Source organism: Acidimicrobiia bacterium (genome assembly GCA_041394025.1).
Lineage (GTDB): Bacteria > Actinomycetota > Acidimicrobiia > IMCC26256 > JAOSJL01 > JAOSJL01.
Genome location: JAWKJA010000003.1, coordinates 576,331 through 807,016, shown reverse-complemented (window position 1 = coordinate 807,016; position 230,686 = coordinate 576,331). Strand labels below are relative to the sequence as shown.

Below are 230,686 nucleotides of genomic sequence, written 5' to 3'. Positions count from 1 at the left end.
CGGAATGCCACTTCATGAATCCGGCGACCCTCGCCGAGATCAGCAACTACTACCCCAACACGAAGCGTTGGTGGGCGAGCGTGCAGGGGGTTCTCCGGGCCTGGTCGGGTATCGACCTCGCGGAGAAGCGGCCTCCTCCGATCGCGGAGACGCTGATCGGGTACATGGACGAGGCCGAGGTCGACGTGTGCTTCTGCCTGCGCGAAGGCATGATGGACATCAGCGGGGCCACGATGCCGCTGTCGACGAACCAGTTCATGATCGACCAGATCAAGCCCTACCCCGGGCGCATGTACCTCGAGGCGATGGTCGGGCCCATCCTGCGTCGTGGTGTCGAGAACGCGGTGTGGGAACTCGAGCACCTGGTCACCGAATACGACGCGCGTCTGTGCAAGGTCTACCAACCCGAGGACCTGGCGCCACTCGACGACAGGCGGATGTGGCCGTTCTACGAGAAGGCCTGCGAGCTCGACATCCCTCTCACGGTCCACACCGGGATGTCCTACGTCTGCCCGCAGCCGAGCGCCCACACCCATCCCGACACCCTCGACCGGGTGTTGCTCGACTTCCCCGAGCTCACGATGATCGCCTACCACATGGCGTGGCCCCACACCGAGGAGGTCATCGGGCTCGCGGCCAAGCACGAGAACCTCCACCTCAGCCTGTCGGGCATCGTGGGGTGGTACGAACGCTCGCCCTACCGCGGCTACCACGCGATCGGCACGGCGCTCCAGTGGGTCGAGCCCCACAAGATCGTGCTCGGGCTCGATCTGCCGTTCGTCGACACCAAACGGGTGGTCGACTGGGTTCGTCACCTCCAGATTCCCGACGAACTGCAACGCAACTACGGGTACCCGGAGATCACCGACGAGATGCGGGCAGGGTTCCTCGGTACGAACCTCGCACGGCTCGCAGGGATCGAGACCACCCGCCGTATCGGCCGACCATCGGACAACTCGTGACTGGGCAAGCGTGCATCGTCGGAATCGGCGAGACGGACTACTGCCGCAAGCCCGGCTCGGGCATGAGCCAACTCGGCATCCAGCTCCAGGCTTCGGTGCGCGCGATCGAGGAGGCGGGCCTGGAGCCGTCGGCCATCGACGGCATCATGCCGTTCCCGAACCTGGGCCGGGCCGAGGAGTTCGCGGCCAACCTCGGGTGCGAGAACCTGCGTTTCGCGGCCACGGTGGGGATGGGCGGTGCAGCTCCCGTGGCCTCTCTCCAGGACGCCGCAGCGGCTGTCACGAACGGAACGGCCGACTACGTGCTGCTGCCGGCCGGCTGGAACGGCTACTCGGGTTCCCGGGCCCGCCAGACGGTGGCCGACGACACGGATTCGATTCCCGGCGGAGCCATCGCGCGCGACTACTACCTGCCCTACGGCTTCACCGCGCCACCTCAGTGGTACTCCGTGATCGCGCGCCGCCACATGGAGGAGTTCGGCACCAGGTCGGAGCAGCTCGGCCTGATCGCGGTCGCGATGCGCGAACACGCCCAGCACAACCCGCGCGCGGTCATGCGCGGTCGACGCATCACCCTCGACGACTACATGGAATCCCGCATGCTCGCCGACCCCTACCGGGTCCTCGACTGCTGTCTCGAGACCGACGGCGCGGCGGCCGTGGTGGTGACCAGCGCCGAGCGGGCGCGGGATCTACCGACAAAACCCGTCACGATCGTGAGCGCGGCACGCGGCCAGCCGTATCCGGCCGACGAGATCATCAACCGCGACGATCTCTTCAAGACCGGGCTCACCATCGCGGCACCCGAGGCGTTCGGACGGGCGGGAATCACGCCCGACGACGTCGACTTCGCGATGATCTACGACTGCTTCACCTTCGAGGTGCTCCAGCAGCTCGAAGAGGCAGGCTTCTGCGAACGCGGTGAAGGTGGGCCCTTCGTCGAGGACGCAGGCATCGGCCTGGGCGACGAGCTCCCCGTCAACACACACGGTGGGCTGCTCGCAGAGGCCCACGTTCTCGGCATGAGCCACATCGTGGAGGCGGTGCGTCAGCTACGCGGAGAGGCCGGAGAACGCCAGGTCGAGGAGGCGGAGACGGGCATCGTCACGGGCTGGGGCGACTTCGGCGACGGCAGCCTCGCCGTCCTGGCGCGCTGAGCGGTGGCACACGACGCGGCGACACACGACGCGGTGACACACGACGTCGAGTTCTAGGAGATTGTGCTGTGGCGGACTTTCACAAGGCCGATATCGAGAAGCTCATGGACGGGGTGCTGGCGTGGCCTGCGGTCCAGGAGATGATGAAGAGCCCCAAGGACGTCGATCGTTTCGACAAGTACGTCGAGATCCTCCAGGAGCGTGTCGGGTGGGACGATCAGATCCTGTTGCCGCTCACTCCGTCGTTGTTCATCGTCGCCAAGGACGGTGGGCGTGTGGTGAAGTGCCGTTGCGGCCACGAGTTCGGTGACTACCGGGTGAACTGGAAGATCTCGGCGTTGATCAGTGTGCGTGACACCGAGGAGAGCCTGGCCGAGGTGTACAAGGGCCGTGAGATGCCTGATCCTGCGTGGGTCCAGTTGCGTGAGTACGTGTGTCCGGGTTGTGGCGCTCAGCTCGAGGTGGAGGTCGTTCCGCGGGGGTGTCCTCCCGATTTCGACTTCCTTCCCGATCTCGACACGTTCTATGCCGAGTGGCTGGGTCGTCCTCTGCCCGACGCCGCCGAGTACAAGGACCTCACACCCGAGGCCGTCGGTGAGTGGGCTGCGCCCGAGTACACCAAGCCGCTCCCCGAGCTCGACGGCTACGCCAAGGACTTCTACGGCTTCTGCAAGGAGGGGGAGCTCCGCTTCCAACGCTGCGTGGACTGCCGGACCTGGCGCCACGTCCCGCGGGAGATGTGCGCCGAGTGCGGCTCCTTCGACTGGGTGTGGGAGCGTTCGAGCGGTCGCGGCACCGTCTTCAGCTGGACGGTCGCCGACCGGGCGCTCCACCCCGACTTCGTCGACGACACGCCCTACGCACCCACCGTCGTGGAGATGGAGGAGGGCGTGCGCCTGCTCACCCGGATCGTCGACTGCCCGCCGGAGGACCTCGAGATGGGCATGCCCGTCGAGGTCGTGTTCGACGACGTGACCCACGAGGTCACGCTTCCGAAGTTCCGACGTCGCTCCCCGGGAGGGTCTCGCGACCGTCGCGCCGTGCCGATCCCGTCGCTCGAGCTACCTCCGACGATCCGCTACGAGAAGAGCGACGGCATCGCGATCGTGACGATCGACCGCCCCGATGCGATGAACGCGTTGACCAAGGAGATGCTCGCCGCGCTCGACGCAGCCTTTGCCCACTTCAACGATGATGACGACTCGTTGGTGGCCATCCTGACCGCCACCGGCGATCGGGCATTCTGCACGGGGATGGATCTGAAGGAGGCGATCCCGCTGCTCACCTCCGGCGACGAGCTGGGCTACGAGGACCACACCAAGCGCCAGTTCTCAGAGGTCGACAAGCCCATCATCGCCGCCGTGAACGGACACTGCATCGCCGGCGGTATGGAGATGCTCGCCGGGACGGACCTGCGGGTCGCCGCGAAGGAAGCGACCTTCGGTCTGGGTGAGGTGCGGTGGGGCCTTGTGCCCGCCGGTGGCTCACACATCCGCCTCCCGCGCCAGATCCCGTGGGCGCTGGCGATGGAGCTGTTGCTCACCGGCGAATCCATCGATGCGCAGCGGGCGTACGAGATCGGTCTGGTCAACCGTGTCGTACCCGCCGACGAGGTCATGTCCACCGCCCTCGATCTCGCGGCCTCGATCTGCAGGAACGGCCCGCTGGCGGTCCGTACGTCCAAGGAGATCGCGGTACGCGCCCTCGGCCTCGAGGAGGGATTCGTTCTCGAGAAGTCCCTCGCGGCGAAGGTCTTCGCCTCCGACGATGCGAAGGAAGGCCCGCGTGCCTTCGCCGAGAAGCGCAGGCCCGACTTCACCGGTCAGTAGATCACCTGCTCCTCGACGAGCTGTTCGTAGCGGTCCTTCGGCATGCCGAGGATGTCGCCGAAGACGTGCTCGTTGTCCTGACCGATCGCCGGGCCGGGTTCGATCTTCGCCTCGCTCCGGCTGGTCTTCACGTAGGCGCCGTAGATGGTCTCGGTGAATCCGAGGGGGTTCCGCACCTCGATGAAGGTGCCACGGGCGCGGTAGTGGGGATCATCGAGCAGGTCGCCCACATTCATCACGGGAGCGGCCGCCACGCCCCGGTCCTGGAGCTGCGCGGCGAGCGCCCGGTCGTCGACGTCGGATGTCCAGGCGGCCAGGTGCTCATGGAGTCGGGTGATGTTGCGCACGCGGCCCTCATGGGTCGCGAACTCCTCCGCGTCGGTCCAGTCGGCGCCGTTCGTGGCTGCGACGAGGCCCTGCCATTCCTCGTCGTCGGTGACCGCGATGCTGATCCAGCGGTCGTCGCCGCGACAGGGGAAGACTCCGTGGGGCGCCGCAGCCGACAGCGGGTGTCGATTACCGATCGGCTTCGCGACCCGGTCGTTCATCACGTAGTCCATGAATGCCGGGCCGACCATCTGCATCACGGCCTCCTGCTGTGAGTAGTCGATGTGCTGTCCCTTCCCCGTCCGGTCCCGGTGTCTCAGCGCGACGAGAATCGAGAACGCGCCCATGATGCCGTTGAACGGATCGGAGAAGGCGTTCTCCATCGCGATGGGTGGCCCGTCGTCGTATCCGGTGAGGCTGTCCATCCCGGTGATGCTCGCCAGGCTGAGCCCGTAGGTGCGGAGGTTGGAGAGAGGGCCGTCGAGGCCCGCGGCGGGCATCGAGAACATCACGATGTCGGGCCTGACTCCGGCGAGCTCCTCGTACCCGAGCCCGAGACCGCTCATCACGCCGGGCCCGAAGTTCTCGATGACGACGTCGCAGTGGGCGATGAGGTCGCGGGCCAGCTGCACGCCCTCGGGCTTCTTCAGGTTGAGGGTCACGCTGCCGTTGCCGGCCCAGCCCGCATGGAGCGAGAGGCTGCGGTTGTGGTCGCGGACGCCCTCGGCGAAGGGTGGGATGGTGCGTGCCATGTCGATCCTGGCCCGCGACTCGATCTTGTAGACCTCGGCACCCAGGAACGCGAGGGTCTGGCCGACGATGGGGCCGGCCCACACCCAGCCGAAGTTGGCGACACGGAATCCCTCGAGAGGTGTCGCTTGTTCCACGTGTGTCTCCTCGATCGTCCGAAGGCGGTGTTCTGCGGGCTAGATGACCTTGTCGGCGCTGAGTTGCGCGCGCTCCTCGGCACTCACACCGAGGTGGTGGCCGTAGACCAGGTCGTTGTGCCCGCCGAGCGGTGGAGCAGGGTCGCGTGGCCCTCCCGGGCTCTCCGGGAGCTTGAAGGGGGCGCCGAGGTGGCGAAGGGTGCCCAGCTCCGGATGGTCGAGCTCGACGATGTATCCGCGCTCGCGCAGGTGCGGGTGCTCGGCGGCCTCTTCGACCGTGAACACGGCCGTGACCGGGGCGCCGACGGCCTGGCAGCGCTCCATGATCTCGAACTTGTCGTGTTGCATGGCCCACTCCCCGATGAGGGAGTAGATGAGGTCCTTGTTCTGTCCGCGAACGAGCATGTCGTCGAACATGTCGAGCTGGGCCCACTCGGGGCTTCCCATGGCCTCGACGAGCGCTCTCCACTGGCCTGTCTCCAGCACGAGCATCCACACGTGCCCGTCCTTGCACGGAACGATGGCCGCCGGCGCCGACAACCCCATTCCGATCCCGGTGCGCGAGTCGAAGATGCCGTCCTGCGCGTACCCACCGATGGTCTGACCACCGACGAAGGTGGCGGCGATGGCTTCGGCACAGGACACGTCGACGTGCTGGCCGCCACCGACGTGGTCCCGCCCGATCACCGCCGCCAGACCCCAGGCGGCGGCGGTGGTGGCGCCGTAGAAGTCGGCGGAGAAGGTGCCGTGCTCGAGCGGCGCCTCGCCCGGGCGGCCGCAGTAGCGGTGCCCGGCGGCCGAGAGGTGGAAGGCGTTGAGGTCGTAGGCCTTCCAGTCGCTGTAGGGACCGGTCTGACCGAACGGCGTGATGGAGATCATCACGAGGTCGGGGTTCCCGGGCGCGAGTGAGGCGTAGTCGAGCGCGCGCTCGCGCATCAGTGCCGGTGGGTTGTTCTCGATCAGGACGTCGGCGCGAGCGAGGAGCCGCAGCAGCAGGTCGCGACCGGCGTCGGTGTCCACGTCGAGGGTGACGCCGAGCTTGTTGGTGTTGAGGAACTCGAAGAGACCGCTGCGCTCGGGATGGGGCTCGTCGCCGGGAAACGGGCCCCAGTGGCGCGCGACGTCGCCACCGCCGGGGGCTTCGACCTTGACGACCTCGGCCCCGAAGTCGGCGAACAGCTTGGCGCAGTAGGGCGCCGAGACCATCCCCCCCAGCTCGACGACGCGGATTCCCTCGAGAGCACCCCCCTCGGCGGCGTCTCCCTCGGCGGCATCTCCGTCGGGAGCATCTCCCCGCCGCGCCCCCTCTGGCATGTCGTCTCCTGTCCTGTCGCCCGTTGTCCCGGGCCGTTCTGCCGGCTGCCGTCCCGGGCCGCAGCCCGCCGAATCAGAGATCCTAACCGTCTGGTAGCAAAAGTTCACCATATGGGCCGAGCGGGTCTATGCTGCCGGGTCGAAAGGGGGTCGCCCACCATGCCAACGGATCCGTTGCGGACAAGACTCTGCGACCTGCTCGACATCGAGTTCCCGGTCGTGGCCTTCACGCACTGCAAGGACGTCGCGGTCGCGGTCATCAACGCCGGCGGGTTCGCCGTGCTCGGCGAGGCGATGCACACACCCGACGAGATCGCCGCCGACATCGGGTGGATCCGCGATCGCGTGGAGGGCAGGCCCTTCGGCATCGATCTGGTCCTGCCCGCCTCGGTTCCGCCGTCGGGCTCGATCGACGATCTCACGTCCAAGATCCCCGAGACCCACCGAAAGTTCGCAGCGCAGATCAAGGAGAAGTACGACGTTCCCGATCCCAAGGGACCGGTGGACCTCCACCAGTGGGGAGGTCTGAACCAGGAGTTGGCACGTGCCCAGCTCGACGTCCTGCTCGACGAGAAGGTGCCCGTCATCGCCTCGGGTCTCGGGAGCCCGGCGTTCATCCTCGACGCGGCCCACGAGCGCGACATGCTGGTGTTCGGTCTGGTGGGCAAGGCGCGCCAGGCCGAGCGTCAGATCGAGGCGGGCGTCGACGCCGTGATCGCGCAGGGCTACGACGCCGCCGGGCACACCGGGGCGGTGGGCACCTTCTCCATCGTCGCCGAGGTCGCGGCGATGGCGGGTGACACGCCGATCATCGCCGCGGGCGGCGTGACCACGGGTCGCCACCTGGCGGCGGCTCTCTGTCTCGGTGCCTCGGGTGTGTGGACGGGCACGCTCTGGCTCGCCTCCCGGGAGTCCGACATCGACATGATCATCAAGGAGCGGCTCCTCGCCGCCACGGTCGAGGACACGTCGTACAGCACGTCGATCTCCGGAATGACCATGCGCGTGCTCGACTGCCCGTGGACCGACGAGTGGTCGAAGCCCGAGGCCCCCGACGTCCTCCCCGCGCCCTATCAGATGCTGCTCAGCGCCGACTATCTCCAGGGTGCCAACGACAACCGCAGAGAGGACCTCATGACCGAAGCCGCGGGCCAGGGTGTCGGCTTCGTCACCTCCATGAAGCCGGCGAAGCAGATCCTCTTCGACATCGTCGAGGAAGCACTCGACACGTTCGAGGGGCTCGTGGGTGAGCTCTCCTAGAGGGAGTGGTACGCGAGGGAGTGGCGCGCGAGGGAGGTGACGTGACGGGTACGCCCCGGTTCGGGTTCGACACCGACCTCGCCGGCAAGCGGGCGGAATGCGACGGTGGGTACGCCGTCGTCGGCACGCATTTCGCCGGTCGCCAGGAGTTCGCGGGAACGCTCACCGGCGAGTACGTGGATCACGGTGACCCACCCTGGCGTTGGTACGTTCTCACCGACTTCACGGACAAGCCGGAGAGCTACATGGACGACACGGTGTGGTGTGAGTCCGGGAACCTGTTCATCGCCGAAGAAGAAAAGGTAGCGGGAACGACAAGAGAGGAAAGAGGAGAGGTATGAAGACCCTGCTCGAACGGATGGGTGGCGCGTCGGCGGTCATCGACACACTCGAAGGTCTGCACGACCGCATGCTCGCCGACGACACACTCGCCCCGTTCCTCGAGGGCGTCGATGTCGAGGTGTGGACCAGCAAGCAGTTCGACTTCCTGGGTCGCGTACTGGATGCGTCCGAGTACGACAGCGCGATGCTGCGTCGCGCCCATCAGCGACTGGTCGATCAGGGCCTCGACGACGCTCACTTCGACGCCACGCTCGAGCATCTCCGGGCCGCCCTGAAGGACGCCGAGGTGCCCGATGACTGCATCCCCGAGGTGACGGAGGTCTTCGAGAGCACGCGCCGCGACATCCTGTGTCGACCCTGACGCCCGCTCCGCGAAACGAGCGGACGACATTCCAGCAACCGGTGCTCGAGAAACCGGGGCTCGGCTGACCGCCCGGCGTCACTGCTCGAGATCGGCGCGCACCTTCCGTCGCAGCAGCTTGCCCGTTTCGCTGTAGGGGAGTTCGTCGCGGAACTCCACCCGCGACGGGGAACGCGAGGAGCGCAGCCGGTCCGTGACCCAGAGCTGGATCTCCTGTTCGCTCACGGAACAACCGTCCCGCGTGACGATGACGGCTGCGGGGGCCTCGCCCCACTGTGCATCCGCCACTCCGACGACGGCGCAGTCGGCGACGGCCTCGTGGCCGAGTATCACGTCTTCGATCTCACCCGGTGAGATGTTCTCGCCGCCGCGCACGATGATGTCGTCGATGCGACCGTCGAGGAACAGGTAACCCTCGCTGTCGAGCCGGCCGCCGTCGCGGGTGGGGAACCAGCCGTCGGCGTCGAGCCTGCTGCCCTGATCGAGGTACTCGCCGGCGACCTGTTCGCCGCGTACGAAGATCTCACCCCGCTCACCCGGCCCGAGGGCCTCTCCGGCCTCGTCGCGGATCTCGAGTTGCACACCGGGTAGCGGGGTCCCGAGCGACGTGAGCCGCCGGCGGATCTCCGGGTCGTCGCTCTCGGCGGCCGTCCGGTGATCGTCGGGTGTCAGGATCGTGATCGTCGAACTGGTCTCCGTGAGCCCGTAGGCGTTGGTGAAGTCGGTTCCGGGTAGGAGCTTCATCGCCTTCTCGATCACCCCGAGGGGCATCTTGCTCCCGCCGTAGGAGAGGGCCCGGAGGTACGGAAGCTCGACATCGCCGGCGCTCTCGAGCGCATCGACGATGCGTACGAGCATGGTGGGCACGACCATCGCGTTCGTGATGCGTTCCGAGCGGGCCAGCTCGATCCAGGCCTCGGCGGAGAAGCTCTCGAGTTGCACGATCCGACGACCCGCGTAGACGGAGCTCGCGATCGACGCTGCACCTGCGACGTGGTAGGGAGGCACGCTGATGAGCGCCGCGTCGTCTTCGGCCGCCGACCCGAACTCGACCGAGCCCAGGATGTAGGAGACGAGGTGCTTGTGGCGGAGTAGAGCGGCCTTGGGAGCGCCGGTCGTGCCGCTCGTGAAGAGGAGCACCGCGATCTCCTCGGGGTCGAGAGACCAGCTCGCTTCGGGGGCCGAGCCGGCCCTGGCCCGCTCGACGAAGTCGTCGCGCTCGACCAGCGTCGTGCCCGGCGGGAGCGAGAGGCGCTGCGCGGATTCGGCCTCTGTCACGAGAAACGCGGGTGACACGCGTGCCAGGAGGGCATCGAGCTCTGCGCCCGTCAGCCGGTAGTTGAGCGGAGCGAACGGCACACCCGCCCAGGCGCTCGCGAACAGGCCGATCGGAACGGCGAGGCTGTTGACGTCGAGGACCGCCGTGTACCCGGACCCCGACGCCGAGATCTCGGACGCGGCGGTTCCGGCGGCATCGAAGAGCTCCGAGTAGGTGAGCACCTCGGAACCGTTGGTGAGTGCCGGCCGGTCACCGAAGCCCGATGCCGCCATCTCGAGCAGCATCATGAGGTTCACGGCGTCAGTCCGATGACGGAAGTGGCTTCGCGTCCTTCAGCTCGAGGAGCTCGCCGTTGACGCCGATCGATCCGTCACCGGGCTTGGTGCACAGGACCTCGAGGTCGCCGTCGCTGTTGGTGTAGCGCTTCCCGAGGACGGTTCCCTCGGCGGCGTCGGGGGAAACCGCGGCCCCTTCGGGGACCTCCTCGTCGATGCCGATCATTCTCACTCCGCCACAGGTCATCTCCAGGTCATCGTCGGGCGCGGCGACCACCATCACCTCGGTGGCGCAGACCGCACTGCGGAGCCGGGAACCAACTGCCAATCGAGCCATCGTCGTTCAGACCTCCCGCTACCTGCTGCTCGTCCTCACGAAACCTTCGACGCCCCACGAAGGGACGCGAAGGCACACATCGTCACCTTGCGCGACTGGAACTTCCACCCGCCGTCGACTCGAACATAGCGGTCGTCGTAGTAGCCCGACCCCAGGAGATCCTTGCCGTCCACGGTGGCCCTCAGGTCGAGATAGCAGGTTCCGCTCGCGACATCGCCGTCGAGGTCGATGACGTGGTTGTGCACGAACGGGTGGAAGACGTCGTCGCCGAGCATCTCCTCGAAGCCCTCGCGAAGCGCCCGGCTCCCGCTGAGCGGCGGTAGATCCGGGGTCTCCATCGTGGCGTCCTCGGCGAAGAGCTCCACGATGGCCGCGATGTCCTTTCTCCACACGTGGTGGGCGTAGCGCCGCGGCAGGTCGCGGATGGCTTCCCGATCCGCCAGCTCGCGCAGGGCGGCCTCGCTGTGCGTTCGTGCCATGGGCGCCACCGATCCTCGTCGCCCACCGGTGCAGTGGGAGCTGTTGCTCACCGATGGTCGGGAAAACCCTACAACATTCCGGGAAACCTAACCAACTGGTAGGATCCGTCGTTCCACCGGTGCCCGGTGGGCCAAGAGCATGGGCCGAGAAGCATGACGGGTCGAATCGCGTGACGGGTCGAATCGAGGGAGGTGCGAAGCGGTGAGCAGCGCCCTCGGGGACGTTGTCGTCCTCGACCACACCACCGAGATGTGGTCGTCGCTGGCCGCAGCGCTACTGGGTGACTTCGGCGCACGGGTGATCCGCATCGAGGATCTCTCCGTGCCCGCCCGGGACCCGAATCGCGACGGACAGCATCCCCGCGAGGCCTTCGACGCCGAGGCCGAGCTGATCCACCGCAACAAGCGCAGTGTCGGCCTCGACCTCCGCGACGTGAGGGGGCGGGTGATTCTCGAACGCCTCGTGGCAGGCGCCGACGTGTTCCTCACCGATCTCCCCTTCGAGACGCTCGACAGGGAGGGCCGGAGCTACGCGGACCTCACCGAGTTGAACGCCGGGATCATCTACGCACGTGGGTCCGGGTTCGGCCCGTCGGGACCCGCCCGCGATCTGGCGGCGCTCGACGAGCTCGCCGCGGCCCGTACCGGTGTGATGCCGACGCTGGGTCAGCCCGGCCAGCCACCCGTGTACACGGGGGTCGGCCAGATGTACACGTCGGTCATGTTGGCCTTCGGCATCATGACGGCGCTCCACCATCGCGCCGAGTCCGGTGAGGGCCAGGTGGTGGACGCCTCCCTCTTCGGCGGGAACATGTACGCCGCCTCCTTGAACGTCGACGCCTACCTCGCCATGCGCGACGACCGCCTCTCGGAACGTGTCGCACGCCTCGACGCCGGGAACCCGATGAGCGGTGCCGGTCTGGCCTACCCCACCTCCGACGGTCGTTGGGTGACGCTCACGATGCCCGACAGCGACCGCTGGTGGCCCGCCTTCTCGGAGGTGATGGGTCTGGATGTCGACGACCCGCGCTTCGACACCCACGACAAGCGCTGTGGCGAGAGTCGCCACGAGATGATGCAGCTGCTCGACGATCTCTTCTCCCGGCAACCGGCGGCGTACTGGCGCGAGCGCTTCGACGAGTATCAACTCTCGGCCGACATCATGGAGAGATACGACTACCCCGCGCAGTACGAACAGGCGTTCATCAACCACTACATCCTGAACCTCGAACACCCGAGCTACGGCCGGTACCAGAGCCTGGGTTTCCCGATCCACATGAGCGAGACACCGGCCCGGCTCCGGCGCATGGCCCCCGGCATCGGTCAGCACTCGGCGGAGATCCTCGACGACACGCTGGGCTACTCCGACGCCGAGATCGAGGAGCTGGAGGCCGACGGGGTCATCGGTACCGTCCGGTCGGACGCGACACGCAGCATCTCCCCGGGGGTCTCCGAGGGCAGCTCTGACGAGGGCGGCGACGCGAACGGCAGCGAAGCGGGTGGCGCCCCCCACGACGCCGGTACGACCAAGGCCCTGGAGGGCATCCGCGTTCTCGATCTGACCGTGTGGTTCCAGGGCCCGATCTGTGCCCAGCACCTCGCCGACTTCGGCGCCGAGGTCATCCACGTCGAGCGGCCCGGCACCGGCGACCAGGCCCGGGGTGTGCGCAGCATCAACGCCATACCCATCGCCGACTGGAACCAGTACTTCCTGGTGGTCAACCGCAACAAGAAGAGCATGGCGATCGACCTGAAGACCGACGAAGGGCGCGACGTCCTCCACAGGCTCGTGGCGGAGTCCGACGTCTTCCTCTGGAACCAGGGCATGGCGAACCTGAAGACCCTGGGTCTCGACTACGAGACGCTCTCGTCGATCAATCCCCGTCTGATCTACGTGACCAACAGCGGTTACGGCCACCGGGGCCTGAACAAGCCGGCGTTCGACATGACCGTCCAGGCCCTCACGGGCATCATGACCCGCCTCGGCGAACCGGGACAGCCTCCGATCTATCTCGGCCTGGGCGCCGGCGACGCCTACGGTGGCCTGCTGTCTGCCCTGGGCATCATGCTGGCGCTGCACCGGCGGCGGGAGACCGGTGTCGGCCAGTACGTCGACGCGTCGCTGCTGGGGGCGCAGCTGTTTCTCGCGGCGCCGACGCTCCAGGCGTACCTGGCGACCCACAGGAGCTTCTACTCCGACCAGCGGTCGCGAAGAGACGTCGGCAACCCGCTGTGGAACCTGTATCCCGCCGAGGACCGCTGGCTCTTCGTCTGCCTCGAGAACACCGACGAGAACTGGTCGGCATTCTGCGCGGCGCTGGAGCGCGACGATCTCGCGACCGATCCCCGTTTCGCCGATGCCGAACGGCGTGCCGAGAACGCCGGTGCCCTCGTGGATCTCCTCGACGGCGTCCTGACTGAGCGGGAGGTGGAGGAGTGGATGACGCGTTTCCGCTCGTGTGGCGTGACCGCTGCCCCCGTCGACGCCTTCAAGGACCTGGCCGCGGACGAGCAGGCCCGGGCCAACGACTACGTCCTCACGGCCCACTGCGACGCGGTGGACCGCGACGTCGAGTTCCGCGGGCTGCCCGTGACCCTCAGCCGGACACCCGGCCACGTGGAGACCCTGGGGCCCGAGCTGGGCCAGGACACGGAGTTGATCCTCCTCGACACGCTCGGCTGCTCGTGGGACGAGATCAGTGAGCTCAAGGCGAAGGGAGCGATCCCGTGAGCGCCGGCTCCGACGATCCGCACGACGCGTCCGGTCCCCTCGGTGACCTCCGCGTCCTCGAGATCTCCACGATGATGGCGGGGCCCTACGCCGCGACCCTGCTCGGCGACCTCGGTGCCGACGTCCTCAAGATCGAGTCCCCCTACGGCGATGAGAGCCGCCACCTCGGGCCCGAGCGCAGCGGGGAACGCTCGGCCTTCCTGAGCCTGAACCGCAACAAGCGCGACATCGTTCTCGACCTCCGCAGACCCGATGCCCGTGAGGTCTTCGGGCGCCTGGTGGAGACGGCCGACGTGGTCATCACAAACGTCCGCGAGCCGGCGCTCTCGCGCCTCGGGCTCGACTACGACGCGGTACGCAGCCACCGCCACGACATCATCTGGATCGGTGTGACCGCCTTCGGGCCCGAGGGTCCCTACGCCGGTCGGCCCGGCATCGACTTCCTGATCCAGGGCTACGCGGGACTGCTCGCACTGAACGGTGAGCCCGACGGCCCACCCGTGCGGGTCACGATCCCCCTGATCGACACCCTCACGTCGGTGCTCGTCACGACGGCGGCGCTCGCGGCCGTCCACTCGCGTGGTGCGACCGGTGAGGGCCAACGCATCGACATCTCGCTTCTCGACGCCCTGGTGCACGCGCAGGCAGCAGGTCTGGGAAGCTACCTCGTGACGGGTGACGAGACGCCACGCACGGGGAACCGCAGCCTCTACTTCGCGCCGTCGGGGATCTACGGCACGAAGGACGGTCGGTCGATCGTCATCACGTGTCCCTCCGAGCGCTTCTTCGAGAAGCTCTGCACGGCGCTCGACACGGACTGGCTCCAGGATCCACGTTTCGAGAGCATCGAACGTCGCCTCGAGAACGAGGACGCACTCGACAGTGCCATCGAGGCGCGTTGTCGCGACTTCGACGCCGACGAGCTGCTCGAACGCCTCACGGCGGCAGACGTGTTGAGCGCACCGCTCAACGAGGTTCGGGACGTCGTGGAGGATCCCCAGATCCTCCACAACCGGATGATCGTCACCACCGAGCACGACACGCTCGGGCCGCTGCGCCTGACGGGTGTGCCGATCCACTTCGCCGCCACACCCGGGAGTGTGCGACGGCCGCCACCTCTCCAGGGGCAGCACACCGAGGAGGTCCTCTCGGAGCTCGGCTACGGGCCCGACCGGATCGCCGAGCTGGTGCGTGACGGAGCCGTCGCCACGGGCGTCGAGTTCGAGAACGCCCCGTGACACGTCCGATCCCATGTCTGCGATGACGAGAACTGCGATGACGAGAACTGTGATGACGAGAACTGTGATGACGAGAACCGTGATGACAGGAGCGCTCCGTGGCTGATGACCTCTTCGACTTCGATGCCGATGTACTCGTCGTGGGGACGGGGGGTGCCGGATTCGCCGCCGCCATCACCGCCGCGGTCGAAGGTGCCTCGGTGGTGATGTTCGAGCGCAACGACCACATCGGCGGTACCACCGGAGCATCCGGCGGCACCGCCTGGATCCCGAACAACGCGTCACTTCGGGCCCAGGGCAAGGAAGACCCCCGCGACGACGCTCTGCGCTACATGTGCCGGATGTCGCACCCGCAGTACTACTGCCCCGACCACCCGACGCTCGGCCTGCCCGCCGACGCCTACGAGCTCATCGCCAACCACTACGACAACGCGTCCGCGGCGATCGACTACCTCACCGAGGCCGGCGTGTTCGACCTGTGCGCGGACACGCGAGCCCCCGATCCCGACAACCCGATGGAGATGCCGTCGGGCAACCTGCTCCAGGGCTTTCCCGACTACGGGGCCGATCTCGAGGAGAACAAGCTGCCCACCGGTCGGCACCTGTTCCCCACGCCCGGTACACCCGGCATGGTCGAGCAGCTCGAGCTCGGCGCCGAGAAGTACGGCGTCCGGGTCGTGATGGAGCATCAGGCGGTGACGCTGCTGCGCAACGAGGACGGCGAGATCGCCGGGCTCCAGCTGCGCCGCGGGCACCAGCCGGTGCTGGCGCGTGCCCGCAAGGCCGTGATCTTCGCGTCGGGTGGCTACGCGCACAACGCCGAGCTCGTCGAGCGGTATCTGCCCGGCCGCGTCTACGGCACGTGCTCGACGCTCGGCGCGCAGGGCGACTTCGTGCGCATCGGCCTCGAGGTGGGAGCCGCGCTCGGCAACATGAAGAACGCCTGGTGGAAGCAGGTGCCCCTCGAAGCCGCCCTGGCGTCGCCGACGCCGCCGAGCGTCTGGTTGCCGTGGGGCGACAGCATGATCCAGGTCAACAAGTACGGCCGCCGGGTCGTCAACGAGAAGATGGGGTACTCCGACCGGTCTCAGATCCACTCCGTCTACGACCCGACCCGACGCGAGTACCCCAACCTCCTGCTGTTCATGATCTACGACGACGCGGTCGCGAGCTCCGAGAGCATGGACGGGATGCGCCAACCCCTGCCGCTGCCCGGCGACCCGGACCCCGGGTTCGTGATCAAGGGGGAGACGTGGGACGACCTCGCGGCCGAGGTCGACGCCCGTCTCGCCGAACTCGAGGAGCACACCGCGGGCCTCCGGCTCGATGCGTCGTTCTCCGAGAACCTCGCCGCCACGATCGATCGCTTCAACGGCTTCGCCGCCACGGGCACGGACCTCGACTTCCACAGGGGCGAGGGAGCGATCGACCGGGCCTGGAACGGCCCCAACCGTGAGGGGTCACCGAACCCGACGCTCGCGCCGTTCGCCGAGGAAGGGCCCTACCGCTGCATCATCGTGGGCGCCGGCACGCTCGACACCAACGGCGGCCCGGTCATCAACACGAGCGCGCAGGTGCTCGACGGCCACGGTACGCCCATCCCGGGACTCTACGGCGCCGGCAACTGCATCGCCTCACCGGCCGGCCAGGCGTACTGGGGCCCGGGCGCGACGATCGGCCTGGGTATCACCTACGGGCACCTCGCCGGACGCGCCGCCGCCGCCGAGGCCGAGAAGCACTTCGACGTCTGATGACGTCTGATCCGGCTACGTCCCGGATCTGTCGGACTCCCCGTCGGGATCCCCCTGCTCGTTCTCGTAGGCGTCCACCAGCTCCGCGCGCATCCGGCGCTCCCGTTCGCGAAGGGACCAGAAGCGGGGCGTGCGCTTCTCGGTGAAGGAGGCCCCTCCCTCCTTGCCCTCGGGCATGTCGAACCAGTCGGGGTAGAACTGGCTCGAGATGACCCCCATGTCGGCGTAGCCGTCCATCTCCTGGTCGAAGGCGGCCTTGAGGATCTCGAGACACCCCGGGCTCACGGCCAGGAGCTCCTCGCACCACGCATCGACCTCGTCGCCGAGTCGGTCGAGGGGAACGACCTTGTTCACGAGGCCCATCTCGAGAGCGTCTTCTGCGGAGTAGCGGCGACAGAGCATCCACATCTCGCGTGCCTTCTTGGCGCCCACGACCTTGGTGAGGTAGGGGACGAAGAAGCCGTCGGCGGGACTCGACACCCTCGGCCCGGCCTGACCGAACCTGGCGTCGTCGGCGGCGATCGTGAAGTCGCAGCAGTAGGCCATGTGGTTGTGGCCACCGAGGCAGTAGCCCTGCACCGCGGCGATGACCGGCTTGCGCGAGAGCCGGATCAGCCGGTTGTGGGGATAGCGGTTGTAGAAGGCGTCGCGCAGGCCCCAGCGCTCCCACTCCACGTTTCCCCCCGCACCGAAGTTGCGACCACTGCCGGCGACCACGATCACGCCGATCGACGTGTCGTGGCTCGCGTCGTAGAAGGCGCGGAACATCTCGTCGACGGTGGCGAGCGTCATGGTGTTGTAGTCGTCGGGCTTGTCGATGGTGACCCGCGCCATTCCGCCCTCGAGGTCGTCGTGGTACTTCTTCTCGTAGCGGATCTCGGCGAAGTCGAAGCCGTCGCCTTCCACCCGTTCCCAGTCGGTCCAGGCCATTTCGTTTCTCCTCCCGTCGGGGTCGTTCACGGGGTCGGGTTCACGGAGCCGGGTTCACGAGCCCCCCGTCTTGGTGCGCCTGCCGTTTCCGTGGGCGGAGTTTGAGCGCAGCGGTGCGGGGGTCCTACCATCTGTGTTGGAATCCTCACCGGTTGGTAGTGAAGTATCACCATAGCGTTCAACCCGGACCGCACCGGAAGGTGCCGAAAGGTGATCGTATGCGAGTCGTCGTCTGCATCAAGGAGGTCCTGGACCCCGACGCCGTCAACGCCTACGCGCTCGCCGGTCGTCTGGAGATCGGCGACGACGACAGGACGCTCACCCAGACCACGATCCCCCGGCTGATGAACGCCTTCGACGAGCAGGCGATCGAGGCAGCTCTGCGGATGCGCGACGCCGGCACCGAGGTCACGATCTGCGTCGTGTCGGTCGGCACCGAGCTGACGGTGCCGTTGCGCCACGCCCTGGCGCTGGGCGCGGACGAGGTCGTGGCCGTCGAGCCTCCGTCCTCCGCCGGCGACTGCCACACGGTCGCGGCGCTGCTGGCGGCGTTCGTCCGGTCCCGCGGAGGAGCCGATCTCGTGCTGTGCGGTCGCCAGGCGTCCGACGACGACCAGGGTGTGGTGCCGGCGCTGATCGGCGAGTCACTCGGCATGCCGGTGGTGGCCGTGGCGCGCGATGTGGAGGTGTCCGGTTCCGCAGAGGAGCCCGCGGTCCGGGTCGTCCGGGTGACGCCCGACGGCGACGAGGTCGTCGAGGCAGCCTGCCCCGCCGTGGTCACCATCAGCAACGAGCTCGGCGAGCCGCGCTATCCGACCATGCCCATGAAAATGGCGGCACGGCGTGTGGAACCGACCGTTGTCCCGGCTGCCGACCTCTCGCTCGACCCGCAGGATCTGGAGCCGCGGGTCGTGATGACGCGCCAGTTCGTTCCCACGGTCACGGGAGACTGCGAGTTCATTCCCGGAGACGAACCGGCGGAGATCGCCGACGCGCTGATCGGGCGACTCGTCGAGGAGAAGGTCCTTCGAGGCGGGTCGACAAGATGACGGACCCGGTGGTCGTGTGCACCTGGAGCGCCGCCGGCGACCAGCCGCTCGAGGAAACGGAGGCCGCGCTCACGCTGGGGCGCACGGTGAGCGCCGACCTCGGCGTCGATCTGCACTGGCTCGTGGTGGGTCCACCGCTCGACGGGGCCGACGAGACCGCCGGGAGGCACAGCGTCGCGGTCATCGACCGGATCGACGACCCGAAGCTGGACGACGCCCGGCCCGACGCCTTCGTCGAGGCGCTGGCCCAGTACTGCGCCTCGCATCCCAGCAGACTGCTGGTCTTCAACCAGAACTTCGCGACACGTCTCGTGGCACCTCGCGTCGCGGGCCGGTTGGATGTCGGCGTCGTGATGAACGGCACCGGCATCGAGGTCGACGGCGACCGCCTCGACGTGACGGCCGCCGGATACGGCGGTGACACGCGGGTGGTGTACGGCCACGGTGGTCCGGGCCCGTGCGTCGTCGGACTGCTGGCCAACGCCGTTGCCCCCGAGCCCGTCGAAGGTGCCGCCACGGCTCCCACGACGACGGAGATCGAGGTCGATCTCTCGGGTGTCGACGAGCGGATCCGCGTGCTCGAAGCCGCACACACCGAGGGTCCCCGCCTCGAGGACGCCGAGATCATCGTCGCGGGAGGCCGGGGGCTGGGTGCACCCGAGAACTTCAAGCTGATCGAGGAACTGGCGGACGTGCTGGGAGGGATGGCGGGAGCCTCGCGACCTCTCGTGGACGAGGGGTGGATCGACTCGTCGCGCCAGGTCGGCCTCACGGGCAAGATCACGCGACCCGCCCTCTACCTCGCAGCGGGGATCTCCGGCGCGACCCAGCACATGGTCGGGTGCTCGGCCGCCAAGACCATCGTGGCGATCAACACCGACCCCGACGCCGCGATCTTCCGTCACGCCCGCTACGGGATCGTCGGTGACTGCACCGAACTCCTTCCGGAGCTGATCCGGGCCGCGAGCGGGTCCGGTGACACCCGATGACGACGGGGAGCGCGCCGGTGATCGACGGCCTCTTCGGCGTGACGGCCGACGGACCGCGCCTGTTCGGCTCCCGGTGCAGCGCCTGCACGACCCCTTATTTCCCGAAGACCGCCCTGTGCCACAACCCCGAGTGCACCGAATCCACGATGGAGGACGCCGAGTTCGGCCCCCTCGGAACGGTGTGGAGCTCCTCGGTCCAGAACTACCCGCCTCCGCCGCCCGCCCGCTACGACGAGCCGTACGAGCCGTACGCGCTCGCCGTCGTCGACCTCGCCGACGGACTGCGTGTCGTCGGTCGCATGTCCACCGACGACCCGGCGAGTGTGCGGGCGGGCGACCGCGTGGAGCTCGTTGTGGAGCCCATCTACCACGAGGAAGACGGGAGCGAGGCAGTCAGCTGGATGTTCCGGCCGGTCTGAGACCCGAGATGCGAGACGAGCACCGAGACGAGCACCGAGACGAGTACGACGTGAGCACACGATGAGAGACGTAGCGGTCCTGGGCGTGGGAATGCACCCCTGGGGGAAGTTCCCGGAGCGCTCGGTCACCGAGCTCTGCCGGGAAGCCGTCGTGGCGGCGCTCGACGACGCCGGGGTCTCGTGGCGCCAGATCGAGGCGGTCGCCGCTGCCAGCTCCCGGTTCTCGGGCGGAAAGGGCTGGGGTCTGAACGGCAACGACGTCGTCGAGGACATGGGCTCCACGGGGATCCCCGTCTACAACATGTCGGCGGGTTGCGCCGCGGGCGGCAACGCCTTCAACGTCGGCCACGCCATGGTGGCCGGGGGTGCGCACGACATGGTCCTCGTCGTCGGCGGCGAGAAGATGCCCAAGGGCTTCATCCAGACGTCGGGTGTCGAGGAGGAGACCGACCCCGAGTTCCTGCGCCAGCGCTGCGTCGGGATGCCGGGCCCGGCCTTCTGGGCGCTGCTGTGCCGGCAGCGCATGGCCGAGTTCGGGACGACCGAGAAGCAGCTCGCCGAGGTCGCAGTGAAGGCCCACCGGATCGGCACGCACAACGAGAACGCACGCTTCCGCAAGGAGTTCACGCTCGAGCAGGTTCTCGAATCCAACATGGTGAGTGACCCGCTTCGCCTCTACGAGATCTGTCCCGTGAGCGACGGCGCGGCGGCCGCCGTCATCTGCTCTGCCGACAAGGCGCGCCAGATCGCGGGGGTGAACCCGGTCTGGGTCGCGGGCAGCGCGGTGGCCACGGCCCGCTTCGACGACGGCCTCCCACGCGGGCTGGCCGGTGTGGTGCCCACCGGCAGGACCCACCACAGCGAGGCCGCGCTCGCCGTGAGCGAGGCTCTCTCACAGGCGGGGGCGACGCCCGGGGACCTCGACTTCGTCGAGCTCCAGGACAACACCGTCTACTACGAGCTCGCCTTCCCGGAGGACTGGGGTCTGTGCGAGCCCGGCGAGGCCGAGCACCTGCTCGAGAGCGGCGAGACGATGCCGACCGGCACGATGCCGATCAACCCGAGCGGCGGCTTTCTCTGCTTCGGGGAGGCCACCACGGCCATGGGTGTCTTCCAGGTCTGCGAGATGACCTGGCAGCTGCGTGGTGATGCGGGGCCCCGCCAGGTGCCCGACGCCAAACTCGGTCTCGCGCAGACCCTCGGGCTGGGCGGAAACGGGACGGCAGTGGTTCTCAAGCGATAGGGAGCGGCGCAATGGACAACCACGACTACGAAGTCATCGTCATCGGCAGCGGGCCCGGTGGCCTCGCATGCGCGACGCTGCTCCAGAAGCGCGGCACGCAGACCCTGCTCGTCGAGAAGAACGACGCGCTCGGCGGCAAGATGATGAGCATCGACAAGGACGGCTGGGCCTACGACCTCTTCCCCCACGGGCAGGTTCCCATGCGTGGTTCGGCCTTCGAGACGGTCTTCGCCGAGCTCGGCGTGTCCGACGAGTTCGAGCCGGCACTCGAGCCCGACGATCCCCGCGACGTCGTCACCCTCTGCTACCGGCGTCGCGAATGGGACACGTACAAGACCGTGACCCAGAAGCAGGCGCTGGACGATCCCGAGCCCTTCTTCAAGCTGTGGGAGGCGACCGAGGACGAACAGGCCGCCGCACTCGCCGTGTTGACCGAGATGGTCACGATGTCGGACGCAGAGATCGGCGCACTCGACAACATGACGATGGAGGAGTGGCTCTCCGAACGTGACGTGCCCGCGCCCCTCTACAACTACCTGGGCTTCCACGCCAACGCGTCGCTCGCCGAGCCCCTCGATCTCGTGGCGGCGTCCGAGCAGATCCTGATCATGAAGCAGATCATGCTCCAGGGCGGAGGCGGCCAGTACAAGGGTGGCTTCGGCGGGCTCACCATGGTGATGGCACGCGAGTTCGAGAAGAACGGCGGGACCATCGTCACGAGGGCCAAGGTCGAGCGGATCACCGTCGACGACGGCGCGGTGACGGGCGTGGAGACCACGAAGGGCAACTTCTCGGCGCCCGTCGTCGTGAGCTCCGCCGGTATCCACCCGACGGTTCTCAAGCTCGTCGGCGAGGAGCACTTCGACCGGGGCTACGTCGACTACGTGAAGGGTCTCGTGCCCGGGTGGGCCTTCACGAGCGTCCGCTACTTCCTCGACCGGCCGGTCATGGACACGGCGATCTACGCGGTCTGGTCGGACGACAGCTGGCTCGACACGGCACGTTTTCGCAAGCAGAAGGAGGGTGAGGAGCCCGACGAGGTGATCCTCTTCATGTGCAACCACTCCTTCTACGACGAGCACGCCGCCCCCCCGGGCAAGCAGGTGCTGGTCTCGGGCACGGTCTGCTCACCGGACCCGGATGCCCGGGAGATCGAAGGCCTCTGGAGCTGCATGGACAGGCAGATGAAGGAGCTCTTCCCCGAGATCTGGGAGGCCACGGAACGCAAGGAGTACAACGGCCCCCGCCAGATCTCGGAGCTCACCCGCGACGCGGTCCTGCCCGGACAGGGTGGCGAGTGCGTCGGGCTCGCCCAGATCATCGGCCAGTGCGGGTCGATGAAGCCCAGCTCGGAGACGTCCGTTCGTGGTCTGTACCTGGCGGGCGCCGACGCCGGCGCCGCGGGCATGGGCACGCACCAGTCGGCCCTCTCGGGTATCGAGGTCGCCCGCCTCGCGCGCCACTGCCTCAACAAGATGTACAAGGCCCAGTGATCGACGACGGGGCCGGCGTGGACGTCCTACATCCTCACGAGCGCTGAGCGCATCACGTACCGGCTCGTCGGAACGACCTCGATCGTCGCCAGGTCGACGAAGCGCTGCACGCTGGTGAGCATCGTCTCCTGGCGTTCCGCCAGTCGCTCGTCGTCGCCCACAGAGTCGAAGAAGACCTGGGGGTCGGTCATCGCCGCCGCCGGGAACGCCTCCTCGACGATCGCGTCCCATGGCGTCGCTCCGTCGGTCAGGACACGGGTCACGACGTTCTGGACGTAGAGGAACGTGGCCTGGGTGTCGATGGCGATCCGCGTGTGGCTGTTCAGCCAGATGTCGAGCCACTCGTCGACCGTCAGGTCGGTGGGTCTCGTGAGAAACGCCAACTGGGCGAATCCGTCGACGCGCTCACCCGGCTCCGCCGGATGGAGCGTGTTCGCAACGGGCACCGACTCCGTGACGAGGTAGGCGGCCGAGGTCGCCGTGTTCTCGGCGATGGCCTGATCGAAGGGTTCCCGGAACTCGTCGACGGCACTGTCGATCCAGACCGACACGACCGCCTCGGCGGGAGTGGGCGAGGAGAGGATGCGGAGATCCTCAGCCGGTGCGACCGCATCGTCGGCCACGTTCACCTGCACACCGTGTGCCCCGAGCGCGGCGAGTCGCTCCGCCACCCTGCCCCGCAGCGATTCCCGCAGTGCCGACGAGTCCATGCCGGGCTCTGCCGTCACGCAGTACATGACCTTTTCCACGGAGTGGGACCTCCCTCTGCGCCGACCCCCACAGTCGGCGCTGCTAGTGCCCCTCGAAGTGTGGCCTGCGCTTCTCCACGAAGGCCTGTGTACCTTCACGGGCATCGGCCGTGTGGGCGGACATGGTGGCGGCCACGGCCTCGTAGTCGAGCATCTCGTCGAGGGTCGACGTGAGCGCCTTGTGGACGAAACGGCGAGCGAGGTCGACGGCCACGCTCGGGCCGCCCGCCAGCTGCTTCGCGTAGCGCAGCGCCGTCGGCAGGGCCTCACCCTCGTCGACGAGCTCGTCGATCAGTCCTTCGCGCAGGCACTCGTCGGCCTCGAGGATCCTGCCGGTTTCCACCATCATCAACGCCGTCGAGAGGCTGGTGACGCGCGGCAGGAACCAGGTGATGCCGCAGTCGGGCGCGAAGCCGAGGCGCACCATGGCAGCGCTCATCCGTGTCGTCGTGTCGGCGAAGCGCCGGTCGCAGGCCAGCGCAAAGGAGAGCCCCGCACCCATCGCCGGCCCGTGAACGGCGGCGATCACCGGCTTGTCGACCTCGACGATCATGCGCGTGAACTCGGCGACGGGCCCTGCGGGGGTCTTGCGCTGGTATCGCTCGAGAGGCACGTCGGAGAGCCCGGGCAGACCCCGTTCGTCGGATCCGCTCAGCCACTCGGCGTCGCCGCCCGAGCAGAAGCCGCGGCCGGCGCCCGTGAGCACGATCACGCGCACCTCGTCGCGCTGGCGGAGATCGCGGAACAGCTCGATCAGATCGCTCGACAGGTCCCAGCTGATCGCGTTCAGGCGCTCGGGACGGTTCAACGTGACGACACCGACCCCCTCGTCGACCTCGAAGAGGTACTCCTTTTCCCCGGATGCCATGTGGTTCTCTCCGTTCCCCGGGGAGTCATCCCCGTTGCAGTGCAGCGACCGTGTCGGCCACCCATTCCTCGTTCCTGCGCAGCGACGGTGAGAGGTCGAGAAGGACCGTCGAGTAGAGGTCGCCGCAACGCCGCTCGATCGTGGCGGCCAGTTCGTCGCATGTGGCGATGATGGCCCACTCGTCGAGCATCGTGTCACTGATCCGGCCCGGCATCTCCTTCCACCGGCCCTCCCGGGACATCTGGTGGAGCTCGAGGCCCACATCCGTCCAGCCGTGGAAGTCGAGGACGGCGTGGTAGGTGCGGGTGGAGGCGTAGAAGGCGATGTTCCGCTTCAACGCCTGTCTGGCGGCCTCGACCCCCTCGTCGTTCTCGGCGACCGCCAGGAACGGAGCGCCGATGATGTCCACGTCGTCGACCGGGCGCCCGCCGGTGGCGGCTCCCGCCTCGACGGCGGGGAGCACGACCTCGCGGGTGTAGCGGAACGTCGCGATCGGGTGGAGGCGCAACCCGTCGCAGCGCTCGCCGGCGAGGCGCGCCATGTAGGGGTTGACCGCAGCGAGGTGGATCGGGATGTGGGGATGCTCGATCGGACCCGGGTTGAAGAACGGGTTCATCAGCGTGAAGCGGTAGTGGTCGCTCTCGAAGGCGGGCGCTTCACCTGTCTCGAACGTCGTGAACATCGCCTCGAGGCATCCGATGTAGTCGCGCAGCCGCGGGCCGGGCGGGCCCGTCCACGACGACGCATAGCGGCGTTCCACATGTCCCCGGACCTGCGTGCCCAGACCCAGCTGGAACCGGCCTCCCGAGAGCTGTTGCAGGTCCCACGCCAGTTGCGCGGTCACCAGCGGGCTCCGGGGAAACGCGATCGCCACGTTCGTGCCCAACGCGATCCGCTCGGTGTGTTCGGCGGCGATCGCCAACGGCAGGAAGGGGTCGTGGCCGGCCTCCGGAGCCGTCACGCCGTCGAAACCGAGCTCCTCGGCCTTCCGGGCCGCGGCCGCGATGCCCGCCACGCCGACGGGCGCTCCGCCGTTCCCGGCGTCGTCGTGGGTGGGGGCCGACATGACGCTCTGGACACGCAGACCCCCGCTGCTCCCCATGCGATGTCCCTCCCGGTGCCCTCCTGCTGCGGGCCCCGCCACACTAGCCAAATGGTTACACATTGCTACCAACTGGTGAAGACTCCCTCGGAGTCGGTAGAGTCCGCCCAGCGGAAGACCGGAGATCAGGAGAGACCGGGAGTTCGATGACAGCAGCCGCAGACACCTCCGAGCAGCCGGCATCAGCGCAGTCGACGCCGGCGCAGCCGACACCGGATCAGATCCCGCATCCGGCGATGTGGGGGGTCCTCTACCGGAGCAGCACGCCGTTCTGGGAAGCAGTCACGCGCCACGAGCTGCAGTTGCAACGCTGCGCGGAATGCGGCCACTGGCTGCACCCGCCCCGGCCGATGTGCCCGAGGTGCCGGTCGGCCGAGTCGGAATGGGTCACGGCATCGGGTCACGGCACGATCTACAGCTGGGTCACGTATCGGGAGTCGCCCCACCCCGCGTTCGACGCGCCGCACTCCGTCGTGCTCGTCGAGCTCGATGAAGGTGTGCGCCTCGTGAGCAACCCCGTCGACATCCCGCCCGACGATCTCGAGATCGGGATGCCCGTCGAGGTCGTCTTCGAGGACGTCGACGACGAGCTGACGCTCTTCACCTTCCGGAGAGCGGCGTAGCCGGGTCGGCGTCCGCCGTCCCGTCGAGGAGGAGTCCGGGAATGCTGCAGGAGTACGTCGAGAGGCGCTACCGGCCGGACCGGAAGCCGAGCGTCGAATCGAACCTGATCAAGGACAACACGGCGATCGTCGGCATCGGCGAGACCGAGTTCTCGAGAGACTCCGGGCGTGACGAGCTCGACATGGCCTGCGAGGCCATCAAGGCGGCGGTCGACGACGCCGGGCTGACGATGGACGACATCGACGGCCTCGAAGGGTTCACGCTCGAGCGTACGTCCGCGCCCACCGTGATCGGCTCGCTGGGCATCCCGAACCTGAGGTTCGCCCACCAGATCAGCTTCGGAGGCGGAGCCGCCTGCGCGAACGTGATGCACGCGGCCGCGGCGGTGGCAACGGGGGTCGCCAACTACGTCGTCTGCTACCGGTCGTTGAACGAGGCGTCCGGGCACCGCTACGGGCGGGGCGACGGATACGTGGGGTACCTGAGCGAGGCGCCGACGCTGCACTACGGCTACTTCTTCCCGTTCGGACTGCTGACCCCGCTCTCCTGGGCCGGCATGTACGGCATGCGGTGGATGCACGAGTACGGAGTCGAGCCCGAACACATCGGTTGGTACCCGGTCGTGCTCCGAGAGAACGCCCAGCGAAATCCGAGAGCGATCTTCCACGACAAGCCGATGACGCATCAGGACTACATGGACTCCCCGATGATCGTCGAACCGCTACGTCTGTTCGACTGTTGTGTCGACACCGACGGCGCGGCGGCCCTCGTCGTGACCACCGCCGAACGGGCCAAGGACCTGAAGCAGCCACCCGCCCACATCCTGGCGGCCGCGCAGAGCTGTCCGCCCGAACAGGAGATCCAGACCTCCTACAACCGGCCGATCATCACGGGCCTGCCGGAGACGTGGTACATGGCGGAGGAGCTCTTCCGGGTTGCCGGTGTCAGCCGCGCCGACATCGACGTCGCCCAGTTGTACGACCCCTTCAGTCTCGGGGCCCTCGTCCAACTCGAGGAGCTCGGCTTCTGCGAACGCGGCGAGGGCGCGGCGTTCTGTGACGGCGGCGACCGGATCAGGCCCGGTGGTGAGCTCCCGCTCAACACGTCGGGCGGCCTGCTCTCGGAGGCCTACATCCACGGCTACAACCTGATGAACGAGGCGGTGCGACAGATCAGGGGCACCTCCACGAGCCAGGTGGAGGACGCGGAGCTGAGTCTGGTCACGGGTGGTCCCGGAGTGCCGACGAGCGGTTTCATCCTGAGGAGGTAGCGCGACCCATGGAATACGTTCCGGGAATACCAATCCTGAAGCCGTCGATCGACGCCGACAACAAGCCGTTCTGGGATGCGGTCGCGAATCACGAGCTCGTGCTGCAGAAGTGCGGAGCCTGTGACATCTACTACCAACCTCCGCGGCCGATGTGTGCCGAGTGCAAGTCCATGGACACCATGGAATGGGTCCCGTCCTCGGGTCGGGGACACATCTACTCCTACGTCAACTTCACGACCGACCGGATGGCCTACCCGGCCATGAAGGTTCCGTACTCGGTCGTGCTCGTCGAGCTGGAGGAAGGGATCCGGCTCGTCAGCAATCTCATGGACATCGAACCCGACGAGGTCGAGTTCGGGATGCCGGTCGAGGTGGTCTTCGACGACATCTCCGACGACCTGACGCTCTACAAGTTCAAGAGGCGAGCCGCGTGAGGGAGACGAAGACGATGCCGAGCATCAGAGACGCCGCTGCCGTCGTGGGCGTGGCGACGACCGGCTTCTCCACCGACTCCGGGCGTACCGAGTACTCGCTGGCCGCCGAGTGCATCAAGGCGGCCGTCGACGACGCCGGCCTGCGTCCCGAGGACGTCGACGGCATCGTGAAGGACGTGGTCGACGGCATCGATGCGATGTACATCCAGAAGGCGCTCGGCATCGACAACCTCACCTATGCGGGCGACTCGCGTTACGGGACCCTCCCGCTGCTGAACGCGGTGACCGCCGTCGCTGCGGGCATCGCCACAACCGTCGTGTACTACCGGTCGGCGAACAACGCGTCGGGACGGCGCGCAGGCTCGGATTTCCGCGCTGCGAAGGAGACCAAGGACGAGTCGTTGGACATGATCCGCTACGACTTCCACGCGCCCTTCGGTCTTCTCACACCCGACGCCTCGATCGGCATGGCCGTGCGCCGGTACATGCACGAGTTCGGGGCCTCGGCCGAACAGATCGGGTGGGTGCCGGTCGTCTGCAGCGAGCACGCGGCCAAGAACCCGCACGCCATCTTCTACGACGCACCGATCACCCTCGCCGACTACATCGATGCCGATGTCGTCGTCGATCCTCTCCGTACCCTCGACTGCGCTCCCGACGTCGACGGAGCGATCGCCATCGTCGTCACGACGGCCGACAGAGCGGCGGACCTCGCGCACCCACCGGCCTTCGTGATGGCGAACGCGCAGGGCACGTCCACCGAGGGCGAGCAGCTGTCGAGCTACAGCCGACCACGACTGTCGGAGCTCCCCGAGATGCGTCTCATGGGTGAGGAGCTGTACCGGGTGGCAGGGATCGGGCCGGACGACATCTCGGTGGCGCAGCTCGACGACCGCTTCGCCCCGCTCGTGCCCCTGCAGCTCGAGGCACTCGGATTCTGCGCCGAGGGCGAGGGAGCGGCCTTCTGCGAAGGGGGCGACGCTCTGCGTGTCGGCGGCCGCCTGGCCCTGAACACGAACGGCGGCTTCCTCGGTGAGGGCTTCGCGTACGGGGCGAACATCATCGAGGCGGTGCGCCAGATTCGGGGAACGTCCTCCAACCAGGTGGGCGACGCGGAGGTCGTCCTCGTCGCCAGCGGCGCCGGCGGGCCCGCGGACGGCTGCATTCTCAGAAGGTAGGACCGGCCACGATGAGCAACCACGCTCACCTCGCCTGCCACGGGGCCTACGTGCCGCCCCGACGGTTGCCGCGCGCCGAGATGGCGTCCCTGTGGGGAGGACCCGCGGTCCCCGGCGACCGGGCGGTGGCCGGCAGCGACGAGGACACGCTCACGATGGCGGTCGAGGCGGCCCTCGACTGCCTCGAGGCCGGTCCCGACGCGTCGGCGATCGACGCGGTGTTCTTCGCGAGCACGACCGCCCCGTATGTGGAGAAGCACGCTGCGGCCACGCTCGCAGCCGTACTCGGGGTGCGTCGCGACGTCTTCACGGCCGACATCACCGACACGTTGCGGGCGGGAACGTCGGCGTTGCGCCTGGCCGTCGAGGCGGTGCGATCCGGCTCGGCGACGAACGCACTCGTGGTGGCCTCCGACGAGCGTCTGGGCGAACCCGATTCGATCTCGGAGCAGATGCTCGGAGACGCAGCGGCCGCTGTCGTCGTGTCGAGCGCCGGACCCGTGCGGGTTCGGGAGACCGCGGCCGTCGCCGACGAGTTCATCGGACCGTGGAGGCGGGCCGACGACCGCCTGGTTCGCTCCTTCCAGGGCAAGTTCGAGACCGAGTACGGCTGCCGACGCCTGCTGGTGGAGGCGGCCAAGGCCGTGCTGGCCACCGCCGGGCTGGACCAGGACGAGGTCTCGAGGATGATCCTCGCCGCACCCGACCCGCGCACGGCTCGGAGCGCCGGCGCCGAGCTCGGCTCCGAGAGCGGCGAACCCCACGACGAGCTGTTCATGCAGATGGGGTACGCGGGCGCCGCACATCCTCTAGTGTGTCTCGGAGCGATCCTCGAGAGGGCCGACGCCGGCGAACGACTCGTCCTGGCGAGCTACGGCGAGGGCGCCGATGCGTTCCTGTTCGAGGTCGAGGACGTGCCGGAGCGTCCGGAATCCTGGCGGGGTGTCGCCGGATCTCTTGCGCGCCGCTTCGAGACAGCGGGCTACGGCGACTATCTCCGGTCACGCGACCTGGTGACCCGCCTCCAGACCGACGTACGCGCGTCGCCCGTCACGTACCAGCGCGACCTGTCCAGGGAGCTGACGCTGACCGGAGCGCGCTGTTCCGCCTGCGGTCTGGTCCAGTACCCGGGAGGGCGGGTCTGTGACGGCTGCGGCGCGTACCGGACGCTCGACGACGTTCCTCTCGGCCGCAAGGGTCGGATCTTCACGAACACCCTCGACCACATCGACCAGAACTGCTATCTGACCGAGCCGATCCCCCGGGCCGTGATCGACCTGGAGGGCGGCGGCAGGATCTTCCTCGACGTCACCGACTGCCGGCCCGACGACGTTCATCCGGGGCTCGACGTGGAGCTCACGTTCCGGCGCATTCACGGCGGTGGCGGGTACAACAACTACTACTGGAAGTGTCGGCCGGACGGTGACCCGAACGGTCCCGCCACGCAGGAAACGGCGACGTCGACGGTGACAAGGCAGGCCTGAGCGATGACGCAGGGGATTCGTGACCGAGCGGCGATCGCCGGCGTGGGCTGTACGCCGTTCGGCGAGCACTGGGAGGCGGGCCCGTCCGACATGTTGGCCGACGCGTGCTTCGAGGCCTTCTCGGACGCGGGCGTGGAGCCCTCCGACGTCGACGCCATCTGGGTGGGCTCGCTCTACCCCTTCACGGGTCTCTCGGGGGGCATGGCGGTCGACGCCCTCAAGCTGTTCGGCAAGCCGGCCACGCATGTCGAGAACTTCTGTGCGTCGGGCCTCGACGCGTTCCGCAACGCCTGCTACGCGGTCGCCGCCGGCGTGTGCGACGTCGCCCTCGCCTGTGGAGTCGAGAAGATCCTCGACCAGTCTGCGTCGGGTCTGCCTCTCGACGTGCTCGGCGCCCACCCGGTCATGGGCTCGGTGTCGGCTCCGGCCGTCTTCGCGCTGGCGGCAACGCGGGCGATGGAGGCATGGGGCTGGACCCGCGAAGACCTGGCTGCGGTCGCGGTGAAGAACCACGACAACGGAGCCGACCATCCGAAGGCCCACTTCCGCCGGCAGGTGAGTGTCGATCAGGTTCTCGGCTCTCCCTGTCTGGCCTGGCCGCTGGGTCGACTCGACGCCTGCGGTGTCTCCGACGGGGCGGCGGCTGCCGTCATCACGCGCCCCGAGCTGGCGGCGGAGCTCCCCCACAAGGACGACTTCCCCTGGGTCAAGGCCGTGCAGCTCTCGGTCCACACCGGCTGGCCCGTGTACAAGTCCGACGTCGACTATCTCGGCTTCCCCGCCACGCGTCAGGCCGCACGCCAGGCGTACGAGGAGGCCGGGATCACCGATCCCCGCGCCGACATCGGCCTCGCCGAGGTCCACGACTGCTTCACCATCACCGAGCTGCTCAACATCGGGGATCTCGGGCTCTGCGACCAGCCCGAGGCCGCGGCTTTCGTCAACGACGGGCGCGCGAACTTCGACGGAGAGATCCCGGTCAACGCCTCGGGTGGCCTGAAGAGCTTCGGGCACCCGATCGGAGCGACGGGGTGCCGGATGATCTACGAGGTCACGCGCCAGCTCCAGGAGCGCGCTGACGGGCGGCAGGTGAAGGACGCATCCTTCGGTCTGGCCCACAATCTCGGCGGCCAGGGCTCCGCGGTCGCGGTGACGATCCTCGGCGCGAACGACACCGGTCCCTGACAGGGGGAGAGAAACGTCGGCTCTACCGGTGTTCGGCTGCCGGGAAGCGCTCGGTGTAGAACGCGAACCTGTCGAGGATCTGCTGTTCGCTCAGGCCGTACTCGTCGAGTCGGTAGTCGTGCGTCCCGTGCTCGCCCTGCGGGTGCGCGGCGGTGTAGTCGGCAAAGGCCTGCTCCAACTCCGGGGTCATCGGAATCCCGAAATGGCCGTAGATCCGCTGCACCGCTCCCACCGGGTCGGCCACCAGATCGGTGAATCCGATGTCGATGATCCGTGACGGCTCGATTCCGGCGCGACAGCGTTGGCTGTACTCCAGCTTGGCGGCCAGGTACTCCATGACCGTGGGCCCGAGGTCCCGTCGGTCGAAGGAGCGCCCGGTCATGAGTGACTCCATCATGCTGGCGTAGGAGCCCACACATTCGACCGGGTCCCTGTGCGTGATCACGATCGAGCAGTCGGGGAAGATGTCGACCAGGATGTCGAGTGCCCACAGGTGGGCAGGTGTCTTGAGCAGGAACCTCTCACCGGGTCGGCACCACTGGAGCATGCGCAGGATGTCGGCGTAGTAGAGGTAGCTCGCCCGGTGGTCCTGTTCCCGGAACCACGAACCGTACGGCTCCATCAGGACCTCGATGCCGAACTGCACGTCCTGGAACGTGTGATTCAGGAGGTGGATGCACTCCTCGGCCGTGTCCGCACTCGTGTGGTGGATCCTGGCGAAATCCGGGTTCTCGTCGTAGAGCTGGTCGGTGAAGGCCTTGATCCCGAGATACCGGGGGTCGTCCTCCTTGGCGGGGTTCCCCGGCAGCGGCGACGGGTTCATGCCTTCCCACAGCTCCATGGGGCGCATCGCCGGATCCTGCGACAGAAGATTCAACAGGGCGGACGTTCCCGTGCGCGGGAGGCCCGTGAGGTACATCGGTGCGTCGATCTGCACGTCGCGGATCTCGGGGTGCCTCGCCCAGGCGTCCTCGATCCGGAGGCGCTCCGACAGCAGGCCCAGCAGGCGGCCGCGGTTGTGCCGGCGGGCGTCCTCGTCGAACCCGTTGTGGTCGTAGGTCTCGAGGAGCTTCTCGAGACCTACCCGGAAGTCGTCCGACCCGAAGTCGCTCAGCCCGCTCGCCGCTCGGGCCTCATCGAGAAGCTCGTCGAGGTCGAAGGAGACATCGCTCATGGCCGTGTTTCGCCTCCGTCGGGGGTCTGACCGTTCGGGCGACAGGGTCGTGGTGTCGGAGTCGGACGCGAGGTGTCGACGCCGCCCGCCCGAACCGGCAAGCTAGCGCGCCGCGACGCCGGTCGCGGCGGTCGTGGCGGCTCACCGGATCCGACCTCCCTTCCCATGATGCGCCTTGACCTGCCGGGCGAGGCCTGTTTTCATTGTCGTCAGCTTAGTGACGCTAAGTCACCAAGATCACGGTGAGGTCGAACAGCGCGAGTACCGCACCGGCGCAGGATCACCGCGCGGAATCGGGGACGACGATGGGCGTGTCGACGGGCGATTCGACGGCGGTGTCGACGGCGGTGTCGACGATGAGGACGCAGCGGTCCCTGCCCCGCCGTGTCCTGGTGCCCCTCATCGCGCTGGCGCTGGTCGCCGCGGGATGCAGTGAGAAGACCGACCCCGAGACGAACAGGGACCTGGGCCAGGATTCCGAGTTCGAGTGCACCACCGACTCGATCGTCGAGTGCGCGCCCGACGGAACGACGCTCGACGACCTGATCCCTGACGCACCGGTCGTCGCCGACGGCGAGCCGATCAAGATCGGAATGATCAACAACGAGTCCGGTCCGGCGGCGGCGTTTCCCGAGCTCACGCTGGGCACTGAGGCCGGCGTCGCGTGGCTGAACGAGGAGATGGGAGGTGTCGACGGCCACCCGATCGACCTGATCACGTGCGATGTCCAGTTCAGTGCCACCGGCGCCCAGTCGTGCGGTCAGCGGATGGTCGAAGAAGACGTGCTCGCCGTGCTGGGCGGGATCGACCTGTTCGGCGACGGCGTCCAGGTGTTGGAGGACAACGGGATTCCGTACATCGGCGGCGTCCCGGTCAGCTTCACCTCGGTGGAGAGCCCGATCTCGTTCCAGTTCAGCGGCGGTTCGTGGGGCCAGAATCTCGGCTTCGTGCACCACATCGTCGAGGAACTCGATGCCGAGCGGGTCTCGATCATGTACGGGGACTTCGGATCCGTCGTCGACGGCGCCGAGTGGGCCGAGCGCGCGCTGATCGGGCAGGGGATCGCTCCCGAGAACATCAACATGGTTCCCATGCCGATCGTGACCGAGGACGTGCTCACACCGCTGACAGCGGCCAACCAGTCCGATCCCGACGCGATCATCGTCCTGGTCGCCGACGCGGGCTGTGGTGCCGCCTACCAGGCCATGCTCGAGGCCGACATCACCGCGCAGACCTACTGGTCGGGAGGATGCCTCGAGCCGACGTTCGTCGACGCGGTCGGTGGCGAGAATCTCGAGGGGTACATCTACGGCATCGAGAACCCCCTCGAGGGCCCACCGCCTTCCGTCGACCTCTACGACGAGGTCATCGAGCGATACGGGAGCGAGGGTGTGGAGGCCGGTAGCGCCGCCACGATCGCCTTCGGGTCGCTGATCAACCTCTATGTCGAGCTCGTTGGGATCGGGGCCGACAACCTCAGCAGTCAGGCGATCATCGACGATTTCCGTTCGGCGGTCGACCGTCCGAGCTTCCTGGGCCACGCCTACACCTGCGACGGCCGGCAGATGGGCGGTGAGCTCCCGGCGATCTGTGCGCCCCAGCAGATCCTGGCCCAGATGCAGGACGGCGAACTGACACAGATCAGCGACTGGATCGAGGTCTCGGAGCTCATCGTTCCCGAGGAGTGACGACACCTGTCCGGCTCAGAGGCCGGTAGTAGTCGTCGATGATCCCCGGCAGGTGACATCCGTGCGGTCCACGAAGAACAAGAACGAGGGACAAAGGAGCAGGTAATCACCGGCTACCTCGGTTACCTGCTGGTCGGCCTCGGGGCCGGCGCGGTCATTGCCCTCCTCGCTCTGGGGCTGGTTCTGACCCACCGCGCGTCGGGCGTGGTCAACTTCGCGCATGCCGCACTCGGCATGTACGTCGCCTTCGCCTACTTCGAGTTGCGTCAGACCGGCGAGCTCGTCCTACCGGTCATCGGACTGCCGGCTCGCGTGCCGATCATCGACGCTCCGACGGTCGAAACCGCACTGATCACGTGCGCGCTCCTGTCGGCGGTGCTCGGCCTGATCATCTACTTCGCCGTGTTCAAGTGGCTGCGCACCGCTCCTGCTCTCGCTCGCGTGGTCGCCTCGCTCGGACTCCTCCTCTACCTCGAGGCCGTCGTCAAGCTGCGGTTCACCGAGACGAGTGCGACGCAGCTCAGCCTGGGCTCGATCCTGCCCGAGGGCAGCAGTGAGTGGTTCGGCGTCACGGTGCCGAACAACAGGTTCGTGCTGGCCGGCCTCGCCCTCCTGGTGGCACTCGTGCTCCGCGCGGTCTTCCGGCGCACCCGCTTCGGTCTGGCCACCCGGGCCGCGGCCGAGAACGAGAAGGGCGTTCTGCTCCTCGGGCACTCTCCCGACCGGGTGGCAGCGATCAACTGGATGGTCGCCTCCCTTCTCGCAGGCATCTCGGTCATCCTGATCGCGTCGGTCACCAAGCAACTGGATCCCCTGGCGACGAGCCTGCTCGTCGTCCCGGCGCTCGCGGCCGCACTCTTCGGCGGCCTGCGTTCGTTCGTGGTGACAGCACTCGCCGGGCTCGGGATCGGAATGGCGCAATCGGTGATCCTGAACTTCACGACGCAGACCGACTGGATTCCCCTGTGGATCCCCCAGGGAGGCTTCCAGCAGGCGTTGCCGTTCCTGCTGATCGTCATCGCCCTGACCGTCCGTGGCGAGACGTTGCCCGGTCGCAGCGTGATTCTCGAGTCCCGGCTCCCGAACTCGCCTCGACCGCGGTTCGTGGGAATGACGGCGCTCCTCCTGTCGGGTGCGACGTTGGCGGGGCTCCTGACACTCGACAGCCAGTGGCGGTTGGCCATCGTCGTGTCGATGATCATGGCGGTGATCGCGCTGTCGAGTGTCGTGCTCACCGGCTACGTCGGGCAGATCTCGCTGGCCCAGTTCGCGTTCGCGGGGGTCGCCGGATTCGGGACTGCAAAGCTCGTCGTCGACGCGGGAATCCCGTTTCCGTGGGCGCCGATCATCGCGATCGTGATCACGACCGTGATCGGTCTCGTGGTCGGGCTTCCCGCCGTGAGGGTCCGGGGCATGACGCTGGCCGTCGCGACGCTCGGTGCAGCCGTGGCGATCGAGGAGCTCCTGTTCAAGTCGAGCGCTCTCGGGGGTCTGAAAGGCCAGCGGGTGCCGCGACCTCGGCTGTTCGGTGTCGACCTCGGCTTCTCGGCCACCGGTTCGGCCAACTTCCGGCCCGCGTTCGGGATCTTCGTACTCATCGTCTGTGTCGTCGTGTTCCTCGCCGTTGCCAACCTGCGGCGGAGCCCGACGGGGCTGCGGTGGCTCGCGGTCCGCTCCAACGAGCGGGCCGCCGCCGCTTCGGGCATCAACGTGCCCGGCACCAAGCTCTCGGCTTTCGCCGTCTCGTCACTGATCGCCGGGATCGGCGGGGTCCTGATCGGCTACCAGGCGGAGAAGCTGGCACCCGAGTCGTTCACTGTGTTCGCCGCGCTCGCTCTCCTCGCCCTCGTCTACCTCGGCGGTATCGCCAGCATCAGTGGCGCTGTGATCGCCGGCCTTCTCGCCACCGGGGGAGTCGTGACGCAGCTCACGGACGGCGAGATCGGCGGTTCCCCCGACCACCAGTTCGCGGTCAGCGGCCTCGCCCTCATCGCGATGGCGATCCTGTACCCGGACGGGATCTCGGGAGCGGCGCGGCGGGCCCTGTTCTGGAGGCGTCAGGTCAGATCGGGCAGGACGGTCGCAGACGCCCACCTCGGCGACCGCTCCCCGGTGAAGCCATGAACCCGCTTCTCGAGGTCACCGATCTCATGGTCACCTACGGAGGTCTGAACGCCGTCGACCTCGTCTCCTTCTCCGTCGATGAGGGCGGAATCGTCGGTCTCATCGGCCCCAACGGCGCCGGGAAGACGACCTGCATCGACGCCCTCAGCGGGTTCATTCCGCAGGCAACGGGAGGGATTCGTTTCGCCGGGACCGACATCCGGGGCTGGCCCGCACACAGGCGGGCCGAGCACGGCCTCGTCCGCACGTTCCAGTCGGTCGAGATGTTCGACGACCTCACGGTTCGCGAGAACCTGCTCGTGGCCGCAACGAGAACACGCTGGTGGTCGGTGTTCGTCGATGCGTGCCGACCCTCGTACCGTGCCCGGAACATCGACGTCGAGTGGGCACTCGATGCCACCGGCCTCGGGGATGAAGGCGAGCGCTACCCACCCGAACTCGGACACGGCCAACGACGCCTGGCCGGCTTGGCCCGGGCGCTGGCGTCACGGCCCCGCCTCGTGCTCCTCGACGAACCGGCCGCAGGGCTCGACAACGCCGAGACGGCGGCACTCGCCTCGCGGCTCCGGTCACTGCCGGATCTCGGAATCGGTGTGCTCCTCGTCGATCACGACATGAGCCTGGTTCTCGGTGTGTGTGAGCGGATCCACGTGCTCGAGCTCGGCCGCGTGATTGCGTCGGGTTCACCTCGAGAGGTACGCACGGATCCGGCTGTCATCGAGGCATACCTCGGTTTGGAGGCCGATCGATGAACCCGGTGCTGTCCCTCTCCGGTGTCGATGCCGGCTACAACGGGGTTCCGGTCGTGCACGGCCTCGACCTCACCGTGGGCGAGGGGGAGATCGTGGCGCTCCTCGGTTCCAACGGAGCAGGGAAGACGACCACGCTGCTGACGATATCGGGCCTCCTGCCGCGACTCGGCGGCGAGCTCACGGTGCTCGGTGCCGCGGTGTCCGACGGCCGGTACGGGATCGAGCGTCGCACGCTGGATCTGGCACGTCGCGGTCTTGCCCACGTGCCGGAGGACCGTGCGCTGTTCTTCGAGCTGACCGCAGGCGAGAACCTCCGCCTCGGCGCGCGACGTCGTGACGAGGAGGCCGTCGAGATGGCGCTGGCGGCCTTCCCTCGCCTCGAGAAGCTGAAGGACCGTGACGCGGGGCTGCTCTCGGGCGGTGAGCAGCAGATGCTGGCTCTGGCGCGGGCACTCGCCGGACGACCGCGCCTTCTCCTGATCGACGAGATGAGCCTCGGACTGGCGCCGATCGTCGTCGAGCAACTGCTCCCGACCGTGCGGGCCATCGCCGACGACACGGGCGCAGGCGTGCTCCTCGTCGAACAGCAGGTCCCCGCGGCTCTGGCCGTGGCCGACCGTGTCTACGTGCTCCGGCGGGGGCGTGTTGCCATCGAGGGAAACACCTCGGACCTGCGTCACCGCCGGGATCTGCTCGAGGCGAGCTATCTGGGCGACGTGGCGGAGGGTGATTAACTTAGTGCTCGCTAACTTAGTGACATGAAGCTATACTGATGCCACGCCGTCCCGCCGGTTCCCCACGAACGGCCCGGGCGACACCGCACACACGACGCCGAGAGGCGGGGAGAGACATGGCCAAGGCCACCGGGAAGGCCGAACCCACGGGGAAGGTCGAGGCCACGGGGAAGGCCACGTCCACGTCCGCCGGAAAGGCCAGGCCGACGCGCCAGCGTGCCAAGCGGGGTGAGGGCGACAAGCTGCGCCAGGAGATCATCGAGATGACCGACGAGCTGCTCCTCGAGGCGGGCAGCGAATCGGCGGTCTCCATCCAGGCGATCGCCGACCGGGTCGGGTGCACGCCGCCGGCGATCTACATGCATTTCGCCGACAAGGACGCCCTGATGCTCGAGGTCTGCGTCCGCCACTTCCACGGGTTCGTCCAGTCCCTCGCCGCCGCGGGCACCGACAGTGACGACCCGCTCGAGGTCGTGCGGGCACGCGGTCGCGCGTACGTGGAGTACGGGCTCCAGAACCCCGAGCCGTACCGCATCCTGTTCATGCAGCAGACCGACAGCTTCGCCAACCGCAGCGTCGCGACCACAGCGGCGGATTCCTTCGGACTTCTGGCCGCCGCCGTCGAGGAGTGCCTCGAACAGGGCATCTTCCCCGAGGGCGACCCGTTCACGATCTCGTGCGCGCTCTGGGCGAGCATCCACGGCCTCACGTCACTGATGATCTCGAATCCCGATTTTCCCTGGCCGCCGCTCGACGACCTCCTCGACGTCGGCACGTGGGTCTTCAGCGGCCCACGGGAGCAGTAGATGGACCTCTGGTCGAAGGGTCTCGGGAAGCGTGTCCTCAGCCTGGCTCTCGCCGAACGCGAGTCGTCGGCAATCAGAGACGACGCCCTGGTCATCGAGGGCGTGATGCACGCCCCCACCTTCTGGGACTACGAGGTCACCCTCGACCGCCGGGACATCACCGAGTTCCTCGGCCTCCTCCAACGACCCGAGACCGTCCGGTTCGTCATCGAGGACGAGCACCGCAGGCAGATCCTGGGCACCGCGCTCGTCAGTGCCCTGATCTTCGCAGGCCGGACTTTGGGCCTGTTGATGCAGGGATCGCCGCCCCCCGAGGCACCTGACGGTGGCACACCCCTGCACACCGAAACGCCGACGAAGGAAGTGGGAGCCGGTGGCCGGACCTGATCGTGAGTACGACGTCATCGTCGTCGGAGGTGGGATCAACGGCCTCACGGCGGCCATCTATCTGCAACGGTCGGGCCTGAAGGTCGCCTGCTTCGAACGCAAGCTGGAAGCCGGCGCCGGTGCCTGTACCGAGGAGGTCATGCACCCGGGGGTCAAGGTCAACCTCTGTGCCTGCAACATGGTGACCCTCTGGTCTCCGGTCTACGGGGATCTCGAGTTGGAGAAGCACGGTCTCGAGATGCTCACGTCCGGTGAGTGGGGCATGTTCCATCCGTTCCGCGACCGCTCGGCGGTGATGTTCCACTCGTTCCGGGCACAGGAGACCTACGAGCAGTGGTCGACCATCAACCAGAACGACGCGGAGCTGTTCAAGACGGCGTTCAACACTCTCGGGCCGATGATGGGCGAAACGCTGCACTCGACGCAGTTCGAACAGCCGCAGCAGGGACCCGCGGAGGTCGTCGAGCCCGGGGGGCTCGCGACGATGCTTCGGGCGCTGATCCCGCAGATTCCCGAGAACGCCCACGAGCTGAACGGGATCGAGCTCGCGGAGGCGATCTACGAGGACGAGAAGATCCGTACAGCGGTGCTCACCAACTGCATCACGGCGGGCTCGCACCCGTGGGAAGGCGGAATGGCAACGCTGATGCCGCTGATCTTCCCGATTCTCCAGTGCGTCCAGAGCGTCACGTGGACGTGCCGGGGCGGGAGCCACGCCCTCACACACGCGCTGTGTTCGGCCTTCGCCGCCCACGGCGGCCGCCTGTTCACGGGCTGCCCCGTCGACACGATCATCATGGAGGGCGACGAGGCGAAGGGCGTCGTCCTGTCCGAGCACGCGGCCTACCCCGAGGCGGAGGTGCGGGCACGCCGAGCCGTGGTCAGCAACCTGTCCTGCCAGCCGACGTTCCTCGACCTCATCGGCGAGGACAAGCTCCCCGACTGGGTGGCCGAAGGCGTGCACGCCTACAAGAACGACGAAGTGGTCATGTTCACCAACTACTGGGTCCTCGACCGACCGCCTCACTGGGAGGGATACCCCGACGGCGTCGACACGGCGTTCGGGTTCAACTACGGCCTCGACAGCGTCGCCGACATCCGTCGACTCCAGCACTGCCTCGAGAACGACATCCTCCCCGACCCGCCGATCGTGGCGGGCCTGTCGGTGCAGGGCTTCGCGCTCGCCGACCCGACCCAGGCGCCCCCCGGCCAGTACACGATGATGTCGTGGGCGAACGTCCCCTACAAGCTCCCCGAGCACGGCGGACCCGAGAAGTGGGACGTGATCCGCGAGGACTACGGCGACAAGATCGACGATCTCCTGCGTGAGTACAACCCGCAGTTGATGGATTCGGTGGTCGCGCGTTACTGCAACACCCCTCTCGACTACTACCGGAAGAACCCGAGTCAGGTCATGGGTGGTACCGCGAGCGGTCCCACGAGCCTGAAGTGGTTCGGGACGGCGCGGCCCTTCCCGGGCTGCGGCGCCCCGCGAACACCGTTCGCCAACCTGTACCTGTCGAACTCGATCTGGCCTTTCGGCACCACGACGTTGGGCGCCGGTTACGTCGCCGCCACCGTCCTCGCGGAGGACCTCGGAGTACGTGAGGGCCAGGACTGGTGGCGCTACCAGGCACTCGAAGCCGGACGAGAGACCCTGGCCGCACGCGGCATCGAGGTCAGTCCTGCGGTCGTCTGATCCACGTCGGCAAGGAACGAAACGATGACGAAGCTCGAGCACGAATACGACGTGATCATCGTCGGCGGTGGTCCGAACGGACTGGTCGCGGCCGGCTACCTCGCCAGGGCCGGGGCCGAGGTCCTGCTGCTGGAGCGTCACCACGAGCTCGGGGGCGGTCTGATCACCGAGGAGTGGTCGGGCTTTCGTTTCAACACCCACGCCAAGCTGATGATGATGATGGACGTGGCACCTGCCTACGAGGACCTCGAGCTCGAGAGCTGGGGTTGCAGCTACAGGCGTCCCGACGCCGCGGCCGCCATCTTCACGCGCGACGGTCGGGCGCTGACGCTGTATCCCGACGTCGAGCGCACCGCCGCGAGCATCGCCCGTTTCTCACCCGCCGATGCCGAGGCGTACCCGGAGGTGATGCACGAGTGGTCCACCATCGTCGAGGAGGCGTTGATCCCCGCAACGTTCACGCTCCCGATGCCGATGCTCGACATGGTCATGTCGTACCAGCAGAGCGAGGTGGGCGAGCTCGTCAACGAGATGGCCGAGGAGACGTTTCTCGAGACGCTCGACGCCGCCGGATTCGAGAGCGAGCTGCTGAGAACGGCGATCCTCTACCTCGGCACGATGTACGGCATGGATCCCGACGGTGGCCTCGGGTTCCTGCTGCCGCTGTTCTACCACCGACTCCTGAACGCGAGCATCATCTCCAACGGTTCTCATCAGCTCGCAGGGTCGCTTGCCCGGTTCGCCAACAACCACGGGGTGACGTTCGAGCGGGCCGCACCCGTCACGAAGATCCTCTGCGACGGAACCAAGGCGGTCGGCGTTCGGCTTGCAGGGGGCGACGAGGTCTTCGCCAGGAAGGTGATCACGACCACCAATCCGCAGACCACGTTCCTCGAACTGGTCGGCGAGGATGCGTGCAATCAGGCGTCGCCGAGCCTCGTCGAACAGACGAAGGCGTGGGAGTGGGAGTCGACGAGCACGCTCAACGTGCACTACGCGCTCGATCGGCGTCCCGAGCACGCTGCGGCCGAATTCGACCCCGTCGCCGACCGGGCCCTGGTCAAGATCATGGGCGTCGAGACCGTCGACGATCTTCTCGATCACATCGACGGTGTGCGCCGGGGTGAGTTCGACCTGGTGGGCGCCGGTATGACCCTCACCGATCTCGACCCGATGCAGGCTCCCATCGACGTCGAGCCGGGTTCGGCCGTCGCGTGCTGGGAGACGCTGGCACCCTACGAGAACGTCGAGGGCGACTGGGACGACGTCGCGAAGGGTTACGCCGAGCGGATCCTCGACACCTGGGCCGAGTACGCCCCGAATCTTGCCGAGGCAAGGGTCATTCGCAGCTACGTCAACCATCCCGCCTACATAGAGGCGAAGCTGCCTGACATGAAGCGGGGTTCGATCAAGCACGGGGCCTACGTCACGACCCAGATGCTGTCGAACCGGCCCAACATCGACTGCTCGGGCTACCGGACCCCGATCGACGACCTCTATGTGGCGGGGGCCAGTGTCTGGCCGGGAGGCATGGTGCTCCTCGCCGGCGGGTACAACGCGGCCGGTGTCGTCGCCGACGATCTCGGTCTCGACCGCTGGTGGAGTGAGCCCGACTTCGTGATCCGCGCCCGCGAACAGGGTCTGGTCGGCTGATGAGGTTCTGGTCGAAGGGCCTCGGTCAGCGCACCGTCAGCCTCCGGTTGAGTGACGGCGAGGCGGTCAAGAGCGGCGACAAGCTCTACGTGAAGGGACAGACCGAAGAGCCGGTCTCGTGGGAGTACATCATGCCGCTGCGGGGCCCCGACTTCGTCGAGTTCGTGACGCTGCTCCGGGATCCCACGGTGGTCCGGTACCTTTACCGGTCACCGAAGCGCTGGCGCCTCTACGTCACGTTGCTCGTCGGCGGTGTTCGCTTTCTCGGTCTGTTGCTACGGCAGTCCGTGACCGGGCGGCGAGGCCCCGCACCCGAAGAGCCGACCATCGAGGTTCCGCCCCCCAGGGTCCGAAAACGGCGGCACCTCGATTCGCGGCGCACAGGCGAACGGCGGCGCCGCCTCGGCGCGCAGTCCCGACGAGACGATCCTGCCACGGCCGAGAAGGCCGAGTGAGGGCACGGGTGGCGACGTCGATCGGTCGAGGTCGTCCACCACGTTAGGATCGTCGATCGAAGGTCGGAGGGGAGCTCATGTTCGAGCGGCTCAGGGAGCAGTACGGGCTCAAGGCCTGGTGGGGAGCCTTCGTCATGCGCTCCGAGATGAAACACCTCGGTGGTCTCGTCGAGGAGACCTACGTCCCGATACTCCGGCTGATGGACGACGACCCGGACCGGATCGAGCGTGACCACCGCGCCGTCACGGCGCGGCGCAACGAGATCACCTGGTGGGATTCCCCCTACGCCCGTTGGAAGAAGACGTACGGCAACTTCGTACGGGAGTTCGAATGGGCGAGCGGCGAGCTCGAGGCACGCATGTCGCAGCCCGACTTCGAGGATCTGATCGTCTCGACTCTGGGCGGTCGCATGGAGAACTGGGTCGGCTGGGTCAAACGACTCCTCCGGCGACTCGACGAGCGCTCACCCGAAGGGATCGGTTCGGCGATGAGCGGATCGCGCGCTACGGAGATCAACGCACGGTCGATGGCGACGATGTGGCCGATCGTGGGGGACATCGAGATCCGGGGTGTCGACGACGGCGTGATCGAGTGCTACATCCCCGACTGCGCGATGCACAAGGTCGTGAGCGACACCGAGCCGCAGACCAACGCCTGCCTCTACGGCTGCAAGGCGACCTGTGAGGCGTTTCTGGGTCCCGAGGTCCCGATGTCGATCCACTTCGAGCCCAACCTGCCCGCTTTCGACTGCGTGATGCGGGTGTCGATGGATGGCCGTCCGGCCGACCCTGCACGGCGGGCACCCCGGGAGCTCGATCTCAGCTCGACGTGACCGGTCCTACGTGTCGTTCGTTCCGGGAGTTTCGAGATCCGCGCTCTCTTCTGCCGCAGCCGTCCAGCTCTCGATCGAGTCCTGCATCATCTTCGTGGCGTCGTAGGTGATCCACTTCTCGGGGACCACCTCGAAGATCAGGCGACGCTCCGAGTCGAGCATCTCGGCGAACATGTCCGTCAGGGGACCCTCACCGCCCATGATCACCTTTGCGAGCGCCGGATAGAACCACTTCTTCGTCTCCTCGTCGTCACGGAGGATGCAACGTCCCTTGGCGGTGACGGTGCGGGCGGGGCCCACGGGCGTGGCGATGCCCGACACGATCACCGAGACACGCGGATCGCGGCGGATCGCCGCTATCCGCTTGCGCTGGCTGGTGGCCGTGAGCCAGAACCGCCCGTCACGCCAGATGTAGCTCATCATCACGCCGACGGGCCAGTGGTCCTTCGTGCCCCAGACGAATGCACACTCGTTCTGGGACGTCAGGAGCTCCTCCTGTACGTCTTCGTCGAGTGGGTAGATGCCCACTTCGTCGTAGTTGGTGATCTTCATCCGGAACCCCTTCTCGTCTCGTTCGTCTCACCGGATGGCGGTGAGGCCACCATCGACCGCCAGCCACTGCCCGGTCACGAAGTCGGCGTCGTCGCTGCAGAGGAAGGCAACGACGCCGGCGACATCCTCGGCCTGGCCGACGCGCCCGAGAGGCGTCCGTTCGATCCAGTAGTCGTCCATCCCCAGCGGGTCGGTCATCGGACTCTTCGTGAAGCCGGGGTTCACGCAGTTGACGCGGATGCCGTACGGACCGGTTTCGTGAGCCATGGAACGACAGAGTCCGAGCAGCCCGGTCTTGGCGGCACAGTACGCAGGGAGAAAGGCGCTGCCGACGAGGCCCTCGACGCTCGACATGAAGACGAGCGCACCGCCACCCGTCTGTTTGATGAGTGGCAGAGCGGCCTTCGCGGTCCGGAAGACGCCGTGAAGATCGACATCGAGAACCTCGTTGAAGTCCTCGTCGCCGACGTCGTCGACGACGCCGAAGCCCACGATGCCCGCATTGGCGACCGCGAAGTCGAGTCGTCCCCACTCCCGGTCGATCGCCGCGACCGCGTTCATGCAGTCATCGAGTGCCGTGACGTCGCACGGAATCGAGACAGCGGTGCCGCCGGCCTCCTCGATCAGGGTGACGGTCTCGTCGGCGCCGTCCTCGGTGATGTCGGCGATCGCCACCCTTGCGCCGTCGTCGGCGAGGCGCCGGCTGATGGCACGTCCGATCCCGGATCCGCCCCCGGTGATCAACGCCACCCGATCATCGAAGCGTGCCACGGTCAGCCTCCTGTGGGGAACGTGTTCGTCATGCCGCCGTCGACGCACAGCGTGGCGCCCGTGACGTAGCCGGACGCGTCGGACGCCAGATACACGAGCGCAGCCGCCATGTCCTCGTCGCGGCAGGCCCGTTGCACCGGCAGGCCGTTGGCCATGAGGTCGACCCCGACCTGTGTGAACAGACCGAGGAAGGTGTCCGTCGCCGAAGGCCCCGGCATCAGCGCGTTCACCGTGACACCGAACGGGGTCAGTTCGGCCGCGAGGTTGCGGGTCATCGACGCCAGCGCCCCTTTCGATGTTCCGTACGCACTGACGAACCCGAAGCCGAGCTCTGCCGAGGGTGAGAGGATGTTGATGATCCGACCCCGGCCCTTCTCGGTCATCCGGCGGGCGCAGGCCTGTGAGAACCGGAACGGCCCGTTGACGTTCGTCTCCATGATGTCGAGCCACTGCTCCTCTTCGACGTCGAGAAACGGTGACGGCGGGTAGATCCCGGCGTTGTTGACGAGGATGTCGACCCCGTCCTTCCAGTCGACGACCCCCTGCACGCACGCGTCGACCTGCGCACGCGAACGTACGTCGCACGGGACCGCGAGCGCCTCGCGTCCGTCGGCTTCCGCCTCGGCGACGAATTCGTCGAGCGGCTCCTGCCGGCGACCCGTCACCGCGACGGCCGCGCCTGCCTCGCTGAGAGCACGGGCAAAGCCTCGACCGAGCCCGGTACCGCCACCGGTGACGATCGCCACGCGATCGTCGAGTGAAATGTTCATCAGCTTCCCTTCCTCACTGCAGCGACTCGATCGCCGCGGTAGACATCCACAGGGAGTCCTCGCCGGCCGTCCGACTGACCTCCTGCTCCAACAGTTGGCGCACCTGGCCGACTCCCGGATCGTCGCACCCGAGCAACTCGGTGAGTGCTTCGCCCAGACGGCGGTGGCGCTCGCGGGGATCGTCGATGCCCGTGGCGGCCGCGAGCGCCGTCTCGATCCGTGCGGCCAGCTCAGGTGACTCGCCCCGGGTCTGGGTTGCGATACCCGCGAGACCGGTTTCCAGCCGCGTGTTCATCTCGATGTAGGGGTCACCGTGCTCGAGGCGGTGCGACACCTCGGCCAGCGCCGTGACAGCGGCATGGACCTGCGTGCGAGCGAGCTCGTCGTCGAGCGAAGGGAGAACATGCGTTTCGAGGGAGCGCCCGATGGCAGCGAGTATCTGTTGGGAGTCGAGCAGGATCACGTGTTCATCTCCTCTGCGAGTTCCAACTGGCTCTCGAGCATCGCGACGATGGGCTCGGCGGTCGCCCCCAGGGCGGCGACCGAGAGGAGCCGGAGGTCCGTGCCGCCGGTGACGACGTCGTGGGCTCCGGCCAGACCGATGATCGAGCTCTTGAGGAGCTCCAGGGTCTGGTAGTAGACGATCCGACGTTCGTCGACGGTCTCACCGGTGAGCTCGCAGTAGTATTCGGCGAGCTCGTTCTCGACCGCACACGGCCCGGCTCCGACCGTCTGGGTGAAGGCGAGGTCGCTGACGGGGTCGCCGACCCGTGCGAGCTCCCAGTCGAGGACGCCCACGATCTCGCCGTCCCGCCACTTCAGATTCGGCAGGCGGTAGTCGCCGTGGAGGAGCACGAGCCGCTCACACTCGGGTGCCAGCCGGTCGAGGACGTCGAGGGCGTGGCGCAGCAGGGGCTTGGGCATGATCTCGGTGTCGGCGAGGCGTCGGCGACAGACCGCCACCAGGGCCCGCGCCGAGCTCGGCCCGTCGTCGAAGCCCGCGAGCCCGTGGTCCTGTGTCTGGTGTATTCGGGCCAGCATCTCGACGAAGCGGGTCTGGACCGACTTCTTCAGAGCGGGGTCGTCGTCGAAACGGGTGTCGAGGCTCCGGTACACCTCACCGTCGACGTAGGTCATGAGTGCGAAGCGGTGCCCCAGGGCGTGCTCGTCGGTCTCGACGTGCACGAGACCCGGTACGGGCAGTCCTGCCTTGCCGACCCGGGCGAGAAGCCGGCTCTCCCAGGCGATGTCGTAGGGCGGGATCACGCCGTGATCGGGCTCGGCGCGCAACACCCACGTGGCCGGGCCCGAGTCGGTCTCGACCCCGACCCTGCAACTCAGCGAGGACAGGCCGTTGGTGAAACGTTCGATCGAGTGGACATGACGCACGCCGAGGTGGGAGGCGTCGGCCGTCAGGTACTGCTCGAGACGCTCGGGATCGAGCAACACTGCCTCCGCCATCGACCCCCCTCCCCCTCGACAACCCCGGGCCGTCCGGGGCGTTCCTGGCCGTTGCGAGCCGGTCCCGTCCCGTTTCCGGGCCTTGAACCGGGAGCTTATCGCGCCTAACTTAACTCATTAAGTTGAGATAGGGAGGAGAGAACATGACCGGTCCCCACGACGAGGCGACGGTCCACGTCACCCACGATTTCGCGGTTTCCGCCGACGCTCTCTGGAAGGTTCTCGGAGACTTCAGCGACCTGAGCTGGGTACCCGCTGTGCATCACCACGAGTTCGAGGGGGAGGGCGTGGGGATGCTCCGTCACATGTACCTCGACGAGACGACAGCCATCGTCGAGAAGCTCGAAGCGCTCGACGAGGACACCAGGACGATCTCGTACTCGATTCCTGTCAACAATCCGCTGCCGGTCGCCGACTACTTCGCCACCATGACGGTCCACGAAACCGGTCCCGACAGTTGTCGACTCGAGTGGAGCTGCACCTGGTCGGCGCCCCGCGACATGACCGAGGACGAAGCCGTCGAGAGCGTGACCGCCTTCTACGGATCGCTGCTTCCCGGCATCGAAGAGGTCGTGGGCACCTGATGGAGCGTGCTCAGCTCTTGTCGGTGTCGGACAGCACTTCCAGGCGGTACTCACAGGTCAGACACCGTCGCATGGCCGTGCGGAGACGTTCGTTGCCGGCTCGTAGCTTCTCGATCTCGGCGCGCAACTCACCGATCTCCCGCCGCTGGTCTGCCAGCCGTCGCTCCCGGGCGATCATTTCCATGAGCTTCGCCACGATCTCGAACGGTACAGGGTGATCGAGCTGAAGACCACAGAATCATCGTCACCAGGCGGCCCGGCCGCGCACGGGTCCACCGGGGGTCACGAGTTCCCCCGCTTCGACGATTCCTACCGCCGGAGGTGGGTCTCGGCGGGCATGTGGACCGATCAGACACTTCACGACCTCTTCGACGAGACCGTCTCCGAACGGCCCGACTCGATCGCCGTCATCACCCGGAACCGGCGGATGAGCTTCGCCGAGTACCAGGCGGAGTCCGGCGCCCTCGCCGCCGGACTCGTTCGGGCGGGTGTTCGGCGGGGCGACATCGTGGCGGTCCAGTTGCCCAACTGGATCGAGTTCTGTCTCCTCCAGATCGCGTTGTCACGAATCGGAGCGGTGATCCAGCCCGTCCACTGCGTGTTCCGTGAGCGCGAGCTCCGCTCGCTGCTGAGATTCTGCGACACCGACTTCGTGGTCGTTCCCGACAGGTTCGAAGGTCACGGCTACGCCGACGCGGTCCGCGACATCCGGGATGACCTGCCCCGGCTCCGGAAGGTGATCATCGCCCGCGGCGACACCCCGCTCGACGAAGGTGGCGGAGTGCCGGATGGCCCGGAAGAGGTCGCTCTCGAGGCGCTGATCGACGAGGGCGGACGCCATCTGGATCGTCTCGAGACCGTGACGACGGATCCCGACGATGTCTTCTACCTGAACTTCACCTCGGGTACCGAAGGCGACCCCAAGGGTTTCCTGCACACGCACAACACGCTCATCTCGACGTTCAAGAACATGTCGCAGGCCCTGGCGAATCTCGACCCCGACATCGTCAACCTCACCTGTTCGCCGATGACCCACAGCTTCGGTCACTTCACCACGTACCAGTGCGCGCTCGCGGGCATCCCGATGGTGCTCGTCGACCGCTACCGCCCCGGTGACGTCCTCGAGTTGATCGAGCGGGAACGGGTGACCTCGATCTCGGGCACACCCGCTCATCTGATCGGTATCCTGCACCACCCCGACTTCGCGAGCACCGACACCACGAGTGTGAAGTCCGTGAGCCTCGGCGGCGCGCGGAGCTCGCCCGAGCTCATGGAGACGCTCGAGTCCGTGTGGGGTGTCCGATCGGCCAACACCTACGGCATGGGCGAGAACATCATCCACACACGCACCATGCCGTGGGATCCCGAAGACAAGGCGACGGAGTCCGTCGGCCGACCGCTGTTCGGGGCGGAGCTCAAGATCACCGACCCTTCCGATCACTCGCGCGAGCTGCCACCGGGCGAAATCGGAGACATCATGTTCCGGGGCCCCACGCTGTTCGTCGCCTACCACAAGCAGCCCGAGCTCACCGCGGCGACGCGCACCGACGACGGATGGTTCGTGACAGGAGATCGCGGTCACGTCGACGACGAGGGCTACCTCTACTTCGCGGGCCGGGCCGGGGAGGTCATCAACCGGGGTGGCACGAAGATCTACCCGAAGGCCGTCGAAGATCTCCTCGTCGAACATCCCGACGTCGAGGAGGCGGCCGTGGTGGGGATGCCCGACGAACGCCTCGGCGAACGGGTCTGCGCGTACGTGGTCACGAGAGACGGCGCGGTGGTCGACGTCGAGGAGCTCCGGGAGTTCTTCGCGCAGCAGCAGGCCATGAAGTACCTTGCGCCCGAGGCGGTCATCGCGGTCGACGAGCTCCCGATGACTCCCACCGGCAAGGTCGCCAAGTCCGCACTGGCCCAGGACGCGGCCGAGCGCGCCCGCGCAGACGGAGGAGCCAGGAGGCGGAAGCCATGAGAGTCGGTCTGAGCTGGGACCTCGAGGGTGACGACGCCGGTGCCGCGTGGCAGCACGTGGCCGACGAAGCCGTCGTCGCCGACGGTCTCGGCTACGACAGCATCTGGGTCTCCGAGTCCCGTGAGGATGTAACCAGCTGTCCGTCACCGGTGCTCTGGTTGACGAACCTGGCCCGGCAGACGAACTCGCTGCAGCTACGGGCGACCCGTCGGGTCACGCGCGCCAATCCGGTGCGCGTGGCCGAGGAGGTCGCGGTACTCGACGTCTTCTCCCGCGGTCGGGCCGGTCTGGCCTTCACCGCCGCGAGCGACCAGGGTGTGCCGGCGGCGCAGGTGCACGAGACACTCGACTTCGTCACCCACGCCTGGGCGGTCGACGAGTTCCGTTACCGCGGCGACTTCGTGCGGTTTCCCTCGCACACCCCCGACGACGCTCCCGCCGGTGTGACGACGCCGGAGCCCGGCGGCACCTACGTCCCCCAGTGGGACTGGGGACCCGACACCCCCGATTTCCTGGCCATCACGCCCAAGCCGTACAGCACGCGTCCACCCACCTACGCGGAGATCGCCGACGACGAGACGCTGGTGTGGGCCGCAAAGCGGGGCGTCTCCCCTCTCGTGGCGGCCGAAACCCCGACGGCGGAGGCGATCGAGCGCCTCGCCCGCTACCGCGAGATCGCCGACGCCGAGGGTCGGATCCGTGCCGAGGTCGAACCGGTCCTCGAGCGACGCATCGTGATGGACGACCGAGGCGACGAGTACCGGGTCGGTGGCGGGTCGAGCGAGCTCATCGACGAGATCCGTGCCCTCGCTGCGCAGACGGCGATCTCCCACCTCGTGTGGCGGCGCGGCAGTCCCGCCGACGGCGATCTTCTCCGGTTCGCCGGCGAGGTACAACCGATGTTGCAGGCCTAGAACGGGTGTAGGAACGGTCAGCGGGAAACGGAAGAGGCGGGGAAGCATGGAGTTCTGGACCGGCGCATTCGGGATCACCAAGATGCGTACGTTGCCCTCGGCGCTGGCGGACGGCTACGACGTGTTCGTCCAGGACGCGATCAACGCCGAGGAGATGGGCTTTCACGCTTACGGCGCGCCCGAGCACCACTTCACCTACGACGGCTTTCTCCCGTTTCCGCTCCAGGCGCTCAGCGCTGCGGCAGCGAAGACCTCGACGATCCGACTCGTGACCGGCGCGATGCTCGAGACGCTCTATGACCCGCTCGAGGCGGCGGAACACGCGGCAACACTCGATGTTCTCTCCGGCGGACGCGTGGTGCTCGGCCTCGGTATGGGCTACCGACCACTGGAGTTCGACGGTATCGGCACCGCCAAGAGCACTCGCGGCGCCCGGCTTCGCGAATCGATGGAGGTCCTGCGCCTGGCGACGACCCACGACACGTTCTCCCACGACGGTGAGCACTACCACTACGACGACGTGAGCCTCCGGCCCACGCCCGTCCAGCGCCCCATCGCGATGTGGCTCTGCGGCGGTACGACGGAGGCTGCGGCCCGCCGGGCCGGGACGGCGGGCCTTCCCTACTGGCTCGCGAACTCACCGTTCGAGCGGGTGGAGACGATCGTCGGCGAGTACCGCAAAGCCGGTCGCGAGGCGGGCTGGCCCGAGGAGCAGCTGAAGGTCGCCGCCTTCAAGGACATCTTCGTCGGAGAGACGATCGCCGAGGCCGAGATGATGCGCCAGATGATGATCGACTCCTTCTACGAAGAGCACATCCTCGGCTACGGATATCTCGTCGACGATGAAGGCAAGCACGTCTACAACCCGACCCCGGAACACCCGATGTACCGTCGCTTCCTCGACAGCCTGTTCTGCGGCACGGTCGGCGAGACCGTGGAGGAGCTGAAGCGCTACGAAGCCCTCGGCGTCGACGCGGTCTTCTTTCCGTCGATCCAACGCGAGATCATCTCGACGCGGATCATGCCCGAGTTCACGTGACGACCAACTAGTTCGGAGAAGCATGGAGATCATCGTCGGCCCGTACGGGATGCAGAGCCCGCACCCGTATCGACGCCCCCACGTCGAGCTCTACGACGAGCTGATCGTGCACGCGCAGCGTGCCGAGGAGCTCGGGTTCGACGGCATCGCGCTCACCGAGCATTCGTTCTGGTACGACGGCTACTGCCCGTCGTTGCTTCCGACGATCGCTGCGGTCTCCCAGCACACCGAGCGGATCAAGCTCGTCACCGGAGCGCTCCTCCTCCCGCAGCACGACCCTCTCAAGGTGGCCGAGGAGGCCGCCGTCGTCGACCGCCTCTCGGGTGGCCGCCTCGTGCTCGGCATGGGGGCCGGGTACCGGCCCGAGGAGTTCCTGGGCCACGGTGTTCCCGAAGGACGCTGGGGCGCCCGACTCTTCGAAGCCATGGAGGTCGTCCGCCTCGCACTCACCGAGGAGACGTTCTCCTTCCACGGCGACTTCTACGACTACGACGAGGTGTCGCTGGCAACGCGGCCCGTCCAGAGCCCGCCACCTCTGTGGGTCTGTGCGGGGTTCGCCGACTGGTCGGCCAGGGGATCGGGCCGCCGGGGGTGGGCCTACTGCACCACGGGCGACGTGGAAGGTGGCGGCGCTGTCTTCGACGACTACGAGGAAGCCGCGGTCGCAGCCGGTCACGACCGCGCCTCGCTGAAGCGGGGCCTGTTCCGCGACGTTCTCGTCATGCCCAGCGAGTACGAGGTCACCGCGATCGCCGAGGAGGACTTCTGGCCGGCCTTCAACGACCAGTTCCTCGGTTTCGGGTTCCTCAAACGCATGAATCCCGACGGCGAACAGATCACCGAGTTGCCCGTCGAGCTCAAGGACATGTTCATCCACAACCCGCGCAACGCCGTGGGGACACCCGAATCGGTCCGCGAGCAGATGAAACCGGTGATCGAGATGGATCTCGATCTGCTGATCGTGCGCACGATCTGGGCCAACTTCAGGCACGAGCGGACACTTCGCACGATGGAGACGTTCGCGAAAGAGGTCATGCCCCACATCCGTGCGGAGAGTCGCCGCCGACAGGAACAGGGACGCTGATGCGACTGGGACTGCTCTACGGACTCGGCCCGGACGCCGCCGCCGACGGTTACGAGTCGGCGCTGACCCAGATCGACGAAGCCGACCGTCTCGGTCTCGACTTCGTGCTCTTCGAGGAGCACCACGGTGCCCGTGGTTGCCCGGCGGTCGGGTCGCTCGTCACCGCTGCCGCGGCACGCACCCGGGCGATTCGTGTGGGAGCGGCCAACCGGCAACTCACACTCGAGTACCCCACCAACGTCGCCGAGGACTTCGCGGTCGCCGATCTGATCTCGCGCGGACGGGTCGTGCTCGGCGTGTCGCCGGGTGAGCGAGAAGCGGAGTTCGACGCAGCCGGGGTCTCGTGGGACAACCGGGAGGAGAGCTTTCGCGAAGCCGTCGACATCGTGCGCACCCTCTGGACGCAGAGCGCCGTCCAGTACATCGGTGAGCGCTACCAGTTCCCGCTCGAGGCCGAGGGACAACCGGGATGGCGTCGCCAGCCCTACATGCCCCCGTTCGTCGACCAGTGGCGCCGAGGGCAGGCGAAACCCGACTACCTGCCGATGCTCCCGCGGCCCGTGCAGTGGCCCCATCCTCCGATCTGGGTCACCGGGTGGAGGCGCGACACGATCGAGTGGGCCGCGACACGCGGTCTCGGTTTCCGCTGCTCCTCGCTCGAGACCGACGACGAGGCCCGCACCAGGATCGGCTGGTACGGCGACGCGCTCGAGGCCGCCGGCCGAAGCCGCAACGAGGTCGACGTGGTGCTGACACGTGAGATGTTCCTGGCTGCCGACGGCGACCAGGCGCGTGAGCAGGCACTCCCCGCGTTGCGTGACCACGTGGCGGCCGTTCGGGCCGAGGCCACCGACGAGCAGGCCGACCTGGCCATCATGGGCGACCTCGACGAGCAGGAGCTCCTCGACCGCTGTTTCCTCGTCGGTACACCGTTCGACGTGCTCGATCGGATCAAAGGGCTCCAGGCGGACTCCGGTGTCACGCACCTGGCGTGCCGGATCTGGCTGCCTGGTCGGGAGCATCTCGATGCTCTCGAGTGCATCCGTCTCCTGGCGTCGCAACTGCACACGAGGCTGGTCGCCTGAGTGGACCTCCGTTTCGCACCCGAAGACGACGAGTTCCGGGCCCGGCTGCGCTCCTGGCTTGCGGAGCACGCCGGTCGGCTCGAGGACGCCTCGAGCGTGATGAAAGGTGTTGGAGGCGCCGGCATCATGGACGCCATCCAGATGGCTCGCGACTGGCAGCGAATCCTCTGGGAGGCGGGCTACGTCGGTCTCTCCTGGCCCGAGAGATACGGCGGCCAGAACGCGTCACTCACCGAGCAGGTGATCGTCGCCGAGGAGTTGGCGGCGGTGAGGACCCCGCCGCTGATCAACACGATCGGCCTGACGATCCTGGGCCCGACGCTGATCCGCCACGGTACCGAGCACCAGCGGGAGCGCTTCCTCCCGAAGATCCTGAGCGCGGAGGAGCTCTGGTGCCAGGGGTTCAGCGAGCCGGAGGCCGGAAGCGACCTCGCCGCGCTCACGACCCGAGCCGACATCAACGGTGACGACTTCGTCGTCAACGGCCAGAAGGTCTGGACGAGCCTCGCTCCCATCGCCGACTGGTGCTTCCTTCTCGTTCGCACGGACCCCGACGCGCCCAAACGCGAAGGCATCAGCTATCTCCTCTGCGACATGACGACGCCGGGGCTCACGGTCACTCCGCTGCGCAACGCGGCCGGTGGCATCCACTTCAGTGAGATGTTCTTCGATGACGTCCGTGTACCTCGCGCCAACCTCGTCGGTGACCTGAACCGTGGTTGGCAGATCGCGCGCACCACACTCGAGCACGAACGCAGTGGATTGTCGAGCGTGCTGGCACTCGAACAGAACCTCACGCGGCTTCGTCAGACCGCGTGCAACACATCGCGTGGTGACGGTCGTGCGATCGACGATCAGGCGATCCGCCGGGAGCTCGCCCAACGGTGGGTCGAACTCGAAGGGCTTCGCCACCTCGGCTACCGCACCCTCAGTGATCAGCTCGCGGGTCGTCCACCGGGTGCCAACACCTCGGTGGGAAAGCTGTTCGCGGCACAGCTCCGACAGCGCATCGCACGCCTCGCGCTGACGATCGAGGGACCACTCGCGTCCGTCACGAAGAAGTCGCCACACGTCATCGACCGGGGTCGCTGGAACGCCGTCTACTTCGATGCACTCGGCCACAGCATCGGTGGCGGTACGAGTGAGATTCAACGCAACACGATCGCCGAGCGCGTGCTCGGTCTTCCCCGCTCGGTGCCGGACTGACATGGACTTCGAACTCAGCGAGGAGCAGCTCGTTCTTCGGGAAGCCGTTCGTGACTTCCTCGTACGACGGTGGGACGCGGATCACATGCGCCGGGCCCTCGACGATCCGCCCGCGCTCATTCCGACCGAGCTCTGGAAGGAGATGGCGGCGCTCGGGTGGATCGGGATCGCCGTGTCCGACGACGTGGGGGGTGGCGGCAGCGACGTGCTGACAGCCTCTGTGCTCGCCGAGGAATCGGGACGCGGACTGCTTCCGGCCACACTCTCGTCGGTCCTTGCCGCAGCGATCGCGATCGACCGTGGTGGCGGCGCCCAGCGCACCTCCGTTCTTCCTGCACTGTGCGCGGGTGACCACCGCGTCATCTGTGCGATCGAGGAGCCCGGCGGTGCCTGGGGACCCGATGCTGTCCGATCGGAGGCGGAGACGGTCGCCGACGGGTGGGTGCTCTCGGGAACGAAGATCCTCGTGCCTGACAGCGAGGAGCTCGAGCAGCTCCTGGTCGCAGCCCGAACGCCGGCCGGGCTCGGGTTGGTCGAAGTTCCCGTGGAGACACCGGGCATCACCGTCACTCCGATGCGGCGTCTCGACGCCCAGTCGATCGCCGAGGTCGTTCTCGACGGCGTCGTGGTACCGGCGTCCGCGCTGATCGGGGGCCCGGAGAGGGCCGACGCGACGCTGCGCGCTGTCTACGACATATGGACGGTGCTCTCGGCGGCGGACCTGCTCGGTGTCGCGGAGGCCGCACTCGACCTGACAACCGCCTATGCCACAGAGCGGAGGCAGTTCGGTCGTCCGATCGGCTCCTTCCAGGCGGTGAGCCACCGACTTGCCGACCTTCTCGTCGACGTCGAGATCAGCCGCAGTCTCGTGTACGCGGCCTGTCTCGCTCTCGACGAAGACCGGGAGAACGCGCCGGCGCTCGTGTCGGCGGCGAAGTCGTTCGCGGGCGACACGGCCGTCGCCGCCGCCGAAGGCGCTGTGCAACTCCACGGCGGAATCGGGTTCACGTGGGAACTCGACGTTCACCTGTACCTACGCCGGGCACTGGCCGGGGCAGCGTCACTCGGAGATTCCGACTTCCACCGTGACCGGATCGCCCGCGTTCTCGACCGGTACGACACGGGTCAGGACGATCAACCATGACGGCGGCGGGCGCGGGCTTCGAACGGCTCTTCTCTGCCCTCGACGTCGGTCCCATCCGCGTGCCGAACCGGATCTGCGAGACGACCAACTCGATCGGCGCAGGTGCCATGCCCGGCATTCCCGACGAAGCGTTCATCGAGCACCACGTGGCCAAGGCCCGGGGAGGAACCGGCTGGATCGGCGGCGAGACGCTCGTGTTGAACTCCCCGTTGCCCGACGAAGGAGCCGACGAGTTCTTCCCCGGCGCGGGCGCGACGCGCTTTCCGCTCTACCTCATGCCCGACTTCGTCGGGCAGACCACCGCATTCGTGTCCGCAGTCCACGACGCGGGCTCGGTTGCCGTCTTCCAGCTCACCCACCTGAACCACACGATGGCCGCGTCGTCGGTTCCGATCGTCGAGGCCTACGACTGGATTCCCCACGAGCTGAACGAGGATCAGATCGAGTTCATCGTCAACACGTATGCGGAAGCGGCTGCGCAGCTCGTGGCGGCCGACGCCGACGGGATCGAGATCCACTGCGCACACGAGACTCTGCCCCAGACGTTTCTCTCACCCGCACTGAACTGTCGTACCGACCGCTGGGGCGGCGACGCCGGGGCCCGTACACGGTTCGTCACCGAGATCCTCACGCGCGTGCGTGAACGGATCGGCAACTCGGCAGCGCTCGGCGTCCGTGTGTGCGCGCGCGAAGAACGTGAGGGTGGGTACGGGCTCCTCGAGATGCGGGAGATGCTGACCTGCATCGCAGAGAGCGAGACGCTCGACTTCGTCAACGTCGACGTCGGTCATTCGTGGGGCGCGCCCTACGTGCAGCCGTCGTACTACGGGCACGCCGAGCACCGGGAGGTCGGGCGTGCGATCCGCGCCGACGTCAGCCCTGTTCCCGTCCTCTTCGCCGGACGGGTCAACGACCCGGTCGTGGCCGAAGACCTGCTCGCGGCGGGCGTCTGCGACCTCGTCGGGATGACACGGGCCGGGATCGCAGACCCCGAGTTCGCCAACAAGGCCCGCGAGGGGCGTCTGGGAGAGATCCGCCGTTGCATCGCCTGCAACCGCTGCATCGCGGAGTCGATCGACAACACGACCCCGTCGATGTTCCACAAGCCTGTGTGCTCCGTCAACCCCGTCATCGGCCATGAGACCGAGTGGAGGATGCTCTACCAGCCCGCGGCGGAGCCGAGGCGGGTCGTCGTGGTCGGTGGAGGCGCGGCCGGTCTCGAGGTCGCCCGGGTGGCCGCACAGCGCGGGCACGACGTCGTGGTGCTGGAGCGCAGGGCGGCGCTCGGCGGTCAGGTCCGTCTGGCATCCCGCGCCCCCGGACGCGACGCCTTCGAGGACTTCATCTACTACGAGGAGAACCAGATGGAACTCCTCGGGATCGACGTGCGACTGGGCGCCGAGGGGTCACTCACCGAGGTCCTCGCGCTCGAACCCGACGTGGTCGTGTGCGCGACAGGATCCGTTCCGCGCCGTCCCGACACGCCGGGTGTCGACGCTGCGCACGTCGTCCAGGGATGGGACGTCCTCGACGGCAGCGTCGAGATCGGAGAGCGTGTGGCAGTCGTGTCCCAGGAGGACCACTTCGAGACTCCGAACGTCGCCGACTTCCTGGCCACCAACGGCAAGGACGTCGAGATCTTCCACAAGTGGACAGCGCTCGGCAACCAGATCGACCGCTACTCGATCGGGCCGGTGATGCGTCGCCTCGCAGGTCACGGGATCCCGATCCACACCGGCATGCGCCTCGCCGAGGTCGACGGCTCGAGGTTGGCGTTCACGTCGGCGTTCACCGGAGATTCGTGCAGCGTCGACGGATTCGATGCCGTGGTGCTCGTCTACGGTTCGGTGCCCGACGACCGGCTCCACCGGCAGCTTCGAGGCGCCGGCTCGGTCGACCGGCTCTTTCTCGTCGGGTCGGCCTGGGTGCCGCGTCGGCTCGCCGAGGCCACACAACACGGTGCCCGGGTGGGACTGGAGGTCTGAGCGACATGGAGCTGACCGATTACCCGACGATCGACGTCATGAACCACCTGCTCGAGGTGCGCAACTCTCTGGCGGGGAACCCCTTCGAGTTCCGCGAGTTCCAGATCATGCTGGACACGACCTTCAAGGCGTTGTCCAAGCCGAGCCCACCCGCCGGCAGCGAGAAGTCGTCCGAGAAGAAGCGTTCGGGCGGTGCGGGCATGCTCGCCGGTCACGCGACGACAGCGGAGTGTCTCGCCGACATGGACGAACTCGGCTACACACACGTCTCGGTCTGTGCCACGAAGATGTGGTCGTACTACCACCACCGCGACTTCATCATGAACTACCCGATCGAGCCGGTCGGTGAGGCCGTCGCCGAGTCGGGAGGCCGCATCATCGGCGCCGCGAGCTACGACCCGTTCCGCGTCACGGAGAGCTGTGCCGAGGTCGAGTACTCCGTGAAGGAGCTCGGCTTCCGCTACGTCTGGTTTCATCCGCTGTCGTACGGCCTCGCACCCAACGACCGTCGCTTCTACCCCCTCTACGCCAAGTGTGCCGAGCTCGACATCCCCGTGGGGTTCCAGGTCGGCCAGTCGGCCGAGGTGCTGCCCTCCGACTGCGGTCGGCCGATGCTCGCCGACGACGTCGCCATCGAGTTCCCCGATCTGCGCATCAACCTCTCCCACACGGGCTGGCCGTGGGTCGACGAATGGTGCTCGATGCTGTGGCGACACCCGAACGTGTTCGGCGACATCTCGGCCTACTACCCCCACAGCCTCGACGAGCGCCTCGTACGCTTCATGGACTCGTCACGGGGCCGGCACAAGGTGCTCTTCGGCACCAACGGCCTCGGCCTCGAGCGCTGCAAGGCGGAGTTCCTCGAGCTCGACATCGCCGAGGAGACCAAACAGGCCGTTCTCCACGACAACGCGGTCCGGTTCTTCGCGCTCGACATCAACTGATCAGGATCGACGAGGAAAGGCGAACGGATGCCGCTTCACGAAGGAGAGATCTGGGGAGAGATCACCCAGGCCAGTCTCGAGCGTCTCCTCGAACGCAAAGGCGTCTCGCGCGAGGAGCGAGGCACGATGTTCCGTCTCAACCTGAGTGAGGAGGAGAAGGCGAAGATCGAGGACTGGCGACCCGAATTCGCCAACTTCGCGGTGACCAAGGAGACGAACGGCCGGATCGCCCGGGGGATCGCCGACCTCAACCCGCTCTACATCGACGAGGCGTACGCGAGGAGGTCGATCTGGGGCGCCATGCTGGCTCCTCCGGCCACGCTCTGCTGGACCGAGACGGTCAACGGCGCCACCGACGGTTTCCCCGGATGTCACACGATCTGGCGGGGTGTCGAGTACGAGTGGGAACGGCCGCTCTTCGCCGGAGCGAAGATCGGGTCCCGCAGCTACCTCACCGACGCCGAGATCGTGCAGAGCGAGTTCGCGGGTGGTGATGCCGCTGTCCAACGCTACGAGACCGAGGCATACACGATGGACGGTGGCTTCATCGGCTCCTACCGCACCTCGTGGCATCGATTCTCCCGCAAGAAGGCGAAGTCGTCGAAGAAGTACGCGGGCATCGAACGCCACGAATGGACCGACGATGAGCTCGATGCCGTGTGGGCCGAGTACAAGTCCCAGAATCTCGCCAACCGGCGTGGTGACGAACCGCTCTACCACGAGGACGTCGAGGTCGGCTTCGAGGTCCCGCATATCATCAAGGGCCCGATCACGCTGACGAGCAAGATCGCGTTCGAGATGGCGTTCGGTGCCGGTGGCTGGTTCGTGGGCCACGAGCTGGCCATGCAGCTGTGGGAGAACGCACCCCGGCTTCCCATCAAGAACGAGGAAAACGTCCCCGAGCCGCCGGTGGCGATCCACTGGACGAACGAGCGCTGCCAGAAGTACCTGGGGATGCCCGGCGCGTACGAGGCCGGTTTCGAGCGCCTCAACTGGTTCACCCAGTTGTTGATGTCGTGGTTCGGCGACCACGGCATGCTGCGCAACCTTCGGCTCGCGTTCAAGGGATTCCACTGGCAGGGGGATGCGGTACGCCTGTTCGCCACTGTGACCGGTAAGCGGGTCGAGGGCGATCGGCACCTCGTGGATCTGGACATCTGGACGATGTCGCACCCGCGTGGCGACCGGACGTCCGAGGGCACGGCCGTCGTCGAGTTGCCCTCGCGGGAAGCCGGTAACGCGGTGTGGACGGCTACCGACGCCGTCGATGCCGTCGATGCCGTCGATGACGGAACGGCGACGTGATGGCGGGCGCACTCGACGGGCTTCGCGTCGTGGAGCTCGGCAACCAGGTCTCGGCGCCGTTCTGCGCGCGCCTGTTGGCCGACCTCGGCGCCGATGTCCTCAAGGTCGAGTCGCCGGCCGGTGACCCGTCACGTCGCGTCGGTCCGTTCCCGGGTGACACAGCCGATCCCGAGGAGAGCGGTCTCTTCCACTTCGTGAACGCGGGCAAGCAGGGCGCCACGTGTGATCTCGACACGGACGAGGGTCTCGACTGGTTGCACCGACAGCTCGCGGGCTCCGATGTGCTCGTCGAGAACCTCGAACCCGGCGATCGTGACCGGTTCGGGCTCGACTTCGCCGCCGTCGGGACGCGTCATCCCCATCTGGTCGCCGTGTCTCTCTCACCCTACGGCCGGACCGGCGAGTGGGCCGACCGGCCGGGCACGGACCTCACCGCCCAGGCGGCGAGCTCACTGGTGCTCGGGTTGGGCTCCGAGGATCAGCGCCCACTGCGCATTCCGTGGGAACAGGCCGACTACCAGGCCGGGTTCCACGGTGCCGCCGCGGCGCTCTGTGCGTTGCGCGAGCGGCGCAGCTCGGGGAGAGGGCAGGGGATCGACGTTTCCTCGGCCCAGGTCATGGGCTACCTCGTCGGGGGCATGCACAACGTCACGGCCAAGAACGGCAACAAGTGGGCCCGGCACGGGAGCCTGCTCGGTGGCGCGCCCTACCCCTCGGGATTCTTCGAGTGCGCCGACGGGTTCGTGTGCATCGCATCGACGACCCCCAAGCAGTGGGAGGCGTTCCTCGACCTCATGGACAACCCGAAGTGGGCCAAGGACGAGGCGCGGAACTCCATCTACCTCGGGCTCGTCGACTCCGAGCCGGCCCACCGCCACTTCCAGGAGTGGTTGAAGTGCTACTCGCGCGCCGAACTGCTCGAGATGGCCGCTGCCGAGAGCATCGTCATGGGCGTTGCACAGACTGTCGAAGAGGTGCTGGACAGCGAACAGTTCGCGTTCCGGGACCTCTGGGCCTCCATCACCCTCGGACAGTCGGACGTCCGCATCCCCAAGCCGGGCTACAGGCTCTCCGGCTCGCCCACCGCGATCGACGGTCGCGGCCCGGCGCTTCGCGCCGAGCCGATGGCCGGTGACGTGCCGGCACCGGTCACCCTGGCGCCCGGTGAGCAACCGGCAGGGGCACTCGAGGGCGTCCGCGTGCTCGATTTCGGCTGGAACTGGGCAGGGCCGATGGCCGGACAACTGCTGGCGGACATGGGTGCGGAGGTGATCCGCGTCGAGACCTCGAAGCGTCAGGACCTGATGCGGTTCCTCGACTACACGTCGAACTTCTTCTGCCACAACAACCGTTCCAAGATGTCGACGACGATCAACGTCGCCGTACCCGAGGGTGCCCGGCTCGCCCGCGAGCTCGCCAAGACCGCCGACGTCGTCATGGACAACTTCGCAGCCGGCAAGATGGCCAAGAACGGGCTCGGCTACGACGAGTTGCGGGAGGCGAATCCCGAACTCGTCGTCGTCTCGATGAGCATGGCGGGCCAGAGGGGTCCCCTGCGCGGCATGCGGGGGTTCGCGTCGATAGCGACCGGGTACTCGGGTCTCGAGCTCATGGTCGGCTATCCCGAAGCAGGCGTCAGCACCGGCCTCCTCCCGTTCGGCCTCGGCGACACCTCGATGTCGGTCCAGGCCGTGATCGGCGCGCTCGCGGCACTCGAGCACCGTGACCGCACGGGTGAGGGTCAGTTCGTCGACGTCAGCCAGATCGACTGCGCGGCCGCGACGATGGGGCAGCCGCTCCTCGAGTTCCAGCTCACCGGTCGCGTGGCCGGCGCGCAGGGGAACTCGCATTCCTGGTACTGCCCGCACGGGCTTTACGCCACCGCCGGCGAGGACCGCTGGCTCGCACTCGCCGTACGTGACGACAGTGAATGGAAGGCGCTTGTCGATGTCGTCGGTCGAAGCGAGTGGGTCGCCGACGATGCACTGACGACTCCGGAGGGGCGGCGGTCACGGACAGCCGAGATCGACGAGGCGATCTCGGAGTGGGCGACAACGCTCGAGCGCGACGAGGCGGTCGAACGGCTTCTCGCGGCAGGCATAGCCGCGGCACCCGTGCTCGAGCTCGAGGAGCGCAACGAGCATGCGCACTGGAAGACCCGCGGCTTCACCCTGTGGCACGAGTTCGAGGGTTTCGACCCCTGCACGATCTACGCCACGCCGTGGTTGCTCACGCGCACACCCCCCGCGCTCATCCGCCCGACTCCCCGGCTCGGCGAGCACAACGACTACGTCTGCCGCGATCTGCTGGGTCTCGATCACGACGAGACCGTGAGACTGAAGGATGAGGGCGTTCTTGTCTGAGCCCACGGTCGGGCGCGACGTCCCGGACGACCAGCCGACGTCGCTGCCCGACCTCCTGCATCGCAGCGTCGAGGCGTACGGTGAACGCCGCGCGCTCATCACGCTCGATGCGCAGTACAGCTACCGCGACCTCGCCCTCCTCTCGGATCGCTACGCCCGGGCGCTCGTAGCTGCCGGTGTCGAAAAGGGCAGCCGCGTCGCGCTGCTCATGGAGAACGATCCGCACTGGGTGGCGTTCGCCCTCGCCGCGACGTCCATCGGAGCGCTCTTCGTGCCGGTCAGCACCTTCGTCCACCGCGACGACCTCGCCTACCAGCTCGCTCACGGCGATGTCGAGCACCTCTTCATGTCGGCGCGGTTCCTCGACAACGACTACCTGCGCATGCTCGTGGAGATCGTCCCCGACATCACGGCGACCGAATCCGGTCGGTTGTCCTCGCAGCAGCTCCCCGTGCTGCGCAGCGTCGTCGTTCGTGGGGAGGAGGTGCTCCCGGCGGGTATCCGGACGTGGCACGAGTTCCTCGCGTCGGGTGATGACGTACCCGACTCGGAGGTACGCGCCCTCCAGGACGCGGTCGGTCCCGATGATGAGTGCTATCTGCTCACGACGTCGGGGACGACGGCCCGACCGAAGGGTGTGCTGCACACGCACCGCGCCATCGCCGGGAACGGTGCCCGCATCGGCGACTACCAGGGCCTCGACCAGCACGACGTGGTCTGGTTCTACTTCCCGCTCTTCTTCTCCGCCGGGTGCATCAACGTCATGGTGGGCACGCTCTCCCACGGTGCCGCCCTGATCCTCCAACCCAGCTTCGACGCCGGCGTCGCGCTCGAGCTGATCGAGCGCGAGCGGGCCACGACCTGGCATCTGTGGCTGCACCAGCTCAACCAACTCGTCGAACACCCCGACTGGAGCACGCGCGACCACAGCCGTCTCCACAAGGGGACCGGCCCCTACGACGTGCTCTGCGAGACGCCCCCGACCGACGGCCTCGGCGGCGTCAACATGTACGGGATGACCGAGACCGCCACCGCGTTCTCCTGCACCCGGGCCGATGAACCGCTCGACATCCGCCTGAACACGCAGGGCCATCTCCTCGCCGGAAACGAGATCGAGGTCCGAGACCCCGAAACAGGTGAGCGGCTACCCGATGAGCAGACGGGAGAGTTCCATGTGAGGGGTCCGAGCGTCATGCGCGGCTACGACAAGGTCGATCCGACGACGACCTTCGACGCCAGGGGCTTCTTCCCCACGGGTGATCTGGGTTTCATCGACGCCGACGGCCGTGTGCATTTCGAACAGCGGCGCACGGACGTGATCAAGACCGGTGGCATCAACGTGAGCCCGGCCGAGGTCGAGGCGACGCTTGTCGGAATCCCCGGTGTCGACGCCGCCTACGTGTTCGCTCTCACCGACGAGGACAAGGGCGAGGTCGTCGGTGCGGCACTCGTCACCGAGCCTGTCGACTCGCTCGACGAGGCCACGGTGACCGACTTCTGTCGCACCGAACTACCCGGGTACAAGCGTCCGAAGGCGGTTCTCGTCCTGGCCCCGGATGCGATCCCCATGACCGGTAGCGGGAAGGTCACGAAGCACGTTCTGCGCGATCGCTTGCTCGGGGCCATCGAGCGGGGGGTCGGTCCCTTTGTCGCCGAGAACTGACACCGACGTGACAGGTTCCGAGTGTGAGGAGAGTACGTGAGCAGGCTCGAAGGAAAGATCGCCGTGGTCACCGGTGGTGCGAGCGGTATCGGTGCGGCTATCGCCCGCCGGTTCGTCGCCGATGGTGCGCGGGTCGTGATCGGCGACATTTCGGACGAGGAGGGCGAGGCAGTTGCCGGCTCCCTCGGAGACGACGCGCTGTACCGCCACTGCGATGTGACGAGTGAGGACGAGATCGCCGCGCTCGTGGAGGGTGCGACGGAGGAGTTCGGCCGTCTCGACATCATGGTGAACAATGCCGGTGCCGTCGGTGCCCGTGGTTCGATCCTCGACATCACGGCGGACGAATGGGATGCGACGATCAACCTGCTGTTGCGGAGCACCTTCCTCGGGATACGTCACGCCGGGCGGGTCCTCGTCGCCCAGCGTGACGGCGGGTCGATCATCAACACCGCGAGCATTGCCGCCCACGCCCCCGGCAACGGCCCGCACGTCTACGGAACGGCAAAGGCGGGTGTCGTCCACCTCACGCAGCGCGTCGCCCTCGAGCTCGGGGAGCAACGGATCCGTGTGAACGCCATCTGTCCGGGCGGGATCGTCACGCCGCTCGTCCTCGGTGCGGTGGGCGTGGGTCCCGAGGAGGCCGACTCCATCGCCGAGGTCATCGCCGCCGTACGGCCGTATCCCCGAGCGGGCAGACCCGACGATGTGGCCGCGACGGCCGCCTGGCTCGCGAGCGACGACGGTGAGTTCGTCACCGGTCAGGCGATCACCGTCGACGGGGGTGAGAGCGTCGGCCCCAAGTGGTCGGATCAGATCCTCACGTGACCGGGTGACCCGACCGGGTGGTCCGACCGGGTGGCCCGACCGGGTGGCCCGACCGGGTGGCCCGACCGAACTCAGGGCCCCTCGAACCAGAGGGCCTCGAGCTGGTGGTGCGAGATCCTCCACCCGTCGGAGGTGCGGACCAACTCCTCCCGATACACACCGCCGACGACGAAGGGGCCCTGTTCGAGGATGTGAGTGGCGATCAGGTTGGCGCGCAGCCGGGCACTGTCGCCGTCGATGTCCGTCTCGGCGTTGGTGATGACGTGGTGGGTCGACTCGTAGGGCTCGAGCGCGACGCGTATGGCGTCGACGATCGCCTCGTAGCCGACGAGCCGATCGCCACCCGCGAGAACACCGGTGACCTCGGGAATGAAGCACGTCTCGAGGCGATCCCAGTCGCGTTCATCCAGGCTGCTGCCGTAACGGAGCAGGACATCGGCGATTGCGAGTCGGTCGCGGACCTCTTCGGTGTCGTCCATGGTCAGCGGACCGCCATGACTCCGCCGTCGACGCTGATCCCCTCACCCGTGACGAAGCAGGCGTCGTCGCTGCTGAGGAAGAGGACGACCCCTACCACGTCGTCGACCGTGCCCACCCGTCCGAGGGGCGCCTTGTCGGCCCACTCCTGCTTGAACTCGGGCGCCATCTCGGCGACCGGTTCGGTCATCGGGGACTCGATGTAACCGGGGTGGACGCAGTTCACCCGGATGTCGGGCGCGCCCTCCTGGGCGAGTGACCGGCACAGTCCCACGAGTGCGGTCTTCGCGGTGCTGTAGGCGGGGATCATCGCGTTGCCGACCAGGCCTTCGACGCTGGAGGTCATGACGATCGACCCGCCGCCGGCACGCCGAAGTGCGGGGAGTGCGGCCTTCACCGTGCGGAAGACCCCGTTGAGGTTGATGTCGATCACCGAGATGAAGTCCTCTTCGCTCACGTGCTCGACGCCACCGGCGCCGACGACGCCGGCGTTGGCGAAGACATGGTCGAGGCGGCCCCAGCTCTTCTCGATCCGGGCGACCGCGTCGGTGCAGTCGGCGAGACTCCGCACGTCGCAGGGGGCGCTCAACGCCGTTCCTCCGGCTTCCTCGACCAGTGTGACGGTGGCGTCGGAGCCCTTCTCGTCGAGATCACTGATCGCGATCCTGGCACCTTCCTGCGCGAACCGGATGGCCGCGGCACGCCCGATTCCCGATGCGCCACCGGTCACCCAGGCGACCTTCCCGTTGAATCGCTCCATGGCTGCTCCTGCGATCCTCACACCAGCCACTGTGGCAGGGGTGGAAAGATGCTGTACTCGGCGACTCCGGTGCCGGTCTCACCGGTCTCCTCGACCTCCCAGTCGACGAACGGCTCGTAGCAGTCCATCCGGTTCTCGAGTTCGTTCTCACCCCGGAGCCACAGCTTGATCTGACCGTGCTTCCTGGTCGAGCGCACATGGATGATCTCGCCGTCGGGCAGTGTGATCTCGTACCGAAAGGCACGCGCGTCGCGCACGTCGTCGGCGGCGGTGTCGAGGATCTCGGCGGCCGCATTGAGAATCGGGCGGCTGCCCTTCTCCGTCGATTCGAAGCCACCGATGCTGGCCTCCTCGTTCTCGGCGTCCATCTTCGCCTGGAAGTAGAAGCCGAAGACGTTGATGTGGCGGTCGGGGAGCTGGATCGACGGCCAGAAGTGCCCGGGGAGATTTCCCTCGCCGAGCTGCCACTCCGGCTCCTCGGCGAAGCGATCGGACCATGTGTGGTCCCTGTGCGACCAGCAGTCGATCTCGCGTTGCTCGCCCGCGGCCGGCCCACCGCGGATCTCGAAGGTCCCGGTGCAGTTCATGGCCTGTTCGTAGTGGCCGGTGTGGAACGGGAAGGCAACCGCCAGTGGGTCGCCGCGCACCGAGTCGTGGTAGTCGAAGGCGGCGAAACGGGCCTTGAAGTCGAGGTCGAATCCGTACCGGGGACCATCCATGGTGATCCGGATGTGCTCGAACGGGTCGACGACCTCGTAGCTGAGCGTGCCGTCGGTCCAGGGTCCGGCGTCGGGCTCGGGATCGAGCGGCGCCCGGAGAGCGTAGGACTGCTGCACGCCGTCGATCACGAAGTAGCACTCGTGGCGCCCGAAGCCTTGGTTCGTCAGGTGCCAGTGGAGCACACCGAAGACGTTGGCCTCCGGGTCGACCACGCTCACCCAGAGCGTGTCGCCGAAGAGGCCTGTTGCGCCCGCTGGTGGCGCATGGCGCCCTTCGTCCGCGGCCGTGAGACCCCTGGGAAGGTCGAGTCGGTCTCCCATGTTCTGCTCCTCGTTCCTCGTCTGATCCCGAATCAGGTGGCCGGTGACTTCTGCTCGGCACGCAGCCACTCGAGAGTGTCCTCGGCGATCTCCCGCATCGAAGGTGGGTCGTAGCCGAGCTCGTCGATCGCCTTGTCGGAACAGGTGTACCAGCAGTGCCGAAAGGCCTTCGCGAACGTGCGCGAGAGCCGGGGCGGTCGGTCGGTGATCGCGGCGACGAGCTCGAGCGCGGCACCCACGGCGTAGAACACCGAACCCGGGATCTCGTACCTCGGTGGCTTCGAGCCTGCGACCTCCGCGATCACCCGAGCCAACTCGAGCTGCGAGGCGTTCGGTCCGCCGAGCAGGTAGTTCTCGCCGGTTCGACCCTTTTCGTAGGCGAGAAGGTGGGCACGGCCGACCTCCCGGATATGACAGTACGAGGTGCGCGCGGGCATCACCGCCGGCAGCCTGCCCGCGGCGATCTGCTCGAACAGGATCGTGAAGTTCGGATCTCGTGGTCCGAGTACGGCCGCCGGATTGAGGATGACGGCGTCGAGGCCCTTCTCGACGCCCGCACGAACCTCGTTCTCGGCCAGCCACTTCGTGCGGTCGTAGTTGACGGGTGAGACCAGGGCCTTGGAGGGCAGGTCTTCGCGGAGGGGCTCGTCCTGTTGGCCGTAGGCCGCGCCGCTCGACGTGTAGATGAAGCGTTTCGCGCCGGTCTCGAGCGCGGCGGTCACGAGTGACCGTGTACCGATGACGTTGTCGCGGTACTGCGTTTCGAACTCCCGGGGCCAGAACGTGCTGTTTCCTGCGACATGGAACACGCAGTCCAGAGCATCGGGCATGTCTGCGGTGACCCGGGGGGCGTCATGGATGTCGGTCTCCACCCACTCGACGTCGTAATCGGCGAGGGCGTCGGTGTTCGAGGTGGCTCGACGGGAAGCGGTGACCTTCCACCCCGCGTCACAGAGTTGGATCGCGACCTCGGAGCCGACAAACCCCGAAGCCCCGGTTACGAAGGCGTGTGGCACGGCTCGATCACTCCATGTGGCTGACGAGCTTGCGGTACACCTTGGACACCCCGGGGAAGGCGTCGATCATGTCGCCCCAGAGATCGAAGTAGTCGCGGTGGTCGATGACCATGCCGTCGTCGTCGAGGCGAAGTCTCGTGATCCCCTCGTTGACGAGCGCCGGGATCCGATCGCGGATCACCGTCTCGGTGGTCCATTCGACGACGATCACGTTGCCCTGTTGCATCGCCTCGTGGACCGTGCAGCGCAACTCCTGACAGCGCTGCGGGAAGCGCAACAGCATCTCGATCACGGCGTCCCGACCGTGGATCTCCTGGATGGCGTCGCGGAAGCGCACCTCCGGGTGGTAGTGCCTGCGGACGATCGACACGTCGACGCCCTCACCGGTCGGCGACTTGCCGCGAAACGAGAACATGTCTCGCGCCGTGTCGACGGTGAAGGGCGCCGAGGGGTGCTCCGTGCGGGTGGTCTCGGTTGTCATGTCCCCGTTCTCCCTCGCCCCTGCGATGTCGGGGCCACGGCATCCCGGCCGTCGACGTACAGTAGGTTAGCGTGACTAAGTCACGCAAGCGTCGGATGGAGCGCCCATGCAGGAGCACGAACTCGTCGGTCGTTGGGTGGGTGTCACGGGGGCCGGAAGCGGCATCGGTGCGGCGATCGCGCACCACGCGGCCCGCCGGGGCGCCAACGTGGCGATCTGCGACATCGACCCGGCGCGCCTGGCGGCGGCCGAACAGGCGCTGCGGGAGCGCGGCGTCGACGTGATCGCCGAGGAGGCCGACGTGTCGGACACGGCATCGGTCAACCGGTTCTCGGACAGTGTCCACGACCGGGTCGCTGCGCTCGACGTCCTCGTCAACAACGCCGGCGTGACGCTCGCCGCCAGCGCCCTCGAGACGACACCCGAGGACTGGGAGTGGGTTCTCGGGATCGACCTCATGGGCGTCATCAACAACTGCAGCGCGTTCTGCCCCGCGATGCGTGAGCGCGACCGGGGCGGCCACGTCGTCAACATCGCCTCGATGGACGGCTATGCGGCGATGGAGGGATTCGCCGCGTACTCGACAGCCAAGTTCGCGGTCGTCGGCTACTCCGAGAGCCTCAGAGCCGAACTCGCGCGACACGGGATCGGCGTGAGCGTTGTCTGCCCGGGCCCGATCCGTACGGCCATTGTCAAGGAGATGCCCGAGCGGGGTCGTTTCGCTGGCACCTACGGCGACCGCATCCGCGCCGAGAACAGGAAGAGGGGTGTGAGCGCCGATCGAGTGGCCCGGGCCGTGTTCCGGGCGGTGGCGAAGAACCGCGCCGTCGTACCGGTGACTCCGGTGGCGTGGCTGACCTACTACTCCAAGCGCATCATGCCGGGGATGACCGCACGGGCGCTCGACCGCGTCGAGCGACAGTATCTGGGCGAGTAGACGTCTCGAGCGCGGCGCCTACGACCGGAGACGAATCGTGCAGGACGTCTCCGGGAGGTGCGGGTCGAATTCCATCCTGATCCCCTCGGTGCCGTCGAAGAGACGCTCGAAGACCCCCTTGCAGATCAGGAGGCATCCCTGTTCGGGCAGCGCGTCGGGGTTCGGCAGCGAATCGGGATCCCCGCAGGTGTGCCAGGCGCAGTTGGGGACCTCCATCACGGCCGTTCCCGCTTCCGGGTCCATCTCGGTGATCTCGGATTCCCCGACGAGAAAGGCGGAGAACCGACCCGGATCGAGGATCTTGAGCAGCAGTTCGCGCCACCGGGTGTTCCGGGGTTGCTTTCCCGGGTTGCGCCGGCGTTGTGCCTCCGCCTTCTGTGCCTGCTTGTTGAGGAAGTCGATCTCCTTTTGGGAGTCCTGTCGTGCGAGTGCGGCACCCGTGCCGATCACGATCTCCTCGTACTGCTCCTGCGGGAAGTACCTGCGCAGCTCGAGCAGCGCCCATTCCATCTCACGGACGAAGTTTCCGTAGTTCTTGCGCCAGCGTTCGCGAGGTGAGTCCCAGAGTCGGATCTTCTCGCGCCGCGAGCGGATCTCGAGATAGGCGCGGTCGACCTCCTCGGCGTCGTCGGCCGCGAGACGGATCATGGGAACGAGGCTGAACTGAACCATCGGCCCGCCCCGTTGCGCGATCATGCGCTGCGACATCGCCATGTCGATGATCGCCTGGAGGCCGTAGTTGTAGGCGATACCGCCCGTCGGTCGGTGCGCGACGGGCGTCGGGGGCCGTGGCGCCTGCGGCAGCGGTCCCGACGTGGGCGACTCCGTGTTCGACGACTCCGCGTTCGACGACTCCGTGCTCGGCGACCCCGAACGCACCTCGACTGCAGCCTGCATCCCACGTCTCCCCTGTCGTCGGTGCCCCGACAGGAAGCTAGCGCTTCCCCCGGCGGCGGTTCCCGACCTCCCCGGGCGGGATCCCCCGCAGCCCTTCGGCCCACCTCACTTAGTTCGACTAACCTACCAGGTCATGACGACGACCGAAACGTTCACCGGCCCGTTCCTCCAGGGTCTGATGGAACCGGTCACCGACGAGCGCGACGACGGGGACCTCGAGGTCGTGGGCGAGATCCCCGAGGGTCTGCGCGGGATGTTCACCCGCAACGGCCCGAACCCGCAGTTCGCGCCGACCGGTCGGTACCACCCCTTCGACGGCGACGGGATGGTGCACGCGGTGTACCTCGACGAGGGTCGGGCCCGCTACCGGAACCGCTGGGTCGAATCGAAGGGCCTGCTGGCAGAGCGCAGGCGTGGACGGTCCTGCTACGGCGGCCTCGGTGAGTTCCGGAGTCCCGAGGACGGCGTCATCGAGGAAGCCGGAAGCGTCAAGAACGTCGCCAACACGCATTTCGTCCGCCACGCCGGTCGTCACCTCGCGTTGCTCGAGGTCAGCAAGCCGACGGAGATGACCCGGGAGCTCGACACCATCGGCGAGTACGACTTCGACGGCCGACTGGCCGGCGGGATGACCGCACACCCGAAGATCGACACCGACACGGGTGAGATGCTGTTCTTCGGCTACAGCGGACTTCCGCCCTACCTCCGGTACCATGTTGTCGACGCCGGCGGCGCGCTGGTGCGCAGTGTCGACATCGACCTTCCCGCGCCGGTGATGATGCACGACTTCGTCGTCACCGCGAACCACGCGGTCTTCATCGACTCACCAGCGGTCTTCGATGTCCAGTCGCTGATGGCCGGCGGACCCGTGGTTCGTTGGCAACCCGACAACGGGACCCGGATCGGTGTCATCTCGCGCAACGGTCATTCCGACGACGTGCGCTGGTTCGAGATCGACAGCTGCTACGTCGTGCATTTCTTCAATGCGTGGGAGACCGGAGACCGAATCGAGATCTTCGGACCGCGTATGACGAGGATGCCGGGTGGATTCGAGTTCCAGGATCCGACTGCCGTCGCGGATCCGATGCCGTGGCACTGGACGATCGATCTCGCGGCGGGCACCGTCACCGAGGAGCAGACCGACGACCGCTCGGGGGAGTTCCCGAGGATCAACGACGAGTTCGCCACGAGGCAGCACCGCTTCGGGTACCTCTGCCCACAACGCAGCCCGGAGTTCGACTTCTCCTTCCACGGGGTCGTCAAGTACGACCTCGAGACCGGCGACTCCCTGTCGCACCTCTACAACCGCACGTCGACGAGCGGTGAGCATGTCTTCGCTCCCGATCCCGACGGCACCGCCGAGGACGATGGTTGGCTGCTCAGTTTCGTGACCGACGAAGCCACCGGCCGAAGTGAGCTCGTCGTACTCGACGCCCGCGACATCGGCGCCGAGCCCGTGGCCCGAGTTCAGATGCGGCGCCGCGTCCCCCTCGGCTTCCACGCCAACTGGCTTCCCGAGACGTGATGGTCCGGCGCTGCGACGACGCAGAGCCGTTCCGAGCCGGCTGACCCGGAGCCGCAGCCCCTCGCGCGTCCCAGTGCTTCAGCCGAGTGCGCGGACCGGATCGGTCGTGCCGTCCCACCCGTCGGCAGCTTCGCGGGCCTGCGTGGCGAGCCAACGGCTCATGTCGTTGAGTTCCATGAGCTCGGCAACCGTTCCCGGGTGTGTCTGCGTGTCGAAGTAGCAGAACCGGGTGCCCATCAGGTCGCCGGACTGGATCACGTCCCACCCCGCGGCCTCGGCCTGCCCGAGGGTGCCCTCGAAGTCGTCGGTCCACCACGCGAGGTGGTGAAGACCTTCGTTGCCCTCGTCGAGGAACTCACGGAAGCACGACGGAGAGTCGTCGTGCACCTGGATCAGCTCGAGTTGCAGCTCTCCGCTGTTGGCGACAGCCAGGCTGATCTCGGTGGAGACTGCGTCGCCGCGGTACTCGCTCGGATCCAGCACCAGATTCCGGATCGTGAACCACGGCCCGACACCGAGCACGTCGATCCAGTGGGCGAGTGCGGCATCGAGATCGTTCACCACGTAGCCGTTCTGGCGAACCCGACCGGGGAGCACTCCGGGCATGTGACTACGACCGCAACGGACGGAGAGCTCCCCGTCGGGTTGCCGAGGTGACGTTCACCGCGACCGTCGTGACATCGGCTGCGGGTGCTCGTTCTCGCATCAGTCCGCGCTCGGATGGATGTTCACGGGGACCGCGCTCTGCAGTGCGAGCCCGGTGACCGGGTCGAACAGCTCGTCGTCGGGGATCAGGTGCTGCACGTTGACTCCCTCGTCGTCGGGGCCGCCCCAACCGAAGGCCAGGGCGACGGTGCCGGGTGCCAGGTCGTCGGAGGGCTCCACGATCGCCTCGACGCTACCGAAGCCGCTGCGCACCACCACGGTCTCCCCGGCGCCGACGCCGATGTCGGCCATTGCCGCGGGATGCATCAGCAGAGGGTTGTAGCGCCGGCGTGCGGCCAACGACGGAAGGTTCTGGCCCTGGGTGCAGTACACCTCCTTCATGCGGTACGTGATCATCCGGAAGGCGAAGGTCTCGTGGGCGAGGTATCCGCCCGTTCCGGTGATGGGCTCGACCAGCACCTCGGCCAGCTCGGCGACCACCTCGGGATGTCCGACGGCCATCGGCTGCTCGGCGTGCCCCGACATGTAGCCGACGATGCCACCGACCAGGGGATCGCGCTCACCCCAGACCTTTCCTTCGGGGTGACGACGAATGTCGCTCATGGGGATCCGGGAGTCGGAGTGCAGCGCGTCGATCATCTCGTCGGCCGTCGGTTTGCGGTCCATGTCGATGCCCGGGAGGTCGATGCGGAAGCCGAGTCGTTGCGCCAGGCCCCAGAAGATCTCCCAGTCGTCGATCACACCCTCGGGCCCGTCGACCAGCGCGTCGGTGTACTGGCTGAACGGGAACGGGTACGACGCATCCATCAGCTTGGTGACGTCCACCCGCTCGAAGGGATGTTTCACGGCCATCACGTAGTCGGCGTGGCGAGCGGTGGAGCTCATGAACAGGTCGTCCACAACGAGCAGCTCCAGTTCCTGCATTGCACGGGTCGTGGACTCGGCATCGGCGAAGACCAGCGCCGGGTTGCCGCCGTGCACGATGAGCGCCCTGACCTGGCCGATGCCGGGCGTCAGGATCTCGTCGGTGAGGGTGTTGGTGGGCATCTCCTCGAAGAAGCCGAGGTAGTTGAAGGAGCCCTCGATGCCCCGGATGCGCGACTTCGGCCCGGAGTAGCCGTTGGTGGTGATGGGACCGTCGAAGTCGGGGAGTTCGAAGTTGAGCGCTCCGGCATGGCGGGTCAGGCCGCCACGGCGGTCGTATCGCCCGCAGAGCACGTTGAGGGTCATCACGAGTTGAGTGGACAGGTTCTGGTGGCGGGCCATGTGCAGGCCCGTCCCGCTGGTGGCTCCACCGCTGGGCGCGGTTGCGAACACCGTGGCGGCCTGCTCCACGAGTTCCGGAGCCACGCCGGAGCGCCGGGCGACATAGTCGAGATCGAACGGACGAACGGCGTCGGTCAGGTCCTCGAGCCCGCTCGCGTGGGCCGCGACGTACGCGTGGTCGACGAGGCCGTTTTCGATGATGACGTTGATCATCCCGGCGAGCAGAGTGGCGTCCTCACCGGGGCGCACCTGGAGGTGGATGTCGGCCAGACGCGAAGTCTGGGTGCGGCGAGGGTCGATGACGAGGAGTTGCATCCCTCGCTTGCGGGCGTCCTGGAGCCGCCGGCGGGGATCCGACTGGGGCATGCTCATGAAGTGGGAGCCCACCGGGTTGGTGCCCACGAACATCGCAACATCAGCGTGGTCGATGTCGAGCAGCTGCAACGGCAGCGGGGATCCGAACAGTCGGGTAGCGGCCACGATCATGCTGGGTGAGTCGATGGTGAACGACGTGTACATGCGGCGCGACCCGAGCCCTTCGAGCCACCGGCTCACCAACGGAGGCCCGCCGGCGGATGTTCGGTGTGCGCCGTCGCCCACGTAGACGGCCACCGCGTCGGGCCCGTGGCGTTGGACGATGTCGGCCAGCCGCTCGGCGATCTCGTCGAGAGCGTCCGGCGCGGTGATGTCGACCCACCGGGGTTCACCCCCCTTCGGGCCCGTGCGCTTCTTCGAGACGCGTAGGCGGTCGGGGTGGTTGATCCGCTCGGGCTCCGCACGGCCCTTGAGACAGGTGTAGCCCCGGGAGACGGGATTGTCGGGATCGCCACGGGCGGCCACCACCTGACCGCCGACCACGTCGACCTGCATCCCGCAGAAGGTGTGGCAGAAGCGGCAAAAGGAGGTCTTGGTCTGCGTGGCCGTCGTGTCCGAACCGCTCATCGCAACCCCGTGCCGTCCGTCATTACTTAGTCGTGCTAACTCACGCTACACCCGGACGCCGGAGGTCAAAAGGCCGACCCGGGGATCACGTGCAGACCGGGGCGTCCCGGACGTGGGTCTCCGGGGAGAGGATGGCGTGGGAGAGCATGCCGCCCGAGACGACGCGGGCGTCGAAGCCGTTCTGGGCGAGGCAGCGCACCGCGGTGTAGGCGCGCTGGCCGGACCGGCAGATGACGCCGATCTCCCGGTCGCGCGGCAGCTCGTCGAGACGATCGCGCAGCTGGCCGAGTGGGATGTTGATCGTGTCGGGTACGTGCTCGACGGCCAGCTCGGCGGGCTGGCGGACGTCGAGGAGGACGCCGTCCGCGCGTGCGTCCCAGTGTTCGATCGGCATGTCGCCCCGCAGCACGCCCGCAGCGACCATACCGGCGAAGTTGATCGGGTCCTTGGCGCTGCCGAACGGCGGTGAGTAGCAGAGCTCGGCTTCCTCGAGGTCGTAGACGGTGGCGCCGAGCTGGATCGCCAGGGCCAGGTCGCTGACGCGCTTGTCGACGCCGTCCTCACCGAGGGCCTGCGCGCCGAGGATCCGCCCGTCCGATCTCCGGAAGATGACTTTCAACGCGATCGGCTTGGCGCCCGGGAAGTAGCCGGCGTGCGAGTTGGGGTAGAGGTAGATCTTCTCGTAGTCGGTGTCGCCGACGCGCCGGAGTGTCTTCTCGCTCGCCCCCGTCCAGGCGACCGCCGCGTCGAACAGCTCGATGATCGCCGTGCCCTGGGTTCCCCGGAACGTGGAGTCGCGCCCGGCGATCACGTCGGCGGCGATGCGGGCCTGGCGATTGGCCGGCCCGGCGAGTGCGACGAGGCTCCACCCGCCCGTGACGAAGTCCTTCACCTCGACGACGTCGCCGACGGCGAGGATGTTCGGGTCGCTCGTCGTCATGTGCTCGTCGACCCGGATGCCGCCGAGGTCGCCGATCTCGATCCCGGCGCTCTCGGCGAGGGTCGTGTCGGGCCGGACGCCCAGCGCCACGATGATGAGGTCGGCCGGGAACTGCGTACCCGACTTCGTGCGCACGCACAGCGCCTCGTTGTCACCCTGCTGCTCGAAGCTCTCGACGCCGTCACCGAGAACGACGTGGACACCCTTGCTCTCGAGGAAGTCGGCAACGAGGCGCCCGTACTCCGGGTCGAGTGGTGCCAGGACCTGGTCGGCCATCTCGATGACGGTCACGTCGAAGTCCCGCTTGGCGAGATTCTCGGCCATCTCGAGGCCGATGAACCCGCCGCCGACGACCACGGCACGGGTCGTGGGCCGCACGGTCTGGAAGCCGGAGTAGCCCTCCATCCCCCTGAGGAAGCTCGTCCCGCGTTCGATCCACCGGCGGATCTCGCGGGCGTCGGGGACGGTCCGCACCGAGAACACACCGGGGAGGTCCATCCCCGGCAGCGGGGGCCTGATCGACGGAGCCCCCGGCGACAGGACGAGCTTGTCGTAGGACTCGGTGGTCACCTCACCGGTGGTGTGGTCCTTCAGTTCCACCGTCCTGTTGGCAGCGTCGACGGCGACCGCCTCACAGTTCGTCCGGCAGTCGACGTGGAAGTGCTCGCGGAAGACCCGCTCGTTGGCGACGAGCAGGTCCGACTCGTCCTCGATCACACCCCCGACGTGGTAGGGCAGCCCGCAGTTGGCGAACGACACGTAGGGGCCCCGCTCCACCATGACGATCTCGACGTGCTCGTCCAGCCTGCGCAGCCGGGCGGCGCAGGACGCTCCGCCGGCGACGCCACCCACGATGATCACCTTCATGTGTCGACCTCGGCATGTCTCGTTGTCGGCGCGGTTCCCCGTGGATCCGGGGCCCCGCCGTCAATTCTGCCGGGTCTCGTGACGGGAGACGAGATCGAGGAGCTCCTGGAGGGCGCCTTCCACGAGTACGCCACACCCGACACCACGATCATCCGAACCGACGGGTGAGGCATCCCGCGAAGCGTGCGGGCTCAGGTGGTGATGCGTTCGTGGGCCCGGGTGAGGAGCGTCACCATGGTCTCGACCTCCTGGGCGCCCGGGATGAGCACCGCACCACCCACCACGAACGCGGGCACACCGGTGATCGACAGCTCGGTCGCGCGACGGATGTCTGCGTCGACCTCCGTCGCGAACTCACCGGTGGCCAGCACGTCGGCCGCGCGTTTCTCGTCGAGGCCGGCGTCGACGGCGGCTTTGCACAGCGTCGTGGGGTCGGCAACGTTCGCGCCATGCTCGAAGTAGGCCGTGAACAGCTGCTCCGAGAGTCGGTCCTGTACGTCGAGCCCGACGCTCGCGGCCCAGGCCAGCAGCTCGTGGGCCTTGCGCGTGTTGACGCGTTGCGCGATGTCGAAGCGGTATGCGATCCCCTCGTCGGCGCCGAGCGCTCCGAGGCGTGCCGTCATGGCGTCGAAGGAGCCGGCTCCGTACTTGCGCTCGATCGCGGCTCGGAGATCCCCGGGTTCGGTCGGCGCACCGGGATCCAGCTGGAACGCGCGCCATCGGACCTCGATGTCGTCACCGAAGGGAAGCTGAGAGCGTGCGCGTTCGAAGCGTCGTCTCCCGAGGAAGCACCACGGGCAGATGACGTCGGAGAAGATGTCGACCTGCATGTGTTGATCAACGCTCACGCGGAGGCGAGCCATTCCCTCCGGGGAGCGTCAGGAGCTCCACGGGCCGCGCCATCCGCCGTCGTCGTCGACGAGGGCATCGGCGGACGTCGGTCCCCACGAGCCGGGCTTGTAGGTCTCGACGGCCGGCGGGTTGTCGAGGAGCGGCGCCACGATCCGCCACTGCTCCTCCACGGTGTCCTGGCGGGCGAAACGCGCGGTCTGACCCTGCATGGCAGCGACGAGCAGCACCTCGTAGGGCGTGGGCGCCTCCTCTCCCGGGTCGGCAAACGGCCGGTCGAGGGTGAACACCTCGGGAGAGTCGGCGTCGGGCTGCTTCGCCTGCACGATGACCCGCAGGCCCGCCGTGGGGTCGAGGCGGATCACGAGCTGGTCGGGCTCACCACCGGGTTGGCGCAGTCCGAAACCCAGCTGCGGCGACTCCTCGAACACGATCCGCAGCTCCGTCTGCGTCTCCGCGAGGTGCTTGCCCGTGCGAACGAAGAACGGCACGCCCGCCCAGCGCCAGTTCTCGATGTCGAGACGCAGCGCGGCGTAGGTCTCGGTGGTCGAGTCGTCGGCGACGCCCTTGGTCGAGAGGTAGCCGTCGTACTGACCACGCACGTAGTGCTTCGGGTCACCCTCAGCGACGGCGCTCAGCACGGTCGTGGCGGCGGAGCGCAGCGTCTCGGGGTCACCTCGCGACGGCGACTCCATGGCAGCCGCCGCCAGGAGTTGGAGGAGGTGGTTGACCACCACGTCGCGCAGAGCACCGACCGGGTCGTAGAAGCTGCCGCGGTCCTCCACCCCGAAGCTCTCCACCATCGTGATCTGCACGCAGCGGATGTAGTTGCGGTTCCAGATCGGCTCGAACATGGTGTTGCCGAACCGAAGGAACAGGATCTCCTCCAGGCCCATCTTCCCCAGGTAGTGGTCGATGCGGTAGAGGCGGCTCTCATCGACGTACTGGTGCAGCTCGGCGGCCAGCGCGCGTGCCGAGGCGAGGTCGTGGCCGAAGGGCTTCTCGACGACGACCCGTCCGGTCTTCGTGAGCCCCACGCCGGCGAGCCCCTTCACGACCCGACCGAACAGCGACGGCGGGATCTCGAGGTAGAAGACGGGGCCGTTCCTGTCGCTGATGGCGTTGCGCACCCGCTCGTAGGTGGCGTCGTCGTCGAAGTCGCCCTGCACGTAGGAGAACCGGGCGGCGAGGCGTTGGAACACGTCGTCGTCGAGTGTCTCGCCCGTCCCGACGATCGACTCCTTCGCACGCTCCACGAGCTGGTCGAGGGTCCAGTCCTCGAACGCCACCCCGACGATCGGGAGGTCGAGCAGCCCGCGCTTCTCCAGGCGGTAGAGCGACCGGAACGTCATCACCTTCGCGAGGTCGCCCGTGATCCCGAAGATCACGAGGACGTCGGCGTCCGTGTCGCCCGTGGCCGGTGTCGGAGTGGTCGTCGCCACGTCTGCTGTCACGTTGCCGCCCTGCCGGTCGACGCTCGGGGTCTGGTGGAGGACGCTACCCGTCGCCGAGGGCGTGGAACTGGCCGGCTCTCGTGCCGACGTAGATGCGGCCGTTCCAGACGGCGGGCGTCGACTCGATGCAGCCACCCACCGGGACCGACCACAGCTCCGGAGGCGACGCATGCGTGTCGCTCACGTCGTAGGCGTGCAGGGTCCCGTTGCAGTCCCCCTGGAGCCACACGCCGTCGACGATCACGGGCGATCCCATGAGCGGCGGTGGGATCGTGAGCTCCCAGCGCACGTCTCCGGTCGCCCGGTCGAGGCCGAGCGCCCGTCCGTTGAACGTCGTGTAGATCACGAGGTCCTCGTGGACGCCCGGCGTGCCCCACACCCCCGCCTTCTCGGCGCCCTGGTCGGTGTGCGACCACACCAGGGGGTCGTCGGGCTTCGCCGGGTCGAGCTTCATCATCTGGCCCGTCTCCTTCGCCCGCTCGTTGTGGCGCTCCCACTCGGAGGCGACGTAGAGCATCCCCTGTTCGTCGGCCACGACGGTGGCGTCGGTGTCGTCTCCTGTCCAGAAGCGGAACACGCGCGTCGGTGGCCCCGATCCGGTGCGTAGCCCACCGATGTCCCAGCCCTGCACGAGACCGCCCGAGTTGGCGAAGTAGAGCGTGTCGCCGATGACGGTGAGCGAGTTCTCGATCGACACCTCGCTGCCGACCGCTGCCAGCAGCTCGTCGTCCCACCCCGCCTCGTGGAAGACGAGCTCGGGCGCCACGGTCACGGCCCCGTTGTCGTCGTAGCCACGGTTGAGCTTCACGATGTAGAAGCGGCTGTTCTCGCCGCCCTCGAAGAGGTAGTCGCCCAGGATGAGGGGACTGCTGTCCCAGTCGTCGTTCCACTTCGTCTCGCCCACGTAGTTCGCCGGGAGCTTCCAGAGCTCGCGGGCCTCGGTCCCGTCGAAGGCCAGGATCCGAAAGAAGCTGTCGCGTGATCCTGTGTAGAGGAGCGGGTAACCCTCGGGATCGATGCTCACCGAGCCCTTGATGATGTCGCCGGTGGGAAACGGCGGAAGGATGTCGGCGCCGGTCTCCCCGTCGACGAAGTGGACGTTGCGGTCGTAGGCGCCGAACGTGACCCACGTGCGGTCGTCGCGCTCGAACACGGCCGGCTGGCCCGTCCAACCGGTGCCGCACCACTGCATCTCCTCGCCCTTGTCGACCGAGAGGGCGCACATGCCGCCGTCGGGGTAGTTCCAGAGGACCTGTGGCGCCGACGGTACGGGCCCCTTTCCGTAGTAGGTGCGTGTCGGGTTGCCCCGGAACGTGAGCAGTCCGTCGACACTCGCGCCGGGGAACGGCTGACCGACCGACGCCGGGTCGACCCATCCCTCGAAGGGCGGGGGAGGTGCCTCGGTGCTGGTGGGCGCCTCATCCGTGTTCGCGGGAGAAGACGTGGTGGGCTGGTTCGACGCCTGGTCGGTGCCGGTGGCGACGGCGTCGCCGGAGTCGTCACGGAGCAGCAGGAACGCGGCGGCGCCGGCACCGACGATCGCGACGACGGCCACGGCGCCGGCGATCAGCAGGCGTTTCCGGCGCCGCTTCGACTGGCGTCGGTCCGCCCGGCTGGGCGTCAGCTCCTGCGGGTCGGCGACATCCCCCGCGTCGTCCTCGGCGTCGGTCATGTGGGCGCCGGGTCAGACCTTCTCGATGACGGCGTCGCAGGTGGTGGCCTCGATGCGCGCCACGTCGAGGCCCGCCACGCCGGGAATCGTGTCGCTCACCGACATCGCCATGTGTCGCTGCCTTTCGCTCGTGGTGTGGGCTCCGCGCCGCAGCGCCGGAGTAGAGCGTCCGATTCGGTGCCGTGAAGGGTACGTACCCGCGGGGCCGGATCCCCCACCGACCCACAGGCTCCGCCGGTCCACGGGCCTCCACCGGCCGGGTTTGTGCGTTCGTGGGCGTCACACGACCCCCCAGCGCACAATCTCGGTGGGAGGCGGTGGCGGCGACCGGGGAGATGGGGAACGGTCAGTGGGGCGGCGACAGGACCACGGCCTCGTGGGGGCGCAACGACCCGTCGAACGTGCTCCCGGCGTCGTGTTCCGGGTGGGAGGAGATGTCGAGAACGTGCCCGGCGGCGGTGTCGACGTGCCGTGGCTCGGCTGTGAAGTTGACCAGCACGAGGCGCTCGTCATCGCCGCGGCTCCGGCGCCAGACGACCACGCCGTCGGGGGCGTCGAGCAGGTCGAGCCCGCCGATGCGGAGCGCGTCGGATCCGGCACGCACCGCCAGCAGCGCACGGTAGAAGGAGAGCATCGAGTTCGGGTCGCCCTCCTCGGTCTCGACGTTGAGATGGTCGCTGTCGGGCGGGAAGGGCAGCCACGTATCGGCAGAGGCCCAGCCGTGGTCGGGGCCTGGCGTCCAGGGAATGGGCGCACGGCACCCGTCGCGGCGACCGCCTGAGGGGTCGACGATCCGCTCGGGCGGGATCTCGGCGTCCTCGAGGCCCAGTTCCTCACCGGCGTAGAGGAACGGCGTTCCGCGCAGCGTCAGGAGGAGGACCGCGGCGGCGCGAGCGATCGACTCGTCGCCTCCGTAGCGCGTGCGGTGCCGCGGGTTGTCGTGGTTCGACAGCACCCACGTCGGCCAGTTCCCGGCTGCCGAGATCAGCTCTTCGGTGGTGGCGATGTTCTGCCGCCACATGTCGGCGTCCCAGAAGCTGAACATCGGCGAGAAGTTGAACGACAGGTGCAGCTCGTCGCCATCGCCGTAGTACGGAGCGACCTGAGCGGTGTCGAGCAGGTACACCTCGCCGAGCATCACCGGCCGGCTCGGGTACTCGTCGAGCAGGGCGCGCATCTCGCGCAGGTAGTCGTGCGTGGCCGGCTCGTCGATGAGTGCGGTGGCAGGAATCACCGCGATGTCATCGGGCAGGTCGGGCAGGGCGGGATCCTTGCCGATGTTGTGGATGACATCCATCCGGAACCCGTCGACACCGCGGGCCAGCCAGAACCGGAGCGTGTCGTGCAGGGCGGCGCGCACGTCGGGGTTCGACCAGTTGAGATCGGGCTGCTCGGGGCTGAACAGGTGCAGGAACCAGGCGCCGGTGGTGTCGTCGTAGGACCATGCGGGATCCCCGAACGGGAACGCACGCACCCAGTTGTTCGGTGGCGTGTCGGGATCGCTGTCGCGCCAGAAGTACCAGTCGCGGCGCGGGTTGTCGCGCGATGAGCGCGATTCGAGGAACCAGGGATGCTGGTCGCTCGTGTGGTTCGGCACCCAGTCGAGAATCACGCGGAGATCGCGGTCGTGGGCCTTCTCGACCAGCTCGTCGAAGTCGGAGAGGCTCCCGAACAGAGGGTCGATGTCGCAGTAGTCGCTGACGTCGTAGCCGTGGTCGACCATCGGGGACCGGAAGACGGGCGACAACCAGATGGCGTCGACACCGAGCCGGGCGATGTGGCCGAGCCCGTCGATCACGCCACGCAGGTCTCCGATCCCGTTGCCGGACGTGTCGCGGAAGCTGCGCGGGTAGATCTGGTACACGACCGCCGATCTCCACCAGGGATGTCCGTCCTGGTCGTCCTGTCCGCTCGCGCCCGTCATGTCACCGTCGCTCGCCGTAGTCACCGAACGGCTCGTCGCGCTCGCGCACCGCAGCACGCCATCCGGCCTCCTCGGAACGGGCTACGAAGTCGAGACCTTCCTGGGTGTGGCGCGCCACACCGTCGAACAACGTTCCGAGCATGCGCGACCCCTGCGGATCGTACATCGTGCGGGCGACCTCGTTCAGCGACCACTTGATCATCTGGAGCTGGTTCGTGGGCACGAGCGCGATCCGCCGGGCCAGTGCGGCGGCACGCTCGGCGAGGTCGTCGTCGGCCACGCACTCGAGCACCATGCCGAGCTCGACAGCCTCGGGCCCGGTGATCTCGTCGCCGGTGAGCATGAACCGCTTGGCGCGCTCGAGACCCAGCCGTGCCACCCATGTCCACGGCGCCTCCGGAACACCCCAGACGCGCGACGGGGGATAGCCGAACCGTGCCGACTCGGCACAGACGATCAGGTCGGCGTTGAGCACGATGTTCATGCCGCCCGCCAGGCACCAGCCCGACACAGCGGCGATCGTCGGCTTGGAGATCTCGTGGAGTCTCGCCCAGGTCGACGCGAAGCTCCCGATGGCGCGCACGTCCGCCGCGGAGTCCCATACGCGATGAGTCCCCTCCACGCTCGCCTGCATGTCCGTGCCCCACGCCAGGTCGTAGCCGGCGCAGAAGGCCGGACCCTCGGAATCCAACAGGACGACGCGCACGGCGTCGTCGCGGTCGGCATCGTCGAGGGCGGTATGGAGCTGATCCCGAAGCTCCGGTGTGATCGTGTTGTACGCATTGGCGCGGCACAGTGTGAGCCGCCTCACGCCGCCCTCGGTTCCTACCCTGACTGCGTCACCCATCGTGGTGGAGCGTAGGCGTCCTGGCGCACGGCGGGCTCGCTCGTCGGCGACGTAGCCTCCCCCCGGTGGCGCGCTTCGGGAGTTCACGCACCTTGGTCACGGGTCTCGTGGCGCTGTTGACACTCGCAGCCTGTTCCAGTGAGCAGGGGTCGGGTTCCCCTGATCAGAGTGCTCCGACCCCGAGCGGTGAACCAACCGACCCGACAGGGGAGTGGTGGCGCCCCGACACGGTGACGACCTGGCAGTGGCAGCTCGACGGCGAGCTCGACACCGGCTACGACGTCGACGTGTACGACGTCGACCTCCTCGACACCGACGCTTCCACGATCGACGCCCTGCACGACGACGGTCGCCGGGTCGTGTGCTACTTCTCGGCCGGATCGCTCGAATCCTTCCGCGACGACGCGGGGGAAATCGATGACGAGGCACTCGGTCACGTTCTCGACGACTTCCCTGACGAGCGGTGGGTCGACGTGCGAGACGATTCCGTGCGGGACCGTGCCGTCGAGCGCATCCGACTCGCGGCGGACAAGGGATGCGACGGCGTGGAGCCCGACAACGTCGACGCGTACGACAACGACTCCGGCTTCGATCTCACAGCAGAGGATCAGGCCGATTTCAACCGGTTCCTCGCCGAAGAGGCGCACGCCCGCGGCCTCGCCGTCGGGCTCAAGAACGACCTTGTGCAGATCCCCGACCTCGTGGACGTCTTCGACTTCGCCGTCAACGAGCAGTGCCACGAGTTCGACGAGTGCGACGCACTCGCTCCGTTCACCGACGGCGGCAAGCCCGTGTTCAACGCCGAGTACGCGCCCGGGCTCCTCGACGATGCCGACGCCGTGTGTGCCGACGCCCGGGAGCGGAGTCTCCGCACGCTCCTGCTCCCGGTCGAACTCGACGGCGCCTTCCGGATCAGCTGCGATGACAGGTGACGCCGCTCGCCGGTATTCTGGGCGATATGTCGCGTTGTTCTGGAATGCGCCGGAGAGCTCCACGTGCCTTCCTCCTGGTGGTCTGCTTCCTGGTGGCCTTGGTGCTCCTCGTCGCGGCGGCAGCCTGCACCGGGAACGACGACACATCTTCCTCTTCGCCGGGGTCGGCGCCTGATCCGTCCGGCTCCCCGCCGCGGGGCGTCGCCCTCAACCCGGTGTCGAACGACGAGGAGGGAATCGCCACCTTCCTCGACCGGGCCGACGAAGCCGGCTCGTTGCTGGCGCAGTACGGCGACTGGGCCGACCTCGAGGGAGACGGCGGTCCATTCGAGTTCGTCACCGTCGCCGGACGCGCACGCGGCCTCGAACCGGTGGTCGCCGTGAGCCCGTTCGACCAGGGCACCGGGGAGCTGTTCCGCCCTCTCACCGACGACACGATCGCGGGCTACAGCGAGTCGGCCGTCGCCTTCGTGGCGAGAACCCGGCCGCGCTATTTCGGCATCGGCATCGAGTCGAACCTGTTGGCGTCGAAGAACCCCGACACGTTCGAGGAGTTCGTCACGCTGTTCGCAGAGGTCGCGCCGCTCGTGAAGGAGGCGTCCCCTGACACGCAGGTGTTCACGTCGTTCGAGCTCGAGTGGATGGCGGGCTATCGCGCCGGTGCCTTCGGCGGACGCAACGACCCCGCCACCGCGCAGTGGGACCTGCTCGAGCGATTCCCCGACGCCGACATCCTTGCCTTCTCGAGCTATCCCTCTCTCGCCTTCGAGACGCCGGCCGAGATCCCCGACGACTTCTACGTTTCTCTTCGCGACCACACCGACCGACCTGTCGCGATCGCGGAGTCGGGATGGGCGGCCGAGAGCGTGGTGCCGGGATGGTCGTCGAGCGAAGCCGCACAGGCGGAGTTCGCCGAGCGTCTGATCGAGGAGATGGACGCCGTCGACGCGGTCTTCGGGATCTGGACGCTCGTGTACCCCGCCGGAGGGGAGGTGTTCGACACGATGAGCCTGCGACTCGCCGACGACACGCCTCGGGCCGTGTGGGACGTCTGGAGCGCAGGATCCGACTGAATTCTCCCTGGCCGGTGCTTCGCCTCCGAACCCGCCCGTCCTGCCACGAGCCTTGCTCCACAAGGATCGAAGCTCGGGACCGCGTCGGCCACTCTCCGTGCGAAATTACTCTCTGAAGTTTGTAACTCACAAAAGACGTCTAATATGCTCTATCGGCAGAAACCGGACATGACCCCGGCAGGTCGCTCCTTGTGACACCGGAGGAAGATCATGAACTCAGCTCCCCGACCCCGCAGCCGTCGTCGCTTCCGGCGTGCCCTCGTGGCGCTGATCGCAGCGATGCTCGTCACATTCGGTCTCGCTGCTCCCGCGAGCGCGCAGCAGAAGCCGGGCCCCGACATCGACAACATCGTCGACGGCATCAAGAGCGGTCTTTCGCAGAACAGCGCTGAGGCGCAGCAGTTCCTCGACAGCCTCCGGCCCGAGGCGCAGGCTCGCCTCCAGGAGATCCGGAACCACGCGCGGGCCGGCAACTGGGCCGAGGTCCGTCGGCTCGGTGAGCAACTCCACGTCGACGCCGAGTGCGCGGCGTTCGAGTTCGATCTCGATTTCCTGCCGAACTCGGCCAACTTCTCCTCGCTGACCATCGACAAGGAGGCACGCGTCGCGCGTGCACAGGTCACGGTCCCGGAAGGTTGTCACCTCGACCGGGCGGTTCCCGTCACCCTCGTATCGTGGGTGCTCGACATGGCACAGGCCTGGGGCACGTCACCGCAGGGCCGGGTCGACATCACCGACACCGTGTGGATCCAGGCTCCTGGCGTCTACAACCTCGAGGTCGCGCTGCCCGTTCCGAAGCTCGACGAGGACGCCATCGCCGCCACGCTCGAACGCGACGGTCTCGGGATCCTGACGGCCGGCGACGACGGCAGGAGCCAGGTCGCCCCGGCTCTCGATCTCGACGGCGTCATCGACGTCTTCCTCTCCAACCCCGAACTGCTCGAGCTGGTTCTCGGGCTCGTGTGTCCCTTCCAGGTCGACCTCGTGACGGCTGAGGCTTCCGACGTTCCCTCACAGCTCGGAGGCGTCAACGGTCCCAACCCGGTCACCGCGTCACCCGACAGCGTGAGTGTCAACACGCTGATCCACGGCGCCGTGGGCGAGTGGGACTCCGCCACGCAGTTCTCGCCGATCCCCGACTTCACCGAGGGCAAGATCAATTTCGACGAGAGCCTCGACGACCCGCTCCAGCAGGCAGCGGCCGAGGACCCCGATGTGGCCGGTCTACTCGACTCGATTCCCTTCGAGTTGCTCTGCAGCGAGGACCCCGACGACGACACCGACGTCGGAGGCGAGCAGATCACCAACACGGGCGCCGACTCGGGAGCCGACGTGGCGGTGGCCGGCTCGACGCTCCCCCGCACGGGATCCGAGACACCCGGCGTTCTCGCCGCGGGTGTGGCGCTGATCGTCGCCGGGTGGCTGGTGCTCGTCGGAAACGCCGTTTTCCGGACCCGCCACCGCCGCCACGGGGCGGCATGATGCGTCCGTAGCGCGCGCTATACGGACCTCACGGACGCATCAAACAGGGTCGGCGGCGAAGACGCAGCGGGTGCCGTCGCGGTCCATCTCGGCCATGCACCGGTTGCACGGGACGCACAGCGACTCGTCGGCCTCACCGGCCGCGTAGCGGTTCACGAGGTCGGGCTCGCGCAGCAGTGCCCGGGCCATCGCCACGAACTCGAAGCCCTCGTCGATCGCGGAGACGATCGTGTCGCGGCTCTTGATCCCTCCGAGCAGGATCAGTGGGAGATCCACAGCCTCCCGGAACCGACGCGCGTTCGGCAGGAAGAACCCCTCCTCGAAGGGGTACTCGCGCATGAGCTTCTTCGCCCCCAGGCGCAGACCGACCCGGTGCAGCAGCGACGGCGTCGTCTCGAGCATGGCGGCCACCGGCGGCTCCCCGCGCATGAGGTACATGGGAGAGCGGGCGGTGAACCCGCCCGTGAGCTCGAGGGCGTCGACGCTGCCGTCGGTCTCGATCATCCGGGCGGCCTCGATTCCGTCGTCGATCTGCAGACCCGACCGGAACCCGTCGTCCATGTTGAGCTTGGCGTAGACGGCCACGTCAGAGCCCGCGCCCTCGCGCACCGCCTCGAGCGCCTGACGCGGGAAGCGCGCACGGTTCTCGATGGGGCCACCCCACTCGTCGGTTCGCTTGTTCGTGAACGGGCTGAGGAACTGGCTCAAGAGGTAGCCATGTCCGACGTGGACCTCCACAGCGTCGAAGCCGGCCTCGACGGCCAGCTGCGCGGCGCGGCGGTAGTCGTCGGTGAGCCGGGCGAAGTCGGCACTCGTCATCTCCCGGGGGAACGTGAAGCCGTAGGGGCTGAACATGCGCGTCGGCCCGATCGTCGTCTGGCCGCTGGCGCGCGGGTTTCCGAACCAGCCGGCGTGCCCCAGTTGCACGGCCGCTGCTCCGCCCTCCGCGTGCACGGCGTCGGTGAGGCGCCGGAGCCCGGCCACGGCGTCGGGCCGCATCCAGATCTGGTCGCGGTAGGTGCGCCCCTCGGTGGACACCGAGCAGTAGGCCAGCGTCGTCATGCCGACACCCCCGGCGGCGAAGCGGCGGTGGAACTCGATGAGCCGGTCGGAGACGAGGCCCTCGGGTGTCATGCCCTCGAAGGTGGCGGACTTGATCGTCCGGTTCCGAAGCGTGACGGGTCCCAGCGACGCGGGCTCGAACGGTGAGGCGGGCACGCATTTCACTCTACCGGCGTGTGGGTAGGGTCGGCCCACGATGACACCCCAGCGCGTCGCCCGCAGCTACTACCTGATCGCCGGGCTGTACACCCTCTCCGCGTCGGTGATCTGGGGCGTCAACACGCTGTTCCTGCTCGACGCGGGCCTCGACATCTTCGAGGTGTTCATCGCCAACGCCGCCTTTCTCGCCGGAATGGTCGTGTTCGAGATCCCCACCGGCGTCGTGGCCGACACGCTCGGGCGACGCATCTCCTTCCTCGCCAGTGTCGTCGTCCTCATGGTCAGCACCCTGCTCTACGTCGGCCTCGCACAGGTCGAGGGCGGCGTTGTGGCCTACTCGGTCGTGAGCGTGTTCATGGGCCTCGGCTTCACCTTCTACTCCGGTGCCGTCGAGGCGTGGCTCGTCGACGCCCTCCACTCGACAGGATTCGACGGGCAGCTCGACAGCATCTTCGCCCGCGGTCAGATGATCAGCGGCGCCGCCATGCTCGTGGGCACCGTGGGCGGTGGGCTGCTGGGCCAGATCGACCTCGCCATCCCCTTCCTCGTGCGCGCCGGCCTGCTCGCGGCGCTGTTCGTCATCGCCACTGCGCGGATGCACGACGTCGGTTTCTCGCCACGTCGGCCGGCGGCCCGCGCGTACCCCGCCGAGATGCGCCGGGTCGCCCGATCGAGCATCGAGTTCGGGTGGAACCAGCGGGAGATCCGGCTCCTGATGGTCGCCGCGTTCGTCCAGGGCACGTTCTTCATGTGGGCCTTCTACGCCTGGCAGCCCTACTTCCTCGAGTTGCTCGACGACGACGCCGTCTGGGTCGCCGGCATCGTCAGCGCCCTCATCTCTCTGTCCACCATGGCGGGCAACGCGATCGTGGAGTACGCCTCGCGCCTCTGCACCCGCCGCACCACGTTGCTGCTGTGGGCGGCCGGTGTCCAGACGGCAGCAGCGGTCGTCGTGGGCCTCACGACGTCGTTCTGGGTGGCCGTGCCCGTGTTCCTCCTCATCACCGGGGCCATGGGTGTCCGGATGCCCGTGCGCCAGTCGTACATCCACCACATCGTCCCGACCGAGCAGCGCGCGACCGTCGTGTCGTTCGACTCGATGGTGTCGGGCGTCGGCGGCGTCGGCGGTCAGGCCGGGCTCGGCGCGCTGTCGCAGTCGGCGTCGATCTCCGCCGGGTTCGTGGTCGGCGGGCTCGGCACGGTCCTGATCCTTCCCGTGCTGACACTGCTGCGCCGGCTCGACGGCGCTGCCGACCGGCTGGCGCCCGGTGAGGAGGCGGGATCGGACGGAACGGCCGCTGCTTGCGGGCTTCCGGCGGTGTCGACGGTGGAGTCGCGCGACCGCGAGGAGCTCGGCGTGGAGTGAGTCAGGCTCCGGCGGCCTTCCCTTGTGGGTCGGTCGTCGCCAGCAGGTCGTCGAGAGCGCGCGGGATGGCGTCGGTGACGTCGTGGAGGTCGGGCATCGTGTCGGCACAGCTCATGGCGCTCACGTACATGCGCTGCGCGTAGCTCCAGACCGTGATGTTCAGCCCGATGCCCTCGAGGATGGGCCCGATCGAGTAGATCTCGCGGAGGTCGGCCCCCTCGATGAACAGTGGGTCGGGCGGGCCGGGGACGTTCGACACCACCAGGTTGATCGGTGGGTGGTGACGGTCGGCGACGTCGCGTGCCGAGTAGCGCTTCATGAACCACGTGAACGGCCCGGGGGGTGTGTACTCCACCCACTCCTGCATCATCGTGGCGCCGAGAATGTTCTGCACGACCTTGGCCTCTGCGGTCACGTCGTGGATGGCGCCGAGTCGCTCCACGGGGTCGACGATGTCGGTTCGCAGCGACGTGAAGAGGTTCGACACCCGGTTGCCGCCGAGTCGTGCCACGTCGTCGGGGCGATCCGTGCTCACCGGGATCCCCGCCACGAGCGAGCGGATGGGAAGGGCGTGGCGTGCCGAGAGATAGGAGCGCAGCGCCTCGGCGATGAGGCCCAGCAGGACGTCGTTGACGGTCACGCCGACGCGGTTCTTCACGGTCCTCACGTCGTCGAGTGACAGTGAGGTGGTGGCGAACGCCCGCCGGGCTGTGAGTGACGCGTTGAAGGCCGTGTTGGGTGTGTCCTTGATCGGAAGCGGCGGTGAGAGCGGCGACTCCCGCCGGCGGCGGAGGACCCGGCGGACGCTGCGCCACGTCCGGCCGATCAGCGCAGGCAGGCGCCACAGATTTCCGAGCTGGTGCACGATCGCGTCGCGGAACAACCTCCACCGGGACGGGACCGGCTCGGCGTGCCACTCCTGCGCGCCGGGCGGCGCGCCGGTGTCGGCCTGCTCCGTAGTCATCACGTTGGCCAGCAGAGCCGAGGCCGCGACACCGTCGGCGGCGGCGTGGTGGATCTTGGTGACGGCGGCGAAGCGTCCGTCGGCGAGTCCTTCCAGTGCCCACAGCTCCCACAGGGGGCGCGACCGGTCCAGAGGCGTCGATGCGATTTCGGCGATTGCGTCGTCCAACTCGCGTGGGCCGCCGGGTGCGGCGACCGTCGTGCGGCGGATGTGGTGTGACATGTCGAAGTCGGGATCCTCGATCCACACCGGGTGGGCGATCCGGCCCGGTACCTCGACGACCCGTCGCCGGAACGGTGGGAGGGCGTGGAGGCGCTCGCCCAACGTCCGCACGAAGCGGTCGAAGGTGTAGCCCTCCTCGTCGTCGGGGGGCGTGAGCACGGCGATCTTGAGCGTGTGCATCAGGAGCGTCGGCGTCTCCATGTAGAGGAAGCCGGCGTCGAGGCCGCTCAGGCGCTCCATCACTCCTCCGCGTGTGTCGCCACGGAGGAAACGCTAGCGAGGATCGCGCCGCGACGTGATGGTCTCAGTGATCGGGGAAGCGGAACTCCGACTCGTCGAAGCGCTCCGGGCGCAGCGTCGGGAAGAGGATCACCTCACGGATAGACGACACACCGGCGATCAGCATGACCAGCCGGTCGATCCCGATGCCCAGCCCACCGGTGGGCGGCATCCCGTACTCGAGGGCCCGCACGTAGTCGTAGTCGACCTCACCGGCCTCGACGTCGCCCTGCGACCGGGCACGGGCCTCGGCCTCGAAGCGCCCCATCTGGTCGACCGGGTCGTTGAGCTCGCTGAAGGCGTTGGCCAGCTCGCGACCGGACACGATGAGCTCGAAGCGCTCCACGAGCGCTGGGTCATCGCGGTGTGGGCGTGCGAGTGGTGACACCTCGCGGGGGTAGTCGGTCACGAACGTCGGCTCGAACACCTCGTGCTGAGCGCGCTCGTCGTACACGACATCGGTGAGCTTGCCTGCTCCCCACTGCTCCTTGTACTCGAGGTCGAGGCCGTCGAGGACCCTGCGTGCATCGGCCACCGGCATCGACGGGTGGATGTCGACCCCGACCGTGTCGGCGATGAGCTGCGACACGGTGATGCGGGGCCACGGCTGCGCCAGATCGACGGGCGTGCCGTCGATCTCCACCGTGGTCGACCCGTTGGCCGCCTCGGCCGCCGTGACGACGAGATGCTCGGTGAGCTCCATCATGTCGTGGTAGTCGGCGAAGGCCTGGTAGGCCTCGAGCATCGTGAACTCGGGGTTGTGGCGCGTGTCGATCCCCTCGTTGCGGAAGACCCGGCCGATCTCGAAGACGCGGTCCATGCCCGCCACGATGAGGCGCTTCAGGTGGAGCTCCAGCGCGATGCGCATGTAGAGGTCGATGTCGAGCGCGTTGTGGTGCGTGGTGAACGGCCGGGCCGTGGCACCGCCGACGATGTCGTGGAGCACCGGCGTCTCGACCTCCACGAAGCCGCGTTCCTGCATGGTGGCGCGGAGCGACGCCAGCACCGCCGAGCGGGTGGCGAACACGCGTCGGGCATCCTCGTTCACGATGAGGTCGACGTAGCGCTGGCGGAATCTGGTGTCGACGTCGGACAGCCCCGCCCACTTGTCGGGAAGCGGCAGGAGCGCCTTGGCGAGCAGCTCGAAGCTCTCCACCCGCACCGAGAGCTCACCCTTGCGGGTGACCATCACGGTTCCCCGCACTCCCAGCCAGTCACCCAGGTCGACGTCGCCGAACCGCTCGTAGGCGTCGTCGCCGACGACGTTCTTCGCCACGAACAGCTGCACCTCGCCGGAGTGGTCGCGGATCGTGGCGAAGCTCAGCTTGCCGTGACCGCGTCGCAGCATGACGCGGCCCGCCACCGAGACCGACACGTCGGTCTCCTCGCCGTCGCCCAGGTCACCGAACTCGTCGACGAGCTCACCGAGGGTGCGGTCGCGCTCGAAGTGAACCGGATAGGGGTCGATGCCCCGGTCCCGGAGTGCGCCCAGCTTGTCGAGGCGGTGGTCGCGTTCGGCCACGAGCCGCCGGGAGGACTCCGGCCCGCCCGCGTCGTCGGCAGCGTCGTCGGCAGCGTTGCCGGTGTCGTCGTGCGTGTGGGGTGGCCGTTCGTCGCTCAACGGAGGGGTCCTCGGGCGCGAGAGGGCGTCGGCATCGGCTCCGAAGTTAGTGGCCGCACGGGTAGCGTGGTGCCCTGGCAGAGGGGGAAGGTCGTTCGATGGCCGACGGGACCGGGGAGGCGAGCACCTCGACAGCCGTTGTGATCGACGACATCCCGATGTTCCGGCTGGGCGTCATGGCGCTCCTGGAGCCACTCGGGGTCGATGTCGTCATGGACACCGGCTCGGCACGTGATCTCGTCGAGGCCGTCCAGCTCCGTGAGATCGACCTCGTCGTGATCGGCTCCGTCGGCCAGACCCCCGTCACCGACCTCGTCGGCAAGCTGCGGGACACGGAGGACCCACCGGCCGTGGTCGTACTGCTTCCGCGCTCGCACGCCGGTGAGCTCACGTGGCTCCTCAACCTCGAGGTGGGGGGCCTGCTCGTGCGCTCGGTCGAAGGTGACGAGCTCGCCCGCACCGTGGAGCGGGTCCTCGGAGGGGAGCGCGTCGTGGCGCCGGCGCTGCTCTCCACCGTCGTCGGGGAGCTCGACACGCCCGGTGAGGAGGACGAGCCCGACACCGGGCCCCTCACGGCGCGGGAGCGGGAGGTGCTCGCCCGACTCGCCAAGGGCAGTTCCAACCGGGAGATCGCGGCCGAGCTCATGGTGACGGTCGCCACGGTGAAGACCCACCTGGCCCACATCTACGAGAAGCTCGACGCCAAGAACCGCAACGACGCGCTCCGCCAGGCCGTGGCGCAGGGTCTTCTCGGATAGAACGCGGCTCGCGTGGGTGCTGCCCGGGCCCTCAGCGCAGTGGCGCCTGCGCGGCCTCGCGCACCGCCGGCGCCACGTCGGCCATGAAGAGGCGCAGCGACTCCTCGTCGCCGAAGTCGTGGAACTGGATCACGAACCCCTCCACGCCACTTGCCGCGAGCCCCGCCAGCGGGGCCGCAACCTCGTCGGGCGTACCGGTGAGCAGGCCGCCCCACTTCCCGAACCGGCGGTACGCCACGTCGTGCACCTCGTCGCGAGCGGTGGCCGACCCGGCGAGGCCGACCGGGTGCTGCACGGAGATGCGAGCGGGGCCGGCGAGGGGTCGGAGCTCGTCGAGCTTGCGGTGCGCGTAGCTCGGGAGGTTCCACCAGTCGGCGTGCTCGGCGACGAGCGGCATCGTGAGCGTCGGGCCCGCACCCCCGATGTGGATCGGGACCCGGCCCCGGACCGGACGGGGGCGCCCCATCCCACCGGTGATCCGGAAGAACTCGCCGTCGTGGTCGAAGGTCTCTCCGGCGAACATCTTCTCGAGGATGCCGAGCGTCTCGGCGAGCCGGGCGGCACGGCGAGCCGGCGTGGTCTCGCCGAATCCGTAGGTGTCGAGTTCGGCGGGTGCGGACCCCCAGCCGATGCCGAGTTCGAGGCGACCGTCGGTGACCACGTCGAGGGTCGCGGCCATCTTGGCGAGCAGCGCCGGGTGCCGGAAGGCGTCGCACAGCACCAGGTGGCCCACACGGATGCGCTCCGTCGCGGTGCCGAGCGCCGTGGCGAGCGTCCACCCCTCGAAGGCGTCGTACTCGGGCGCCATCGGCGCGGCCATGTGGTCCATGAGCCACACGGAATCGAAGCCCGCCTCCTCGGCGACGCGCGTGCGGCGCAGGATCGTGGCGTAGTCCATCCGGAGCTGCGGGAGGAAGACACCGAACCACGGCGAGGGGAGTCGTTCCACGTCCGGTCCGGTGGCGGCCATGGCACTGAGAGTAGGCGCGGACCGGATGACCGGCTTTAGGCTGGTCTTGAAGCGTCAGCAGACCGCGTCATGCGACGTCTACTGACGCATCAAACAGGGGAAGGGGGGTCGTGAGGACGGTCGACGAGACGGACAGGGCGGCGGGCGCCGTGCGGTCCCGCCTCGCGGCACTCGCCCGCGACCAGGCCCGGTCCTTCGATCTTCTCGGCTCACCGTTCTACCGCGACCTCTACGCACCCGTCGCCGACGACATCGAGGCGGGCGGGCCGTCGCTCGAGCTCCTCGCGCCCCTCGTCGACGAGCCCTTCGGGCGAACTCTCGGCATGCGACTCCTCGGCGGCGTCCACCGCCTGGTCCTCGAGGGTGAGGTCCCCGAACTGGCGGCCCACTACCCGTCGGTCGGCGGCGACGGCGACGCCGAGGCGGCCTGGCCCGTGTTCCGGGAGCTCCTCGAGACACGGCCCGAACAGCTCGCCGGCTACCTCCGCCGGGCCCCCCAGACGAACGAGGTCGGCCGCTGCGCCGCCCTCACGGCCGGCTTCCTGCGCATCGCCGCGTCGACCGGCCGCCCCCTACGACTCCTCGAGCTCGGGGCCAGCGGCGGGCTGAACCTGCGCTTCGACCGCTACTGGTACTCCGACGGTGAGCTCGGTTTCGGTGACGAGCGCTCACCCGTGCGCTTCGTCGACCTCTACGACGGCGCCATTCCCGACTTCGGCGCCGACTGCCGCGTCACCGAGCGGCGCGGCTGCGACCCGCACCCCGTCGACCCGACCACGGAGGACGGGCGGCTCACACTTCTCTCCTACGTGTGGCCCGACCAGCATCAGCGCTTCGAGCTCCTGCGCCACGCACTCGACGTGGCCGGCGACTTCCCGGTCACGGTCGACGAGGCCGGCGCTTCCGAGTGGCTCGAGCAACGCCTGGCGGAATGGCGTGACGGAACCACGACGGTCGTGTTCCACTCCGTCGTCTGGGGCTATCTCGCCGAGCGGGAACAGGCGCGGGTGTGGGAGCTGCTCGACGCCGCGGGCATGCGCGCGACGGCCGACTCGCCACTCGCATGGCTCCGCCTGGAGCCCACGGCCTACACCGAGCACGCGGAGCTGTGGTGCACGACGTGGCCCGGAAACGACGAGCGGATGCTCGCCACCAGCGGGTTCCATCTGGGTCGTGTCAACTGGTTGGTTCACTGAGCGCCGAGGATCCTCGGAACCCGTTGACGCGTCGTCGTGGCCTGACGAGAACTCAGGCGACGGGGTCGATCCCCAGATCGCGGTAGGTGGCCAACGGCACGTAGGTGACCCCCCGGTCGGCGAAGAACGCCGGGGCCACCTCGCCGCGGTCGACGAGCGTGAGCGCGGCCACGACGTCGACGCCCGTGTCGCCCACGGCGTGGAACGCCTGCTGGATCGACCCCCCGGTGGTGACGACGTCGTCGACGAGCAGCACCGCCATGCCGGGCTCCAGCACCGCACCCTCCACGGCCTGGCCCTTGCCGTGGCCCTTGGCCTTCTTGCGCACCGAGAACCAGCGGGCGCCGCTCACCACGGCGATGGCGTGCGAGAGGTGGTCGGCGCCCATGGTCAGCCCACCGGCTGCGTCGAAGTGCTCGACACCGGCGTCGGTGAGCGCCTCGAGGGCGGCTCGTGCGGCGAGGGCCAGGTCGGCGCCGGCCGCGAGGGCCCGCTTGCCGTCGATGTAGTCGCGACTCCACGCGCCCGAGGTGAGCTGGAACGGCTCGTCGCGGGTCTCGAGCCCGTCCCGGCGGATGATCGCGACGAGCTGTTGTCGCAGCTCCGACCGGTCGGAGCCCCCGGGTGTGGTCGTCACGGCTGCGAGCCTAGGCGCCGGCCTGTACCGCCCCGGTGCCGGGCTCGGATAGGTTGAGCGTCCCGACACCGTCGATGCCGTCGGCGGTGCCGGCGGTGGACCCACCCGCCGGATCCGACAACGGAGGTTCCGTCCACGATGCAGAAGGCCCCGAAGTACGCAGCCGGTCCGACCTCGGCGCACTCCCGGAGGCGGCGGGCCCGCGCGGCAATCGGGACGACTGCCGTCGCCCTCCTACTCGTGGTCGCGGGGTGCGGTGGCGACGACGGTGGCGGGGGGAGCAGCGCGCCCGAGCCCACGGGCGACCAGGCAAACGACCAGGGCCTCCTCGACGGCCGCGAGCTCTACGCCGCGAACTGCGCCACGTGCCACGCTCTCGACGGAGGCGGCGGCCAGGGCCCCAAGCTCTCCGACGGCGACGTCGCCGAGCGCTACCCCGACATCGCCGACCAGATCGACGTCATCACCAACGGCAGGGGCTCGATGCCGGCCTGGGGCGGCGAGCTCAGTGCGAGCGAGATCGAGAACGTCGCGCGCTACGAGCGCGAGGTGCTCTGAGGAGCGGCTGCCGATGCCGAGCGTCTTCACGCGGATCATCGACGGGGAGCTTCCGGGCCGGTTCGTGCACACCGACGAGCGCTGTGTGGCGTTCCTGTCGATCGCCCCGCTGCAACCGGGCCACACGCTCGTGGTTCCCCGCGAGGAGATCGACCACTGGATCGACCTTCCGGAAGACCTGGCCGCGCACCTCATGGTCGTCGCTCGCCGCATCGGCCGTGCCCAGCAGCGGGTGTTCGCTCCGGCGCGCGTGGGAATGATGATCGCCGGGATGGAGGTCCCCCACACCCACCTGCACGTCCTCCCGATCGGCGCCGAGGCCGACATGCACTTCGAGAACGCCGACACGAGCCCGAGCGACGAGATGATGGACGACGCGCACCGGCGCATCCGTGAGGCACTGGGTGCGACCGCTTCGTAGCAGCACCCCTCCAGCGCCGATCACGTGACGACCGAGGAGGTCCTCCTCAGCGTCACCGGTATCGTCGTACTCGGCGTGGCGGCCCAGTGGTCCGCCTGGCGGTTGCGCCTGCCGAGCATCCTGCTGCTGCTCCTGGGAGGGCTGCTGGTCGGGCCCGTCACCGGCCTGCTCGATCCCGACGAGTTGCTCGGCGATCTGCTGTTCCCCCTCGTGTCGCTCTCGGTCGGGCTCATCCTCTTCGAGGGTGGGCTGAGCCTCGACCTCCGCGAGCTGCGCACGACCGGTGGCGTCGTGCGCAACCTCGTGTCATTCGGCGCAATGCTCACCGGAGCCCTCGTCGGGCTCTCCGCGTACGTGATCTTCGACATCAACGAGAAGGTGGCGGCACTCCTGGGTGCCGTGCTGGTCGTCACCGGCCCGACCGTGATCGGGCCGCTGCTACGCCACGTGCGGCCCGTGCGCCGGGTGGGGTCGATCGCCCGTGCCGAGGGGATCCTCATCGACCCCATCGGGGCTCTCCTGGCGCTGCTCGTGTTCGAGGTCGTCGTCCAGGAGGAGCTGGGCGAGGCGACGGGAGCCGTCGTCACCGCCATCGTCCGCACGTTCGGGCTCGGGAGCCTCATCGGCCTCGCCGGCGCCTTCGTGCTCGCCGTGGTGCTCAAGCGGTTCCTCGTGCCCGACGAGCTCACGAACCTCGTGGTCCTCGGCGCGGTCATCGCGGTGTTCACCGGTGCCGACTTCGTGCAGGAGGAGTCGGGTCTCCTCGCCGTCACCGTGATGGGTTTGGCGCTGTCCAACCAGCGGACGGTCCCGACGCACAACCTGCTCGAGTTCAACGAGACGCTGCGGGTCCTGCTGATCTCGGGGCTGTTCATCCTCCTGGCGGCCCGCCTCGACACCGGCAGCATGGCCGACGTGGTCCTGCCGGGCCTGCTCTTCCTCGGCGTGCTCGTGGTCGTCATCCGGCCGCTCGTCGTGGCGCTGTCGACGTGGCGCTCCGAGCTCGGATGGCGCGAGCGCGTGTTCCTGGCGTGGCTGGCGCCGCGGGGGATCGTCGCGGCGGCGGTGGCGTCGATCTTCGCCATCCGCCTCGCCGAGGCCGGCGCCGTCGAAGCCGAGACCATTCTCGTGCCGGTCACCTTTCTCGTCATCATCGGCACGATCGTCATCTACGGCTCGACCGCTGGTTGGCTCGCACGCAGGCTCGACCTCTCCGACTCCGATCCGCAGGGTGTGCTCTTCATCGGTGCGCCGCGATGGGCCGTCCCCATCGCCGAGGAGCTCCTGGAACACGAGTACCGCGTCGTCATGGTCGACACCGACCGGGCCAACGTTGCGCGTGCACGCCTGGCAGGCGTGCGCACCTACTACGGCAGCGCCCTGTCGGAGCGGCTCCTGGAGGAGATCGACCTCACCGGCATCGGGCGTGTGATCGCCCTGACCTCCAACGACGAGGTCAACACGCTCGCCGCCGAGCACTTCGCGCGTCTGCTCGGTCGCCGGGAGACCTTCCAGCTCGAACCCGCAGATTCGAGCGTCGACAGCCGGTGGGGTCCGTCGTCACACCTGCTCGCCCGCCGACCCTTCGGCTCGCACACGCACGCCGCCTTCGAGAAGTGGCACGCCGAGGGCGCGGCGATCCGCGCCACGAGGTTGACCGAGGAGTTCGACCTGAAGGCCCTGCGCGCCCGCTACGAGTGGGGCGCCGTGCCGTTGTTCCTCATCCACGAGGAGGGAAACCTCGACGTGTTCACCGAAGGCGGTGGCCTGCGGGCCGAACCGGGCGACACCGTCGTGAGCCTCGTGCACCCCGACGCCCGGGGCGAGGCCGAACGCCGCGAACGGGCCAGGGAGAAGCGCGAGAAGAAGGCCGAAAAGGTCGGGCGTGCCACGGAGAAGGCGGCCCGGAACGGTTCCGAGCGCAGTCAGTGAGCCAGTGCGTCGATGAGGTCCGCACAGCGGACCTCATCGACGCACTGGGGTTTCACCAGCCGTGCTCGTCGCAGCCCTCGTGGTCGTCGGGCTCCACCTGGAGCGTGGCGTGGTCGATGCCGTACTCGTCGGCCAGCAGCGACCGGGCCTGGTCGAGAACGCCGTGCGTGTCGGCCGAGCCGCCCACCATCACATGGGCCGTGGCCACCTCCATGTCGGACGTCAGCGTCCACACGTGGAGGTCGTGCACGTCGACGACGCCCTCGATGGCCTCCAGGCGGCCCGCCATGGCCTCGAGGTCCATCGACGGGGGTGCGGCCTGCACGAGGATCCGCAGCGCCTGGGCGCCGAGGCGCAGCGTGCGCGGCACGATGAAGAGGCCGATGGCGAGACCGACGATGGGGTCGACGTACGGCCAGTCCGTCGTGATCAGCACGATGCCCGCCACGACGGCGCCGACGGATCCCAGCGTGTCGGCGATGACCTCGAGGTAGGCGCCGCGCACGTTGAGGCTCTCCTCGGAGCCACCGCGCAGGAGCCGCAACGACACGACATTGGCGGCGAGGCCGATCGTGGCGACGATGAGCACCGGGACGCCATCGACGTCCTCGGGGCTGCCGAACCGCCGGACCGCCTCCACGAGCACATAGACGGCGACGCCCAGCAGGAGCACGGCGTTGGCGAGTGCGGCGAGGATCTCGAGGCGGTACCAGCCGAACGTGCGGTGACGCGCGTTGCTCGGGCGCATTGCCAGCTGCGCGGCGGCGAGGGCCATCCCAATGCCCACGGCGTCGGTCAGCATGTGTGCGGCGTCCGACAGCAGCGCCAGCGATCCCGTGATGATCCCGACGACGGCCTCGGCGACGAGGACCGTGAGCGTGAGGAGGAACGCCAGAAGTAGCGGTCGCCGGTGCCGGCCGGAGGCGCTCACCGGGCCGTGCGAGTGCCCGATCACGTCGTGCGTCCCCGCAGCCGCGCCGCACGGCGGGTTGAGCGGTCGCCCGGTCGGCGCAGCCGCATCGCCGCCACCGTGGCGACCCCGGCGCCGGCTCCGACCGACGTCGCCACCCCCAGACGGGCGACGGGCCCGGCCAGCACCGTCGGGAGCTGCGACGACGTGAGAGTCGAGAGGTCGGCGAGCCCTCCGGCGACGCACAAGACGAGAGCCGCCACGAGCACCGCCGGTGTGGCGTCGTAGGGGTCGGACCGGTGGAGGAGCCGGATCAGCGCGTACACACCGAGCGCGAGGCCGAGGGCCGAGTACACGTTGGCACCGAGCTTGTCGAGGAGCGCGCCGCTCGTGCCGATCCACAGACCCACGATGTGTGCCGTCTCGACGATGACGAGAGCGACGAGGCCCACGGCGAGCACGCGCGGCCAGAACCGGGTGCGGCCGAGCGCGACGGCCACGACGAGGAGCGTGAGGCTCAACAGGAGCCAGGGCCACACGGCCGGGCCCGGCACCCAGGTGACGTCGCCGGTCACGAGCACGAGGTCCCCGTCCACGAGGAGCGGGATCTCCCAGTTCTCGACCACGACACGTCGGGTTCCGGGGTCGTCGCGCACGGCCTTCGGGTCACTGGCGCCCATCCAGTGCGCCCGGTGGTCGTGCCAGGTCGCCGTGTGCCCCGTCGATATGCGCTGCCAGTCGGGTTCCGCGTCGGAGTCGTACTCGGGCGGCGCGCCCTCGGTGGCGTCGCGGCTCCGGTTGAGGTACACGGCAGGGGAGTTACGGTTCTCGGACACGCCGTCGCCCGTGAACCACAGGTACGGCTCGCCGTCGTAGCCCAGGACCACGACCTCGACCCCGGGGTCGGCGCGCAGCTCGATCGAGTCACCCACGTCGCGCAGCGTCACCTCGACGGTGCCAGTGGGCGGCTCCAGTCCGTGAATGGTCGTCTCGTAGTTGGAGGGCTCCACCCCACCGACACCGTGGGCGCCGACCGGTTGCGCACCGAGCACGAGCGTCGCAACGATCACCGTCGCGACGATCACCACCGCTCCGGGAAGCGGGATCACCCGTCGTGAGGAGCCTTTCGTTGCCATCACGTCAATGTTCGCGCCCCCTGGAGGTCGTTCCGCCATCGCTACCCTGGCAGCAGGAGCCCCCGTGCAGCACACCGCCTCGCGTCGTCCCGGCGCCCTCACCGACGCCGCCGTGCCGGCACGAGCGCGAACCCGCCGACGTGTGGCGTCGACCGCGCTCGTGGGGCTGGTCACACTCGTGGGCGGTGCGTTCGTCACGGCATCGCCCGCGGGTGCCCATGCCGTGCTCGTCAGCAGCGATCCGGCACCGGGGGTGCGCATCGAGGACTCGCCCTCGGAGATCGTGCTCCGGTTCACCGAGCCCGTCACGGCCGACCTCGGGGGCGTCCGGCTCTTCGACGATCAGGGCGACCGGGTCGAGCTCGGATCCACCGGGCAGCTCGACGGTGACCCCAGCACTGTCACGGCCGAGGTTCCCGCCACTCTCGACGACGGCGGTTACGTCGCCACCTGGCGGGTCGTCTCGGGGGACTCGCACCCCGTACGGGGCGCGTTCACCTTCCGGGTCGGTGAGACCGACTCAACGAGTGCCCAGCTCGACGACCTCAGCTCGACGCTCCTCACGGCCGAGGGCGGGAGCACGAGCGTCGGCGTTCTCTTCGCCGTGGATCGGGCCGCAGTGTTCCTCGGCACGACCGTGCTCGTCGGCGCACTCGGCTTCATCGTCCTCCTGTGGCCCGCGGGTCGCAGGAGCCGACGCGCCCGCCGCCTCGTGTGGTCGGTGTGGGGCCTCGCCTTCGTCGCCTCGGTGTTCTCGATCGGCCTCCAGGGAGCGTTCGCCGAGGGCCTGCCCCTGGGCGACGTCGTGTCCCCGTCGGTGACCGGCGACGTTCTCGGAACGCGCTTCGGTGAGATGGCCGCGCTTCGCACCGGTCTCGTGCTGCTGGCCGCGTCCCTCGTGCTGGCGCTCTTCCGGCCCGTTCCCCCCGGTGGGTCGGCCGGGCGTCGTTCCACACCGGCTGTCGGCATCGTCACGGTGCTGCTCGGCCTGGGGGCGCTGCTCACGATCTCGCTGGCCGGGCACGCCACGACGGGCATCCTCCCCGGGTGGGCGGTGGTAGCCGACGTCGCCCACCTGCTCGGAGTCGCGGCGTGGATCGGCGGCCTCGCCGTCGTTCTCGTCGCGGTGCTCCCCGGCCCCGAGACACCCGACGCGTCGTCGATGGGCCCACCGGTCACGTCGTTCTCGTCGATGGCGCCGTGGGCCATCGCCCTCGTGGTCACCAGCGGCGTCTTCCAGGCGTGGCGCCAGGTCGGCTCGTTCGGCGCCCTCACGGGAACCGACTACGGGACCGTGCTCATCGTCAAGCTCGTCGTGTTCGCTGTGCTGCTCCTCGTGGCGTGGATGAGCCGTACGGCGCTGCGCGACAGGATCGCCCTGTCGGCCGACACCGACCCGCACGACGAGGCCGGTGATCCCATGACCCGCGACGAGCTGGAGGTCGCCGACCGCTACCTCGCAGGGCGCCTCCGCCGCCTCGTCGCAGTCGAGGTTGCCCTCGCCGTGGTGATCTTCGGCGTGACAGCGGTCCTGGTGAACGCCCAGCCGGCGCGCTCCGAGGACACGGAGCCCTTCGCCGAGCTCGTCGACATCGAGGTCGTCATGTTCGACGTCCTCGTGACACCGGCCGTGGCTGGCCTCAACGACATCCACGCGACGACACTGACCCACGCCGGAGCCCAGCAGGACGTTCTGGAGATGCGTATGGAGCTCAGCCTTCCGTCCGACGACATCGGCCCGATCGTGGCGAGCTCGTCACCGGGCGAGACCGGCGCCGAGATCCAGCTCCGCCGCCTGGCGCCGGGGCACTACGCGGCGTTCGGTGTCGACCTGCCGATCTCGGGCGACTGGGAGCTCGCCGTGTCGGTGCTCCTCGACCGTGACGACGAGGTGACCGGAACGACCTCGGTGCCGATCCGGTGACGGCCGCCCGACGAGCTCTCGTGGGTGCCACCGTGGCCCTCCTCGCGGTCGCGGCCGCGTCGCTGCCGGCTGCCGCGCACGTCGACGTCGCTCCCGCCGAGGGCACCACCGTCGAGGTCGGCGGGAACGCCACGCTCACGGTTCGCGTCCCGAACGAGCGTGACATCGGAACCGTCGAGGTGGAGCTCATCTTCCCCGAGGCGTTCGGATCCGTCACCGTGGAGGCCACACCCGGCTGGACGGTGACGGCCGAACACGACGCCGAGCCCGCATCCCTCGACGGTGCCGTTCCCCTCGTTCTCGTGCACGACGGCGAGGACCACGGCGAGCCCGCCCCGACCGGGGCCCCCACCCAGCCGCCGGTCACACCGGAGTCCTTCGGGAACGTGTCGGCGCTCGTGTGGACGGGTGGTCCGACGGGCCCCGACGAGACGCTCGAGTTCGTGGTCACGCTCGGCCCCGTCACCGACACGCCGACGCTCGTGTTCAAGGCGCTCCAGACCTACGAGGACGGAGAGGTGGTTCGCTGGATCCAGGAGCCCGCTGCCGCCGGGCCCGAGCCCGAGTTCCCCGCGCCGGTGCTTCCGGTCGAGGGCGCCACCCCCGTCGCCGACCCCAGCGCCGACGGTACCGGCTCCGAGAGCTGGAACGACGCGGCCCCCTCCGGCTCCTCGGGCAGCGACGACTCCGACGCGTGGAAGACCGTTCTCGTCGTGGTGGCGGTGGTCCTGATCGTCGGAGGGATCACCGCCCGCGTCGTGGTGCAGCGACGGATGCACCGGTCACTGCGTGCGGGCTCCGACGACGCAGGCCCTGACGGCCGCGACAGCGGCGCTGACGGTGGTGCGACCCCGTGACGAACGCGGAGCAGGCCGCGACGAACGCCTTCGTGGCGCTCACGTTCCTTGCCAACGCCGTGACCCTCGCGCTCCTGTTCGTCGGTGCCGTGGCACTCGTTGCTGCACCGACGCGCCCGCGCCTGCGCGGGCTCGTGGAGGCGGTGGGCCCGGCGGCGTTGCCGTTGGCCTTCGCCGTGGTGTGCGTCGCGACGTTCGGGAGTCTCTACTACTCACTCGTCGTCGGTTTCACGCCGTGCGAGCTCTGCTGGTACCAGCGGATCCTCATGTACCCGCTCGTCGTGATCCTGGGCGTGAGCTGGTGGCGCCGCGACACGGGCGTGTGGTTCCTCGCCGCGCCGTTCGTCGCGCTGGGAGCCGGCGTGGCCACCTTTCACCTCCTCCTCGAGAACTACCCGAGCCTGGCCGACAGCGTTGAATGCTCGCTCGACGCCCCCTGTTCCGTACCGTGGTTCACCGAGGCGGGCTTCGTGACGCTGGCCTACATGTCGCTGTCGGCCTTTGCCGCGGTCGCAGCGTTGCTCGCGCTCGATACGGTCTGGACAGGAACGGAGGAGTCACGTGAGTAACAAGCGCTCGGCAAGGGGCGTCCCGGTCCGGAACCGACGGCAGCCCGGGGTGGGCGTTTCGCCGTGGTTGTGGGTCGGTGTTGCCGTCGTCGTGGTGGCAGCGGTGGTGCTGGCCATCCTCCTCACGTCGAGTGACAACGACGCGGAGAAGGAAGCCGGTGAGATCGGTGTGGAGGTCACGACCGAGGGAACGGCGCTCCCCGTGTTCCAGGGGAGTGCTGCCGACGCGGCCGTCGGACAGCCCGCACCCGTCGTGACGGGGGTGTCGCCCGAGGGTGATCCCGTCACCATCGGCGGCGCCGGCCCGCAGATCCTCGTGTTCCTCGCTCACTATTGCCCGCACTGCCAGGTGGAGGTACCCGAGATCGTTGCTGCCTCGGGATCACCCGACTGGCCCGACAACGTGGAGGTCACCGGCATCACGACCGCCACCGACGACAACCGGCCGAACTACCCGCCCTCGGCGTGGCTCGATCGGGAGGACTGGCCCTGGCCGGTGATGGCCGACGACGCCGACAGCGGCGCCGCCGGCGTCTACGGCATCAGCGCCTTTCCCTACATGGTGTTCATCGACGCCGACGGCAACGTGGCGCTTCGCACCTCGGGAGAGCTGGGAGCCGAGAACTTCCTGGAGCTCGCCGACGCACTCGGGAAGGGCGAGCCACTCGCCACGCCCGGAACCGGGGGCTCGTCGGGCGCCTGACGGGGAGACCGCGCTCTTCTATCCTCGCGGGTACGGCGGGCAGTCGCGAACAGAGTCCGAGTGAAGAGCACCGCCAACACCCCGATGGAGTGAGCCCGAGCCCGTGAGAGCCTACGCATGAGCACCGACAACGAGAGCACCACCCCCACCGAGCGACTGGCCGCCGAGAAGGAGCGGGTCGAGAAGCTGATCCACGAGGTCCGCGCCGAGGTGGGAACCGAGAGCGAGGGGGAGGAGCTTTCCGAGCTCTCCGACTACGCGCAGCACCCTGCCGACACGGGCACCGAGACGTTCGAGCGCGAGAAGGACTTCTCCATCCTGGAGTCGCTCGAGAGCGAGCTGGCCGAGATCGAGGCAGCGCTCGAGCGGATCGACAACGGCACCTACGGCATCGACGAGGTCACGGGCGAGCCCATCGATCCGGCTCGCCTGGAGGTGGCCCCGGCGGCGCGTACCAACGTCGACTCCGAGCCGGCGCAACGACCGTCGGCGCGCTGAGGCCGGAGGCTCCACGTGACCGACGCCGAGCTCCCGATCGACCGCTCGATCGTCGGGCGCCCGTTCGACCCCTTCACCTTCACGGTCACGGCCGAGCGCATCGCGCAGTACGCGGCGGCCACCAACGACCCCTTCCCCGACCACCGGGAGGGAACAGCCGCTCCGGCGGTGTTCGCCGTCCTGCCCGTGTGGGACGCCAACGCCGACGCCCTGAGCCGGGTCATCCCGGCCGAGCTCCTGCTCCAGGTCCTCCACGGCGAGCAGGACATCCACCTGCACCGCCAGATCCGGGCAGGCGACGAGCTCACGTCGGTCGCCACCCTCGTCGGCGTGCACACGAAGACGTCGGGCACCACTCCCGTCGTGAAGATCGACACGACCGACGCCGACGGGGCGCTCGTCGCCGAGCAGTACTTCGTCACCTTCCTCCGCGGCGTGAGCGAGGGCGACAGCGTGGGGGAGCCGGCGCCGCCGCATGTGCTCCCCGACGATGTGAAGACGACCGATCCCGTGGAGGAGATCACCCAGGACATCGATCCCGACCAGTCACTCCGCTACGCGCCCGCATCGGGCGACATGAACCCGATCCACACCGACGACGATGTCGCGCGCTCGGTCGGGCTCCCGGGCATGATCAACCACGGCCTCTGCACGATGGCGTTCACGAGCTGGGCCGCCGTCGGCGAGCTGGCCGGGAGCGACCCGTCGCGGCTGCGTCGACTGGCCGTCCGCTTCTCGAAGCCCGTGATCCCCGGCGAGTCGATCACCACACGTTTCTGGGCGCTCAGCGACGAGTCGCGTCCGGGTGTGTCGGTCTTCGGCTTCGAGACGACGGACCCCGCCGGCGACGTCGTCGTCAAGGACGGACGCGTCGAGCTGGCCGGCTGACGTGAGTGCTCGGTTCCTCCTGTTCGCGGCCGCCCGCGACGCCGCCGGGACCGGTGCTGACGACTTCGAGGCGGCAACTGTCGGAGATCTGCTCGACGAGGCCCGGCAGCGCTACGGGCCTGAGTTCTCAGCCGTTCTCGACACGTCGCGGGTGTGGGTCAACGGCGACGAGCCCGTGGCCGGCGACGCCACGGCGTTGTCCGACGGCGACGAGGTGGCCGTCCTCCCGCCCGTGAGCGGCGGCTGAGTCGAGAGCACCCGCGAGGACGCGACGACGGCGGGGATGATGGCGCCGCCGGGTCGCGCTCGCTACCCTGCGGGCAGCGCCGATCTGGGAGGAACCGTGGAATTCTTCACCGACTTCTTCGAGCCCGGTCACATGGCGGAGCTTCTCTCGCGCTGGGGGCACTACCTCGCCGGTGTCACCTGGATCGGGCTGCTCTACTACTTCAACTTCGTGCAGACACCCGCCTTCGCCGAGATGACGGCCGAGAGCCGCTCCGAGGCGCTGCGCAAGATCGCCTTCCGCGCCCTGTGGTGGTTCCGCTTCGGTGCACTGCTGACCCTGCTCACCGGCCTCATGATCCTCGGCTTCCAGAAGAACCTGGGTAGCAACTTCAGCGACTACTTCCAGACCGCCCAGGGCACGAGCATCGCCTTCGGCGCACTGCTGGGCATCACGATGTTCACGAACGTGTGGGCCATCATCTGGCCCGCCCAGAAGATCGTGATCGGTTCGGCCGAGACGGTTGCTGCAGGCGGCGAGGCCGACCCGCGGGCGGCGACGGTGGCCAAGCCTGCGGCGAGGGCCTCCCGGGCCAACACCCTCATGTCGATCCCGATGCTGTTCTTCATGGCCTTCACCAGCCACGGGTCGTTCACGCTGTTCGGGACCCCCGAGATCGGCGGCGGGAGCCTCCTCAGCGCCTGGGTCGTCTTCGTCGTCGTGCTGGCGGTGATCGAGGGCTCGGCCCTCGGCTGGTACGGCGGCTACGACGGGGCGCTGCCCACGAGGCTCTTCGACGACCACCGCCAGACGATCATCTGGGGCTTCGTGGCGTGGGCGGTCCTCTACTTCCTCGCCTTCGAGGTCATGATCGGCTCGTAGGCCTTGTGGCGGTTGGCCTGACCGGCGATGTGACATCCGACCACTGCGGTGGCACGCCGGGGTGGCGCCCGCCGTCGTGGGCGAGGGGAACGGCCGCGAACCGCATGTCAGTGCGGCTCTTCGGCGTTCGATCCGGCCGTCGCCTCCACCGTCTTGTGCGCTTGTGAAATATCGCAGTAGTTGCATCGCCGAAAAGCTCGTTGTTACGTTTTTCCGAACTCGCCGGCCCCTCTCTGGAGCTTTCGTGTTCCCCTCCCGTCTCACGACGATTCTTCTCGTGATTGCCGTCGCGCTCGGCATGTCGATCCCCGTGAGTGCCGCAGCGCGCCCCGGCGTATCGGTCGACGACGCACGCGCCGACGCCGAGGCGGTCCGTGCCGAGCTGAACGAAGGTGCCGCCCGGGTCGACGAGGCCCGCGCCGCCTACTACGAGATCGAGAACGAGATCACGACCCTCGAGGCCGACATCGAGTCCACCGAGGCCCACGCCGAGGAGCTGCGCGGCGTGGCACGCGACCGGGCCGTCGACGTGTACACGGGCGGCAACGTCGACCTGGCCGACAGCCTCGAGTTCGACGACGTGATGGACGCTGCGCGCAAGACCCAGATCAACGAGCAGCTGAAGTCCGACGACGACGACAAGATCGAAGAGCTCGGTGCCGTCGAGGACGATCTCGACCGGCGGCGTGAGGAGCTCGACCGGAAGAAGAGCGAGCAGGCCGACGCCCTGGAGAAGATGGAGGCCGAGATCGCCGAGCTCGAGCGCAAGGCCGCCGAGGCCGAGGCGGTCCTCGCCGAAGCCGAGGAGCAGGCGCGCCTCGAGGCCCAGCGCCGTGCCGCCGAGGAGGCTGCCCGTGCCGAGGCGGCGGCGCGTGCCAGCCGGGAGCAGGCTGCCGCAGCCGCCGCTCAGCAGAGCGCCGCGTCGGCCCCGGCGCCCGCCCCGAGCGGCCCGAGCGGCAACCTCGGAGGCTCGCCCGGCGGCCCGGGCAACATCCTCTGCCCGTTCCCCGGCCACGCCGGCTTCTCAGATTCGTTCGGCGACCCCCGCTCCGGTGGTCGCAGCCACCAGGGCGTTGACATCGGCGGGCCCCACGGGGCACCGCTCGTGGCTGTCGTGTCGGGGACCGTGTCCTTCGGAGGGATGGGAGCGGGTGGTAACGGCGCCACACTCACGGGCAGCGACGGCAACATCTACGTCTACATGCACCTGTCGGGCTACGCCAAGGGCGGCTCCGTGTCGGCGGGTGACGTCATCGGCTACAACGGCGCCACCGGGAACGCCAACGGGTTCGCCCACCTGCACTTCGAGGTGCACCCCGGCGGTGGCGGAGCCGTGAACCCGTACCCGTGGGTCGCACCGGTCTGCTGACCACTGACGGCTGAACCCGATCCGTTGGCCCCGTAGGGCCGGCGGGCCGGTCGTTGCAGCGCCCGATCGTCGGCGTTACCGTCGAACGGATCCGGCGCTGTCCCATCGAGGAGCGCGCGTGTACCGATCCAGCCGACACCTCCAGGGGTCTCCGGTGCGGCCCCGTCTCGTCGCGGTGCTCGCCGCGGCGCTCCTCGCCCTCACGCTCGCCGTGCCGGCCTCGGCCCAGAACGTCGCGCGTCCCACCTCGGCTCTCGACGACGCCCGGGCGGCCTACAACGATGCCCGCGCCGAGGCCGACGAGGCGGCCGCCCGCCACGAGGAGGCGGTGTCGGCCTACTACGCGCTCGAGAACGAAATCGACTCCCTCGAATCCGAGATCGAGACGGCGGAGGCCGGCGCAGAGCTCCTGCGCTCCGAGGCCCGCGAGATCGCACGCAACGCCTACACGGGAGAGAACGGAGATCTCATCGAGACCCTCGAGTTCGACGACGTCCTCGACGCGGCGCGCCGGACACAGTTCTCCGACGGCCTGAAGGCCGACGACGACGACAAGCTCGAGGAGCTGGCGAGGGTCGAGGAAGACCTGAGTGCCCGACGCGAAAGTCTCGACACCGCCCGGGCCGAGCAGTCCGATGTCGTCGCCCGACTCGACGAGGAGGCTGCGGGCCTCGAGGAGAAGCTCGCCGAGTCGCAGGCGCTCCTCGCCCAGCTCGAGGAGCAGCAGCGCATCGAGGAGGAGCGCCGCGCCGCGGCGGCCGCCGCCGCCGAGCAGGCAGCTGCCGAGCAGGAGGCTGCCGAGAACGCCGCGCCTCCCTCCACGTCTGCCCCACAGCCGGCGCCGGCCCCGTCCCCCGGCGGGTCGGGCGGAACGCCCGGTGGGGCGTTCAACCTCGTGTGCCCGGTGCCGGGATCGAGCTTCACCGACAGCTGGGGTGCTCCCCGCTCGACCGGCGGTCACCAGGCCGTCGACATGCTCGCCCCGATCGGGACCCCCAACTACGCCGTCGTGTCGGGAACGGCGTCACCGCGCAACATGGGCATCGGGGGCTACGGAGTGGCGCTGTCGGGTGACGACGGCAACCTCTACTACTACATCCACCTGAGCCCGGGAACGGGCGTGTCGGGTCACGTGAGTCAGGGTCAGTTCATCGGCAGCGGCGGCGACAGCGGCAACGCCGCGGGCACGCCACACACACACTTCGAGATCCATCCCGGCCACGGACCGGCGATCAACCCCTACCCGCACGTACGCCCGATCTGCTGAGGCGGTTCGGCCGTCGGGTCCAGCAGGTAGCCTCGTATTCGTGGCCGACACACCGGACCGGAAGCACGAACGCCGCCTCGACCGCGTCCTGGGCCCCGACTACCTCGCCCGGATCGCGCAGCGCGACCTCGACGAATTGCGCGAGATGCGCTCCGAGTGCGTGGAGGTCGAGACCGAGGTCTCGTACGTCCGGCGACTGGCCCAGGCCCGCATCGAGATCCTCGACGCCGAACTGGAACGCCGGGGCACAGGGGGCTCCGTCGAGGACCTGATCGCCGCGTTGCCCCGCATCCTGGCCGACGAGGGCCCCCGGTCGGGTCCCGCCCAGGCCCGCCTCCCACAACCCCTCGCACCCGACATGAGCATCCGCTGGAACCGGGGGCTCGAGAACCTGGTGTCGGACGCCACCCTCGCCAACCTCCCGACCCTGTCGGAGGACGATCTTCGCTCCACACTGTCCGACCTGCGGGGATTCGAAGGTGAGATCTCCGACACGCGCGCCAAGCTGCACGAGGTGATCGACACCCTCGAACTGGAGCTCGCGGCGCGCCACACGACCCCCACCTGAGGACCACGCCCCACTCCGGCGCAGGTATCGTCGGTACATGGCCGGCGATGCGCTCGAGAGTCGACTCACGGATCTCGGAGCCTTCATCCGCGACCAGCGGCGTTCCGCCCGCCTCTCGTTGCGCAAGCTCTCCGAGCGGGCGGGCATCTCCAACCCCTACCTGTCACAGATCGAACGCGGGTTGCGCAAGCCCAGCGCGGAGATCCTCCAGTCGATCGCGCGCGGGCTGAGCATCTCGGCCGAGACGCTCTACGTCCGTGCGGGAATCCTCGACGCCCGCGAGCCCGTCGGCGACCTCGAGCCGGCGATCCTCGCCGACCCCTCGATCAACGACCGCCAGAAGCAGGCGCTCGTCGAGATCTACCGGTCGTTCCAGGCCGAGCACGTCCCCGAACCGGCTTCCGACGAGAGCGAGGCGGCCGTCGGAGCGTCGGGCGACGAGCCCGACAATGCGGCGGTCGATGACAGCACGGGTGGCGCTCCGACGCAGCCCGGCGTCGACGCCGGCTGATTCGTCGACCACGGGGACAGCGGTGGGCCACGGGTACGATGGTGCGGATGTCGCGCCCCCGCCTGGCCATCCTCAGTGTCCACTCGTCGCCTCTGGCCCAGCCCGGCCTGGGCGACGGCGGGGGCATGAACGTGTACGTCCGGGCGCTGGCCGGGGCGCTGGCGTGTGCCGGGGTGGAGTGCGACGTCCTCACCCGCGCCGAGCACCCCGAGGCACCGCAGGTGATCGACGTGGAGCCGGGATTCCGCGTCGTGCACATCGAGGCCGGGCCGAAGGCGGGCCTCGCCCGTGGCGAGCTCCACGACATCATCGAACCGTTCACCGCCGCCACGCTCGACCACATCTCGCGTACCGGCACCGACTACGACGCCGTTCACGCCAACTACTGGGTGTCGGGTGGGGTCGGCCACGCCGTGAAGCACGCCCTCGACCTCCCGCTCGTCGTGACCTTCCACACCCTCGACCGGGTGAAGGCCGACGTCGGCATCAACGATGACGCCACAGCGCGCGCCAGTGTGGAGAGAGACGTCGTGCGCTGCGCCGACACGATCGTGGCACCCACCTTCGCGGAGCGGCATCAGCTCGTCGAGCTCTACGACGCCGACGCATCGCGTATCGACGTGGTGCCGCCCGGCGTCGACCACCGGGTCTTCTCCCCCGGCGACCGTGGGGAGGCGCGTCGGGCGCTCGCCCTCGCCGACGTCGCGACGCTCCTGTTCGTCGGGCGTATCCAACCTCTCAAGGAAGCGGGCCTGGCCGTGCGGGCACTGTCGTTGCTCGACGACCCGACCGCGCAGCTGGTTCTCGTGGGCGGCCCGAGTGGTGTCGACGGTGCCGCCGAGCTGGCACGGCTCCACGATCTCGTCGAGGAGCTGGGTCTCGCCTCGCGCGTGCGTTTCGTGGCTCCCCAGCCCCACGACGGCCTCGTCACCTACTACCGGGCTGCCGACGTGTGCCTCGTGCCGTCACGCACCGAGTCGTTCGGCATGGTCGCCCTCGAGGCGGCCGCGTCGGGAACGCCGGTGGTCGCCGCCAACGTGGGCGGCCTCCGGACACTGGTCGACCCGGGCCGCACGGGGTACCTGATCGACGAGCGCGACGCCGAGGCCTTCGCCGCTCCCGTTCAGCGCATCCTCGACGACGACGAGCTCGGCGTGCGCCTGGGTCGCCAGGCTGTCGAGTTCTCCGAGGGCTACGCCTGGAATGTCACGGCCGCGCGCCTGCGCCGGCTCTACGGCGATCTCATGGCCCGCTCGCTCGTGAACTGTGCCTGACGGGTCTCCGTCCGAACGCGACGCCCGTCACGCCCGGGCCCACGAGCTGATCGACACCCACCTCTTCGGCCCGCTGGCGGCCGAGGAGTACGTCCAGCACGTCGAGTACGACGGACAGCTGCACCGCTGGTACGTGCGCTTCGGGTGCGACGGCCGCGACGCCTCCACGATCTACTTCGACCTGCACCAGCGGACGTTGCGCTACGAGGTGTACTTCCTGCCCGACCCGCCGAACAACCGTGAAGAGCTGTTCGCCTGGCTGCTCCGGCACAACCACGGCGCCTACGGGGCGCGCTTCTCGATCGGGCCCGACGGTGACATCTACGTGACCGGGCGGGTGGCCCTCGAGCACCTCACCGTGGAGGAGCTCGACCGCGTCATCGGCGTGCTCTACGAGTTCGTGGAGCAGTGGTTCCAGCCCGCCGTCACTCTCGGGTTCCGCACCCCCGAGCGGTCTTGATGAACGTCTTGCGTCGAAAGGTAGGTACGGATCTCTCTCGACTCGAACGCGTCAGCTGTCGCCCGTGCCGTCTCGGAAGAGCTGGAGCGAGACGCGTGTCGCTCCGCGGTCCATCGCCTGTGCCAGCACTTCTTCCACGGTCGAGATCACAGCGGCGTCCTCGCCTGTGAGTGAGGTTCCGAAGGGACCGTCGTCGTAGTCCAGACCCGAGTCCCTCACGACAGCAAGAGCCGCCTCTCCGTGCGGACCGCGGTCGCCCGTGATGAACGGCTCGATCGTGAACTCGGCTTTCAGCATCACGAAGCTCCTTTTCCGGAAGCGCCGTCGACCGCATTGAGGTAGTTGTAGACGGTGAATCGGCTCACGTGGAGTGCGTCGGCGACATCTTCCACGCCTTTGCGTAGTGTGAAGGCTCCGAGCTTGTCGAGCATCGCCACCGCACGCTGCTTGTCCTGACGGCTCAGCTCGGGCAGCGGAGCTCCGAGCTGGTCTTCGACAGTCGCGATGAGACGCTCGAGAGCGCCCTGTAGCCGCGGCAGACGAACGCCGGCGACGACGCGCCCTTTCCACTCGAGAAGCACGTCGCCGGGCTCGATCGACCCGGGTTTGATGAGCTCGCCACCGATCGTGTCCACCAGCGGCTTCACCGCGTCGAGAAGAGCCTGAGACATGAGCTTCACCCCCCTCGGACGCGGACAATAGTTGCAAACACGCCTTCGAGGGGTTGAACGATCTCGATTGCCACGGAATCATGCGGCCGCAGAGCGGGGGTCGACCGCAGGACGGTTCCCGGTACGGCGAAAAGGCGCTCTCCTGTCGTGTCAGCGCTCGGCATAGGCGCTGGGAAATCGAGCAAGGAAGGCGACCGCGAGACGGATCTCGCGCTGATCGACGCATTCACCGATCTTGTGCGTGTTCTGCTCGATTCCCGGGCCGAAACCGAACATCGGGGGATGCTTGAACTTGCCGGCGTCGACCCACGCCTTGGATTCGGGGACTGAGATGGAATCATCATCGGACGGGATCGGGAAGCCGACACCATCGGTCGAGAAGATCCACCGGTCGACACGAGCTTCCGGTCTCCGGTCACCCGCAGTGGCACTGGTCGTACCGAGACTCGGTGCGACGAGCGACTCGTACACCGTCACGGCGGACCGGATCGCGGCATGGTCGTCGGGCGTCGCCCAACCCATGTAGATCTGAGCGTTCCCGGGCTCGTAGCCACGCCACGTGGGCTGGTTGTAGTCGGGCACCGAGACATCGACCCTGAGCCCGGCCTCCCGCGCAGCTCTCACCGCATCGAGGTTCTCGATGTCCGCGAGGGCCTGATCGGGAAGTTCGCCAACGGTGAGGCGCCGGTCGAAGCGAAATGTGAACCGGTCGGGCACAGCGCAGTCACTCGGTGTGTCGAGTTGTGCCCATGAGGCGGTGCGGGTGCCGTGGCCGAGAAACGGGTCGTCGGCGAAACCGTCGCGCTCGTCGTAACGACGGGCCGCCTCGGCCAGAATTGCTCCGCCGTGCTCCAGGGGATTGAGCCCTTCCCACGGCATCGAGCCGTGGCACGAACGACCCGTGACCTGGACCTCGATCTGCATGCGGCCGCGTTGACCCCGGTAGATGCCGAGGGCACCTTTGGCGGCGTCGCCCGTGCCCTCGGTGAGGACCACGGCGTCCGGGATCAGCTCCGGTCCCGCTCCCGGAAGTACCTGGCGAACGAGGAACATCGGGCCCGCACCGTCGTTGTCCTCTTCGGCTGCGGTGGCATACGAGCGGATGATGACCCCGCGCAACGCACCCTGGGGAGCGAGCTCGAGGGCGATCTTGGTGGCCAGGATCTGACTGACCACGCCGCTGAGCTGGTCCGCGGCACCCCGGCCGAACACCAGGTTGTCCCACTGGTCGTCGGGAGGGAGGTACCCGAGCTCCTGTCGCAGGAACTCACGGTCGACACGATCGAGATCGATCACGCCGTCGTACGCGTCGACGCCGCCACCGAGCTTGTCCGTCCACTGGTCCCGCAGGGCGCGCACGGTGTCGGTGTGCCCGTCGAAGTAGACCACGACCTTCTCGGACTCGGGTATGCCGTCGTCGGGGTCGGAGACGGTCCAGACCAGGTTCCCGTAGTCGTCGAAGCCGACGTCGTCGGCCGACCGAACAGCGCCGTGGGTGATGATCGAGTCCCGGAGGAACTCGAGGCGCGGACCTTCATGGTTGGAGAGGCCGCAGTCGGGGTCACCGCCCGACTCGGGTTCGCGGTCCACGAAGTCGGCGGGGATGCGGATTGCCTCGGCGAGGATCTCGACCGCGATCGGTAGGTAACGCTCGCTGAGCTCTCGGATCTGGTCTTCGAGCTGGTTCATGGGGGTCCTTTCAGGTCTCGCGCTCGTGCGACGGTCGCGACAGAGCGGTGTTGATTCGTGCGGGTAGGTCGGGAACTTTGGCTGAGGCCAGCAGGGCCATGATCACGTAGACCTTCCAGTTCGCCTCACGTGCGACATCGGTCGTGTGTCGCTCGATGACGGCGGGCGCGACCTCCGCGCCGATGTCCGCCGGAAGGCAGTGCATGTACATCGCATCACCGTCGTGAGTGAGGTCCATGCGTCGCTCGTCACAGATCCAGTCCGTGAAGGATGCGTTGCGGTCGAGAGCGCGCTTCTCGATCGAACGCAGTGCCTCCTCATCGCGTGCGCGGTTGGCTTCGACCCGTTCGAGCATCAGGTCGTACGGACCCCAGCTCTTGGGGTAGACCGCGTGGGCGTCGGTGAACGCGGCGTCCATGTCGTCGGTGACCTCGAAGGACGTGCCCGAGGCGGCAGCGTTGGCTGCCGCCGTGTCGAGAACCGGATCCGAGAGCCGGTAGCCGTCGGGGTGGGCGAGCGTGATGTCGGCTCCGAACCGGGTGAGCAGCGTGATGAGACCCTGCGGAACCGACAACGGTTTGGCGTAGGACGGCGAGTAGGCCCAGCTCACAGCGATCTTCTTTCCCCGGAGACCGTCCGGGAACACCTCGCGCAGCCAGAGGAGGTCGGCCAGGGTCTGGGTGGGGTGGTCGATGTCGCACTGGAGGTTGACCACCGGCACTGTGCGCGACCGGTCTGTGGCGGCGAGATAGTCGCTGATCCCACGCTCCACGTCGCGGATGAACGCGTTGCCCTCACCGAGGATCAGATCGTGTCGGATACCGAGCGCGTGTGCGTTCATGCCGAGCATCGCGCCGGTCTCGGCGGCGGTCTCGCCGTGCGAGATCTGGGTCGACGACCCGTCGACGATGACCGGGTGCATACCGAGCCGGGCTGCGGCGCCGGCCCAGGCGCTCTTTGTGCGCGTCGAGTTGTCGAAGAACAAGGCGTAGGCGAGCTCGTGCTCGCACAGGGGGAGCCGACGATCGGCGCGGTCGGCCGACGCGAACGTGGTTGCCAACGCGAGGAGAGTCTCGAGGTCGGCAGTCGACCAGTCCTGGGTCAGGAGCAGGCTGCGCCCGAACAGCGCGGCGCTGGACTCAGGATCGATCGAGGCGTCGAGTGTGTCCATGTCAGTCCCTTCGAATACGTGTTCCGGCGTCACCGTTCATCGCGGCGACGAGATTCTCGGGCGAGCAGATGACGACCTCGCCGTCGACGCGCTGCAGGTAGTGGATCGCCGCTTCGATCTTCGGTCCCATGGAGCCGGACGGAAACTGTCCGTCTTCGTCGAGCCGAATCGCCTCGGCCATCGAGATCGTCGCCAGCGGTTCCGCGTGGTCGGTGAGGAAGTCGCGATACACGCGGTCGACACCGGTCGATATCACCAGGCGATCGGCACCGAGCTCGATGGCGAGAAGCATGCTCGTTCTGTCCTTGTCGATGACCGCCTCGTGACCTTCGATGTGCTCACCCGGGTCACCCGTGACGGGAATGCCCCCACCGCCGCAACAGATCACGGTCACACCGGAGTCGATCAGGCTCTTGATGACGTCCAACTGAACGATCTGTTGCGGAATCGGCGACGGCACGACTCTGCGGTAGCCCCGGTTGGCGTCCTCGATCATCTTCCACCCGTGCTCAGCCGAGAGTGCCTCTGCCTCCTCAGACGAGTAGAAGCGACCGATGGGCTTCGTCGGCTCGCGGAAAGCCTGGTCGTTCGAGTCCACGCGCACCTCAGTGACCACGGCGGCAACTCCTGTGGAGACTCCCCGCCCCTGGAGCTCCTCGCGTAGGGCCCGCTGGATCATGTATCCGAGCGAACCCTGGCTGTCGGCGACGAGGGAGTCGAGGGGTACCTCGTGGACGCGGTTCTTCGCCAGTTCGGAGCGCAGGGCCATGAAACCGACCTGGGGCCCGTTACCGTGGGTCAGGACCAGGCGCTCACCACGCTCGAGCAGGTCGGCGATCGGGGCGAGGGCGGCGGCGGTGACGGCGAACTGGTTCTCGACGGTCGACGGCAGTCCGGGATCGAGCAACGAATGGCCGCCGATCGCGACGACCGTGAGCTCCTTCGTCCTGCTCATCGTTGTCCAGCACCGTTCAAGCTGGAGCTCCGTGGGATCGGGGTCACCGGCATTTCAACAAGTTGTCAATGTCTATCAGCTTTCGCGACCACGTGTCATGGGGGTGTTCGTCGCATTCGCGATCGGGCTCGCGCTAATTTCGACACGCTGTCGAAGGGTCGGTGACAGACACGTGGAAACGACGGATCCGCCGCCGCGAGGGCCGACGATCGACCGGGAATGGCTCGTGGCCCTTCCAAAGGCCGAGGTCCACGTGCATCTCGAGGGGTGCATCGAACGGGATCTGGTTCGTCGAGCGGCTCGGCACCAGGGCCTCGACATTCCGATCGCGCCCGAAGACGAGGTGAACGACCTCGGCTCGCTCCTGCGCACGCTTGATGCGTCGTGTGGGCTCATCGACGCAGGGGACGATCTGGCCGAGATTGCGTACGGGTTCGCGCGGCACGCTGCGGGTTCGGGCATCCGCTACGCGGACGTGATCGTCAATCCTGCACATTGGCTTGCGTGGCGTGATCGTCTCGACGAATTCTTCGCTGTGCTGGACTCCGGGTTGACAGCAGCAGAGGCGGACGGATTCGCGCCTGTCGGCGTGTGCCCGAGCATCGGTCGGCATCAGTCGGGATCGGAAGCCGTAGAGCTCGTCGAGTGGATCATCGCACATCCGTCAGAGCGCCTTGTCGCGCTGTCGATCGACGGAAACGAAGAGGCCGCCGGAAGGAGCAGCTCTCGGTTTGCCGACGCGTTCGAGCGAGCTGCAGCCGCCGGGCTCCATCGATGCGTCCACGCCGGGGAGTCGAGCGGGCCCGAGGGTGTATGGGATGCCATCGACGTTCTCGGCGCGGAGCGCGTGGATCACGGCATCCGTTGTGTGGACGAGCCGGCCCTCGTCGCCGAGCTCAGGAGTCGTGGTGTACCACTCGACATCTGCCCTACGTCCAACGTGCGGCTCGGAGTTGTGCGATCGCTACGCGACCACCCGGTAGCGGCGCTCCACGACGCCGGCGTGAGGATCTCGATCAACACCGACGACCCGTACCTCCTCGGGACCGACGTCCCGGCCGAACTCGAGAGTGTCGCGAATGAGTTCGGATGGGGCTCCGGGGTGCTCGTGGAGTTCGCCCAAACCTCGATCGATGCATCTTTCGCACCCGGGGAGCTCAAGGCAGCGCTCCGGAAGGACCTGAACGCATACATCGAACAAGCGCCCTGACGATCGGGTGCGTCGGGCTCCGCCGCTCACGCTTCGATCTCGCGGCGATACGGCTGCGTGATGGCGGCCGGCGCGCTGCTGCTTCCCTTGATACTGGCGAGAGCAGCAAGCGTGACGACGTACGGCAGTGCGAGCCACAGCTGCGACGGTAGCGAGATGTTCGGTTCCGCGACCCAGAGCGCAAACGCGCAGGCCGCAACGAGAAGCCCGAACACGGGACCGAGGGTCGATGGGCGCCAGAGGCCGGTCTTCCCATGCCACCGCTGCCAGGCAACCCACACTGTGGATACGAGGACTCCGATTCCCACGACGAGCCAGACCTCGCGCGGAATGAACTCCTCGGCCTGGAGGCGCAACTGGAGCGCGTCCGCCGCGCCGAATACCAGGCACGCTCCGAGGACACCGAGCGGACGCCACCGGCCGAAGATCACAGCGGCCAGGGCGAGAAATCCACGTCCGGCGCTCATGTTCTCCTGGAAGAGCCCGAGCCGCACGACGGAGAGGGATGCTCCCGCCACCCCGGCGAGTGCGCCGGTGACGAGTATCGCCTGCCAGCGCTTGGCCGCGACGCTCACGCCTGCCGTGTCGGCCGCAGCCGGGACCTCGCCGACCGCGCGAATCGAGAGGCCCCACTTCGTGCGGTACAGCACAACGCTCGCTACCAGGACGGCAGTGAAGGCGAGGTACGTGATCGGTGTGTTGTCGAAGAGCGCCTCACCGACACCGGGAATGTCCGATAGGAGCGGGATCTTGATCGGATCCATACGGTCCAGCACGATCTCGGCACGACTCCCGAAGATCTCCCGGAACGCGAAGGTCGTGATGCCGAGAGCAAGGATGTTGAGGCCCACACCGACCACGATCTGGTCTGCTCGCGCCTGGATCGACAGCACAGCCATGACGGACGCCAGCACCATTCCTGCCGCTAGTCCGCACGCGATTCCCGCCCAGGTGTCACTGAAGTACCAGTCGCCCCAGAAGCCCCAGAAGGCGCCCATGAGCACCATGCCCTCGATGCCGACGTTGAGCACGCCGGCGCGTTCGGAGAAGAGCTCACCGACGGCTGCAAAGATCAGGGGGGTGGCGGCAATGATGGCGGCTGCGAACCACGCCGAGTCGAAGGGGCCCATCAGGCGACCTCGACCGGAGTCGGGACCACCGGCTCAGTGGTGTCGACCCGCTCACTCTTGAGGCGGTCGAGCAGGAACGTCGCGCCGGCCACGAAGATGATGACGAGCCCCTGAGTGATGAGAACGACGGCCGAGGGAACCCCGACACGCGCCTCCATGAGGCCGCCCCCCTGGCGGAGGAAGGCGAAGAGCAGTGCCGACGGGATGCACGCGATCGGGTTGTTCCGGGCCAGGAGGGCGACCACGATCCCCTCGAAGCCGAAGTTGGCCGAGAAGTTGTCGGACATGCTCGTCGACTCGCCTCCGAGGATCAGCGAGCTTCCCGCCAAGCCTGCGAGAGCGCCGGACACGACGAGGGCGATCGTTGTCACGGTCTTGGTGGCGATGCCGGCGTGGCGCGCCGCCGGCTCGTTCGCACCGGTGAACCGAAGCCGGAAGCCGAAGGTCGTGCGGTTCAGGACGAACGCGACGACGAAGACCATGACGATCGCGAGGACGAAGTCCCACGACAGCGATGTTCTGTCGAGCAGACTCGGCCACTGGGCACTCTCCTCGATCGGACCGGAACGGGGGAAGGTCTTCGTGGGCTCCTGGAGAGGACCGCGTACGAGCCAGCTGACGATCTCGATGGCGATGAAGTTGAGCAAGAGGGTCGAGATGATCTCGTTGACTCCGCGTCGGGCCCACAACCATGCGGCGATCCCTGCCCAGATCGCTCCACCGGCAACACCGGCCATGACCGCGAACGGAAGGTGGATCACGATGGGCATCCCGGCGAAGTGCAGGCCGACCGTCGTCGCGCAGATCCCCCCGGCGAGGATCTGGCCTTCGAATCCGATGTTCACGCGCCTGGCCCGGTAGGCGACGATCCATCCCAGGGCGACGAGTAGCAGCGGGATCATCTTGCTCAGAGTTCCGGCAATCTGGGCCCGGTTGCCGAAGGCACCGTCCCACATCGCTCGAGCAGCCTCACCGGCGTCGTTACCCGTGAGAGCGATCACGAGCATCGACAACGCGAGCGCCAGAACCAGTGCGGAAACGGAGACCCCGAGCGAGGCGAGTGCGCGCTTGAAGCGATTCGGCATGGTCAGCCTCTCGCTGTTTCGACGCCGCCCATGAGGAGCCCGAGAGTCTCGTCGTCGGCATCCTCGGGATCCAGGATTCGAACGAACCGACCGCCCACTATCACGGCGATCCGGTCGCTGAGTGAGAGGATTTCGTCGAGCTCGGTCGACACGAGCAGGATGGCGCCGCCCCGCTTGCGATGTTCGAGGAGGCGGTCGTACACGAATTCCATTGCTCCCACGTCGAGACCACGAGTGGGCTGCGACACGATGAGCAGGGTCGGCTCACCGCAGAGCTCGCGTGCCACCACGGCTCGCTGCTGATTCCCTCCGGAGAGTTGACGCATGATCACCGACACGCTGGGCGTCCTCACGTCGTACTCGGCGACGAGGTGCTCGCAGTGCTCACGGGTGGGGGAGCTGGCCGTGACGCCGCGGCGCGAGAACGGGGCACGACGGAAATCCTTGAGCATGAGATTGTCGGAGATGGAGAGGTCGAGGGCTACTGCATTCCGGTGGCGATCTTCCGGTATGACAGCGCCACCGTGACGATGGAAGCGCTGGGGCGTCAGACGGGGCTCCTCGCGCCCGCGCACGCGGATGGTGCCGTCCGAGGGTCGATGAACGCCGGTGAGCACCTCGACGAGCTCTCGCTGACCGTTGCCGTCGATGCCGGCGACCCCGAGGATCTCCCGTTCGCGGATCGCGAACGACACGTCATCGAGGACCGTTCGACCGTCCTTGTTCTCGAAACGAAGTGATGAGACCTCGATCACGGGTTCACCGGGCGGGTAGTGCTCACGCTCGACACGCAATACGACGTCTCGCCCCACCATCATGCGGGCGAGCTGCGCCTTGTCGACATCGTCGGTGTGGACCGTGCCGACGACAGCGCCGTCTCGCAGCACGGTGCACCAGTCGGATGCCTGGAGCTGCTCGTCGAGCTTGTGACTGATGAAGATCACCGCTTTGCCATCGTCCGCGAGGTCGCGGAGTGTCCTTGCGAGCTCGTGCCACTCCTGGGGAGTCAGCACTGCGGTCGGCTCGTCGAGGACGAGCAGCTCGGCACCCCGGTAGAGGAGCTTGAGGATCTCCACGCGCTGTTGCAGTCCGACGGAAAGGTCCTCGATCAGGTCATCGGGGTCGACGTCGAGCCCATAGCGCTGCGACAACTCGCGCACGCGTCGTGCAACCGTCGGGATTCGAGAGAAGGGCGAGCGGTCGTCACGGAGGCCGAGAGCGACGTTCTCCGCGACGGTCATGGTCGGTACGAGCATGAAGTGCTGGTGCACCATGCCGATCCCGAGGTCGACGGCATGTCGCGGGGAGCGGATCCGCACCGGCTCACCGTCGATCTCGATCGTTCCCTCGTCGGGATGGAACAGACCGTAGAGAATCTTGACGAGAGTCGACTTGCCCGCGCCGTTCTCTCCCAGCAGACCGCGAATCTCTCCGCGATCGACGTCGAGGTCGATGTCGCGATTCGCCACGACCCCGGGGAAGCGTTTGGTGATCCCCTGCATCCGCAGGAAAGGCGTCATGCGGTCGGGAACCTACGACCCAGCGGCACCTCCGTCAACAATTTGTCAACTCCAGGAGATTCCACGCGCATCGTCGGCAGGCTCGACCCGGAGCCGGCGGTCGTTCCCGCTTGACATTTCGGCGTCGGAGGAGCATCGTGCCGATATCAACAAACCGTTGAAGGCTGGGGGAACACCATGAGGAGTTGGAGACATCTACTGGCAGTGCTGTTCAGCGTCCTGCTCGTCGCCACGGCATGCGACAGCGACAGCGACGGCAACGGAGGTGACAGCACGACAACCGAGGCCGGCGACGGCTCGGGCCAATCGGGCGAGGGCGTGAGCGTCGGGATGGTTCTGCCAGGCCCGCAGGACGACAAGGGCTTCAACGAAGCCCACTACAACGGGATCGTTCTCGCCGAACAGGAGCTCGGGATCACCCCGAACGTCCAGGAGAACGTTGCTGACCCCGACGCCCGAATCGACGCGATGCGGAATCTGGCCGCCGACAACGAACTCGTGATCGGTGTCGGTGCGGAGTTCGCCGAAGCCGGGCTCACCATCGCTCCCCAGTTCCCGGACGTGCAGTTCGTGGTCATCAATGGCGAGACCGACCCCGAGATCACCAACCTCCACGTCTACGGGGTTCGGCAGGGCGTTCCCGCCTATGTCGCGGGTGTCGTCACGGCCTCCGACGAGTTCGCCGCGGAGACCGGAGTGGACGTCACCTCGGTCGGCTACGTCGGCGGAGAGGAGATCCCACCGACCACCCAGTCCGATGACGGGTACAAGGCAGGTGTGGAGGACACCGACGACTCGATCGAGTACGCCTCGACCATCGTCGGCGACTTCAACGACGCGCCGAAGGCCAAGGACGCCGCCGTCGCCCAGATCGACGCAGGTGCCCAGGTGATCTTCGCACTCATCGACGCCGGTTATCCGGGGGTCATCCAGGCAGCCGAAGAGGCTGGTGGCGAGGAGCTGCTCTTCAGCGTGATCTTCCCCCGCTGCGATGACTATCCGAACCTCGTCGGCACGGCGTTCCTGAACTCCGACATCCTGGTGGAGTCGATCATTCAGGATTATCTCGATGAGGACCTTGCCGAAGAGCCGTTCTTCTACGGCGTCGAGGATCCCGAGATCCAGCGACTCGAGCTCTGCCCGAACTTCCAGACTCCGGAGCTCACGCAGCTCGTCGAGGAGACGCAGGCCGCCATCAACGACGGGAGCATCACGCTGCCTGACGGCGTTTGAGCAGCTCGTCCCCCAGCGCCGGTCTCGCCGGCCGTTCTGCCCCGAACGGCCGGCGGGAACCGGGCCGCTCCGCGACGAACCGCGATGACGCCGTGGCGATGCCTCGACGTCGGCGAGCGAAGAGGTCGTGGAGAGGAGCGAGAGCGACGTGACCGAGGCTCGGGGATGTTTCATCGGGGGGACGTGGATTTCCACGGTCGACACCTTCCCCGTTGTCGACCCCGCGACCGGCGTGGAGGTCGGGCGAGCGAGCGACGCCACCTCGGCGGAGGCACACGCGGCTGTTGACGCCGCTGCCGGGGCGTTCGACGAGTGGGCGGCGACACCCGCAGCCGAACGCGGCGCCGCGCTCCGGCGCATCGCGACGGAGCTCGAGCGTGCAGGCGACGACATCGCCTCGTTGATCGTCGCGGAGCAGGGTAAGCCGATCGGTCAGGCCCGCTTCGAGGTCGCCTACGCCGGGCAGTGGCTGGAGTGGTATGCGGAAGAATGCCGACGGACCTACGGTGAGATCGTTCCGCCTCCGACCCCCCAGAAGCGCCTGCTGGTACAGCGCCGGCCGGTCGGAGTCGCCCTCGCCATCACACCGTGGAACTTCCCGGTTGCGATGATCGCCCGCAAGCTGGCCCCGGCGCTCGCTGCCGGTTGTCCCTTGGTCGTGAAACCCGCCGAGCAGACGCCGCTGTCGCCTGCGGCCTTCATCGACGCCGTCGCTCGGGCGGGAATCCCTGACGGCGTGGTGAACTTCGTGACCTCGTCCGACCCGACCCGTGTCTCGGACGCTCTGGTGGGCGACCCACGCGTGCGCAAGATCACGTTCACCGGTTCGACGGAGGTCGGCAAGCTCCTGGTGCGCCAGTCCGCGGGCCACCTGGCCCGGGTCTCCCTGGAGCTCGGGGGTCAGGCACCGTTCATCGTCTTCGACGACGCCGACCTCGAGGCTGCGACGGCGGGGGTGCTTGCGTCGAAGTTCCAGGTCAACGGGCAATCCTGTCTGTGTGCCAACCGTCTGTTCGTCCAGGAGGCTGTTGCCGAACCCTTCGCCGAGCAACTCACCGACGCTGTGGCAGGGTTGGCCGTCGGTCATGGGACCGATCCAGACGTCGCGGTTGGTCCGCTGATCGACGAGGACGGCTACGACAAGGTGTCGGCTCACGTCGCCGACGCCGTCGAGCATGGAGCGCGCGTGCTCGTCGGCGGTGGTCGACGTGAGGGGGAGGGCCTCGATCGGGGATTCTTCTTCGCTCCCACCGTGCTCGCAGACTGCAGCGACGAGATGCGCGTCGCGCGGGAAGAGACCTTCGGGCCGGTTGCGCCGCTCCTGACCTTCTCCGACGAGGCCGAGGTCGTGCGGCGGGCCAACGACTCGCGCTTCGGCCTGGCTGCGTACTGCTACACGCGGGATCTCGGTCGGGCCCATCGCGTCGCTGACGCACTGGAGTACGGGCTCGTCGGGATCAACGACCCGCTCCCGGCGTCACCGGTGGCTCCTTTCGGCGGCTTCAAGGAGTCGGGCCTCGGTCGTGAAGGGGGTCACGACGGGATCGAGGCCTTCCTCGAGACCAAGCTCGTCTCCATCGTCTGCTGACCCACCGGGGTCGCCGAGGCCGTGACCCGCAACTCGGGCTGCCCTCGCCGGGCGGTTGACGATTTGTTGAAGAATTCCTTGCGTTCGGGTCGGGGTGTCGTTAGGTTCGACATCGACACCGAGACGGCGTCGCCACGAGCTGTGTGACCGGGGGGAGCCGGTCTTCGTAGGGCGATGCGCCCGGTCGGTGTCACGGAGGTACATCGTGGAGACCGATCTCCTCGGAGTGCGGTCGGGCACGGCGTACGGTGACGGCTGGGTTCGGTCCACCTGCACGGTCTGTCTCAACCGTTGCGGAATCCTGGCTCACGTCGCCGACGACGGCGTGGTCGACAAGATCCTCGGTGATCCGGCCAACCCTCACAACCACGGGCGCACGTGCGCCAAGGGTGACTCCGGCTTCGAGGGTCTGCGCGACCCCGACCGGGTGACGGCGCCGATGCGCCGTACCAACCCCGACAAGGGTGTGGGTGTCGACCCCGGCTGGACCGAGATCTCCTGGGACGAGGCCCTGGACGAGATCGCCGGTCGATTGAGCGAGATCCGCGAGACAGAGCCCGAGCGCTTCATGTTCTCGACCTTCGACGCCTTCCACCTGCGCGGCGCGCTCGTTCCGTCGTTCATCCACGGTGCCGGCCTGCCCGGCTACTCGACGTGGTCGGCGCAGATCTTCTGCGGGAACAACGTCCACGGCATCGGCTACATGAACCTGAACGGGTTCGAGGGCAATCCGGATCCGAAGTACTCGAAGTACATCATGTTGTTCGGATCGCAGTTCGGTTCCGTCGTGCACTACGACACGATGCACGCGACCCGTACGCTCTCCGAGCGCCGCGATGACGACGATGTCAAGATCGTCGCGGTCGACCCCGTGTGCGGTCAGGCGGCATCTCGAGCCGAACAGTGGGTCCCGATCCGCCCGGGGACCGACGCCGCACTCATCCTGGGGATGGTGGACCAGCTCGTCAACGAGCTCGACATCTACGACCGGGAGTTCCTGCTCACGAAGACCAATGCGCCGTATCTCGTCGGCGCCGACGGCTACTACCTGCGCCACGACGGTGGGGACAAGCCACTGGTGTGGGACGAGGCCGACGGCTCGGCGAAGCCGTTCGACGGAGACGTCCGCGAGATGGCGCTGTCGGGAACCTACGAGGTCGACGGCAAGACGGCCCGCACGGCCTTCCAGACTCTGCGCGAGCATGTCCGCCGCTACTCGCCCGAGTACGTGGAAGAGGTGACCACCGTACCGGCCGACACCGTCCGCCAACTCGCGCGTGAGTTCGGTGAGGCGTCGTGCATCGGCGAGACGATCGAGATCGACGGGGTGGAGCTCCCCTATCGGCCCGCCACGGTCTCGTGGTACCGAGGTCTCTCCGCACACAAGCATTCGATGCTCAACGGTCTCGCCATCATCCTCCTGCCCACGATCATGGGTGCGATCGACGTGCCCGGGGGACTGCTCAGTGACCCGTACTCCCTCAAGGGCAAGGTCGCCGAGCGCGAGTACTCGTGTCCGGCCAGTCCCGAGGGCCTCATCTCCCAGGGATTCCTGGGAGGTGGACGCGTCGGAGGCCTCTACCCGCCGCGCAAGGTGCGCAAGCCCCAGACTCCCGAGATGTTCGAGTTGCTGCCGGTCGGCCCCTATGGAGCCATCTTCTACCTCCTCGCCTCGGAGAAGGAGGACGTCTACAAGCCGCCCCCCTTCCCCCGGATGATGCTCCAGTACCACTCCAATCTCATGAAGACGTCCGGACCGCCCGACGTGATGGAGCGGTTCCTCAAGCGTTTCGAGTTCATCGTCTCGGTCACCCGACGTCCCGACGAGACCACCGAGTTCGCCGACATCGTGTTGCCCGACCTCCACTACCTGGAGCGTCTCGTTCCCTTTGCGTACCAGCACTACGCATCCGGTGACGGCGACCTCGCCGCCTACGGACCGAAACCGGTCGTGCACCCACCGTTCGAGGGCCCTGTACCGGGTGAGCCCTACGTCGACATCATGCAGATCTTCCTGGAGATCGCCCGTCGCAGCGGCTTCCTCCCCGACCTGTACGAGTCCTTCAACACGATCGCCCACCTCAGGGAGCCGTGGAAGCTCGATCCGCAGGCGGAGTACAGCTACACCGAGCTCGTCGACCGCTGGCTCCAGAACGAGTTCGGCGAGGGCAAGGGCCTGGAGTGGCACCTCCAGGACGGGCTGTGGACCGACACGAAGACCGTCCAGGAGAAGTACCCGCGCCCGTTCTTCGACGCTCGCGCACAGGTCTACTTCGAGTTCATGCCCAAGGCGGGTGAAGACGTCCGTCGGGTCACCGAGGAGCTCGGTATGCCGTGGGAGACCGACGACTACCAGGCCCTGCCGGACTGGAAGCCCGGGCCGGCCTACAAACGCCCGCCTCCACACGACCTGTACCTGGTGAACCTCAAGGTGTCGCACCACGCGCTCGGCCACACGCACAAGAACCCCCTGCTCACCGCGGTGGCGTCAGCGCACAACGACCTGCGATCGGTGTGGATCCATCCCGAGACGGCACGTGCGCGCGGGATCGTCGACGGTGAGCAGGTCACCATCGAGACGTTCGAGGGGCGTCGCCAGACGGCGGCGGCACGCGTCACGCAGCTCGTGCATCCCGAGGTCCTGGCGACCCAGGGGTGCGGTGGTGGCTGGTCCAAGGGTGCCAACGGCGACGAGGTGAACTTCAACGCTCTTCTCGCGATCGACGAGGACCACATCGACTTCCTCTCGGGGGCTCTCGACTGTGTGATCTCCGCCAACGTCGAGTCGAACGGGAGCGGACACTGATGCGCTGGGGAATGGTCATCGACACTGCCCGCTGCGTCGGCTGTCACGCCTGCACGATCGCGTGCAAGGCCGAGAACGAATCACCGGCAGACGCGTTCTACGCCCCCGTCATCGAATATGAGGTCGGGACCTATCCCGACGCGCGCATGCAGTTCCTGCCGACGTTGTGCAACCACTGTGAGGACGCGCCGTGCGTCACGGCCTGCCCTTCCGGGGCGCTCAAGCGTCGCGATGACGGCATCGTGCTCGCCGACGAAGACGTGTGCATCGGGTCACGCGCCTGTATGAACGCCTGCCCCTATGGCGCGATCCACCTCTTCACCGGTGCCGAAGGTGAGATGCTCGCCGATGGCAGCCGGACGCTTCCCACGGTGCCCGACCGGGTGGCACGTGAACGGCACCAGGTCGGAACAGTCTCCAAGTGCACGTACTGCGCACACCGGATCGACTTCGGCCTCGAGAACGGGCTCACGCCGGGTGTCGACCCCCTCGCGACCCCTGCGTGCGTCGTCACCTGCCCGGCCGAGTGCCGGATCTTCGGTGACCTGGAGGACGACACCAGCCCGATCAGCCTCTACCTGCAACGTCGAGGTCCCGCCGAAGTGCTGCGACCCGACGCCGAGACGGGAGCTCACACGTCCTATGTCGGCTGACATCGCCATCCGTACCCCCCGGGTCCAGGATCCCGGCCCCGAGGTCGCCACACGACACAACGGGCACCGTCCCGAGAACGTGTTCATGGATCGCTGGCGGCTCGAGCCCAAGACCCAACGCGTCTGGGGCGTGTCGCATGCGATCTGGTTCACCCTCATGGGAGTGGGCGGTGGGTTGTTCATCCTTGCGCGAGCGCTCGATCTCAGTAGCCGCCTCGGACACTGGTTCGGCGTTCCGCTCGTCGACTGGGTGAGCTTCGTCGCGATCTCGGTCGGTGGCCTGATCCTGATCGGTGACCTCGGCCGGCCGCTCCGGGCCTGGCGAGCTTTCGTCAACGTGCGTACGAGCGTGATCAGTTGGGGCGCATGGGCCGACCTCATCTTCCTGACCCTGGGGGGCCTGCTCGTCCTGCCCGATCTCCGGCTGGGCTCGGCTCAGCCGTTCGAGTCGTTGCCATGGGAGGCCGAAGCCACCTCGGGACTCGGCCAGACGATCGAGATCGTGGCGATGGTGGCCGCCGTCGTGGTCATGGTCTACGCCGGGGTCGTGCTCGCTCGTCCCCGTGCGATTCCCTACTGGCACTCGGTGAACGTGCCGCTCCAGTTCCTCCTCTCGTCGGCTGCCATCTCGATGGCGGTGGTGCTCACGATGGCGGTCGCCAACGACGTACCGGTCACGAGCGGCGATCTCCGGATCCTGGTCGGCTTCCTCGTCGCGCTCCTCGTGACGCTCGCAGTACACCTCCTGACCCGTACCGAGGTCCCCGGCAAGCGCGAAAGCCTCGACCGACTACTCCGCGGCCGCTATCGGAGTGCCTTCGTCGGCGGTGTGATCGTGGTCGGCACGATCGTCTCGCTCGTTCTCTCCTTGGTGGCGCTGGCAGTCGACGGTTCCCGCGACGTGCTCGTCATCGTGGTGCTGGCACTTCTCGTGGTCGCCGGCTTCGGCCTGCGCCTTCTCACGCTCCGAGTCGGCATCTTCCCACCGGTCAAGGAAGTTCCCGGCCTCTATCGACCGTGACGTTCCTCCGATCATGACGACGGCCGTCGAGATCCGGGTCCACTACATCGGGAGTCTCAAGCACAAGCTCGGCTGCGACCATGACCACCTCGTGCTGCAACCGACGGTGTGCGTGCGCGACGTTCTCGAGGAGCTCGTGGAGCGCCACGGCGCCGAGCTGCGCGACTGGTTCTACAACCAGTACGGATGGCTCGATCCGCGCTGCATGGTGTTCATCGACGGCGAGGACTCGCGGGAGCTCGGGGGACTCGACGCGTCCCTCGACGGTGTCGCCGAGATCGAGATGGCCATCGCACTTCCGATGGCTGGTGGCTGACCGGCACTCGGTTCGATGCTTCCGGAGCCACGATGACCCGGACCTCGAACTCGTTCCCTCATCTGGCCTGACACACGCGGACGGAAGCGAGATGAGCTCCGTGCCGATCCCGGTCAGGGGCGGCGTCTCGGTCGGTTCTACATCGGTTCGCTCATGAGGAGACCACCGGTATCCTCCGTGTGGTGCGCACGCTCTTTCGCTCCTTTGATCGGATCGTGACGAGTGACGATCACGATCGGGAGCTCGATGGGGCCGACATCCTGGTCGACGACGGGGTGGTCGCGGAGTTGGGGGTCGGTCTCCAACCCGCGATCTGTGACCAGATCGTGGATTGTTCGGGTCTCCTGGCGTTGCCCGGGTTGATAAATGCCCATCAGCATCTCTACCAGGGAGCGATGCGGGCGATACCCGATCTCGAACGCTCTCTGATAGGGGATTGGCTCCGTGGCATCGGCGCCGACGCACTCACGCGGTTCGAACACGGGCGATTCGGCGCGCAGGAGGTACGCGCCATCGCCCGAGCGGTCTTGGCCGAGTCGCTGCTCGGAGGAATCACCACCGTTGCGGACCAGCACTATTTCTTCCCGGGTTCAGCCGTTCCGGCCCCGGCATATGTGGAAGCGACGATCGAAGCTGCATCGGCGCTGGGTATCCGTCTCACCGCGTGTCGAGGATCGATCACGATGGGACGAGCAGCTGGGGGCGCGGCGCCGGATTCGATGGTGCAGGCCGTGGACACCGTCGTTGCGCACTGCGAGTCGCTGATCGACGGTTATCACGATGCCTCCCCGTACTCGATGACACAGATCGCCGTCGCGCCCTGCGGAGTGCACGTCGATCGCCCCGAGCTCTTCGAGGAGCTTGCCGCGCTGGCCTTCGACCGCGAAGGGGTGGGCTTGCACACGCACCTCTACGAGCGAATAGACACCGACTTCACTCGCGAGCGCTACGGGATGACACCGTGGGAGTTCCTGGTGGAGCACGGTTGGGCGACCGAACGCACATGGCTCGCGCACATGACCGACGTACCGATCGAAGAGCTTCCCGAGATCGCGGCCGCCGGGGTGGCGATCGCTCATCTCCCGGCCCCGGACCTGCGAATGGGGTGGGGACGCGCTCCGTTGCGCGCGATGCTCGATGCCGGGATAACGCTGGGGATGGGAACGACGGGCTCCGCGAGTAATGACGGGGCGAATCTGCTCGGCGACCTGAGGATCGCCGCGCTCGTTCACCGTGACGAGCGTGTGCCACCAGATGCGTGGCCTTCGGCTCGCGAGTTGGTGTGGGCAGCGACGCGGGGATCCGCCACGTGCCTCGGACGTCCGGCCCTTGGTTGGATCGGCCCGGGCTCGGCGGCCGACTTCGCGGCCTGGGACCTGCACACGGTGGATCGGTTCGGTATACAGGACCCGGTCGCCGGTCTACTCCTGACCGGGCTCTCCAGCGCAGCATCCCTCGTGGTCGTCGCGGGCCGAACCGTGGTGGAAGGTGGCGCGCCCGTGGGTTTCGATCCGGCCCGCATCGCCACCGAGGCATGGAGTGTGCTCGGTGTGGATCGCTGAGTTCACTCAGTGCGAGTCGGGATCCGCCATGAGTTGGCGGTCCTGTTCGGCCAGGTGCAGGATCGAACGACCTTCTGTGCGTTCGACGTGGCGAACGAAGCGGTACTTGTCCTCGAAGCCGTCGGTCTGACGGGGTGCCACCCGGGCGTGTCCCGGCTCGGTGCGTACGCAGACGAAGCGGCACCCGCCTTCATCGCCGAAGGCGACATCGAGCTCGGCGTCGAGCTCGGCCTCGGTCTCGACGGTCGTGGCATGGGGGACTCCCGAGGCGGCCGCGATGGCAGCAAGGTCGGCGCTCGTCGCGGTGGCTGTCGGGCGGGCACCGTCCGCGTTCCAGCCGATCGACTCATAGCAGCCGTTGTCGACGACCCACACGACGAGGTTCTCCGGTCGGGACTGACCCATGGCGACGAGTTGACCCAGCTCCATGAGTACTGAGCCATCGCCGTCGAGCGCCACGATCTGTCGGTGGGGAAGGGCGAGGGCCAAACCCACCGCCAAACCGATGACGTCTCCCATCTGGCCCAGGTGTGCCGTCCGGGGGTGCTCGTTCGTGAGATCTGCCCACTCGAACGAGACCGCCCCAATGTAGGTGGACATCACGAGAGCGTCGTCAGGGACTCGGGCTGCGAGTCGCCCGAGCCATTCGTATCGGTCGAGGGCCATCGTCATTCCTCCCAGATGCAGTCGCCCGACACGAGTAGCGCCGTCGGATGGAGTTGGGCCTGTGCGAGACGGTTGGCGCGCCGCAGCCCCCGCCGGAGGTGGGACGGATCCCGGACGATCTGATACGGGATGCGCAGTGCGTCGAGGAGGGGCTCCACGACGATCCCGTGGGGGATTCCCCAGTGCTCCGTCTCCCCGAGGTCTCCGCGATACGAGAGCATGAGGACGACGGGAACACCCGTGCCCAGCGAGATCCGCGCGATGTACTCGGCGGCGACCCGTAGTCCCGAGTTCTCCATCACCAGGACCGTGTGTCGCCCACCGAGCCACGCCCCCGCACAGATCGAGAAGCCCACACCCTCGTTGCACACGGGGACGTACTCGAAGTACGGATCTGCCTCGACCACCTCGTGGAGGTCGCGCTGCCAACCGTCGGGGAGTCCGGACACGAAATCGATCCCGGCTTCCTTCAGGCCCGCAACAGCCTCCTTTGTCGCGTGATCGAGCATCTGTCCTCCGGTGATCTGATCGACGGCGCGCTCAGCGACGCACAGTTGGACTCGCCAACGCGATGTCCTGGGGGCGAATGGGGACACGGGGGAGCTCGAGCCCTGTTGCCCGTCTGACGGCAGCCGCGATCGCGGGTGTGGGCGAGGCCACGGGCGGTTCGCCGACACCCTTGGCGCCGAATGGCGCACCGGGCTCAGGCTGCTCGATCATCTCGGTCACGACGTCGGGCATGTCGAGTGCGGTCGGGATCAGGTAGTCGGTGAACGAGGCATTGGCGATCCTGCCGCCGTGGAGGACGATCTCCTCCATGACGGCGAGTCCCACGCCCTGTGCGATCCCGCCCTCGATCTGACCGAGGACCTGGAGGGGATTGATGGCCCGACCGACGTCCTGGGCGGTGGCGATCTGAACGACGCGCAGAAGGCCGAGATCGATGTCGACGTCCACAACAGCGCGGTGGGCGGCGCACACGAAAGACACGTGGGCGTCACCCTGGCCTGCTTCGTCGAGCGGCCGCGTCGGTTGGTGGTGGTACTCGCGCGTCTCCTCCACCACGAGTCCTTCCGCCGCCTCCGCGCACGACACATCGACGTCGCCACCGACCGACACGACGCGGGCATCCTCGGTCACCTCGAGACCCTGGAGGCCCACGTCGTTGGTACGTGCCACATGCTCGACGAGACGATCCCGAACGGCGAGGCATGCAGCCTCGACGGCGCCCCCTGACATCCACGTCTGGCGACTCGCCGACGTCGACCCCGCCGACCCCACCGTCGCCGTTGAGGCCGGTGCGAGGACGACGTCGTCGATGCCGAGGACGGAACGGGCGATCTGCTCGGCGAGTGTCACGAAACCCTGGCCGACCTCCGCGCAGGCGCACGTGATCGTGACGATCCCGTCTTCAACGCGCGCCGTGGCGGTCGAGAAGTCGTCGAAACCCTCCGCGTACATCAGGTTCTTGAAGTTCACGGCGAGGCCGACGCCACGACGTATCCGGTCGGGGTCGGCGGTGCGACCGGCCCCACCCGGACGGGCGATGGGGTCGGCGATGTCTTCAGGGGGGAGCGGGGCGCTCGCGGTCGCACGGATGACCTCAGCAACCGGAAGGGTCCCCGTGATTCGTTGCCCGGTGGGTAGCGTGTCGTTCGGCGCCAGTGCGTTGCGCAGACGCAGCTCGACGGGGTCGAGCTCGAGAGCGGCGGCGAGCTTGTCCATCTGGGACTCGTGTCCGTAGCACGCTTGGACGACACCGAAGCCCCGCATGGCCCCACAGGGCGGGTTGTTGGTGCGTACGTTGTAGGCGTCGATCACGACGTTGTCGCAGCGGTAGGGCCCCAGCGCGAAGCACGCCGCGTTGCCCGTGACGTGGTACGAGGACGAGATGTAGGCGCCGCCGTCGAGGACGATGCGGCTCTCGACTTTCACGAGTTGCCCGGAACGGTCTGCGTGGTGTCGATACCACAAGCGGCCCGGGTGCCTGTGGACGTGGCCGAAGAACGACTCGTCGCGCGAGTACAGCATCTTCACCGGTCGCCCGGTTCGTAGTGCCAGCAGGCAGGTGTGGACCTGGAGGCTGATGTCTTCGCGCGCGCCGAAGGCCCCACCCACGCCGGCGAGCACGAGCGTCACCTTGTCGGGCGGTAGGTCGAGACAGTCGGCCACCTGGTCGCGGTCTACGTGAAGCCACTGCGTCGAGATGAACAGTTCGACGCCGCCGTCCTCGTCGGGGATGGCCAGACCGGATTCGGGCCCGAGAAAGGCCTGATCCTGCATTCCCAGCTCATAGGTCCCTTCGACCTGCACGTCGCCCGTGACGGAGGGGTCTCCTCGTCGTATCGGAAGATGCCGGAAGACATTCCCGTTCGGGTGCAGCGGTCGGCCCCTGAGTGCCTCCTCGGGATCGAGCACCGGCTCGGTGACGTCGTAGGTGATCTCGATGCGGTCGCGAGCGAGCCGGGCGATCTCGGGGTGGTCGGCCGCCACCGCCGCGATCGGCTCACCCGCGTATCTGACCACCCCGTCGGCGAAGACGGGTTGGTCGTGCTCCTCCAGGCCGTAGAAGGGCTTACCCGGTACGTCATCGGCGGTGACGACGGCACGGACCCCCGGGGTCTGCCATGCGCCGCTCAGGTCGATGGCGACGATGCGGGCCGAGGGATGCGGGGAGCGCATCGTCGAGCCCCACAGCATCCCCTCGGCCCACAGATCCGACGAGTACGCGAAGGAGCCGTTCACCTTGGGCACACCGTCCGGGCGGCGCTGGCTGTCCCCGACGCGGCCCGAACGTGAGGACGTCATCTCGCGCACGCCCGCGGTCGTTGTCGAGGCGTCAGGCATCGGAACGCTCTCTGATCGTCTTCTCGACGGCTGCGAAGATTCGCCCGTAGCCGGTGCAGCGGCAGAGGTTCCCCGAGATCGCCTCACGGACCGCCAGCGGCTCGGGTGACGGGTCGCGTTCGAGGAGGTCGTGCACGGCCATCACGAGACCGGGGGTGCAGAACCCGCACTGCACGGCGCCCTCGGCCAGGAAGGCATCCTGGACGTCGGTCAGTGCACCACCGTCGATGCCCTCCACCGTCGTGATCTCGGACCCAATCGCCGAGCCGGCGAGGACGAGGCAGGAACAGACGAGCTCACCGTCCATGAGAACGGAGCACGAACCGCACTCGCCCTGTTCGCAGGCGTTCTTGGAGCCGGAGAGCTGGAGTCGTTCGCGCAGCACCCAGAGGAGGTTCTCGCCCAGCCACCCGGAGTCGACCTCGAGGTCCTCACCGTTGACGCGCAGTCGATAGCCCACCTCGGGGATCAGGTCGGGAGACGTGTCGGCGCTCACAGAGCACGCTCCAGAGCTCGGGTCGCGAGCACACCGATGGCGTGCCTGCGGTACTCGGCGGTGGAGCGGTGGTCGTCGATGGGTCGAGCGGCGGCTGCAACCCGCTGTCCGAACTCCGACGCGAGACGGGAATCGTCGACGCGACCCGCATCCCAGTCGACACGTTGAGCGATCCACTCCTCGGCCTCGGTGGCACGGATGATCACGGGTCCGGCAGCGCCCAGCGCACAGTGGACGGTGTGTGCCACGCTGTCGACGACGAGCGCGACGCTGCACACGGCGATGACCATGGCGTTTCGCGTCCCTACCTTGAGGAACTCCTGGGGTCCGTTCGTGACGGGAACGGTTGCGCCCACGATGAGCTCGTCGGGTTCGAGGGTGTTCTGTTTGGGTCCGACGATCAGCTCGTCGAGTGTGAGCGTCCGTCGTCCTCGCGTCGAGGCCACCTCGATGGAGGCGTCGAGCGCGGCGAGCACCGGCAACGTGTCGCCCGCCGGCGAAGCCGTTCCCAGGTTTCCGCCGAGAGTCCCGACGTTTCTGATCTGGGGTGACCCCACGGTACGGGCCGCCTGGGCCAGGCCGGGAACGAGGTCGGCGAGGTCGGGCTGCTGCATCCGGGTGTAGGTGAGTCCCGCACCCAGTTCGACCGACCCGTTGTGGCGGTGGAAACCACGCAGCTCGTTCACCCGGCGCAGAGCCACGACATCGACGGGACGTCGATGGCCGAAGTTCACCTCGACCATGAAGTCGGTCCCTCCCGAGAGGATCTGGGCTCCCGGCTGATCCGCGACCGCGCCCAGCGTGTCGTCCAGTGTCTGCGGAACGGCGATTCCCATCGGCCTAGGATTCCAGCGAAATCAACAATTTGTCAACACATGGCCTACGCATGTGACGTGGCCTCCGGTCCATGCTGGATGGCGGTGGCGAGGGCCCGATGGCGGGCGAGCATCTCCTCGACACCGTCGAGGCGGAGCTCCCCGTCGCGCACGATGGGACGGCCGGCCACGATGGTGTGCCGGGCGGCCACGGGCCCGCAGCGCAACCAGGCTTCGATCGGATCGGAGAGGGCGCCCGCGAACGGAACGCCCTCCAGCGGCCACGCCACCACGTCACCGGCCGCGCCGGGGGTCAACTGACCGAGCTCACCCGAGCGGCCCAGACACGCGGCCGAGCCCCGGGTCGCCATCTCGAGCGCATCGCGCGAGCCCATGGCAGCGGCTCCTCCGCGCAGGTGGCCGAGGAGGAGGGCGTTGCGACACTCCATCCACAATGACGCCGAATCGGTCGCGGCCGAGCCGTCGCAGCCGATGCCCACCGGAACGCCCGCCGCGCGCAGATCGACCACCGGCGCCGCCCCTGCACCGATGAGCATGTTGGAGCTGGGGCAGTGCGCGACTCCCGTGCCCCAGTCGCCCAGACGCTCGATCTCGGCGTTGTTCGGCCACACGCAGTGAGCGACCCAGGCACGGTCACTGCCCCACCCGACGTCGTCGAAGTACTCGATCGGGCGGCAGCCGAACTTCTCGATGCAGTACTCGTCCTCGTTGACGGTCTCGGCGATGTGGGTGTGGAGGCGTACGTCGAGCCGTTCGGCGAGCTCGGCCGTGCTGCGCATGAGATCGGGCGTCACCGAGAAGGGAGAGCAGGGCGCCAACGCCACCTGGACCATCGCGTCCGACCCGGAATCGTGGTGGTCGCGCACCAGCCTCTCCGAGTCGGCGAGGATCTCGTCGTCGTCCTGGACCACGGAATCGGGGGGTAGCCCCCCGTCCTTCTTCGAGAGGCTCATCGAGCCCCGGGTCGCGTGGAACCGGAGCCCGACCTCCTGTGCAGCTGTGATCTCGGCCGAGATCAGGTCGCCGGCGTCTCGCGGATGGAGGTAGAGGTGATCCGACGTCGTCGTACATCCACCGAGAGCGAGCTCGGCGAGACCGATCCAGGTCGAGACGTAGACCGCCTCCTCGTCGATCAGGCTCCAGTACGGGTAGAGAGTGCGTAGCCAATGGAACAGATCGCCGCGCAGCGCAGGTGCGAACGCACGCGTGAGGTTCTGGTACAGGTGGTGATGGGTGTTGACGAGCCCCGGGGTGACGAGACATCCCCGGGCGTCGAGAGTCGCCTCCGCGGGCGGTTCTGTGCCCGGCGCTCCCACCGCGGCCACCCGGCCGCCGTCGAGCGCCACCCAGCCGCCGGGGAGCTCGGTTCGATCCTCGTCCAGGGTGGCGACCAGCTCAGCGCCCGTGATGACGAGGTCGACCGGTGCCGGCATCGACGGGTTCACGCGACCGCGAAGGCGTCGAGCATCGCTGTCACGTCAGCGCCGAGCGGATAGAGGATCGGACACGTGCAGCCGCCCGCCGTGTACTCGGCCACCTTGGCGCGGCACTCGTCGGCGGTACCCGAGGCCGTGATCATCTGTACGATCTCGTCGGGTACGAGATGCGCCGCCTTCTCGATCTCCTCGTCGGTTGCCGGCCAGGTGAGTACCTCCCCGATCTCGTCGAGGAGTTCGCTCGGCACTCCCGATGCCTTCATGATGTGCGGCTGCTGGCCCAGGTACTGCGTCACGAGGAGCCGTGCCGCGTCGAGGGCCTGCCCGCGGTCTTCGTCGAGCGAGCACACGACGAGCTGTGGACGATCGAGATCGGACAGGTTGCGCCCGGCGCGGGTCGCACCCTCCTTCAGGTGCTCCATGGCACGTGCGTTGTACGTCGGTGACACGAGATAGTTGAGAACGACGCCGTCGGCGATCTCGCCCGCGAGCTCCATCATCTTCATCCCTGTCGCGCCGATGTAGATCGGCACGTCCTTGGCGCGGCGTTCCTGATGGACATAGTCGAGCTCGACGCCGTCGAGGTGGACGAAGTCGCCGTCGTAGGTCACGACCTCATTGGCCAGGAGACCCCGCACGGCTTCGACCGTCTCACGCATCGCCTGCAGCGGTCGACGGCGCTCGATGCCGACTTTGGCCGCGAGCGGGTCCCACCATGCACCGATGCCCAGGATCACACGGCCGGGTGCGAGGTCGTCGAGCGTCGAGAAGGTCGACGCCAGTAGTGCCGGGTTCCGGGTCCAGTTGTTCACCACGCCCGAGCCCGCCTTGATCGTGTCGGTCGTCGAGAGAAAAGCTGCCATCGGGACCGTGGCCTCGCGCACGAGCCGACTCTCTGCCTGCCACACTGCCTCGAATCCGCGCTCCTCTGCGGCCTGTGCGTACCCCATCGCGTCGCGAATCGGGTGCGCGTCCTGCAGGTACAGGGCGACCCGGTCGTTGCTCACATCCTGCGCCACAGCCGCTCGGCCTCCTCCCGGGCTCGTGCCCGGATCTCGTGTCCATCGACGCGTGTCGGACGGCCGTTGTCGAGTACGACCTGACCGTCGATCACCACCCGCTCTGCCCGGACACCCGGTGTGTACGCCAGATGCCAGGGATCCGTCGGTTCGTAGGACCAGGTGACGACGTCGCCGGCGACCTCGGGGATCAGTGTGGCGCCTGCGTGGAGCCACTCCCACACTGTGTCGGGTGTTGCGGTGACGTCCGACTCCCGGAGGCGGGCGAACGCAACCCGAAACTCGTCGAGCATGGATGCGCCGATCCCGTCGCTGCCGAGAACGATCGGGTTCGCTCGCGTGGCCGGATTCGCGTAGCCAACAGCGTTGTTCATGTTCGACCGCGGGTTGTGGGCAACGGTGCCGGGTAGGTCGGCTTCGAGGTGGACGCAGTGTGCGAGCAGCCATTCGGGTCGAGCGCGACTGGAGAGACGGGCTCCGGCGTCGGCATCGGCGCGGTCCTCGGCAACGTGGATGTGCACCCCGACGTCGAGATCATCGGCGAGTCCGCAGATGGATTCGAGAGTGGCGTCCGAGAGCGTGAAGCACGCATGGGCACCGACGAGCCCACGCCCGCCGGAGCGGATGAACCGCTCGTTCTCCGCCAGCCCGGCTCGTGCCCCCTCGAGGCCGTTGCGGTCGGTCACCTCGTAGCAGCAGACGCTGCGTACACCGACCTCCGCGCAGGCTCCGGCGATGACGTCGAGGGATCCCTCGATGGCATTGGGAGATGCGTGGTGGTCGACGATCGCCGTCGTGCCGTTCTCGAGCGCTTCGAGTGCACCGAGCATCGCCGACCAGCGAATCGACTCCAGGTCGAGGGCGGAATCCAGGCGCCACCACACGAGCTCGAGGATCTCCGTGAAGTTCCTCGGGGTCCGTGACGGAGGTGGCATCCCACGGGCGAGGGCGGAGTACAGGTGGTGGTGTGCGCAGACGAGGCCCTGTGTCGTCGCCCCCACCGTCGTCAGCCCCCCACGTTCGGCGGCTCGAGCGGCAGCGACGTGCGCCATGCGCCGTCGAGTTCGTGGTAGGCGGCGGCCACGGCGCCGGCGGTGGGAACGAGTCCGATCTCGCCGACCCCCTTGATTCCGTACGGTGCCCGAGGTTGTGGAGCCTCGACGAGAATCACCTCCACCGGGGGCATGTCCTTGGGTCGGATGATGTCGAGGCTGCGAAGCGTCGTGTTGACGGGTCGTCCCTCGTCATCACACGGGAACTGCTCGGACATCGCGTAGCCGAGACCCATGTGGACGGCGCCCTCGATCTGGCCCTCACAGAGCATCGGGTTGATCGCCTTACCGACGTCATGGGCAGCGACGACACGCTCGACGGCTCCCGTCTCGGGGTCACAGATCATCAGCTGGGCCGCGAACCCGAAGGTGGAGTGGATCACGGGCTCGTCGACGTCGTCATCGAGGTGGTTGGTCCAGTCGACCCGGTACTCACCCTCGTAGTCGACGCCAGGGCGACAGTTGTTCCGCTTCGCCTCTTCGCAGGCAGCGGCGATTGCGCCTGCGCCCATCAGCGTTCCGCGCGACCCGGTTGTCTGGCCTGCTCCGAGCTCCCTCGAGGTGTCGACGAGCACTCGGATCGCATCGGGTCGCACACCGAGTTCGGTGGCTGCAACCTGTGCGGCAACGGTGTGCACACCCTGGCCCATCTCGGTCCAGCAGTGCCGCACCTCGACAGTGCCGTCCTCATCGAAGCGCACGACGGCACGTGCAATCTCGAGAAACCCGTTTCCGAGCCCGGAGTTCTTGATGCCGAGCCCCAGCCCGACGGCCTTCCCGTCTGCCTTGGCCGCCCGGTACGGCTCGCGCACGGCATCGAGGCACTCACGGGCGCCGAGGGATCCGTCGTCCATCCGTTGGCCCGGTCCCCAGATCCGGCCCGGCCCGACGACGTTGCGCGAGCGCATCTCCCAGCCGTCGATACCCACCATCTCGGCGAGTCGATCGAGGATGCCCTCGGTCGCGAACTGTGCCTGGTTGGCGCCGAAGCCGCGGAACGCTCCGCAGACGCTGTTGTTGGTTCGCACAGCGACGGCCTCGACGTCGAGGGCGTCGAAGACGTACGGGCCGCTGGCGTGACCCGCGGCCCTTTCCAGGACCTTCATGCCAACCGACGCGTACGGTCCCGAATCGCCCACCATTCGTGCACGTAGTCCCGTCAGCGAACCGTTCTCGTCACAGCCTGCCCACACCTCGATACGGATCGGGTGACGCTTCGGAGACACGAGGAACGACTCCTCGCGCGACAGGGTGCACTTCACCGGTCGTCCCAGGAGTCTCGCGGCGAGCGCGGTCTGGGCCTGGTTGCTCATGTCCTCCTTGCCGCCGAAGGCACCACCGTTGGAGACGAGCTCCACGGTGACCGACTCCGGTGGTTCATCGAGCACGCTCGCGATCTGATCACGGTCGTCCCAGATTCCCTGCCCGCCGGAGTACACGTGGAGTGTCTCGTCTTCCTGGGGCACGGCGAGAGTCGACTCGGGCTCGAGGTAGGCGTGCTCGACCCTCTGTGTCTGGAAGACCTCGTGAACGACATGCGCGGAACCTGCCAGCGCGTCGTCGACATCACCGCGGGTGTAGGTGGAGCGCGACAGCACGTTGCCGTCGAGTCCCCACACGGCGTCTTCGTCGTCCTCGATGGCCGCAACAGCGTCGACGATCGGGCGCAGGGGCCGGTACTCGACCTCGACCAGGCCTGCCGCCCGACGCGCCGTTTCCCGGTCCACCGCGACGACCATGGCCAGCACATCACCGAGGTACGACGTCCGTCCCCCCTCGGGAATGAACACGGGCCAGTCCTTGTGGATGAGCCCGACCCGTAGCTCTCCTGGAACGTCGGCTGCCGTCAACACCGCCTCGACACCCTCGACTGCCTCTGCAGCGGACGTGTCGATACGGGTGATTTCCGAACGGGCGTGGTCTGCGAGGTGGAGTGCACCGTGCAGGAGTGCCGGCGGGTGGAGATCGTCGACGTACGGCTTGTCGCCCAGGGAGAGCTCCGTGCCCTGGTACCGAACACCACTCGTGCCGATCCTGTCTGCCGTCACGGGCTCGTTCACGCGCCCTGCGGCCAGATCCTCGACGGCATCGAGGATTTTGGTGTACCCGGTGCAACGACACAGGTGGGCGCCGAGGTGACGAGCAGCGGTCGCACGGTCGAGAGAACTCCCCTTCTTGTCCAGGAGCGCCTTGGTGCGAACCACGATCCCCGGCGTACAGAAGCCGCACTGGAGGGCACCTCTGGCTGCGAAGGCCGAGGCGAATCGATCTCGTTCGCCCGGATCGAAACCCTCCAGCGTCGTGACCGACCGCCCCTCGACCTTCTCGAGCGAGAGCTGGCAGCTCACCTGTGCCTTGCCGTCGATGAGAACGGTGCAGCACCCGCACTGGCCCGACGGTGAGCAGCCGTCCTTGGGTGACAGGACACCGACCTCGTCGCGTAGCGCTGCGAGAAGATGCGGGTGGTCGCCGCGGATCTCGCACGGCTGCCCGTTGAGTTCGAGCGAGGTCACAGTGGCGGGTGGCATGCCGCGCCTCCTCGGGTCCGGCGTCTTCGCGTGCTTCGCCTCTAGGTTCCCGCGAATTCAACAAATTGTCAATCCCGCGGAGTACCTCCGGTGAAGAGAACGGCGCTCTGCCCGAGGTCAGGGTCGTGGTCGGCGTCGTGCAGGGCTTCGGCGTCGTCCCGCAGAGCGACGAGGCCGGCGAGACCCGCGGCACCGGTGGGGTTCGGGCGCAGCCCGGTGAGCTTCTCGGCAAGGGTCGGCGCCGAGCCGATGAGCTCCTCACTCACGACGACAGGCCGCCCCCCTGACCTCAGGGTTCCGGCCAGGAGGACGAGCCAGTCGTAGGTCTCGTCGTCGAGGATCCCGGTGGCCCGGCTCGTGGGTTCGGGCTCCCAGGGCCACATGTACTCCGACGGGGAGGCCGCAGCCGCAGCAAGGACCTCACCGACCGACGCTCCCCTGTCGATCTCCTTGCGGGCACGTTCGTGGGCCCGTGCGAAGGGCGCGCATCCGGCCGCCTGGACGACGTGGAGTCGAGGGAGTCGGGGGAGCAGACCGAGCGCCCAGTACTCCGTCAGACCCGACCACACGGCTGACGCCAGGGCACCCCCGCCCACCTGGACGATGACTCGGTCCAGCGTCGCAGATCCGAGGGCGTCGACGAGCTCCCACGCGATCGACTTGGCTCCCTCCACGGCAAGTCCGTTGTCGGGTCCCTGGCACGAGAACGGGACGGCACCGCGTCTGACCATGGAGCGAAAAGCGGCCACACACGGATCACCCGATGCGGTCTCGTCACGCGTGCACGTGTGGACCGTCGACCCGAGGTCCCGGAGGCGGTCCACGACGGCGGGATCGGCCCACGTGGGCACGAAGACGTCGAGTGATCGACCGGCCGCTCTGGCCACGACCGCAGCAGCGAGTGCCGCATTGCCGCAGCTTGCGATCGCAAGGGGTGCACGCGGATCCGGAGCTCCCGGAAGCCCGAGGTGTGCGACGACCTGGAGATGGATCATCACACCCATCAGGTGACGGGCCTTGTGGGAGCCGGCCACGTTCTCGATCTCGCTCTTGACCCAGAGCCTGTTCCCGACGGGCGGATCGGCCTCCACCACGGGCGTGATCCGAAAGCCGCGACCGTCCACGTCCGCCACGTGGCGATCGAGCGTGGACACGATCTCCCCGTAGGTGTCGTCTCCGACTCCGTGGCGCCGGGCCAGCGCGTAGGTGTGGGACAGATCCCGGTAGCGCAAGAACGGGTTGTGCGAATCCCGGGGACGAAACTCGGTCTCTGCGGCGTCGAGAACGCGAGCGAGCACGTGGGCCCCGCCGGTGTCAGCACCGGGACAGCGGAACGGTGCGGCGTCGTCAGGGTCCGGCGCCGTGCCGCACCCCACGCACCGGAACCGGCTGACACTGTGCACAGCTACAGGCTCGACTCCACCTCGGTCTCGTCGTTCACGGCGCGGATCATCTCGTCCCAGTGGTCGACCACGGGGACGAGATCCTCCCAGAAGGACGCCGAACGGCGTGCCTCGAAGACGTCGAGCGGGATTCCCTGCTGTTCCACCCACGTGAAGTAGCCGAGGTTGAAGATGCGCCGGCGACCGATTTCGTCGAGCGCCAGGTAGTCGTCGGTGCTGATGCTGCCGATGTGGCGACGGAGCGTCCGGTCCGCGGCGCCCCGATCAATTCGACCTTCGAAGCGATCCGCGACGATGCGCTCCCGCTCGCTCCCGTAGAGCTGCGCACCGTCGGTCGCGACGGTGAGAATGACATCGTCGGGACCCAGCCCGTAGTGCTTGGCGGTCTTGATCGACGCGATCACGTTGCAGACGCTCGACAGGCCGAAGCTGTCGAGGGCCGCGATCGTTTCGTCGTCGACACCACCGGATCGCAGCACGTCACGGCCCTCATCAGTTGCATATACAGCGGAGAGCTCGTCTGTCGCTCGATCGGAGACGGCCGTGACCGCGTCCATCGCCATGACGTTGTGAATGAGAGGGATGTGCTTGTCGCCGATTCCCTGGATGTTGTGCTCACCGAATCCGTTGTAGAGCATCGTCGGGCACTCGAGCGCTTCGACACCGACAACACGGGCTCCCTGCCGTGCGGCAAGGTGGTCGCCGGCGGCGAGGGTTCCCGACGATCCCGACGCAGCCACGAACGCCGCGAGGCGGGCCCCCGGCGCACGATCGCGATGTGCCTCGAAAACACGTTCCAGGGCGGGGCCGGTGACGGTGCGGTGCGCGAGGTAGTTGCCGAACTCACAGAACTGGTTGAGCACGACGCAGCCGGGGTCGGTTGCGAGTCGGTTGCACTCGTCGTAGATCTCCTTCACGTTGCTCTCGGAGCCGGGAGTGCGAACGATGTCCTCGGGCCCGAGGACCCAGCGCTCGAGCCACTCGAATCGCTCGCTGCTCATTCCTTCGGGGAGGACCGCCACGCCCCGACATCCGAGCACGCGGGAGATCGCGATCCCGCCTCGCGCGTAGTTGCCCGTGGACGGCCACACGGCCCGCTGGTGCTCCGGGTCGAAACGGCCGGTGACGAGTCTCGGCGCCAGGCAGCCGTAGGCAGCCAGGACCTTGTGTGCGTCGATCATCGGGAAGCGGTCACCGAGTACGACCACGATCGGGGCCGACACGCCGGTGAACTGCTCTCCGAGGACGACGTGATCGGGAACCTCGACGACGTCACTGCTCCGTGCCGAGTTGTACCAGTGAACACGAAAGAGGTTGAGCGGATGCGGTGCCGCAGGATCGATCGCTTCGAGAGCCGCGCGGATCGACGGCGAGATCGTTCGGGGGTCGGCGAGCTCGCCAAAGGTCGGCAGCAGGACGCCCGCGTCGCGGAGGTGCTCCACGGCCGAACGACGCACGACGTCGTCGACGACCGTGTCCTCGAGACCGAGGCTCCGGTGGGTCGAGGTCTGCACCGTCGTCATGGCCGTCGTCATCGTCCCCGTCCCCGTCCTCTCGACGGGTGCCATTCTGGGCGACACCACGGTGCGCAAGCGAGCCGACACGGTCGTTCAGCGTCTTGACAACGCCGGTCGAGTCGTCAATGCTGGCTCGATTCAACGAATTGTTGAGAATTCTGGACGCGACGACGTGCCGGCGGTCTTGGTGCGTGGGGGAGTCGTACTCCCCGCCGACGGGCCGCGACGCGCCTTCGACCCGGGGTCGGTTCTCTTCGCCGGACGCGAGATTCTCGCCGTCGGTCCGGTTGCCGAGGTCGATACCCATCGCCGTCGCGCCGGCGCGACGGAGGTGGACGCCACCGGTCACGCGGTGATCCCGGGCCTGCACAACATTCATCTCCACTCGGGGCTTCTGCGCGGCACGGCCGAGTCCAAGTCACTTTTCGACTGGCTGCGCGACTACGTCGATCCCGCCCACCGCGCACTCACCCCTGAAATCGCCCGCGCCGCCAGTGAGCTGGCATACACCGAAGGCTTGCGGGCGGGGACCACGTCGGTGATGGACATGTGGCGGTTCATGGAGGGGTCGGCCGCCGTTGCCGAGACGCTCGGCATCCGCGCCACGTTGGTGCCGTATGTCGCAGATCTGGACGGCTACGACTACTTCGAGAGCATGGAGACGAACCGAAGGCTGCTGGAGACCTGCCGGAGTGCTGCCGGCGGGCGGGTGCAGTCGTGGGTCGGCCTCGAACACCTCCTCTACTGCTCGGAGGAGGCCTTCCGTTCGGCGGCAGCACTGGCCGAGGAGTTCGACACCGGTATCCACACCCACTCGTCTGAGACCACCTGGGAGGTCGAGCAGTCGCTGGAGCGCTTCGGTCGGCGGCCGATCGCGGAGTTCGAGCATCGCGGGATCCTCGGACCGCACACGGTCGTCGCGCACTGCGTCTGGGTCGACGACGACGAGATCGCGACCCTGGCGCGCCACGGAACCGCTGTGGCGCACTGCCCGTGCTCGAACATGAAGTTGTCGTCGGGCCCGGCGCCGATCGGGAAGCTGCGGGCCGCCGGGGTCACCGTGGGGCTCGGGACCGACGGCGAGAAGGAGAACAACAACCTCGACATGATCGAGGAGATGAAGTTCGCGTCACTGTTGCAGAAGGTCACGACCCTCGATCCGACCACGGGTGACCCGTGGGACATCCTCGAGATGTCCACCATCGACGGGGCACGGGCGCTGCACCTCGATGACGTCACCGGATCTTTGACTCCGGGCAAACGCGCCGATGTCGTCACGGTGTCACTGGAGGGCCTTCACTGCACCCCGGTCCTCCACGACCGGGATTTCAATGTCGCGGCCCATCTCGTGTTCGCGGCGAGTGGCGCCGATGTCCGCGACGTCTGGGTCGACGGTTCGCGTCTGGTCGAGGACGGTGTCGTCAGCACAGCCGACGAGAACGCCGTCCGAGCGCATGCACAAGAAGCGGCAGAGGAGCTCTTCGAGCGTCGTGCGGCGCTCACATGAGAGAGATGAGAGAGCGAGCCGCGTGGGAGGAGCGGGGAACCGAGGCGGACCGGAGAATGAGCATGGGCGGCGCACGATGCTGGTGAGTGGCGGCACCGTGGTCGACGTCGACGGTAGTCGTGTCGCGTCGGTGCGCATCGAGGATCACGGCCGGATCGAAGCCGTCGGCGACAGTCTCGTGGCCCGACCCGGCGAGAAGATCTACGACGCGACGGGTTGTCTCGTGGTACCCGGCGGGGTCGACGCCCACACGCATCTTCGCCTGCCGGTCGGTGCCGTGCGTGTGAGCGACGACTTCTGGACCGGGACGAGAGCAGCCGCCGTCGGCGGGACGACGACCGTGATCGACTACGCCACCGCGTACCGCGGCGAGGACCCGTTCGAGGTGTTCCGGTGCTGGAAGCAGTGGGCCCGGCCTGCCGCTGTGGACTGGGCACTGCACATGACCTTCACCGAGGCGGTTCCCGAACGGGTCGTCGCCGGCTTCATCGACGAGGGTGTCACGTCCTTCAAGCTCTACATGGCCTATCCGGAACTGTTGGCCGTCGATGACTCGGTGATCCTCGATGTCATGCGCACCGCAACGACCCGCGGGGGCCTCGTCACGGTTCACTGCGAGGATGGTGACGCCATCGAGGAACTCCGTGCCCGTGCCGTCGCAGAAGGAAGAACGGCAGCCATCGAGCACGCCCGGACCCGCCCCGCGTCGCTCGAGGCCGTGGCGGTCGCACGGGTCGCCGACCTGGCGCAACGAGCCGAGTGTCCGGTCTACGTCGTGCACTGCTCATCCGGTGCGGCGCTGGCGGAAGTCAGGGCGGCACAAGAGCGCGACATCGACGTACGCGCAGAAACCTGTCCGCAGTATCTCCACCTGGACGTCGCATCGCTCCAGGGCCCCGAGGCCCCCGACTTCGTGTGCACCCCGCCACTTCGCGAGCAGCGCGACCGCGACGAGCTCTGGGAGGGCCTGGCGCGGGGATGGATCCACACGGTCGCCACCGACCACTGCCCCTTCTGGTCGGATGACCGTCGACGCGGCATCCGCGGTCGTCCCGAGGGATTCAGGGACTTCACAGAGATCCCCGGGGGACTCCCCGGAATCGAGACACGCCTCGCCCTTGTGTGGGAGGGGGTCACTGGCGGTGTCCTGTCTGTGGAGGACTGGGTGCGTCTCTGTTCCGAGGCGCCCGCCCGTACGTTCGGGCTGTGGCCCGAAAAGGGGTCGCTCCGAGCGGGTGCGGATGCCGATGTCGTCGTGTGGGACCCGGACCGGGAGCAGTCACTGGATGCCGAGGTGCTCTCCATGGAGGTGGATCAGTCGCCGTACGAGGGACGCTGCAGCCGCGGCTGGCCCCGCCTGGTGCTGTCGCGTGGCCGAGCGGTCGCCGTTGACGGCCGTTTCGTGGGAGAGCCCGGTGCCGGGCGCTATCTGCCCCGCAAGACGGTTCACCCGGACCCCGTCGGATGACGGTCCACGGGTCGGGCGAGGGCCCCGGGGTCCGGTGGCTGCTGACGGGTCCGTCACACCGTCGGGCGCCGAGCCTCGACGACGAGCCGCGGCGGTTCCACCGCCGCCTTCCGGGCTACGAGGTGACCTCGCTGCGGGAAGCACCTTCCCTCGCAGAGCTCCTGGGTGTCGCCCGTGTCGACGTGAAGATCGAGTCCGACCGGCTGGGTCTTCCGTCGTTCAAGATACTGGGAGCGTCATGGGCGACCGCGCGCCTGCTCGGTGAGCGACTGGGTCGTTCTCTCACAGAATGTGAAGGAATCGAGGAGGTGGCTCACCGCCTCGACGACATCCGGCCGCTCACGCTCGTTGCGGCGACCGACGGCAACCACGGCCGGGCCGTCGCCAGGATTGCCCGTTGGTGGGGCCTCGACGCGTCGATCCTCGTTCCCTCTGACATGAGCGAGGCGCGAAGGGCGGCGCTGCGCGAGGAGGGTGCGAGCGTGACCGTGATCGACGGTCCGTACGACACGGCCGTCGACGCCTCCAAGGAGCTCGAGGGACCTGGAGCACTCGTGGTCTCCGACACCTCGTGGCCCGGATACGAGACCGTGCCGGGCTGGATCATCGAGGGCTACTCGACCATCTTCTCGGAAGTCGAGGAGCAGCGTGCCGCCGTGGAGGCTCCGCCGTACGATCTCGTCGCCGTGCAGATCGGTGTGGGAGCCCTTGCAGCCGCGACCGTACGCTACGTCCAGGGTCCCGAAACCACGATCATCGGGGTCGAACCCGACCGAGCAGACTGTGTCGCTCGATCGCTCGTCGCCGGCAGGCCTGTCAGCCTGTCGGGTGGGCAGGACTCCATCATGGCCGGTCTCAACTGCGGTACCCCTTCCCGTGTGGCCTGGCCGGAGCTCTCCGGCGGGCTCGACGCCGCGGTCGTCATCGACGACGACTGGGCACGTGAGGGAGTCCGGGCGTTCGCACGATCAGGAATCGTCGCGGGCGAAAGCGGAGCTGCGGGCCTCGCCGGCCTGATGGCGCTCCGAGCGAACGCCCCACGTGAGAGTTGCGCGGCGCTGGGGCTGGGCGCCGATGCGTCGGTCCTTCTCCTGGCCACCGAGGGTGCGACCGATCCTGATGCGTGGGCCGAGATCGTCGAGTCGCGTCCCGGAAGCGAGGACGTCGACTCGGGTCGCTGACCGGCCTGAACGCGGAGGCCTTGACGGTGGTGCCCGCGCTGCCTATGTTTCGTCCCGCCGCCACGGCAACGTGGCGAGAGGCGGGCCCGAGGTGCAGCGAGGCCGTCCCGTTCGGGGAAGTGCGGGGCGTTCCGAGCGTAACTCGGGCCCGTCCGCTGCCCGATCGCCGCCGCCGGTACCCCGGGTCGGCGCGGGGAACGTCGTCTGCACATCGGTGAGTGCGCGCTAGCGTCACGGGTCATGGCGGGAGTGGCGTTGCTCGGCGGCGGCAGGATGGGTGAGGCCCTGCTCGCCGGACTCCTCGACGCCGGCTGGGAGCCCGACACGTGCTCGGTCGCGGAGGTCGACCCCGACCGTCGTCGCTACCTCGAGGAGCAGTACCCCGAGGTTCGCATCGTGCCGAGCCCCGCGTGGGCCGTGGCCGACACCGAGGTCGTCGTGGTGGCGGTGAAACCCGGCGTCGTTCCGGAGGTGCTCGGCGGCGCGGAGGCCACCATGCCCGAGGACGCCCTCGTGCTCTCGATCGCCGCCGGGGTCACGATCGGGACCCTCGAAGCCTGCGTGCCGGGGCGCCCGGTGGTGCGGGCCATGCCCAACACGCCCGCGCTCGTGCGGCGTGGCGCCGCCGCCATCGCGGGGGGAACCCACGTCGACGACACCCACCTCCAAACTGCCGAGCGGGTGCTGGGCGCCGTGGGGATCGTCGAGCAGGTCGACGAGGAGCTCCTCGACGCCGTCACGGGGCTGTCGGGGTCGGGGCCCGCCTACGTGTTCCTCATGGCCGAGGCCCTCACCGAGGCCGGCGTGCTCGAGGGCCTTCCCCGCGACACGGCCGCCGCCCTCACGGCCCAGACCCTGCTCGGCGCCGCCACGCTGCTCGTCGACGGTGACGAGGGGGCCGAGGCTCTCCGTGCGGCGGTCACCTCACCGGGCGGTACGACCGCCGCGGGCCTGCGGGTGCTCGAGGACAGGGGCTTCCGGGCCGCTCTGCTGGAGGCCGTGGCCGCCGCCGCCCGCCGTTCCCGGGAGCTGGGGGACCACTGAGGACCCTTTCTCCACACGGGGCAACAGCGGTCGGCAATCGTCACCACCCGTCACGGTGGACAACACCCGTCTCACCGCGTAGAGTGGTGGGTGGACGGAGTAAGGGGTGAGCCACCATGGCGGAGTCCTTCGCGAAAGCGCGATTTCTCACAGTGCAGGAAGTCGCGGATCTGATTCGGGTGTCATCCATGACGGTCTACCGCCTCATCAAGGCGGGCGACCTCCCGGCTGTGAGGGTCGGGCGCTCGTTCAGGGTCCGCGACGCCGACGTCGACGCGTACCTGGAGTCGCGCTACACCCAGGCGGGGTAGCCGACAGCGCCACACGAGGCGTCAACCAGGTCCGCGTGTGACACCTCGTTGACGCATCACGGGGAGAGGGCCGGTAGCGTCGCGCCGCTATGACGACGGGAGCCGCCGCCAGCACCACGGCCCCGTGCATCTCGTTTCTCAGTGACTACGGCGACGTCGACGAGTTCGCCGGCGTGTGCCGTGCGGTCATGGCCTCCATCGCCCCCGGTGCCCGAGTCGTCGACATCACCCATGGCATCGCCCCGCACGACGTGCGCGCGGGCGGCCTCGCGCTCGTACGGGCCGCGCAGTACCTGCCCGAGGGCGTGCTCCTGGCCGTGGTCGACCCCGGCGTCGGCACGCATCGCCGGGCCGTGGCCGTCGAGGTGTCCCGGGGCTTCCTCGTCGGGCCCGACAACGGCCTCCTCGCACCCACCGTCGCAATGGCGGGCGGCCCCGAACGCGTCGTCGAGTTGACCTCGGCCGAGCACCGCCTCGAGGCACCCGGCCCCTCCTTCGCGGGGCGCGACATCATGGCGCCCGCCGCCGCCTACCTGGCCTCGGGTGTCCCGATCACCGACCTCGGCCCCGAGATCGACCCCGCCGGGCTCGTGCCCGGAATCCTGCCGGTCGCCACCGAGGAGGGAGCCGAGGTTCGCGCCGAGGTCCTCTGGGTCGACCGCTTCGGCAACTGCCAACTCAACATCGACCCCGACACCCTGCGCGGGCACGGCGCCGAGCCGGGGGGGCGTGTCGAGATCGCGTGGGGGGACCAACGACGCGCCGTGAGGTGGGTCACGACCTATGCGGAGGCCAGGCCGTCGGAGTTGGTGATGATGGTCGACTCCTACGGTCTCGTTGCGCTCGTGCTCGACCGCTCCTCGGCGGCCGTCGAGTGCGGGCTCGGTGCCGGAAGTGAGGTCACCGTCATCTCGCCGGGCGACACGGAGGCGGGCCCATGAGACCGGGAACGACGATCGCCATCGTCGTGCTGCTGCTGATGATCCTCGGCGCCGCCGTGGCCCAGTTCGTGCTCAAGCTGGGACCCTGAGACCCGAGACAGGTTCCCTTTGCCTCGCCTCGGGCGCCGCAGGGTACCTGCGGCGCTTGTCCTCGCCTCGGGTTAGATGGCGAGGCGGTCGAGGCGGGCGAAGGCGTCGTCGAGGCGCTCCGAGGTCGGCATCGGCTCGGGCTCGGGTGGCGGAGGTGGCGGCGGCGGTGGCGCGGGCGCGGCCGCCGCGGCCGGCGCGGCGGGTGTGCTCTGCGACTGGGGGGTTCCGGCCACCGGAGCGGGGGAGGGCGCGGGCTGGGACTGCGGCTCCATGAACACCTCGGAGACGTAGATCACTCCGTTGTGGTTCACGACGCCGACTCCGATGTACCGGAACCCCGGATCGACGAGGTTGGCGTAGTGGCCGGGTGAGGCGACCAGCGCGTTGTGGATCGCCTCGACGCTCGGGCCCCGGCCGACGTTCTCTCCCAGGCGGTACCAGTTCACGGTGATGCCGTCGGCGAGGTTCGAGTGGAAGATGCCGCCGGAGTTGGCCATGGTCTGGGCCCACCCGCGTGCCTTGGCCGTGAGGTTGTCGTGGTACTCGAGCGGTGGAAGGCCGTTGTTGGCGCGCACCTGGTTCGTCAGGGCGATGAACTGGCCCTCCGCACCGGCGTCGGCGGCGTCGGAGCGCTGGGCGGGTGCAGCCACGACGAGGCCGGCGATCAGTGCCGCCACTACGAGAAGACGTCGCATTCACGTGTTTTCGGCCCGATGGGGGTCCGGCTTGAGGGCAAACGGGTGCGGGCACTCGAACCGTGCGGGCCCCGTGGGCCAAACTCAGGTCCTGTGAACCTCTCCGGCATGCTCCTCGGCGCCTCGCGCACGGCCCCCGACTCGGTGGCGCTCGTGTCGGAGGCCGGCACCTCCACCTACGGGACCCTCGGGTCCGAGGTGCGCGCCGCCGCCGGCGGCCTTCGACAGCTCGGCGTGGCGCCCGGTGACCGGGTCGCCATCGTGGCCGGCAACGAGGCCGAGTTCGTGGTGGTCTACCTCGCCACACTGCACGCGGGCGCCGTGGCGGTCCCGCTCAACCCCACCGCCGCTCCGGTGGAGTTGGCTCGCGAACTCGAGGATGTCGACGCCGAGATCGCCGTCATCGACCGCAGCGGCGTGGCCGCCTTCGAGGCGTCGGGAGCGGCGTTGCCCGCGGTCGGCGCGCGCTGCGAGCTCGCACGTCCCGCAGGGACGTGGGACGAGCTGCGGGGTGCCGACGAGATCCCCGAGCCCGTCGAGCGCGCCGACGACGACCTCGCCGTTCTTCTGTACACGGCGGGCACCGCCGGCGCCCCGAAGGCGGCCATGCTCACGCACGGCAACCTGGTTGCCAGCATCCGGCAGATCCAGGAGCAACCGGAGCTGCGCATCGAGCCCCGCGACGTCGGACTCGCGGCACTGCCGTTGTTCCACATCTACGGCCTCAACACCGGGCTCGGAGTGGCGATGACCGCCGGAGCGTCGCAGGTGCTCGTGCGTGACTTCGATCCCGCCGCGACGCTGCGGACCATGCGCGACGAGAAGGCCACGATCGTGGCGGGCGTCCCCGCCATGTACGAGATGTGGTGCGACGCGGCACGCGACGCCGAGGGTGAGCTCGACGACGCCTTCGCCACGGTGCGGCTGGTGTTGTCGGGTGCGGCGCCGCTGCCCGAGGACCTCGCGGAGAGGGTGAAGGAGCGCTTCGGAACCGACATCTACGAGGGCTACGGGCTCACGGAGGCGTCGCCCGTCGTGACGACGGGGGGTGTCGGCTCGCCGCCACGCCCCGGCTCGGTCGGCCCCGCCATCGACGGTGTCGAGGTGAGGCTCGTCGACAGCGACGGCGCGGACGTTCTCCACGGCGATCCCGGCGAGATCTGGGTGCGGGGGCCGAACGTGTTCCCCGGCTACTGGCGCGACCCCGAGGCCACGGCCACGGTGCTCACCGACGACGGTTGGCTCCGTACCGGCGACATCGCGGTGGCCGACGCCGACGGCTGGCTGTCGATCGTGAACCGGGCGAAGGACCTCATCATCGTGTCGGGCTTCAACGTGTACCCGGGCGAGGTGGAGGATGTGCTCGTCGAGCACCCCGACGTCGACGAGGCGGCTGTCGTGGGGGCACCCGACACCGCCACGGGCGAGGCGGTGGTCGCCTTCGTGGCGCCCGTGGAGGGAACGTCGCCGTCGGTCGACGACCTACGTGCGTTCTGCAAGGAGCGGATCGCCCGCTACAAGGTTCCGTCGCGCATCGAGGTCGTCGACGACTTCCCACGCTCACTCGCGGGCAAGGTGCTGCGTCGGGCGTTGCGCGAGATGGCCGAGTCCGACGACCCGGCGACGAGGAACCCGGCGTAGATCACGACGATCCCGACGGCGAGCGTGAGTACGAACGCCTCGTCGTGGCCGAGCACCCCCTGGAGAAGGCCACCGCTCGAGAGCACGAGCACCCCGGCGCCGATGAGGCCGTTGGCCGCCGCCAGGCGGGTCGCTCCCGGTGCGGGGCTCCGCACCCGCCGGACGATCGACAGCACCGTCCCGACGAGAACGACCGTGGCGCCGAGTCCGCTCCCGACGGCGGCGAGGATCCGGGGCAGGGCGGTGTCGAACGTCTCCTTGGCCACCGGGATGGCGGTGCCGGAGGGCGCGGTGGAGAAGGGCGCCACCGCCACGGCGCCGAGCGCCAGGCCGGTGAAGAGGACGAGCGCCCACTCGACGCGACGTGCCCGGTCGGCGTTGCCGAGCAGGTAGAGGGTGCCGAGCCCGAGCCAGGGGACGTTGAGCACGGCCCCGAGCGCGAAGAACGCCCGGTAGGTGAACCCGTCCCAGCCCGTGGCCACGCCGGTGGCCAGCGCGGCGGAGGCGAGGGCGAACATCCACAGCGAGATCGTCCAGGCGCGCTCGTGGGGACGGCGCGACCGGGTCCAGCGCACGAGCGTCGCCTGGGCGAACAGCGTCGCCACCGCCGTCGCCAGGAACGCCAGGCCGGACACCATCTTCCTCCACTCTTGGCGCCTTCGGCGCCGGGCCGTTGGGCCCCGGCTCGGGCGGCGCAGGGTACCTGCGCCGCTTCTCCTCGCCTCAGAGAGGGAAGATTACGACCGCGTTGACTTCGAGAAAGACTTCACAAGCTTTGTACGCTGTGGACAACTCACGACGAAAGGCCCCGATCCGTGCCGGATCCAGCACCTCGCACGATCCCCGAGGCGACGGTCACACGACTGCCCCTCTACTACCGGTCGCTGCTCGAGGTGGCCGAGACCGATCTGGCCACGATCTCGAGCGAGCGCCTCGCCGACATGGCCGGCGTCAACGCCGCCAAGGTCCGCAAGGACCTCTCCTACCTCGGGTCCTACGGCACGCGGGGCGTGGGCTATGACGTCGAGTACCTCCTGCACCAGATCTCCCGGGAGCTCGGCCTCACGCACGACTGGCCGGTGGCGATCGTGGGGCTCGGGAACCTCGGGCAGGCCCTCGCCAACTACGCCGGGTTCTCCGCGCGGGGCTTCAACGTGGCGGCGCTGCTCGACGCGGACCCCGCCAAGGTGGGCATGGCGGTGGGCGACCTGCGGGTCGAGCACATCGACTCGCTCGCCGCGCTCGTGCAGGAGCGCTCCATCGCCATCGGCGTGATCGCCACTCCGGCGACCGCCGCACAGGACGTCACCGACGCGCTCGTGGCCGCCGGCACACGCTCGATCCTCAACTTCGCCCCGACGCACGTGACGGTTCCCGCCGGCGTGTCGCTGCGCAAGGTCGACCTCGCCACCGAGCTCCAGATCCTCTCCTTCTACCAACTGCGCCGGGGCGAGAGCAGCGCCGGGCGGGGCGACGGCCCCACCGCCGGCGACGGAGCGCTCCCGGCCCGCGTCCCGTGACCGAGCCGGGCCGACCCGGGCTCGCCGGGTTCCCGGCCAACCTGCTCCTCCACGGGCGACGCGTCCTCGTCGTGGGAGCCGGTCGGATTGCCGCCCGCAAGACCGAGGGGATCCTGGAGGTGGGTGGCGACGTCCACGTGGTGGCGCCCCGCGTCGGCGACGAGATCCGGGCGTTGGCGGACGCAGGCCGACTCACCGTCTCGGAGCGTGAGTTCACCGGGACCGATCTCGACGACGCCTGGCTCGCCTTCGCCGCCACCGACGACCCGGAGGTGAACGCTTCGGTGCACGACGCCGGGGAGGCCCGCCGCGTATGGGTCAACGCCGCCGACGACCCCGGGAACTGTTCGTTCACCCTGATGTCGAAGGTGCGGCGCGGCGATATCGTGGTTTCGATCGGTACCGGCGGGCGGAGCCCCGCCCTCGCGACGTGGCTGAAGGAACGTGTTGAGTCCGAGCTCGGCCCCGAGTACATGACGCTGCTCGAGATCCTGTCCGAGGCCCGGGAGGAGATCCGGGCGGGTGGGGGCTCCAGCGAGGACGCCGATTGGCGGTCCGCGTTCGACTCCGGCATCCTCGATCTCGTCCGCTCGGACCGTCTGGACGAGGCGAAGGAACTCCTGCGCTCGTGTCTCTGATCGTTGTCGGCCTCAACCACCGCACTGCGCCCGTCGACGTTCTCGAACGCGCGGCCGTTCCCGCTTCCGATGTCCCGAAGGTCCTTCTCGACCTGAGCCAGCGCGACCACCTCCACGAGGCTGTGCTTCTCTCCACGTGCAACCGCACCGAGGTCTACGCGCGCTGCACCCGGTTCCACGCCGCGGTCGACGATGTACGCGCGTCGATACTGCGCCACTCGGGCCTGTCGGAGTACGCGCTGTCGGAGCACCTCTACACCTACTACGACGACGCGGCGGTGGCGCACCTCTTCGGGGTCGCCGCCGGTGTCGACTCGATGATCGTCGGCGAGGGGGAGATCCTCGGACAGGTCCGGGAGGCGTGGCGCGCGTCGGAGGCGGAGTCCGCGGTCGGTGCCTCCCTCGGCCGGGCGTTCCGCCAAGCGGTCGAGGTCGGCAAGCGCGCACGCACCGAGACGACCATCGGCGAGCGCAAGGTGTCGATCGCCTCGGCCGCCGTCGAGCTGGCGAGCCGCAGCCTCGGATCGCTCCAGGGCCGCCGCATCCTCGTGCTCGGCGCCGGCGAGGTCGGCGAGGGCATGGCCGTGGCGCTGGCGGGCTCGTCGGTCCGCGACGTCATCGTGGCCAACCGCTCGGCCGAGCGTGCCGCCGGCCTGGCCGAACGGGTCGGCGGCCGGGCCGTGTCTCTCGACGACGCCCACGACGCGCTCGACGACGTCGACGTGCTGTTGGCCTCCACGGCGGCCACCGACCTCCTCTTCGAGCGCTCCGACTTCGAGACACTCATGGAGAGGCGCCCCGAGCGTCCCCTTCTCATCGTCGACGTCGCCGTTCCCCGCGACGTCGACCCCGGTGTGGCGGAGGTCCCCGGGGTCACGCTGCTCGACATCGACGATCTCAAGTCGTTCACCGACGAGTCGATGGAGCAGCGCCGCGGCGAGGTCGGCACGGTGCGGGCGATCATCACCGACGAGCTCGACCGCTACCGGGCGGAGCGCTCGGCCCGCGAGGTGGCGCCGCTCGTCACCGCTCTCCGGGAGCGGGCCGAAGCGATCCGCGCGGCAGAGCTCGACCGCTGGGTCGTCAAGCTCGGTGGTCTCGACGACAGCGAGCGTGAGGCGCTCGACCGGGTCACCCGCGGTCTCGTCAACAAGCTGCTCCACGAGCCCACGGTCCGCGTGAAGGAGGCGGCGGGGAGTGACAGCGGAGACCTCTACGTCGACGCACTGCGCGCGCTGTTCGATCTTCCCGACGTGCCGGCCGGCGATCCTGCCGCCGGTGGCCCCTCGGAGCCCGGCTCCGCGCGTCCCGGCTCTCCCGACGCCGAGTAGGCCGAGGTGTCCGCCCCGCTGCGGGTGGCGACCCGCGGGAGCGCGCTCGCCCGGACGCAGACCTCGTCGGTCGTCGACGCGCTCGGCACCATGGGAGTCGCGGCGCAGGAGATGGTCATCGAGACCACCGGCGACGTCCGTTCCGACGTCCCGATCCACTCCCTGGGCGGTGTCGGCGTCTTCGTGAAGGAGATCGAGGAGGCTCTCCTCGACGGTCGCGCCGACGTGGCCGTGCACTCGGCGAAGGACCTTCCGTCCGAGCTCCCCGACGGTCTCGTGATCGCCGCCGTACCGGAGCGGGCCGACCCACGCGATGCGCTCGTCGGGTCCACGCTCGACGATCTCGTCGCCGGCGCCCGCGTGGGAACAGGGTCCGTCCGGCGGCGCAGCCAACTCGCGTCGGCGCGGCCCGACCTCACCTTCGGTGACCTGCGGGGGAACATCGGGACCCGCCTCGACAAGGCTGCCGACTTCGACGCGGTCGTGGTCGCCGCTGCGGCGCTCGACCGCCTCGACCGCGCAGACGCCGCCGTTGAGCGACTCGATCCCGATCTGCTGCTTCCCCAGGTCGGACAGGGTGCGCTGGCGCTGGAGTGTCGCGCCGACGACGCCGACACCCGGGCGGCCCTGGCGCCGCTCGACCGCGCCGACGTCCACACCCTCGTTCGCGCCGAGCGGGCGTTCCTCGCCGAACTGGGTGGTGGCTGCACCCTCCCGGTCGGAGCCCTGGCGGAACCGGCTCGCGACGGCGTTCTCCTCCGCGCACTGCTGGCGTCGCTCGACGGGCACATCGTCCTGCGCACGGAGTGCAGCGGCGACGACCCCGAGGATGTGGGTATCACCGCGGCCGGGGAGCTCCTCCATCAGGGCGGAGCGCGCGTCCTCGAGGATGCGGGCCTGGGGGTTCCAGAATGAGCGTCGCGCTCGTCGGCGCCGGTCCCGGCGATCCCGGCCTGCTCACGGTGCGCGGCGCAGAGCTGCTGCGCGCGGCGGAAGCCGTCGTCTACGACCGCCTCGCGTCGCAGGAGCTCCTCGACCTGGTGCCGCTCGACGCCGAGCGCATCTTCGTCGGCAAGGCACCCGGTGACGTCGCGATGACCCAGGACGAGATCAACGAGACCCTCGTGCGCCTCGGCTCGGCGGGGAAGCGTGTCGTGCGGCTCAAGGGCGGCGATCCGTTCGTGTTCGGCCGTGGCGGCGAGGAGGCCCAGGCACTCGAGGACGCCGGCGTCGAGTTCGAGGTGGTGCCGGGCATCACGTCGGCTGTCTCGGCACCCGCCTACGCCGGGATCCCCGTCACACACCGGGGCCTCTCGACGCACGTCACGGTGGTCACCGGCCACGAGGACCCCACGAAGGGCCGCACCGACGTCGACTGGGAGGCCCTGGCGGCGGCGGGAGGCACGCTCGTGATCCTCATGGGCGTCGGACGGATCGAGGAGATCGCCCGGCGGCTCGTCGCCGGCGGGCGCGACACCTCCACCCCCGTCGCCGCGGTGACCCGCGCGACACATCCCGACCAGGAGAGCCGCCGCAGCACCCTCGGCGAGGTGGCTGACGCCGGCCTTCCGGGGCTGTCGCCCCCGTCGGTGATCGTGGTCGGTGCGGTTGCCGACCTCGACCTCGGCTGGTTCGAGCGGCGGCCGCTGTTCGGCCGTACGGTCGTCGTGACGCGTGCCCGCGAGCAGGCGAGCGGCCTGCGGCAGCGGCTCGAGGCTCTCGGGGCACAGGTCGTGGAGCTCCCGACGATCCGGATCGACGAGGTCTCGTTCTCCCTGCCCGACCTGGGTGCCTACCGGTGGATCGTGTTCACGTCGGCCAACGGCGTCCGCGCCTTCTTCGAGCGCGGGCTCGCAGCCGCAGGGCTCGACGCCCGCGCGCTGGGCCGCTCCCGGGTGGCGGCCATCGGCCCCGGGACGGCGGAGGCACTCGCGCAGCGCGGTGTGTCGGTCGACGTCGTGCCGGAGCGATTCGTGGCGGAGTCGTTGCTCGATGCCCTGCCGGCCGAAGGCAACGGCGCCGAGGTGCTCATTCCGCGCGCCGCCGAAGCGCGCGACGTGCTCCCCGACGGGTTGAGTGAGCGCGGCTACGGCGTCGACGTCCTTCCCGTCTACCGCACGACCCGCGTCGAGCCCGATCCCGTGTCGCTGGAACTGGTGCGGGAGGGGCGGGTCGACTGCGTGACGTTCACGTCGTCGTCGACGGTCACCAACTTCGTCGACGTCGTCGGCGTGCCGGATCCGGTTCCGGCGGTGGTGTCCATCGGCCCGATCACGTCGGCGACCGCGAGACAGGTCGGGCTCCCGCCGACCGCCGAGGCGTCGGAGCACACCATCAACGGCCTCGTCACCGCTGTGGTCGACCTGCTCGGCAACTCCTAGCCCGCCCCCTTTTCCACCCCGCCGAGATGGTGCGAAAACCTGGCCCATGGCTCGGAAATCGCACCAACCTGGCGAGGGGTTGGCCCTTTGCGAGGGGGTCGGGGGTCAGCCGGAGTACATCTCGGTGTGGGCGGCGGTGATCTCGTCGATGACCTCGCGGGCCGCATAGGCGGCGTACATCGACACCGCGACGCTCACCGCCGCGGCGACCCACATGACGGCGGTCGAGAAGAGGGCGGCGACGATGACGAAGATCACGAGCAGGCTGCTGGCGATCCACAGCAACCACCACCGCAGGACGTGAGGCAGCGCCGGGTGCCCGGCCGGGAGGGCGTCGACGGCGGAGCGGTAGGGGAACCAGAAGTTGACGATCGGAATGATGAAGCCGGCCACACCCCACCCGGGAGTGCGCTTGGCGGGCAGTCCTGCGTCGGCGGCGAAGGTGAGTGCCCGGTAGAACCACACGAGAAAGACGATTCCCACGGCCAGTAGCACGAGCGAGGCGATCTGGTTGAGGGAGTTCGCGACGGCGTTCCCGCCGGTGAAGGCCGTGGTCTCGCCCGTGTCGATGCTCCGACGGATGTCGTCGACGATGTCGGGGAGGATGATCGCGGACGTGACCGACGACGTCGCCTGTGCGACGCCGCCCCAGATGATCAGCGAGCGGGCCCACCCGGCGGACGCCTGCTCCGCTTCCAGACGGGCGCGGAGGCCTCCCCCTCCCGAACCCGACGCGCCCGCAGTCTGCGTGTGGTGGGTCCACTGCGTGCCGTCCCACCAACGCTTGGATGCCTGACCCCAGGGGTCGTCGTACCAACCGGGGGGAGGGCCGGGCGGAGGTGGTTCGGGGGTGTCGGCCACGCAGCGAGCCTAGAAGCCCGACCTCATCAGCCCGGTAACCTCGGGGCCGATGGGCTTCCCCGATCAGCGTCCCCGGCGTCTCCGGCGGACCGCCGCCCTGCGCCGCCTCACCGCCGAAGCGACCGTGCAGCGCTCCGATCTCGTCGCGCCGCTCTTCGTGAAGGAGGGCCTCGACGCCCCCGAGCCGGTCGGCTCCATGCCGGGCGTCGTCCAGCACACGGTGGAGAGCCTCCGCAAGGAGGCCCGCGCTCTGGCCGACCTCGGACTGCCCGCCGTCACGATCTTCGGTGTGCCCGCCCACAAGGACGCCGCGGGATCGGCCGCCGACGACCCCGACGGGATCCTCGCTGTGGCGCTGCGGGAGCTTCGTAGCGAGGTGGGCGACGACCTGGTGCTCATCGCCGACTGCTGCCTCGACGAGTACACCGATCACGGCCACTGCGGAATCGTGGACGACGACGGCGAGGTCGACAACGACGCCACGCTCGAGCGCTACGCCTCGACGGCCGTCGTCCAGGCCGACGCCGGTGCGCACGTCGTGGCACCGTCGGGGATGATGGACGGGCAGGTCGGCGCGATCCGTGCGGCACTCGACGCCGGCGGTCACGGCGACACACCGATACTCGCCTACTCGGCGAAGTACGCGTCCGCCCTCTACGGCCCGTTCCGCGACGCCGCCGAGTGCGCGCCGTCGTTCGGCGACCGGCGCAGCTACCAGATGGACCCACCGAACGGGCGTGAGGCCATCTCCGAGGTGGCGCTCGACATCGCCGAGGGAGCCGACATGGTGATGGTGAAACCCGCCCTCGCCTACCTCGACGTGGTCGCGGCCGTGCGCGACACCTTCGACGTGCCGGTGGCGGCATACCACACGAGTGGCGAGTACTCGATGGTGCACGCGGCTGCTGCCAACGGCTGGATCGACGGTGACGCCGTGATGCTCGAGCACCTCACAGCCATCAAGCGTGCGGGCGCCGACTTCATCCTCACCTACGCAGCCCGCGACATCGCGGAACGTCTCGAGGGGTGAGCGACACCCCGTTCGACCGTGCGCGCCGGGTCATCCCCGGAGGCGTCAACTCGCCGGTACGGGCCTTCGGCTCGGTGGGTGGCGATCCCGTGTTCGTGCGCAGCGGTGAGGGGGCGTATCTCACCGATGAGGCCGGTGTGCGCCGGATCGACTACGTGCAGTCGTGGGGCGCCTCGATCCTCGGGCACGCCGCGCCGCCCATCGTGGAGGCCGTGCAGGCCGCCGCTGCCGAGGGGACGTCGTTCGGCGCGCCGACCGTGCGCGAGGTCGAGTTGGCCGAGGCGATCGTGGACAGAGTGGCGTCGGTCGACAAGGTGCGCCTCGTCAACTCCGGCACGGAGGCCGGCATGACCGCCGTGCGCCTCGCACGTGGTGCAACCGGCCGGGCGAAGATCCTCAAGTTCGCCGGCTGCTACCACGGCCACCTCGATGCCCTGCTCGTCGCGGCCGGGAGCGGGCTCGCCACGCTCGGGCTGCCCGACTCCGCCGGCGTCACGCCCGGGACCGTGTCCGACACCGTCGTCGTGGCCTACAACGACGCCGCGGCGCTCGACGCCGCCTTCGACGAGCACGGTGAGGATCTCGCGGCCGTGCTCGTCGAGCCGGTCGCGGCCAACATGGGTCTCGTCGCTCCGAAGCCCGACTTCCTCGAGAGCATCCGCGAGCTGTGCACGAAGCACGGCACCGTGCTCATCTTCGACGAGGTGATCACAGGGTTCCGCCTCGGGCCCGGTGGGGCCCAGGAGCGTTTCGGCCTCACACCCGACCTCACGATGATGGGCAAGGTCATCGGCGGTGGGCTGCCGCTCGCCGCCGTGGGCGGGCGCGCCGACCTCATGGACCACCTCGCGCCGCTCGGCGCCGTCTACCAGGCCGGCACCCTCTCGGGGAACCCCCTCGCCACCGCGGCCGGGTCGGCGGCGCTCGGGAGCCTCACCCCGGAGATCTACACCGCTCTCGAGGCCACGGTCGCTCTCCTCGCGGGCGGCCTGACCGAGGCGTTCGAAGCGGCAAGGGTGCCCGCGCATGTCGTCCGCGTCGGGACGCTGGCAGGTCTGTTCTTCACGAGTGGCGATGTCACCAACTACCAGGAGGCCCAGGCGGCCGACCACGACCGTTACGCGCGGTGGTTCCACGGCATGCTCGACGCCGGTGTCGCTCTCGCCCCGAGCGGCTATGAGGTGATGTTCACCTCGGTCGCCCACACGACGTCGGATGTCGACCGGACGATCGAGGCCGCCGCTGCGGTCGCGGCGACGCTGGAGTGACGGAGCAAGCTGATGGCGCGCTACGAGTTCGTCCCCGGGGAGTCGACCATCGCGCTCGACGCCAGCTCCAGTGTCCACCCCATCCACACGTCGACGGCCGGCCTCACCGGGTTCCTCGACCTCGACAGGCAGGAGGGTGAGCTGCACGTCCCGCTCGGCGAGTTGCGCTCCGGGAACCCGCTCATCGACCGCGAGACCCGACGGCGCCTCGACACGAAGCGCCACCCCGAGATCACGGCCGTCGTGAGCACGCTCACGAAGACCGACGAACACACCTACGCGACGGCGGGGACCATCGAGGCCATGGGGGAGACGGTCGAGGCGGAGGGTGTCCTCACCATCACCCCCGACGACTCACTGCGCATCACCGGGACGAGGAGCTTCGACGTGCGCGACTGGGGCCTCCAGCCGCCGAAGCTCCTCATGGTGAAGGTGCATCCCGACGTCACCGCGCACATCTCGCTGCTCGCCCGACCATCCTGAATCAGGGTTCGGGAACCACCCTCACGGCCTGCTCCAGGACCTTGTAGGCCGCTTCGGCGGGGCCGATCTCGTCGGGTCGGAGCAGGTTCGCCATGATGCGCAGCACCCACTCCATGAGCGGTCGCGACTGCATGCCCACGCGGGTGAGCTCGCGCATCACCGCCGGGTTGCCGATCGCCTTCACGAACAGGCGGGCCGTCTTGAAGTAGAGGCCGAAGCGGCGGTCGATCTCGTCGGTGTAGGCGCCCAGCGCCAGCCCGTCACCCGTCAGGAGCGCGGTGTCGAGCGCGTCAGCGGCGATCCGCCCGGTCTCGTACGCGTAGGCGATGCCCTCGCCGTTGAAGGGGTTGATCGATCCCGCGGCGTCGCCGATCACGAGCCAGGTGGGGCCGGTGCGCGGCGACACCGACGACCCGGTGGGGAGCTTCCCACCGGTGGGGGGACCGCACGACGTGGACGGATCGATGCCCCAGTAGTCGGGCGCCGTGTGGACGAACGCCTCCATCAGTCGGCTCGTGTTGATCGACTTCCACCCGGCGAAGGTCGAGAGCAGGCCGACGCCGACATTGATGGTGCCGTCGGCGACAGGGAACACCCAGCCGTAGCCCGGGAGGTGCTCGCCATCGGTGTCGCGGATGTCGAGGTGGCTCTCGATCCACGGGTCGTCGTGCATGTCGCTCTCGAAGTAGCCGCGGATCGCCATCCCGAGCGGGTACGTGCGGTCGCGGGAGGTGCCGAGCGCGCGGCCGAAGCGCGAGTTGGCGCCGTCGGCGACCACGAGGAAGCGGGCCCGGACGTTCTCGCGGGTGCCGGACTCCGTGTGGTGGATCACCGCACCGGTGACCAGGCCGTTCTCGACGATCGGCGCGGTGGCCTCGGCGGCCGACCACATCGTGGCCCCCGCCTTCACGGCCTGGCCGGCCACCATCTCGTCGAGCTCGCGGCGCCGCACGACGTAGCCGTGGTCGGGGTACTCGGGGTGGTCGGGCCACTGCATCTCGAGCGTGACGTCGTGGGCCATCGCCCGCAGCCCGTCGTAGCGGTGGAACTCCCGCAGCTCAGCCGTGAGCTCCATCAGCTCGAGCTCGTGGACCGCCCGGGGCGTGAGGCCGTCGCCACACGTCTTCTCCCGCGGGAACCGCTTCTTCTCGACCATGAGGACGTCGTGGCCGCGTCCGGCCAGCCAGAAGGCGGCAGCGGCGCCCGCGGGGCCGGCCCCCACGACGAGAACGTCGAAGCGGTGATCCGACGGGGGAGCGGCCGACGTACCCATGAGCCGTTCATGGTCCCACAGGCCCAGAGGGTCGGCTCCAAGCGGAGGAGGGGGTTGGCCCGGTTGGCCGCCCGATATGCCGCGCGAACCGTTACCGTGGTAGCTATTCGATTGGAGTCGGCGGTTCTTCCGGGGTGTGCCGGTCCCGGGAACCGGCGAGAACCGGACAGCTGGCAGGCAGCGGACGAGCAGCGGAGAGACCGACTGTGCACGGCGGGTTGGGCGCATTCACGACGACGGTCGGTGGCATCGCGCCCGGTTGGCTCGACGACGCCGGCCGCCTCCTCATCGCCACAGTGGTCACGCTCGGGCTGATGGCCCTGTTCACGGCCTACATCCTCATGGTCCCCCGCTCCGACAAGCCCACGACCTGGGCGCAGAACATGGCGCTGGCGGTGGTCGTGTTCGCCATGTTCCTCCTCGCCTACGGCGTGGTGCCGAGCGAGTGGATCATCTTCGCCAACGCCTACCTCCGCTGGGACGAGGCGAACGTCCTGATCGAGACCTACCCCATCACCGTCACGAAGAACGTCGCGCGCGACCTCGTCGTGGTGGGCATCTACCTCTTCTTCCTCACTGCCAACGTGGCCATGTTCGTCATGTGGCAGAAGCGCCCCACGGCGGAGGAGGCGGCTGCCGACGCCGGCGAGGGGGAGGAGGGCGCCTCCGCGACCTCGGCGTTCGGACGACCCGTCGCGAAGAAGGCCTGACATGGCACGCACCGAAGCCAACCCGCCCATGCCCGACTTCGTCACCGACTACGAGTTGGCCGAGGTCGACCCGAGCTACCTCACGGAGTCGGTCAAGCCCAAGCAGTTCCTCCACATCGACCAGGCCGAGTGCATCCTCTGCGAGGGATGTGTCGACATCTGCCCGTGGAAGTGCATCCACATGCTGAAGGTCGATGCCATCGCCGGCGCGACCAACACCGAGCAGCCCGGCGAGGACCCCCGCGACCACGTGGCGTTCATCGTCGACGAGGACGTCTGCACCCGCTGCGCCCTGTGCGTCGACCGGTGCCCGACCGGCGTCATCATCCTCGGGAAGCTCAACCCCGACATCGCCGACGGCGACCCTCACACGCGCACCAACCGCCACGGCTACAGCTACGGCCTGCGGTTCTAGGACGAAGGACACTCACGTGGCGAACGGCAACGGAAGCGGAAACGGCAAGGGCCCGGGCAAGGTCCTCGAGAAGGCCAGGGAGCTCCCCGGCAGGATCGGGGAGTCCCAGGCGTGGACGTCGATCTTCCGGCCCGGGTCGATCTACCGCAAGGGCTACACCGACAGCCCCCGCAACCGCTCCTACGTGATCATGAACAACGTGCTGTACCACCTCCACCCGGTGAAGGTGAAGCGGCACGCCGTGAAGGTGTCCTACACGCTCTGCCTGGGTGGGCTGTCGTTCTTCCTGTTCATGTTGCTCACCGTCACCGGCATCTTCCTGATGTTCTTCTACCGGCCGACCGAGGTCCAGGCGTGGAACGACATCCAGACGTTGGAGACCGCCGTCACCTTCGGTTCGCTCGTGCGCAACATGCACCGGTGGGCGGCGCACCTCATGGTGCTGTCGGTGTTCCTGCACATGAGCCGCGTCTTCTACCACGGCGCCTACAAGGCCCCGCGCGAGTTCAACTGGGTGATCGGCGTCGTGCTGCTGATGCTCACGCTGCTGCTCTCGTTCACCGGCTACCTGCTCCCGTGGGACCAGCTGGCTCTCTGGGCGGTCACCGTGGGCACGAACATGATGGGCTTCACGCCCGTCTTCGGGAACGAGGTCCGATTCGTGCTGCTCGGGTCACAGGAGATCGGCTCCGATACCTTGCTGCGGTGGTACGTCCTGCACGTGCTTCTCTTACCGTTCGTGATCGTGATCTTCATGGCGGTCCACTTCTGGCGCGTCCGTAAGGACGGCGGAATCTCCGGGCCCCTGTAACCGGTGCTCTAGATGACAGACATTCCCGAACATCTGCTCAAGCGCAGCCAGGAGCGACGCAAGTCGCTCGGGCTGCCCACCGATGACGACGACTCCGACGTGCCCGACGACGCGAGCGCCGAGGCCTCCGACACCGACGCGGGCGATGCCGCTCCGGAGCCCGACGCGCCCGCCGCCGCTCCCACGGGCGGTGGTGGTGCGTCGTCCGAGTCGGAGGAGGCCGCCGAGAAGTCGGGCGTGCCGGCGCACCTGCTCGCGCGCTCCCGGCGCCGTCGCGCCGTCCTGAAAGGCGAGGACCCCGACGCCGCTGCCGGTGCCGGAGGTGGCGGGGGTGCCGCCGCGCCGGCCGCCGCGGGTGCGGGAGCCGCCACGGCCACCGCCGCGCCGGCCCCCACGGTCACCGGCCCGGGTGGTCACACGCAGCGTCTCCTCACGGTCGTCAAGTCGGGCTCGATCCAGCAGACCCGCGCCGAGGCCGTCGACAAGGTCCACACCTGGCCGCACCTGCTCGTGATCGAGTTCGCCGCCCTGTTGTTGCTGACCGCGCTGGTCCTGATCTTCTCGGCCGTGGTGCGGGCGCCGCTGCTCGGTCTCGCCGACTTCAACGCCACGCCCAACCCGTCGAAGGCGCCGTGGTACTTCCTGGGCCTCCAGGAGCTGCTCACGATGTTCCAGCCGATGGTGGCGGGCGTCACGATCCCGGGTATGGGGCTGTTCCTGTTGATCCTGGCGCCCTACATCGACAAGAACCCGTCCAACAAGCCCGAGGACCGCAAGTTCGCCATCTCGTTGTTCACCCTGTTCCTGATGTTCTGGGCCGTGCTCGTCATCATCGGCTCGTTCTTCCGGGGCACGGGCTTCAACTTCCTGTTCCCCTGGGACAACCCGATCTTCTTCGAGCTGTAGCCATGACCCTCGCCATCGAGCTCTCCACACTCCTGCCGATACTGATCGGCGCGTTCCTACTGATCGCGGCCGCCACCGTGTTCCTGCTCGGCGGGTCGCGTCGCTCCTCCACGGGCAGCCTGAGCCGCGAGACGGTGCGCGCCGACAAGTCGGCTGCCGACGACTCGGAAGGGAGAACCACCTCGACCGTCGCCGTGTCGGAGAAGGCGCGGGCCCGTGCCGAGGAGGCCCGCCAGTCGGCCGGTGGTGCACTCGCCACGAAGACAGCCGGCACCGTGGCGACCTGGGAGCCCGTCGACGAGGAGCAGCTCGGGGTCACCCGCCGTCAGTTCTTCAACCGGGGAACGCTCACGCTCGTCGGCCTCGCCACCGGAGCGTTCGGCGCGGCACTCATCGGGTTCCTCTGGCCCTCCAGCGCCGGTGGCTTCGGTGCGAAGATCCGAGTCGGCAAGCTCGACGACATCCTCGGGGAGATCAACGACACGAAGGCGCCCGTCTACAACCCCGAGGCACGCACGTACCTCAACCCGTACCCTGCCGACGCCCTCCCGGCGGCGAAGCAGGTCTACGACCCCGTGCTGCTGCCGGGCATGGAGGCCGGGCTGGTGGCACTCTGGCAGAAGTGTCCCCACCTCGGCTGCCGGGTCCCGTGGTGCGAGACCTCGCAATGGTTCGAGTGCCCCTGCCACGGGTCGAAGTACAACAAGGTCGGTGAGAAGAAGGGTGGTCCCGCTCCCCGGGGCCTGGACCGGTTCCCGATCGAATTCGCCGGCAGCGACGTCACCGTCAACACCGGAATCGTCGTGCAGGGGCCGCCGATCGGCACCGACACGACCGAGCAGGGCCAGGAAGGCCCCAACTGCGTCTGAGCGAGGTCTCCTCCCACATGTTCCTGGCCGACAACGTCATCACCGAGGTCTTCGACGACCCGACGTCGTTCCGTTCCCTGGTGATCATCCTCAACGTCCTGGTCATCATCGGGTTGACGATCTGGCTCTTCCGCGCGCGGTTCCGCACGAAGTCCAAGCCGCCGAACCTCACACCCAACTACGACGACGACACCCTCGAGACCAGTCGCCTCGAACGGGTCCTGGGATGGGCGTTGCTGTGTTCGGCGGTGATCGCCATCGCCCTGCCGGTCTACTGGTTGCGTGAGCCCGCCCGCCAGAGCGCGGCGGAGACGGGGTTCGACGAACGGTCGATCGAGCGGGGCGCGGTGCTGTTCGCCGCCGAAGGCGGGGAGAACTTCGACGCGGCACTGTCGTTGGCGTGTGCCAACTGCCACGGAGGCGACGGCAGCGGCGGAAGCGCCACGACAGTGGTCGTTCCCTCGGATCCGGCCTGCGAGCCACCTGAAGGCGGCGAAATCGATTTCGACACCCAACCCGAGTGCCGTCCCTCGCAGGTCGCGTGGAGCGCACCGCCTCTCGACACCGTGTTCCTGCGGTATCCCGACCAGAGCCCCGACAACCGCACGGGTCGCGACCAGATCAAGCAGATCATCGTGTTCGGCCGCCCGGGAACGCCGATGCCGGCCTGGGGCACCAGCTACGGCGACGTCACCTCGACCGGCGCCAAGAACGACCAGGCCATCGAAGACCTCCTCAACTACATCGAGTCGATCCAGCTCGAGCCCGACGAGGCGATGGATCGCGCCACCACCGAGTTCGACAACCTCCGGGGAACCGCAGACCCCGCCGAGCTGGCCGACCGCGAGGCCGCCGTGGAGGAGGCCCGCGCGAAGCGTGCGGCGTTGCCCGACACCGCCACGGAGGATCAGACAGCCGAGGCGACCGACGCCGTCACCAACGCCATCAACCAGTTGGGTGAGATCCAGAGCGTGCCGCAGAAGGCCGTCACCGACGCCGAGGTCGCCGTCGAGGAGGCGGCGGCGCAGCTGACCGCCGCCGACAGCCCCGAGGCCGTCGAGGCGTCGGAGCTGGCGCTCGAGTCGGCGAGGCGCCAGCTCGAGAACGCCGAGGCGTGGGCCGCCAGTGTGGAGGAGGCCTCCGACGGCGAGCTGCTCTTCCAGCTCAACTGCGCCCGTTGCCACACCGACGGCTGGTCCTACTACAACCCGCTCGATCCCGACGCTGCACCCCTTCCCGGCCCGCAGGGCGGTGGCGCCTTCGGCCCCAACCTGCGCGACGGCTCCGAGGTCCGCCAGTTCCCCAACGCTGCCGATCACTCGGCCTTCATCTTCAGCGGCTCCACCTACCAGGTGCCCTACGGTGTCGCGGGCATCGGGACCGGCCGCATGCCCGGTTTCGGTCAGATGCTGACCGAAGAGCAGATCGACGCCATCGTCGAGTACGAGCGCGACCTCTAGGAGCCCCCGATGACAGCACTCCTCATCACGGCGTCCGAAGAGATCGGCGAGCGTACCCTGTGGAATCCCACTCTCAAGGGTGTACTCGTCCTTGCGTGCGCGGTCGGGCTCTTCTGCGGGTCCGTCTACCTGCTTCTCGGCACCAACCTCGGAGCGCGCCTGGGATTCCTCGTGGCAGCCGGTGGGCTGTCGGGCTTCATGGTGCTCCTGTCGTTGCTGTGGCTGACCAACACCGACCCGCTCGGAACCCTGAAGGGACGGATCCCGGAGTGGAAGGGCGTCGAGGTCGTGGCCGAGCCCTCGGAGGCCGACGCCGAAGCGGTGCAGACGATCGAGACGGACGGCACCGAGATCGCCGAGGAGGACCGTGCCGACCTCGACGCAGCTGCCGAGGCCGCCCTCACGGGAGAGGAGAGCGAGCTCTCCACCTTCAGCAGCTCGGCCGACTACCTCGTCGTCGACGCCTTCGAGGTGGGCGGCGAGAAGGACAACCTGTTCTGGCACGTTCCCCACTACGCGGCGGTCATGGTCTGCCCGGTCGACACCGACGCCCTCGACGTCCCGGTGGGCGACGCGGTGCCCGACCCGGAGTGCCTGGCCGGCGAGCCCACCCAGACGCTCGTGCTCCTACGCGACCTCGGGTCGATCCGTCAGCCACCGTGGATCGTCTTCGGGGCCAGCTCGGTTCTCTTCGCCCTGAGCCTGCTCGGTATGCACTGGCGGGAGAAGGATCTCCGGGCGCAGAAGGAAGAAGAGGAGGAGGCCGCCGAGGCCGCTGCCTCCGAGTCGGCCGACGAGCGGCAACCCGAGCCGGTCGGGTAGACGGTCGGAGAGACAGGAGCCAACGATGATCCGTCGACACTGGTGCTCGTTCGTGCAGGCCCTCACCCTGGCCGTGCTGGGCGTCGTCACCTTCGCCGCCCCGGCGGGAGCCCAGCAGCTCGTCGACGCCTCCGAGGACGGCGACGTGGCGTTCATCCTCTTCGCCGTCATGTGCTTCGTCTTCGTGGGCGGCCTGTTCCTCATGGACCGCGTCCGCCGCAAGCGGCTCGATCAAGACGAGATCGACAAGCCCTGAACCACCCGTTCCCGGTCGTGGCCGTTGGAACGGCGGGAGGGGTCGTCCGCTAGATTCGGCGCGCGGGAGTCGGTCCGAGGCAGCGGAGGGAGCGCGCGACATGGTGCAGTACCTGCCCATTCTGCTGATGCTCGCCGTCGGGGCGCTCTTCGCCGGCCTGTCGTTCATGGCGTCGTCGCTTCTCACGCCGCGCCGTCCCACGTCGGCCAAGTCGGCGCCCTACGAGTGCGGGATCGTTCCCGAGACGGAGCCCACGAGCCGGTTCCCGGTGGGCTTCTACCTCGTGGCGATGGCCTTCATCGTGCTCGACGTCGAGATCGTGTTCCTCTACCCGTTCACGCTCGTGTTCCGTGACCTCGGTGCGGGCGGGCTCATCGCCGTCGCCGTCTTCCTGCTCGTCCTGCTCGTGCCGTTCGCGTACCTCCTGTCCGTCGGGGCGCTCGAGTGGGGCCCCGCCAAGAGGTGGACCGCCACGGCCGGCGCGCCCGTGCAGCGCAGCTCCGTGATGCAACGACTCTCGGAGGCCATCGCCGCACGCGATGCACGCGACGACTCCGACAGTGAGGCGGCCCCCGCCGCTGATCCCGGCAGGGCGGCGTAGTGCCCCTCGACGCCGTCCCGCACAACTTCCTCACGGCTCGCCTGGAAGACCTCGTCCGCTGGGCCCGTCGGCATTCGGTGTGGCCGGCCACCTTCGGCCTCGCGTGCTGCGCCCTCGAGATGATGGCTGCCGGCGGGCCGCACTACGACATCGCCCGGTACGGCATGGAGGTCTTCCGCCCGAGCCCGCGTCAGGCCGACCTCATGGTCGTGGCGGGCCGGGTCTCGCAGAAGATGGCACCGGTGCTGCGCCAGGTCTACGACCAGATGGTGGAGCCGAAGTGGGTGATCTCCATGGGTGTGTGCGCCAGCTCCGGCGGCATGTTCAACAACTACGCGCTCGTCCAGGGTGTCGACCAGATCGTGCCGGTCGACGTCTACGTGCCGGGCTGCCCGCCGCACCCCGAGACCTTCCTGCAGGGGGTCCTCATGGTCCACGAGCAGATCAGGACGGGGGAGTTGCTGCGCCGCCGGGAGGAAACCGGCGGAGGCGCGGGGATCCACATCGACGAAGCCGGCGTTCCGGCGTGACCTCCGAGGCGTGACGGACCCCCATGACTGACGACAACGCTCGTGAAACTTTTCCCGAGGAGGACGACACGGCCTCCGGCGACGAGGCGAGCGGCGCCCCCGGTGACGAGGTGGCTGCGGCGCTCGTCGAGGAGTTCGACACGGCGGTGTTCCACGACTCCCACGGTCAGCCCGTCGTCTATCTCGATCCGGCCGACTGGCTCGCCGCGGCGACCTTCCTTCGCGATGAGCAGCAGTTCACGCAGTGTGTCGACGTCACGGCGGTCGACCACCTCACCGACGAGACGCGCCTCGTCGTCGAGGGTGTGGAACCGCTCCGCTTCGAGGTCGTCGCCAACTTCCTCTCACATGAGCGCAACCGGCGCATCCGCACGATCGCCGAGCTCCCGGCCGACAACCCGTCGGTGGCGAGCCTCACAGCGGTGTTCCCCGGCGTGAACTTCGCCGAGCGTGAGGCCTACGACATGTTCGGCGTCGTGTTCGAGGATCATCCCGACCTCACCCGCCTGCTCATGCCCGACGACTGGGCCGGCCACCCGCTGCGCAAGGACGATGCACCCAGCTACGTGCCGGTCACGTTCAAGGAAGACCCGGCCCCTCGATGAGCAGGTCTCCCGAGGTCGACACTCCGGGCGCCGAGACATCCGACGACGGTGAACCCGTGACGCGCGAGGAGCTCCACGAGGTGGAGGATGACTTCGCGGCGGCGGTCGCCGCCACCGAGGCCCACGAGGAATCGCGCCTCGGTCACCAGACCGACGAGGGCGCGCAGGTGATGGGCGAGCGCTCCATGACCGACGTCGTCCTCACGGGAGGCCCGTGGCCCGAGAGCGACGAGACCATGATCGTCAACTTCGGCCCACAGCATCCGTCCACCCACGGTGTGCTACGCGTCATGGTCGAACTCGACGGGGAGCGCGTCGTGCGCGTCAAGCCCGTCATCGGCTACCTCCACACCGGCATGGAGAAGACCGCCGAAGGGCTCACCTACGTCCAGGGTGCCACCAACGTCACCCGGATGGACTACGCCTCACCGCTGTCGAACGAGCTCGTCTACTCCCTCGCGGTCGAGCGGCTGCTCGACCTCGAGGTCCCGGAGCGGGCCACCTGGATCCGCATGATGATGGCCGAGCTCAACCGCATGGCCTCACATCTCCTGTTCCAGGCCACGAACGGTCTGGACCTGGGCGCCCTGTCGATGATGCTCTACGGATGGCGCGAGCGCGAGGAGGTGCTCCGCTACATCGAAGCGGTCACCGGCCTGCGGATGAACAACAACTACATCCGTCCCGGCGGCGTTGCCGCCGACCTCCACGACGGCTGGGAGGAGGAGGCGATCGCCCTGTGCGACCTCGTCGAGACCAACGTGCCCGAGTACGAGGATCTCCTGATGGAGAACCCGGTGTGGCTCGAGCGGATGGTCGGTGTGGGCGTCATCAGCACCGAGGAGGCGCTGGCGCTCAACGTCAGCGGCCCGATCCTGCGCTCCACGGGCTTCGCGTGGGACCTCCGCAAAGCCCAGCCCTACCTGGCCTACGACCGGGTCGACTTCGACGTCATCTCGGCGCAGAACGGCGACTGCTTCGACCGCTACCGCATCCGGCTCTACGAGATCTACGAGTCGATCAAGATCGTGCGCCAGTGCGTGGAGAGGATGCCGGCGGGCGACTACCGCTCCGACGACCTCAAGGTCACACCACCGCCTCGGGCCCGGATCAACGAGTCGATGGAGGCGTTGATCCACCACTTCAAGCACTTCACCGAGGGCTTCCGCGTCCCTGCCGGAGAGACCTACGTGCCGATCGAGTCGCCCCGGGGCGAGATCGGCTGCTACATCGTGTCCGACGGAACCGGCAAGCCCGCCCGGCTGCACATCCGCGGGCCCTCGCTCAACAACCTCCAGACCATGGAGCCCATGCTCAGGAACACACTCGTCGCCGACGCCGTCGCCGTCATCTCGAGTGTCGATCCGATTCTCGGTGAGGTCGACCGCTGATGGCGTTCACGGCCCCCAACCGCGCGCGTGCACGGGAGATCATCGAGCAGTACCCGTTCAAGCGCTCGGCCGTCCTTCCGCTGCTCCACCTCGCCCAGGACCAGGACGGGTGGGTCACGCCGGAGGCCATGGAGGAGATCGGTGAGCTCGTCGGGCTCACCGACGCACAGGTCCTCGGTGTCTGTTCCTTCTACACGATGTTCAAGCGCGAGCCCGTCGGGCGCTTCGTCGTGTCGGTCTGCACCAACGCGACCTGCCTGGTGTGCGGAGGCCCCGAGCTCTACGAGCAGCTCCGGAAGCGCTACGCCGACGACGACGACGTGTTCGTCGAGGAGGTCGAGTGCCTCGCCGCATGCGACGACGCGCCGGTGCTTCAGGTCAACTACGACTACCACGCCAAGCAGACGCTCGAGAGCACCGAGACGCTGATCGACGAGTACCGCAACGGGAAACGCGCCGCCCGCGGTATCTCAGGTGGCAGGATCGACGTCGTGGCGGGTGCCGCGCCGGGCTCCGAGACGGAGGGCGGCTCCTGATGGCCGAGACCCGTATCGTCACCCGCCGTCTGCGCGAGCACCCCGACGACTCGTGGACGCTCGAACGGTTCCTCGCCACAGGCGGGTTCGCGTCGCTGCGCACGGCGCTCACGATGACGCCCGCCGACATCCGCGAGGAGCAGGTGAAGGCGTCGGGACTGCGCGGTCGTGGAGGTGCGGGCTTCCCCGCTGCCACGAAATGGTCGTTCCTCGGCGACGAGGTCGACAAGCCGCGCTACCTCGCCTGCAACGCCGACGAGGGTGAGCCGTCCACCTTCAAGGACCACATGCTGCTGGAGGGCGATCCGCACCAGCTCGTCGAGGGGATCGCCATCGCCGCCCGCTCGATCCAGGCGAAGAAGGCGTTCATCTACATCCGCGGCGAGTTCGCCCTGGGTGCCGAGCGTGTCGAGCAGGCTGTGCGCAACACCTACGACCAGGGCCTGCTGGGCAACGACATCCAGGGCACGGGCATGGACCTCGACGTCATCGTGCACCGCGGCGCGGGTGCCTACATCGCCGGCGACGAGACCGGGCTGCTCTCGAGCCTCGAGGGGGAGCGCGCCATGCCGCGCGTGAAGCCCCCATTCCCCGCCGCCGAGGGCCTCTACGCCTGCCCCACCGTGGTCAACAATGTCGAGACGCTGTCGACCCTCCCGGCGATCATCGAGAAGGGTGGGGAGTGGTACGGCAACCTCGGGGTCGGAAAGTCCACCGGCACGCGGATCTTCTCGGTGTCGGGCCACGTCGAGCGCCCCGGGAACTACGAGGTGGAGCTCGGCATGACGTTCCGCGAGCTCATCTACGACCTGGCCGGCGGTATCCCCGGTGGGCGCGACCTGAAGTTCTTCATCCCCGGGGGTGCGTCGTCTCCGTGGCTCATGCCGTCGCATCTCGACGTTCCCCTCGACATGGACGTCGTCCAGAACGACTACAAGTCGATGCTCGGCTCCGGTGCGATCATGGTCTACGACGACACCGTCGACCCGCTGCTCGTGGCCTGGCGCCTCGTGAGGTTCTTCGCTCACGAGTCGTGCGGCAAGTGCACGCCGTGCCGCGAGGGCTCCGGGTGGTTGGAGAAGGTCCTCTACCGCATGTCGCACGGCGAGGGCCGTGCCGAGGACATGGACCTCCTGCTCGACGTGAGCGACAACATCGTGCCCGGTCTCAACGCCCCCTTCGCCCAGACGACGATCTGTGCGCTCGGCCCGAGCATCGTGTCGCCCATCGTCAGCCTCGAACGGTTCTTCCGTGACGAGATCGTGGAGCGGTTCGGTCGTCCTGAGGTGCGGGCGGGCGAGGAGCCCCCCGTCGTGCCGTCGGGCCCGTCCGTGCCCGTCTCCTTCCCGGCGGGAGGTGCGGCGTGACGTCGATCCCGATCAGCCAGTGGCCGTCGGCCCACGCGTACTCGATGCCCAAGCCCAAGGGCCCCGACACGGTGACGCTCACGATCGACGGGAAGGAGGTCACGGCGGGCAACGGCGACCTCCTCATCAAGGTCGCCGAGGAGCACGGCACCTACATCCCTCGCTTCTGCTACCAGGAGCGGATGAAGCCGGTCGGCATGTGCAGGATGTGCCTCGTCGAGGTCGAGGGCATGCGCGGATTCCAGATCAGCTGCGCCACGGCCGTCGCCGACGGGATGGTGGTCCACACCCAGTCGGAGAGCGTGAAGAAGGTCCAGGACGGGATCCTCGAGTTCCTGCTCGTCAACCACCCGCTCGACTGCCCGGTGTGCGACCGAGGCGGCGAGTGTCCGCTCCAGGATCAGACGCTCGCCTTCGGCCCCGGTGAGTCTCGCTTCGTCGAGGAGAAGCGGCACTGGGACAAGCCGATTCCCGTGTCGGACCTCGTCATGCTCGACCGCGAGCGCTGCATCCAGTGCGGCCGCTGCACGCGCTTCGCCGACGAGATCGCCGGCGACCCGCTCATCGACTTCGGCGAGCGGGGAATGCACACCGAGGTGATCACCTACCCCGACGAGCCCTTCTCCTCCTACTTCTCGGGGAACACGGTGCAGATCTGCCCGGTGGGTGCGCTCACCGCGTCGCCCTACCGCTTCCGTGCGCGTCCCTGGGACCTCCGGACGGTCGAGACCTCGTGCACGACGTGCGCCGTCGGTTGCCGGGGAGCCCTCCAGTCGGACAGGGACCGGCTCGTCCGCCTCCTCGGCGTCGACTCCGAGCCCGTCAACCACGGCTGGCTGTGCGACAAGGGCCGCTTCGCCTACGAGCACATCGTCTCCGACGAGCGCGTCACCGAGCCGATGCTGCGGCGCGACGACGCTCTCGCGCCGGTCACCTGGCCCGAGGCGCTCGACGCGGCCGTCGACGGGATCCGCGACGTGGTGGACGCGCACGGAGCCACTGCCGTCGGCGTGCTCGGTGGCGCCCATGGCACCAACGAAGACGCCTACGCGTGGGCGCGCTTCGCCAAGGGTGTCATCGGCACCGACAACGTCGACGCACAACTCGGTGACGGGCTCCCCGCCGAGGTCGTGCTCGGTATCGACCGTGCGCAGATCGCCGACCTCGACACGGCCGGCACCATCGTGCTCGCGGGCCCCGACGTCAAAGAGGAGCTGCCGGTCCTCTATCTCCGCATCCGGCGCGCGGTCGAGGACCTCGGTGTGCCGCTCGTCGACCTCTCCAGCCGCGACAACGGCCTCACGCCCTACGCCGACGCTGTGGTCCGTCATGCCCCCGGGGAGCTCGGCAGCACCGCCGAGCAGCTCGTCGCCGCCGTGTCCGGGCAGTCACCGGGCGGAGCGGTCGGCGACGCCGCCCAGCTACTACGCGACGCGTCGTCACCGCCGGTCGTCGTTCTCGGGCGGGCGTCATCGGCCGAGTCGAGTGACTCCGCCGTACGTGCAGCCGCAGCGTTCGCGGGAATCGAGGGAACCCGGTTCCTCTCGGCGCTGCACCGCGGCAACGTCCACGGGGCGCTCGACCTCGGGCTGACCCCCGGATTCCTGCCGGGTCGCGTCACGACCGAGGCCGGCGCGTCCTGGTTCGACGCTGCGTGGGGGACCACACCCTCCGACGTCGGCTACGACGCCGAGGGAATCCTGCGGGCTGCGGTGGACGGCAGGATCCGCTGCCTCGTCCTGCTGGGCGCCGACGTGCTCGGCGACTTCCCCGACGGTCAGCTCGCCCGGGATGCTCTCGCCGCCGTCGACTGGACGGTGGTCGTCGACGCGTTCGAGTCCGACAACTCGCGACATGCCGATGTGTTCCTGCCCGTGGCGTTGTGGGGTGAGAAGCAGGGGACGTCGACCAACCTCGAGGGTCGGGTCCAGCGTCTCGCTCACGCGGTCACGCCGCCGGGAGCCGTCATGGAAGACTGGCGGATCGCTGCGGAGTTGGCGCTGCGTTTCGGTGTCGACGTGGACATGCTCGACACCGATGAGGTGCGGGACGAGATCTCGGCGGTGGCCTCCGCCTTCCGGGGAGCCGACGCCACGCTTCTCGCCACCGCACGCGACGGCGTGGTGCTCCCGGCGCGCGATCACCTCGACGAGATCGTCCACGGCCCGGGCCGCCCGGCCACCACCTCCTGGGATCCTCTGCCGTCGGGCAGCGACGCCGCCCCGGCGGCGGACATCCCCGGCGAGGAGGCGGCCGACCACGTACCGGCCGAGGACGAACCCGCTGAGGAGGAGGGTGTCGATCTCCCCGAGCCCCCACCGCTGTATTCCTGGGACGCCGACGCACCCGCCACCGACGTCGCCGCACGCGACGGCTACGCGCTGCGGCTCATCTCGTCCCGAACGCTCTACGACGCCGGCCGGGTCACGGCGACGTCGCCGTCGCTGATGGCGCTCGCCGCCGACACGGTCCTGTGCGTGCATCCCACCGAGGCCGACCGCCTCGGCGTGTCCACCGGTGAGCGGGTCCGTGCAACGAGTGCACGCGGGATGGCGGTGCTCGAGATCCTCGTCGATCCGGCCACACCGCCCGGGACGGCGTTCCTCGCCTGGAACCAGCCGGGCGAGCACGGTGCGTCCGAACTCATCGGTGCGGGCGACCCGGTCACCGACCTGCGCGTGGAGACGCTCTCGTGATTCCGGCCCAGGTTGCACCCCCTCCCGGCTTCGAGCCCGGCGGCCCTGTCGACACGGCCGTCACCACGACGACCGCCCCTGCCGGCGACCCGCTGTGGTCGGGCGGGGTCGACACCACGGCCGTTCTCATCGCGCTCGGGAAGGTGATCGTCGTCTTCGCTCTCATCCTCGTGTCGGTGATGCTCTACGTGTGGTTCATGCGCCGCGTGATCGGCAAGATGCAGAACCGCCCCGGACCGAACATCGCGGGGCCGTTCGGGATCCTCCAGACGCTCGCCGACGGCATCAAGCTCTTCTTCAAGGAGCACATGATCCCCGACCGGGCCGACCGCCCCGTCTACCTCCTCGCCCCGTACCTGTCGATCGTCCCGGCTCTCCTGGCGTTCAGCCTCATCCCCATCGGTGGTGAGGTCACAGTGTTCGGCAAGACCACCTACCTCCAGGTGGCCGACGTCCCCATCGGGGTGCTGTTCATCCTTGCCATGTCGGGAATCGGCCTGTACGGCGTGATGCTGGCGGGCTGGTCGTCGGGGTCGAAGTATCCGTTGCTCGGGTCGGTGCGGGCGTCGGCGCAGCTGCTCAGCTATGAGGGTGCGCTCGGACTGGCGATCGTCGGTGTCCTGATCCAGGCTGGCACCCTGTCCACGCGCGGCATCGTGAACGAGCAGGGATGGACCGGGTGGGGCTCCGTCGTCGGCGACTGGTTCTGGCTGCCTGCGCTCGTCCCCTTCGTGATCTTCATCATCGCCGCCATCGCCGAGACCAACCACCCGCCCTTCGACCTCGTCGAGGCCGAACAGGAGCTCACCGGGGGATTCCACACCGAGTACACGGGCATCCGGTTCGCGATCTTCTTCCTCGCGGAGTTCATGAACGTCATCACGATGTCGGCACTGGCGGTCACGCTCTTCCTGGGAGGTCCGGCCGGCCCGCACATCGAGACCGTGTCGTGGCTCTGGCCCATCGTCTGGTTCATGCTCAAGCTCTGGGCGCTCCTCTTCTGCACGGTGTGGATCCGGGCGGCCCTGCCCCGCCTGCGCTACGACCAGCTCATGGGGCTCGGGTGGAAGTACCTCATCGAGATCGCGGTCCTGTGGGCGATCGTGGCGACCGCCGTGGTGGTGGGCCGCGAGGAGGACTGGAACCTGTGGGCCGTCATCCCGGCCGTCGTCGCGGTCGTGCTGGTCGCCTACGCGCTCCTGTGGGCCGCGATGTCGCGCCCTCAGGCCCTCGAGGAGTCGGCACCGGCGCCGACGACACCGGAGGGGGTGGGCTGATGGGTCGGTGGAGCGGCTTCGGCGTCACGATCAGGAACTTCTTCCGCCCGACCGTCACGACGGAGTACCCGGCCGAGAAGCGCCCGAAGCCACCACGTGTGCACGGTCGCCACGTCCTCAACCGCTACGAGGACGGCATGGAGAAGTGCATCGGCTGCGAGCTGTGCGCCGGCGTGTGCCCCGCTGACTGCATCTACGTGCGCGGCAGGGACAATCCGCTCGACGACCCGGTCTCACCCGGTGAGCGGTACGGCTTCGTCTACGAGATCAACTACCTGCGCTGCATCCACTGCGACATGTGCGTGGAGGCCTGCCCCACCGAGGCCATCACCGAGACGAAGCTCTTCGAGTTCTCCTTCTCGAACCGCGACGACGCCATCTACACCAAGAAGGAACTGCTCGTCGACGACGACGGCCGCGCTCGGCGCCAGCCCTGGGAGTACTGGACGGGTGGTGAGGACGACCACACCAGCGAGTGGATGCGAGCCACATCCCCCTCGGGGCGTGTCGAGTACGAGAACCGCGTCAACTGGTCGGGTGAGCTCGGCTTCGGTGTGCGCCGGCCCGAGAGGGGCCAGGCCGTGTCGCCGCACGCCGAGGCCGGGACCGGTCCGGAAGAGCCGGCCTACCTCGTGGCCGACGAGAACGAGGAGACCGAGGACCTGGTCGACGGGGCACGGGGTGGTCGCTGATGGAGGTTGTCATCTTCTTCGTGTTCGCAGCGATCGCCCTGGGCGGCGCGCTCGGCGTCGTGTTGTTTCGCAATCCCGTCCATTCGGCGCTGGCGCTCGTCGCGACGCTGCTCAGCGTGGCCGTTTTCTTCCTCCAGCAGGAGGCACAGCTCGTCGCAGCGGTCCAGGTGATCGTCTACGCCAGCGCCATCGTCGTGCTGTTCCTCTTCGTCATCATGCTGCTCGGCGTCGACCGCACGCTCGACCTCGACGACCCCCGGCCCTACCAGCGCCCGCTCGCTCTCGGGTTCGGGTGCCTGCTGTTCGCCGAAGTCATCTTCCTCACGGGTCGTACGTGGACGACGGGCCTCCGGTCCCTCGAGGGGAGCCTCGGCGGTGAGGACGGCGGCAACGTCGACACGGTCGCACGCAGCATCTTCGGCGACTACCTCTGGCCGTTCGAGATCACCGCCGTGCTGCTGGTGATCGCCGTGGTCGGAGCGGTGGTGCTCTCACGGCAGACGTTCAGGTCGTCGCAGATCAGGGACGACGTGGATGCGCCGGGTGACGCAGACGCCGACGCGACCGGGGGAGGGTCGTCGTGACGATCACCGCCGACTACTACCTCGTCCTCGCCGCCATGCTGTTCACCATCGGCGGAATCGGCTTCCTCGTCCGGCGCAGTGTCCTCGTCATGTTCATGTGCGTGGAGCTCATGCTCAACGCTGCGACGCTGTCGCTCGTCACCTACGCCCAGAAGCTCGACAACATCAGCGGGCAGACCATCGTGTTCTTCGTCCTCGTCGTGGCCGCCGCGGAGGTGGCGGTGGGCCTGGCCATCATCGTCGCCATCTTCCGGAGGAAGAAGCGCGACACCGCCGACGATCTCGACCTCCTGAAGGGCTGAGGCGCATGCACACGGAGACCCGGCGATGACAGCCCGCGACATCCTCGAGCTGATCTGGATCGTCCCGCTGCTGCCCCTGGTGGGCTGGGTCGTGCTGTCGTTCTTCGGTCGGCGTTTCTTCGGCGAGCCCCGAGCCGGATGGCTCGCCGCGGCCATGGTCGGCCTGTCGTTCGTGTGGTCGGTCGTGTCGTTCTTCGCTCTCCAGAGCCTGCCCGCAGAGGAGCGCCTCGAGATCTCCACGATCTACGAGTGGGTTCCCGCCGGTGCGTTCCACGTCGATCTCGGGTTCCTCGTCGACCCGCTGTCGATGGCCTACATCCTGTTCGTGACGGGTGTGGCGACGCTGATCCACGTCTACGCCATCGGCTACATGCACGGCGACGAGCGTTTCGCCCGGTTCTTCGCCTGGTTCAACCTCTTCGTGGCGTCGATGCTCGTGCTCGTCCTCGCCGACAACCTCCTGCTCACCTTCCTCGGATGGGAGGGCGTCGGCGTCGCGTCCTACCTGCTCATCGGCTTCTGGTACGAGAAGGAGGAGAACGCCGTCGCGGGCCAGAAGGCCTTCATCACGAACCGCACCGGCGACGTGGGTTTTCTCATCGCGATGCTCCTCATCGTGGCCAGCGTCGGCACCCTCGAGTACGTCCCGGGCCTCGAGGCGGCGTCGGGCCTGTCCCAGGGGACCGCAACCGCCATCGGGCTCCTTCTGCTCGTCGGCGCCGTCGGCAAGAGCGCACAGCTCCCCCTCTCGATCTGGCTCCCCGACTCGATGGCCGGCCCGACCCCCGTGTCCGCGCTCATCCACGCCGCCACGATGGTCACCGCCGGCGTCTACCTCATCGCACGCACCTACCCGTTCTTCGAGGCCAGTGGTGGGGCGGCGCTCACGACCGTGGCGTGGGTCGGCGCACTCACGTGCTTCCTCGCCGGCGCCGCCGGAACCATGCAACTCGAGCTGAAGAAGGTGCTCGCCTACTCGACGATCAGCCAGATCGGCTACATGTTCCTCGGGCTCGGTGTCGGTGCACCGGCGGCGGCCGTCTTCTTCGTGATCATGCACGCCTTCTTCAAGGCGACGCTGTTCCTCGGCGCCGGGTCGCTGATGCACTCCAACAACGACAACCAGGACATGCGCGTCATGGGGGGTTTCCGCCGCTACATGCCGCTGACGGCCCTCGGTTTCATGGCGGCCTGGCTGTCGATCTCGGGCGTCTTCCCCTTCGCCGGGTTCTGGTCGAAGGACGGCGTCCTCGAGAGCGCCTTCTTCGCGGGCGGCTGGTCGAACAAGGCCGTGTGGGTCCTCGGGACCGCCTCCATCTTCTTCACGGCCTTCTACCTGACCCGTCAGGTGTGGATGGTCTACTTCGGCAACGAGCGCTTCCGGAAGGGGGTCCCCGTCGTCTCGGGAGGTTCCGACGACGACCCTGCCCCGCCCGTGGACGACGCCACCGACGGCGCTGAAGCACCCGTCGGCGTCGACGAGCCCCCGGCAGCGGGCGACCTGGCCGCCGAGGTCGCCATCGACCTGAAGATGCCCGTCGACCCCGAGCCGCAACTCGAGGAGCCACCCCCGGAGCGGAACTGGCTGATGACGGTGCCGCTGCTCGCCCTGGCGGTCCTCGCCACGGTGGGTGGCGTCATCAACCTCCCGTTCACGTCGTTCGAGAACCTCGACAAGTGGCTGGATCCGGTGTTCGAGGGCACGGAGCCGATCCACGCACCGTCATTCCTCGCCGGGTTCTCGCTCAGCATGCTCTCCCTGGCGATCGCGGTGGGCACCATCTTCTTCACCCGCCACATCTACCGTCGGGGGCTCCCCGGTCGCACCGACATCCTCCCCGCCAAGGTGGGCCGCCTGAGCGTCGTGGTCGCCAACGCCTTCTACCTCGACAGGCTCGTGTCGTGGTGCGTGCGCCGCCCCGGCCGCTGGTTCGCCGACTTCCTCGCCGGGCCCGTCGACGAGCGGGGGATCGACGGCACCGTCAACGGCGTCGGCCGCCTGTTCCTGTGGGGTAGTCGCAACGTCCGACGGGTCCAGACCGGCAACGTACGCAACTACGCGCTCGGCGTCCTCGTCGGTTCGGCGCTCATCCTCCTCTACGTGGTCTGGCGGGTCCTCTGATGCCCGACTGGCCCGTCCTCACCGCCATCGCGTTCACGCCGGCTCTCGGCGCACTCCTCGTGCTGTTCACCCCGGCGCGGCGACCCGAGCTGGCACGAGGGATCGCCTACGCCACGACCACCTGCACGGCGGGCCTCGTCGGCTACATGCTCTGGCACTTCCAGACCGGCAACGGCCACTTCCAGTTCGTGGAGAGCTACCAGTGGATCCCCGAGCTCGGGATCAGCTACACGCTCGGGATCGACGGCATCAGCCTCTTCATGGTCGTCGTGACCGCGCTGCTGTTCCCGATCGGGCTTCTCGCCGCCCAGTCGCTCCAGTACCGGGTCAAGGCGTACATGTTCCACTTCCTGCTGCTCGAGACGGCGATCATGGGGATCTTCCTCAGCCTCGACCTCGTCCTGTTCTTCGTGTTCTGGGAGCTCCTGCTGGTCCCGATGTACTTCCTCATCGGGGAGTGGGGCCACGAGCGACGCAAGTACGCGGCCGTGAAGTTCTTCATCTACACGATGGCCGGATCGGCGCTGTTCCTGATCTCGATCCTGGCCCTGGCGTTCCTCCACCAGAGTGACACCGGCGTGCTCACGTTCGACTTCCGGACCCTGATGGAGTGGAACGGCCTCGCGCGCTCCACCGAGATCTGGCTGTTCCTCGGGTTCTTCATCTCGTTCGCCATCAAGGCACCGTTGGTCCCGTTCCACACGTGGATGCCCGACGTCCACACCGAAGCACCCACGTTCGGCTCGGTGATCCTGGCCGGTGTCCTGCTGAAGATGGGCGCCTACGGGTTCCTGCGCTTCTCGTTCACGTTGTTCCCCCAGGCGTCGGTCGACCTGGCCCCGCTCCTGCTGGCCCTGTCGGTGATCGGAATCCTCTACGGCGCGCTCGTGGCATCGGTACAGAAGGACCTCAAGCGGCTCATCGCGTACTCGTCGGTCGCCCACATGGGGTTCATCATCCTGGGGATCTTCTCGCTCACGACCATCGGTCTCGACGGTGCGCTGTTCAACATGCTCAGCCACCCCCTCACGACCGGGTCGCTGTTCCTGCTCGTCGGGATGCTCTACGAGCGCCGCCACACGCGACAGATCTCGGAGCTGAAGGGGATCTGGAACGTGGCGCCTGTTTTCACGGCGCTGTTCCTCGTTGCCACGCTCGCCGGTATCGGGGTCCCGGGCTTCTCGGGCTTCATCGGTGAGTTCCTGGCGCTGCTGGGAACGTTCTTCGCGAACCGTCCGTGGGCGATCGCGGCGGCGGTCGGTGTGATCTTCGCCGCGGTCTACATGCTTTGGGCGTTCCGTCGCGTGTTCACCGAGGAGCCCGACGAGGCCAACCGGGCCTTCCCCGACGTCGGGGTACGGGAGATCGTGGTCGTGGCGCCGCTGCTTCTGCTCAGCCTCTTCCTGGGCGTGTACCCGAAGCCGGTCCTCGAGCGCGTCGAGCCCACTGCCGAGGTCGTGATCCGGCACCTGGAGGAGCGCACCGACTACAGCGAGCCAGACGTCAACGTCGACATCTCGCGGGATGAGATGCGTGACGCCGATGAGGAGGAGCACGAGTGAGCGACTTCTCCACGCCCGGGATCGAGTGGCTGGCTGTGATCCCCACGCTCGCGGTGGCGGGCGCGGGTGTGGTCATCGTCATGGGTCGGGCGCTCGCCAAACGCGCCCCGGGCGTGCACGCCGCATCGGTGTTCACCGCCTTCGTGGGGGTGGTCGGTGCCCTCGTCTTCACCGTGTACCAGTGGCTCCAGGTTCAGGACGACGGCGGCTACGTCACGTTCGGGCGCATGGTCGCCCTCGACGGCTTCGCCGTGTACCTCTCGATCGTCGTCCTCATCGCCACGTTGCTCGCCCTTCTCGTGTCGGCGGGCTACGTCACGCGCGTCGGCCTCGAGGGACCGGAGTACCTGGCGCTGCTGCTGTTCTCGTCGGCGGGCCTTCTGGTCATGGCCACGGCCAACGACCTCATCGTCGTGTTCATCGCCCTCGAGGTGCTGTCCATCCCGCTGTACGTGCTGGCGGCCATCGACCCGCGACGTGCGGAGTCGCAGGAGGCGGGGATCAAGTACTTTCTGATCGGCGCCTTCTCGTCGGCGATCTTCCTCTACGGCGTGGCGCTCACCTTCGGGGCGGTCGGCTCCACGAACCTCACGACCATCTCGGAGTTCCTCGCGGGGCGGTCGCTCCTCGACCACGGCGTGCTCCTGGCCGCCATCGGGCTCCTCATCGTGGGTGTCGCCTTCAAGTCGGCGTCGGTGCCGTTCCACATGTGGGCACCCGATGTCTACGACGGCGCACCGTCGCCCGTCACGGGGTTCATGGCCGCCGCCGTCAAGGCCGGGGCTTTTGCGGCGTTCCTACGGGTGATCGTCGGGGCCTTCAGCCTCCAGCGCAACGACTGGCGCGGGATCGTGTGGGTGCTGGCGGTCCTGTCGATGCTCGTCGGCTCGATCGCCGCGCTCACGCAGACCGACATCAAGAGGATGCTGGCGTACTCGTCGATCAGCCACGTCGGCTACGTCCTCATCGGCGTCTACACGGCCACGACCGACAGCGTGGCCGCCGCGCTGCTCTACCTGCTGGCCTACACCTTCATGGTCAGCGGCGCCTTCGCCGTGATCACGCTCGTGTCGGGGCCCGAGGACCGCTCGTACTCCCTCGACGACTACAAGGGCCTCGGGCGCCGCGAGCCGTTCCTGGCCGGTGTGCTGACGCTCATGCTGCTGGCCATGGCGGGGGTACCGCTCACCGCGGGGTTCGTCGCCAAGCTCGACATCTTCGCCGCCGCGGTCGACGCCGAGGACTACTCGCTGGCGATCGTCGGCGTCATCGCCGCGGTCATCGCTGCCTTCATCTACCTGCGGGTCGTCGTCTCGATGTACATGGACGGCGAGGAGCCCCACGACGAGGCTCCCGACGCGGCGCCGGCGGGCTCGGTGAAGCTGGGGACGCGCATCCGGGTCGACGTCGGCACCGGCATCGCCCTGGCGATCTGTGTCGTGGCGGTGCTGGCCATCGGGATCCTCCCCAACGAGTTCTGGGAGTTCTCCAAGGACGCCACCCTCTACTTCCCCCTCCCGGCCCCGTAGCCTCCCTCGTGCACCAACCCGGCCGGCTACTCGGGATGGGTCAGCCTGCGAAGCGGGGCCGGTCGCCCCAGAGCTGCTCCTCGAGGCGGCCGCGCAGGAGCTTTCCGGTGGGGTCCCGGGGGATCGACGCCACGACACGCACGTCCCGCGGGCGCTTCTCCGCCGCCAGTCGCGCCTCGGCGGCTGCGGACACGTCGGCGAGCACCGTGCGCTCGTCGGCGCCGGGCTCCACGGCCACGAACGCCACGGGCTGCTCGCCCCTGAGCTCGTCGGGACCGGCGACGACCGCCAGGTCGGCGAGGCCGGGGACGTCCGACAGCGCCGCCTCGATCTCGGCCGGGTAGACGTTGACGCCGGCGGTGACGATCACCTCCGAGCTGCGCCCGGAGAGGAACAGGAAGCCGTCGTCGTCGAGGCGACCCAGGTCGCCGGCCGTGAACGCCGCGCCGACATGGGCCCGTTCGGTCTTGGCGTCGTCGTTGGCGTAGCGGAACGCCCGACCGCTCTCGTACTCGAAAAACACCCGGCCTTCAACGCCCGCCGGGACGTCGTTCCCGTCGTCGTCCAGGATGCGGATCCGCTGTCCCGGCACGGGAAGGCCCACGGTCCCGGGACGTTCCAGCCACTGTTCCGGCGTGGCGAGCGTCATCCCGCCCTCCGAGCAGCCGTAGTACTCCGTGAGCACCGGTCCCCACCACGACAGGACCCGCCGCTTCAACTCCTCGGGGCACGGCTCCCCGCCGTGGGCGACCGTACGCAGTCCGGAGGGGTCGAACGCGGCACGCATCTCCTCAGGGAGCCCGAGAACGGCGCGGAACTGCGACGGCACCCAACTCGACGAGGCCACGCCGTCGCCCATCGCCTCGAGGGCGTGCGCAGGTTCCCACCGGTCGAGGATCCGGAGAGGCGCGCCGAGGGCGAGCGCGGAGAGGCCGAACGACAGGGGTGCCCCGTGGAACAGGCGGGAGACCACCAGGTGCGGGGCGTCGTCGGGAAAGCCCAGCATCCGCGCCCATCCGGCCGACCGGGGGAACGACTCGCAGAAGGGGACGCCGAGGTCCCGCGAGCGGGCAACACCCTTCGGGCGCCCCGTCGTTCCCGACGTGAACGACATCCGCCACCCGCCGAGTTCGGCGCCGAGCGGAGAGGGGCTCTGCGACCCGACCCAGGCGTCGAAGTCGGCGTCGAGGTCGAGGATCGGCACGCCCGAGGCCGCGGCCGCCCGGCGTCCACCGTCGGTGTCGGTCACCACCAGAACCGAACCGGCGTCGTCGAGCACCAGGCCCAGCTCCGCGCCCGTCCAGCTGGTCTTGAGAGGCGTGAGCACCGCCCCGCAGCGCAGGGCCGCCAGGAGAAGCTCCACGAACTCGGCCCGGTTGGTGGCCACGAGGGCCACGTGGTCGCCGGGGCGCACCCCGAGCGACCCGAGACCGTGCCCGATGGCATTGGTGCGGTCCTCCAGCTCGCCCCAGGTGAGACGCCGCCGGTGGTCCCGGAGCGCCTCGCTCCCCGGATCACGGTGACACAGGGTGGCGAGGGTCGGTGCGGGTGACGGCATCGGGGGAGATGGTGGCCGACGGGTGCGGCGTGCGTCGAGTGAGCCGCCTTGGCGCGCCGGAGGGGGTCCGCCGGACACCCTGCCGCGCAATAGGCGAGCCGGGAAAGGGCGCTCCTATACTGCGGCGCGGCCGCCACTTCCTGGGCGGGAAGGGACCTCAGTGACCCGCTACTACCAGTCCTACATCACCGTCGCGGTGTTCATCGGCGCTGCGTTCGTCATGGTGGGCGCCATGCTCGGGGTCGGTCGGCTGATCCGCCCCACGCGTCCCCAGGAGGAGAAGTACCTCACCTACGAGTCGGGCGTCGATCCGGTCGGCGGGTGGGGCCAGGCGCACATCCGCTACTACATCTTCGCCCTGCTCTTCGTGATCTTCGACGTCGAGGCCGTGTTCATCTTCCCCTGGGCCATCAACCTCGAGTCGCTGGGGACCTTCGGGCTCGTGGAGATGCTCGTGTTCATCGGCATCCTGGCGGTCGGGCTTCTCTACGCCTGGCGGAAGCGGGTGCTGCGGTGGGCCTGATCGACTCCGGCAAGAGCCCGAAGCCGCTGTCGTGGCTTCTCAACTACTCCCGCAAGTACTCCCTGTGGATGTTCCAGTGGGGCCTGGCGTGCTGCGGGATCGAGATGGGTGCTGCGCTCGCCAGCCCGCGCTACGACATGATGCGCCTCGGCGTGATCCCGTTCCCGGCGAGTCCCCGCCAGGCCGACCTCGTCTGCATCTCGGGCACTGTCACCGACAAGATCGCCCCGTCGATCAAGCGCCTCTACGAGCAGATGCCCGACCCCAAGTACGTGATCTCGATGGGCTCGTGCGCCAACTGTGGCGGGCCCTACTGGGACTCCTACTCGGTCACCAAGGGTGTCGACCAGATCATTCCGGTCGATGTCTACATCCCGGGGTGCCCGCCCCGGCCCGAGGCCCTGCTCGAGGGCATCGTGATGCTCCAGGAGCGCATCCAGAACGAAGACATGTCGCAGCGCTGGCGCGGAGAGCACTGGCGCGGGGAGCCGATCGTCGTTGGCGCCTGACGAGCAGACGGACGACACCGCGGCCGACACCGAGGCCACCGACGCCGCCGCCGCCGACGTGGCCGGAGACGACACTCCCGCCACCGCGGAGGACGCCGCCACCGGAGACACCCCCGAGAACGCTCCCGAGGACAGCGGGCCGGCCCCGACGCCCGAGTACGAAGAGCTGGCCGCCCGCATCGACGAGCTGCTCGGCGACGACGTGATCGAGGCCGCCCACAACCACGGCGACTACGTGGTACGCGTGAGGAACGAGGCGTGGCGCCGCGCCGCGGAGGTGGCCCGGGCGGATCTCGACTGCCAGTTCCTGTCGTTCGTGTCGGGTGTCGACTGGGCGCCCACGCCACGCGAGGGTGGCGACGCGCCGTCGGCGCCGGTCCAGCCGCAGGAGACGGCTCCCGGTGTTGCCGGGGGCACCGGGCGCTTCCAGGCCTTCGCCCACGTCCAGAGCACGGCGAGGCACTGGGGCGTCACCTTCAAGACCGACCTCGACGAGAACGACCCCCGTGTGGCGTCGTGGGTCGACGTCTACCCCGGAGCCGACTGGCACGAGCGCGAGTGCCGCGAGATGTACGGCTTCACCTTCGACGGCCACCCGGCGCTGAAGGCGCTCTACCTCCCCGCCGAATTCGAGGGGCACCCGCTGCGCAAGGACTTCCCGCTGCTGGCGCGCACGATCAAGCCGTGGCCGGGCCTCGTCGACGTGGAGGACGTTCCCGCCGGCCCCGAGGACGAGGCCTCCGGCGAGACCGCCGACGCCTCGTCCGACAGCTCCGACAGCTCCGACAGCTCGGAGAGCTCCGACAGCGACGGGGGTGACACGTGAGCCCCGACACCCCCACGCCGACGCCCGCGATGCCCGACATCGAGGTCGAGCCCGCCGCGATGCGCCATCTCGCCGACGCCGCCGTCGGCGTCGAGCTCGACACCGGCGACATGGTGCTCAACATCGGACCGCAGCACCCCGCCACGCACGGCACGCTGAGGATCACCGTCCGGCTCGACGGGGAGCGTGTGGTGGAGGCCGACCCGGTGATCGGCTACATGCACCGTGGCTACGAGAAGCTCACGGAGTTCCGCTCCTACCCGCAGGTCACGACGCTCATCAACCGCATCGACTGGCTCTCGAGCTTCGCCAACGAGGTCCCGTTCGTGAGTGCCGCCGAGCAGCTCATGGAGCTCGAGGCTCCTCCCCGGGCCGTCTACATCCGCACCGTCCTCACCGAGCTGAGCCGCATCGCCACGTTCATCCTCTTCCTCGGCGAGATGGGCCTCCAGCTCGGCGCGCTCACGCCGGCGTTCTACGGCTTTCGCGACCGCGAGCACGTCCTCAACGTGATCGAGGGCGCCACCGGCGGTCGGTTCCACCCCAACTTCAACCGCATCGGCGGCCTCAAGGACGATCTGCCGTGGGGGTGGATCAGCGAGACCCGCAGCGTGATGGACCGCATCCTCACCGCCTGTGACGAGTTCGAGGACCTGCTCGCCGACAACGAGATCTTCGAGTCGCGCTGCCGTGGTGTCGGCATCATTCCCGCCGAGGTCGGGCAGGCCTACGGCGTGTCGGGCTCCAACCTGCGCGCCAGCGGCGTCGACTGGGACCTGCGCCGTGACGGCCGCCCCTACCTGGCGTACCCCGAGATCGACTTCACGGTCTGGACGCACCCCGACGGCGACTCGTTCTCGCGCTACTGGGTACGGCTCCAGGAGACACGCGAGTCGGCGCTCATGGTCCTCCAGCTCCTCGACAAGCTCCCCGAGGGCCCGGTGATGACCAAGGTGCCGCGCATCATCAAGGTGCCCGAGGGTGAGATCTGGGTGGAGACCGAGAACCCCCTCGGGCAGATGGGCTACTACGTGTTCTCGAAGGGCGGTCTCGGCCCCTTCCGCACGAAGATCCGCTCGGCGTCGTTCTCCAACGTGTCGATCATGCCGTGGCTGCTGAAGGGCGTGTACGTGCCCGACGTCGTCACGATCCTGGCGTCGCTCTACTTCATCCTCGGGGACATCGACAGATAATGGCCTCTCTTGCTCTCGACGTCGGCTGGGGCTGGACCCTCGGGTTGAAGGTCCTGATCATCACGGCCCTCGTGCCGCTGGGTGCCCTGATCCTCGGCTACACGTTCCTGCTGAAGATGATGAGCCACATGCAGAGCCGCCTCGGGCCGATGGACCCCGGCGGGTACCACGGCTGGTACCAACTCATCGGCGACGGCATCAAGTTCATGCAGAAGGAAGACGTCATACCCGTCGCGGCCGACCGCAAGGTCTTCGCGTTGGCACCGGCGGTCGTTGTCGTCTCCACCTTCCTCGTCTTCATCGTCGTCCCCGCCGGCCCCGACCTCGTCGTGCGCGACCTCGACGTCGGCGTGTTCTTCGCCCTGGCCGTCTCCAGCCTCTCGGTCATCGGGGTCCTCATGGCCGGCTGGGCGAGCGCCAACAAGTACGCCCTGCTCGGTGCCCTCCGCGCTGCCGGCCAGCTCATCGCCTACGAGCTCCCGCTGCTGCTCGCCGTGGTGGGGGTCGTGATCCTCGCCGGCACGATGAACCTCCAGGGGATCGTGGCCGCCCAACAGGACGGCTCGATCTTCGGCTTCGGGGGGCTCGGCAACCCGTTCGTCCTCACGCAGTTCGTGGGGTTCGCGTTGTTCCTCGTGGCCGCTCAGGCCGAGCTCAACCAGACTCCCTTCGACATGCCCGTCGCCGAGAGCGAGCTGATGGGCGGGTTCATGGTCGAGTACACGGGCTTCCGCTTCCTCTTCTTCTTCATCGGTGAGTTCGGGACCGCCTTCGCCTTCGCGGCCCTCGCCGCCACACTGTTCCTCGGAGGGTGGGCACTCCCCGGTGTCGACGGCGGCCTGGCGAACGTGCTCGGACCGCTCGCGCTGTTCGTGAAGACGATGGCCGTGGCGTTCCTGATGTTCTGGGTCCGCTTCACGTACCCGCGCCTCCGTGAGGACCAGCTCCAGGCACTCGCCTGGAAGTTCCTCATCCCCCTCGCCCTCCTCAACATCGCCGTGACGGGATTCTTCAAGGTGGCCTTCTGATGGCGAGCGAGCGGAGTCGAGTGAGCATGCATCCGGGAGCGGCCGTGAGCCGGGTATCCCGGCGAGCAGCGACCGGGGCCGTGGGCAAGGTGGCCTTCTGATGGCGAAGCTCAAGGGTGCGGGTCTCGTTGCCGGTCTGGGAGTGACGCTGCGCACCATGTTCAAGGGTGCGGTCACCACGCAGTACCCCCACGAGAAGGAGGATCCGCCCACGCGTGCGCGGGGCGTGATCGCCCTCAAGGAGGAGAACTGCACGGTCTGCATGCTGTGCGCGCGCGAATGCCCCGACTGGTGCATCTACATCGAGGGCCACAAGGAGCAGCGACCACCCCGGCGCGAGGGTGGGCGCCCCCGGTCGGTCAACGTCCTCGACCGTTTCAGCATCGACTTCGCGCTCTGCATGTACTGCGGCATCTGCGTCGAGGTGTGCCCGTTCGACGCGCTGTTCTGGAGCCCCGAGTACGAGTACTCGGAGCCCAACATCGCATCGCTGCTGCACGACAAGAACAAGCTCGGCGAGTGGATGAAGACCGTGCCGGAGCCCGAGCCCCTCGAAGCCGGAGCGGAGAAGTAGCCGTGGTCGCGCAAACCGTCGCCTTCGGGATCATCGCGGCCGCGATGGCGGGAGCCGCCATCGGCGTCGTGCGCTCGCAGAACGTCGTGCGTGCCGCGCTCTACCTCATCGTCGTCCTCGCAGGCGCGGCCGCCCAGTTCATCCTCCTCGCCGCGGAGTTCGTCGGATGGGTGCAGGTGCTCATCTACATCGGGGCGGTGGCGGTGCTGTTCCTGTTCGGGATCATGCTCACCCGCGCCCCCATGGAGGGCGAGCCCCAGGACAACGACCAGCGTTGGCCGGCGGCCATCGTGGCCGTGTTCATCTTCGGCGTCCTCATCGCCCTGCTCGTCGATGCCTTCGGTGCCCAGGAGATCACGCTCGTCGAGCCCACCACGACCGCCGAGGTGGGCGACTCGATCTTCCGGAGCTTCATCGTGCCGTTCGAGGTCGTGTCGATGCTCCTGCTCGGTGCCCTCGTCGGGGCCATCGCACTGGCGCGGAGGGACTGACGATGGAGCTCAACCTCTTCCTGATGCTCGCGGCGTTCCTGTTCTGCACGGGTGTCTACGGTGTCCTCGCGCGGCGCAACGGTGTGCTCGTTCTCATGTCGGTCGAGCTCATGCTCGTGGCCGTCAACCTCAACCTCGTGGCGTTCTCTGCGTTCACCGACGCCATCGCCGGCCAGATCTTCGCTCTCTTCGTCATCACCATCGCCGCCGCAGAGGTCGGTGTCGGGCTCGCGCTCGTTCTGCTCGTCTACCGGAACCTCCGCAGCCCCGACCTCGACAAGATCGACTCCCTGAAGGGCTAGTGGGATGCTGAGCTACGCCTGGATCATCGCCGCCATTCCGGCCGTGTCGTTCGTTCTGATCCTCCTCTTCGGCAAGAAGATGCCTAAGGGCGGCTCCGAGATCGGCATCGCCGCGCTCGCCACGTCGTTCGTGCTGTCGGTCGTCGCGGCAGTCCAGTGGATCGACAGGGTCGAGGGCGCCGAAGGCGGCGGTGGGCACGCTCTCGGCAGCTTCGGTCAGGCGTTCCGCTTCGCCGACGAGGCCGGCCACACGGTCGTCGACCCGGTGATCTCCACGGTCTCGTGGTTCACCCTCGGCGGGATCGACGTCACCGCGGGCACGATGATCGACGGCCTCGCCGTGATGATGCTCATCGTCGTCACGACCGTGTCGCTGCTCGTGCACATCTACTCCACGAGCTACATGGAGGGCGACCGCCGCTACACGTACTTCTTCGCGGCGCTCAGCCTCTTCACGGCCTCCATGCTCACGCTGGTCATCTCGAGCAACACCCTCCAGATGCTCATCGGCTGGGAGCTCGTCGGGCTCTGCTCGTTCATGCTCATCGGCCACTGGTGGGAGGAGGGCGCCAACTCCGACGCCGCACTCAAGGCGTTCCTCACCACCCGCACGGGCGACGTGGGCCTCATCATCGGGATCATCATCCTGTTCTTCGGCGCCGGCGGCACCTTCGACGTCCAGACCATCAACGAGATGGCCCTCAACCACGAGATGAGCCAGACGGTGCTCACGGCCGCCTCGGTCGCCCTCCTCATCGGGATCATCGGCAAGTCGGGTCAGTTCCCCCTCCACACGTGGCTGCCCGACGCCATGGCCGGTCCCACGCCGGTGTCGGCTCTCATCCACGCAGCCACGATGGTGGTGGCCGGCGTGTTCCTCGGGGCGCGCCTCTACCCCGTGTTCTGGGAGGGCTTCCACATCGCCGACGGCGGCCTCAACCCGATGGCGCTCATCGGCGGCATCACGGTGATCATCGGAGCCGCGCTCGCCTTCGTCCAGACCGACATCAAGAAGGTGCTGGCGTACTCCACCATCAGCCAGATCGGCTACATGGTCATGGCGCTCGGGGTCGGAGCCTGGCTCGCCGCCGTGTTCCACCTGTTCACCCACGCCTTCTTCAAGGCCGACCTCTTCCTCGGCTCCGGGTCGGTGAGCCACGCCGTTCACACCTTCGACATGCGCCGGATGGGCGGCCTGCGCAAGTACATGCCCGAGACCTTCTGGACGTTCATCATCTCGTCGTTCGCCCTCGCCGGGTTCTTCCCGCTCGCAGGATTCTGGTCGAAGGACGAGATCATCAACACCGCCGGGAAGGCCGACTACGACCTGTTCCTCGTCGTCGGGCTCATCGGCGCCTTCATGACCGCCGCCTACATGACCCGCTGCGTGTACCTCACGTTCTTCGGGGAGTACCGGGGCAGCGAGCACCCCCACGAGTCGGGACGTGCCATCACGATCCCGCTGTGGATCCTGGCGGGCGGCGCGGTGTTCGCCGGCTTGCTCAACGCCACGGCCTTCGACATCCACAAGTTCACCGACTGGGTCGAGCCCACCTCGGCGTTCCCGGAGGTGATCGTGCCCGAGTTCTCGGTCGGTCTCGCGGCCTTCTCGATGCTCGTGGCGCTCGCAGGTGTGGGGGTCGGGGTCGCCTACTACTGGTACGGCCTCGGGCCGCGAGGGCTCACCGAGCGCAGTGGTGCCGCGCGGGCGGGCTACACGTTCCTCGAGAACAAGTACTACCTCGACCACCTCTACACCGACGGGGTGGTGGGCGCCACCAAGGGGCCCATCGCCCGTGCCGCCTACTGGTTCAACCAGAACGTCATCGACGGCGTCGTCAACGCCATGGGCACCGGGGCACGGGGTGTCGGCCGCTTCACCTACGACATCATCGACCAGAAGGTCGTCGACGGCACGGTGAACGAGATCGCCCGCACGACCGACGAGACGGGCGGCCTGCTCCGCTACATCCAGTCGGGCCGTGTGCAGCGGTACGCACTGATCCTGTTCGCAGCGGTGGGCGTGCTGAGCCTCGCCCTCGTACTCGCCAACTGAGGGAAACGATGAACTGGTTCGACTCCTGGGCACTCACACTCGTCACGTTCATTCCGATCGTCGGACTGGCCGTGCTGCTGCTGATCCCACGCACCGACGAGTACCTGGTCAAGGTCGTGGCACTCGTGGCCACGGTGGCCACCTTCGGCGTGTCGATCGCCATCGTGGCGAGCTTCGACTACGACGCCGGGGGCGGGCTCCAGTTCGAGGTCAACAAGCCGTGGATCGACGTGATCTCCAGTCGCTACCACGTCGGGATCGACGGCATCTCGCTGCCGCTGCTCGTGATGACCGCCTTCATCACCGTCGCCTGTGTCGTCTACTCGTGGAACCACTTCCCGAAGCCGCACACGCCCAAGGCGTTCCTGGCGCTGGTCCTGCTCCTCGAGACCGGCATGATCGGCACCTTCGTCGCCCAGGACCTCATCCTCTTCTTCGTGTTCTTCGAGATCGTCCTGTTGCCGATGTACTTCATGATCGGCGTGTGGGGCGGGCCCAACCGCAGCTACGCGGCCATCAAGTTCTTCCTGTTCACGATGTTCGGCTCGGCGTTCATGCTGCTGGGCTTCCTGGCCATCTTCTGGCAGACGGGCACCTTCGACATCCCGGAACTCGCCGAGCTGGGCGGTGCCGGCATCGTCGGGACCACGCAGAACCTGATCTTCGCCGGGCTGTTCCTCGGCTTCGCCATCAAGGTGCCGATGTTCCCGTTCCACACGTGGCTTCCCGACGCCCACACCGAGGCGCCCACGGTCGGCTCCGTGCTCCTGGCCGCCGTGCTCCTGAAGCTCGGCACTTACGGGTTCGTGCGCATCGCCCTTCCCGTACTGCCCGACGCAGCCGTCGACTGGGCGCCGTGGATCGGGCTCCTGGCCGTCATCGGCATCATCTACGGTGCGCTCGGCTGCCTGGCGCAACGCGACATGAAACGGCTCATCGCCTTCTCGTCGGTGGCCCACATGGGCTTCGTGATGCTCGGCATCGCGACGCTCACCAGCATCGGTGTCAGCGCGGCGGTGTTCGGCATGGTCGCCCACGGGCTCATCACCGGCATGCTCTTCTTCGTGGCCGGAAGCATCGGGGAGCGCTACGGCACCCGTGAGATGTCGCGTCTCGGCGGCGTGCTCGGTGACACACCCAAGCTGGGGTGGATCCTGGGATTCCTCGCCATGGCCTCGCTCGGCCTGCCGGGCCTCGCCGGGTTCTGGGGCGAGTTCCCCGCCATCCTGTCGGCCTACAACCCCGCGAACGCACTGCCCCTCGAGACGTTCCGCAGCTACATGGTCGTCGCCGCGATCGGCACCGTGCTCGCCGCGGGCTACCTGCTCTGGCTCCTCCAGCGGGTCGCCATGGGCACGGTGAAACCCGAGTTCGAGGACAGGCACATCCACGACGTCCACGTGTCGGAGTGGATCGCCTGGGCACCGATCCTCGTGTTCATCGTGGTGCTCGGCGTCTATCCCGATCTCATCTTCGGTGTCTCCGACGACGCCGTGCAGCTCGCCACCAAGGCGTTCGGGGGTTAGCCGGTGACCCCGCACGTCGACTTCCACGCGCTCGCACCGGAGCTGATCCTCACCGGTGTGATCCTCGTGGTTCTCGTCGTCGACCTCTTCGTCGACGAGCACGAGCGGGGTCTCACGTCCCGCATTGCCTCCGTGGGGGTCCTCGCGGCCCTCATCCCGGTGATCACGCTCGCCGTCGACGGCACAGACCGCGTGCTCTTCGGCGGCGCGTACGTCGTGGACGACTTCGCTCTGGTGATGAAGGGCTTCTTCCTCGTGGTCGCGTGGGTCACGCTGCTCATGAGCTTCGACTACATCGGCGACGGTGAGTACTACGAGGGTGAGTTCTACTTCCTGTTGCTCACCTCCACACTCGGGCTTCTCGTCATTGCGTCGGCGCGCGACCTCGTCACCATCTTCGTGGCGCTCGAGACCGTCTCGCTTCCGACCTTCGCGCTGGCCGCCTGGCGCAAGCACGACCCGAAGTCCAACGAAGCGGGCCTGAAGTTCTTCCTGTTCGGTGTGCTGTCGTCGGCGGTGATGCTCTACGGCATGTCGTTCGTGTTCGGCTTCAGCGGTTCCACCCTGCTGTCCGACATCAGCACCACCGTGGCGGCCGACGGCGTGAAGCCGCTCCTGCTCGTCGGCATCTTCATGACCCTCGTCGGGTTCGCCTTCAAGGTCTCCGCTGTGCCCTTCCACTTCTGGGCACCGGATGTCTACGAGGGATCACCCACACCGGTCACGGCGTTCCTCTCGGTTGCCTCCAAGGCGGGCGGCTTCGTGGCGATGCTCACGTTGATCTACGCCGGCTTCTTCGGGCAGCCCGAGGCGTGGCAGCCCGTGCTGTGGGTCCTCGCCGCGGCCTCGATGACACTCGGGAACCTCGTGGCGCTGCGCCAGACCAACGTGGTGCGGATGCTCGCCTACTCGGCGATCGCCCAGGGTGGCTTCATGCTGGTGCCGTTCGCGGTCGCACCCGACGGTTCGGGCACGGCCGTCACGTCCTCGTTCGAGGCCGTCGTGATCTACCTGCTCATCTACGGCGCCATGAACCTCGGCGCGTTCGCGTGCGTGATCGCCATCGCGCGACGGACGGGTTCGGCCGAGATCGCGAGCTACCGGGGGCTCGTCCAGTCGTCACCCGCGCTGGCCGTCACCTTTTCGCTGTTCCTGTTCTCTCTCGCCGGTATTCCGCCGCTGGCCGGCTGGTTCGCCAAGTTCGTCATGTTCCGCTCGGTGCTGGATGCCGCAACACCCGCCGCGGTCGTGCTCGGTGTCGTCGCGGCCGTCAACTCGGTGATCGCGTTCTTCTACTACGCCAACGTCTCGCGCACGATGATCCTCGACGAGCCCGAAGAGGGGCAGGAACGCGTGCGCATGACACCGGCACTCAACGCAGCGGTGTTCGTCACCGCCGCGGCCACGATCGTCGTCGGTGTGTACCCGCAGCTGTTCGCCAAGCTCGGCGAGTTCGCCGCCTCGGTCGGCTGAGCACCGCTCCGTGGGTGGGTCGGTCGTCGAGAGCCTGACGGCCAGGATCCGGCGCGACGGTCCGATCGCCTTCTCCGAGTTCATGGAGGCGGCCCTCTACGGGCCCGGGGGCTTCTTCAGCCGTGGGCAGGGGCCCGGACGCAGCGACGGCGACTTCCTGACGAGCCCGCAGACCGGCAGCCTCTTCGGCATCCTCGTGGCCCGTGCGCTCGACATGTGGTGGTCCGGGATGGGTGAGCCCGACCCGTTCTTCCTGGTCGAGGCGGGGGCGGGTGACGGACGGCTCGCCCGCGACGTGCTGCGGGCGGAACCGGCGTGCGGCCCAGCGCTTCGGTATGTGCTGGTCGAGGTTTCCGAGGCCGCGCGTGCGGCGCAGGCCGGGGCACTGCGGATCGAACCCGCCGGCGACGTCCTCGGTTCGCAGGTCGTCGACGAGTGGGACACGCCGGAGCCGGCTCCCCGGCAGGGACCGATCCTCACATCGCTCCCCGACCTGCCCGCCGGGCCACTCACCGGCGTGGTTCTCGCCAACGAGCTCCTCGACAACATCCCCGTCGACATCGTGGAACGCACCGACAGCGGATGGCAGGAGGTGCGGGTGGGCGCCGTGGCCGAGGGCACTCTCGTGGAGGTTCCGGTTGCCGCTGCGCCTGATCTCGCCCGCGCCGCTGATGCGGTACTCGCAGGAGAGAGCGCACCCGCCGGGAGTCGTCTCCCCGTGCCGCGGGCGGCTGCGACGTGGCTCGCGGAGGCCACCCATGTGCTCGACCGCGGGATCGTGGCCCTGCTCGACTACGCAGTGCCGGTGCGCGAACTGCTCGAGCGCGGGCCCGACGGCTGGCTGCGCACCTACCGGAGTCACCAACGGGCAGCGGCGCCGTTGAAATCACCCGGCACGACCGACATCACCGTCGATCTCCCGCTGGAGTACCTCCGGGAGAGCATCGAGTCGTCCGGCATGTCGGTGGTCACGGCCACCACCCAGACCGACTGGCTCACCGCCCTCGGGCTGCCCGACCTCGTGGCCGACGGGGAGCAAATCTGGGCCGAGGGAGCTCACCGCGGCGACCTCGAGGCCCTGGCGGGACGGAGCCGCGCCACGGAGGCCGCGGCGCTCACTGCGGATCCCGGCCTCGGTGCGCACACCGTGCTCGTGGCCACCACACCCGGGGCCTTCGGCCGGGCGGCGCGCTCCGGGTAGATTCCACACGGCGATCCGACAGGCGATGCACTCGCGTACGACGCACACGGCGAGCACGGAGGAACACCATGTCCGAGGCCATCGAGGGACTGCTCACCGAGGGCCGTACCTTCCCGCCCCCCGACGACTTCGTCGCCGACGCCCTGGTCACCGACGACGCCCTGCGGAAGCAGGCCGACGCCGACCTCGAGGGGTTCTGGGCCGAGCAGGCCGAAGCGCTCCAGTGGGAGAGGCCCTGGGACACGGTTCTCGAGTGGGACCTCCCGTTCGCGAAATGGTTCGTGGGCGGGAAGCTCAACGCCTCGGTCAACTGCCTGGACCGGCACGTCGCCGCCGGAAAGGGCGACAAGGTCGCCTACCACTGGGAGGGTGAGCCCGGCGACACCCGGACGATCACCTACTCCGAGCTGCTCGATGAGGTGTGCCGCACGGCCAACGCCCTGAGGGAGCTCGGAGTCGAACGCGGAGACCGTGTGGCGATCTACATGGGCATGGTCCCCGAGCTTCCCGTCGCCATGCTGGCGTGCGCGCGCATCGGCGCAGCGCACTCGGTCGTGTTCGGGGGATTCTCCCAGGACTCGCTTCGCGACCGCATCAACGATGCAGAGGCGACGGTCGTGATCACCGGCGACGGATCCTGGCGGCGCGGCAAGGTCGTCGACCTCAAGGAACAGATCGACCTGGCGCTACCCGACACCCCGTCGGTCCGGCACTGTCTCGTCCTGAAGCGGACCGGGAACGACGTGGACATGGTGGAGGGCCGCGACGTGTGGTGGCACGACGTCGTGCCCGGTCAGTCGACCACCTGCGAGCCCGAGGTGATGGACGCCGAGGACCTCCTCTACCTGCTCTACACCAGCGGTACCACCGGGAAGCCCAAGGGCATCATGCACACGACCGGCGGCTACATGACCCAGGTCGCCTACACCCACCGCTACGTGTTCGACCTCCACCCCGACGACGACGTCTACTGGTGCGCCGCCGACTGCGGCTGGGTCACCGGGCACAGCTACATCGTGTACGGCCCGTTGGCGAACGGGGCCACCAGCGTCATGTACGAGGGGACCCCCGACCATCCCGGCAAGGACCGGCTCTGGGCGATCGTCGAGCGCTACGGCGTCACGATCCTCTACATCGCACCGACGGCCATCCGCACGTTCATGAAGTGGGGCGCCGACCTCCCCGAGGCCCACGACATGTCGTCGTTGCGGCTGCTCGGAACGGTGGGGGAGCCCATCAACCCCGAGGCGTGGGTCTGGTACTGGAAGCACATCGGCGGCGGGAACTGCCCCGTCGTCGACACGTGGTGGCAGACCGAGACGGGTGCCATCATGATCTCGCCGCTGCCGGGTGAGACCGTCCTCAAGCCGGGTAGCGCCACGTTCCCGCTCCCCGGGGTCGGCGCCGACGTGGTCGACGACGACGGCAACCCCGTGCCCGTCCCCGGAGGGGGCTACCTCGTGCTCACCACGCCGTGGCCGGCGATGCTGCGAGGCATCTGGGGGGACCCCGAGCGTTACCAGGAGACCTACTGGTCACGTTTCCCGGGCACGTACTTCGCCGGCGACGGCGCCAAGCGTGACGAGGACGGGTACTACTGGCTGCTGGGTCGCGTCGACGACATCATGCTCGTGTCGGGCCACAACATCTCCACCACCGAGGTGGAGAGCGCGCTCGTCGACGATCACCGCGTGGCCGAAGCGGCGGTTGTGGGCGTCGCCGATCCACAGACCACGCAGGCCATCAGTGCTTTCGTGATCCTCCGGTCCGGGACCGAGCCGTCCACGGATCTGGTCGGAGAGTTGAAGGCCCACGTCGGCAAGACGATCGGGCCGATCGCCCGGCCGACGTCGATCCTGTTCACCGAGGACCTCCCCAAGACGCGCTCGGGCAAGATCATGCGGCGGCTCCTCAAGAACGTGGCGGAAGACGACGCCCTCGGCGACACCACCACGCTCGCCGATCCGGGTGTCGTGGAGGGCATCAAGGCGCGCTACCTCGCGGCCGCCGGAGACGACGAGGAGTGAGCCGCCGGTGAGCGGCGTGTGGGTGCCCGACCACTGGACCTGGCGCGACCGTCCCGTGGAGCCGGGTCCCGCCGCCGTCGTCGACATCGACGGTGTGCTCTCCGACGCCGCCAGCCGCCAGCACTACCTCGAGTCACCCCGACGCGACTGGCACTCGTTCTTCGACGCCTGCGGCGAGGACGAGGTCATCGACGAGACGCGGGTCCTGATCGAGCACCTCGACCCCGGCCTCCACGTCGTGCTCCTCACCGCACGCCCGTTTCGGGTCCATCCGCTCACGGAGGCCTGGCTGCACCGCTACGACGTGCGCTGGGACCTGCTCGTGATGCGGTCGTGGGGCGACTACGAGGTGGCCCGCGACTACAAGCGGGCCAGCGTCTCGGACCTGCGCCGCTACGGCTTCGACCTGCGCCTCGCCTTCGAGGACGACCGCCGCAACGTCGAGATGTTCCGGGGCGAGGGCGTCCCGTGCGTCTACATCCACTCCGGCTACTACGACTGAGCGTCCGGTACCGGTACCGCGGTTGTTACTCACCTGTTACCGATGGATCTGCACGTGTGGCGATAGACGTGCTAGAGACAGGTCCCGCATTTCCCGTGCCACCCGGTCATCGAAGGTGGACCCGGCGAGAGGAGCAACCCGTGAGGACAGCGCGTTGGCATCGAGGAATCCGCAGAGCGCTGGTGGGTTCCCTGGCGACGGCGGGACTCGTCGTCGCGTTGGTGGTACCCGGAGGTGCAGCCGACGTACCGACACTCGACATCGACCCTGCATCAGGTCCGGTGGGCACGGAGATCGCGATCTCGGGTACCTGCGCCACCGCCGTTCAGGACGTCGCGGTCGACCTGCTCCAGAACGGCAAGGTGATCGCTTCGACGACCCTCACGGTTCCCGGTGGCACGACCGCCTTCGACGGCAAGATCCAGGTTCCGGCGTCCGCACAGCCCGGCGACATCATCTTGCGTGCCGACTGCCTCGACGACCAGGGACCACCTCTCGAGGTGGCCTACACGGTGACGGCTTCGCCACCACCGCCTGCGCCACCCGCTCCCGAGCCGGAACCCGAGCCGTCGGCCGCTCCCGCGCCGGCGCCTGTGGCCGCACAGCCCACCTTCACGGGCTGATGTAGTGCGTCACTGAGGTCCGCCATGCGGACCTCAGTGACGCACTAGTCGTGCGCCCACTTTCGAGGTGGCAGGGGAACGTCGGGCAGCCTGGAGGCGTTGTCAGGAGAAGAGACGCGGCCCCCCACGGGCGCCCGGAGACACGACGAGACGCTGCCATGTTCAACCGCAACACGCTGAAGACCTTCGTCCTGCTCGCCGCCCTCGGTGGGCTCATGATCGGGGTCGGCTCGATCTGGGGCGCCACCGGTGCCGCCATCGGCCTCGGGATCGGCCTCGTGTTCGTCGGGGGCTCCTACTGGTTCTCCGACACGCTGGCCATCAAGAGCGCCCGGGCCGTGCCCGTCACCCGCGAGGAGCAGCCACGGCTCTACGCCATCGTCGAGGAGCTGGCGATGCGCGCCGACATGCCGATGCCCAAGGTCTACATCTCACCCAACCAGCAGCCCAACGCCTTCGCCACCGGGCGCAACCCGCAGCACGCCGCCGTGGCCGTGACCGCCGGCATCCTCCAGGTCCTCGACGAGGAGGAGCTGCGGGCTGTTCTCGCCCACGAGATGAGCCACGTCGCCAACCGCGACATCCTCATCGGGTCCGTGGCCGCAGCGGTGGCCATGGGCATCACGTTCATCGCCCGGATGATCATGTGGGGGGCGATGTTCGCCGGCGGGCGCGACCGCGACAACCCCTTCGGGCTGCTCGCCATGGCGATCCTCGCACCCCTCGCAGCCATCCTCCTCCAGATGGCGCTGTCACGCTCCCGCGAGTTCGAGGCCGACCGGTCGGGCGCCGAGCTCATCGGCTCGGGCGACGCGCTGGCCCGCGCCCTCCAGAAGATCGAGGCCTACGCCAAGCAGACGCCGATGCAGGTGGCGCCCGAGCAGGCCAGCGCCTACATCATCAACCCGTTCACGGGACGCCAGGTGCGCTTCTCGAACCTGTTCCGCACGCACCCGCCCACCGAGGACCGCGTCGCCCGCCTCACCGACCGGACCCACCACGCATAGGTCGCACCCGGCCCCAGCACCTGACCCGACGGGTGTCGGGGGACCTGCATGTCGGGGCTCTCCGTCTTCGGCAGACCGCCATGGTGCGGGTCAGCTGCGGGCCTCCTCGATCCGTACGAGCATCGCGGCCGACGGGGTGACCGTCCCGCTCGAGTAGGTGCTGAGCCGCGAGGCGCTCGTGCCGACGAGTTGCGCGAACTGCGCACTGGTGAGGCCCGACCGTGCGACGGCGTCACGTACTCGTGTGGCGACCTCCGCGCGGGCGGCATCGTCGGCGTCGGCTCGAGCACGGTCGATCGCGAGCTCGAAGAATGTCCCGACACCGTCGGGGTCGCGGTAGGACAGGTACCGCTCCACACGGCGCGCGACGGGACCCCAGGGCGAGCGGCGGATCTCGGCGAGAATCGGTTGCCAGTCGGGAACAAGACCGCGGTCGATCACGGTGACGAGTGCCTCGTAGGGCCACGTACCCACGTCGTCGTCGGGCGACGCGTCGACGTTCCGGAACCGGACGGGCATCAGACGGCTCCACCGAGACGCAGCGCGAGTCGACGACAGGCCTCCACGACGTCCTCCCACCGGTGCCAACGCTCGTCGAGGCCCTTGTAGCGGGGGAGCTCGTCGGTGACCTCGGGATCCCGCGGTTGTGGGTCGGCCAGCGACGAGACGAGGGATGTGAGAACCGACGCGGGCTCTCCCGAGCGGTCGGTGTAGTAGTCGTCGATCCCGGCGAGCACCTCCACGGCGGCGTCTTCACCGAGATGATCCGCCAGCGCCACGACGTCGAGGTAGTCGCGCACGACGTTGCGCTGTACGACGAGGTACGCCTTGACACGGAGTGCCTCGGGCGGCGTCGGTGCGACGACGGCGTTGCCGTCGCCCACATCCACCTCGCAGGTCTCGAGCGGGCGCGTCCGACGCATCTGCCGGAGGCCCGCCTCCACCCCTCCGAGGCTCCCCATGATCGTGAACGGCGGACGCGACGCACGGACCGAGGTCGCCCACCCCTCGGTCGCCTCGACGGCCTCGAGTACAGCGTCGTAGCGGTCCACGAGGTCGGCCAGGACGTGGTCGTGGTCGAAGGAGTCCCGGTGCCCGGCGTGGAGCGCGGCGGCCGAACCGCCCACGAGCACGGCGTCGGGGACGGCCTCCTGGAGCCGTGCCGCCGAGGCGAGGACCCGTTGGAGAGTGTCGCTCCGCCCTGCCATGGAGTTATCATATCTGATAACTCTCGAAAGGAGTGGTCAGTCGGCTCCGCGGTCCGGACCGGCGACGAGGGCCGACTCGTCGAGGTCGGCGACGTCGGTGACGCCGGTGAGCCCGAGGGCCACCTCCATCTCGTCGCGCAGGATCCGCAGCACGTGGGCGATGCCCTTCTCTCCCCGGGCGGCCACGGCGTAGGCCCACGGGCGCCCCACGAGGCAGGCCCGCGCCCCGAGCGCCAGCGCCTTCACGACATCGAGGCCGCTGCGGATCCCGCCGTCGACGAGGATCTCGGTGCGACCGCCGACGGCGTCGACGACCGGCGGGAGCGCCGTGACGGTGGACGGCACGTCGTCGAGCTGACGACCCCCGTGGTTCGACACGACGATGGCGTCCGCTCCGTGCTCGACCGCCTGGCGGGCGTCGTCGGGATCGAGGATCCCCTTGAGCACGACCTTCCCGGACCAGTGCTCGCGCACCCAGGCGAGGTCGTCCCACGTCACGCCCGGGTCGAACTGGCTGTCGACCCAGGCCTTGAACTCGTCGGGCGTCGAGGCGTCGGGCACGGCCTTCTCGAGGTTGCCGAACGTGAGCGGCTTCCCGCCGAGAGCGACGTCGCGCACCCATCCCGGGTGGCGGGCGAAGTCGAGACCCCGAAGGGCCTTCTTCGACGCCGGGAGCGCACCGGCCACACCGTTGCGGACGTCGCGGTAGCGGGCACCCACCACGGCCAGGTCGACGGTGAGCACGAGCACCCGGCACCCCACCGCCTGCGCCCGGGCCATGAGGTCCTCGGCGTAGCTGCGGTCACGCATCACGTAGAGCTGGTACCAGAAGGGCCGCTCGGTGGCGGCGGCGACCTCCTCGATCGAGCAGATCGACACGGTCGACTCGCAGAAGGGGACACCGGCGTCGGCGGCCGCACGGGCGGCCTGGACCTCCGCTCTCCGGGCGAACATGCCGGCGAGGCCCACAGGCGCCAGAACGACGGGGAGAGCGAGGTCCTCGCCGAGCACCGTGGTGGAGAGGTCCCTGTCCGACACGTCGCGCAGCACACGTTGGCGGAGCCGGATCTCGCGCAGGTCCGCCAGGTTGGCGGCCATCGTGGACTCCTCGTAGGCGCCGCCCTCGATGTAGTCGAAGAGCTGGCGGGGCAGCCGCTTTCGGGCCAGCTCCCGGTAGTCGCGCACCGACGCGGGAGCGAGCCCGAGAGAGCCGTGACGGCTGAAGATGCCCACGGGCTCAGGCGGTGGCCCCGACGCTACCGGCGACCTCGGGACGGCGCAGCTTCCAGATGAAGCCGTCGTAGAAGACGTGCATGCCGCCGAGGGTCAGGTACACCACGGCGTACATCGTCGGGTCGCCGTGCCATTTCAGGGAGAACACGATCGCCGCGATGATCCCGATGTAGGTGATGTAGAAGAGCGGGCGCCCGAGCGGGAGGCGCACCGCACGCCCGAGCGCGCCGCCTCCGGGCTGAGCCATGTAGCGCTTCCCGAGGGTCTGGTTGACGATGGCGAAGTACTCGATGGCGTGCGCGGCCACGTAGCCCATGATCCCCAGGATCGGGTTGATGAGCATCACGACGAAGAGCGCAGCCGTGGAGCCGACGTACACGTACTTGGCCCGGTTCGCCGTCTCCCGACGCTGCCACTCGACACGCAGCCACGCCACGGTCAGAGCCAGGACGGTGGCGATGGTGGGAACGAGCAGCCACTGCGCCCACGGGCGCAGCGTCCGGAGGATCTCCACGCCGTCGGCGTTGGTGGCACCCAGGTCGAGGCGCTGCAGGAACCCGCCGGTCCGTGAGTCGGCGGCCACCCACACGAGCGCGAGCACGAGCCAGCTGATGAGCATCAGCTTCTCGAGCATGCCGTGGGTGTCGCCGGCCTTGCGCCCGTAGATGCGGGTGACGCCGTAGCGCTGCATGAGCGTGTGCTCGGCGTTCCACAGGCCCGCCACCACGGCGACGAGCGCGAGCGAGATGTTGCGGCCGATGAGCGCCGCCACGATGAAGCAGAACGGCGCCCAGGTGAAGATCGCCCGCTTGAGGCGGAACTGCGCCGGGTCGCCGTAGACGAAGGCCAGGGTGAGCGGCTGGTGCGAGAACGACAGCAGGAACACACCTGCGAGGAGGGCGTTCAGCGCCACGCGGTTGTCGAGCAGCGCCCACGCCGCCAGCGCGAAGGGTATCCACGCCAGTGCCAGAGCGATGTCGAGTGCGGGGTTGTGGATCCACGAGAACCGGGTGCTCGGCGGTGCCGGTGCCGACACGACGGTCGGCGGGCCCGGAGCCGCGCCCTCTCCTCCGCCGGCGTGGGGTGGTGAAGCGACGGCGGTGGTCACGTCGGGGGAATCTAGTCCCGGAAGTTCACGAACTGGAGAGGGATCCCGAAGTCGGACTTCTTGAGCTCCGCGATGACCTCCTGGAGCGTGTCGCGCTTCTTCGAGGTGACCCGTAGCTGGTCGCCCTGGATCTGGTGCTGTACGCCTTTGAGGCCCATTCCCTTGATGTGCTTGCCGATCTCCTTGCCCTTGGGCTGGTCGATCCCGACGTTGAGCGTGACGACCTGACGGGCCGTTCCCTTGGCCGCTTCCTCGACCTTCCCGTAGCTCACGGCCTTGAGCGACACCTTGCGCTTCGCGAACTTCTCCTCGAGCACCTGGCGCAGGGCCGCGAGGCGGTCCTCGGTCGACGAGTTGAGCTCGATCGTGCGCTCCTTCTCGTTGAACTCGAGGCGGGTGCCGGTGTTCTTGAAGTCGAAGCGCGTCGACACCTCACGTCCGGCCTGGTCGACTGCGTTCGTGACCTCGGCCATGTCGACCTCGGACACCACGTCGAAACTCGCCATCGGATCCTCTCTCCCAGGTCTGTACCGGAACACGCCGCTGGTATCGTACGCCGCTCAGGGTCGGTACCCGAGTGGCCAAAGGGGACGGGCTGTAAACCCGTTGCGGCAACGCTACGTTGGTTCGAATCCAACCCGGCCCACGCAACACACCGGCGTCTGAACTCTCAGAGCAGGCGTTGCATCTCCACGACGTCGAGCCATCGGCCGAACTTGCGCCCGACCTCCCTTTCCACGCCCACGACCTCGAAGCCGCAGGTGGTGTGGAGCGCGATCGACCCGGCGTTGTGGTCGGCGATGCGGGCGATCACGGAGTGGAACCCGCCGTCGGTCGCCAGCACGAGGATTTCCTCGAGCAGCGCACGCCCGATGCCGGCGCCCTGGCGGTCCTCGCGGACGTAGACGGAATCCTCCACGGTCGGGGCGTAGGCGGGCCGGGCCCGGAAGGGGGAGAGGGAGGCGTAGCCCACGATGTCGCCCGCAGCGTTGCCACCCCCGGTGTCCTCGCTCTCGGCGTCGCCGGCCGAACCCTCCTCGGCGACCAGGGCCGGGTGGGCTCCCGAGTGCTCCTCGACCCACGCCACCTGCTCCTCGAGGGTCCGGGGGAGGATGTCGAAGATGGCCGTGGAGCGGGTCACGACCTCGTTGTGGATGTCCAGGATCCCCGAGGCGTCCCTGCGGTGGGCACGTCGGATCCGGGCGTCGGTCATGGGCGGCACGGTACCCGTCGCTCGGCCGGATGATCGGCCCACCCCCGTTGCTATCCTTTCTGGCTCCGCCCCCTTAGCTCAGTCGGCAGAGCGCTTCCATGGTAAGGAAGAGGTCTACGGTTCAAGTCCGTAAGGGGGCTCTGCCGGGGGTGACCCCGGCCACGGCGGAGTAGCTCAGTCAGGTGAGAGCACGCGGCTCATAATCGCGGCGTCGCGGGTTCAAATCCCGCCTCCGCTACCAGGCAACCGACAGCACACAGGTAACGCACAGCAGAAGACAAGGCACGGCCGACACCACAGTCCCGACCGGGTCCCAGCGGCCGGGTCACGAGAGAGCCACAGGAGACATCCCATGTCGAAGGAGAAGTTCGAGCGGACGAAGCCGCATTTGAACATTGGGACGATTGGTCATATCGATCATGGGAAGACGACGTTGACGGCGGCGATCACGAAGGTGTTGGCGGATCAGAATCCTGAGGTGAATTTTTCGCCGTTCGATGCGATCGACAAGGCTCCTGAGGAAAAGGAGCGGGGGATCACGATTTCGATTTCGCATGTGGAGTACGAAACGGAGAATCGTCACTATGCGCATGTGGATTGTCCGGGCCATGCGGATTATGTGAAGAACATGATCACGGGTGCTGCCCAGATGGATGGTGCGATTCTGGTGGTGGCGGCCACGGATGGGCCGATGCCCCAGACCCGTGAGCATGTGTTGTTGGCCCGTCAGGTGGGTGTGCCGTCGATGGTGGTGGCGTTGAACAAGGCCGACATGGTCGATGATCCTGAGATCATGGAGTTGGTGGAGCTCGAGGTGCGTGAGCTTCTTTCCGAGTACGACTTTCCCGGTGATGACATTCCGATTGTTGCGGTGTCTGCGTTGAAGGCTCTGGAGGGTGACGCCGAGGCGGGTGAGCAGGTCTTGGAGTTGATGGCCAAGGTCGATGAGTTCATTCCTGAGCCGACTCGGGATGTCGACAAGCCGTTCTTGATGCCGATCGAGGATGTGTTCACGATCACGGGTCGTGGCACGGTGGTGACGGGTCGTGTGGAGCGTGGGGTGGTGCATGTGAACGACGAGGTGGAGATCGTCGGGATCAAGGACACGCCCAACACGACGGTGACCGGTGTGGAGATGTTCCGAAAGCTTCTCGATGAGGGTCGTGCGGGCGACAACATCGGTGCGTTGTTGCGCGGTACGGGCAAAGACGACGTGGAGCGTGGTCAGGTGCTGGCCAAGCCGGGCAGTATCACGCCGCACACGAAGTTCGAGGCGCAGGTGTATGTGTTGACCAAGGACGAGGGTGGCCGCCACACACCGTTTTTCGGTAACTACCGGCCGCAGTTCTATTTCCGTACGACGGATATCACCGGTTCGATCGAGTTGCCTGAGGGTACCGAGATGGTGATGCCGGGCGACAACACCGAGATGACCGTCGAGTTGATCAACCCGATCGCGATGGAAGAAGGTCTCTTGTTCGCGATCCGTGAAGGTGGCCGCACCGTCGGATCCGGCCGCGTCACCAAGATCATCGAATAGGGATCGAGCAGGGAACGAGAGGTTCCGAGGAGCAGCGATGGCCAGCGACAAGCGGGTCGAGGTGACGCTCGAGTGCACCGAGTGCAAGCGGCGGAACTACACGACCATGAAGAACAAGGTCAACGACCGCGAGCGGATCGAGATGAAGAAGTACTGCCGCTGGGAGCGTCGCCACACACTCCACAAGGAAACCCGCTAGAGATGGGGTTCTGCGGCACCCGGGCGGGTGTCGCAGCCGCTCGCGGTGTGCTCTTACCGATCGGTAACCCTCCGGTGTCCCCGGAGGTCGGACATGGGTGAGACGCGCGACGTCGAGCGCCTCGAGGAACTGGCCGTGGCGGCCCGGGAGGGCGACATGGCGTCCTTCGAGGAACTGGTGCGCCGCACCCATGTCGACACGTACACCCTGGCCATGCGGCTCATGGGGAACGGGGAGGACGCAGCGGACGTGACCCAGGAGGCCTACGTCAGGGCCTGGAAGGGCATCAGGAAGTTCCGCGGCGACGCGCGCTTCTCCACCTGGATGTACCGCATCACGGCCAACACGGCGTCGAACCACCTCGACCGACGTCGTCGGACCCGCACCGACAACCTCGACGACCTCGCAGAGCCCGTCGACCTCGATCCCGATCGCCAACCCGAGGTGGTGGCGGAAGCGGGGTCGGGTATGGAGGCGCTCTCGGGCGCACTCGACGAGCTCCCCCCGAAGCTGCGCGCCGTCGTCGTCCTGAAGGACGTCTACGACCTCACCCACGACGACATCGCCGAGGAGCTCGACATCTCCGTCACGGCAGCGAAGGTCCGACTGCACCGCGGCCGCAGGAGGCTCCGTGAGCTCCTCGACGCCGACGAGGACCGGCAGGCCGATGCCGTCTGAGCCCACTTCCGCCCCCGGCGTTCCCAGCTGCGAGCAGGTCGCCCGGATCCTGCCCGAGGTCGTCGACACACCCGAGCCGCTCGACTTCGCGCTGCGCCGCCACGTGGAGTCGTGTCTGCGGTGCCAGGCCGAGGTGGCCCGCTACCGGGTCATGCTGCGGGGCCTGCGGCAGCTGCGCACCCGCTACCTCGAGCCTGCTCCGGGCCTCCTCGCCGGGACCCTCACCGCCCTCGAGGTGGAGGGGGAGCGCCGCGCTCTTCGCTCCGTGCTCACCGGGCGACGCCTGGCCTACGCCGGCGCCATCGGCGGCACCCTCGCCGCCGCGGGAGCCGCCGCCACCGCCGTCCTCATCGCCCGCTCCCGACGTCAACATCCGCTGGCGAGCTGATCCTCGCCCGCTTCTCTTCCCGCTCTTGGTGCCTCCGGCACCAGGCCGCTCGGGCCCCGGCTCGGGCGGCGCAGGGTACCTGCGCCGCTGATCCTCGCCTTGGCTCAGAGTCTTGCGGGACGAGAAGCCGCTCCGAGTCCCGCTTCAGGCCGCTGCTAACCTGACGTGTCAGTTCTGTGCGCCGGTGCCGGTGTACGAAGGGCAGTAGCTCAATCAGGCAGAGCACCGGTCTCCAAAACCGGCGGTTGGGGGTTCGATTCCCTCCTGCCCTGCTGAACGCAGCACCCAGTAAGTCGAACACGAGTCCGAAAAGGCGAAGAAGTCAGCGTGGCCCAGAACCGTCAGACCCGGCGTCTCATGGAGAAGCAGGGCGACAAGAAGGAGCAGAAGGACAAGCGCTCCCGCGCCGCCGCAGCAGCTGCGGCGCCCAAGAAGGAGCGCACGTCGCCGCGTGCGTACCTGGGTGAGGTTCGCAGCGAACTCAAGAAGGTCGTGTGGCCCGACCGCGCCGAGGTCGTCAACTCCACGATCATCGTGCTCATCGCCATCGTCATCATGACGGCCTTCGTGTTCGGCGTCGACTGGTTGTCCGCCAAGTTCGTCCTCTGGCTCTACGAGTAGGAACCATGACCCCAGAACCCACCTCCGTGGGTGATCAGGCGCCCGCGGCCGCCGACACCCCCACCGACGACACTCCCACCGACGACACCGGCGTCTCCGAGGAGAGTGAGCGCACCGAGGCCCTTCCCGAATGGGCACAGGTCGAGCCCACACGTCCCGACGACACCACCGCCGAGGAGGCCGAGGCGGCGTTCGCCTCGGTCGGGACGGCCACCGAGGCGCCAGAAACCCCCGTCGAGGAGACGCCGGCCGACGAGGCACCCGAGGCTCCTGCCGAGGTCCCGGCCGAGGCTCTCGAGGACGCAGAGCTCATCGACGTCACGGAGGAAACCGAGGACGAGGACGCCGAGCCCTCCGAGCCGAGCCCCTACGACCGCCCGGGCGACTGGTACGTCGTCCACACCTACGCCGGCTACGAGAACAAGGTGAAGCAGAACCTCGAGAGCCGGGTCCGCTCCATGAACGTCGAGGAGCGCATCTACGAGACGGTCGTCCCGCTCGAGGAGGTCATCGAGTACAAGAACGGCCGCAAGGTCACCGTCAAGAAGAAGGTGTTCCCCGGCTACCTCCTCGTCCGCTGCCGCCTCGACGACGACGCGTGGTACGTCGTGCGCAACACGCCGGGTGTCACCGGCTTCGTCGGCAGCGGGTCCAAGCCGACGCCGTTGTCGCGCAAGGAGGTCGAGTCGATCCTGGGCGTCACACCCGACAGCACCGGCCCGGAACGCAAGGCCCGACCGCGCTTCGGTTTCGACGTGGGCGAACAGGTCCGGGTCACCGCCGGCCCGTTCGCCGACTTCAACGGCGCGATCAGCGAGATCGACATGGACAAGTCGAAGCTCAAGGTGCTGGTCAACATCTTCGGCCGGGAGACCCCCGTCGAACTCGAATTCGGCCAGGTGGCAAAACTCTAGGAAGTGCACAGTGCCCGGGCGACAACCCGGTGTGAGATCCATCCACAGTTAGCGGCGGAGTGACCGCCCGCGAGGCGGGTATCCCGCCGAGCAGTGAACGGAGCAATTGAGATGGCAAAGAAAGTCGCTGCTGTCGTCAAGATCCAGATCGCGGCCGGTGAGGCCAACCCGGCGCCCCCCGTGGGTACCGCGTTGGGACCCCACGGCATCGCGATCATGGACTTCTGCAAGGCCTACAACGAGAAGACCCAGGACCAGCGCGGCACGGTCGTGCCCGCCGAGATCACGATCTACGAGGACCGCACGTTCGACTTCATCACCAAGACGCCGCCCACGGCCGTTCTCCTGAAGAAGGCGGCCAAGCTCGACAAGGCGTCGCAGGCCCCCGGCCGCGAGCCCGCCGGCTCGGTGTCGACGGACCAGGTGCGCGAGATCGCCGAGATCAAGATGCCCGACCTCAACGCCCTCGACATCGAGGGCGCGATGGAGCAGGTGGCCGGCACCGCCCGCAGCATGGGCCTCACAGTCGGTTAGTGGTACCCGCCCTACAGGACGCCAGGTTGGTGCACTAAACGTCGTATAGGCACGACAATCGCACCATCTCGGGAAGAGATGGTGGGATGGGAGCACAAGGGCTGACCGGGAGGACCTCGCCCGGCGGCCGTCATTCACGAGGGAGCAGGCTCCGGCCTGGAGCGAAAGTAGAGAAGACGATGGGCAAGGGAAAGAAGTACACCGACGCTACGCGTCGCTACGACCGGGAGCACCTCCACGAGCCCCGCGAGGCGCTGGAGCTGGTGAAGTCGCTGGCCACGAGGAACTTCGACGAGACCGTCGAGGCCACGTTCCGCCTGGGGGTCGACCCCCGCAAGGCCGAGCAGATGGTCCGGGGCACCGTGTCGTTGCCGTCGGGGACCGGCAAGCAGGTGAAGGTGGCGGTGTTCGCCGCGGGCGACAACGCCAAGGCCGCCGAGGAAGCGGGCGCCGACATCGTGGGCGACGACGACCTCGTGGAGAAGGTCGAGGGCGGCTTCGTCGACTTCGACGTGGCGATCGCCTCACCCGACCTCATGGGCAAGGTCGGGAAGCTGGGGCGGGTTCTCGGGCCCCGCGGCCTCATGCCGAACCCCAAGACCGGGACCGTCACGGGCGACATCGCCGAGGCTGTGGGCGAGTTCAAGGCCGGCAAGGTCGAGTACCGCACCGACCGTGACGGCAACGTCCACGTCCCGATCGGCAAGGCCAGCTTCGGGGTCGACGACCTGGCGGCGAACTACCACGCCGTTCTCGAGGAGATCATGCGTGCCCGGCCCGCCTCCACGAAGGGCCGTTACCTGCGGACCCTGTCGGTGTCGTCCACGATGGGCCCCGGAGTGCGGGTCGACCCGGCCCACGCCCGGGATCTGACCGAGGAGGGCGACGCCGGGTAGGCTGAGCGCCTCGTTTCCACAATTCCATCAGTGCCGCAGACCTCCGGTCTCGGGCAGTCCCACGGCAGCCCGAGGTAATCCGCCCGAGTGGCGGGCCGGACGAGGTGCCCGCCATCCGGGGTGCTGCGCGGTTCGCGGCACCCCGCTTTTCATGTCCGAAGGCCGCCGAGGCGGTCCCGTACGAGAGGAAGGGCCATGGCCCGACCCGAGAAGGTTGCGGTCGTCGAGGAGATCCAGCAGAAGCTGGACGACTCCGACGCGGCCGTCCTCACCGAGTACCGGGGTCTGAGCGTCGGCGAGCTCGCCGAGCTCCGTGCGGCGCTTCGGCCCACGTCCACCGAGTACAAGGTCTTCAAGAACTCCCTGGCCCGGCGTGCCGTGGAGGCGGCGGGGCGCGACGACCTCGTCGACCTCCTCGAAGGGCCTGTGGCCTTCGCGTTCGTCCGGGGCGACGCAGCGGCTGCGGCCAAGGCCATCGACGACTTCGCCGGCGACCACGAGGCCCTCGTCGTGAAGGGGGGCCTCCTCGACGGCAAGCTGCTCGAGCCCGCCGAGATCAAGGCGCTCGCCAAGCTCCCGACCCGCGATGTCCTGCTCGCCACGTTGGCCGGCGCCATGAAGGCGCCGCTCACGAAGGCGGCGGGCCTGTTCGGCTCGTTCCCGCGGGAGATGGCCCAGCTCACGCAGGCGCTCGTCGACAAGAGGGTGGCAGCCGGCGAGGGCGCCACGACCGAGGATGCGGCACCCGAGGCCGACACGGAATCAGAGACCGACACGGAATCAGAGACCGACACCGACGACAACGACAGCACGGAGGAATAGACAATGGCGACCAAGCTCTCGACCGAGGACCTTCTCGAGGTCTTCAAGGAGATGAGCGTCCTGGAACTCAACGAGTTCCTCAAGGCCTTCGAGGAGGAGTTCGACGTCACCGCGGCCGCCCCGGTCGCCATGGCGGCAGCTCCGGCGGCCGGCGGCGACGCAGGCGGCGGCGAGGCCGAGAAGGACGAGTTCACCGTCGTCCTCACGGCCGGCGGCGACAAGAAGATCCAGGTCATCAAGGAGGTCCGGGCCCTCACGAGCCTGGGGCTGAAGGAGGCCAAGGCGGTCGTCGACGACGCTCCCAAGCCGGTGCTCGAGAACGTGGGCAAGGAGGAGGCCGAGAAGGCCAAGGCCCAGCTCGAGGAGGCCGGCGGGACCGTCGAGCTCCAGTAGCTCGTCGGACGGCGCTCCCGGCGGGGTCCGTTGATCCTCCCGGGAGCGGGGCGTATGCTCCTCCGGAGCACGCCCGGGGCGGCTCGTCCTTCCACGCGCCGCAGCGCTGGATTTCCGAGCCTGTCGCGCGTATACTGGCAGGTTGCAGTGACCGCCCCCTGGTTCGTCCGCTGAATCCCTCGCCCCCGCCGCTGCGCGCTCCGGCACGCGCGCTGAAAAGGAGTGCTCGGTGTCCCCTTCCGCGACCCGCGAACGCTTCTCGTTCTCGAAGCTCAGCGAACCGCTCGACCTCCCCGACCTGATCGCGGTCCAGCGCGACTCGTTCCGCACCTTCCTCGACGTCGGCATCGCCGGCGTGCTGCGCGACATCTCCCCGATCGAGGACTTCACGGGCCAGCTCAAGCTCGAGCTCGCCGACCACGTCTTCGACCCGCCGAAGCACACCGAGGACGAGTGCCGCGAGAAGGACATGACCTACTCGCAGCCGCTGTTCGTGACGGCACGGTTCCTCAACGCCGGCACGGGTGAGATCAAGGAGCAGACGGTCTTCATGGGCGACTTCCCCGTGATGACCGACCGGGGCACGTTCATCATCAACGGCACCGAGCGCATCGTCGTGTCGCAGCTGGTCCGCTCGCCGGGCGTCTACTTCAACATCTCGCCCGACAAGACCAACCCGGAGAAGGTCATCGTCGACGCCAAGATGATCCCGGGCCGTGGTGCGTGGCTCGAGTTCGAGGTCGACAAGAAGAACGTCGTGCACGTGCGTGTCGACCGGAAGCGCAAGCAGCCGGTCACCGTCCTACTCAAGGCGCTCGGCTTCGGCGAGAGCGACGAGGAGCTGCTGAACCTCATCACCGACGAGGCGGGCAACCCCTACGAGTCGATGGCCACCACGCTCGAGAAGGATCCCACCGAGACCGTCGACGAGGCGTTCATCGAGATCTACCGGAAGTTGCGCCCCGGTGAGCCGCCCACGCCCGAGTCCGCCCGCACGCTCATCGAGAACCTCTTCTTCAACCCGAAGCGTTACGACCTCGCCAAGGTAGGCCGCCACAAGGTCACCAAGAAGCTCCAGGACGAGTACGGGAACGTCGACCTCAAGAGCTTCGACCTCGCCGCGCCCGAGGGCGACTCGTCGGAGCTCACGCTGACGCGAGCCGACATCCTCGCCACGGTCTCCTACCTGGTGAAGCTGGCGAACAACGACCCGGGCTATTTCCCCGACGACATCGACCACTTCGGCAACCGCCGCGTGCGGTCGGTCGGTGAGCTGATCCAGAACCAGGTGCGGGTCGGACTGTCGCGCATGGAGCGTGTCGTGCGCGAGCGCATGACCACCCAGGACGTCGAGGCGATCACGCCCCAGACGCTCATCAACATCCGCCCGGTGGTCGCCGCCATCAAGGAGTTCTTCGGCTCCTCGCAGCTCAGCCAGTTCATGGACCAGACCAACCCGTTGTCGGGGCTCACCCACAAGCGGCGTCTCTCGGCTCTCGGGCCGGGTGGTCTGTCGCGTGAGCGGGCCGGTTTCGAGGTCCGCGACGTCCACCACTCCCACTACGGACGCATGTGCCCGATCGAGACGCCCGAAGGTCCCAACATCGGGCTCATCGGCTACCTGTCGAGCTACGCGCGGATCAACGAGTTCGGCTTCATCGAGACGCCCTACCGGAAGGTCGTGAAGGGCCGCGTCACCGACGACATCGAGTACCTGGCCGCCGACGACGAGGACCGTGTCGTCATCGCGCAGGCGAACGCAGCCATCGACGACAAGGGACACTTCGAGAACCCACGCGTCCTCGTACGCGCCGAGCGCGGTGAGGTCGCCTACGTGGAGCCCGACCAGGTCGACTACATGGACGTCTCGCCCAAGCAGATGGTGTCGGTCGCCACGGCCCTGATCCCGTTCCTCGAGCACGACGACGCCAACAGGGCGCTCATGGGTGCCAACATGCAGCGCCAGGCGGTGCCGCTGCTTCGCGCGACGGCGCCGTTCATCGGTACCGGGGTCGAGGAGCGAGCGGCTCGCGACGCGGGCGACGTCGTGCTCGCCGAAGGTGCCGGCACGGTCACGCACGTGTCGGGGGACGCCGTCACCGTCGACTACAAGAAGGAGGGCAAGCGCACCTACCGCCTGTCCAAGTTCCGACGGTCGAACCAGGGCACGTGCATCAACCAGAAGGTGCGTGTCAGCGAGGGCGACACCGTCAGGGCGGGCGACGTGCTGGCCGACGGCCCGTCCACGCAGCACGGTGAGCTTGCGCTCGGCAAGAACCTCCTCGTGGCCTTCATGCCGTGGAAGGGCTACAACTTCGAGGACGCCATCGTGATCTCGGAGCGCCTGGTGCGCGACGACGTGCTCACATCGATCCACATCGAGGAGCACGAGATCGACGCCCGCGACACCAAGCTGGGTGCCGAGGAGATCACCCGCGACATCCCGAACCTCTCCGAGGAGATCCTCCAGGACCTCGACGAGCGCGGCATCATCCGCATCGGTGCCGAGGTCGGCCCGGGCGACATCCTCGTGGGCAAGGTCACACCGAAGGGCGAGACCGAGCTGACGCCCGAGGAGCGCCTGCTTCGGGCGATCTTCGGTGAGAAGGCACGCGAGGTCCGCGACACGTCGCTCAAGGTCCCGCACGGTGAGACCGGTCAGGTCATCGACCTCAAGACGTTCTCGCGCGACGACGGCGACGAGTTGCCGCCGGGCGTCAACCAGCTGGTGCGCGTCTACGTCGCCCAGAAGCGCAAGATCTCCGAGGGCGACAAGCTCGCAGGGCGCCACGGCAACAAGGGCGTCATCTCGAAGATCCTGCCGATGGAGGACATGCCGTATCTCGAGGACGGCACGCCGGTCGACATCATCCTCAACCCGCTGGGCGTTCCGAGCCGTATGAACGTGGGCCAGGTGCTCGAGTCGCACCTCGGCTACGTCGCACGCCACGGCTGGAACGAGGACCGCAAGGCCCCGCCCTCCCCCCAGAAGACCCGCCCGGTCACCGAGCCGGCGGTGTGGGTGTCCACACCGGTCTTCGACGGAGCGCACTGGGACGAGCGCGAGGAAGGCGAGCCGGCCACGATCCAGGGGCTCTTCGAGACCATGAACCCCGACGGCGTGGACGGTACCCGCATGGTGGGCACCGACGGCAAGGCGACGCTCTACGACGGGCGGACCGGTGACGCCTACGACACGCCGGTGACCGTGGGTTACATGTACATCCTGAAGCTCGCCCACCTCGTCGACGACAAGATCCACGCCCGCTCCACCGGGCCCTACTCCATGATCACCCAGCAGCCGCTGGGAGGTAAGGCGCAGTTCGGTGGTCAGCGGTTCGGGGAGATGGAGGTGTGGGCGCTCGAGGCCTACGGAGCGAGCTACGCCCTCCAGGAGCTGCTCACGATCAAGTCCGACGACGTGCTCGGTCGCGTCAAGGTCTACGAGGCGATCGTGAAGGGCGAGAACATCCCCGAGCCGGGGATCCCGGAGTCGTTCAAGGTACTCATCAAGGAGATGCAGGCCCTGTGCCTCAACGTCCGTGTGATGGACGAGGACGGCGCCGAGGTCGAGATCCGCGAGCTCGACGAGGACGCCTTCCGCACCACCGAGTCACTCGGGATCGACCTCTCACGGCCCGAGCGCGGCACCGACGAGGAAGACGAACGACGCCGCCGCGAACAACCCGCATTCTGAGGAGCGACAACTTGCTCGACGTGAACGACAGCGCGCAGCTCTCCATCTCGCTGGCCACCGCGGACCAGATCCGCATGTGGTCGAACGGTGAGGTGAAGAAGCCCGAGACGATCAACTACCGCACGCTCAAGCCGGAGAAGGACGGCCTGTTCTGCGAGAAGATCTTCGGGCCCACCAAGGACTGGGAGTGCTACTGCGGCAAGTACAAGCGCGTCCGCTTCAAGGGCATCATCTGTGAGCGCTGCGGTGTCGAGGTCACACGCTCGAAGGTCCGCCGGGAGCGCATGGGCCACATCGAGCTCGCCGCTCCTGTCACCCACATCTGGTACTTCAAGGGCGTCCCGAGCCGCCTCGGCTACCTCCTCGACCTGGCGCCGAAGAACCTCGAGAAGGTCATCTACTTCGCCGCGCACCTCATCACCTCGGTCGACGAGGAGAAGCGCCACGAGGAGCTGCCCGAGCTCGAGAAGGAGTACCGCCTCGAGCGTGACGACCTCGAGAAGGAGCTCGAGCTGGAGCTCCAGCAGCGCGACGAGGCCTACGTTTCCGAAGTCGAGGAGATGGAGGGCCGCAAGGCCAAGAAGAACGAGTTCGAGCGCGCCGAGAAGGCGAAGCTCAAGGACTTCGAAGAGATCCGCGAGCGCCACACCGAGAAGCTCGAGCATCTCGACACGGTGTGGGACACCTTCAAGAGCCTCACGGTCAAGGACCTCGTGGAGGACGAGTTGGTCTGGCGCCACCTCGAGGACGAGTACCAGGAGTACTTCGACGGCGGAATGGGTGCCGCCGCGGTCGAGACGCTCATCAACAACCTCGACCTCGAGGGCGAGGAGGAGAGCCTGAAGGAGGTCATCGCGACCGCGAAGGGACAGCGCAAGGCCAAGGCCATCAAGCGCCTCAAGGTCGTCACGGCGTTCCTGGAGTCCGACGACGACGGCAACCCCACCAACTCACCGTCGGGAATGGTGCTCAACGCCATCCCCGTGATCCCACCCGACCTGCGCCCGATGGTGCAGCTCGACGGCGGCCGGTTCGCCACGTCGGACCTCAACGACCTCTACCGACGTGTCATCAACCGCAACAACCGCCTCAAGCGGCTGCTCGACCTCGGCGCGCCCGAGATCATCATCAACAACGAGAAGCGGATGCTCCAAGAGGCCGTCGACGCGCTGTTCGACAACGGCCGTCGTGGTCGGCCGGTCACCGGACCGGGCAACCGTCCGCTCAAGTCGCTCTCCGACATGCTCAAGGGCAAGCAGGGACGCTTCCGCCAGAACCTCCTCGGTAAGCGTGTCGACTACTCGGGCCGCTCGGTCATCGTCGTCGGTCCCCAGCTCACGCTCCAGCAGTGCGGGCTGCCCAAGCAGATGGCCCTCGAACTGTTCAAGCCCTTCGTCATGAAGCGGCTCGTCGACCTCGAGTACGCCCAGAACATCAAGTCCGCCAAGCGGATGGTCGAGCGCTCCCGTCCGCAGGTGTGGGACGTGCTCGAAGAGGTCATCCGTGAGCACCCGGTGCTCCTCAACCGCGCACCGACGCTGCACCGCCTCGGGATCCAGGCCTTCGAGCCCGTGCTCGTCGAGGGCAAGGCCATCCAGATCCACCCGCTCGTGTGCGCGGCGTTCAACGCCGACTTCGACGGCGACCAGATGGCCGTGCACCTGCCGCTGTCGGCCGAGGCCCAGGCCGAGGCCCGCCTGCTCATGCTCTCGGCGCACAACATCCTGTCGCCCGCGCACGGCCGCCCGATCGCCGTTCCGTCCCAGGACATGGTCATCGGCGCCTACTACCTCACGGTGCAGGTCGAGGGCGGCGAGGGCGAAGGACGCGTGTTCTCCTCGCTCGAGGAGGCCCGCATGGCCTACGAGATGAAGACCGTCGACGTTCACTCGATCATCAAGGTGCGGATGCCCGCTGGTCGGTTCCCCGAGGACGAGTTCCCGGTACTCCCCGAGGACGACCCCGACGCGATCGTGCTCAAGCGCACGGGCTCCAACGGCGACGGCAGGGTTCTGGTGAAGACGACGCTGGGCCGGTTGCTCCTCAACGAGGCGTTCCCGCCCGACTACACCTTCTGCAACAAGACGCTGCGCAAGCGCGATCTCAGCGACCTCATCGGTAACGTCGTCGAGCAGTATCCCAAGGCCGACGTGGCGAACTCGCTCGACGCGCTGAAGGACCTCGGTTTCCACTTCGCGTGTCAGGCGGGTCTGACGATCTCGGTGTCCGACGTCAAGACACCCGAGAAGAAGGCGGAGCTCCTCGACAGGTTCGAGGGCGACGCCGACAAGGTCGAGAAGCAGTTCGACAACGGGGTCATCACCGACAACGAGCGCCGTCAGCGCGAAATCGAGATCTGGACCGACGCCACCGACCAGGTGCGTGCCGCGATGGAGGACGAACTCGAAAAGAACGCCTTCAACCCGATCAACATGATGGTCGGCTCGGGCGCCCGGGGGAACGTGATGCAGGTCCGCCAGATCGCCGGAATGCGCGGCCTGGTGGCCAATCCACGCGGTGAGATCATGCCGCGCCCGATCAAGTCGAACTTCCGAGAGGGCCTCTCGGTGCTCGAGTACTTCATCTCGACGCACGGTGCACGCAAGGGTCTGGCCGACACCGCGCTGCGTACCGCCGACTCGGGATATCTCACCCGTCGCCTCGTCGACGTTTCCCAGGAGATCATCATCAACGAGGAGGACTGCGGATCGCATCGTTCGATCACCGTCGAGCAGGTCACGACTGAGGACGACGGCAGCCCCCGTCGCGAGCTCGACAGCGAGTTGCGCGGCCGGTTCCTCGCCGAGGACGTGAAGCTCGACGACGGCACCGTGCTCGAACGCGACACCGAGGTCGACGAGCCGACACTGCGCCGGCTCGCCCAGGACCCCGGCATCGAAACCGTCGCCGTCCGCTCCGTTCTCACGTGCGAGTCGCTGCGCGGCCTCTGCCTGCGCTGCTACGGCACGATGCTCGCCACCAACCGAACGGTCAACCTCGGGGAGGCCGTCGGCATCATCGCCGCCCAGTCCATCGGTGAGCCAGGTACCCAGCTCACGATGCGTACCTTCCACACCGGTGGTGTGGCCGGCGAGGACATCACCCACGGTCTCCCCCGCGTGGTGGAGCTCTTCGAGGCCCGTACCCCCAAGGGCAAGGCCGTCCTGGCCACCGAAACCGGTGTGGCTCGCGAGGGCGAGAACGACAAGGGTGACCGGGTCCTCACCATCGTCACCGACGACGGTGACGAGGTCGACCACGTACTCACCCGCCGCATGACCCTCCGCGTCGCCGACGGCGACGAGGTCGACGCGGGCGACCAGCTCACCGGCGACCAGAACACGCCGCTCGACCCCAAGGAGATCCTCGAGGTCCGTGGTGTGCGCGACACGCAGCGCTACCTCGTGGGCCAGGTGCAGGGTGTGTACCGTGAGCAGGGCGTGTCGATCCACGACAAGCACGTCGAGGTCATCGTCCGCCAGATGCTGCGCCGCCGTACCGTGTCCGACTCGGGTGACTCCCCCTTCCTGCCCGGCGCCCAGGTCGACGCCCAGCTGTTCACCGACACGAACCGTCGTCTCGTGGAGGAGGGGAAGAGCCCGGCGGAGGGACGCCCGGTCCTCATGGGGATCACGAAGGCGTCGCTGGCGACCGACTCGTGGCTCTCGGCGGCCTCCTTCCAGGAGACCACCCGGGTGCTCACCGAGGCGGCCATCGAGGCCAAGTCCGACGACCTCGCAGGGCTGAAGGAGAACGTCATCATCGGCAAGCTCATCCCCGCCGGAACCGGCATGGACGAGTACAAGCGGGTGGGGACCGAGGCTCCCGACTACACCGCTCCCGAGGGCTACTCCTTCGGCGGCGACGACGAGGACCTGTCGGCCGAGGCCGTGGCGGAGTACCTGCGCGACCAGATCGACGCTGCCGTGCCCGCACCCGCGCCGCTGACAGCCGTCGACGACGGCGACGGGGGCGAGGCGACGGAGAGCGACGAAGCCGCCGGCTGACTCGTTTCGGCGGGTATCCGCGTCTTGGCGGGGTTGAGGGGTTAGAAACACGCCCATGAACGCGAACAAGGCGATAGCCGAGGTGTTCGGGACGGCGGTGCTGGTGCTGGTGTCGGTCGGGACGGCCGTGCTGGCCGGGGGTTTCCTGGGTGGCAGCACGCTCGGTGTGGCGCTGGCGTTCGGGCTGACGCTCATGGTGCTGGCCTACGCCATCGGGCACGTGTCGGGGTGCCATGTGAACCCGGCCGTGACCGTGGGCATGTGGTTGTCGGGGAAGATGGACCGCAAGGAGGTCCCGCTCTACATCGTGAGCCAGGTGCTCGGCGCTCTGCTCGGGGCGGCGATCCTGTTGATCATCGCCAACGGCACCGACGGCTTCTCCATCGACAACAACGTCGCCGGGGCCTTCGGGGCCAACGGGTACGACGACCTCTCGCCCGGTGGCTACAACCTGCTCGCAGCCGCGGTGTCGGAGGTCGTGTTCACGATGATCTTCGTGTTCGTCGTGCTGGGAACCACGACCCGGAGATTCCCCGCAGCAGCCGCGGGGATCGCCGCGGGGTTCGCCCTGGCCATCGTCCACCTCGTGTCGATCCCCGTCACGAACACGAGTGTCAACCCCGCCCGTTCGATCGCCACCAACGTCTTCGCCGGCGGCGACTACATCCCCCAGCTCTGGCTGTTCATCGTGGCCCCCGTGGTGGGCGGGATCCTGGCGGCGCTGCTGTTCCGGTTCCTGAATCCCGACGAGTTCGCCGGGCACGTGGAGCCGCTCGATCCGACCTCCTGAACGGGCCCATTTCCCGCCCCTGTCCGGTTTTCGGCGGGGGGCCCGCGTCCTGTAGCCTGACCCGTCGGCCCGACCACGGCCGAGGCGGGCGTTCACACGCTCGCCGGTACGTACGTTCACCGCTACCCGGACACCCCGGAACTTCTCTGAGGACTTCCTGTGCCCACGATCCAGCAACTGGTCCGAAAAGGCCGGCAGCGCAAGACCGAGAAGTCGAGCACGCCGGGCCTCAAGGGCTCGCCGCAGCGGCGAGGTGTGTGCACCCGCGTCTTCACGCACACGCCCAAGAAGCCGAACTCGGCGCTGCGCAAGGTGGCGAGGGTCCGGCTCTCCACCGGCATGGAGGTCACGGCCTACATCCCCGGCGTGGGGCACAACCTCCAGGAGCACTCCATCGTGCTCGTGCGCGGCGGCCGCGTAAAGGACCTTCCCGGCGTCCGCTACAAGATCGTGCGCGGCGCCCTCGACGCGAGCGGCGTCTCCGACCGCAAACAGGCCCGTAGCCACTACGGCGCCAAGAAGGACTAGAGATGCCCCGCAAGGGACCTGCCTCCCGTCGCGACCTGAAGCCCGACCCGGTCCACAAGTCGGTCGTCGTCACGCAGCTCGTGAACAAGGTCCTCCAGCGCGGAAAGCGCTCCCAGGCCGAGCAGATCGTCTACAGCGCGCTCGACGAGATGGAACGCAAGACCGGCTCGGAGCCGATAGCCACGCTCAAGCGCGCCGTCGAGAACGTGCGCCCCGCACTCGAGGTCCGAAGCCGCCGCGTCGGCGGTGCCACCTACCAGGTGCCCGTCGATGTGCGGCCACGCCGCGCCACCACACTCGCAATCCGCTGGATTGTCGGCTACGCCCGCCAGCGTCGCGAGAACACGATGTCGGAGCGTCTCGCCAACGAGCTGCTCGATGCCAGCAACGGCGTCGGTGCTGCCATCAAACGTCGCGAGGACCTCCAGAAGATGGCGGAGTCCAACAAGGCCTTCGCCCACTACCGCTGGTAGGCGGAAAGACCCCTCACCATGGCTGACCAGGCAGTTCGAGAGTACTCACTGGCGCGGACGCGCAACATCGGGATCATGGCCCACATCGACGCGGGCAAGACCACCACGACCGAGCGCATCCTCTACTACACGGGCCGCACCTACAAGATCGGCGAGGTCCACGAGGGCTCCGCCGTCATGGACTGGATGGTCCAGGAGCAGGAGCGCGGCATCACGATCACGAGCGCCGCCACCACGTGCAACTGGCGTGACACGTGGATCAACATCATCGACACCCCCGGCCACGTCGACTTCACCGTCGAGGTGGAGCGTTCCCTGCGTGTGCTCGACGGCGCCGTGGCCGTCTTCGACGCCGTGGCCGGTGTGGAGCCGCAGACCGAGACCGTGTGGCGGCAGGCCGACAAGTACAAGGTCCCGCGGATGTGCTTCATCAACAAGATGGACCGCGTCGGTGCCGACTTCTTCCGCTCGGTCGACATGATCAAGGAGCGACTCGACGCCAACCCGGCGCTCGTCCAACTCCCGATCGGCTCCGAGGACCAGTTCAAGGGCGTGGTCGACCTCCTCACGATGAAGGCCCTCATCTGGGGCGACGGCATGGGTGAGGACTACGAGGAGACCGACATCCCCGACGACCTCACGGCCGATGCCGAGCACTGGCGCCACGAGCTCGTCGACGTTCTCTCCCACTTCGACGAGGACGTTCTCGAGGCCTATGTCGGTGATGAGGAGATCACCGCCGACATGCTCCGCACGGCGTTGCGGACCGGGACACTCGGTAACGAGATCGTCCCGGTCCTGTGCGGCACCGCCTTCAAGAACAAGGGTGTCCAGACCCTCCTCGACGCCATCGTCGACTATCTCCCGAGCCCACTCGACATCCCACCCATCGAGGGAACCGATGTCAAGGGAGAGGAGGTGATCAACCGCGAGGCCGACGACGACGCGCCCTTCTCGGCGATCGCCTTCAAGATCATGAGCGACCCCTACGTCGGGAAGCTCACCTACATGCGTGTCTACTCGGGCACGCTGCCCACCGGCTCGGCTCTCCTCAACGCCACCAAGGGCAAGAAGGAGCGTGCCGGTCGGATTCTCCAGATGCACGCCAACCACCGCGAGGAGAAGGAGGCCGTGTTCGCCGGCGACATCGTCGCCGTCGTCGGCCTGAAGGACACCACGACCGGCGACACGCTCACGACGCCCGACAGCCCGGTCGTCCTGGAGAGCATGGTCTTCCCCGAGCCGGTGATCTCGGTCGCCATCGAGCCCAAGACCAAGGCCGACCAGGACAAGCTCTCCAGGGCGCTCGTGGCGCTCTCCGAGGAGGACCCCACCTTCCAGGTGCGCTCCGACGAGGAGACCGGCCAGACGATCATCTCCGGGATGGGCGAGCTCCATCTCGAGGTGCTCACCGACCGGATGATGCGCGAGTTCAACGTCGGTGCCAACATCGGGAAGCCGCAGGTCGCCTACCGCGAGACGATCACCGAGCCGGTGGACGACGTCGAGACGCGCTACGTCCGCCAGACCGGCGGTCGGGGTCAGTACGGCCACGTCATCATCAACCTGGAGCCCACGGGGCCCGGCGGCGGCTACGAGTTCGTCGACAAGGTCCGCGGTGGGGCGGTTCCCCGCGAGTACATCTCGTCGGTCGACGCCGGCATCCAGGAGGCCACCGAGGGAGGTGTGGTGGCGGGCTACCCGCTCGTCGACCTCCGCGCCACGCTGATCGACGGCTCCTCGCACGACGTCGACTCGTCGGAGATGGCGTTCAAGATCGCCGGCTCGATGGCGCTGAAGAAGGCCGTTGCCCAGGCCAAGCCGGTGATCCTCGAGCCCGTGATGCAGGTGGAGGTCGTCACCCCCGAGGACTACATGGGTGACGTCATCGGTGACCTGTCGTCGCGGCGCGGCAAGGTCGGTGGCATGCACCAGCGGGGCACCTCGCAGGTCGTCGACGCTCAGGTGCCGCTCGGAGAGATGTTCGGTTATGCTACCGACCTCCGGTCGCGCACCCAGGGGCGCGCCAACTACACGATGCAGTTCGACTCCTACCAGCAGGTGCCGAACGCCATCGCCGAGGAGATCATCGCTCGCACGCGAGGCGAGTGAGCCGCCGACCGGCCCCGACGGGCCGGTCGTCACACGTCAGTACGTCAACGGTTCGAGAAGAGACAACGAGAGCCCGGAAGCCCCGGGAAGGATCAGAGGAGTTCATCCCATGTCGAAGGAGAAGTTCGAGCGGACGAAGCCGCATTTGAACATTGGGACGATTGGTCATATCGATCATGGGAAGACGACGTTGACGGCGGCGATCACGAAGGTGTTGGCGGATCAGAATCCTGAGGTGAATTTTTCGCCGTTCGATTCGATCGACAAGGCTCCTGAGGAAAAGGAGCGGGGGATCACGATCTCGATTTCGCATGTGGAGTACGAAACGGAGAATCGTCACTATGCGCATGTGGATTGTCCGGGCCATGCGGATTATGTGAAGAACATGATCACGGGTGCTGCCCAGATGGATGGTGCGATTCTGGTGGTGGCGGCCACGGACGGGCCGATGCCCCAGACCCGTGAGCATGTGTTGTTGGCCCGTCAGGTGGGTGTGCCGTCGATGGTGGTGGCGTTGAACAAGGCCGACATGGTCGATGATCCTGAGATCATGGAGTTGGTGGAGCTCGAGGTGCGTGAGCTTCTTTCCGAGTACGACTTTCCCGGTGATGACATTCCGATTGTTGCGGTGTCTGCGTTGAAGGCTCTGGAGGGTGACGCCGAGGCGGGTGAGCAGGTCTTGGAGTTGATGGCCAAGGTCGATGAGTTCATTCCTGAGCCGACTCGGGATGTCGACAAGCCGTTCTTGATGCCGATCGAGGATGTGTTCACGATCACGGGTCGTGGCACGGTGGTGACGGGTCGTGTGGAGCGTGGGGTGGTGCATGTGAACGACGAGGTGGAGATCGTCGGGATCAAGGACACGCCGAACACGACGGTGACGGGTGTGGAGATGTTCCGAAAGCTTCTCGATGAGGGTCGTGCGGGCGACAACATCGGTGCGTTGTTGCGCGGTACGGGCAAAGACGACGTGGAGCGTGGTCAGGTGCTGGCCAAGCCGGGCAGTATCACGCCGCACACGAAGTTCGAGGCGCAGGTGTATGTGTTGACCAAGGACGAGGGTGGCCGCCACACACCGTTTTTCGGTAACTACCGGCCGCAGTTCTATTTCCGTACGACGGATATCACCGGTTCGATCGAGTTGCCTGAGGGTACCGAGATGGTGATGCCGGGCGACAACACCGAGATGACCGTCGAGTTGATCAACCCGATCGCGATGGAAGAAGGTCTCCTGTTCGCGATCCGTGAAGGTGGCCGCACCGTCGGATCCGGCCGCGTCACCAAGATCATCGAATAGTCATGGCAGCAACGGCAACGGGTCAGAAGATCCGCATCAGGCTCAAGGCCTACGACCACGAGATCATCGACCAGTCGACGAAGAAGATCGTCGAGACGGTCGTGCGTACCCAGGCGAAGGTGCGCGGTCCCGTGCCGTTGCCCACGGAGATCCACCGGTACTGCGTCATCCGCTCACCGCACGTCGACAAGGACAGTCGGGAGCACTTCGAGATGCGCATCCACAAGCGCCTCCTCGACATCGTGGAGCCCACCGGTCAGACCGTCGAGTCGCTCCAGCGCCTCGACCTCCCCGCCGGCGTCGACATCGAGATCAAGATTCAAGAGGTTTAGGGGGGGTCGGCTCCGGCAAGTTCTCCCCGGCGCCTCCGCGGCCTAAGAATGCGGCACAACTCTCCGCGACGGAAGATCCGCTACGGCAGGTCCGCTCCCGCGCCCACGGTGGCTGGTGGCTCCGGGGTATCTGCGGCTTCTCCGCGTGGTGCCTGCCGTCCTCGGTCGGTGATGAGGACCAGGGGTGGGAGGACGAGAAGTGTCGCGGCCCAGCTCAGGAGCATGAGCGACGCCAGGAAGGCACCCACGACCAGGTAGGGGACGAGGGTCGACAGGAACAGCGGCAGGAACCCGACCGCGATCACGAAGGCGTTGCGGGTGAGGGCACGGGCGGGCTCCTCGAAGAACTCCGTCAGTGCCTCCGCCGCCGATCCGGTCGAGTCGTGAAGCTCGCCGTAGCGCTGCACGAAGTG

General features: G+C 68.1%; 215 protein-coding genes and 4 tRNA genes (2 of these 219 running past the window's edge). 152 read left to right on the top strand and 67 right to left on the bottom strand.

Features of this window, described 5'->3' with window-relative positions:
* The 3 genes from R3A49_11245 to R3A49_11235 all read left to right on the top strand — a co-directional run.
* Positions 1-962: the 3' portion of an amidohydrolase family protein gene (locus R3A49_11245; protein MEZ5171308.1), read on the top strand. Its footprint begins 28 nt before the window's first position; 962 of the gene's 990 nt are visible here — the last part of the coding sequence; its start codon lies off the left edge, out of view; it ends in the stop codon at positions 960-962.
* The gene (locus R3A49_11240) at positions 959-2,119 is read left to right on the top strand and encodes a transporter (GenBank protein ID MEZ5171307.1); all 1,161 of its coding nucleotides are present in this window, start codon (positions 959-961) and stop codon (positions 2,117-2,119) included. The genes R3A49_11245 and R3A49_11240 overlap by 4 nt, the downstream gene beginning before the upstream one ends.
* Before the next feature lie 68 nt (positions 2,120-2,187).
* Positions 2,188-3,948 carry an enoyl-CoA hydratase-related protein gene (locus tag R3A49_11235; protein MEZ5171306.1) on the top strand — a complete coding sequence of 587 codons (1,761 nt, stop codon included), beginning with the start codon at positions 2,188-2,190 and terminating at the stop codon, positions 3,946-3,948.
* Here R3A49_11235 and R3A49_11230 read toward each other — a convergent pair.
* Both R3A49_11230 and R3A49_11225 read right to left on the bottom strand, forming a co-directional pair.
* Entirely contained in the window at positions 3,942-5,162 is a 1,221-nt protein-coding gene (locus R3A49_11230) for a CoA transferase (GenBank protein MEZ5171305.1), read from the bottom strand. The two genes, R3A49_11235 and R3A49_11230, sit on opposite strands and share 7 nt — an antisense overlap.
* Positions 5,163-5,201: 39 nt before the next feature.
* Positions 5,202-6,476: a CoA transferase gene (locus R3A49_11225; protein ID MEZ5171304.1), complete on the bottom strand. Its 1,275-nt coding sequence runs from the start codon at positions 6,474-6,476 to the stop codon at positions 5,202-5,204.
* A 159-nt stretch (positions 6,477-6,635) separates the two neighbouring features.
* On the opposite strand from R3A49_11225, the gene R3A49_11220 reads away from it, so the two are divergent.
* From R3A49_11220 to R3A49_11210, 3 genes are read left to right on the top strand one after another with little or no spacing between them, the layout of a single operon-like run.
* Positions 6,636-7,736, top strand: coding sequence for a nitronate monooxygenase (locus tag R3A49_11220; protein ID MEZ5171303.1), 1,101 nt, complete (start codon positions 6,636-6,638; stop codon positions 7,734-7,736).
* A gap of 41 nt (positions 7,737-7,777) precedes the next feature.
* A complete protein-coding gene (locus R3A49_11215; protein MEZ5171302.1) occupies positions 7,778-8,077 on the top strand; it encodes a hypothetical protein in 300 nt (99 codons plus the stop codon).
* Positions 8,074-8,439 (top strand): group 1 truncated hemoglobin, encoded by a 366-nt coding sequence (locus R3A49_11210; protein MEZ5171301.1) that lies wholly within the window; start codon positions 8,074-8,076, stop codon positions 8,437-8,439. The genes R3A49_11215 and R3A49_11210 overlap by 4 nt, the downstream gene beginning before the upstream one ends.
* Before the next feature lie 78 nt (positions 8,440-8,517).
* Here the strand turns inward: R3A49_11210 and R3A49_11205 are convergent, their stop codons facing one another.
* Genes R3A49_11205 through R3A49_11195 form a run of 3 tightly spaced genes read right to left on the bottom strand, consistent with a single transcriptional unit; the run spans position 8,518 to position 10,809 of the window.
* Positions 8,518-10,005, bottom strand: coding sequence for a class I adenylate-forming enzyme family protein (locus R3A49_11205; GenBank protein ID MEZ5171300.1), 1,488 nt, complete (start codon positions 10,003-10,005; stop codon positions 8,518-8,520).
* Between the two features lie 13 nt (positions 10,006-10,018).
* Positions 10,019-10,330, bottom strand: a complete 312-nt coding sequence (locus tag R3A49_11200; protein ID MEZ5171299.1) for a hypothetical protein — start codon at positions 10,328-10,330, stop codon at positions 10,019-10,021.
* A 35-nt stretch (positions 10,331-10,365) separates the two neighbouring features.
* Positions 10,366-10,809 (bottom strand): nuclear transport factor 2 family protein, encoded by a 444-nt coding sequence (locus tag R3A49_11195; protein MEZ5171298.1) that lies wholly within the window; start codon positions 10,807-10,809, stop codon positions 10,366-10,368.
* Between the two features lie 202 nt (positions 10,810-11,011).
* On the opposite strand from R3A49_11195, the gene R3A49_11190 reads away from it, so the two are divergent.
* The 3 genes from R3A49_11190 (at position 11,012) to R3A49_11180 (ending at position 16,529) form a co-directional block, all read left to right on the top strand.
* Positions 11,012-13,540 (top strand): CoA transferase, encoded by a 2,529-nt coding sequence (locus R3A49_11190; protein ID MEZ5171297.1) that lies wholly within the window; start codon positions 11,012-11,014, stop codon positions 13,538-13,540.
* Complete coding sequence (locus tag R3A49_11185) at positions 13,537-14,778, top strand: CoA transferase (GenBank protein ID MEZ5171296.1); 1,242 nt, start codon at positions 13,537-13,539, stop codon at positions 14,776-14,778. Before R3A49_11190 ends, R3A49_11185 begins: the two co-directional genes overlap by 4 nt.
* A 98-nt stretch (positions 14,779-14,876) precedes the next feature.
* Positions 14,877-16,529 (top strand): FAD-dependent oxidoreductase, encoded by a 1,653-nt coding sequence (locus R3A49_11180; GenBank protein ID MEZ5171295.1) that lies wholly within the window; start codon positions 14,877-14,879, stop codon positions 16,527-16,529.
* Between the two features lie 15 nt (positions 16,530-16,544).
* Here R3A49_11180 and R3A49_11175 read toward each other — a convergent pair whose 3' ends face one another.
* Complete coding sequence (locus R3A49_11175) at positions 16,545-17,459, bottom strand: enoyl-CoA hydratase-related protein (GenBank protein MEZ5171294.1); 915 nt, start codon at positions 17,457-17,459, stop codon at positions 16,545-16,547.
* Positions 17,460-17,677: 218 nt separating this feature from the next.
* Between R3A49_11175 and R3A49_11170 the strand changes: the two genes are divergently transcribed.
* The 5 genes from R3A49_11170 to R3A49_11150 all read left to right on the top strand — a co-directional run bounded on the left by R3A49_11170 (position 17,678) and on the right by R3A49_11150 (position 22,652).
* Positions 17,678-18,508 carry an electron transfer flavoprotein subunit beta/FixA family protein gene (locus tag R3A49_11170; protein MEZ5171293.1) on the top strand — a complete coding sequence of 277 codons (831 nt, stop codon included), beginning with the start codon at positions 17,678-17,680 and terminating at the stop codon, positions 18,506-18,508.
* On the top strand, positions 18,505-19,497 hold the full coding sequence (locus tag R3A49_11165; GenBank protein MEZ5171292.1) for an electron transfer flavoprotein subunit alpha/FixB family protein: 993 nt from the start codon (positions 18,505-18,507) through the stop codon (positions 19,495-19,497). Before R3A49_11170 ends, R3A49_11165 begins: the two co-directional genes overlap by 4 nt.
* 17 nt (positions 19,498-19,514) lie before the next feature.
* Complete coding sequence (locus R3A49_11160; protein MEZ5171291.1) at positions 19,515-19,916, top strand: OB-fold domain-containing protein; 402 nt, start codon at positions 19,515-19,517, stop codon at positions 19,914-19,916.
* A 61-nt stretch (positions 19,917-19,977) separates the two neighbouring features.
* The gene (locus R3A49_11155) at positions 19,978-21,159 is read left to right on the top strand and encodes a transporter (GenBank protein ID MEZ5171290.1); all 1,182 of its coding nucleotides are present in this window, start codon (positions 19,978-19,980) and stop codon (positions 21,157-21,159) included.
* An 11-nt stretch (positions 21,160-21,170) separates the two neighbouring features.
* A complete protein-coding gene (locus R3A49_11150; protein MEZ5171289.1) occupies positions 21,171-22,652 on the top strand; it encodes an FAD-dependent oxidoreductase in 1,482 nt (493 codons plus the stop codon).
* Between the two features lie 26 nt (positions 22,653-22,678).
* On the opposite strand, the gene R3A49_11145 is transcribed toward R3A49_11150, so the two are convergent.
* The 3 genes from R3A49_11145 to R3A49_11135 are packed head-to-tail and all read right to left on the bottom strand — an operon-like array spanning position 22,679 to position 25,371.
* Entirely contained in the window at positions 22,679-23,401 is a 723-nt protein-coding gene (locus R3A49_11145) for an EthD domain-containing protein (protein ID MEZ5171288.1), read from the bottom strand.
* Between the two features lie 43 nt (positions 23,402-23,444).
* Entirely contained in the window at positions 23,445-24,269 is an 825-nt protein-coding gene (locus R3A49_11140; protein ID MEZ5171287.1) for an enoyl-CoA hydratase-related protein, read from the bottom strand.
* A gap of 25 nt (positions 24,270-24,294) precedes the next feature.
* Complete coding sequence (locus R3A49_11135; GenBank protein MEZ5171286.1) at positions 24,295-25,371, bottom strand: TIGR03617 family F420-dependent LLM class oxidoreductase; 1,077 nt, start codon at positions 25,369-25,371, stop codon at positions 24,295-24,297.
* Positions 25,372-25,517: 146 nt separating this feature from the next.
* Between R3A49_11135 and R3A49_11130 the strand changes: the two genes are divergently transcribed.
* From R3A49_11130 to R3A49_11105, 6 genes are read left to right on the top strand one after another with little or no spacing between them, the layout of a single operon-like run.
* Positions 25,518-25,994 carry a Zn-ribbon domain-containing OB-fold protein gene (locus R3A49_11130; GenBank protein ID MEZ5171285.1) on the top strand — a complete coding sequence of 159 codons (477 nt, stop codon included), beginning with the start codon at positions 25,518-25,520 and terminating at the stop codon, positions 25,992-25,994.
* Between the two features lie 41 nt (positions 25,995-26,035).
* The gene (locus tag R3A49_11125; GenBank protein ID MEZ5171284.1) at positions 26,036-27,265 is read left to right on the top strand and encodes a lipid-transfer protein; all 1,230 of its coding nucleotides are present in this window, start codon (positions 26,036-26,038) and stop codon (positions 27,263-27,265) included.
* 8 nt (positions 27,266-27,273) lie between these two features.
* Positions 27,274-27,699, top strand: coding sequence for a Zn-ribbon domain-containing OB-fold protein (locus R3A49_11120; GenBank protein ID MEZ5171283.1), 426 nt, complete (start codon positions 27,274-27,276; stop codon positions 27,697-27,699).
* Positions 27,696-28,877 (top strand): lipid-transfer protein, encoded by a 1,182-nt coding sequence (locus tag R3A49_11115; GenBank protein ID MEZ5171282.1) that lies wholly within the window; start codon positions 27,696-27,698, stop codon positions 28,875-28,877. Before R3A49_11120 ends, R3A49_11115 begins: the two co-directional genes overlap by 4 nt.
* 11 nt (positions 28,878-28,888) lie before the next feature.
* Positions 28,889-30,361 (top strand): OB-fold domain-containing protein, encoded by a 1,473-nt coding sequence (locus R3A49_11110; protein ID MEZ5171281.1) that lies wholly within the window; start codon positions 28,889-28,891, stop codon positions 30,359-30,361.
* Positions 30,362-30,364: 3 nt separating this feature from the next.
* A complete protein-coding gene (locus R3A49_11105; protein ID MEZ5171280.1) occupies positions 30,365-31,546 on the top strand; it encodes an acetyl-CoA acetyltransferase in 1,182 nt (393 codons plus the stop codon).
* Positions 31,547-31,568: 22 nt separating this feature from the next.
* Here R3A49_11105 and R3A49_11100 read toward each other — a convergent pair whose 3' ends face one another.
* Positions 31,569-32,720 (bottom strand): sulfotransferase, encoded by a 1,152-nt coding sequence (locus R3A49_11100; protein ID MEZ5171279.1) that lies wholly within the window; start codon positions 32,718-32,720, stop codon positions 31,569-31,571.
* 305 nt (positions 32,721-33,025) lie between these two features.
* On the opposite strand from R3A49_11100, the gene R3A49_11095 reads away from it, so the two are divergent.
* The 10 genes from R3A49_11095 to R3A49_11050 all read left to right on the top strand — a co-directional run bounded on the left by R3A49_11095 (position 33,026) and on the right by R3A49_11050 (position 43,851).
* Positions 33,026-34,408, top strand: coding sequence for an ABC transporter substrate-binding protein (locus R3A49_11095; protein ID MEZ5171278.1), 1,383 nt, complete (start codon positions 33,026-33,028; stop codon positions 34,406-34,408).
* A 57-nt stretch (positions 34,409-34,465) separates the two neighbouring features.
* Positions 34,466-36,532 (top strand): ABC transporter permease, encoded by a 2,067-nt coding sequence (locus R3A49_11090; protein MEZ5171277.1) that lies wholly within the window; start codon positions 34,466-34,468, stop codon positions 36,530-36,532.
* Positions 36,529-37,284: an ABC transporter ATP-binding protein gene (locus tag R3A49_11085; protein ID MEZ5171276.1), complete on the top strand. Its 756-nt coding sequence runs from the start codon at positions 36,529-36,531 to the stop codon at positions 37,282-37,284. The genes R3A49_11090 and R3A49_11085 overlap by 4 nt, the downstream gene beginning before the upstream one ends.
* Positions 37,281-38,018, top strand: coding sequence for an ABC transporter ATP-binding protein (locus R3A49_11080; GenBank protein ID MEZ5171275.1), 738 nt, complete (start codon positions 37,281-37,283; stop codon positions 38,016-38,018). Before R3A49_11085 ends, R3A49_11080 begins: the two co-directional genes overlap by 4 nt.
* A 116-nt stretch (positions 38,019-38,134) precedes the next feature.
* Entirely contained in the window at positions 38,135-38,824 is a 690-nt protein-coding gene (locus R3A49_11075; protein ID MEZ5171274.1) for a TetR/AcrR family transcriptional regulator, read from the top strand.
* Positions 38,825-39,211 carry a hypothetical protein gene (locus R3A49_11070; GenBank protein ID MEZ5171273.1) on the top strand — a complete coding sequence of 129 codons (387 nt, stop codon included), beginning with the start codon at positions 38,825-38,827 and terminating at the stop codon, positions 39,209-39,211.
* Positions 39,198-40,910, top strand: coding sequence for an NAD(P)/FAD-dependent oxidoreductase (locus R3A49_11065; GenBank protein MEZ5171272.1), 1,713 nt, complete (start codon positions 39,198-39,200; stop codon positions 40,908-40,910). The genes R3A49_11070 and R3A49_11065 overlap by 14 nt, the downstream gene beginning before the upstream one ends.
* A gap of 24 nt (positions 40,911-40,934) precedes the next feature.
* Positions 40,935-42,563 (top strand): NAD(P)/FAD-dependent oxidoreductase, encoded by a 1,629-nt coding sequence (locus tag R3A49_11060; GenBank protein ID MEZ5171271.1) that lies wholly within the window; start codon positions 40,935-40,937, stop codon positions 42,561-42,563.
* On the top strand, positions 42,563-43,018 hold the full coding sequence (locus tag R3A49_11055; GenBank protein MEZ5171270.1) for a hypothetical protein: 456 nt from the start codon (positions 42,563-42,565) through the stop codon (positions 43,016-43,018). Before R3A49_11060 ends, R3A49_11055 begins: the two co-directional genes overlap by 1 nt.
* Before the next feature lie 77 nt (positions 43,019-43,095).
* Positions 43,096-43,851: a hypothetical protein gene (locus R3A49_11050; GenBank protein MEZ5171269.1), complete on the top strand. Its 756-nt coding sequence runs from the start codon at positions 43,096-43,098 to the stop codon at positions 43,849-43,851.
* Positions 43,852-43,857: 6 nt separating this feature from the next.
* Here the strand turns inward: R3A49_11050 and R3A49_11045 are convergent, their stop codons facing one another.
* Genes R3A49_11045 through R3A49_11025 form a run of 5 tightly spaced genes read right to left on the bottom strand, consistent with a single transcriptional unit; the run spans position 43,858 to position 47,405 of the window.
* The gene (locus tag R3A49_11045; GenBank protein MEZ5171268.1) at positions 43,858-44,403 is read right to left on the bottom strand and encodes a pyridoxamine 5'-phosphate oxidase family protein; all 546 of its coding nucleotides are present in this window, start codon (positions 44,401-44,403) and stop codon (positions 43,858-43,860) included.
* Positions 44,404-44,430: 27 nt separating this feature from the next.
* The gene (locus R3A49_11040) at positions 44,431-45,174 is read right to left on the bottom strand and encodes an SDR family NAD(P)-dependent oxidoreductase (protein ID MEZ5171267.1); all 744 of its coding nucleotides are present in this window, start codon (positions 45,172-45,174) and stop codon (positions 44,431-44,433) included.
* A gap of 2 nt (positions 45,175-45,176) precedes the next feature.
* Entirely contained in the window at positions 45,177-45,944 is a 768-nt protein-coding gene (locus R3A49_11035; protein ID MEZ5171266.1) for an SDR family oxidoreductase, read from the bottom strand.
* 13 nt (positions 45,945-45,957) lie between these two features.
* A complete protein-coding gene (locus R3A49_11030; protein MEZ5171265.1) occupies positions 45,958-46,407 on the bottom strand; it encodes a hypothetical protein in 450 nt (149 codons plus the stop codon).
* The gene (locus R3A49_11025) at positions 46,404-47,405 is read right to left on the bottom strand and encodes a phosphotransferase family protein (GenBank protein MEZ5171264.1); all 1,002 of its coding nucleotides are present in this window, start codon (positions 47,403-47,405) and stop codon (positions 46,404-46,406) included. Before R3A49_11025 ends, R3A49_11030 begins: the two co-directional genes overlap by 4 nt.
* Before the next feature lie 143 nt (positions 47,406-47,548).
* Between R3A49_11025 and R3A49_11020 the strand changes: the two genes are divergently transcribed.
* Positions 47,549-47,989, top strand: a complete 441-nt coding sequence (locus tag R3A49_11020; protein MEZ5171263.1) for an SRPBCC family protein — start codon at positions 47,549-47,551, stop codon at positions 47,987-47,989.
* A gap of 10 nt (positions 47,990-47,999) precedes the next feature.
* Here R3A49_11020 and R3A49_11015 read toward each other — a convergent pair whose 3' ends face one another.
* The gene (locus R3A49_11015) at positions 48,000-48,185 is read right to left on the bottom strand and encodes a hypothetical protein (GenBank protein ID MEZ5171262.1); all 186 of its coding nucleotides are present in this window, start codon (positions 48,183-48,185) and stop codon (positions 48,000-48,002) included.
* 18 nt (positions 48,186-48,203) lie between these two features.
* Here R3A49_11015 and R3A49_11010 point away from each other — a divergent pair, with 18 nt between their 5' ends.
* From R3A49_11010 to R3A49_10950, 13 genes are read left to right on the top strand one after another with little or no spacing between them, the layout of a single operon-like run.
* On the top strand, positions 48,204-49,961 hold the full coding sequence (locus R3A49_11010; protein ID MEZ5171261.1) for an AMP-binding protein: 1,758 nt from the start codon (positions 48,204-48,206) through the stop codon (positions 49,959-49,961).
* A complete protein-coding gene (locus tag R3A49_11005) occupies positions 49,958-50,875 on the top strand; it encodes an LLM class flavin-dependent oxidoreductase (GenBank protein MEZ5171260.1) in 918 nt (305 codons plus the stop codon). The genes R3A49_11010 and R3A49_11005 overlap by 4 nt, the downstream gene beginning before the upstream one ends.
* A 46-nt stretch (positions 50,876-50,921) precedes the next feature.
* A complete protein-coding gene (locus R3A49_11000; GenBank protein ID MEZ5171259.1) occupies positions 50,922-51,914 on the top strand; it encodes an LLM class flavin-dependent oxidoreductase in 993 nt (330 codons plus the stop codon).
* Between the two features lie 22 nt (positions 51,915-51,936).
* Positions 51,937-52,998: an LLM class flavin-dependent oxidoreductase gene (locus R3A49_10995; GenBank protein ID MEZ5171258.1), complete on the top strand. Its 1,062-nt coding sequence runs from the start codon at positions 51,937-51,939 to the stop codon at positions 52,996-52,998.
* The gene (locus tag R3A49_10990) at positions 52,998-54,083 is read left to right on the top strand and encodes an LLM class flavin-dependent oxidoreductase (protein ID MEZ5171257.1); all 1,086 of its coding nucleotides are present in this window, start codon (positions 52,998-53,000) and stop codon (positions 54,081-54,083) included. The genes R3A49_10995 and R3A49_10990 overlap by 1 nt, the downstream gene beginning before the upstream one ends.
* Positions 54,084-55,289 carry an acyl-CoA dehydrogenase family protein gene (locus tag R3A49_10985; protein ID MEZ5171256.1) on the top strand — a complete coding sequence of 402 codons (1,206 nt, stop codon included), beginning with the start codon at positions 54,084-54,086 and terminating at the stop codon, positions 55,287-55,289.
* Position 55,290: 1 nt separating this feature from the next.
* Positions 55,291-56,433 (top strand): acyl-CoA dehydrogenase, encoded by a 1,143-nt coding sequence (locus tag R3A49_10980; protein ID MEZ5171255.1) that lies wholly within the window; start codon positions 55,291-55,293, stop codon positions 56,431-56,433.
* Positions 56,430-58,418 (top strand): FAD-dependent oxidoreductase, encoded by a 1,989-nt coding sequence (locus tag R3A49_10975; GenBank protein ID MEZ5171254.1) that lies wholly within the window; start codon positions 56,430-56,432, stop codon positions 58,416-58,418. The genes R3A49_10980 and R3A49_10975 overlap by 4 nt, the downstream gene beginning before the upstream one ends.
* 5 nt (positions 58,419-58,423) lie before the next feature.
* The gene (locus R3A49_10970) at positions 58,424-59,362 is read left to right on the top strand and encodes an amidohydrolase family protein (GenBank protein ID MEZ5171253.1); all 939 of its coding nucleotides are present in this window, start codon (positions 58,424-58,426) and stop codon (positions 59,360-59,362) included.
* A 27-nt stretch (positions 59,363-59,389) separates the two neighbouring features.
* Positions 59,390-60,667, top strand: a complete 1,278-nt coding sequence (locus R3A49_10965; GenBank protein ID MEZ5171252.1) for a MaoC family dehydratase N-terminal domain-containing protein — start codon at positions 59,390-59,392, stop codon at positions 60,665-60,667.
* Positions 60,667-63,030, top strand: a complete 2,364-nt coding sequence (locus R3A49_10960; protein ID MEZ5171251.1) for a CoA transferase — start codon at positions 60,667-60,669, stop codon at positions 63,028-63,030. Before R3A49_10965 ends, R3A49_10960 begins: the two co-directional genes overlap by 1 nt.
* On the top strand, positions 63,023-64,693 hold the full coding sequence (locus R3A49_10955) for a class I adenylate-forming enzyme family protein (GenBank protein MEZ5171250.1): 1,671 nt from the start codon (positions 63,023-63,025) through the stop codon (positions 64,691-64,693). Before R3A49_10960 ends, R3A49_10955 begins: the two co-directional genes overlap by 8 nt.
* Positions 64,694-64,729: 36 nt before the next feature.
* A complete protein-coding gene (locus R3A49_10950; protein ID MEZ5171249.1) occupies positions 64,730-65,521 on the top strand; it encodes a glucose 1-dehydrogenase in 792 nt (263 codons plus the stop codon).
* A gap of 71 nt (positions 65,522-65,592) precedes the next feature.
* Here R3A49_10950 and R3A49_10945 read toward each other — a convergent pair whose 3' ends face one another.
* Genes R3A49_10945 through R3A49_10925 form a run of 5 tightly spaced genes read right to left on the bottom strand, consistent with a single transcriptional unit; the run spans position 65,593 to position 69,295 of the window.
* Positions 65,593-66,000 (bottom strand): nuclear transport factor 2 family protein, encoded by a 408-nt coding sequence (locus R3A49_10945; GenBank protein ID MEZ5171248.1) that lies wholly within the window; start codon positions 65,998-66,000, stop codon positions 65,593-65,595.
* A 2-nt stretch (positions 66,001-66,002) separates the two neighbouring features.
* A complete protein-coding gene (locus R3A49_10940) occupies positions 66,003-66,758 on the bottom strand; it encodes an SDR family NAD(P)-dependent oxidoreductase (protein ID MEZ5171247.1) in 756 nt (251 codons plus the stop codon).
* Between the two features lie 17 nt (positions 66,759-66,775).
* Positions 66,776-67,798, bottom strand: coding sequence for a hypothetical protein (locus R3A49_10935; protein ID MEZ5171246.1), 1,023 nt, complete (start codon positions 67,796-67,798; stop codon positions 66,776-66,778).
* A 32-nt stretch (positions 67,799-67,830) separates the two neighbouring features.
* Positions 67,831-68,814: an NAD-dependent epimerase/dehydratase family protein gene (locus tag R3A49_10930; protein ID MEZ5171245.1), complete on the bottom strand. Its 984-nt coding sequence runs from the start codon at positions 68,812-68,814 to the stop codon at positions 67,831-67,833.
* Between the two features lie 7 nt (positions 68,815-68,821).
* Complete coding sequence (locus R3A49_10925) at positions 68,822-69,295, bottom strand: nuclear transport factor 2 family protein (GenBank protein ID MEZ5171244.1); 474 nt, start codon at positions 69,293-69,295, stop codon at positions 68,822-68,824.
* Between the two features lie 106 nt (positions 69,296-69,401).
* On the opposite strand from R3A49_10925, the gene R3A49_10920 reads away from it, so the two are divergent.
* Entirely contained in the window at positions 69,402-70,232 is an 831-nt protein-coding gene (locus R3A49_10920; protein ID MEZ5171243.1) for an SDR family NAD(P)-dependent oxidoreductase, read from the top strand.
* Between the two features lie 18 nt (positions 70,233-70,250).
* Here R3A49_10920 and R3A49_10915 read toward each other — a convergent pair whose 3' ends face one another.
* Entirely contained in the window at positions 70,251-71,129 is an 879-nt protein-coding gene (locus tag R3A49_10915; GenBank protein ID MEZ5171242.1) for a hypothetical protein, read from the bottom strand.
* A 133-nt stretch (positions 71,130-71,262) separates the two neighbouring features.
* Between R3A49_10915 and R3A49_10910 the strand changes: the two genes are divergently transcribed.
* On the top strand, positions 71,263-72,654 hold the full coding sequence (locus R3A49_10910; protein ID MEZ5171241.1) for a carotenoid oxygenase family protein: 1,392 nt from the start codon (positions 71,263-71,265) through the stop codon (positions 72,652-72,654).
* A 78-nt stretch (positions 72,655-72,732) separates the two neighbouring features.
* Here the strand turns inward: R3A49_10910 and R3A49_10905 are convergent, their stop codons facing one another.
* From R3A49_10905 to R3A49_10870, 8 genes are all read right to left on the bottom strand, one after another.
* On the bottom strand, positions 72,733-73,260 hold the full coding sequence (locus tag R3A49_10905) for a VOC family protein (protein MEZ5171240.1): 528 nt from the start codon (positions 73,258-73,260) through the stop codon (positions 72,733-72,735).
* Between the two features lie 99 nt (positions 73,261-73,359).
* The gene (locus R3A49_10900) at positions 73,360-75,528 is read right to left on the bottom strand and encodes a molybdopterin-dependent oxidoreductase (GenBank protein MEZ5171239.1); all 2,169 of its coding nucleotides are present in this window, start codon (positions 75,526-75,528) and stop codon (positions 73,360-73,362) included.
* Positions 75,529-75,613: 85 nt separating this feature from the next.
* The gene (locus tag R3A49_10895; GenBank protein ID MEZ5171238.1) at positions 75,614-77,335 is read right to left on the bottom strand and encodes an FAD-dependent oxidoreductase; all 1,722 of its coding nucleotides are present in this window, start codon (positions 77,333-77,335) and stop codon (positions 75,614-75,616) included.
* Between the two features lie 191 nt (positions 77,336-77,526).
* Positions 77,527-78,165: a DsbA family oxidoreductase gene (locus R3A49_10890; protein MEZ5171237.1), complete on the bottom strand. Its 639-nt coding sequence runs from the start codon at positions 78,163-78,165 to the stop codon at positions 77,527-77,529.
* Between the two features lie 48 nt (positions 78,166-78,213).
* Entirely contained in the window at positions 78,214-79,638 is a 1,425-nt protein-coding gene (gene zwf / locus R3A49_10885) for a glucose-6-phosphate dehydrogenase (GenBank protein ID MEZ5171236.1), read from the bottom strand.
* Between the two features lie 43 nt (positions 79,639-79,681).
* Positions 79,682-81,310: a PQQ-binding-like beta-propeller repeat protein gene (locus R3A49_10880; protein MEZ5171235.1), complete on the bottom strand. Its 1,629-nt coding sequence runs from the start codon at positions 81,308-81,310 to the stop codon at positions 79,682-79,684.
* A gap of 346 nt (positions 81,311-81,656) precedes the next feature.
* Entirely contained in the window at positions 81,657-83,234 is a 1,578-nt protein-coding gene (locus tag R3A49_10875) for an alpha-amylase family glycosyl hydrolase (GenBank protein ID MEZ5171234.1), read from the bottom strand.
* Between the two features lies 1 nt (position 83,235).
* On the bottom strand, positions 83,236-84,081 hold the full coding sequence (locus R3A49_10870; protein ID MEZ5171233.1) for a crotonase/enoyl-CoA hydratase family protein: 846 nt from the start codon (positions 84,079-84,081) through the stop codon (positions 83,236-83,238).
* 230 nt (positions 84,082-84,311) lie between these two features.
* Here R3A49_10870 and R3A49_10865 point away from each other — a divergent pair, with 230 nt between their 5' ends.
* From R3A49_10865 to R3A49_10855, 3 genes are all read left to right on the top strand, one after another.
* The gene (locus R3A49_10865) at positions 84,312-85,013 is read left to right on the top strand and encodes an endo alpha-1,4 polygalactosaminidase (protein MEZ5171232.1); all 702 of its coding nucleotides are present in this window, start codon (positions 84,312-84,314) and stop codon (positions 85,011-85,013) included.
* Between the two features lie 215 nt (positions 85,014-85,228).
* On the top strand, positions 85,229-86,086 hold the full coding sequence (locus R3A49_10860; GenBank protein ID MEZ5171231.1) for a hypothetical protein: 858 nt from the start codon (positions 85,229-85,231) through the stop codon (positions 86,084-86,086).
* 210 nt (positions 86,087-86,296) lie between these two features.
* Positions 86,297-87,568, top strand: coding sequence for a hypothetical protein (locus R3A49_10855; GenBank protein MEZ5171230.1), 1,272 nt, complete (start codon positions 86,297-86,299; stop codon positions 87,566-87,568).
* Between the two features lie 39 nt (positions 87,569-87,607).
* Here R3A49_10855 and R3A49_10850 read toward each other — a convergent pair whose 3' ends face one another.
* Positions 87,608-88,786, bottom strand: a complete 1,179-nt coding sequence (locus R3A49_10850; GenBank protein ID MEZ5171229.1) for an NADH:flavin oxidoreductase — start codon at positions 88,784-88,786, stop codon at positions 87,608-87,610.
* A gap of 40 nt (positions 88,787-88,826) precedes the next feature.
* Between R3A49_10850 and R3A49_10845 the strand changes: the two genes are divergently transcribed.
* Entirely contained in the window at positions 88,827-90,155 is a 1,329-nt protein-coding gene (locus R3A49_10845; GenBank protein ID MEZ5171228.1) for an MFS transporter, read from the top strand.
* 1 nt (position 90,156) lies between these two features.
* Here R3A49_10845 and R3A49_10840 read toward each other — a convergent pair whose 3' ends face one another.
* Together R3A49_10840 and lysS are read right to left on the bottom strand one after the other, a co-directional pair.
* Positions 90,157-91,581 (bottom strand): wax ester/triacylglycerol synthase family O-acyltransferase, encoded by a 1,425-nt coding sequence (locus R3A49_10840; protein ID MEZ5171227.1) that lies wholly within the window; start codon positions 91,579-91,581, stop codon positions 90,157-90,159.
* Positions 91,582-91,645: 64 nt separating this feature from the next.
* On the bottom strand, positions 91,646-93,142 hold the full coding sequence (gene lysS, locus R3A49_10835; protein MEZ5171226.1) for a lysine--tRNA ligase: 1,497 nt from the start codon (positions 93,140-93,142) through the stop codon (positions 91,646-91,648).
* Positions 93,143-93,339: 197 nt separating this feature from the next.
* Between lysS and R3A49_10830 the strand changes: the two genes are divergently transcribed.
* Complete coding sequence (locus R3A49_10830; protein MEZ5171225.1) at positions 93,340-93,999, top strand: response regulator transcription factor; 660 nt, start codon at positions 93,340-93,342, stop codon at positions 93,997-93,999.
* 31 nt (positions 94,000-94,030) lie between these two features.
* On the opposite strand, the gene R3A49_10825 is transcribed toward R3A49_10830, so the two are convergent.
* A complete protein-coding gene (locus R3A49_10825; protein MEZ5171224.1) occupies positions 94,031-94,969 on the bottom strand; it encodes an LLM class flavin-dependent oxidoreductase in 939 nt (312 codons plus the stop codon).
* Between the two features lie 110 nt (positions 94,970-95,079).
* Between R3A49_10825 and R3A49_10820 the strand changes: the two genes are divergently transcribed.
* Entirely contained in the window at positions 95,080-96,165 is a 1,086-nt protein-coding gene (locus R3A49_10820; GenBank protein ID MEZ5171223.1) for a DUF2332 domain-containing protein, read from the top strand.
* Positions 96,166-96,217: 52 nt separating this feature from the next.
* Here R3A49_10820 and R3A49_10815 read toward each other — a convergent pair whose 3' ends face one another.
* Positions 96,218-96,802, bottom strand: coding sequence for a phosphoribosyltransferase family protein (locus R3A49_10815; GenBank protein ID MEZ5171222.1), 585 nt, complete (start codon positions 96,800-96,802; stop codon positions 96,218-96,220).
* Positions 96,803-96,940: 138 nt separating this feature from the next.
* On the opposite strand from R3A49_10815, the gene R3A49_10810 reads away from it, so the two are divergent.
* From R3A49_10810 to R3A49_10800, 3 genes are read left to right on the top strand one after another with little or no spacing between them, the layout of a single operon-like run.
* Positions 96,941-97,360, top strand: a complete 420-nt coding sequence (locus tag R3A49_10810; GenBank protein ID MEZ5171221.1) for a cytochrome c — start codon at positions 96,941-96,943, stop codon at positions 97,358-97,360.
* A 13-nt stretch (positions 97,361-97,373) separates the two neighbouring features.
* Positions 97,374-97,781, top strand: coding sequence for an HIT family protein (locus R3A49_10805; GenBank protein ID MEZ5171220.1), 408 nt, complete (start codon positions 97,374-97,376; stop codon positions 97,779-97,781).
* A gap of 24 nt (positions 97,782-97,805) precedes the next feature.
* Positions 97,806-99,713, top strand: coding sequence for a cation:proton antiporter (locus R3A49_10800; GenBank protein MEZ5171219.1), 1,908 nt, complete (start codon positions 97,806-97,808; stop codon positions 99,711-99,713).
* Positions 99,714-99,765: 52 nt separating this feature from the next.
* On the opposite strand, the gene R3A49_10795 is transcribed toward R3A49_10800, so the two are convergent.
* Together R3A49_10795 and R3A49_10790 are read right to left on the bottom strand one after the other, a co-directional pair.
* Positions 99,766-100,644, bottom strand: a complete 879-nt coding sequence (locus R3A49_10795) for a cation diffusion facilitator family transporter (protein ID MEZ5171218.1) — start codon at positions 100,642-100,644, stop codon at positions 99,766-99,768.
* A 20-nt stretch (positions 100,645-100,664) separates the two neighbouring features.
* The gene (locus R3A49_10790) at positions 100,665-101,759 is read right to left on the bottom strand and encodes a hypothetical protein (GenBank protein ID MEZ5171217.1); all 1,095 of its coding nucleotides are present in this window, start codon (positions 101,757-101,759) and stop codon (positions 100,665-100,667) included.
* 64 nt (positions 101,760-101,823) lie between these two features.
* Here R3A49_10790 and R3A49_10785 point away from each other — a divergent pair, with 64 nt between their 5' ends.
* The 14 genes from R3A49_10785 to R3A49_10720 all read left to right on the top strand — a co-directional run bounded on the left by R3A49_10785 (position 101,824) and on the right by R3A49_10720 (position 113,755).
* Positions 101,824-103,683 (top strand): copper resistance protein CopC, encoded by a 1,860-nt coding sequence (locus R3A49_10785; protein ID MEZ5171216.1) that lies wholly within the window; start codon positions 101,824-101,826, stop codon positions 103,681-103,683.
* Between the two features lie 20 nt (positions 103,684-103,703).
* Positions 103,704-104,540, top strand: a complete 837-nt coding sequence (locus R3A49_10780; GenBank protein MEZ5171215.1) for a YcnI family protein — start codon at positions 103,704-103,706, stop codon at positions 104,538-104,540.
* On the top strand, positions 104,537-105,109 hold the full coding sequence (locus tag R3A49_10775) for a disulfide bond formation protein B (GenBank protein ID MEZ5171214.1): 573 nt from the start codon (positions 104,537-104,539) through the stop codon (positions 105,107-105,109). The genes R3A49_10780 and R3A49_10775 overlap by 4 nt, the downstream gene beginning before the upstream one ends.
* Before the next feature lie 49 nt (positions 105,110-105,158).
* On the top strand, positions 105,159-105,812 hold the full coding sequence (locus R3A49_10770; protein ID MEZ5171213.1) for a redoxin domain-containing protein: 654 nt from the start codon (positions 105,159-105,161) through the stop codon (positions 105,810-105,812).
* Positions 105,813-105,929: 117 nt separating this feature from the next.
* Complete coding sequence (locus tag R3A49_10765; protein MEZ5171212.1) at positions 105,930-106,310, top strand: hypothetical protein; 381 nt, start codon at positions 105,930-105,932, stop codon at positions 106,308-106,310.
* A gap of 15 nt (positions 106,311-106,325) precedes the next feature.
* Entirely contained in the window at positions 106,326-107,198 is an 873-nt protein-coding gene (locus tag R3A49_10760) for a MaoC/PaaZ C-terminal domain-containing protein (protein MEZ5171211.1), read from the top strand.
* A gap of 1 nt (position 107,199) precedes the next feature.
* Positions 107,200-107,445 (top strand): MoaD/ThiS family protein, encoded by a 246-nt coding sequence (locus tag R3A49_10755; GenBank protein MEZ5171210.1) that lies wholly within the window; start codon positions 107,200-107,202, stop codon positions 107,443-107,445.
* A gap of 96 nt (positions 107,446-107,541) precedes the next feature.
* Positions 107,542-108,306, top strand: coding sequence for a urate hydroxylase PuuD (locus R3A49_10750; GenBank protein MEZ5171209.1), 765 nt, complete (start codon positions 107,542-107,544; stop codon positions 108,304-108,306).
* Positions 108,307-108,550: 244 nt separating this feature from the next.
* Positions 108,551-109,675 (top strand): peptidoglycan DD-metalloendopeptidase family protein, encoded by a 1,125-nt coding sequence (locus tag R3A49_10745; GenBank protein MEZ5171208.1) that lies wholly within the window; start codon positions 108,551-108,553, stop codon positions 109,673-109,675.
* A 154-nt stretch (positions 109,676-109,829) separates the two neighbouring features.
* On the top strand, positions 109,830-110,942 hold the full coding sequence (locus R3A49_10740; GenBank protein ID MEZ5171207.1) for a peptidoglycan DD-metalloendopeptidase family protein: 1,113 nt from the start codon (positions 109,830-109,832) through the stop codon (positions 110,940-110,942).
* Between the two features lie 40 nt (positions 110,943-110,982).
* Positions 110,983-111,510 (top strand): aerial mycelium formation protein, encoded by a 528-nt coding sequence (locus tag R3A49_10735; protein MEZ5171206.1) that lies wholly within the window; start codon positions 110,983-110,985, stop codon positions 111,508-111,510.
* A 37-nt stretch (positions 111,511-111,547) separates the two neighbouring features.
* Positions 111,548-112,021: a helix-turn-helix transcriptional regulator gene (locus tag R3A49_10730; GenBank protein ID MEZ5171205.1), complete on the top strand. Its 474-nt coding sequence runs from the start codon at positions 111,548-111,550 to the stop codon at positions 112,019-112,021.
* 47 nt (positions 112,022-112,068) lie between these two features.
* Positions 112,069-113,295 (top strand): glycosyltransferase, encoded by a 1,227-nt coding sequence (locus tag R3A49_10725; protein MEZ5171204.1) that lies wholly within the window; start codon positions 112,069-112,071, stop codon positions 113,293-113,295.
* Complete coding sequence (locus R3A49_10720; protein MEZ5171203.1) at positions 113,288-113,755, top strand: YbjN domain-containing protein; 468 nt, start codon at positions 113,288-113,290, stop codon at positions 113,753-113,755. Before R3A49_10725 ends, R3A49_10720 begins: the two co-directional genes overlap by 8 nt.
* Before the next feature lie 51 nt (positions 113,756-113,806).
* Here the strand turns inward: R3A49_10720 and R3A49_10715 are convergent, their stop codons facing one another.
* The 5 genes from R3A49_10715 to R3A49_10695 all read right to left on the bottom strand — a co-directional run bounded on the left by R3A49_10715 (position 113,807) and on the right by R3A49_10695 (position 118,241).
* On the bottom strand, positions 113,807-114,052 hold the full coding sequence (locus R3A49_10715; GenBank protein MEZ5171202.1) for a thiamine-binding protein: 246 nt from the start codon (positions 114,050-114,052) through the stop codon (positions 113,807-113,809).
* Positions 114,052-114,426, bottom strand: a complete 375-nt coding sequence (locus R3A49_10710) for a helix-turn-helix domain-containing protein (protein ID MEZ5171201.1) — start codon at positions 114,424-114,426, stop codon at positions 114,052-114,054. Before R3A49_10710 ends, R3A49_10715 begins: the two co-directional genes overlap by 1 nt.
* Before the next feature lie 150 nt (positions 114,427-114,576).
* Positions 114,577-116,115 carry a peptidase dimerization domain-containing protein gene (locus R3A49_10705; protein MEZ5171200.1) on the bottom strand — a complete coding sequence of 513 codons (1,539 nt, stop codon included), beginning with the start codon at positions 116,113-116,115 and terminating at the stop codon, positions 114,577-114,579.
* 10 nt (positions 116,116-116,125) lie between these two features.
* Positions 116,126-117,286, bottom strand: coding sequence for a knotted carbamoyltransferase YgeW (locus R3A49_10700; protein MEZ5171199.1), 1,161 nt, complete (start codon positions 117,284-117,286; stop codon positions 116,126-116,128).
* Between the two features lies 1 nt (position 117,287).
* Positions 117,288-118,241: a carbamate kinase gene (locus R3A49_10695; GenBank protein ID MEZ5171198.1), complete on the bottom strand. Its 954-nt coding sequence runs from the start codon at positions 118,239-118,241 to the stop codon at positions 117,288-117,290.
* Between the two features lie 226 nt (positions 118,242-118,467).
* On the opposite strand from R3A49_10695, the gene add reads away from it, so the two are divergent.
* Positions 118,468-119,451 carry an adenosine deaminase gene (gene add, locus R3A49_10690; GenBank protein ID MEZ5171197.1) on the top strand — a complete coding sequence of 328 codons (984 nt, stop codon included), beginning with the start codon at positions 118,468-118,470 and terminating at the stop codon, positions 119,449-119,451.
* Positions 119,452-119,477: 26 nt separating this feature from the next.
* Here the strand turns inward: add and R3A49_10685 are convergent, their stop codons facing one another.
* Genes R3A49_10685 through R3A49_10675 form a run of 3 tightly spaced genes read right to left on the bottom strand, consistent with a single transcriptional unit; the run spans position 119,478 to position 123,186 of the window.
* Entirely contained in the window at positions 119,478-120,581 is a 1,104-nt protein-coding gene (locus tag R3A49_10685) for an ABC transporter permease (protein ID MEZ5171196.1), read from the bottom strand.
* A complete protein-coding gene (locus tag R3A49_10680) occupies positions 120,581-121,666 on the bottom strand; it encodes an ABC transporter permease (protein MEZ5171195.1) in 1,086 nt (361 codons plus the stop codon). The genes R3A49_10685 and R3A49_10680 overlap by 1 nt, the downstream gene beginning before the upstream one ends.
* A 2-nt stretch (positions 121,667-121,668) precedes the next feature.
* Positions 121,669-123,186, bottom strand: coding sequence for an ABC transporter ATP-binding protein (locus R3A49_10675; GenBank protein ID MEZ5171194.1), 1,518 nt, complete (start codon positions 123,184-123,186; stop codon positions 121,669-121,671).
* A gap of 177 nt (positions 123,187-123,363) precedes the next feature.
* Here R3A49_10675 and R3A49_10670 point away from each other — a divergent pair, with 177 nt between their 5' ends.
* The 7 genes from R3A49_10670 to R3A49_10640 all read left to right on the top strand — a co-directional run bounded on the left by R3A49_10670 (position 123,364) and on the right by R3A49_10640 (position 132,365).
* Entirely contained in the window at positions 123,364-124,419 is a 1,056-nt protein-coding gene (locus tag R3A49_10670) for a BMP family protein (GenBank protein MEZ5171193.1), read from the top strand.
* Positions 124,420-124,567: 148 nt separating this feature from the next.
* A complete protein-coding gene (locus R3A49_10665; GenBank protein ID MEZ5171192.1) occupies positions 124,568-126,007 on the top strand; it encodes an NAD-dependent succinate-semialdehyde dehydrogenase in 1,440 nt (479 codons plus the stop codon).
* Between the two features lie 205 nt (positions 126,008-126,212).
* Entirely contained in the window at positions 126,213-128,813 is a 2,601-nt protein-coding gene (locus R3A49_10660) for a molybdopterin-dependent oxidoreductase (protein MEZ5171191.1), read from the top strand.
* Entirely contained in the window at positions 128,813-129,466 is a 654-nt protein-coding gene (locus R3A49_10655) for a 4Fe-4S dicluster domain-containing protein (GenBank protein MEZ5171190.1), read from the top strand. The genes R3A49_10660 and R3A49_10655 overlap by 1 nt, the downstream gene beginning before the upstream one ends.
* A gap of 85 nt (positions 129,467-129,551) precedes the next feature.
* Entirely contained in the window at positions 129,552-130,487 is a 936-nt protein-coding gene (gene nrfD, locus R3A49_10650) for an NrfD/PsrC family molybdoenzyme membrane anchor subunit (GenBank protein MEZ5171189.1), read from the top strand.
* A 13-nt stretch (positions 130,488-130,500) separates the two neighbouring features.
* Positions 130,501-130,803 carry a MoaD/ThiS family protein gene (locus tag R3A49_10645; protein ID MEZ5171188.1) on the top strand — a complete coding sequence of 101 codons (303 nt, stop codon included), beginning with the start codon at positions 130,501-130,503 and terminating at the stop codon, positions 130,801-130,803.
* A 395-nt stretch (positions 130,804-131,198) separates the two neighbouring features.
* Positions 131,199-132,365, top strand: coding sequence for an amidohydrolase family protein (locus tag R3A49_10640; GenBank protein MEZ5171187.1), 1,167 nt, complete (start codon positions 131,199-131,201; stop codon positions 132,363-132,365).
* 6 nt (positions 132,366-132,371) lie between these two features.
* On the opposite strand, the gene R3A49_10635 is transcribed toward R3A49_10640, so the two are convergent.
* The 11 genes from R3A49_10635 to R3A49_10585 form a co-directional block, all read right to left on the bottom strand.
* Entirely contained in the window at positions 132,372-133,031 is a 660-nt protein-coding gene (locus tag R3A49_10635; protein MEZ5171186.1) for a thiamine pyrophosphate-dependent enzyme, read from the bottom strand.
* Between the two features lie 2 nt (positions 133,032-133,033).
* On the bottom strand, positions 133,034-133,540 hold the full coding sequence (locus R3A49_10630) for a sulfopyruvate decarboxylase (GenBank protein MEZ5171185.1): 507 nt from the start codon (positions 133,538-133,540) through the stop codon (positions 133,034-133,036).
* Positions 133,541-133,571: 31 nt separating this feature from the next.
* A complete protein-coding gene (gene pucD, locus R3A49_10625) occupies positions 133,572-135,878 on the bottom strand; it encodes a xanthine dehydrogenase subunit D (GenBank protein MEZ5171184.1) in 2,307 nt (768 codons plus the stop codon).
* Entirely contained in the window at positions 135,871-136,338 is a 468-nt protein-coding gene (locus R3A49_10620; GenBank protein ID MEZ5171183.1) for a (2Fe-2S)-binding protein, read from the bottom strand. The genes pucD and R3A49_10620 overlap by 8 nt, the downstream gene beginning before the upstream one ends.
* A 32-nt stretch (positions 136,339-136,370) precedes the next feature.
* A complete protein-coding gene (locus R3A49_10615; GenBank protein MEZ5171182.1) occupies positions 136,371-137,210 on the bottom strand; it encodes an FAD binding domain-containing protein in 840 nt (279 codons plus the stop codon).
* 44 nt (positions 137,211-137,254) lie between these two features.
* Positions 137,255-138,643 (bottom strand): 8-oxoguanine deaminase, encoded by a 1,389-nt coding sequence (locus tag R3A49_10610; protein MEZ5171181.1) that lies wholly within the window; start codon positions 138,641-138,643, stop codon positions 137,255-137,257.
* A gap of 8 nt (positions 138,644-138,651) precedes the next feature.
* Positions 138,652-139,665 (bottom strand): LLM class flavin-dependent oxidoreductase, encoded by a 1,014-nt coding sequence (locus R3A49_10605; GenBank protein MEZ5171180.1) that lies wholly within the window; start codon positions 139,663-139,665, stop codon positions 138,652-138,654.
* Positions 139,650-140,666 (bottom strand): amidohydrolase family protein, encoded by a 1,017-nt coding sequence (locus R3A49_10600; protein ID MEZ5171179.1) that lies wholly within the window; start codon positions 140,664-140,666, stop codon positions 139,650-139,652. The genes R3A49_10605 and R3A49_10600 overlap by 16 nt, the downstream gene beginning before the upstream one ends.
* Before the next feature lie 5 nt (positions 140,667-140,671).
* Positions 140,672-143,245 carry a molybdopterin cofactor-binding domain-containing protein gene (locus tag R3A49_10595; GenBank protein MEZ5171178.1) on the bottom strand — a complete coding sequence of 858 codons (2,574 nt, stop codon included), beginning with the start codon at positions 143,243-143,245 and terminating at the stop codon, positions 140,672-140,674.
* 68 nt (positions 143,246-143,313) lie between these two features.
* On the bottom strand, positions 143,314-144,648 hold the full coding sequence (locus R3A49_10590) for a pyridoxal-phosphate dependent enzyme (GenBank protein ID MEZ5171177.1): 1,335 nt from the start codon (positions 144,646-144,648) through the stop codon (positions 143,314-143,316).
* 2 nt (positions 144,649-144,650) lie between these two features.
* Entirely contained in the window at positions 144,651-146,171 is a 1,521-nt protein-coding gene (locus tag R3A49_10585) for a pyridoxal-phosphate dependent enzyme (protein MEZ5171176.1), read from the bottom strand.
* A gap of 166 nt (positions 146,172-146,337) precedes the next feature.
* Here R3A49_10585 and R3A49_10580 point away from each other — a divergent pair, with 166 nt between their 5' ends.
* The 6 genes from R3A49_10580 to R3A49_10555 all read left to right on the top strand — a co-directional run bounded on the left by R3A49_10580 (position 146,338) and on the right by R3A49_10555 (position 152,617).
* Positions 146,338-147,672 (top strand): amidohydrolase, encoded by a 1,335-nt coding sequence (locus tag R3A49_10580; protein ID MEZ5171175.1) that lies wholly within the window; start codon positions 146,338-146,340, stop codon positions 147,670-147,672.
* A gap of 76 nt (positions 147,673-147,748) precedes the next feature.
* Positions 147,749-149,140, top strand: a complete 1,392-nt coding sequence (gene hydA / locus R3A49_10575) for a dihydropyrimidinase (GenBank protein MEZ5171174.1) — start codon at positions 147,749-147,751, stop codon at positions 149,138-149,140.
* Positions 149,137-150,321 carry a diaminopropionate ammonia-lyase gene (locus tag R3A49_10570; GenBank protein MEZ5171173.1) on the top strand — a complete coding sequence of 395 codons (1,185 nt, stop codon included), beginning with the start codon at positions 149,137-149,139 and terminating at the stop codon, positions 150,319-150,321. The genes hydA and R3A49_10570 overlap by 4 nt, the downstream gene beginning before the upstream one ends.
* 240 nt (positions 150,322-150,561) lie before the next feature.
* Positions 150,562-151,365, top strand: coding sequence for a pyrroline-5-carboxylate reductase (proC, locus tag R3A49_10565; GenBank protein ID MEZ5171172.1), 804 nt, complete (start codon positions 150,562-150,564; stop codon positions 151,363-151,365).
* A 116-nt stretch (positions 151,366-151,481) separates the two neighbouring features.
* Entirely contained in the window at positions 151,482-151,676 is a 195-nt protein-coding gene (locus tag R3A49_10560; GenBank protein MEZ5171171.1) for a helix-turn-helix domain-containing protein, read from the top strand.
* Positions 151,677-151,765: 89 nt separating this feature from the next.
* Positions 151,766-152,617, top strand: coding sequence for an SAM-dependent chlorinase/fluorinase (locus R3A49_10555; protein ID MEZ5171170.1), 852 nt, complete (start codon positions 151,766-151,768; stop codon positions 152,615-152,617).
* A gap of 161 nt (positions 152,618-152,778) precedes the next feature.
* Here R3A49_10555 and R3A49_10550 read toward each other — a convergent pair whose 3' ends face one another.
* A complete protein-coding gene (locus R3A49_10550; protein MEZ5171169.1) occupies positions 152,779-153,402 on the bottom strand; it encodes a CAP domain-containing protein in 624 nt (207 codons plus the stop codon).
* Between the two features lie 93 nt (positions 153,403-153,495).
* On the opposite strand from R3A49_10550, the gene R3A49_10545 reads away from it, so the two are divergent.
* The 6 genes from R3A49_10545 to cobA all read left to right on the top strand — a co-directional run bounded on the left by R3A49_10545 (position 153,496) and on the right by cobA (position 160,913).
* Positions 153,496-155,043 (top strand): AMP-binding protein, encoded by a 1,548-nt coding sequence (locus R3A49_10545; protein ID MEZ5171168.1) that lies wholly within the window; start codon positions 153,496-153,498, stop codon positions 155,041-155,043.
* Positions 155,044-155,858: 815 nt separating this feature from the next.
* Positions 155,859-156,563 carry a redox-sensing transcriptional repressor Rex gene (locus R3A49_10540; protein ID MEZ5171167.1) on the top strand — a complete coding sequence of 235 codons (705 nt, stop codon included), beginning with the start codon at positions 155,859-155,861 and terminating at the stop codon, positions 156,561-156,563.
* The gene (locus R3A49_10535; GenBank protein MEZ5171166.1) at positions 156,560-157,201 is read left to right on the top strand and encodes a bifunctional precorrin-2 dehydrogenase/sirohydrochlorin ferrochelatase; all 642 of its coding nucleotides are present in this window, start codon (positions 156,560-156,562) and stop codon (positions 157,199-157,201) included. Before R3A49_10540 ends, R3A49_10535 begins: the two co-directional genes overlap by 4 nt.
* A complete protein-coding gene (locus R3A49_10530; protein ID MEZ5171165.1) occupies positions 157,192-158,532 on the top strand; it encodes a glutamyl-tRNA reductase in 1,341 nt (446 codons plus the stop codon). The genes R3A49_10535 and R3A49_10530 overlap by 10 nt, the downstream gene beginning before the upstream one ends.
* A 6-nt stretch (positions 158,533-158,538) precedes the next feature.
* Entirely contained in the window at positions 158,539-159,447 is a 909-nt protein-coding gene (gene hemC, locus R3A49_10525) for a hydroxymethylbilane synthase (GenBank protein ID MEZ5171164.1), read from the top strand.
* Positions 159,444-160,913, top strand: coding sequence for a uroporphyrinogen-III C-methyltransferase (cobA, locus tag R3A49_10520; protein MEZ5171163.1), 1,470 nt, complete (start codon positions 159,444-159,446; stop codon positions 160,911-160,913). The genes hemC and cobA overlap by 4 nt, the downstream gene beginning before the upstream one ends.
* A gap of 105 nt (positions 160,914-161,018) precedes the next feature.
* Here cobA and R3A49_10515 read toward each other — a convergent pair whose 3' ends face one another.
* Entirely contained in the window at positions 161,019-161,774 is a 756-nt protein-coding gene (locus tag R3A49_10515; protein ID MEZ5171162.1) for a DUF4328 domain-containing protein, read from the bottom strand.
* Positions 161,775-161,823: 49 nt separating this feature from the next.
* On the opposite strand from R3A49_10515, the gene hemB reads away from it, so the two are divergent.
* Genes hemB through R3A49_10500 form a run of 3 tightly spaced genes read left to right on the top strand, consistent with a single transcriptional unit; the run spans position 161,824 to position 164,555 of the window.
* On the top strand, positions 161,824-162,804 hold the full coding sequence (hemB, locus tag R3A49_10510) for a porphobilinogen synthase (GenBank protein ID MEZ5171161.1): 981 nt from the start codon (positions 161,824-161,826) through the stop codon (positions 162,802-162,804).
* The gene (gene hemL, locus R3A49_10505; protein ID MEZ5171160.1) at positions 162,801-164,072 is read left to right on the top strand and encodes a glutamate-1-semialdehyde 2,1-aminomutase; all 1,272 of its coding nucleotides are present in this window, start codon (positions 162,801-162,803) and stop codon (positions 164,070-164,072) included. Before hemB ends, hemL begins: the two co-directional genes overlap by 4 nt.
* A gap of 12 nt (positions 164,073-164,084) precedes the next feature.
* Positions 164,085-164,555 (top strand): YceI family protein, encoded by a 471-nt coding sequence (locus R3A49_10500; GenBank protein ID MEZ5171159.1) that lies wholly within the window; start codon positions 164,085-164,087, stop codon positions 164,553-164,555.
* A 1-nt stretch (position 164,556) separates the two neighbouring features.
* On the opposite strand, the gene R3A49_10495 is transcribed toward R3A49_10500, so the two are convergent.
* Complete coding sequence (locus R3A49_10495; protein MEZ5171158.1) at positions 164,557-165,828, bottom strand: geranylgeranyl reductase family protein; 1,272 nt, start codon at positions 165,826-165,828, stop codon at positions 164,557-164,559.
* 206 nt (positions 165,829-166,034) lie between these two features.
* On the opposite strand from R3A49_10495, the gene R3A49_10490 reads away from it, so the two are divergent.
* The 22 genes from R3A49_10490 to R3A49_10385 all read left to right on the top strand — a co-directional run bounded on the left by R3A49_10490 (position 166,035) and on the right by R3A49_10385 (position 187,871).
* Positions 166,035-166,538, top strand: a complete 504-nt coding sequence (locus R3A49_10490) for a hypothetical protein (protein MEZ5171157.1) — start codon at positions 166,035-166,037, stop codon at positions 166,536-166,538.
* 1 nt (position 166,539) lies between these two features.
* Positions 166,540-166,953, top strand: coding sequence for a 4Fe-4S binding protein (locus tag R3A49_10485; protein ID MEZ5171156.1), 414 nt, complete (start codon positions 166,540-166,542; stop codon positions 166,951-166,953).
* Positions 166,954-167,047: 94 nt separating this feature from the next.
* The gene (gene extP / locus R3A49_10480; protein MEZ5171155.1) at positions 167,048-167,764 is read left to right on the top strand and encodes a selenite/tellurite reduction operon b-type cytochrome ExtP; all 717 of its coding nucleotides are present in this window, start codon (positions 167,048-167,050) and stop codon (positions 167,762-167,764) included.
* A gap of 12 nt (positions 167,765-167,776) precedes the next feature.
* Positions 167,777-168,670 (top strand): menaquinol-cytochrome c reductase cytochrome b subunit, encoded by an 894-nt coding sequence (locus R3A49_10475; protein MEZ5171154.1) that lies wholly within the window; start codon positions 167,777-167,779, stop codon positions 168,668-168,670.
* A gap of 2 nt (positions 168,671-168,672) precedes the next feature.
* Positions 168,673-169,539: a ubiquinol-cytochrome c reductase iron-sulfur subunit gene (locus tag R3A49_10470; protein ID MEZ5171153.1), complete on the top strand. Its 867-nt coding sequence runs from the start codon at positions 168,673-168,675 to the stop codon at positions 169,537-169,539.
* Positions 169,540-169,556: 17 nt separating this feature from the next.
* Complete coding sequence (locus tag R3A49_10465) at positions 169,557-170,999, top strand: cytochrome c (protein ID MEZ5171152.1); 1,443 nt, start codon at positions 169,557-169,559, stop codon at positions 170,997-170,999.
* A gap of 9 nt (positions 171,000-171,008) precedes the next feature.
* Positions 171,009-171,821, top strand: coding sequence for a hypothetical protein (locus tag R3A49_10460; GenBank protein MEZ5171151.1), 813 nt, complete (start codon positions 171,009-171,011; stop codon positions 171,819-171,821).
* A gap of 25 nt (positions 171,822-171,846) precedes the next feature.
* Positions 171,847-172,077 (top strand): hypothetical protein, encoded by a 231-nt coding sequence (locus R3A49_10455; protein MEZ5171150.1) that lies wholly within the window; start codon positions 171,847-171,849, stop codon positions 172,075-172,077.
* Positions 172,078-172,177: 100 nt separating this feature from the next.
* Positions 172,178-172,678 carry an NADH-quinone oxidoreductase subunit A gene (gene ndhC / locus R3A49_10450; GenBank protein ID MEZ5171149.1) on the top strand — a complete coding sequence of 167 codons (501 nt, stop codon included), beginning with the start codon at positions 172,178-172,180 and terminating at the stop codon, positions 172,676-172,678.
* The gene (locus R3A49_10445; GenBank protein ID MEZ5171148.1) at positions 172,678-173,208 is read left to right on the top strand and encodes an NADH-quinone oxidoreductase subunit B family protein; all 531 of its coding nucleotides are present in this window, start codon (positions 172,678-172,680) and stop codon (positions 173,206-173,208) included. Before ndhC ends, R3A49_10445 begins: the two co-directional genes overlap by 1 nt.
* Before the next feature lie 23 nt (positions 173,209-173,231).
* Positions 173,232-173,813: an NADH-quinone oxidoreductase subunit C gene (locus tag R3A49_10440; protein MEZ5171147.1), complete on the top strand. Its 582-nt coding sequence runs from the start codon at positions 173,232-173,234 to the stop codon at positions 173,811-173,813.
* Entirely contained in the window at positions 173,810-175,204 is a 1,395-nt protein-coding gene (locus R3A49_10435) for an NADH-quinone oxidoreductase subunit D (GenBank protein MEZ5171146.1), read from the top strand. Before R3A49_10440 ends, R3A49_10435 begins: the two co-directional genes overlap by 4 nt.
* On the top strand, positions 175,204-175,740 hold the full coding sequence (locus R3A49_10430) for an NAD(P)H-dependent oxidoreductase subunit E (protein MEZ5171145.1): 537 nt from the start codon (positions 175,204-175,206) through the stop codon (positions 175,738-175,740). Before R3A49_10435 ends, R3A49_10430 begins: the two co-directional genes overlap by 1 nt.
* Positions 175,740-177,107 carry an NADH-quinone oxidoreductase subunit NuoF gene (gene nuoF / locus R3A49_10425; protein MEZ5171144.1) on the top strand — a complete coding sequence of 456 codons (1,368 nt, stop codon included), beginning with the start codon at positions 175,740-175,742 and terminating at the stop codon, positions 177,105-177,107. The genes R3A49_10430 and nuoF overlap by 1 nt, the downstream gene beginning before the upstream one ends.
* Positions 177,104-179,803, top strand: coding sequence for an NADH-quinone oxidoreductase subunit NuoG (nuoG, locus tag R3A49_10420; GenBank protein MEZ5171143.1), 2,700 nt, complete (start codon positions 177,104-177,106; stop codon positions 179,801-179,803). The genes nuoF and nuoG overlap by 4 nt, the downstream gene beginning before the upstream one ends.
* Positions 179,800-181,080, top strand: a complete 1,281-nt coding sequence (gene nuoH, locus R3A49_10415; protein MEZ5171142.1) for an NADH-quinone oxidoreductase subunit NuoH — start codon at positions 179,800-179,802, stop codon at positions 181,078-181,080. The genes nuoG and nuoH overlap by 4 nt, the downstream gene beginning before the upstream one ends.
* The gene (gene nuoI, locus R3A49_10410; GenBank protein MEZ5171141.1) at positions 181,080-181,772 is read left to right on the top strand and encodes an NADH-quinone oxidoreductase subunit NuoI; all 693 of its coding nucleotides are present in this window, start codon (positions 181,080-181,082) and stop codon (positions 181,770-181,772) included. Before nuoH ends, nuoI begins: the two co-directional genes overlap by 1 nt.
* The gene (locus R3A49_10405; GenBank protein MEZ5171140.1) at positions 181,772-182,356 is read left to right on the top strand and encodes an NADH-quinone oxidoreductase subunit J; all 585 of its coding nucleotides are present in this window, start codon (positions 181,772-181,774) and stop codon (positions 182,354-182,356) included. Before nuoI ends, R3A49_10405 begins: the two co-directional genes overlap by 1 nt.
* A 2-nt stretch (positions 182,357-182,358) precedes the next feature.
* Entirely contained in the window at positions 182,359-182,658 is a 300-nt protein-coding gene (gene nuoK / locus R3A49_10400) for an NADH-quinone oxidoreductase subunit NuoK (protein MEZ5171139.1), read from the top strand.
* A gap of 25 nt (positions 182,659-182,683) precedes the next feature.
* Positions 182,684-184,780 (top strand): NADH-quinone oxidoreductase subunit L, encoded by a 2,097-nt coding sequence (nuoL, locus tag R3A49_10395; GenBank protein MEZ5171138.1) that lies wholly within the window; start codon positions 182,684-182,686, stop codon positions 184,778-184,780.
* Positions 184,780-186,342, top strand: coding sequence for an NADH-quinone oxidoreductase subunit M (locus R3A49_10390; GenBank protein MEZ5171137.1), 1,563 nt, complete (start codon positions 184,780-184,782; stop codon positions 186,340-186,342). Before nuoL (R3A49_10395) ends, R3A49_10390 begins: the two co-directional genes overlap by 1 nt.
* Complete coding sequence (locus tag R3A49_10385; GenBank protein MEZ5171136.1) at positions 186,339-187,871, top strand: NADH-quinone oxidoreductase subunit N; 1,533 nt, start codon at positions 186,339-186,341, stop codon at positions 187,869-187,871. The genes R3A49_10390 and R3A49_10385 overlap by 4 nt, the downstream gene beginning before the upstream one ends.
* Before the next feature lie 40 nt (positions 187,872-187,911).
* On the opposite strand, the gene R3A49_10380 is transcribed toward R3A49_10385, so the two are convergent.
* On the bottom strand, positions 187,912-189,429 hold the full coding sequence (locus tag R3A49_10380) for an AMP-binding protein (GenBank protein MEZ5171135.1): 1,518 nt from the start codon (positions 189,427-189,429) through the stop codon (positions 187,912-187,914).
* Between the two features lie 220 nt (positions 189,430-189,649).
* Here R3A49_10380 and R3A49_10375 point away from each other — a divergent pair, with 220 nt between their 5' ends.
* From R3A49_10375 to R3A49_10300, 16 genes are all read left to right on the top strand, one after another.
* Positions 189,650-189,952 (top strand): NADH-quinone oxidoreductase subunit A, encoded by a 303-nt coding sequence (locus R3A49_10375; protein ID MEZ5171134.1) that lies wholly within the window; start codon positions 189,650-189,652, stop codon positions 189,950-189,952.
* Positions 189,943-190,461 carry an NADH-quinone oxidoreductase subunit B family protein gene (locus R3A49_10370; GenBank protein ID MEZ5171133.1) on the top strand — a complete coding sequence of 173 codons (519 nt, stop codon included), beginning with the start codon at positions 189,943-189,945 and terminating at the stop codon, positions 190,459-190,461. Before R3A49_10375 ends, R3A49_10370 begins: the two co-directional genes overlap by 10 nt.
* On the top strand, positions 190,451-191,287 hold the full coding sequence (locus R3A49_10365) for an NADH-quinone oxidoreductase subunit C (GenBank protein MEZ5171132.1): 837 nt from the start codon (positions 190,451-190,453) through the stop codon (positions 191,285-191,287). The genes R3A49_10370 and R3A49_10365 overlap by 11 nt, the downstream gene beginning before the upstream one ends.
* A gap of 59 nt (positions 191,288-191,346) precedes the next feature.
* Positions 191,347-192,480, top strand: a complete 1,134-nt coding sequence (locus R3A49_10360; protein ID MEZ5171131.1) for an NADH-quinone oxidoreductase subunit D 1 — start codon at positions 191,347-191,349, stop codon at positions 192,478-192,480.
* Positions 192,480-193,508: a complex I subunit 1 family protein gene (locus R3A49_10355; GenBank protein MEZ5171130.1), complete on the top strand. Its 1,029-nt coding sequence runs from the start codon at positions 192,480-192,482 to the stop codon at positions 193,506-193,508. Before R3A49_10360 ends, R3A49_10355 begins: the two co-directional genes overlap by 1 nt.
* Before the next feature lie 100 nt (positions 193,509-193,608).
* On the top strand, positions 193,609-194,082 hold the full coding sequence (locus tag R3A49_10350) for an NADH-quinone oxidoreductase subunit I (GenBank protein MEZ5171129.1): 474 nt from the start codon (positions 193,609-193,611) through the stop codon (positions 194,080-194,082).
* Positions 194,083-194,084: 2 nt separating this feature from the next.
* Complete coding sequence (locus R3A49_10345) at positions 194,085-194,573, top strand: NADH-quinone oxidoreductase subunit J (GenBank protein MEZ5171128.1); 489 nt, start codon at positions 194,085-194,087, stop codon at positions 194,571-194,573.
* 2 nt (positions 194,574-194,575) lie between these two features.
* Positions 194,576-194,875, top strand: coding sequence for an NADH-quinone oxidoreductase subunit NuoK (gene nuoK / locus R3A49_10340; GenBank protein ID MEZ5171127.1), 300 nt, complete (start codon positions 194,576-194,578; stop codon positions 194,873-194,875).
* 4 nt (positions 194,876-194,879) lie between these two features.
* A complete protein-coding gene (nuoL, locus tag R3A49_10335; GenBank protein MEZ5171126.1) occupies positions 194,880-196,931 on the top strand; it encodes an NADH-quinone oxidoreductase subunit L in 2,052 nt (683 codons plus the stop codon).
* An 8-nt stretch (positions 196,932-196,939) separates the two neighbouring features.
* On the top strand, positions 196,940-198,457 hold the full coding sequence (locus tag R3A49_10330) for an NADH-quinone oxidoreductase subunit M (GenBank protein MEZ5171125.1): 1,518 nt from the start codon (positions 196,940-196,942) through the stop codon (positions 198,455-198,457).
* 3 nt (positions 198,458-198,460) lie between these two features.
* The gene (locus R3A49_10325) at positions 198,461-199,930 is read left to right on the top strand and encodes an NADH-quinone oxidoreductase subunit N (GenBank protein ID MEZ5171124.1); all 1,470 of its coding nucleotides are present in this window, start codon (positions 198,461-198,463) and stop codon (positions 199,928-199,930) included.
* Positions 199,931-199,940: 10 nt separating this feature from the next.
* A complete protein-coding gene (locus tag R3A49_10320) occupies positions 199,941-201,131 on the top strand; it encodes an SAM-dependent methyltransferase (GenBank protein ID MEZ5171123.1) in 1,191 nt (396 codons plus the stop codon).
* 68 nt (positions 201,132-201,199) lie between these two features.
* Positions 201,200-203,158 carry an acetate--CoA ligase gene (gene acs, locus R3A49_10315; protein ID MEZ5171122.1) on the top strand — a complete coding sequence of 653 codons (1,959 nt, stop codon included), beginning with the start codon at positions 201,200-201,202 and terminating at the stop codon, positions 203,156-203,158.
* A 7-nt stretch (positions 203,159-203,165) separates the two neighbouring features.
* Positions 203,166-203,660, top strand: coding sequence for a hypothetical protein (locus R3A49_10310; GenBank protein ID MEZ5171121.1), 495 nt, complete (start codon positions 203,166-203,168; stop codon positions 203,658-203,660).
* Between the two features lie 140 nt (positions 203,661-203,800).
* On the top strand, positions 203,801-204,283 hold the full coding sequence (locus tag R3A49_10305) for a hypothetical protein (GenBank protein MEZ5171120.1): 483 nt from the start codon (positions 203,801-203,803) through the stop codon (positions 204,281-204,283).
* Between the two features lie 158 nt (positions 204,284-204,441).
* Positions 204,442-205,290: a zinc metalloprotease HtpX gene (locus R3A49_10300; protein ID MEZ5171119.1), complete on the top strand. Its 849-nt coding sequence runs from the start codon at positions 204,442-204,444 to the stop codon at positions 205,288-205,290.
* Positions 205,291-205,380: 90 nt separating this feature from the next.
* Here R3A49_10300 and R3A49_10295 read toward each other — a convergent pair whose 3' ends face one another.
* From R3A49_10295 to R3A49_10275, 5 genes are read right to left on the bottom strand one after another with little or no spacing between them, the layout of a single operon-like run.
* Positions 205,381-205,809, bottom strand: coding sequence for a helix-turn-helix transcriptional regulator (locus tag R3A49_10295; protein MEZ5171118.1), 429 nt, complete (start codon positions 205,807-205,809; stop codon positions 205,381-205,383).
* Positions 205,809-206,498, bottom strand: coding sequence for a hypothetical protein (locus R3A49_10290; protein MEZ5171117.1), 690 nt, complete (start codon positions 206,496-206,498; stop codon positions 205,809-205,811). The genes R3A49_10295 and R3A49_10290 overlap by 1 nt, the downstream gene beginning before the upstream one ends.
* A gap of 36 nt (positions 206,499-206,534) precedes the next feature.
* A complete protein-coding gene (locus R3A49_10285) occupies positions 206,535-207,725 on the bottom strand; it encodes an L-lactate dehydrogenase (protein ID MEZ5171116.1) in 1,191 nt (396 codons plus the stop codon).
* Between the two features lie 10 nt (positions 207,726-207,735).
* Positions 207,736-208,839 carry a hypothetical protein gene (locus R3A49_10280; GenBank protein MEZ5171115.1) on the bottom strand — a complete coding sequence of 368 codons (1,104 nt, stop codon included), beginning with the start codon at positions 208,837-208,839 and terminating at the stop codon, positions 207,736-207,738.
* An 11-nt stretch (positions 208,840-208,850) separates the two neighbouring features.
* The gene (locus R3A49_10275) at positions 208,851-209,345 is read right to left on the bottom strand and encodes a YajQ family cyclic di-GMP-binding protein (protein MEZ5171114.1); all 495 of its coding nucleotides are present in this window, start codon (positions 209,343-209,345) and stop codon (positions 208,851-208,853) included.
* A 57-nt stretch (positions 209,346-209,402) separates the two neighbouring features.
* Here R3A49_10275 and R3A49_10270 point away from each other — a divergent pair.
* Positions 209,403-209,485 (top strand) — tRNA-Tyr (locus R3A49_10270).
* A gap of 24 nt (positions 209,486-209,509) precedes the next feature.
* On the opposite strand, the gene R3A49_10265 is transcribed toward R3A49_10270, so the two are convergent.
* The gene (locus tag R3A49_10265) at positions 209,510-210,052 is read right to left on the bottom strand and encodes an N-acetyltransferase family protein (GenBank protein ID MEZ5171113.1); all 543 of its coding nucleotides are present in this window, start codon (positions 210,050-210,052) and stop codon (positions 209,510-209,512) included.
* Between the two features lie 67 nt (positions 210,053-210,119).
* On the opposite strand from R3A49_10265, the gene R3A49_10260 reads away from it, so the two are divergent.
* From R3A49_10260 to rpsJ, 21 genes are all read left to right on the top strand, one after another.
* Positions 210,120-210,192: transfer RNA gene (locus R3A49_10260), tRNA-Thr, on the top strand.
* Between the two features lie 23 nt (positions 210,193-210,215).
* Positions 210,216-210,293, top strand: a tRNA-Met gene (locus R3A49_10255).
* A gap of 111 nt (positions 210,294-210,404) precedes the next feature.
* A complete protein-coding gene (gene tuf, locus R3A49_10250) occupies positions 210,405-211,592 on the top strand; it encodes an elongation factor Tu (GenBank protein MEZ5171112.1) in 1,188 nt (395 codons plus the stop codon).
* A 37-nt stretch (positions 211,593-211,629) separates the two neighbouring features.
* On the top strand, positions 211,630-211,791 hold the full coding sequence (gene rpmG / locus R3A49_10245; GenBank protein ID MEZ5171111.1) for a 50S ribosomal protein L33: 162 nt from the start codon (positions 211,630-211,632) through the stop codon (positions 211,789-211,791).
* A gap of 93 nt (positions 211,792-211,884) precedes the next feature.
* Complete coding sequence (locus tag R3A49_10240; GenBank protein MEZ5171110.1) at positions 211,885-212,469, top strand: RNA polymerase sigma factor; 585 nt, start codon at positions 211,885-211,887, stop codon at positions 212,467-212,469.
* Positions 212,459-212,857, top strand: a complete 399-nt coding sequence (locus R3A49_10235) for a hypothetical protein (protein MEZ5171109.1) — start codon at positions 212,459-212,461, stop codon at positions 212,855-212,857. The genes R3A49_10240 and R3A49_10235 overlap by 11 nt, the downstream gene beginning before the upstream one ends.
* A 198-nt stretch (positions 212,858-213,055) precedes the next feature.
* Positions 213,056-213,129: transfer RNA gene (locus R3A49_10230), tRNA-Trp, on the top strand.
* Between the two features lie 55 nt (positions 213,130-213,184).
* Positions 213,185-213,478 (top strand): preprotein translocase subunit SecE, encoded by a 294-nt coding sequence (gene secE / locus R3A49_10225; GenBank protein MEZ5171108.1) that lies wholly within the window; start codon positions 213,185-213,187, stop codon positions 213,476-213,478.
* Between the two features lie 5 nt (positions 213,479-213,483).
* Positions 213,484-214,392, top strand: a complete 909-nt coding sequence (gene nusG / locus R3A49_10220) for a transcription termination/antitermination protein NusG (protein MEZ5171107.1) — start codon at positions 213,484-213,486, stop codon at positions 214,390-214,392.
* Between the two features lie 105 nt (positions 214,393-214,497).
* On the top strand, positions 214,498-214,926 hold the full coding sequence (gene rplK, locus R3A49_10215) for a 50S ribosomal protein L11 (protein ID MEZ5171106.1): 429 nt from the start codon (positions 214,498-214,500) through the stop codon (positions 214,924-214,926).
* Between the two features lie 179 nt (positions 214,927-215,105).
* The gene (gene rplA / locus R3A49_10210; protein ID MEZ5171105.1) at positions 215,106-215,822 is read left to right on the top strand and encodes a 50S ribosomal protein L1; all 717 of its coding nucleotides are present in this window, start codon (positions 215,106-215,108) and stop codon (positions 215,820-215,822) included.
* A 195-nt stretch (positions 215,823-216,017) separates the two neighbouring features.
* Complete coding sequence (gene rplJ / locus R3A49_10205; protein MEZ5171104.1) at positions 216,018-216,644, top strand: 50S ribosomal protein L10; 627 nt, start codon at positions 216,018-216,020, stop codon at positions 216,642-216,644.
* Between the two features lie 3 nt (positions 216,645-216,647).
* Positions 216,648-217,037, top strand: coding sequence for a 50S ribosomal protein L7/L12 (gene rplL / locus R3A49_10200; protein MEZ5171103.1), 390 nt, complete (start codon positions 216,648-216,650; stop codon positions 217,035-217,037).
* A gap of 229 nt (positions 217,038-217,266) precedes the next feature.
* Positions 217,267-220,734 (top strand): DNA-directed RNA polymerase subunit beta, encoded by a 3,468-nt coding sequence (rpoB, locus tag R3A49_10195; protein MEZ5171102.1) that lies wholly within the window; start codon positions 217,267-217,269, stop codon positions 220,732-220,734.
* Between the two features lie 11 nt (positions 220,735-220,745).
* Positions 220,746-224,741 carry a DNA-directed RNA polymerase subunit beta' gene (locus R3A49_10190; GenBank protein ID MEZ5171101.1) on the top strand — a complete coding sequence of 1,332 codons (3,996 nt, stop codon included), beginning with the start codon at positions 220,746-220,748 and terminating at the stop codon, positions 224,739-224,741.
* Positions 224,742-224,796: 55 nt separating this feature from the next.
* Entirely contained in the window at positions 224,797-225,531 is a 735-nt protein-coding gene (gene aqpZ / locus R3A49_10185; GenBank protein ID MEZ5171100.1) for an aquaporin Z, read from the top strand.
* A gap of 159 nt (positions 225,532-225,690) precedes the next feature.
* Positions 225,691-226,059 (top strand): 30S ribosomal protein S12, encoded by a 369-nt coding sequence (rpsL, locus tag R3A49_10180; protein ID MEZ5171099.1) that lies wholly within the window; start codon positions 225,691-225,693, stop codon positions 226,057-226,059.
* Between the two features lie 2 nt (positions 226,060-226,061).
* Positions 226,062-226,532, top strand: coding sequence for a 30S ribosomal protein S7 (rpsG, locus tag R3A49_10175; protein ID MEZ5171098.1), 471 nt, complete (start codon positions 226,062-226,064; stop codon positions 226,530-226,532).
* An 18-nt stretch (positions 226,533-226,550) separates the two neighbouring features.
* Positions 226,551-228,644 (top strand): elongation factor G, encoded by a 2,094-nt coding sequence (gene fusA, locus R3A49_10170; GenBank protein MEZ5171097.1) that lies wholly within the window; start codon positions 226,551-226,553, stop codon positions 228,642-228,644.
* A 109-nt stretch (positions 228,645-228,753) separates the two neighbouring features.
* On the top strand, positions 228,754-229,941 hold the full coding sequence (gene tuf / locus R3A49_10165) for an elongation factor Tu (protein ID MEZ5171096.1): 1,188 nt from the start codon (positions 228,754-228,756) through the stop codon (positions 229,939-229,941).
* Positions 229,942-229,943: 2 nt separating this feature from the next.
* Positions 229,944-230,273 (top strand): 30S ribosomal protein S10, encoded by a 330-nt coding sequence (gene rpsJ / locus R3A49_10160; protein ID MEZ5171095.1) that lies wholly within the window; start codon positions 229,944-229,946, stop codon positions 230,271-230,273.
* Positions 230,274-230,353: 80 nt separating this feature from the next.
* Here the strand turns inward: rpsJ and R3A49_10155 are convergent, their stop codons facing one another.
* A protein-coding gene (locus R3A49_10155; protein ID MEZ5171094.1) for an efflux RND transporter permease subunit crosses the window boundary here: on the bottom strand, positions 230,354-230,686 show its 3' portion. It continues 2,019 nt past the right edge of the window; 333 of the gene's 2,352 nt are visible here — the last part of the coding sequence; the start codon falls outside the window, past its right edge; its stop codon occupies positions 230,354-230,356.

Bases quoted from the DNA above. Each gene is read 5' to 3' on its own strand.
- tuf (MEZ5171096.1), top strand. From the start codon at position 228,754: ATGTCGAAGGAGAAGTTCGAGCGGACGAAGCCGCATTTGAACATTGGG.
- R3A49_10840 (MEZ5171227.1), bottom strand. From the start codon at position 91,581: ATGGAGCGCCTGAGCGGCCTCGACGCCGGCTTCCTCTACATGGAGACG.
- R3A49_10380 (MEZ5171135.1), bottom strand. From the start codon at position 189,429: ATGCCGTCACCCGCACCGACCCTCGCCACCCTGTGTCACCGTGATCCG.
- R3A49_10725 (MEZ5171204.1), top strand. From the start codon at position 112,069: ATGTCGCGCCCCCGCCTGGCCATCCTCAGTGTCCACTCGTCGCCTCTG.
- R3A49_10790 (MEZ5171217.1), bottom strand. From the start codon at position 101,759: ATGGCAACGAAAGGCTCCTCACGACGGGTGATCCCGCTTCCCGGAGCG.
- R3A49_10615 (MEZ5171182.1), bottom strand. From the start codon at position 137,210: ATGGGAATCGCCGTTCCGCAGACACTGGACGACACGCTGGGCGCGGTC.
- R3A49_11000 (MEZ5171259.1), top strand. From the start codon at position 50,922: ATGGAGTTCTGGACCGGCGCATTCGGGATCACCAAGATGCGTACGTTG.
- R3A49_10680 (MEZ5171195.1), bottom strand. From the start codon at position 121,666: ATGCCGAATCGCTTCAAGCGCGCACTCGCCTCGCTCGGGGTCTCCGTT.
- cobA (MEZ5171163.1), top strand. From the start codon at position 159,444: ATGAGCGTCGCGCTCGTCGGCGCCGGTCCCGGCGATCCCGGCCTGCTC.
- R3A49_10965 (MEZ5171252.1), top strand. From the start codon at position 59,390: ATGCCGCTTCACGAAGGAGAGATCTGGGGAGAGATCACCCAGGCCAGT.
- R3A49_10440 (MEZ5171147.1), top strand. From the start codon at position 173,232: ATGACTGACGACAACGCTCGTGAAACTTTTCCCGAGGAGGACGACACG.
- R3A49_10235 (MEZ5171109.1), top strand. From the start codon at position 212,459: ATGCCGTCTGAGCCCACTTCCGCCCCCGGCGTTCCCAGCTGCGAGCAG.
- R3A49_10300 (MEZ5171119.1), top strand. From the start codon at position 204,442: ATGTTCAACCGCAACACGCTGAAGACCTTCGTCCTGCTCGCCGCCCTC.
- R3A49_11120 (MEZ5171283.1), top strand. From the start codon at position 27,274: ATGGAATACGTTCCGGGAATACCAATCCTGAAGCCGTCGATCGACGCC.
- R3A49_10875 (MEZ5171234.1), bottom strand. From the start codon at position 83,234: ATGACGGGCGCGAGCGGACAGGACGACCAGGACGGACATCCCTGGTGG.
- R3A49_11110 (MEZ5171281.1), top strand. From the start codon at position 28,889: ATGAGCAACCACGCTCACCTCGCCTGCCACGGGGCCTACGTGCCGCCC.
- fusA (MEZ5171097.1), top strand. From the start codon at position 226,551: ATGGCTGACCAGGCAGTTCGAGAGTACTCACTGGCGCGGACGCGCAAC.
- R3A49_10630 (MEZ5171185.1), bottom strand. From the start codon at position 133,540: ATGCTCGATCACGCGACAAAGGAGGCTGTTGCGGGCCTGAAGGAAGCC.
- R3A49_11085 (MEZ5171276.1), top strand. From the start codon at position 36,529: ATGAACCCGCTTCTCGAGGTCACCGATCTCATGGTCACCTACGGAGGT.
- rpsJ (MEZ5171095.1), top strand. From the start codon at position 229,944: ATGGCAGCAACGGCAACGGGTCAGAAGATCCGCATCAGGCTCAAGGCC.
- hemB (MEZ5171161.1), top strand. From the start codon at position 161,824: ATGGGCTTCCCCGATCAGCGTCCCCGGCGTCTCCGGCGGACCGCCGCC.
- R3A49_10855 (MEZ5171230.1), top strand. From the start codon at position 86,297: ATGAACTCAGCTCCCCGACCCCGCAGCCGTCGTCGCTTCCGGCGTGCC.
- R3A49_11220 (MEZ5171303.1), top strand. From the start codon at position 6,636: ATGCCAACGGATCCGTTGCGGACAAGACTCTGCGACCTGCTCGACATC.
- R3A49_10360 (MEZ5171131.1), top strand. From the start codon at position 191,347: ATGCGCCATCTCGCCGACGCCGCCGTCGGCGTCGAGCTCGACACCGGC.
- R3A49_10330 (MEZ5171125.1), top strand. From the start codon at position 196,940: ATGAACTGGTTCGACTCCTGGGCACTCACACTCGTCACGTTCATTCCG.
- R3A49_10675 (MEZ5171194.1), bottom strand. From the start codon at position 123,186: ATGACGCCTTTCCTGCGGATGCAGGGGATCACCAAACGCTTCCCCGGG.
- R3A49_10890 (MEZ5171237.1), bottom strand. From the start codon at position 78,165: ATGCAGGTCGACATCTTCTCCGACGTCATCTGCCCGTGGTGCTTCCTC.
- nuoK (MEZ5171127.1), top strand. From the start codon at position 194,576: ATGGAGCTCAACCTCTTCCTGATGCTCGCGGCGTTCCTGTTCTGCACG.
- R3A49_11035 (MEZ5171266.1), bottom strand. From the start codon at position 45,944: ATGAACATTTCACTCGACGATCGCGTGGCGATCGTCACCGGTGGCGGT.
- rplJ (MEZ5171104.1), top strand. From the start codon at position 216,018: ATGGCCCGACCCGAGAAGGTTGCGGTCGTCGAGGAGATCCAGCAGAAG.
- R3A49_10470 (MEZ5171153.1), top strand. From the start codon at position 168,673: ATGACCCTCGCCATCGAGCTCTCCACACTCCTGCCGATACTGATCGGC.
- R3A49_10920 (MEZ5171243.1), top strand. From the start codon at position 69,402: ATGCAGGAGCACGAACTCGTCGGTCGTTGGGTGGGTGTCACGGGGGCC.
- R3A49_11130 (MEZ5171285.1), top strand. From the start codon at position 25,518: ATGACAGCAGCCGCAGACACCTCCGAGCAGCCGGCATCAGCGCAGTCG.
- R3A49_11135 (MEZ5171286.1), bottom strand. From the start codon at position 25,371: ATGGGGAGCAGCGGGGGTCTGCGTGTCCAGAGCGTCATGTCGGCCCCC.
- R3A49_10710 (MEZ5171201.1), bottom strand. From the start codon at position 114,426: ATGTCTCAGGCTCTTCTCGACGCGGTGAAGCCGCTGGTGGACACGATC.
- R3A49_10880 (MEZ5171235.1), bottom strand. From the start codon at position 81,310: ATGACCGACGCCGAGGACGACGCGGGGGATGTCGCCGACCCGCAGGAG.
- R3A49_11170 (MEZ5171293.1), top strand. From the start codon at position 17,678: ATGCGAGTCGTCGTCTGCATCAAGGAGGTCCTGGACCCCGACGCCGTC.
- R3A49_10670 (MEZ5171193.1), top strand. From the start codon at position 123,364: ATGAGGAGTTGGAGACATCTACTGGCAGTGCTGTTCAGCGTCCTGCTC.
- R3A49_10715 (MEZ5171202.1), bottom strand. From the start codon at position 114,052: ATGCTGAAAGCCGAGTTCACGATCGAGCCGTTCATCACGGGCGACCGC.
- R3A49_10560 (MEZ5171171.1), top strand. From the start codon at position 151,482: ATGGCGGAGTCCTTCGCGAAAGCGCGATTTCTCACAGTGCAGGAAGTC.
- R3A49_11025 (MEZ5171264.1), bottom strand. From the start codon at position 47,405: ATGGCGGAGGCAGTGTTGCTCGATCCCGAGCGTCTCGAGCAGTACCTG.
- rpmG (MEZ5171111.1), top strand. From the start codon at position 211,630: ATGGCCAGCGACAAGCGGGTCGAGGTGACGCTCGAGTGCACCGAGTGC.
- R3A49_11050 (MEZ5171269.1), top strand. From the start codon at position 43,096: ATGTTCGAGCGGCTCAGGGAGCAGTACGGGCTCAAGGCCTGGTGGGGA.
- R3A49_10265 (MEZ5171113.1), bottom strand. From the start codon at position 210,052: ATGACCGACGCCCGGATCCGACGTGCCCACCGCAGGGACGCCTCGGGG.
- R3A49_10550 (MEZ5171169.1), bottom strand. From the start codon at position 153,402: ATGCGACGTCTTCTCGTAGTGGCGGCACTGATCGCCGGCCTCGTCGTG.
- R3A49_10355 (MEZ5171130.1), top strand. From the start codon at position 192,480: ATGGCCTCTCTTGCTCTCGACGTCGGCTGGGGCTGGACCCTCGGGTTG.
- aqpZ (MEZ5171100.1), top strand. From the start codon at position 224,797: ATGAACGCGAACAAGGCGATAGCCGAGGTGTTCGGGACGGCGGTGCTG.
- R3A49_11150 (MEZ5171289.1), top strand. From the start codon at position 21,171: ATGGACAACCACGACTACGAAGTCATCGTCATCGGCAGCGGGCCCGGT.
- nuoI (MEZ5171141.1), top strand. From the start codon at position 181,080: ATGGGTCGGTGGAGCGGCTTCGGCGTCACGATCAGGAACTTCTTCCGC.
- R3A49_10610 (MEZ5171181.1), bottom strand. From the start codon at position 138,643: ATGCCGGCACCGGTCGACCTCGTCATCACGGGCGCTGAGCTGGTCGCC.
- R3A49_11075 (MEZ5171274.1), top strand. From the start codon at position 38,135: ATGGCCAAGGCCACCGGGAAGGCCGAACCCACGGGGAAGGTCGAGGCC.
- R3A49_10405 (MEZ5171140.1), top strand. From the start codon at position 181,772: ATGGAGGTTGTCATCTTCTTCGTGTTCGCAGCGATCGCCCTGGGCGGC.
- R3A49_10290 (MEZ5171117.1), bottom strand. From the start codon at position 206,498: ATGGCAGGGCGGAGCGACACTCTCCAACGGGTCCTCGCCTCGGCGGCA.
- R3A49_11175 (MEZ5171294.1), bottom strand. From the start codon at position 17,459: ATGGCCTGGACCGACTGGGAACGGGTGGAAGGCGACGGCTTCGACTTC.
- nuoL (MEZ5171138.1), top strand. From the start codon at position 182,684: ATGACAGCCCGCGACATCCTCGAGCTGATCTGGATCGTCCCGCTGCTG.
- rplA (MEZ5171105.1), top strand. From the start codon at position 215,106: ATGGGCAAGGGAAAGAAGTACACCGACGCTACGCGTCGCTACGACCGG.
- R3A49_10275 (MEZ5171114.1), bottom strand. From the start codon at position 209,345: ATGGCGAGTTTCGACGTGGTGTCCGAGGTCGACATGGCCGAGGTCACG.
- R3A49_10465 (MEZ5171152.1), top strand. From the start codon at position 169,557: ATGTTCCTGGCCGACAACGTCATCACCGAGGTCTTCGACGACCCGACG.
- R3A49_10810 (MEZ5171221.1), top strand. From the start codon at position 96,941: ATGCAGAAGGCCCCGAAGTACGCAGCCGGTCCGACCTCGGCGCACTCC.
- R3A49_10935 (MEZ5171246.1), bottom strand. From the start codon at position 67,798: ATGGGAGACCGACTCGACCTTCCCAGGGGTCTCACGGCCGCGGACGAA.
- nuoL (MEZ5171126.1), top strand. From the start codon at position 194,880: ATGCTGAGCTACGCCTGGATCATCGCCGCCATTCCGGCCGTGTCGTTC.
- R3A49_10240 (MEZ5171110.1), top strand. From the start codon at position 211,885: ATGGGTGAGACGCGCGACGTCGAGCGCCTCGAGGAACTGGCCGTGGCG.
- R3A49_10475 (MEZ5171154.1), top strand. From the start codon at position 167,777: ATGACAGACATTCCCGAACATCTGCTCAAGCGCAGCCAGGAGCGACGC.
- acs (MEZ5171122.1), top strand. From the start codon at position 201,200: ATGTCCGAGGCCATCGAGGGACTGCTCACCGAGGGCCGTACCTTCCCG.
- R3A49_10945 (MEZ5171248.1), bottom strand. From the start codon at position 66,000: ATGGACGACACCGAAGAGGTCCGCGACCGACTCGCAATCGCCGATGTC.
- R3A49_10805 (MEZ5171220.1), top strand. From the start codon at position 97,374: ATGCCGAGCGTCTTCACGCGGATCATCGACGGGGAGCTTCCGGGCCGG.
- R3A49_10430 (MEZ5171145.1), top strand. From the start codon at position 175,204: ATGGCGTTCACGGCCCCCAACCGCGCGCGTGCACGGGAGATCATCGAG.
- R3A49_10685 (MEZ5171196.1), bottom strand. From the start codon at position 120,581: ATGGGCCCCTTCGACTCGGCGTGGTTCGCAGCCGCCATCATTGCCGCC.
- R3A49_10570 (MEZ5171173.1), top strand. From the start codon at position 149,137: ATGACGGTCCACGGGTCGGGCGAGGGCCCCGGGGTCCGGTGGCTGCTG.
- R3A49_10980 (MEZ5171255.1), top strand. From the start codon at position 55,291: ATGGACTTCGAACTCAGCGAGGAGCAGCTCGTTCTTCGGGAAGCCGTT.
- R3A49_10655 (MEZ5171190.1), top strand. From the start codon at position 128,813: ATGCGCTGGGGAATGGTCATCGACACTGCCCGCTGCGTCGGCTGTCAC.
- R3A49_10645 (MEZ5171188.1), top strand. From the start codon at position 130,501: ATGACGACGGCCGTCGAGATCCGGGTCCACTACATCGGGAGTCTCAAG.
- R3A49_10925 (MEZ5171244.1), bottom strand. From the start codon at position 69,295: ATGACAACCGAGACCACCCGCACGGAGCACCCCTCGGCGCCCTTCACC.
- R3A49_11100 (MEZ5171279.1), bottom strand. From the start codon at position 32,720: ATGAGCGATGTCTCCTTCGACCTCGACGAGCTTCTCGATGAGGCCCGA.
- R3A49_11205 (MEZ5171300.1), bottom strand. From the start codon at position 10,005: ATGATGCTGCTCGAGATGGCGGCATCGGGCTTCGGTGACCGGCCGGCA.
- nrfD (MEZ5171189.1), top strand. From the start codon at position 129,552: ATGGATCGCTGGCGGCTCGAGCCCAAGACCCAACGCGTCTGGGGCGTG.
- R3A49_11105 (MEZ5171280.1), top strand. From the start codon at position 30,365: ATGACGCAGGGGATTCGTGACCGAGCGGCGATCGCCGGCGTGGGCTGT.
- R3A49_10350 (MEZ5171129.1), top strand. From the start codon at position 193,609: ATGGCGAAGCTCAAGGGTGCGGGTCTCGTTGCCGGTCTGGGAGTGACG.
- R3A49_10700 (MEZ5171199.1), bottom strand. From the start codon at position 117,286: ATGGACACACTCGACGCCTCGATCGATCCTGAGTCCAGCGCCGCGCTG.
- nusG (MEZ5171107.1), top strand. From the start codon at position 213,484: ATGACCCCAGAACCCACCTCCGTGGGTGATCAGGCGCCCGCGGCCGCC.
- R3A49_10975 (MEZ5171254.1), top strand. From the start codon at position 56,430: ATGACGGCGGCGGGCGCGGGCTTCGAACGGCTCTTCTCTGCCCTCGAC.
- R3A49_10825 (MEZ5171224.1), bottom strand. From the start codon at position 94,969: ATGGCCGCCACCGGACCGGACGTGGAACGACTCCCCTCGCCGTGGTTC.
- R3A49_11080 (MEZ5171275.1), top strand. From the start codon at position 37,281: ATGAACCCGGTGCTGTCCCTCTCCGGTGTCGATGCCGGCTACAACGGG.
- R3A49_10960 (MEZ5171251.1), top strand. From the start codon at position 60,667: ATGGCGGGCGCACTCGACGGGCTTCGCGTCGTGGAGCTCGGCAACCAG.
- R3A49_10455 (MEZ5171150.1), top strand. From the start codon at position 171,847: ATGATCCGTCGACACTGGTGCTCGTTCGTGCAGGCCCTCACCCTGGCC.
- R3A49_10905 (MEZ5171240.1), bottom strand. From the start codon at position 73,260: ATGCCCGGAGTGCTCCCCGGTCGGGTTCGCCAGAACGGCTACGTGGTG.
- R3A49_11225 (MEZ5171304.1), bottom strand. From the start codon at position 6,476: ATGCCAGAGGGGGCGCGGCGGGGAGATGCTCCCGACGGAGATGCCGCC.
- R3A49_10555 (MEZ5171170.1), top strand. From the start codon at position 151,766: ATGACGACGGGAGCCGCCGCCAGCACCACGGCCCCGTGCATCTCGTTT.
- hydA (MEZ5171174.1), top strand. From the start codon at position 147,749: ATGCTGGTGAGTGGCGGCACCGTGGTCGACGTCGACGGTAGTCGTGTC.
- rpsG (MEZ5171098.1), top strand. From the start codon at position 226,062: ATGCCCCGCAAGGGACCTGCCTCCCGTCGCGACCTGAAGCCCGACCCG.
- R3A49_11045 (MEZ5171268.1), bottom strand. From the start codon at position 44,403: ATGAAGATCACCAACTACGACGAAGTGGGCATCTACCCACTCGACGAA.
- R3A49_11155 (MEZ5171290.1), top strand. From the start codon at position 19,978: ATGAGAGACGTAGCGGTCCTGGGCGTGGGAATGCACCCCTGGGGGAAG.
- R3A49_11165 (MEZ5171292.1), top strand. From the start codon at position 18,505: ATGACGGACCCGGTGGTCGTGTGCACCTGGAGCGCCGCCGGCGACCAG.
- R3A49_10845 (MEZ5171228.1), top strand. From the start codon at position 88,827: ATGACACCCCAGCGCGTCGCCCGCAGCTACTACCTGATCGCCGGGCTG.
- R3A49_10640 (MEZ5171187.1), top strand. From the start codon at position 131,199: ATGCGGGCGATACCCGATCTCGAACGCTCTCTGATAGGGGATTGGCTC.
- R3A49_11060 (MEZ5171271.1), top strand. From the start codon at position 40,935: ATGACGAAGCTCGAGCACGAATACGACGTGATCATCGTCGGCGGTGGT.
- nuoF (MEZ5171144.1), top strand. From the start codon at position 175,740: ATGGCCGAGACCCGTATCGTCACCCGCCGTCTGCGCGAGCACCCCGAC.
- R3A49_11095 (MEZ5171278.1), top strand. From the start codon at position 33,026: ATGGGCGTGTCGACGGGCGATTCGACGGCGGTGTCGACGGCGGTGTCG.
- R3A49_10635 (MEZ5171186.1), bottom strand. From the start codon at position 133,031: ATGGCCCTCGACCGATACGAATGGCTCGGGCGACTCGCAGCCCGAGTC.
- R3A49_10895 (MEZ5171238.1), bottom strand. From the start codon at position 77,335: ATGAAGGTGATCATCGTGGGTGGCGTCGCCGGCGGAGCGTCCTGCGCC.
- R3A49_10915 (MEZ5171242.1), bottom strand. From the start codon at position 71,129: ATGCAGGCTGCAGTCGAGGTGCGTTCGGGGTCGCCGAGCACGGAGTCG.
- R3A49_10585 (MEZ5171176.1), bottom strand. From the start codon at position 146,171: ATGACGACGGTGCAGACCTCGACCCACCGGAGCCTCGGTCTCGAGGAC.
- R3A49_11020 (MEZ5171263.1), top strand. From the start codon at position 47,549: ATGACCGGTCCCCACGACGAGGCGACGGTCCACGTCACCCACGATTTC.
- R3A49_11200 (MEZ5171299.1), bottom strand. From the start codon at position 10,330: ATGGCTCGATTGGCAGTTGGTTCCCGGCTCCGCAGTGCGGTCTGCGCC.
- R3A49_10460 (MEZ5171151.1), top strand. From the start codon at position 171,009: ATGACAGCACTCCTCATCACGGCGTCCGAAGAGATCGGCGAGCGTACC.
- R3A49_10995 (MEZ5171258.1), top strand. From the start codon at position 51,937: ATGGAGATCATCGTCGGCCCGTACGGGATGCAGAGCCCGCACCCGTAT.
- R3A49_11005 (MEZ5171260.1), top strand. From the start codon at position 49,958: ATGAGAGTCGGTCTGAGCTGGGACCTCGAGGGTGACGACGCCGGTGCC.
- R3A49_11125 (MEZ5171284.1), top strand. From the start codon at position 26,036: ATGCTGCAGGAGTACGTCGAGAGGCGCTACCGGCCGGACCGGAAGCCG.
- R3A49_10765 (MEZ5171212.1), top strand. From the start codon at position 105,930: ATGAGCACCGACAACGAGAGCACCACCCCCACCGAGCGACTGGCCGCC.
- R3A49_11055 (MEZ5171270.1), top strand. From the start codon at position 42,563: ATGAGGTTCTGGTCGAAGGGCCTCGGTCAGCGCACCGTCAGCCTCCGG.
- ndhC (MEZ5171149.1), top strand. From the start codon at position 172,178: ATGGTGCAGTACCTGCCCATTCTGCTGATGCTCGCCGTCGGGGCGCTC.
- R3A49_10830 (MEZ5171225.1), top strand. From the start codon at position 93,340: ATGGCCGACGGGACCGGGGAGGCGAGCACCTCGACAGCCGTTGTGATC.
- R3A49_10435 (MEZ5171146.1), top strand. From the start codon at position 173,810: ATGAGCAGGTCTCCCGAGGTCGACACTCCGGGCGCCGAGACATCCGAC.
- R3A49_10295 (MEZ5171118.1), bottom strand. From the start codon at position 205,809: ATGCCCGTCCGGTTCCGGAACGTCGACGCGTCGCCCGACGACGACGTG.
- R3A49_11195 (MEZ5171298.1), bottom strand. From the start codon at position 10,809: ATGGCACGAACGCACAGCGAGGCCGCCCTGCGCGAGCTGGCGGATCGG.
- R3A49_10500 (MEZ5171159.1), top strand. From the start codon at position 164,085: ATGGCGCGCTACGAGTTCGTCCCCGGGGAGTCGACCATCGCGCTCGAC.
- R3A49_10970 (MEZ5171253.1), top strand. From the start codon at position 58,424: ATGGAGCTGACCGATTACCCGACGATCGACGTCATGAACCACCTGCTC.
- rplL (MEZ5171103.1), top strand. From the start codon at position 216,648: ATGGCGACCAAGCTCTCGACCGAGGACCTTCTCGAGGTCTTCAAGGAG.
- R3A49_10990 (MEZ5171257.1), top strand. From the start codon at position 52,998: ATGCGACTGGGACTGCTCTACGGACTCGGCCCGGACGCCGCCGCCGAC.
- R3A49_10730 (MEZ5171205.1), top strand. From the start codon at position 111,548: ATGGCCGGCGATGCGCTCGAGAGTCGACTCACGGATCTCGGAGCCTTC.
- R3A49_10695 (MEZ5171198.1), bottom strand. From the start codon at position 118,241: ATGAGCAGGACGAAGGAGCTCACGGTCGTCGCGATCGGCGGCCATTCG.
- pucD (MEZ5171184.1), bottom strand. From the start codon at position 135,878: ATGCCTGACGCCTCGACAACGACCGCGGGCGTGCGCGAGATGACGTCC.
- proC (MEZ5171172.1), top strand. From the start codon at position 150,562: ATGGCGGGAGTGGCGTTGCTCGGCGGCGGCAGGATGGGTGAGGCCCTG.
- R3A49_10870 (MEZ5171233.1), bottom strand. From the start codon at position 84,081: ATGGGTGACGCAGTCAGGGTAGGAACCGAGGGCGGCGTGAGGCGGCTC.
- R3A49_10595 (MEZ5171178.1), bottom strand. From the start codon at position 143,245: ATGCCACCCGCCACTGTGACCTCGCTCGAACTCAACGGGCAGCCGTGC.
- R3A49_11140 (MEZ5171287.1), bottom strand. From the start codon at position 24,269: ATGGCATCCGGGGAAAAGGAGTACCTCTTCGAGGTCGACGAGGGGGTC.
- R3A49_11210 (MEZ5171301.1), top strand. From the start codon at position 8,074: ATGAAGACCCTGCTCGAACGGATGGGTGGCGCGTCGGCGGTCATCGAC.
- tuf (MEZ5171112.1), top strand. From the start codon at position 210,405: ATGTCGAAGGAGAAGTTCGAGCGGACGAAGCCGCATTTGAACATTGGG.
- R3A49_10705 (MEZ5171200.1), bottom strand. From the start codon at position 116,115: ATGAACCAGCTCGAAGACCAGATCCGAGAGCTCAGCGAGCGTTACCTA.
- R3A49_10940 (MEZ5171247.1), bottom strand. From the start codon at position 66,758: ATGGAGCGATTCAACGGGAAGGTCGCCTGGGTGACCGGTGGCGCATCG.
- R3A49_11070 (MEZ5171273.1), top strand. From the start codon at position 38,825: ATGGACCTCTGGTCGAAGGGTCTCGGGAAGCGTGTCCTCAGCCTGGCT.
- R3A49_10390 (MEZ5171137.1), top strand. From the start codon at position 184,780: ATGCCCGACTGGCCCGTCCTCACCGCCATCGCGTTCACGCCGGCTCTC.
- R3A49_10910 (MEZ5171241.1), top strand. From the start codon at position 71,263: ATGACGACGACCGAAACGTTCACCGGCCCGTTCCTCCAGGGTCTGATG.
- R3A49_10485 (MEZ5171156.1), top strand. From the start codon at position 166,540: ATGGCACGCACCGAAGCCAACCCGCCCATGCCCGACTTCGTCACCGAC.
- R3A49_10375 (MEZ5171134.1), top strand. From the start codon at position 189,650: ATGGTGGGCGCCATGCTCGGGGTCGGTCGGCTGATCCGCCCCACGCGT.
- R3A49_10495 (MEZ5171158.1), bottom strand. From the start codon at position 165,828: ATGGGTACGTCGGCCGCTCCCCCGTCGGATCACCGCTTCGACGTTCTC.
- R3A49_10900 (MEZ5171239.1), bottom strand. From the start codon at position 75,528: ATGAGCGGTTCGGACACGACGGCCACGCAGACCAAGACCTCCTTTTGC.